This is a genomic window from Oceanobacillus sp. FSL K6-0127 (genome assembly GCF_037983385.1).
Lineage (GTDB): Bacteria > Bacillota > Bacilli > Bacillales > Amphibacillaceae > Oceanobacillus > Oceanobacillus profundus.
Genome location: NZ_CP150287.1, coordinates 1,095,758 through 1,326,443 on the forward strand (window position 1 = coordinate 1,095,758; position 230,686 = coordinate 1,326,443).

Genomic DNA, 230,686 nt, shown 5'->3' on the forward strand with positions numbered 1-230,686 from the left:
CCATGGCTCAGTACATACGTCGCTAACAAGAAGCTTTCACTTTTGCGCGTTGCATAACAATTCATTCAGTTGTGTAAAAATACATTTAGCGCTATAATAATTCCATTCAAATATTAAATGAAGAATGGAGCAGCGTATGATCACAGCATTTCTAACTTATTTTCTATTAGGACTAGCACTTTCTTTAACACCTGGAGCGATGACAGTTCAAATGGTTCAACAAGCATTGAGGAATGGATTTTTAAGCGGTTGGTTTGTAGGTTTAGGTGGGATGACCATCGATTTAACATTAATCACTCTTATTTATTTTGGTTTTTCCCAATTTTTAACGTATCCAATCGTGGAGTCTGTAATGTGGTTTATGGGCTTTGTGTTTTTATTAGCCATCGGGATTGAGAGTTTAAAAGACTCAAAAAAACCAGTAGATTTCAGTGGGGCAGCTCCGAAAAAATCCATTGCAAAGGCATATACATCTGGATTTTTCATGGCGATTTCACCAGCTAATATTGTTTTTTGGATTGGAATATTTGGACCGTTGCTTGTATCTTCTTTAAGTGATGGAGCAGGAACACATTTTGTAGTTGTCGCAGCAGGAATCCTGCTTGGTATACTCGTCCATGATATTGGATTAATGAGTATTATTCATTATTCGAGAAGATTTCTGAATCAAACGATTCTAAAGGGTGTTTCCATTATTGCTGCATGTATACTATTTGGCTTCAGTTTATATTTTGGTTACGAATTTATTCATCAATTTTTATAGGGAATTTAAAAAATCTTGCTTCAAAAATAAATGAGGCAAGATTTTTTTATTGCGACTTTAAAACCCTAACCGCCCTGCATATTCTTCGGTTTCCCAGTCTTGTCTTATCGTTCTTCGCTGATTCTCTTGTAAGTCTTTGACAATTTTCTCGATATCTACCTGCTGTTCATAATGCCATTGGAGAGCAACTGACATATAGAGCTCATTAAGCTGGGCAATGGACAGTCCTTTTGTTTGCTTCGCTAATTGAGCAAGTGCAGCTGCATCTAAAAATTGTATTAGCCCTTTTTTATGCAGATATTCATTTCGTAATGCTTCATCAGGCTGTTTGATCTCATAAGCACGATCAAAACGGCCAGCTCGATTAATCAAGGCAGGGTCAATTTTTTCAGGGTAATTAGTTGTCCCGATTAAGAAGATACCTTCCTTAGATGTTGCACCGTCTAATGTGTTCAAGAATACAGAACGAACTTCTTCAGGCATGGAATCGATATCTTCAATGATAAGAATCATGGGTGCCATTTTTGTAACAGTAGAGAAAACTTCCTTAATCGAGTAGCTGGATGTATATTCTGTGATTTGCCAATAAACAACTGGAGCGGCAACACTGCCTGCAATGGATTTGACGAGCGTTGTTTTTCCATTTCCAGGAGAACCATATAATAGAATTCCACGTTTGTAAGGAATATTATATGCTTTAAAAAATGCTCCACTCTTCAAGAAAAATTCATCGATGGAACGGTAAATATCTGTTTTTACATCTTCCTCTAAAAGTATATCTTCTCGTTTAATTTGATAAGTAATTTGTTCTCGTGATCGTTCTAAGCCATCCTCTGTATCGGTGAGTACATTAATACCGTCTAGCATAAATTCCCTTTGTTTTTCAGTAATGAAGTTAAGGAAGCTTAGTAAAGCTTCGTCGTTCCTTGCAAAGGTAAATTCCCTTTCATATTCCATATGACTTTGATAGATTGGTATCTTTACGATAGCAACCTCATAGTTTGGAAAGTAAAAAATATTATTTGTTAGAGAGGCTTTAATCACATATTTTTCCGTATCGTTATATGTAATGGCTGATGTACCAACAGCATCGTAGACACTTGCTAAAATTTCAATATCAGCTTCATTTCGAGAAAGAATTTGCTCAATTGTGTCGTCGATTTCAAGTCCTTCTTCGGATTCATAAAGCTTTAAGTCAAATCCAAGTTTTTCAATAAATAGCTCTTTTACTTTATCGATTGCTACTGCATAGTCATAGTAATGGGGAATTGTCACACTATCTGTATCACTGAATTTAATTAATGATGGATTCTTTTTCAATATAGATTTCCACTCGCCTTCTGCCTAAGTTTATATATATTTCAATGAAAATAATTCCGAGAGTTATCACAATTATCATACCATATAGCCGTGATGCTGTAATGAAATTATTGCCATCTAGTTAGAAATAAATGTGAATTTAAAATAAAGTCATGCAGATTATGAATTAGGAATCGACTGCTTTTCCGCTGCGAAATCAATCTGTTTAATTGAGAATAGTTATCAATTGTTGTATAGTAGATAGTAATGAACCATATAATCTAAGTAAGGAGAATAGATAATGCAAATATACTGGACTAAAATAAATAAGATTATTGAAGAAACGCCTGAGGTTAAAACGTACCTGCTCGACTGTCCGGAAGACTTTACATGGGAAGAAGGTTCCCATACCCACTTTGCACTGGAAGGTTTTAATGCGGGAGATAAACCAAACCGCAGTCTGATTCGTCACATGTCAATCTCCACTTTACCGCACGAAGATTCAATCGGTATTACAACACGCATCAGAGAGCAATGTTCTGAGTTTAAAACGATTTTAAGCAATCTTGAGGTCGGAAATGAAGTTGCAATATTTAAAACACATTCCAATGTACCACTTAAAAGAGAAGACAAAAATGTTTATCTGCTGTCATCGGGTGTTGGTCTGGCAACTTTCAGACCGCTTGTGCTTGATTATTTCGAACGTGCTGACAACGTCAATCAAATTCATTCGCTGAACATCGATTCTTCAAAAAAATTCTTATTCACTACTATTTTTGAAACCGTTCCTGATAAGAAGTTCACATCACAGTTTGTCGATAATCGTAAAGACTACTATGAAGAAGTGAAAAATCTTGCTGCAGACAAAGATGGACTTTTCTATGTTGTCGGAAGCGACGAGTTCCTCATACAGAACATTGAAGTATTGCGTGAGCAGGGTATCAATCCAGAGCAGATTATGCTCGACAAGCATGAACGACAGCTGCCTGAATTTTTATCATTTGATTTGTAATTTAATCGAGACAAACTATCTTCTAGGCAAATACTGAATAAATGTTCCATTAAAGGGGCACGACTGTGGAACAGCAGAGATAGAAAATGAGCAAATTTTTTATGGAATTGTGGATCCGTTTTGGTCAATCCTTTCAAAACGGATTCTTTAAATTTAACAATGTGGTTTGCAAGATGTTTTAATTTTAGTGCTACAATAAAAAATCGTATATTTTGATAGAAATCTTTGCTGCCTTTTCAAAAACTCCTTCCCATATCTTTATTTTTTGCAAAATAAAAAGGGCTCTAAAAGCCCTCCTATTTACAATTAATCAAAACTCGAAAATAGGTTATTCAATGCCTCACTCATGGATGGATGTGTGAAAATATTATCTTTTAATCGTTTATATGGTAATTTAGCTTCCATTGCAATTCGCACGGTATTGATTAATTCATGTGAACCTGCGCAAAATAACGTACATCCTAAAATATCATCTGTGTCCGGGTCAATAAGAGCTTTCAAAAGTCCGTCTGTTTGCTTGATAATACGAGCATAAGGAACCCCTGCTGCTGGAATCGATGCTACTTTATAGTCAATACCTTCTTCTTTAGCTGTCTTTTCATTGAGACCAACATGGGATAGGACAGGTTCGATAAAAACGGAATATGGTATATTTTTTCGTTCCTTTTTCGAGTAATTGCCATCACCAAATAATTGATCACGAACGATACGGAAATCATCTAATGAAATATAAGTAAACTGTGGGCCGCCATTGACATCCCCTAATGCCCAAATGTGATCGGCATCTGTCTTCAAGTAATCATCTACAACAATTGCTCCCTTATCATCTTGCTGAATGGAAGTGTTTTCCAGTCCTAAACCTTCCGTGTTTGGCTTTCTGCCTGTTGCAACTAATAGGGCAGAGCTAGTCAATTTCTCAGTCTTATCCTCTTTCTGGTAGGTAACCGCAACACCACCATCTATATTCTTAACGGATTGTACCCTGCTTGCTAATTGTAGCTTAATTCCTTTTCCTTCAAATATCTTTTGTACTTCACTTGCAATGTCACGATCATCGTTTGGCAAGAATTCCTCAGAGCTGTCAATTACTGTAACCTCTGAGCCAAAGTTTACATACATCGAAGCGAATTCCAAACCAATATACCCACCACCAATGATAATTAGCTTTTCGGGCAGCTCATCGCGATCTTGGAGCGTTGTAGAAGTATAAACATACTCCGTTTCATCGATTCCATCAATCGGCGGAATGATTGGAGATGAACCGGTATTTATGAAGAACTTATCTGCACTTAGCTCAAGGGATTCAGTTTCCGAGCTAAGTTGGATCTTTTTATCGTCAATAAACGTAGCTTTTGCAGTATAAACCGTAACGGTTTCCTGATCATTAAGCATCTTAAAATTATTCTCTCTTAAAGCAGTAGTTAACTGATCTTTTTCTTGAATCGATTCCTTGTAATAGGCTTCCTTGGACTCGCTGGAATTAGCTTGCTGTTCGGATTGGAAAGCAAGCGATTTTGTTGGGATACAGGCAATGTTAATACATGTGCCACCATATTGTTTAGCTGATTGCTCTATCATAGCAACTCGCTTTCCGGCCTTAGCAAGTGAACCTGCTAACGTTTTACCACCTTTTCCAAAGCCGATAATAATTGCATCAAAATGTTCCATTTAAATCATCCTTTCATTAAACTATTACCTTAAAGGTCAGAAATTAAACGAATAAGTTACTTTAGTAAACAATCGGAGATAAAATTGGTAAACTTTTTATAAAAGGGAGTGATGTGATTGAAACGAAAAGTGATTATAAATGGATATGAAATTGATGGATTGGAATTTCAAATGGAAACATTACCAAAAGGAAATCGAAAAGTGAGTTTTGCTTTTAAAGTGTCGAGTGAGGAATATCATGATATAACAACATTGCTTTATAAGAATGACTTTACCTTGCAGATTCCTGAGGAAAATCTTGAATTACAAGCTACTATCCATAATTACGCTACTTCCATTACAAATTTGTATGAAGCGAATGCCGTTGGAGACTTTCATCTTGAATTAGTGGAGAAACAATAACTTTTATTACGACAGCTTGCGCTAATCACAGGTCACATGCGATAATGAGCAAAAATGGAATAGGATGAAAATATGGCTACTATTGTTGAATTAAGAGTGAAACCGGATTTTACTAAATACTATAAAAATAAATTTCCTTTAATTTCGAAAGAAGCAATTATAAATCCAGGAGCTTTGTCTGAGGAAGGTACAATAGTTCATTTAGTGGACCAGCATGGACAATTTCTTGCAAAGGGTTACTATGGCAAGCAAAATAAAGGACTGGGATGGGTGCTATCTTTTAATGAAAATGAAAAGGTGGACACTGTCTTCTTTAAGAATAAAATGCTAGCTGCAATCAATAAAAGACAGTCATACTATAACGACGAAAATACAAACGCATTTCGTGTTTTCAATGGTGAAGGTGACGGTATTGGTGGATTAACGATTGACTATTTTGATGGGTATTATGTAATCAGCTGGTATAGTAAAGGAATTTACACCTTTAAAGACAAAGTTATTCGCGTGCTTGATGAACTTGGAGGATATAAAGCGATATATGAAAAAAAACGCTTTGACAGAAAAGGACAATATCTTGATGACGATGACTTTGTAAAGGGAGAACTGGGAGAGTTTCCAATTATCGTTAAAGAGAATGGCATAAGTTATGCGGTTCATTTGAATGATGGTGCAATGGTAGGGATTTTTCTTGACCAACGTGATGTTCGAAAAGCAATTCGTGATCATTATGCGAAAGGAAAAAATGTTTTAAATACATTTTCTTATACAGGCGCTTTTTCCGTAGCAGCTGCACTTGGAGGTGCTGCAAAGACGACCAGTGTAGACCTTGCAGGGCGTAGTAAAAGTAAAACAATTGAGCAATTTGCTGTAAATGGGATTGATTATGAACAGCAGGATATTATCGTGATGGATGTGTTCGATTATTTCAAATACGCGAAACGAAAAGAATTGAAATTTGATTTCGTTGTCCTTGATCCGCCGAGCTTTGCCCGGTCAAAAAAGCATACGTTTAGCACAGCGAAGGATTATCCTGGCTTGATTCAGGATACATTAGCGATTACCGAAAAGAATGGCATTATTGTAGCATCTACAAATAATGCATCATTTGGAATGAAGAAGTTCAAAGCGTTTATTGATAAAGGATTCAATGGAATGAAATATAAAATTCTTGAAGAATTCTCCTTGCCGGCTGATTTTCAAGTAAACCGTAATTTTAATCAGGGGGATTACTTGAAGGTTATCATCGTACAGAAGTTAGGTTAGCAAAACACCCGCTTTGATTTGATGCAAAGCGGGTGTTTGATGTTTCGGATGGGTGTTGCTTGGTAAAGGGTGGGCAATGCTCGAAATTAGTTGGTTCCTGCTCGTCCTGACGATAGTAAGCTGGAATAATAATCTGTAAGTAAAAATATAAAAAGTTATCAAAACACTTGTATATTTATTCTAAATAATGCATAATAATTCATATACAAATTACAAGAGGATGTGAGTTTTATCATGACAATGGTTAAAGAAGCGGATTTGATAAAACAGGAGCTAAAGGGACGGGATTTTTTAACACTTGCTCATTATACAACGGATGAGATTAATTATTTATTAGAACTAGCGGATTATATTAAAAAGCAGAAGCAGGAAGGCATTTCATTTGAACCACTAAAAGGAAAAACATTAGGGATGATTTTTGAAAAGTCGTCTACAAGAACGCGTGTATCCTTCGAAGCGGGTATTTACCAATTAGGTGGTATGGGAATTTTCTTAAATTCAAAAGATATACAAATTGGCAGAGGTGAGACAATTGCTGACACGGCACAAGTACTGTCTGGCTATTTGGATGGAATTATGATTCGGACATTCTCTCAAGCGGTGGTAGAGGAGCTTGCCGCATTTGCTAGTATCCCTGTTATTAATGGATTGACAGATTTGTATCATCCTTGCCAAGTGCTTGCAGACTTGCAAACGATTAAAGAAGTAAAGGGAACGCTGGAGGGGAAAAAGGTAGTTTATATTGGAGACGGAAATAATATGGCGCATTCCCTTATGCATGGAGCTGCCAAAATGGGGATGGAGCTAGTGATTGCTGCTCCTGCTGATTATTTGCCTGATCCAGATGTAACCGCAAAAGCACAGGAAATAGCAGCTGAACACAATGCAAAAATTAGCATTGAGGTGGACCCTGCTTTAGCTGTTCAACATGCAGATGTTATTTATACAGACGTATGGGCAAGTATGGGGCAGGAGGCAGAACAAGCGAAAAGAGAAAAGGATTTTGACGCATACCGTGTAGATGCTGCTTTGTTAGCCAAGGCAAAAGCAGATGTTACATTTATGCATTGTTTGCCTGCACACCGAGGTGAAGAGGTAACTGCAGAAGTAATTGATGGAGCACATTCTGTTGTTTTTCAACAGGCCGAAAATCGACTTCATGCACAAAAAGCATTGATGACAGCATTGATGAGCTAATTATTAAAGAGGGCTATCGCCAAGAAGGCGATGGTCCTTTTTGTGGTTTTGGATTTTGGACCGTATTTACCTTAAATTCGATAGTGAGCAAACAACAACCATAATTAAAGAAAAGATTGAAAACCATCGTTTCCGCACATTAAACCCTCATGAAACACGATAAATATACAATTTTCTCCATTGATTTCTGAAAATAAATACTATATACTCTTTTGTTATAATCAGTATTTGTAAGAAATGTCCGAAAAATAAAAGAGGAGGAATTTGAAAATGGAGGCAACATCTGAGAAAACATTACTTTCTTATTTAAAGTCATACCGGGCTTATGAGCCATCTGTCATTCCAGGTCAGCAAGCAATTACATTTCTAACTAATAAAACTGGATTACCACAGGTTTGGAAATGGGACGATCAAGCATCCGAGGTTCAACAATTTATCGAGCTGCCAGACAGAGCGCTTAGTGTAAATCATTCTCCATCTGGGATGAAAACGATAATCGGTTCAGATATAAATGGGAATGAGAAACAGCAACTTTACTTAATCTGCGAAGGAACAACAGTTGAAGACCTTGTCGTTTCAAAGGAACATTTTCATCACTTTGGTGGCTGGTCGCCTGACGAAACAAAAATTGCCTTCTCTAGTAATCGCAGACATCCAGGTTATTTTGATGTGTATATTTTGGACATTGCAACAAAGAAGGAAGAAGTAGTGTATCTATATAATGGAAACTGCAATCCGATTTGTTGGACGAATGATGGGAAAGGATTAATTTTAAACATAGCGGATACCAACATAGATAACTCCCTATATATATTTGATTTAGAAACAAAAGAACTGACGAAGATTGGTAAGGAAAATATAAGTGCAAGATATCATTCGATACAGCTAACAAAGGATGGAAAAAAAGGCTATCTTGTAACAGATGCAGGTCGTGATACATTAGCTATTCATTCCTTTACATTCGATAATCCTACTGAATTAGAACAACTGTCACAAATTGAAAAATGGGATATTGAAGAAATAAAACTATCTCCTGATGGAAAATTACTTGCTTATACGGTAAATGAAGGAGGAACATCAAGACTTCGATTTTATCATATTAAACATAAATCGATGTTTGAAGCGTCAGGACTGCCGTCTGGCGTTTATAGCTCTTTATCATGGCTGGACACTGAAGAGCTTGTCATCGAAATAAAGAGTGCGATTCTTCCGGGTGATTTATGGTCCGCAGACTTGAAGGAGCAAAAAACGAAGAGGCTTACTTTTGTTGGAGAAAATAAAGATATTCATCACCTATGGACAGAGCCGGAGCTATGTCATTATTCCTCTTTTGATGGACTTGAAGTGCCTTATTTTCTTTATGGTAAGAAAGACTACGCACAGCCTGTCATGATATATGTACATGGGGGTCCAGAGAGCCAGATTAGAAACGAATATAATCCTGTTATACAATTTTTAGCAGCACAAGGCTATGCAGTAGTTGCACCGAATGTACGTGGCAGCATGGGCTATGGACGGAAATACGTACAATTGGACGATGTCCGTAAACGCATGGATGCTGTAGCTGATTTAAAGTGGCTTGTAGAAGACCTCGTCAGGCGTGGTGCTGATCCTAAAAAAATTGGCATTATGGGACGTAGCTATGGAGGTTTTATGGTACTAGCTGCAATTACACACTACCCTGAATTGTGGGCAGCGGCCGTAGATATTGTTGGTATCTCACATTTTAAGACGTTCCTTGAAAATACAGGACCATGGCGCAGGCGATTAAGGGAGAAAGAGTATGGTTCATTAAAAGAAGATGTGGATTTTTTTGAAGAGATTGCTCCATTAAATCATACAGATAAAATTAAAGCTCCATTACTTATCTTCCATGGCAGAAATGACACGAGAGTACCTGTTAGTGAAGCAGAGCAATTGAATCGGGATTTAGAGAACCAAGGAAAAGAAGTGGAACTTATTGTTTTTGAAGATGAAGGACATCAAACAGAAAATATAAAAAACCAAATTGAAATGAATACGAAAATCGTTGCGTTTATGAAAAAGCATTTGCAATAGACGTCAATTATACTGGGGGAACAATTATGAAAAGAATATCGAGAAATTGGCTGTACACATTCATTGCTATAGCATTTATTAGTATCGTTCTTGCTGGTTGTGCTAGTGAACCAGATGAAGCAGGGGGGACAGAAAATGATGGGAAACAACATGGTGGAGAGTTAGTAATTGCCACTGTTTCGGATGCAATCTCGTTAGATCCAGCTGGAGCAAATGATGTTCCATCGTTCGATATCCAATTTAATATTTTTGAGAAGTTAATTAAGCACGATGAGAATATGGGACTACAGCCAAGCCTTGCAACAAGCTGGGAAGCAGTGGATGATACAACTTGGGAATTTAAGCTTCAAGAGGGAGTAACATTTCATGATGGAACCACGTTTAATGCAGAGGTAGTAAAGGCAAATGTTGAGCGTATTATTGATGAAGATGTGGCAGCTCCTACAGCCTATTTGCTCGATATGATCGATGAGGTAGTTGTTATTGATGATTATACGATACAAATAAAGACAGCATATCCGTTTTCAGGTCTGCCAGCACATTTAGCACATTCAGCTGGAGCGATGATCTCTTTGGAACAAATTGAGGCAGATTATGCTGCAATGGAAGAAGGAGCAGATCCAGGAAGTGTTATTAATGAAAAACCAATTGGTACAGGCTATTTTAAATTTGATGAGTGGAGTCCTGGTCAATATATCCGCTTAGTTAAAAATGAAGATTATTGGGATGGAGCAGCATTGCTAGACTCGGTCACATTTAAGGTTGTTCCAGAAGACCTTACTCGTATTGCAGAACTAAATACAGGAGATTCACATGTCACTAATCAATTAAGTTCTTCTGATGTAGCACAAATTGAATCAACAGAAGGGTTAGCGATGCTGCAACAAGGAAGTGTTTCCCTAGATTATCTTGGTTTTAATACACAAAAAGAGCCATTTGATGATGAGCGTGTTCGACAAGCAATTACGATGGCTATAAATAAAGAACAGATAGTAGATGGTATTGCGAATGGCTATGCAATACCTGCTGCAGGGCCACTTGCGCCAAATGTATTTGGTTATGATGAAAATTTAGAAGGAATTGCTTATAATCAAGAAGAAGCAAAGAAGCTGTTGGCTGAAGCTGGTTACGAGGATGGTTTCTCCACTTCCATCTGGACCAATGAGACACGAGAGCGTCTGGATATTGCAACCAACATCCAGTCTCAGCTTTCGGAAATTGGGATTGAGGTAGAGATTGAAATCTTCGAATGGGGTGCATATTTAGAGAAAATTGGTAAAGGTGAGCATGATATGTTCATTTTAGGGTGGTCAAATGGAACAGCCGATGCGGATAACGGATTATATCCATTATTCCATTCTGAGAATATGGGACCACCAGGAAATAGAACCTTCCTTGATCATGGAGAGTTAGATTCTATTTTAGAAGAAGCACGCCAAACGGCGGATGAAGCTGAGCGTATAGAATTATATAAACAAGCACAAGAGTTGCTCGTGGAGTTGGCTCCCATGAATTATTTGATGCATAAGGATTATTTATCAGGGTTGCGTGAAGAAGTGAAAGGATTATCGATGCTACCTACAAAATTCCTGCTTCTTAAAGATGTATATATTGAAGAATAGAATTTTAGGGGCTGATGGAGAATTCCATCAGCTCTCTTTTTTTATTGTTTCAATTTAGAATTTATAAGTTGAAGCCTGTTTTGCCGCCACAATTAATAGGTTATAATGAACAATACAACTAGCTAGAAGGAGTACGAATACATGCAAACATTACAGAAGCTTTCCAATCGTCTTTTTTATCTTCCATCATATCAAAAGACAGACCGGCCAATTTTAGCAGCTGTCGTGGGGGATAATAGGACGTTGTTGATTGATGCTGGGAATTCATCCAGTCACGCACAGCTATTTAAGGAGCAATTGGCTTCCCATAATATCACTGGAGATATTGTAGCCCTGACACATTGGCATTGGGATCATGTTTTTGGCTTAAATGAAATGAACCTGCCTTCCATTGCCAATTTTATGACCTTTGAAAAAGTAAAAGAATTACAGGAGTTTTCATGGAGAGATAAGGAGCTGGATGAGCGTGTCGAAGCAGGGATCGAAATCGCGTTTTGTGCGGATGCAATTAAGTTAGAGCTTGGAGATGCGCGTGACGTTATCATCCCGGATCCTACGCTTATTTTTGAAACTCGAATGCAAGTGAATCTTGGTGGGGTCATCTGTATCATCGAATACATCGGTGGGGATCATTCACCAGACTCCAATCTTATTTATATACAGGAGGAAAAGGCACTATTTCTTGGAGATTGTCTTTATGCAAATATGTATGCAGAAAAATGGCATTACACAATTGAAAAAATGGGCGCACTTTTAGAGAAGATAGAAAGCTATGATGCAGAATTATTTTTCCTATCCCATCATCCGGCACCATTGTCAAAAGACGAATTCGCAAGCTTTTCTGCATTATTGAAAACAAGTGCAGCATTAACCAAAAAGCATGAAGGGAAGCAGGAGGCGATTGTAGAAGCGATGACCTCACATTTTCAACGTGAATTAACAGAAACGGACTTGGAAATTATCGGTTATTTTGTAAATGGATATGCTAAATAAGAAAAAGGAGAGCCTAGGGTGCTGCACCCCAAAAGTTAGAGTAAGAAATCTAAGTTTTGGGGTGTTTTTGCATGGCAAAATATAGTAAGCAATTTAAATTAATGATTGTTAAGGAATATATGGAAGGTCCTCTTGGTTACACTTTATTAGCTAGGAAATATGATATTCCAAGTAAGGCTCCTATTGAAAGATGGGTAAAGTCATATAAAGCATTGGGTGAAGAGGGATTACGTAAAAAGCGTTGTAAAAAGGTTTATTCTGTTCAATTTAAGTTAAATGTACTAAACTTTATGAAACAAACGGGCGCTTCTTACCAAGATACCGCAATAGAATTTCAGATGAATAATTCTACTCTTATTGCGAACTGGAACAAGATTTTCCTTACTGAAGGGATAGAAGGCCTCAAAGAAAAACCGAAAGGACGGCCCCCTATGTCTGGGAAAAGAAAAGCAAAGTCAGTAAAACAAGAGAAAGCAATGAATCGCGAGGAACAATTAGAGCGTGAGATTGAACTTCTTCGGTTGGAAAATACCTATTTAAAAAAGTTAAAAGCTTTTCAGGAAAATCCAGAGGCCTACCTCGAAAAGCACAAGCAGCGTTGGCACTCGAACTCAAGAAAGAAGGATTCAGATTAAAAGATGTACTCCGAGTTGTAGGTATACCAGAGGAAACTTATCATTATCAAGTTAAACAATTGAAGAAAGAAGATACGAATAAAGAGTGGAAAGAACTCATTCATGAATTGTTTAAGAAGCATGAAGGTAAATATGGATACCGTCGGATCCATTTAGAATTAAGAGGCAAGGGCTATAAAATCAATCATAAAAAAGTACAACGGATTATGAGAGAATTGGGCTTGAAATGTATTAAGTTTACACGAAAATCTCGATACAAGTCTTATAAAGGAACGGTTGGGAAGGTAGCGGAAAATCGTTTAAACCGACGGTTTAATACGCCTATTCGTCTACAAAAGTTAGTCACCGACATCACGGAATTCAAGTGTACTGGAAATGAGAAACTTTATTTAAGTCCAATACTAGATTTATATAATGGTGAGGTAATCTCTTATGGTATCTCAAATAAACCAACATTAGATTTTGCGGTCAAGCCACTTAACCAAGCAATAGAAATAATCAAGAGTAAGGCCAAATATCGTACAACCATTCATTCTGATCAAGGCTGGCATTACCAACATATAAAGTGGGTCAAAACGTTGAATAAAAGCAGAATCTTTCAAAGCATGTCTAGAAAAGCCACATGTGCAGATAACGCTGCGATGGAGAATTTCTTTGGGATTATGAAACAAGAAATGTATCACGGTGAAGCATTAATGTCTTATCATGAACTGAAACGAAAGATAGAGAAATATATTTATTACTACAATAACGAACGAATTAAAACGAAATTGGCTGGTTTAAGTCCAGTGCAATACCGAACTCAAACCAGCCAAACAGCTGCATAATGAAAACTCTAACTTTTAGGGGTCACTACCTAGGCTTCTCCTTTTTAATGCGTAAATAATATAAGTATTCTCCTAAAAGCAGTATTGGCGAACACCTTAGTTCTCTAATTAATTATTCAACTGTTAATCCTTGCATATCAATTTTCATTACGCTCACATGATAATCCGGAAGTATTGCTTGCAGTGGTTCAGTTATAGCTTGTCCTTCACCTTTTGGTGCAAAAGAAATCATCGTTGGACCAGCACCGCTAATAACAGTTCCATAGGCACCATAAAACTTTGCCACTTTACGAATTTGATCATAGTTGGGGATTAGAGCTGAACGATAGGATTCATGGAACATATCCTTTTCCATCATTTTTCCGGCAAGTTCGTAATCACCTGCTAAAAGTGAGGCAACAACGAGGTTACTAATTCCGCTGGCTGCTGCTGCATGGCCTCTTGTGTATGAATCTGGAAGAACCTGTCTTGCAGCTTCTGTTTTCAATTCAGTATTGGGAATATAGATAACCAGATCAACATCTAATGCAGGTGCTTGAAGCCAATTGATTTCATTGCCAGTTAAGGTTGAAATAATAAGCCCGCCAAAGAGTGCCGGTGCGATATTATCTGGATGACCTTCAATTTCTGTTCCATACTGGAGTTTATCTTCACTGCTTAAATGAAGATCGCAAGCTTGGTTTGCGAGTTCAATACCAGCTAGAATCGCAGATGCACTACTGCCTAATCCACGAGCGAGTGGAATCTCACTTGTTTCGACAACTTTACATACTGGTAATGTTGTTTGATGCCGTTCTGCAATTTTTGCAGCAATTTGAAAAATGAAATGATCCTGAAAATTATCATTAGAAGAAAGAGAAGGGGAGGTGAACTCCCACTTCTCCGATTCTGTTACTTCCAATGTTAGATACAGATTTACTGCTAGACCCATGGAGTCGAATCCCGGTCCGATATTTGCTGAGCTTGCCGGTACTGAAATACGAAACGGCCTCATTGATTAACCAGCTCTTCAATATATTTCATAACGGCAGCTTCATCATTTTCTAAGGAAACAGGATTAATTTCCAACTGTTCAATAGCTGTTTGTGGATCCTTCAATCCATTTCCTGTTAACACAGCGACAACCTTGCTTCCTTTTGGAATTGTTCCTTCCTTACACTGTTGAATAACACCTGCGATCGATGCACAAGAACCAGGCTCCGCAAAAATCCCTTCTTTACTTGGTAGTAATTTAAACGCCTGTAAGATTTCTTCATCGGTTACAGATTGGATTGTTCCACCAGATTCCTCTTTTGCATTTACTGCAAGCTCCCAGCTAGCAGGATTACCAATCCGAATCGCTGTGGCTACAGTTTCTGGATTTGGAATGACTTTATTTTGCACGATTGCTGCAGCGCCTTCTGCTTCAAATCCAAACATTTGTGGTAGACCGGTTTGTTTTTTCTCGTGATATTCTTTAAATCCTTTCCAATATGCACTGATGTTACCAGCGTTACCGACAGGAATTGCCAGAATGTCAGGAGCAGTTCCAAGCTGATCACATACTTCAAATGCTGCCGTTTTTTGTCCTTCCAGACGATATGGATTGACCGAATTCACTAATGTAACAGGTGCTTTTTCGCTAACTTTACGCACCATTTGCAATGCTTCATCAAAGTTTCCATCAATTTCTACAATTTCTGCACCGTACATGACAGCTTGGGCTAGCTTGCCTAGTGCAACTTTTCCCTTTGGAATAACGATGATCGCGCGAATTCCTGCTCGTGCGGCATAGGCTGCAGCAGCGGCAGAAGTGTTCCCGGTAGATGCGCAAATAATGGATTTGCTTCCTTCTTCAATTGCTTTTGCTACTGCTACAACCATTCCTCTATCTTTAAATGATCCAGTCGGATTAGCACCTTCGACCTTTCCGTACAATTCAATTCCTAATTCCTCAGAAAGTGTCGGGAAATGAATTAATGGTGTATTTCCTTCCTGCAGTGTGAGCGCAGGTGTTTGATCAGTAACTGGTAAATATGCTTTGTAATGACTTAGAAGTCCTTGCCAGCTCATGAAATAGCATCTCCTTCAACTTTGTAATAGCTTTTTACTTCCAAAACAGCATCAAGACCTTTAAGCTTTTCTAAGGCATGCTGGAAGTTTTGGAGTGATGTTTGGTGTGTAATGAAAATAATTTCAGCTACTTCATCCTTGTTAACAGGTGTTTGTAAAATACGTTTAAAACTAATATCCTGATCATGGAATAAAGCAGAAATGTTTGAAAAAACTCCAGCTTCATCTTTCGCATAAAGTCGTACATAATACTGTGCATAGCGTTTATCAGGTGCCTTCAATTCTTTTTTGAAATGTGGTTCAACAAACTGATTTCCAGATACACCTAGACGCATATTCTTAATGACAGAGACAACATCAGAAACTATAGCGGTTGCTGTCGGTAAGCTACCTGCTCCAGGACCATAGAACATGGTCTCGCCAACTGCTTCTCCATAAACATAAACAGCATTAAATTCATTTTTTACCGATGCAAGGGGGTGCGTTTTTGCAAGTAATGTAGGCTGTACATTGATCTCAAGCTCATGATTATCAAAGTTTGCATAGCCAATCAATTTCATTGTATAGCCTAGCTTGTCACCATATTGTAAATCCTCTAATTCGATTCCTTTGATACCAGATACTTCGACATCATCCAGATCTACCGGTGTTGAAAATGCAAGTCTGCCAAGAATCGCCATTTTCCTTGCTGCATCAAGACCTTCTACATCTGAAGTAGGATCTGCTTCAGCAAAGCCAAGCTTCTGCGCTTCATTTAATGCATTTTCATAGCTGACACCTTCACTATCCATTTGCGTTAATATGTAATTGGTTGTACCATTAACAATCCCCATTACTTGTCCGATACGATCGGATGCAAGTCCATCGACGATTCCGCGTAAAATTGGAATTCCGCCAGCAACACTGGCTTCATAGAAGAAGTCACATTTATTGCGTGTAGCAGCATCCTGAAGTTCTGGGCCATGCAATGCTACAAGATCTTTATTAGCGGAAACGACATGTTTATTCGAAGCAAATGCTTTTAAAATATAATCCTTTGCTTCGTCAATGCCACCCATTACTTCCACAACAACATCAATCTCTGGATCATTTAATACATCATCCGGATTCGTTGTCAGAAGGTCTTCCTCTATGTCAACATCACGCGATTTCTCCAAATTACGAACTAATACGCGCTTCACTCGTACATTACAATTTAATTGATGTGCAAGCTTTTGTTGGTGATTTTCAATTAGCTTAATTACACCTGAACCAACAACTCCTAAACCTAAAAGACCAACAGTAACTTTCTCACTCACATAATCACCTCGTATTTAGTCCTTCACTAAAGAACTAATTTGTATATTTAATTCATTTAAACACGAATGCTAAAGTATAGCAATAGTGAATTTTGAAACAATTCAATAAAGCGTTTTCAAGTGATGATCAATGAACAGGGCCAGATGTTCATGATAAAAAATCCGTATAACTATTATAACATTCTTGAAGGTATGAACAAAAATGGGGACTGAACAATAAACTAATACAAATAAGCCGATGATGAGGAGGGGTAACATGAGTGAAGCGATTGCAGGGGCAATTTTTCTCATTTGTTTAGTAATTGGAATTACTGTCGGGTATTTCATAGGGTATGTCGAAGTTGGCAGCTCCATCGGACTTGGACTTGGTTTAATCAGTTTACTTTTTTGGCGGAAGAAAAATCGATATAGATGAAACTATTTATGCCTCTATCCGTATTGAAAATATATGAGATAGAAGGAGACATAAAGCATGGAAACATTGAAATATACGTGTAAGGATGTTCTTTTCTTTTCCAAAAATCATAAAATGATTGTTTACGACAAAGATGGACAGGAAATCGGTGCAGTTATTCGAACACATCGCAATGAAGCAAGAAATGAAACGGTTCGAAAAGGGTCCTTCTATGCATTTGAGGATGAAAATGGCACGTTGCTGACTTCTATTAGTGTGAAAAAGCAAGGCTGGAAAAGTCTTGAAGGATATAGCTACCATTTATCCGATTATCAGGAGGATAAAATATATGATATTCATGATGTGAAATGGGCATCCTTCATTTATTTTCATATAAAAGGATTTATTCAAACGAATAAGTTCGAAGCTTATCAAGATTGGGATGGATCCCTCATATTGAAAGCAGATAAGAAGAAATACGCTTCTATCAGTTTTAATGAGATTACGTTCAATGTAACATTTAAGATTATAGAACATCCTAGTGATTTTTTAATTTCGCCAGCTTTCTTGACGCAGATTTATTGTATGTATCGGTTGTATGATATGGAGAGTAAGGTGATTGAGGAGTTGTTGTTTTAAGAAAAAATGGCTTTGTTGAAAATTGTTTCAGATGGTAAATGAAAATTATTACGAATCAATTTTCTATAAAGATGTTTGGCCCCCTTTTCTTTATCGATCTAAAGGAATGGGGGCGTTTTAGTTCAAACAAGCGCCTAGCGAATCTCCTGACAAGCAAAATGATAGAACTGTAAAGCTTCCTCACTCGAATCAAACCCCGCTTGAGCAGATTGGGCGCTTCCGCCACCCTTTCCATTAAAAGCTTTAAGATGTTCTTTGAGAAAATCTCCACATGAAAATGCAGCAGTACCGTTATGAGCTAGAATGACTTTGTTATCTGTGGTCGTAGCAAATACAACGGACAACTGGTGCTTTGTTGCTATTTGGGCTGCTAGTTTCTGGATTTCCTTGAATGGTTTATTCGAGAAAACATGGGTGATAACAGTTCCATCAATATTAGAAAGAAGCTCTTTTGTCAGATACATATCATTCTGTTCCTTTAACTTTGTAAGCTGTGATTGCAGCTGTTTATGCTCTTGATCCCATTTCTCAAAGCGATCAAGGATATCCTTCCTACCAGTATTAAATTTTTTCGATAGAACATCCGTAATATGAAGTGTTGCTTCGAAGTCCGCTAATGCGCGGTAGCCGCAATTGAAATGGATTCTTGTTGCTCCTTTTATATTTTCAGCATGAAATAATTTGATCATACCAATTTCACCAGTTCGAGACACATGTGTACCGCCACATGCATTGTATTCAATTCCTTCAATCTCAACGATGCGGATATTTTCCGTTACTTTTGGCAATTTCACTAAAGAAATTTCCTTTAATTGTTCATTGGTAACAAAGTAGGTCTGTATTGGACGGTTTTGATAGATCTGCTTATTTACTTCGGTTTCAACTGCTTGCAGTTGTTCTTTAGTTAATGCTGTCTGATCAATATCAATTGTGACATCTTCTGCTCCAAGATGAAAGCTTATCGTATTAGCCTGAAGAAGCTCTCTGAATATTGCTGATAATAAATGCTGTCCGCTATGCTGCTGCATATGATCAAATCTTCGTTGCCAGTCGATAGTGCAAGTTATTTCCTGTGTTCTATCTGGCAGCTGTGCTACTTTATGCAGGACTACATCTTCTTCTGTAAAAACGTCAAGAACTGGAATTCCATTGATATTCCCTAAATCACATGGTTGACCGCCGCCATGAGGGTAAAAAGCCGTTTCTTCTAAAATGATAAATAAATCTTCATCACGCTCAATTTTTTTAGCTATGTTTGTATTCCATGTTGTTATATAGGGTGAGTTGTAATAAAGTTTTGCTGTCATAATTTATTCCTCTCATTTACTATGTTTTATATGGATGATATGTAATTGATCTTATGATACCATTAATCATCCCATATCCTGTAACACTTTCCTTGAAAAATCGACTAAGGAAAGAAGGGAGATGATCAACATGTTACGTATATTTGTGATTTTATCTTTGTTATTAACTGGAGTTGCAGGGTGTGCAACAAGTTATTCAAAAGAACAGGCAGAAAATGGAGAAGGAGCAAATCATTTTACTTCCCCGCCACAGTTAACCTTAATAGTTGATGGTGATTCATATGCTGTTGCCCAGGGAGGTTATAGCTGGTCATATGAGAACACAGACGGTACAACTGTCAATGTGGCGGCAGATTCTATGTCTCCAAGTGAAATGGTAAATGGTAGAAATTCAATTGAAGTGGATGAAGATACAGAAATAACGCTGCAATTTGAAATGGACCCTGCAGATTATAAAGTTAAAATCTGGGATAAAGATAATACTGTGAAGGCAGTGTATGATAAAATAGATCTATCAGAATACAGAGGGAATGTCATTTATGAAGTTTATGCAAACTGGGAGCAAGGATCATCTAGCTATGCGTTCTTGCTTTATATAAGATAATGAATCGTAAAACTTCGTAGAGGCAGATACTTAATAGAGTGGTGATAATATGCAAAGGCTACAATATGAAGCTTCATGGGATAAGGCTTTGCCAGCTAAAGATCGTGAAATAATTGAGGGTGTCTTTCAGGAAACGAAATTATCTGGTAATCAAGCAGTAGCGTTTACGCCATTATGGCAGGCTATGAATTATAAAGGTGAATTATTGGTAACGGTAATCGTTCATAATTTTACGGATAATCCGTTTTCTTTTCAAATGGAACCAATTCGCTATGTCGAAAATAGTGAGCTTGTTGCTGCGAACGAGTTTACAATTCCAGCACTGACAATAGAGGCAGAAACAAGTATGCCGTGGGCGTTCATTTTTCCAGTAGAAAGCTTGAAAACTCAGCCTGCATTAGAGGATGGAAGATTAGAATGGATTAATGCTTATTAATCCATTAGCCAGGAATCTAATCTTGCATTTCTATAAAAAGCCCAGAAAACAGCTTGCTGCGTGTTTCTGGGCTTACTTTTTTTATTGGGAAGTGGCCGTGCCACGTCTTGTTGCGAGCAATGCAGTAACAAGACCAAATACAATGATAATACCGCCGACAATCGCATTATACTCAATACTGACTCGGTCGACGACAATACTACCGGCAAAAGAACCGACAGCTATACCAAGATGCAGGGATGAATTATTTAAGCTGATTAGAATATCCGAATTTTTTGGTGACAGCTCCATTAAATAGCTCTGCATTGGCGGGGTAATAGCCCAGCTCATGCTTCCCCATACAACCATAACAAAAAAGAAAAATGGTACGAAGAACGTCGAGAATGGTACTGCGAAGATCGCAATGATAAAGATAATAATGACAGAAAGAATTGTTCGCTTCGTCCCAAAGTAATCGGCAAAAGAACCCCCGATTGCTCCACCGCTAACGGCTGCAACACCGAACACTAAGTAAACAATACTTATCCATAGACCTTCGAGTCCCATTGTTACTTGTGCAAAAGGTGTAAGGTAAGTATATAGTGTTGTATGTCCTGCCAACACAAGAAATGTAGTGGCGTTAGCAAGTAGTATCTTGCTGTTTTTTAATGTGCGTAGCTGTTGGCCAATGGAAACAGCACCTTGTCCAGGAGTTATTTGTTTCATAAAAAAGTAAACACCTGCCATGGAACATAATGTTAGGATTGCAATCATAATAAATGGGGCACGCCATCCAAAAGTATTTCCAAGCATTAATCCAAATGGGATTCCAAGAACAAGTGACCCACTAACGCCCATGTTCACTATCCCAATTGCGCGTCCACGGTATTGTGGCTCGACAATTGTAGAAGCCATTGTTACACATAGTACAATCAGTAAAGATGCACTGGCTGCTGAAATAATTCTACTGATAAACAGAACACTATAAACGGGACTTAAAACGGCAAGAACATTACTTAAGAAGAAAATAAACAGTGTAATCAACGTTAGTTTCTTTCGTTCAATTCTTGCTGTTAGAAATAATAGTATTGGTGAAGCTATTGCAAAAACAAGTGAAAATACCGTTATTAATAGTCCAGCCTGTCCAACGCTAACTTCTAAGCTAGCTGCAACTAAATCCAATATGCCACCGATAATTAATTCGACCATTCCGACGACAAAGGAAACGATCGTTAACAAATATACTCGTTTATCCATACGTTTACGCCTCTCTTATAAAGTGAAACTGATTCCGTGGTGACTCCACTGCACCTTGCAAAATGTTAACAACCACAAGGGTAAGACACCAGCCCTCTCCACGTTTCATGTTTTCGTTTTTTCTCACGCTTTAAGGTGTGCGAATTACAGCGGTTAATGCGAGGAAAACACAATATTACAATAGTAGCTTCTATTCGACATCACTGCAAGCGGAAATAATAGTATCTCTATTTTTGTTCAGAAAACTTCCTTTATATTAACGAAAAGTGACAGTCCCAATCGGGTTTGTTATACTTATGGTACCTCGTATTGGTTAAAGGAGGAGAAGTTTTGTTGAGTGGTCAAGCAAGGTTGGACAAAGAGGCAATGCGCGTACTGAAACTTACTAGCAGAACGTTTTATATACCGATTAAATTATTAAATCCAACTCTAAGAAAAACAGTTGGATCTGCTTACCTATGTATGCGTGCAATTGATGAAATAGAAGATCATGAGCAATTGGATGCTGAAGTAAAGCAGCGATTACTGTTAGAAACAAGCAGTTTGCTACAAAAAGAGTTCGATTTACAGGCATATGAAACATTAGTAGAGCCTTATAAATCGGAATTACCAGAAGTGACCTTAAGACTTGGTGACTGGCTCGAATTTTGTCCTGATAAGATTGTTGATAAAGTAAAAGAATCAACGAGTGAAATGGCCGAAGGAATGGCAAAATGGGTTGTGAAGGACTGGGAAGTAAGAACGAAAGAAGATTTAGATGATTATACATATTATGTAGCTGGTTTGGTAGGCGTTATGCTCTCTGATATTTGGAAATGGTATGATGGTACTGAAACAGATCGTGAATTGGCAATTGGATATGGGCGTGGTCTTCAGGCTGTCAATATATTGCGTAATAAAGATGAAGATGCTGAACGTGGTGTCCGATTTTTCCCGGATGGATGGAGTCGTGATGATATGTTTCGTTATGCAGAGGGTAACCTCGCAAAAGCGGATGATTATATGAAGCAGATCGAAACGAAAAATATTACATTATTTTGTAAGATTCCATTATCCTTAGCAAAGCGAACGCTTAAAGCACTGAAAAGCGGTAAGGAGAAAATGACTCGTGCGGAAGTCGAGTCAACAGTAGACGAGATTATAAATGAATAATGATGTTTGGAAAGAATGACAGCAAGCAGCAATATGCATGCAGGAGTCATTCTTTTTTTGTTATAGAAAGAATACAATTTGCTAATTAGTCAACGGTGAAGATGAATTCGTTTTAAAGTGATGAAAATAAATTAGATTGATATTATTTGCGTAATTAATGAATGAAACCTATAATAGTAAACTGTGTTAAAAATTTGAGCAAGTTGGTGGAATATTAGTCATTGGTTGTTCTTCTGTAGATAGATATTAGGTGTTGTAATCAAATTCCATCCAACGGTCTTTAATGACAAAATGGATTACTATATTATAGACGCTTGTTCCTAACAACATTAGGAGGAAAACGTGGATACAAAAAAGAAGAACCTAGATTGGCCAGTTTTTATTGTGAGTGGAGGATTCCTGATTCTATTTATTTTATTATCGTTATTTGATAATGAAATGGTTGATGGTGCGGTGAATACATTATTTGCTTATTCTTCAGACCTTTTCGGTGCGTACTGGCAGGTATTATTGCTTGGAAACTTTTTCATTGGACTCGGGTTAGCAATTTCAAGGTATGGGAAAGTTAAATTAGGTAAACAGGATAAACCAAAATATAGCTATTTTGGCTGGGTTTCTATGATTTTAGTTACTTTATTGGCAAGTGGGGGCGTATTCTGGGCTGCTGCTGAACCAATGTATCATTACATGACTACTCCCCCATTAGCCGGCGGTGGAGAATTTAATAATATGGATGCTGCATTTGCTCAATCCTTTCTGCACTGGGGGTTTACCGCATGGGCAATTCTAGGTACACTCTCGGTTATTGTGATGATGTATGTACACTATAATAGAGGGCTGCCACTGAAGCCTAGAGGATTGCTATATCCGATTTTTGGTGAAAAAATATATCATAAAAGCGTGCTAGGTACATCGGCAGATATCTTTTCCATAATTGCAACGGTTGCTGGTACGTTGGGACCGCTTGGATTCTTAGGTTTGCAAATATCTTACGGACTTAATCATTTATTCGATGTACCAAACACGTTAACTGTTAGTATTATTGTTGTGCTGGTACTAGTACTGATTGCTGCGATTTCAGCAGCTACAGGCGTAGATCGAGGGATTTACCATCTAAGTAATTGGAATGTGAAATTTACAATATTCTTAGCAGCTGTAGTACTCGTTATTGGTCCTACAATGTTTATTATTGATGCATTTGTAGGTGGCACTGGATTTCATCTGCAAAACTTCTTCACGATGAGCATGTATCGTGGGGATGAGGGCTGGCTTTCAATATGGACGATATTCTTCTGGGGTTGGTTTATCGGATATGCTCCTATGCTGATTGTATTTATTAGCAGAATATCTCGTGGAAGAACAATTAGAGAATTAATCATAGCTGTATCAATTGTTGCTCCAGTAGTGAATAACTTCTGGTTCTCAATTGTAGGTGGGACAGGAGTATTCTTTGAAAACGAAAATGCTGGCTCTGTCTCGACTGCGTTAAACGAGGGTGGAATGCCTGCTGCAGTAATGGCCATTACCGATCAGCTCCCAATGGCAACTCTAATGGGGTTAGGCTTTTTGCTTGTATCGATTATATTTGTTGCAACAACAACCGATACAATGGCTTATACCGTAGCAGCTACGCTAGAGGGAAATGATAATCCAACACGCTGGTTACGTGTATTCTGGGCATTAATCTTCGGTGCTACTACCGTAGTAATTCTATCGATTGGTGAGGATAGTATTGCATCGATTCAGAATTCAATTGTTATAACTGCGGTTCCGGTTTCGCTTCTATTACTGCCACCATTGTGGAACGCTCCAAGAATAGCGAAGAAAATGGCATTAGAGCAAGGATTGATCTGGCAGCGTGAAATGAGAAAAAAAGTAGATAAAAAAGACGAATAATGAAATGGGCCATCTAGCTTTCCAATAAGGGAGCTGGAGGGCCCTTATTCTTAATCTTGATTTTACATATACGTTAAGGAAACCTTTAGATTCGCATTCTTCTCTCGAATCCTGTCAAGCAAGTCTTTGTCATTCACTTCATTTTTACTACGGATGGCATAGGTGTACATAATCATCGTTCCAAGATTAGTTGTCTCAACCTGGCGTAAAGCATGATTAATCGTAAATTGTCTAAAAACATCATCAAGCAGATTTTCATGGTTTAGATTTTCTGGCACCGTTATTTTTAAAATCTGTGTATCTTTTCCTTTTCCGTATTCGAATTTATAAAGAAAGTAAAATAAGATACTAGCAAAAAACGTTAAAATAATCGCCAAATCAAATTGGTAGAGACCGCTGGTCATACCGACTGATAATCCGAAAAAGATATAGGCAATATCCTTCGCATCTGTAACCGCACTTCTAAAACGAATTAAAGAAAATACTGCGAATAAACCAAAAGCAACTCCAGCATTTCCGCTCACAACATTCATAACAACTGATACAACAACACTCATCATAATTATCGTATGGACAAAGTTCTGTGAGTAGCGATCCCCCGTAAATGTTAGTTGATATACCTTTGTAATAACAATACTAAGGATTGTTGTGATTGCCATCGCTAATAGACTCATAAAAATTGCCGATTCATTACCGTTTATTTGAAATAATGTTTCCATTTTATACTCCTCCTACTGTTACATTTTCTTTTCCATTTGGAAGTGGTGGATTCTTTAACAATTCAAGACTGGTACAAAATTTTGATGCACTTCTTTGTTCGCAATTTAGTTGTTGTAAAATGCGAGTAAGCCAGAGGGGAACACTGTCATTCACTTTTACTTCGAGTACAACAAGATTAGAATCAACAAAATTTTTTCCGTACGCACCGTTTTCTAATAAAAGATCTTCATTTCTGCATCGCAGATTAGAATCAAAGGTAATCCGCAACTCTGGGTCTGTTATACAATGAAGTGCATGGCGGTCATAACTTACAATCATTTCGGGCTCTAAGCGGTATAAGTTGCGAAAATAATCAATCTCACGCAGTACTTGTATATTCGAACCCTCGTAATTCTTAATACAGGACTCCAGGCGGTTAATATAGCGGTAGGCCTCGGATAATGAGATAAGCATGCGTCTTTTATTGACGACTTTTTTATGCTTTTGTTTCACTTCAAAAAAAGCAGTTCCGTGGATGTCGGTATCATCGTAGATCCGTAAACGAAGCTTTTGCCGATACTTCAGTTTGTTTTTAGTTTCAAAGTAAATTTTGTGATCATCACTTTCGAAGTATAGGCTGGTTACGGTGTACTTCCCATCCTCACCGAACTTGTCAGGTCGCATAAACGGTGAGATTTGCTGAATTAATTGTTCATATTGCACAGTGGTGATTAAATACTTCTGTTCTTTCCTTCTAAAAATTTCAATCGCCATATGATATCCTCCTTACCTTGAAAACTATTCTATAATTCTCGTATAAGATACCTATGTGAAAGGGATTAGAATTGGATGAGAATGTGATGTGAATCTAAATTTTGGGTGAAATCCTGTAATTTATCATTGGTTATTAAATATTAGGAAGGGGATTTATGATAGTCTTTAAAATTCATTTATCTGGAGTATAACGTTTTTAAGTATAAAGCTAAAAAGGGCCGCTCCATTCTTTGGAGCGGCCTTTAAAGTTATAGTGATGTATTTTCTTCAATTGCGTTTTTGTCATTAAATGTTTTTACGTTTAAATTCTTTAAAATTCGTGATGTTAAGGTACCGGAAACCATACTTCCGTTAACATTTAAAGCTGTGCGTCCCATATCGATAAACGCCTCGATTGAAATTAATAGTCCAGCTAATGCTACTGGCATTCCCATTGATGAGAGAACAATGATTGCGGCAAATGTTGCTCCGCCACCAACACCGGCTACACCAAATGAGCTAATACCGATAATGAGAACCAATTGGATAATAAACCCTGGTGAAAGAGGATTAATCCCGATAGTTGGTGCTATCATGACAGCTAGCATGGCAGGGTAGATTCCTGCACAGCCATTTTGGCCCATTGTTGCTCCAAATGAAGCAGACATATTGGCAACACCTTGCTCAACACCAAGTGAATTTTTTTGTGCCTGAATATTCAATGGAATTGTTCCTGCACTAGAGCGCGATGTAAATGCAAAGCCTAATACCGGAAAAGCTTTTCTTAAATACGTAAACGGATTTAAACCAAATATGCCGACTAAAACTAAGTGAAGAATGAACATAACCAGCAATGCAACGTAGGAAGCAATAACAAACTTACCGAGTTCCAGGATACCTGCAAAATTTGTGCTGGCCACTGTATTCGCCATTAATGCTAAAACCCCAAATGGAGTTAAGCGTAAGACTAATGTTACGATACGCATGACAACGGCATAGACAGCGTTAACCATCTTCGTGAACATCTCTGCTTGTTCCGGATTTTTTCTGCGCACACCCAGTACCGCAATCCCAACAATAATAGAGAAAATAACGATAGCAATAACGGATGTTGGTCTTTCTCCAGTCATATCCAAGAAAATATTAGACGGAATGAAGTTAAGGATTCGTTGTGGGGTCGATTGCTCTTCCACTTCCCCCAAACTTGTTTCTAACGATGTGGCACGCTCTGACTCTGCTTGCCCCATTTCAATTTGCTCCGCATTTAGATCAAACACGATTGCAGTTCCAATTCCGATTAGGGCGGCAACCATTGTAGTAGAGATCAGGATTCCAATAATCCACGCAGACATCTTACCGAGTTCTGCGGTCCTTTCCAAGTTAATAATGGATTGGATAATGGAAACCATCACAATTGGTACAACAATCATCATAAGGAAGCTAATGTAGCCTCGCCCAACAATGTTGTACCATTCAGTGGTCTCAGTTAAAACTTCAGAGCCAGTTCCGTAAATTAATTGTAATAAGGCTCCAAGGACAATCCCTACTCCTAAACCAGTGAATACACGCTTTGTAAAAGAAAAATGCTTTTTCTGCATCCATATTAGTAAACCGATAAGTGCTAGTAGCACTACTATATTTAATAGAATATAAATAGAGTCCATCTTGATAAACCTCCTTGTTAATGTTTTCTTGCAGTTGGAGAATACTATGCAGCAATACTAATATTATACTAGTTTATTATTCCGATAATATTAGTATGACTTAAATTAAGATACACTGGTTTAAAAGAAGTGTCAAGAAATTAATTTTAGTGAGGTTCACGCATTAACGGCTGTGATACCTGCACATCTAATGTGAAGGAACCAAAACGAATGGTTGTGAGGTAAAAAAACAAGAAGGAAGGACTCCATTCACTAAAAAAAGTATCACGACATGAATCTGGAATCGTTGGTGAAGATTATTGTGTTTAGCACAGAAAGCATATCGTTTAACGACGTAGTGGGCAAGCTATCAAGCTTCCCCACTATGCTGTGCTACATCCAATTTTTTTGGAATAAAGCTTTAATAGCAATATAGAGAACTGAAAAGGCAAATACGATGACAGCAATTGTTCCTACAGCAATTAAGAAATTGACGATTGTTGTAGACGTAATAAATGAAGATGCTAACGACGTTACAACAATTAATCCAAAACCAGCCAGGATTGCTGTAAGAAAGAGTAAAGCAAGTTGATTCATCATCATCCCCCCTTTATTTAGGATATGAATAAAGGGGGGATATCGTTTATGTAGATTTAAAAAATGGAGAGAAGTAAAAAGACCGCATAATGGAAGGCGGTCTTTGTGTGTAACTAATAGCATTGAAACGATTGAATTTGGTTTAAGTCGATACCGAAATACACCCATCTGAATCCGGTCCATCTGAATCCTGCAATTGAATTTCTGCCAACAAACGTTGGGAAAAACCAAAAAGCGTCTCTTCTTAACCAAATATAGGTGAATCGGAATAAACAGCCTCGAATTCCACCTGGATCAACCGCGAATGTTTGGAACTGTGATTGTTCGGGTGTGAAATTCGGTGGTGGAGAGGTAGGTGGTCCAGCTTGTTGTCCACCGCCACCGCCGCCAGGGAAACCTCCGGGACCTCCGGGGCCACCTGGACCACCAGGGAAGCCACCGGGTCCGCCGCCAGGAAAGCCTCCGGGACCTCCGGGGCCACCTGGACCACCAGGGAAGCCGCCGGGTCCGCCGCCAGGGAAACCTCCAGGACCGCCTGGACCACCTGGACCACCGCCAGATCCAGGGCCGAAAATCTGACCAAGTATGTTCCCTGGAAGATTAAACTGCCTTTCATCATCATGTTGCGGTGGATGATATGGATTATTATGATAATTCATCTATTCTTTCCTCCCTTTTCTGCTCATAAAAAATCGCTCCCTTTACTATATGGGGAATTCGTCTAATGTGGGATTGAATTTAAAAGATTGGGCGGCTGGTATGTGTATAAGGAAGAACAAATAATTGCCAATATAAAGATTCTACTTGTTTTTTCCTTTTTATCCTTTAAATTATACTTAAAAAAACGCTTGTCATGATGAATCAATTATGGTAATGTTAAAAGGTTGTCAAGAGATAATGAGTAGAGCAAATAACAGACCAGGCTCGTTGGAAATTTGCATGTGAATATTCTAGCTGGATTCTGTGAATATAAACAGGTATGAGCAAAAAAATAGTAAGGGGGTTTTTCTATGACAGATCACAACAATCAGCAAGAAAAATATGAATATCTTGCTGATAATCCTAATGTGAAAGTAATGCCAATTATGCTTTCTTTAATTATTGGTGCTTTCTTTGCAATATTAAATGAAACTTTATTAAATATAGCATTAACGACACTTATGGCTGAGTTTGGTGTAACACTAACAACTGTGCAGTGGATGGCAACAGGATTTATGTTAATTATGGGAATTATTATCCCTGCATCAGCTGTATTAATGCAGTGGTTTACAACACGTCAGCTATTTATAAGTACAATGATCGTCTTTACAATCGGTACAACAATAAGTGCGCTTGCGCCGAACTTTCCAATATTGCTTGTCGGCCGACTTATTCAAGCGGTTGGTACAGGTTTGTTGATGCCGATTATATTTAATGTGTTCTTGTTAATTTTCCCGCCACATCGAAGAGGGAAGGTTATGGGGCTAGTTGGGTTAGTAATTATGTTTGCTCCGGCAATCGGGCCAACCTTATCTGGCGTAATTGTTGAATATTTAGGATGGCGCTATTTATTTATTTCCGTTATTCCGTTTGCATTATTTTCGATTGCATTCGCATCTAAATATTTAGTGAATGTATCAGAAGTGACGAAGCCGAAAATAGATATCATTTCCCTTGTTTTTTCAACAATCGGATTCGGTGCGATCGTTTATGGCTTTAGTTCGGCAGGGGAAACTGGGTTTTTAGAGCCTAAAGTATATACTGTAATTATCATAGGCTTCATTGCAGTGGCATTGTTTACATGGAGACAATTAAGACTGGAAGAGCCTCTGATTGATTTACGTGTTTTTCGTTATCCGATGTACACGCATGGGGTACTTATGTTCTTAATCATCATTATGGCGATGTTTGCTTCAGAAATTATTTTACCAATTTACATGCAAGGTCCCCTAGCTTTAACAGCTGCTACAGCAGGGCTAGTTCTACTGCCTGGTAGCATTCTAAATGGTGCAATGTCACCGGTAATGGGTGGACTCTTTGATAAGTTTGGTCCGCGAGTCTTGATGATTCCAGCAACGCTTGTTTTATGTGGAACCATGTTTATGATGAGTAGATTGGATTTAGATACACCAGTCTGGGTAATTGTTGTTGGATACATTTTACTCATGTTATCCGTTTCTGCGATTATGATGCCAGCCGAAACAAATGGGTTGAATCAGCTTCCAAAGCATTTGTATCCACATGGAACTGCTGTAATGACAACATTACAGCCTGTTGCAGGAGCAATTGGGGTATCTGTATTTATTAGTATTATGAATGCGAGACAAAATGGTTTGTTGCAAAATGCAAACAATCCTACAGATCCTACTGCTATCAAAGAAGCAATGGTAGCGGGTGTGGAACTTGTATATTTTATTGCTTTTGCTATATCCATTGTTGCTGTCATTATGGCATTTTTTGTTTATCGCGCTGTACCGAAAGAAACAGAAGAGCAGCCGGTTGAGGAAAATTAATAGATTAAAGAAAAATAAGTTTTCATTCTGTGGAATGCAGAGTGGAAGCTTATTTTTTTTAAAAAGTTAATTCTCACGTGCTTTACATGAATTGAATATTGCTGTATGTTATAAGTGAGTAATCACTCACTTATAACATGGCGAGGTGAAACGGATGCGAAATCAAAACTCATGTATCTCGATTCAACATGTGTTTAAGCAGTTTGGCAAGCACGAAGTACTAAAGGATATCAATCTCGAAATTGAGGAAGGGGAGATATTCGGACTTCTCGGTCCGTCTGGTGCTGGGAAATCAACCTTAATAAAAGAATTAGCAGGGCTAGATGTTCCTACATCAGGCGAAAATTATATGTTTGGAGAAAGAATGCCAACGTTCAAATTGATGGAGCGAATAGGTTATATGGCCCAAGCAGATGCACTTTACGAAGAATTATCAGCAAACGAAAATTTACAGTTTTTTGCAAGTTTATATGGATTGAAAGGTAAAAAGAAAAAGGAAAGAATTAACGAAGTAATGCAGCTTGTTGACTTATCAGCTCATTTGAATAAGCTCGTATCTAATTATTCTGGTGGAATGAAAAGAAGGCTGTCATTAGCGATTGCACTTCTTCATGAGCCTGAAATGCTAATTCTCGATGAGCCAACAGTCGGGATTGATCCTGTTTTAAGAAAAAGTATTTGGGATGCTTTTTATGATTTGAATAAGAAAGGGACAACAATAATCGTTACAACCCATGTGATGGATGAAGCCGAAAAATGTGATCGGTTGGGACTCATGCGAGATGGGGCTTTAATCGCAGTCGGTACACCAGAAGCATTACGAAAAGAGACGAATTCAGAAACAATTGAACAAGCGTTTCTTGTTTATGGAGGTGCGACATCGTGAGAGTTATTGCATTAACAAAAAGGATTTTGCAACAGCTTATACGGGATAAACGGACATTAGGTTTGCTTATCTTTGCGCCGATTTTAGTCCTAACTATGCTTCACTTGGTTTTTAATGGAGATGATTATGTACCGAAAGTGGGATTAGTAGAGATTCCTGAAGCTATTATTGACCAAATTGATACGACAGATGCTGAAGTAACCATATACACGAATGAAAATGATGCACAGCAAGCTGTCCACTCTGAGGAGATTGATGGTTATATTTTACTTGATGATGCCACCACTTCAGCTGTCTTTCTTGAAGGTAGTGACCCAAGTGTGAATAGCGCTACATTGAGATGGATCCAATCAGCTTTTAGCTCACTGCAGCAGGGTGAAAGTGCTGCACAGTTTGAAATTGATTATTTATACGGCTCAAGTGATATGGGATCATTTGATTACTTTGGGCCAGTACTGCTCGGGTTCTTTGTCTTTTTCTTTGTCTTTATTATTGCTGGCGTTTCCTTTATTCGTGAGCGGACAACAGGAACATTGGAACGGCTGCTCTCTACACCATTGCGTAAATGGGAGATTGTGACGGGATATGTTCTTGGATTTGGAATCTTCACGATCATTCAATCAACGATTATTGCATGGTATGCTATTTATGTACTGAATATGATGATGGTAGGAGCATTTATTTATGTGCTTTTAATTACATTGTCACTTGCGCTCACGGCACTAACATTAGGCATACTCATTTCTTCATTTGCGAACAATGAATTGCAAATGATTCAATTCATACCGATTGTTGTTATTCCGCAAATATTCTTTTCGGGATTATTTAATTTAGAAACGATTTCCGACTGGTTAAGCTGGGTTGGTCCGTTTACTCCGCTTTATTATGCTGCAGATGCACTACGAGATGTTATGGTAAGGGGACATGGCTTTGGCGAAATTTTTGTTAATCTTATTATTCTATTTGGCTTTTCATTACTATTTATGCTTTTAAATGGTTTGGCACTTCGTAAGTATCGGAAAATATAACGTAGGCTTTTCGTTGCGCCATGTGACACTTATTCGATATGATGTTAGATAAGGAATGTTTAACTTGATAAGAGGCGAAATTTGATGACAAATAGTGAGACGAAATTAACTAAAAAACAAATAGCGATATTAGAGGCAGCGACAGAGCTATTCGCAGAAAAAGGCTATGCAGGTACTTCTACAAGTGAGATCGCGAATAAAGCGGAAGTCGCAGAAGGAACGATTTTCAAGCATTTTAAATCCAAAAAGGGGCTGTTGTTATCGATTGTCTCACCGATGATGGTGAAGTTAATCGCTCCAATGGTGAAAAATGATATGAACAAGGTGCTTGATCAGGATTTTGAACATTTTCAAGATTTTATTCGAGCTATGATTGAGAATAGAAAAGCATTTATTAAAAAAAACCTTCCCCTTTTACGAATATTAATTCAGGAAATTCCTTTTCATCCAGAGTTAAAGGAGCAGTTTATTGAGCATATCGGGAAAGATATTTTTGCTAGACTTAGAAACATTGTTGAACATTATCAAGCTAAGGGCCAGCTCATTCAAACCCATTCGGATACAATCATTCGAATTGTTGCCTCGTCTATTTTTTCTTATATTATTGCACGATATGTTATTGTTCCTGATGGTGATTGGAACGATGAGGAAGAGGTTGAACGGATTATTCAAGTTCTGGAAAATGGGATTGTGCCAAGGGAATAGGTGTTTTTAGCTTTTGATCCTTTTCTATGGGAAACGTAGAAAAGGTTTTTTTATGTTCTGAGGTAAGCGGTTTAGATTAATTTTAGATTTACTTAGCTACCCACTAATTATTAACTAAAAATAAACTTTTGCGTTGTCGTTACTAAAGTGACTTATACTTGAGTTAGAGAAGAGGGGGACCTATGGTAGAACAAAGTAAAATTCTTATCGTAGAAGATGATTATGAAATTGCCCGGATTATGAGGGATCACTTAAATAGAGAAGGTTTTCAAGTGACCTGGGCATCGACAGGATTGGAGGGCTTGGAAGATTTTAGAGCCGATGACTATTCTTTAGTGCTCGTGGATCTCATGATGCCAGAGATGGATGGTTTTACATTATGTGAAACCATTCGGTTAGAAAGTGACGTACCGTTATTAATTGTTAGTGCTAAAAATGAGGATGAAAGCAAAATACGTGGATTGGGTCTTGGTGCAGATGATTATTTAACCAAGCCATTTAGCCTGAAAGAATTGACTGCTCGAGTACATTCTCACCTAAGAAGATACGAGCGCTATACAAAGAAGCATTATAATGAGCAGATTTTTCATTATAAACATGGGTTAGCCATTGACTTTTTGAATGAAGCTGTATTTTTAGATGGGAAAATTCTCTTTCTAACCACTAAAGAGCGGGAGATTTTGTTTTTACTTGCTAAAAATCCATTTATTACGTTTGAAAAAGTGAAAATATATGAGCATGTATGGCAATTGATGAATGTAGATGGCAATAATACCGTAACCGTTCATATTAAAAGTCTTCGCACGAAGCTAAAAGATACAGGAAAGCAAGCGAGATTTGTCCAGACCGTTTGGGGTGTTGGGTATCGTTTTATAGGAGAACAAGTTGGATGAAGATTAAAAACTGGCTTATGATAAGTTATTTGCTCGTTATGGTTTTACCGATTGCCGCTATTTATTTACTCTATATTAATTTAAGCGCTTATGATCAAGATCAGGATTTAATGGAATATCTAACTTTTCAAAATGTCGTTACAAATCTGGAAAGCGAATTAAAGGAAGAAGCCTTATATAAAATTCAGTCTGACGAAAACTACCAGCATTTGCGTAGTCTGGCAGATGATAATCTCAAAATCGATTTATTTCGTTATGATGGCGTTCAGTTGTTTTCTACGATGAATACACCAGGAAACCCGCAGCTTTTTCAAGTGAATCAAGAAAAATTATTTCAGAATTTAAATGAATATCAGAAAAAAACGCGAACCTATTCGGTGAAAAAGCCAGTATTTGATGATACGAATCGGGTAGTTGGTTTATATGAAATTACATTAGGTAGAAAAGCGTGGGTAGAGACCTCCAATCAACGTACGACGATGATGTTTATATTATTGGGTATCTTTTTCATTGCACTCTATTCAGTGGTTATGCTCTCTATCAACCGTAAGCTGAATCGACCTTTGTATCAGTTACAAGAACATATGAAAGCATTTGCGGCAGGTAAGAAATTGAATCAGGAGCTGGTTCAATCGAAGGATGAAATTGGAGTAGTTATTACACATTTCGAGCAAATGAAAGCTCAAATAGCAGAAACGAGAGATGCTCTTGCCAAACAGCAGCATGAAAAAGAATATATGGTTGCCTCCTTATCTCATGACTTAAAAACACCATTAACCGTTATTCGAACATACACCGAAGCTTTGGAAAATCACCATTTATCAAAAGAAGAAAAAGAAGACTATCAAATGATACTCTATGAAAAATTAGAACATATGAAGCAAATGATCGATGATTTATCAATATTCACCTCGCTTCAATCAACTGATAATATGCTCCATATCGTACAAGTAAATGGGGAAGAGTTTTTTGAAATGCTGTTTTCTGGTTATGAAGAGCCATGCTTCAAAAAAGATATAGAACTAAACACCGAACTGCATGTTAGGAATTCCTACATGCTTGATCCGAAACAAATGATTCGCCTTGTTGATAATTTAATGGATAATAGCATTCGCTATACTCCGAAACATCGTCGTATTTGGTTAGCTGCCATTTCATCGAGGAAGCCATTACCAAATTGGGTATTCCCAGAGTTTAAAGATGATGTGAATTTATTCAGGGAGGGTGGGACTGTGATGCTTATTCAGAACGAAGGAAAAGGCATAAAGCATAGTCAACTAGAAAAGATTTTCCAACCATTTTATCAAGATGATGCTTCACGAGGAAAAGGGGCAACTTCAGGTCTCGGATTAAGTATTGCAAAAATAATTATGGAAAAGCATGATGGGGAGATAAAAATTTGGTCAACTGAAAATAAGGGCACATTAATTGCCTGCTGGTTAAAGGAGAAGGGTTAATCATGAAGTTTACGTGGAGAAAAGGTTTGATTTTACTAAGTCTTATTACATTAATATTAGGAGGCTGTTCACAAAATATGGAAGTTTCTGCAGAGGAAATTATCCAAAATGCTATTGAATCGGAGAAGGATGTAAATGCCTATCAAGGTGTAGCGGAAATGAAAATGTTTGAAGGAGAAGAAATGACACAGCATATCATCCTGGAGGAGTATGTTGAAGGCGAGAAAAGAAAGGTTGTTACGAACGATCAAGTACTAAAACAAGAAGTAGAAGTATTAAATGATGGCACTACAATGCTTATCTATGATAAAGCAAATAACCAGGCGCAAGAAATGGATACGACAGAGTTTGTAGACTTTGCAGGTATAAGTCCTAAAGAGCAATTCAAAACGATGATGGGGATGATGGGGGAATCTCATACCTATGAAATGGTTGGGGAGGAACAAATGCTTGATGCTGATACATTCCACATTCGGGTAAAAGCGAATGAAGCGGATAATTTACTAGGAGACATGGAATTATGGGTGGATCAAAAAACGTGGTTTGTTGTGAAGCTTGTTTCAGAAACAGGAGATATTCGAACAGAATTCGAGTATACAGAGTTGGATTTCTCACCAGACTTTGCAGATGACACGTTTACGCTTGATATTCCGGAAGATATTGAAATTACAAACTTGGAAGAGGATCTAGAGGAATTGGGGCCAGAAACAGTTACAGTAAAAGAAGCCGAGGAAGCGCTGGGCCAAGCGTTCCTTGTATTTCCAGAGGAAGCATATCATCTTGCAAGCATGCAAATGTATGATTTCTCTGCTGGATTGAATCGGCATGAGCTGGAGTTAATGTATAGTTCCAAGGAGAATATCCCATTGTTTTCGTTGTCTGTGTTTCCAACTCCCGATGACATGCCAGTTGAAGAAGCGGATTTAGAGATTCGAGGAAATGCTGCAGAGTATGAAGAGGTAATTAAGAGCATTGTTTGGGATGAAGATGGTTTACGTTATTCGATCGTAATAACGCATCCAGATATAGATGAAGAAGAAATTGTGAAATCGACAGAAAGAATGATTTTGAGTTCGGAAAAGTAATGAAAAGATGAGCGAGAAAGTTTACGAAAAGATTTGCTGCAGCTAAGCAAGTATTACAAACTTTTCTAGCTGCATAAGTGGAAAAAGGGCTAATACAGGAAGCATAGTACGGAGGTTAAAGGATGAGGGAGATAGGGAGACGAGTTATTAAACAGGTGAAAAAAGGAGATCATTGTGCATTTAAGAAGCTTGTTCAGCATTACCATCAATCAGTCTATAAAATTTGCTACATGATTATCGGTGACAATAAAGCTGCTGAGAATATGGCTGAAGATATTTTCTTGCATGTTTATAATCATATTGGCGATTATCAGGAAACTACTAGAAAATTTTCGCTGTGGCTGTTTCAAAAAACGGTGAACCTAGCTCGTAACCAATTCAATGAAAAAAATCAGACCGGCGTGCATGCTAATCCCGTATTAAATAAAGATAATAATATAAAACTTATATTGATGAACATTTCTTTAAAAGAGAGATTAGCTTTAACCCTAAAATCTAGCAATCATTTATCCATTCAGGAGATTAGTGAAGTTTTAGAAATCCCCAATTCCACTACCCTAACCTATATTTGGCGAGGGAGAGAATCGCTGCGCACGATGATTAGTCAGTAATTTGTTCTATTGCGTTTAATAAATGTACCAGTTCCATTATTTAAGGGGACTGGTACATTTTTTCTCGTGGATTCTGCTGACGGGTACATTTTCGTTTGCTTTTTATTGCTTTTACCCTTGTGATACGAGGTGCATCGTAACATACTGGTATTAACAGGAAAAAAGGGGTGAATATGCGTAATGGATAGGGAAATGATGAAAGGAAGCATTGATTTATTGATATTGTCTTTAATTTCCCAGCGCGATTTGTATGGTTACGAAATTACCAAAATTTTAAGACGGTTAAGCGATGATGCGTATGATATGAGTGAGGGAACGCTGTATTCGGCTTTGAAAAGATTAGAAAGAAAACAGTGGATTAAGTCTTATTGGAGTGATACAGAAAACGGAAGGCGGAAATATTATCATCTAACCGAAACAGGAAGAAAAGAACTGCAACAAAAACAGAGAAATTGGAAAATGATTGAATTCCTTGTAAATAAGAGTTCGGAGGGATTAACATGACGCAAGATCTCAGAAGATTTGTTGAAAAGACAGTTCAACAAATTGAGGGGAATCAACAAGAGAAAGATGACTTATACGAAGAATTGCTGATTCATTTGGAGTTGTCCAAGGAAGAATTTATCAATGCGGGGTTATCCGATAAAGAAGCGGAAAAGAAGGCAATGGAGCACATCGGCAATGAAACAAAGGTCGGTGGGCAGATCCAACAAGCAATGTTTCCTTTTCGAAAAGAAATGATGCGGGCACTTGCCATTGGATCCTTACTTTTTCATAGTTAAGGATATCTCGAAAGTTAGACTTTTGAGATATCCTCTCTTGCTAGATTCAAAAGCGGTTCCTACAAGCTAAATCGCTTTAACGGCTTTAGCAATATCTTCTGCCTGTGTAATCACGGAGATAAACGAGACACCATCAGCCCCAGCTTCAAGCACAGATTTAGCATTCATTGTATCAATCCCGCCAATTCCGACAATAGGAAGCGTTGGGGATTGTGCGCGTAATGTCTGAATCCACTCCAACCCAACAGCCGCTTTCGCATCCGTTTTTGTTGTTGTGGAAAAAATTGGACCCGCACCAATGTAATCAACAAGATCTATCGGGCTTCTATCAACTTCATCCGTTGTTGATACAGAGAGTCCAATAATTTTATTTGGAAAAGCTTGACGTAATTCTTCTGCTGATCGGTCATCCTGACCAACATGTATACCGTCTGCATCAAGTAATTCCACAAGCTCGACATCATCATTCACAATAAATGGAATGTGATAGCTTCGGCAAATTGCTCGTAACTCTTTACCTAATTCCAATTTCGCATTGCCGTTAAGTGATGAAGGACCTTTTTCTCGAAACTGAAATGCTGTTATTCCAGCCTTAGCTGCAGCTTCCAGTATATCTCCAGGATTACGGTCGCAATTTTGACTGCCCATAATAAAATACTTTCGTAAGGATGGCTTCATTGGAAATGACATGTTTTATTTTCCCTCCAGTTGTTCGGGTTCTAATGAAAGTGCGTCGATAAATGGAGCTATAAATGTTCCTGACCCGTTCACTGACGGACTTGCGGCTGCATGGGAGGCGGCTAATCCGTAAAAATGAACAGCTGTGAGTAGCTGTTCTTCAATTGGGTCATCCGTTGTTAAGCAGGCGGTTAGTATGGAACCTAGCAAGCAACCAGCACCTGTTACTTTAGCTAGAATTGGATGCCCAGTATGATTCTCCATGCAGGATTTTCCGGTGCAAATAATGTCTATTTTACCTGTAACAACAGCGGTCGTTTTGTATTCCAGTGCGACGCTGCGAGCGATATCTTCAACATTACCTTCACCAAGCGATTCCACGCCCTTTGTTTGCCAAGGGATATCGACCAGATGTGCTAATTCACCAGCATTTCCTTTAATAGCAGTAGGCTTTACCTCTTTTAAAATTTGTTTAACAGCAGTTGTACGAAATGTCGTTGCAGCAACACCTACTGGGTCAAGTACAACGGGAATTCCTTTTTCATTTGCCTTTTTACCAGCAAGAATCATTGCATCTAGATCCTTTGCTGTTAAGGTACCGATATTTATTAAAAGACCATCCGCAATAGAAGCCATATCCTTTGCTTCCTCTTCGGCTTTTGCCATTACAGGGGCGCCACCAAAGGCTAACAGTCCATTTGCGGTAAAATTCATGACAACCTGGTTCGTTAAATGATGAATGAGCGGTGTCTTTTCCCGTACACTTTTAATAATTGTTGGATTCATGTTTAGCACTTATCCTTTCGTATTGCCCAATGGTTTGTTGGACCACTCCCAGCTCCAAGGTCGAATGAATACTTAATTGCCGCCGTGACAAAATCCTTTCCATTTTTAACAGCGTCATACAAAGACAAACCTTTACTTAAATAAGCAGTGATTGCTGCAGCGTACGTACAACCAGTTCCATGTGTGTTTTTAGTATCAATTCGCTCTGCTGAGAAGCTGTGTAAATTTGAGCCATCATAAAGGAAATCAATTGCTTCCCCTTCTCTGTGTCCACCTTTGATTAAGGCAGCACCAACACCGAATTCCTTCACAAGCAGTTCTGCAGCTTGTTTCATATCATCTGTTGTTTTAATCGTTTCTCCAATAAGAAATTCAGCTTCTGGAATATTCGGTGTTACAAGTGTTGTCAGGGGTAAAAGCTGTTTGCGTAAATAATCACGTGCCTCTTCTTCGATTAAAGCATCTCCGCTCGTTGCAACCATAACAGGGTCCAGGACATATGGAACTTGAAGTGCTGCTATTTTTTTCTGGATAACTTTCATCATCTCCTGATTGGCGATCATTCCAGTTTTCAGTGCGTGAATAGGCATATCAGAAATCACGGAGTCTAATTGCTGTTCAATTATTTCAATCGGTACATGGTGAACGGCTTGAACACCTGTTGTATTTTGAGCCACAACCGAAGTAATTACGGACATCCCATAGCTTTGCAGCTCTTGAAATGTTTTTAAATCAGCGTGGATACCTGCACCGCCACTTGGATCTGTACCGGCAATTGTAAGTGCACATGCTACTTGTTTCATTGGTTATACACCATCCTTTCAGAAGATACCTCACATATAAGTGTCGTTATTTCAAATCCTTTTATAAATCATGCAATTTAATTACGAATTAAACGTTTACTTGAAACCCTGGATACGATAAATAAGCCGATAATAGAACCAGTAATACTACTAACAAGAAATGGTGGGATAAAGGCGAATGCTCCGGCAGAACTTCCCATAAAAATGTAAGCAAATGGGACAGCGAAAAGTGCACCGAAAATCCCGCTTCCAACGCCTTCACCGATAGCGGCTAATGATTTCTTGCTGGATTTTTTATAAAGATAACCTGCTAAAAAGGCGCCAACCATCGCACCGGGAAATGCTAATAATGTCCCTAGCCCGAGCATATTGCGAAGCAAGCTAATCATAAAAGCGATAACGACAGCTGGACCTGGTCCAAGCGTAACAGCTGCCATGACATTAATTGCATGCTGGACAGGATAGGCTCTAGCAATTCCAGCGGGAAACCATAATAGTTGAGCGGTGATTGTCCCAATTGCAATAAATACTGCCATAGTAGTTAATAAACGTGTTCGATTCATCAAGTCCTCCATTTCTGGGGTATCACAAAAAGCAGTGATGTAAACCAGTACGCTTCTTTATAGCAATTGCTGCTTCCTGGATTTTGAAGTTTAGCTACGGACACGGAGCTAGAACTGGACGTAAAAAAGCTAGATCCATTAGGACCTAGCTTGATACGTGTGAAAAATAGTTTAGACATATGTCAGACTACTTCCCTCCGCTGGTATTAACCAGATCAGGTCCATAAGAGTCGGGAAATGATACACGCTTCCCTCTCAGCCCACGCTTTTTGGGCACCCCTAGTAGTTTAAATGCGATAGAATTGTAAATTCATCTCTAAGCTTAACAAATTTTTTAACTTTTGTCATTATTAACATGGAAAACATGGTATAACTAATGTAGTCTGCTAATTATATAGTAGAAGCGTTACGAAAAAAATGGTACATACTCTTGATTTAGCGGAACGTGATTGCACTTTTTATTGTGTAATGGGAGATAACAATGAATAAAAGGATACATATAAAAAAGTATTAAAGAAAGGCTGATAGAATGACAATTTTAACTATGAAAAACATAGAAAAACATGAAAAGGATACACAGCTATTTCCTGCTTTTAATTTAGAAATTGCTGAAGGGGAGCTTACTGCCATTTATTCAACGCTAAATGTTCGAAGCACGCTTTTAAATATGATTCTCGGAAAAATCCCCATTGTAAATGGGGAAATCCGTGTAAAGGAAGTAACTATTGCAGAAAACAAGCGAGGATTTTTACATCAAGTTGGTATTTGCTTTTTTGAAGATGGGATGTATGAGAGATTAACGGTTTCTGAGTATTTTCGATTTTTTTATGACTTATATGAAGTTAAACAAACGTTTGAACGAGTTATCCATCTAACACAGCTGGAAGGAAAGAAAAACAAGAGAATTAGAGATTTAACATTTTCGGAAATGAAACGTGTACAATATGGACGTTTATTGATTCAGGATCCTTCTTTATTTGTTTTTGAGGAGCCTGATTTGAATGTAGACATGGAGACAAAACGTGTATTTATTAATATTACAAGAAAGATACAAGAAGAAGATAAAAGTATACTTGTTCTAACTGGGAATATGGAAAGTGCCGTCACGGTTGCTGATCGTGTTTATCGATTGGATGAAGATGGTTTACGAATTATTGAGACGGAAACAGAGGAAGATACAGAGGAAAGAGATACAGAATTAATTCCAGCAGAAGAAACAGATAATGAAAAAGACACAAAGCCAATTCAATTGAATAAAATTCCAACGAAAGTTAACGATAAAATTGTTTTATTTGACCCCCCTGAGATTGATTATATTGAAAGCAATGATGGTCAAGCAAATATTTACATAAAAGGGGAAGCATTTCCAAGCTCACTCACCTTAACGAATTTAGAAGAGCGCCTGCAGCATTTTGGATTTTTCAGATGTCACCGCTCGTATATTGTAAATTTACAAAAGGTTCGTGAAGTGATCACATGGACTCGAAATAGTTATAGTTTGATTTTGGATGACAAGGAAAAGTCGCAGGTTCCGCTGTCTAAAACAAAAATGGCGGAATTAAAAGATCTACTCGGCCTTAAATAAGCTCCGTTCATCGAAAAAGTAGAAATATCAAGACTTGCAACTCGGATAATTGAGCGTTAAAAATGCGCCATTCACCTTGAAAAATACTCTTTTCATAGGAAATATGCTGATTTCCCTTCGCTTTCCATTTATTCTAGAGTCACAAACAAACGAGATCTACGGGGAGGAAGAATTTTGGAAAACATTATTGAAGTGAAATCATTAGCAAAGATTTTTGGTAATAAAGCTGCATTGGAAGATGTAAGCTTTCAAGTAAAAAAAGGAGAGACATTTGGATTTTTAGGACCGAGTGGTTCTGGAAAAACGACAACTATAAAAATATTAACTGGACAATTGATGCAAACATCTGGAGATGCGACCGTATTTAATTTGCCTGTTGCTTCATTAAATAAGCCATCCTATCGAAAACGAATTGGTGTTATTACAGATAATAGTGGATTGTATCAGCGGTTATCAATTTATGACAATCTGAAATTGTATTGTGAGCTTTATAATGTGCCATCGAAACGAATTAGTGAAGTGTTAGAGATGGTTAATTTGACGGATGATACGAAAAAGGTAGTTTCAAAGCTTTCAAAAGGAATGCTGCAGCGTGTCACGTTAGCAAGGGCCTTCCTGCATGAGCCGGAATTGTTGTTTTTAGATGAACCAACATCTGCTTTAGATCCAGTGAACTCAAAGCATATTCATGATGGACTCCGCAAATTGAATGAAAAAGGAACAACCATTTTCTTGACCACACATGATATGAGTGAAGCGGAAACACTGTGTAAACGCGTTGCATTTTTGCATAAAGGAAAAATACAGTTGCTCGATGAGCCGAAAGTTCTTCGCAGACAATTTTCGGATTCCTCTGTAACAGTTGAATTAAAAGATGGACGCGAATTAAGTTTACCAGGTGGTTCGAAAGGCGCGGATGAAATATATAAGTACCTATCAACCGATCAGATCGTTTCCATCCATTCAAATGAACCAACATTAGGAGATATTTTTGTAGAAGTAACAGGGAGGGAATTAGTATGACTTTTTCAATGAAACGTGTCATGGCAATTTTTCAAAAGGATATGAAGGATTTATATAAAAATATGTATGTATCGACAACAATTTTAATGCCGCTCATTTTTGCATTTTTTTATGGTCGAATGGATAATCTTACAGTAGAAGTTCACTATGTAGTAATTAACTTGACCTTAGCCATCGTTACAGCATTCCTGCAATGTTCCATTATAGCAGAAGAAAAAGAGAAAAATACATTACGCGGTTTGATGCTTTCGCCAGCAACTATACCAGAAATTCTTGGCGGTAAAAGTTTAGTAACCTTTATATTAACTGTTATAACGATTATTCTATGTGCGATGCTGACAGGCTATGAGCCAGCAAATATGGGGATTGTAGCAATCGCAATTATTGTATCTAGCTTGTTTTATATTGCTTTAGGAACATTGATGGGATTGATCTCTAGAACCTTAATGGAAGCTTCTGTACTCATTTTACCAGTTATGTTTATTTTTGGATTTGGATCTATGTTTCGTCCTTTCGCTGAAGAGTATCCTATCCTGTCTGTCATCGACTATTTACCAAATATCCAATTGATCGAGCTAGCAACAGCTGTTGAGGCCGGTTCAGGATTTGGAGATGTCCTAGGTAATTTAGGTATCATTGCAGCTTGGGTAGTTGTGGGAATGATTGCCACTGTCATCGTATTTAAAAAGCGAGAGTTGGATGAGTAAGGTTAAATAGAACTGGGGAATTCATTTCCCCAGTTCTATTTTTATGAAAAGCAACGGATTATATTGCTTGTATAGAGATCGATATTAACCACTGATTCCTGCGTTTTCCCAATTAGTATATTTAAATTTACTTTAACTACTAAAAATTTACTATTTACAAAAGTAACGTTTTAGTAGTATGATAGTAAAGCATTTTATATGCTTCGCTTAATCTTATTGTAAGAGCGGGGGACCCAATCATTACGGCGGAATTTCCGCGTGGGGTGAATCCTATTACGGAGGGGCTTACTTTACTGTTTCCTTAGTCCTAACCCGAAAGCTAACCTCGTCAGCGTTTAACGGAAACAAAAGAGTATAGGATAACGTGCGAATTGACACAACCCGTGTCTTTTTTTTGTTCGTCAATTCACGTTTCTAGTCAAATCATCTTTGTTTCCCTTGCCTAGGCAGACACATTTAACTAACAAGAAGGTAGGGTAATCAATGAAGAAATTTAGATTAAGTTTGGCCAATCAAATTTTTATTGGTCTAATTTTAGGTGTTATTGTTGGTGGTATTTTCTACGGAAGTGAAACAGCGCAAAGTGTCTTACAGCCATTTGGCGATCTGTTCCTTCGTTTAATTAAAATGATTGTTGTTCCAATTGTACTATCTAGTATTATCGTTGCAATTGCTGGTGTTGGAGATTTGAAATCTGTTGGGAAACTAGGCGGTAAGTCATTAACTTACTTTATTGGTATGACATTAGTTGCAATTGCGGTTGGTCTAATCTCAGCTAACATATTCCAGCCTGGTACTGGATTAAACATGGAAAGCCTACAGCAAAGTGATATTTCAGGTTATGTCGAAACTTCAGAAGATCAAGAAGGCAAGTCGATTGCGGATACGCTTTTGCATATAGTACCTACAAATCCAGTACAAGCGATGGTTGAAGGGGACATGCTGGCGATCATCTTCTTTGCAGTTGTATTTGGTCTTGGAATTGCAGCAATTGGAGATAAAGGTAAGCCGGTACTTCGATTCTTCGAAGGTACAGCGAATGCTATGTTCTATGTTACAAACCTATTTATGAAGTATGCACCAATTGGTGTATTTGCTTTAATTGGTGTAACGATCTCTAAATATGGTTTTACCTCATTGATTCCATTAGGCAAGTTAGCCCTTACTGTTTACGGAACCATGATATTCTTTGTCATTGTTGTGTTAGGTTTAATGGCTAAAATTGTTGGAATAAATATCTTTAAATTATTAAAGCTGATTAAAGAAGAATTAATTTTAGCATTTTCAACGTCAAGTTCAGAAACCGTGCTTCCGAGAATTATGGACAAGATGGAGCAGGCCGGAAGTCCAAAACACATTGCCACGTTTGTTATCCCAACAGGTTACTCTTTTAACTTAGATGGGTCTGTTTTATATCAAGCGATCGCGTCGCTATTTATTGCACAGATGTTTGGTATAGAATTAAGTATTTGGCAGCAAATTACATTGATGTTAGTCTTGATGGTTACTTCTAAAGGAATGGCTGGTGTACCAGGTGTATCCTTTGTCGTGTTACTCGCTACATTCAGCACGATTGGATTACCTGCTGAAGGGTTAGCATTTATTGCTGGAATCGACCGTATTCTTGATATGGGGCGTACTGCAGTTAATGTGGTAGGGAACTCATTAGCAGCACTCGTTATTGCTAAATGGGAAGGTCAATTTAACCCACCAGTTGAAGAACAGAAAGAAGTAGTGGATCAAGCGATATAATATAGTTGAAAAAACACTCACAATGCTAGTATATGTTGGGGTGTTTTTTTTGAATTAAATTAGTAACAGGATATAAAAAAACACTTGATAGCAAGCATATGCATCAAGTGTTTTATATATATGGAGCATAGGGGGATCGAACCCCTGACCTCTTGCATGCCATGCAAGCACTCTCCCAGCTGAGCTAATGCCCCGCGAATATTTATTATATATGCTTTCATTTGTTAAATCAACTCTATGTAATAGTAGATGGTGCTAAATTACTGTTTTAATAGTTTAATAGTCCTTATGTACTGAATTCACAATATATTTACATTTTTTTAATAGTATCACTGCGCCTCTTATGTCATATTTAAAGGGAAGCTGGAGAGGATTTTGTCATATGTCCTCATATCTAGCAAAAAATATCCTAAGAGATGGAGGATCATGATGAAAAGTGTTGCTTTCAGAAAAGTTTTCAGTATGTTTCTTATTTTAGTAATGCTGTCAGTAAACATTACACCTAGCTTTGTAACAACTGTTTCGGCACAAAGCGATGAAGCGACAGCAGAGGACTTATTTATCTCGGAGTATATTGAAGGTAGTTCCTTTAATAAGGCAATTGAAATTTACAATGGTACAGGAAGTGCGGTAGATTTATCGAGTTATCAAGTGGAGTTGTACAGTAATGGTGCTTCTTCAGCAAGCCAGACATTATCACTTTCTGGGACACTTGAAAACGATGATGTACTTGTTCTTGCACATACTAGTGCAGAACAGGCAATTCTGGATCATGCAGATGTGGTAAATGGATCGATTATCAATTTCAATGGAGACGACGCATTTGCATTGAAAAAAGATGAAGCGATCATCGATATGCTTGGTGAAATTGGCGTTCGTGATAATTTTGCTGCTGACGTTACGTTAGTGAGAGATGCATCGATTACTGCGCCTGCTGAAACATATGAACAAAGTCAGTGGAATGATTATGCAAGCAATACATTTGCATATCTTGGCAGCCATACGATGGATGGAGCTGGAGAAATTGATCCTCCGGAAGAAGAGCCGGAAGAACCTGCTGATCCTGACGAAGTATCTTCAATCGGTGATGCACGTGAATTAAGTGATGGTACGAATGTAATGGTAGAAGGAATTGTAACAGTGGATAATGCTGCAATCAGTAACGGAGCACAGTTTACGACATACATACAAGATGAGACTGGCGGCATTAATTTATTTTCTTATGAACAAGGCGATTTACCCGATCTTGTAAAAGGTGATCGAGTACAAATTGTTGGAGAATTGGCTAGCTATAACGGTTTAAAAGAGATTGTGCCAGCTTCAATCGAAATATTAGAGTCAGATCAGGCGTTGCCGGAAGCGCAAACAATAACCTTGGAAGATCTTCAAGATCCTGCGATTGCGGAATCGTATGAAGGACAGTTAGTACAAGTAAATGGTTATATTAATACTATTCCAGATAGCCCCGCTGGTGGAGGGTACAATGTTGCACTGGTTGATGCTGAATTCAATGGAACAACATTGCGTGTGATGGAAAACGCGCTTGATATTTCTCAAGTGGAGTCTGGTTTATGGTATGACATTACGGCGATTGTAAGTCAGTATAATACGTATCAGCTGATTCCTACTGGACAGGAAGACTTGCAGGTAGCTCCTGATCAGCCAGAAGCCCCGACTTCTGCAGGCTACTATGAAACTACTGTAGAAAGCGTAACAGATGGGGATACAATTCGTGTTGCAAACCCTGTATTTGGAGAAACGAGAGTACGCTTTTTGAATATGGACACTGCGGAGACGTATGCAGCGAAAAATAAAGATCCAGAACGAGCGGAAATCAATGAAAATCAAAAATATTATGGGGATCTAGCGACAGATTATATTCGTGAATTGATTCAGCCTGGTGATGAAATTTATTTAAAGGTTGGAGATGAACCAACAGATGACTACGGAAGAATTTTGGCAGAAGTAATTCGCAAGGAAGATCAATTAAACATTAATTTAGAAATGGTCGAGGCGGGTTATGCATCTACTTATTTCCTTGCACCAGTTGATGAAGAAGCATACCCAATGTATCAGCAAGCCGTAAAAGAAGCGAAGGATGCAGGGTTAGGAATTTGGAATCCAGAAGATCCTTTATTGGAGCTTCCATTTGCATTCCGTGCGAACGATGATCAGAAAGGTTTTTTAAGGTATGTTGGAAACTCAGAAACAATGGAGTATGTAGAACCGAATAGTTGGGAAGACGTCCCAGTTGATAAGCGTATTTTCTTTACAAGTGCAGAGGAAGCAGAATCCTATGGCTATACACCGATTACTGAGGAAGAAGTTCCGAATGAGGATGAGGACCTACTAGAACTTCAACTGCTAAGCTTAAATGATTTACACGGAAAAATTGATCAGGAATATTCGCTCGATCCAGATGGGGATAGCGTATATGATATGTATGGGCGTATGGATTATACGGCAACAGCAATGAAAGAACGCGAGCAAGAAAATGAACATACATTAATCGTTCATGCTGGAGATATGATTGGTGGAAGCTCTCCGGTTTCTGGATTACTCCAGGATGAACCAACTGTCGAAATTATGGAAGCAATCGGCTTTGATGTTGGAACCGTTGGGAACCATGAATTTGATGAAGGATTAGATGAATTGCTTCGAATGGTAAATGGTGGAGACCATCCGGAAGGAAAAGGTACAGAAGGGTATGCTGGAATGAGCTTTCCGGTACTTTGTGCAAACTGTGTTTATGATGATACAGGTGAACCCTTTTTAGACGCATACCATATTGAGGAAGTAGATGGTGTGAAAGTTGGATTTATTGGTGTTAACACAGTTGAAACGGTAAACATGGTTATGCCTGCGTCATTGGAAAATGTAGCATTTACAGATGAAACAGAAGCGGTGAATGCCGCAGCTGCTGAACTCACAGATCAAGGTGTGGAAGCAATTGTAGTCCTTGCCCATCTACCGGCCTATCAAACTGGTGATGTTGTGACAGGGGCGGCGGCAGACCTGGCGAATAATATTGATGATGCAGTTGATGTTATTTTTTCAGGACATAACCACGTTGTTAATAACGCGGTTGTCGATGATAAATTAATTGTCCAAGCATCTGAGTATGGAAAAGCCTTTGCAGATGTTGATCTCGTTATTGATCGTGAGACAGGGGACATTGTAGAAAAGGAAGCAGAAGTTGTCTTTGTAAAGCAAAGCGACTATACAGCCGATGAAAAAGTAGCTGGCATTCTAGATACGTATGCAGAGCGGATTGCGCCGATTATTAATGAAGTGATTGGCTATAATGCGCAAGATTTAACTGGCAGTTATACGAATGACGGTGATCATGGACTGGGAAATCTCCTTGCAGATGCGATGAACTGGTCGATGGAAAGTGATTTTGCCATGATGAATGGTGGTGGAATTAGGGACAGCCTGCTTGCAGGTGAAATAACGTGGGGCAACCTGTACAATATTCAACCGTTTGGAAACACATTGATGACGTTGGAGGTAACAGGAGCAGACCTCTATCCGATTATTAATGAACAGTTATCTCCAATTTATGGACCGGATTATAGTATTGCCGGATTGCATTATACATGGAATAAGGAATTGAATGAAGTTGTAGCTATCACTTTTCCAGATGGAACGCCGATTGATGAGGATGCAGTGTATACATTGACGGTAAATAATTATATGGGAACCTCAGACGGTCCGATAAATGATTTAGGGCAAAATCCAATCATGGGACCTGAAGACATTGAGGCAACAGTTGATTATGTTAAGCATTTAAACAGCTCAGAGTCGAATCCGATTGTATATGGAGCAGAGGGCAGGATTACGGAAACGGACGAAATCCCGGGAGAACCAAACCCGGAAGTACCGGAGGATCCTGACCCAGAAGAGCCTGAAAAGCCAGATACAGAGGTTCCTGATGATGGTGATAAGGACGGAGAAAAGGAACAACCAGGAGATTCTGATAAAACGAATAAAACAATAACAGTTCAACCAATTGTTCAAGACAATCAAGCGATTCTTGAAGAAGATGCGTTAGAGACAATTACAGAAAATGGAACGGTCATAATTGATTTAAATGAATCAGCAGACCTAACCTTAATTGAGATTGTATTGAGCAGCGAGCAAGTAAAAGAATTGAAAGCTAAAAATGCGGTTCTACGTATTGAAAAAGGTGATGTCTCTTTAGAAATTCCAGCCTCAGTATTTACAAATGGCGATGAAGCAGTAACGATCGTAATTGATAGACTTGATGCGGTTCCAAATGCGCTAAGTAATGTATATGATTTCTCCATTACACAGGGAAATCAACGGATAAGTGAATTCGAAGACGCGATCACATTAATCTTCGAGACAGATGCAACAAAGATAGAAAGCGAAGAAAATGTGAAGCTGTTTTACCTGAATGAAACCGATAATCTCTGGGAGGTTGTGGGTGGTAATTATAAAAATGGTAAAATAAGTGCAGGAACAAATCATTTCAGTACATTCGCCGTTTTTGAATTAGAAACTTCTGCAGGGGATGAGAATGAGAAGGGTGTTCTTGGTGATCAAAATACGATTGATAGAGCAAATGGCTCGAACGGCTCAGCTAATACTGGAACTGGAAATATATTACCGAATACGGCAACAAACACATTTAACTATTTGATTGCAGGGGTTCTTTTTATCCTAATCGGTGGTGCCATCTACCTTAGTAAGCGAAAAAAGATTGTACAGTAGAATAATAGATAAAGAATAATATTGAGAACTTCATAATCAGAAGGGGTTTAATCATGTTGGCATGGTTAAACCCCTTCTATTTTTCAAAAAAATGTGAATAATGTGTTCAGCATATAATAGCCCCACAATGTTTACAGATCCCTTCTAGTTAATATAATATGGTTAGTATGAAAAAGGGGGGACCTTCAATATGAAAAAAACGAACATGAATCAGGATGATTATCGATATAAAATTGCGAATAGAGAAGCATTAATAGGGATTGGAATTGTCATTATTAACTTTATTTGGTGGTATGGATTTGCATATGGATTAGGAAGTAAAAACCCGGCAGAATATACTTATATTCTAGGGTTGCCAGCCTGGTTTTTTTATAGCTGTGTCCTTGGCTTTGTTGTCATGGTGCTACTGATTTGGCTTGTGATAAAGTTGTTTTTTATAGATATTCCATTAGATGAATTAGATGATAAGGAGAATAAGCAGCTATGAATTGGCAAGCAATATTACCATTAGTATTATTTTTAATTATTGTATTCGCAGTTGGTATGTGGGCAGGAAAATATGTAAAACGATCGGATTCCTTCCTGCAGGAATATTTTCTTGGGGGAAGAAGCTTAGGTGGCTTTGTGCTAGCAATGACATTGGTTACAACGTATGGAAGTGCTAGTAGCTTCTTAAGCGGGCCAGGAGCAGCATATAACCAGGGGCTTGGTTGGGTATTGCTGTCTACTTCCCAGATTGCTACAGGTTATTTTGTGTTAATGATACTAGGGAAAAAATTTGCCATTGTAACACGCAAATATAAAGCAGTGACAATTGTAGACTTTTTAAAAAGTCGTTACGAATCCAAATGGGTCGTGTTATTGTCTTCATTAAGTATTTTAATTTTCCTGTTTTCTGCGATGTCTGCTCAATGGATTGGTGGCGGTCGTTTGATTCAATCATTAACAGGCCTATCCTATATTGCATCATTATTTATATTCTCGGTATCTGTTCTCGTTTATGTTATTATTGGTGGGTTTCGTGCTATTGCAATAACAGATGCAATTCAAGGAATTGTGATGTTCGCAGGAACGTTAATCCTGCTCATTGCAGTTATCATCGCGGGTGGAGGAGTCCCTGCAATCATTGCTGATCTTGCAGCAGAAAATCCAAATCTAATTACACCATTTGGTGCAAATGCTGATTTAACACCTGCATATGTTTCCTCGTTCTGGGTCCTTGTTGGTGTTGGTGTTGTCGCGCTGCCGCAAATTGCTGTGCGTGCGATGTCCTATAAAAATTCAAGGTCGATGCATCGTGGAATTATTATAAGTACGATTGTTGTTGGTTTTATTATGCTTAACATGCATTTGATTGGTGTGTTTGCAAGACCTGTTATACCCGGTATAGAAGTTGGTGATACGGTAATGCCGCTTCTCGCGCAAACTGTATTGCCAAACTGGCTGTCCGGAATTGTCCTTGCGGCTCCAATGGCAGCGATTATGACAACTGTGAATTCATTATTATTACTAGTTAGTTCTACGATTGTGAAAGATGTCTATTTAAATTACATAGAACCTACTGCAAAGGAAAGAAAAGTAAAGTATTTAAGTATGTGGGTAACTGCATTGCTTGGAATCGTTGTGATTGTGATGTCTTTAAACCCACCTGACTTAATTATTTGGCTCAATCTATTCTCGATGGGTGGTCTCGAAGCTGCGTTTATTTGGCCAATTGTCATGGGTCTCTATTGGAAGAAGGGGAATAAATATGGTGCGATTGCATCGATGATCTTTGGTGTTGGAAGCTACATCCTATTTGAATCCTTTTATCCGCAGCCATTTGGAATGCATTCTGTTGTAACATCTATTGTAATTGCGTTTATTGCATATGTTACTGCAAGCCTAATGATGCAGAAAAAACACTTAGTTATAGAAGAATGAATATAGTTTTGTATTTAAAAATATCAGCCTTGAGGGGCTGGTATTTTTTCAAATCTTGTATTTGCTAATTCTCTAAGCATAGAAATACATCTCTCGACTATTAAAGCACCATTCTTGTAAATAAAACACATCACCCGGCAATTAAAGCACCATTCTAGAATATAAAGCACCTCACCCGGCCATTAAAGAACCATTCTAGAATATAAAGCACCTCACCCGGCCATTAAAGCACCATTCTAGAATATAAAACACCTCACCCGGCCATTAAAGCACCATTCTAGAATATAAAGCACCTTTCCCAGCAATTAAGCCCCATACCAAAATATATAACCCACCTCACATCCCGGCTTCTACCTCTCCGGCCATAGAAAAAATAACGCACCCAAACAAATTCTCCTGCTAAAATAAGCAGGAGAGACTTTCTTAAACCTTCATTTCGTCTTTTGCAAACTGGACAAAATAATCAAGCGCTCTTCTATTACTCAGTGAACCTATGTTGACGACTTGTTCAACCGGTTTGCCCATAAGTATTTTTTTAATCGGTACTTCAAGTTTTTTACCGTTAAGTGTTTTCGGTATATCGGTAACTTGATAGATTCCAGTCGGTACATGACGTGGCGAGCATTGGGTACGAATTTGTGTTTTAATGCGCCCTGAGATTTCATCAGTTAATTCAGCGCCATCCTTCATTACGACGAAAAGTGGTGTAGCTGAACTCCCGTCCTGGTTTGGAATATCAACTATTAAGCTATCAGAAACCTCTTTGACTTGATCGACAGCTCGATAAATTTCGCTCGTACCGATGCGGATTCCGCCACGGTTAATTGTTGCATCTGAGCGACCGTAAATAATCCCAGTATGACGATTTGTAATTTTTAAGTAGTCACCATGACACCAAATTCCTGGAAATACATCAAAGTAGCTTTCGTGTAATCGAGTACCATCAGGGTCATTCCAGAAATAAATTGGCATAGAAGGGAAGGGCGCTGTTAGTACGAGCTCTCCAATTGCATCTATTTCCGGTTTTCCTTGGTCATTAAAGCTCTCTATTTTAGCGCCGAGTCCCATACATTGTAGTTCACCAGCATACACTGGAAGAATCGGTGCACCTAAAATAAATGCTGTACACACATCCGTTCCACCACTGACAGAAGCAATCCACAGGTCACTTTTTACGTGGTCATAGCACCACCCAAACGCTTCAGGTGGCAAAGGAGAACCGGTCGAGCTGATATTGGATAGATGGCTTAAATCAAATTCCTTCCCTGGTTCAAGACTATCTTTCATACTTGCTGTTAGGAAGCTTGCACTTGTACCGAAAGCTGTCATTTTTGTCTGTTCAGCAAACCTCCAAAGCCACTTATTGTCCGGATAGGCTGGGCTTCCATCATAGAGGATAATTGTACTTCCACTAAGCAAACCGCCGATAAGAAAATTCCACATCATCCAACCTGTCGTAGTAAACCAGAAGAAACGTGTGTCCTCACCTAGGTCCATATGGAAAGTTGCAGCTTTTAAATGTTCTAGTAAAATACCGCCTTGACTTTGTACAATAGGTTTCGGCTTTCCTGTCGTTCCAGATGAATAAAGCACCCATAGAGGGTCATTAAATGGAACATGTTCGTATGTTAAGCTTTTGTCACCGTTATTTGTAGTTGCATCCGACCATTGAATTGGATTTTTTAGCTTATTAAAATCTGTCTGTTCATTCAAATAAGGGATCGTGATAGTAGCTTCAATTGTTGGTAATGCTTCTTGAATGTTCGCTACAACCTCCGTGCGGTCGAAATTTTTTCCGTTGTAGCTATATCCATCAACTGTTATCATTACTTTTGGTTCGATTTGCTTAAAACGATCAATCACACTTTGTGTACCAAAGTCTGGAGAAGCACTTGACCAAATCGCTCCGAGGCTCGCTGTTGCTAGAAAGGCTACAACTGTCTCATAAATGTTTGGTAAGTAGGCAACAACACGATCCCCCTTTTGGACGCCTAATTTTTTTAGTGTCTGTTGGAAAGCGACTGTATCTATATATAATTGCCCCCATGTCACCTCTTGTGTAGCTCGATGTTCTGATGCATGTATAATAGCTGGCTTGTTCAAATCTCTATCTCTGAAAATATGCTCCGTGTAGTTAATCATAGCCCCAGGAAACCATGTCGTTCCTGGCATCTCACGAGAGGTAAGGATCGCATCATAGGATTGTTTCGACCTGATGTTAAAATATTCCCATTGGGACTCCCAAAATGCTTCTAAATTATGGACAGACCATTCCCATAAGGCGTGATAGTCATCAAAATAAAGTCCTTTTTCTTTCTTTAGCCAATCGATATATTTATATAAGTTTGATTGCTTCTTTCTTTGTTTATCTGGTTTCCATAATAGCGTACCTTCCTTAACGCTCTCCACTTAATCGCCTCCTGAAAATTAAGATGATTACTACTATTATATGAAATCGCTTTCCAAGTGTAAAGGAGCCTGAAACTTTATGCTTACGTACGCTTTAGCGTGAATTTGATATGCATGAGTAAAGCTGATTGGCGCATATGGCTCAATCAGCTTTTTGTGTAGCTTGTGTCATTTGATGCCAAACAGATCCTTTGGCTTCTGCGCCACCTTGAATGCGCTCCAATGCTAGTTTGATTTGCATTCGAACTTCAAATTCAGGATCATCTGCAGCTGTTTCCAGAGCTGGAATGGCAGTTTCATCACCTAATTCATATAAGAACATTGCCGCTCGCCAGCGTACAATTCGACTAGGGTCCGAAAGCGTCGTAATCATTTCTGACGTTGCTTCTTTAAACCCAAGATCAGATATACAATCACCAGCAGTTCGTCTAACTGTGACAGACTTATCTTTTAAGGCTTTATACAAATAAGGTAGCACCTCTGGTTCCTCAATCATTCCGAGATATGCTGTTGCTAGCCTTCGAATGGATGACTTTTCATCATTTAACGCTTTATCAAGTAATGGCAAGTCGCTTGGTGTTGGATCAAAACGATCAAGTGCCGCATAACGTACCTTCCAGTTTGGATCATCAAGGACTTCAAGTGTCAATTGCTTTTTGGGTCTTGACTCTTGAGAATGAGAACTTGACGACGCTTGATTCTCGAATGCTAGTTTGACTAGCTCATCTAATCGGTCCTTATCGTAGCTTGCTGCAAGCTCTTCAACAATCTCTTCTCCTACTTCTTCCATCGTTCCATATCTTGGATGCTGTTCAACCCATTTACGATCCATAATTACATTGGGAGAGGAGGGAGAGGCTTCCATAATTGCTTGACTAAAACGTTCAGGAAGACCAAAACGTTTTTCCTCCGAACCATCCTCTAATTTTACTTGCATCGGTATGCTGCGGAACATTTGAATAAAGACTTTAATCTCTCCAAAAGCTTCTTCATTGTTCTGCTGCATATTTGGAGTTAAATCATCATTCGTTTCTTCTGTCCCTAATACTGCACGAACTTTCGGTAACAGCTCTTCCCAAGCGGTTTTAGGGTTGCGTGCAAGCGCAATAAAATCAACCACACGATAAATATTTTGGACTCCTTCAATAGCAAAGAGTTGTTTAACATAGCTTGGTGCATCCTCGAGATTATCTTTTTCGTTATAATTATAATTTTCACCTGCAGGCAAGGATTCATTGACATTTATTTTCATCGAGTGTGGACTTGGTGTTGGTTCAATCGATAAAATTTTCATTCAAAACACCTCAATCAGAGCGGTTTGCTTCTGCCAGCTTATCAGCAAAAGCTTTCATGTAGGCTGGTAAATCTGGTGGACGGCGACTGGAAATGATATGGCCATCAACGACAACCGCTTCATCACTCCAAGTAGCGCCTGCGTTTGTCATATCGTCTTTTATCCCTGGAGTACTTGTAACATGCTTGCCTTGTAAAATATTTGCAGAAATAAGCACCCAGCCAGCATGGCAAATTTGCCCGATTGGTTTCTTGGCTTTATCCATGACACGGATAAAATCAAGCACTTCTGGATAGCGTCTCAATTTATCCGGTGCCCAGCCGCCAGGTACAAGAATAGCATCGTAATCTTCTGCTTCAATATCGGTAAATGCATAAGCGGATTCTGCGGGAACACCATATTTACCAATATATTTATGGTTGGCTTCCTTACCAACTAAATCAACTTGTGCACCTTCTTCTTGAAGGCGTAAAATTGGGTACCAAAGTTCAAGATCCTCGAAATCTTCTTCAACAAGTGCAATTACTTTTTTGTCCTTTAATCGCATGTAATCCCTCCGTTTCTTATTATCATTAGTGTAACAGAGGTTGGGTATCATTTCGATTATCAAGCATTTAGATAAAGGTTATGTATGGGGGAAGCGAGTCTAAAATAAACTCGCTTTGATTTGGTGAGTATTTAATCCTCAAGGCTCACGTGAATTCTCATTTCTTTTTTTTAACTGCTCATTTAAAGAAACTTCAAGCTTTTTATAGTATAGATAATATCCCGTTCCAAAAAGGGAATAGGTAACAATGAATGCTAGCAAACTTCCTATAATTGGCCAAAATCCAAATGGTACCCAGCCAACGGAAAAGGCGATAACATAGTAAAATAAGATGGAGACGCTAAAATGCACGATAGTCCTTTTCATGTAACTCCATTCATTTCCCATATATATAAATGAAGACAGTCCAAAATAAACACCGATCGTCATACTTGCCAGCATATGCATCCAAATCTCTGAAGCGGAGGTGGGATGATCGTTAATAACAACAATAGTTATTGCGATAAATGTAAAAACACATGCAAACCCTAGTCCAATCATCGTTCTTTTTAGTATTTCAACCACCATTCGATTCCCCTCCATTCATCAGATTTTCTTTAATAGGTGCTACATATTTTCTTGTGATATATGCTTTATTTCCCGAACGAAAATAGACACAAAGATTCCCATTGAAGGATAATTCAAAGCGTTCTATTTGATTCAGGTTACCAATAACAGATTTTGAAAACCGCATATAATCGTATGGAGCTAAGATTTCTTCTGCTTCATACAATTTCATTTTTAGTTCCAATTGTCGATTTGCCAGGCTTGCGAAGACCTTTCTTTGCTCGGCATAAATAAAATCAATCTCTTTCGGATCAAGCAGGATTGTTTGCTCAGAGTCACTGGCAAATAACCGGGGTGTTCTACGCTTCTTAATTATTTTTACAATTTCTTCTAGCTCTTCCGTCCATTCCTTTGCTTGAATCGTTATTTGTGTTTCCGCGTGTTTATCATCAATATCGATATTAAATTTCAATTGCCATTCCCCCTTTGGCATATAGCAAGCAGTAGTTTTATTATATCGCAAAAGCAAGAATGGCGAATCACAAATCCTGCTAATTGGCTTCCTCATTCCTTCGTACAAGAGCTGAAATTACCATAAATCCAATCAAATAGCCGCCTAAGATAAGAACACTTTTTATACTTGGAGCATTCCCACGAATAATCTCCCATGCACCATTACCAAAGTGATAGGATGGTAGCCATTCTGCCATGTCTTGCAGGAAAGTAGGGAAAATGTATATTGGAAACCACATCCCGCCAAGAATTGCTAATGCTAAATAGAGGATATTGCTAACCCCACTAGCAGTTTCCACTTTCTTCATGGAACCTACGAGTGTTCCGATGGCAAGAAATGGCAGGGAGGCAACCAGAATCCATAAACCCGAGAAGAACCACTGCGTGAATGTTAACGAAACACCGTTGATCAAATATCCTGCAATAAAGATAAGGATCACGGAAAATAAATGCATGACCGTTTGTCCGAACATCTTAGCGGTAAAATAAGCCCAAGCAGGTAATGGTGTTATCTTCATAAAGGAGGACCAGCCCTGTGTCCGTTCTTGTACCATGCGAATGCCAAACGTCATGATAGCCGATCCCATCACACTAAAGGCAGTCATTGACATTAAATAATGTGCTTGCCATAGTTCTACATCGGGAACATCTGCATTCACGATATTGGTAAAAATAAAATAAAACACAATTGGCATAAGCAGGCTCCAAAATACAAAATATGGATTACGGAAAATGCGAAGTACCTCTATCTTACATTGCATCGTTATGCTGTTCATTTATCTCTGCCTCCCCATTCGGTTTTGTTAAATGTTCAAACACTTCTTCTAATCGTCCTTGTTCAATTGCGATATCTTTAGCGTGTAAATCGAACTTGAATAATGATGCAAGAACTGTATCTGTCTCTTCCGTTACGGCGTAAATGCGATCGTCTTTTTGATAGCACTTGCTAACTATCGGAAGGGTTTGTAATTGCTGTATTGCTCTTTTGGCATCATTTGTTTGGAAGGACACATTTCGTATGGCGAGCTGCTGTTTAATAGCATTTGGGTGTCCGTCCGCGATAATTTCACCACGGTTAAATAAAATAATCCGTTCAGCCACATCATCTGCTTCTTGTAAATAATGTGTGGTAAAAATGATTGTTTTTCCCTTTTCCTTTAATGCATTTACTTTTTCCCAGAATAATCTCCTTGCCGTAATATCGAGTCCGACTGTTGGTTCATCAAAGAAAACAAGATCTGGATTTCCTGTCAGAGCAAGGGCGAAGCCAACCCGACGTTTTTGTCCACCAGATAATTTGTCAGCCCATTTGTTCAAGTCGTTCTTCTCTAATCCAGTTAAAGCAATTAATTCTTCCATGGAGAGCGGGGAAGGGTAGTAGCTACGAAAGAGGGCAATAACTTCATGAACTTTTAATTTGTCAACAACACTTACATCTTGAAGCATAGCTCCTATTTTTTCACGAACAGAAATGTGCTTTGGATGATGACGAAATAATTGAATATGCCCGGCACTAGGCTCGATTAACCCAAGCATCATAGAAACCATCGTCGTTTTCCCTGCACCATTTGGCCCGAGGATTGCTACAGTAGATCCCTTTTCAATGGAAAAGGAAACATTGTTTACTGCGGTTGTTTTACCGAAATTTCTTGTTACGTGTTGCACTTCAACAACAGGATTAGTCATGATATCTCCTCCAAATTTTCAATTTATTATCAGAAGTATAACAAGAATATTCTTTTATGAATTCTGAATTGAACTAACATGATCTGTATAATGTATGAGTGAACAGATTATATGTATGAAAGTTTGTTGAGTGTGGGGGTAGAGGGTTGTTTAATAAAATGGATATATGTTCGGAGTTTTGCGCGTGAAAAAAGACCTAGCGGGCGGCTAGGTCTTGGTAATTCAGTCTGTGAAAAGCGGTAGTTTCTCTATAAATAAAATATCATCACGATTTGCCGCTTCACCTTCAGCTAGAATGGCTGCCTTCGCGACAACATTTCCACCAGCTTTTTCCACCAATTCTTCTAAAGCTTTTAAGGATTCACCGGTGCTTATCACATCATCAATTAGAGCTACGCGCTGTCCTTTTATTCGCTCTACATCCTCTGTGTCCAAGCATAAGGTCTGTGTCTTTTGTGTTGTAATCGATTCAACTTCATGGACGATGGGACTGCTCATATAGGCTTTTATGCTTTTTCTAGCGACAACATATTTTGCCATGTTTAATTGTTTCGCAATTTCATAAACAAAAGGAATTCCCTTTGCCTCTGCTGTAACGAGAAGATCAACCTCAGGCAATTTTTCTGCTATTAGTGGTGCAGTCGTAGCAACCATTTCAGTATCACCTAGAATAACAAAGCTTGCGATTTTTAGATTTTCGTTTAATTGGATAATTGGCAAGTTACGTTTCAAACCTGCAATTTTGAGCTCATATGTGTTCATTCGAATACACTCTCCCACAATAATATTATATTCCAAAAATACCTAACAGCCATTCCATAATTACACCTGCTAGCAGGCCAAAAAATGGGTCGGAAATAGCAGTTACAATCATCGTAATACCACCGACAATATTAGAGCCAGCAGCATCCGCTGAAAGTGCTGCCTCGGCGTTGCCAGGTAGTGTAACGATTGCTCCAAGCACAAATAGAAATCCTGCAATTGAAGAACTCGGTACATACTTTCCGATTTTGGGAAGTAGTTTAAAAATAAGGATGATAGCCATTAGTGCCATCATCAAAACACCAGCCCATACTGCATGTGGTGCACTGGCTGTTGCGGAGATAATTACTTCAACGGGTCCGCCCCCGAATAAAGCAGAAGCCATATCCGCTAAGCTGCTAATAATGGTTAATGTATCTATATTTACATCTTGTGAAGCAATTTCTCCATTTATTTTTCCGAAGGCAATGTTAGCGCCGATATTTAAGCAAACTAAAGCTAAAGCACCACGGATTACCATTGGATTTAACGTTAATTTTTGCAATTTAAAACGATCATCAATTTTCTGCTTTAAATGATCGGGTGTATCTTTTTTCATAAAATAATAAACCACACTCGAGAGAATAACGGAAATTGTAATTGTGTATACAAGATCCTTCGTTACAATATACACGAATAGTGCACTAACAAAGGAGAAGCTACCAATTAAACGGTCTTTTCTTGCCATATCCCATGCCACTTTTGCAAGCATAAAGCCGACTCCAGCCATCATCCCATTTGTAATAACTGGACCAATCCATGTAACAATTTGTTCCATAAGACCAAATAAGCTAATAATTATTAAAATGAATGCACCGTAGAAGATCATTGATAACCGTTCACGCATATTATTACCCATTGTTCCAGCAACGGTTATTGTCTCTGCTTGGAATGATACAACAGCAACATTGCTTGTCATGGCATTTCCGAATGCGCCAATAATAAATGCTAACGCAGTAGGTACAGATGCAAATCCGAATGTTAATGCCAGTAATCCTTGTGGGAGTCCATTAATCACACCACTAATTGCTGCTAGAATATCTTTAAGTATAAGTTCCATCTTGCTGCTCCTTTTCTTGCCTCAAGTTCATGAATGGTGGCTGTTTCCATAAAAAAAGCCGTTTAAATAAACGGTCATTTCATAGAAGCACCGTTCATAGTAGAGTAATTTACGGTTACTCCGTAGAGACTCTCAGACCATATTACTGAGATTATATGAGGTATTGTTTGTATTTACGTATGATAGATTAATTATATTACAAAACATATGATTTTTGAATGAAAAAACAAAAAAAAACAAATATAAATGTTTTTAAGTTAGTAAATTACAAACTAAAAAAGGGTGGTAAAAATAAAATAGGCCGCAGCACAACTTATTGTGCGGCGACCTATTTTATTTTTTTTAGGAACCAAACCATTTCTTTATTTTACCGATAAAGCTCTTTGGCTGTTCTTTTGGTTCAGTCACTTCTTCATCGGGTTGCGCATCTTCAATAAAGATATTTTCTTTATCAATGGCGTAGTCATAAGTTAATACTGCACCGATATCTGTATCACTTTCGTTGTTTGTAATGGTTGTATAAGGAATATTATATTTATTAGCAAGTTCTTTTTCTTCTTTTAAAAAGCGAAAGGGAACATGCCCATTAATTAGTAATGTTGCTTTAGGGTTCTCTTTGATAGCTGCTTCCAATTTATGAAGGCCAGAATCAGACATAACCTGTCCGATTGTTAGAGCCAAAACAATTCGTTCTCTAAGTGTGCCTAGAAACTGAATTCGTTCGTGCTCTTTTGGTCGCCGTGTTCCGTACATTCCTTCTGTTAAATAATCATCGACGCTTTTGTTAGTCATTAGTTGTTCATCCTTTTTAAAAAATAATCTTACTTATAATTTATAATATTTTCACCGGAACTTCCAATGATAATCGATAAAACAACTAAGTTGTAACAGATATAAGGCATAATTGTTAACGTAACGAAGCGACTCAATGATTAAATTGAATCGCTTCGTTGTTCTAATTATTTCTCATGTGCACGTTTGTCGGCAGCACGACTTCTTGCTTGTGCTTCCCTATCTTCCGCATCAGCAAACTCATTTGAAAATTCGACATCAATACCATCAGTCTTCTGACTTTTGGGAGTTTGTGATAAAAAATTATTTTTTCTCTTCTTATGCTCATCTCTGCCCATTTTGTTCACCCTTTATAATCGTATTCTGTAGCTAAGTGTATAGTTGGTTAATTCACCGTTATTTAAATTTAATGCTGCATTGGATTTTGAACAGGAGCAAAGCTGCTCATGTAAATTTGCATCTCTTCTGGCTTTAATTGTGGTACTTGATAATATTGGCGTTTATTTTGGTAAAGAAATATTTCGTAAGCCATTTCAATTAGGTTTGGAACGCTATCTGCAAACACTCTTCTTAATACTGGATTGGTTGTTTCAAGAGCTGTCATTGTAAATCCAGAAGCAGTAGCCTTTAAATTCCCCATCATAAAACTGGATATACATTGGTCATTTAATTCGGTCACCGCCTGTGCGGGTGTTTTAGGTTGAGTAGGCTTCATCCCATAAAGCACATTATTGCTATCTGACATCATATACGTCTGGGTTTTTTGAGAAGGCTCTTGTCCTGTGTTTAGAGTTTCTACAATTGTATTATACATTTGAGTAAGGAATGTCTTATGCTTTTGCAGCATTGTTTTTAGTTCAGGATCCTGAATATGCTGCTCATAAAGTAACCCTTGCTCTAAGCCACCGATAAGACTAGATATTGCTTCATGTGCATCGAACATTTCATGGCCACCATGACTTTGGTGATCAGGCATTTGTGATGAACCTTGGAAATTTTGATTCTGTTGTTGATCAAACAATTTAAAAAACCTCCTTTTATTTAGGTGCAAATGTGCCATGCAGTGTTTATCTATATTGAAGAAAGAATAGTGCACATTATACATCTGTATTTTTAACAGGATTACTATACTTATTCGCTTTCCTGTCGTTCTTTTTATATATAATCGAGGATTACTCGGATATATTGCTTGTGAGGTGCTGCTCTAGTAAAAAATGATGTGAAAGAGGGAATTTTGTGATAATATGAACGTAAAAGTATGTGCTTGCATTCTCGGGAGGGGAAAGTTTTATGAAGGAAAAGAATCCAATTAAGCTTGATGATCGTATTTATTTAATTGATGGATTTGACTTAGATGTAGCTAATCGGACTGGAACTTATGTTATCCAAGAAGAAGCATTAACACTCATTGAAACTGGACCAAGTCCATCGGTGAAATATATAAAGGCAGGATTAGCAGCGCTTGGACATGCATTAGATGAGATAAAGTATATTATTGTTACTCATATTCACCTGGATCATGCAGGAGGAGCGGGTTTATTGCTAAGGGAATGCCCGAATGCCACCATCATTGTCCACCCGCGGGGGGAAAGACATTTAATTAATCCTAAAAAGCTTGCTGCAGGAGCAAGAGCGGTTTATGGTGACAGCTTCTCTGAATTGTTTGATCCAATAGTTCCTATACCAGAAGATCGATTGCTTGTAAAAGGTGAGGGGGACATATTGGAAATTGGCCCAAATTGTACACTTGAATTCTGGGATACACCTGGACATGCAAAGCATCACATTAGTATTTATGATCCTATAAGCAATGGAATGTTTACAGGAGATACAGTAGGTGTGCGTTACGAACAGCTCGTTCCAAATGGAGTTGATCTGTTTTTACCTTCTACATCTCCCAATCATTTTAATCCAAACGACATGGAAGCTTCCATTAAACGAATTCGCGACAAGAACCTTGACCGTATCTACTTTGGTCATTTTGGGATGACGCAAAACATAGAAGAGGCATTAAATCAGGTTCAAAGTTGGCTTGAGGTATTTATGGAGGTTGGTGAGCAGACAGTAATTGAAGGAAAAGGCTATGATGTAATTTCGCAGCGATTGCTTACTAAAATCCAGGAACACTTAAGAGAAAAAGGAATTCCTGATGAGCATGAGGTTTATATTTTAATAAACCTCGACTTACAGGTAGGATCTCTTGGAATCATTGATTATTTTAAAAAAATAATACAATAATGTGAATAAACGGCATGGCATCAATCTGAATTTCTGATGTCATGCCGTTATAATTTTTGGATGGAAGTGACATGCTTATGTTTCAGGCGGCTGTCTTATCATCGTTTAGCAGCGCTATTATTCACTTCCTCTGTTTTCATAAATGTTAAAATAAAAAAGAATACAAAGCTAATTAATAATACCGTTCCTCCGACAATAAAAAAAGCGGTTGTGAATGTATCTCCGATATTAAAAGGACGAACAAAGTAAAGCCACATACCAATTGTTAAGCCAAAGGTACCGATGATTGTAGTCCAAACATGGATTGCTGCCACCGTTCGATTTGCTGGTGTAAATAGTTTATAAAAAACTGCAAAAGCAAACAAAGACAACCAGCCGACAACGAGGATATGCGCATGAACCGTTTTAAACTCATATCCTCCTGCGCCTGCCATATGAGAGCCGATAACTGCTCCAAGCAGTGCAAAAAAAGCCGAGAAACGTAATAATATTGTACTGTAATGCTTCACACTAATCTCTCCTTTACGTTGTATATAGTGTACAACGTAAATATGAACAGCGTATGAACAAACGATTACAGTAGTTAATTGGCAGGAAGGAGATTGTTATCCTTTCCTATGTCACTTTCTTTTTCAGGAGACTTGACGAATACTAGATTTTTTACAGACTGTCTACTTCGAGTATGATTGGACAGTGGTCACTTCCCATGATTGACATATCAGCTTTTGAATCCTTAAGAGCTGGGACAAGTCTCTTTGAGACGATAAAGTAATCTATCCGCCAGCCAATATTTCTTTCGCGAATCGTTTTCATGTAAGACCACCAAGTATAAATATCTTCTGTTTCAGGGTGAAAGTATCGTAGCGTATCGACAAAACCTGAGTCAAGTAAGCGTGTCATTTTGCCACGTTCTTCAGTGGTAAATCCGGAATTTCCGTGATTGGTTTTATAATTTTTTAGATCGATCTCTTGATGGGCAACATTGAGGTCACCACAATAGATAACTGGTTTAATGGCATCTAATTGCTCTAAATAGCTATATAATTCATCTTCCCACTCTAGACGATAATCCAGTCTGCTCAAGTCTCTTTTAGAGTTTGGAGTATAGACGTTTACTAAAAAGAACGTTTCAAATTCCAATGTGATAATTCTTCCCTCTTCTTGGACCTCTTCACTATTTAATCCATATGTAATCCGAATCGGCTTTTTCTTTGTGAATACTGCTGTTCCTGAATAGCCTTTTCTAACAGCGTAATTCCAATATTGTTCATATCCTTCCAAGTCAAGTTCGATTTGTCCTTCCTGCAATTTTGATTCTTGAATACAGAAAATATCGGCATCTACTTCGCGGAAATAATCTAGAAACCCTTTCCTTACACATGCACGAATACCATTAACATTCCAAGAGACAACTTTCATCGTTACCAATCATCCTTCTGTTTATTAATCTAATTTTATCTATTTTATCTTATCATGCATTAACCGTATGGTAATAGCCCCAATTTTTAAATGTGGGAGAATCAAAAAACGTGAAGGTAAGGACTAAACTTCTTGGGAATTCCTGATTCTGTTCAAGGGCCTTTAGGTCATACCTTGTGGTACTAACATGAGACTGGGACATAATGAAAGTGTTTAATGTTAAAGACGAACGACCACAAACTTAGCGTAGGAAATATACGTAGCCCCCGTGGAAAGCGAAGTATATTTCTGAAGCGGTTATTTGCACATAAAAATACTTTTGTCTCAGTCTCAATGTATTTTCGCTTTATCATAGAGCAGAGGGTTTTCGACAAAAAACAAATAGAAAATCGTACATTGTTGAAATATATTTCCCAGGAAATAATCTAAGAAAGATTGTCGAAAAAAACTTATTGACAGTTCGTGTGTATGAAGCATATAATACACGATAGAGTGTATTAATCGTTTAATACGCGTTTTTTTGTAAGAGGCGTATTAAATGATTGATACAGGTTAATACGCATTTTTTTGCAAATGGCGTATTAATCATGCAATACAGGTTGTGAACTTAGGAGAAGTATAGGAGCGTGTGCTGATGAGTGTAAGCTTTAATAAACGGGATCCAGTTTATATACAGGTTGTCCGTCAATTTAAAGAAAAAATAGCAACAGGAACATTTGAACCCGGGCAGGAGATTCCATCAAGGCGTGAGTTAGCCAATCAGTTAAAAATAAATCCAAATACTGCACAACGAGCATATAAGGAAATGGAGGAAGAAGGATTGATATATACGGAAGGCAACAACCCAAGTAGGATTACGAAGGATGAACATGTACTTGCTGCGGTTAGAGGAGAGTTGCTTGAGGAAGCGGTCGATTCTTTTATTACATCGATAAGACGCATCCAAGTTCCTTTTGATGAGCTTGTAGAAGTAATGAAAGAAAAATATCAAAGACAGAGTGAGGAAGAAGGGGGGAAATAAGGTGATTGAAGTTAAAGATATTACGAAAAAGTTTGGACGAAAACAAGTGCTGAGGGGTGTAACATTTACTGCCGCCAAGGGAGAAATTACATGTCTAATTGGTATTAATGGTGTTGGGAAAACAACGATTTTAAACGCAATTATGGCATTAACACCGATCAACAGTGGTCAAATCCTTATTGACGGGGCAAAAATCAATAAGAAAAGCTATGAAAAAATTACGTTTATCCCAGATGCAATTACCATGCTTCCGCAAATGACAATTGGACAATCGATGCAATTCATGCAGGATTTTTACGAAAGCTGGAACCAGGAGCGAGCAACGGAACTGCTTGGATTTTTTAAATTAAAACCAGAAGAAAAAATTTCGAGTCTTTCAAAAGGGAACACTGCCAAAGTAAATCTCCTTTTAGGCTTAGCATTAGATGTTGATTACCTTCTAATGGATGAGCCTTTCTCTGGAATTGATATTTTCAGCCGTGAGCAAATCGCTGAGGTATTTACAAGTCATTTAGTAGAAGATCGCGGGGTTATCATTACAACACATGAGATTAATGATATTGAGCATTTAATTGATCAGGTAATCTTAATGGATGATGGTATTGTGGTAAAAGCATTTAATTCCGAAGAGATTCGCGAAAATGAAGGGAAATCGGTTGTTGATGTGATGAGAGAGGTGTACCAGCAATGAATAGATATGTAAAGCTTGTAAATTTTGAGCTTGGACGCTTTATGAAAGTATATATTGCTTTAATTGGCATAACGATTATTTCACAGCTTGCGGCGGTCATTCTTGTTTCAAAGAGCTATTTAAATAATGCCAATCAAGCGATGAATGTAGACCATATGGCAATCGAGACGTTTATTGAGCAGTATGGGAGAATGTCTTTCAATGATGTCACCAATTCAATCTTTTTTATAGGTCCAATCGCACTTTGTATTGTAACGCTATTGATTTATTCACTTTTTATTTGGTATCGTGATTGGTTTGGCAAGAATACGTTTATTTATCGGCTGCTTATGCTGCCAACTGCACGTTTAAATGTATATCTGGCTAAGGCTTCAGCAATATTTCTTTTCGTTCTAGGATTGGTTGGCTTACAGATTCTGTTATTGCCGTTGGAACGCATGATTTTACAATGGATGGTACCAATTGATTTGCGCTGGGATTTATCGATTAATGAGATGATTCGTAACTTTGATCGACTGGGAATTATGCTTCCGTACTCAATTGCAGAATTTGCTATCCATTATGGTATCGGTTTTATGGCCGTGATTGTACTTTTCACGATCATTATGTTTGAGCGCTGCTATCGTTTAAAAGGAATTTTATTAGGTATTGGATATGGAGCACTAGCTCTGATTGTATTTTTCTTACCGGTATTCGTGCAGGAATTTATGCTTTATAACTATTTCTATCCAGAAGAGCTATTTATGCTTATGTTAGTGACTGGATTACTTGTTACGGCTGGATCCATATGGATGAGTAATCATTTATTAACAAGAAAGATACGGGTTTAAGGAGGGAGGATTAGGATGAAACGTTATTGGAAGTTAATTTTACTTGTTAGTTTCACTGTGCTTGTGATTGGAGCGTTTTATATACAAACAAGTACAGCTACAAGCAGATTGCCTGAATTTGCTTTTGAAACAGTAAGCGGGGACGAAAAGGAGATAGAGAAGCTTACTCTAGAGGCTAGTTTTATTCAAGAGGGCATAGGTGATTCATTTCAGCTGAATGCTGATGGTACAACATATTGGGGTGAGTATTCGTATTTTGAACGTATTTTAGGAGTAAATCAAAGACCTAAAATGGAACGACTCCAGAAAGACTATAGGAATTTCATGCGTGGAAAAAGTATGACTCCGTATCATTTCTATGAGGATGAAAACTTGCTCGTATATGTCAATTTAACATGGGATACAATGAATGGCTATCAACCAAATGATTTTGAACTCGATATAGGCATATTAGACAAAGTGTCGAAAGAGGAGACTTCTTTTCAGGCACCTATTCCAGTGAATAAAAATAGCATGATTTATTCGATGGACGTAGAGGGAATTCATATCATTGATGGACAATTAAAAATTATATCGCGTAACTATAGCTATGATAAGCAATCGGAGAAAGATATTACAGCTTACCAAGTTTATTTAGTCGATATTGCAGCAGAAACAATTCAAAACGAAGCTATCATTACAGCGAAAGAAGACGAGGATTCATCCAACCAATACAGGGAAGTTCGAATAGTCAACAATAAATGGGAGGATATCCAGCAACCAATGGAACAGGTTGTATTTGAAGAAGGACTTATAGAGGAAAGTGTTATTGATGAGTGGGAATCAACCTATGAAACCATCGATCGTGAACTCTTTCAATACGACTTGGCGACAGGGGAAAAAGAAGAAATAAAATTACCAAAAGAGATTTCAAATAATGCATTTCCATATGCAGTGAATGATGAAATAATTTATTTTACAGAGGATGTCGAAGGAAAACTTAAGTTAACTTCTTATAATATTGAAAGTGAAGAATTAGAAGCAAAGCAAACAATTGCTATCCCGGATGTTACCGATGAACAAGGTTACATGTATAAAATACATGGTGATAAGGTGTATGTTGTTCCTGCATCTAATAGTTCCGAGCGCAATGAACTACCACTGATTATTATTAACTTAAAAACAGGAGATACATTATATGAAGGTAATATAACAATGAATAATCCAAGAAAACAGGATATCGATTATAATCTGGATATCCATTCAATTGAATTAGATGAGTAATGGGGGATTTATTTTGATTACAGTAAAACAATTAAGCCATCACTTTGTACTAGGCAAGAAAAAGCAGGAAACAACGTTATCAGTTCTTCAGGATATTTCATTTCAAGTAAATAAAGGTGAGATTGTAACAATTGTTGGAAAAAGTGGTTCAGGAAAGTCTACTTTACTTAATTTGATTAGTGGTTTTATTCGTCCAACTGAGGGCGGAATCTGGATAAATAATCAGCAAGTAAGTGATTTAACGGAGGCTGAGTTTGCAGATTTTCGTTTAGAGCATATGGGATTTATTTTTCAAAGCTTCCAGCTGATTCCGAGTATGACAGCCTTTCAAAATATTGAATTGCCATTAATTTTAAAGGGTGAAAGCGAATCATCACGCAAGAAAATAACGCTTGCTATTTTGGAGAAGGTCGGCTTAACAGAATTTGCCGACCATTATCCAAGTGAATTATCTGGTGGTCAGCAGCAACGTGTCAGTATTGCAAGAGCATTAGTATTAAACCCGCCTTTAATCCTCGCTGATGAACCAACGGGGAGTTTAGATAGTGAAACAGAGACAGAGCTGCTGCAATTTATTAAACAGCTGAATCAGGAAATGGAAATCACGTTTCTTATCATTACCCATGATGACGAAGTAGCGGCAATTGGTGATCGTACGATTACGATAAGTGACGGACGAATTGTAGAGGGGGCAAGATCCCAATGAAAATAAAAGATCAATTTCGCTTCGTTCTGCAGAATATTAAAAAGAATAAAGTAAGAACAGGGATGACTATTCTAGCGACGGCAATGGGATGTGCCTTTCTTATTGTTTTAGCATCTGTCGGATATGGGTTACAAGAGAGTATTGTTAAGGATACATTGGAACAACAAATTGTTACAGAAATTGATATTTATGGGCACATAGAAGAAGATGATAATTATCGCTCCTTAACGATGGAAGATATTGATTACTTAGAGTCTATTGATAATGTTAATGCCGTAACGCGGAGAAATCAGCTACGTCAATTTCCAACCTTTTCATTGGATGACTATCAATCGGAAACAACTGCTGTAGCAGCACATTTTCCGTCTGAGGTAGATGCTGGGTTGGAACTTGATGAAGGAAGGCTGCCGGAAAAGCCGAATGAAGTTGTTGTAGGATATCATTTTCTGGATTATTTTGTACAGGATGTGGAAGATGAGGATATTTATGATGAAGCATCTGGAGAAATTAAAGAGGAATATCTGTACCAAGCCGATTTAATTGGACAAACGTTAAATATGACAGTGAAGAAGGATTTAGACGTCGATGGGGAGGAACAGACAACTCCGCTTACTGTTGTTGGAATTTTAAAAAAGCCAACGAAAGAGTGGGTACAAGATCAGAATGTATATATTTCGGGTGAGGTTTTTGCTGGCGTGGAAGCTTATACTGGCACACCTGGAGGAGAATTAGGTGTTGATGGAGACGAGCTTGATTCAGCAACTGTCAATGCATTTGATGAAGTAAAAGTATATGCAACGAACCTAGAGGCAGTACAGACTATAGTGGATGAACTCGACGATTCAAATTATGCTTCATATTCCGTTGTTAGTGAGATGAAGCAGATCAACATGTTATTTACGATTATGAAAGCAGGCTTAATTCTAGTCGGTACGATTGCGATTCTTATTGCTTCAATTGGTATTTATAATACAATGACAATGGCGGTAACTGAACGTGCGCCAGATATTGGAATTATGAAGGCGATTGGTGCAAACCCGAAAACAATTAAACAAATTTTTCTGCTGGAAAGCAGTTATATCGGGATTGTTGGGGCATTAATTGGTACCATAGTAGCTTATCTAGTCAGCTTTTTAGTTAATCTCGGTTTGCCATTAATTATTGAATTTGCGTTTCAGGAAGAGCTGCCAGAGCAGCTGCAGTTTTCAATGATACCTGTCAGTCTTGTTTTAATATCCGTCGGGATTTGTTTGCTTGTGACCATTTTATCTGGTTTACGTCCAGCAAAACGAGCTACACAAATTGATGTTTTAAAAGCAATGCGAAGAGAAATATAATAAGCGAAAATGTGCTTGAATCATTAGGATTCAAGCACATTTTCATAAATTCTCCGTATCTTTTCTTCTAATAAATCCAAATGTACAATTCGTGCTTCCCGTATATATTCTTTTCCATCTACGAAAAGCAATAGAACCGGGATGGTGAAGATTGAAAAACGCCCAGCTACCTCTTGCACTTCCTCTACATTAATGTGAGCCGTGTTTATTTGTGGGTAGGAATTCATCAATTGTTGAACCTGTGGTAATAATCCGTGACAGACGCTGCAATTCGGTCGGGAAAAATAAAGGAATGCGAGTCGGTTTTCTGTTATAAATGTTTCTATATGTTCGATTGACTTGATACTTTCAAATTCTTTCATCGTAACGTAACCTCCGTCCTTTTTCAATCCATAAAGTATACCAAGAAAAATTAGTTTTTACATGATAGAGGTTTAGAAATATGGAAAGTAAGGAAGAGGAAAGAAAAAGAAGCGTAGAGGTGAGATGAAAATGAGCAGTGAAAATAAGAATTCTTCTACAAATGAAAGACCAAAGTGGAATGAGGAGAGAAGAACGAAGCTGGATGAACAGAAAGAGCAGAAGTTTGTCGATGATATTCCGATGGAAGATTTAAAAATAGAAAGTCAGGACGAGAAGAAAAAGACAAAAACGAAGGACGACTCACAAAGTGAGCGAAAGTATCAACGAAAAAACAATTCGGAAGAACAGAAGTGAAAGACCCTAAATAAAGTGCTTTAGGGTCTTTCTATTTGTTTTGGTAAAATAACTAGGAAATTATAAAATTTGAATGCAGTGGGCAACTTAGTTACTCCAAATCCCCACAGTTCGGAGCGCAGCCCGTACGTCGCTAACCAGGCGCTTGCGCTTCTGTTCCTAACAGTTTGAAGAATGAGAGCGCCGCGGCAAGAGTTTGATTGGCGATAAGCAAGTGATCGCACAAAAACATTCTAAATCTAGCGTGATACATATACCGGTTTTTTTGAAGTTTACTGTTTGTCGATGACATTTATCTTTAAAGAAATCAACTAGATTTTTACCTCCGTGCGTCAGTGGAATACTGTGTTCATTTACCGGCTGTAATAATTCAACTTCGACACAGCATGTATGTGGAATAAATCGTATTGCCCGTAAGACTGGTGTTTCGAGAGCAGCGAAAAACGCATCCTCGCAACATCCCTTTTTTTTCTTCTTGTACACACCGCTTGCAATAAATGGTTTAAGACTGCCTTTGTTAAATAGAATAAAGGGGATAGTTGTATTCCTATTTATACTATGATTTTGGGAATATAATTCTCTTATAGAGTCGTTGCAGCTACTGCTACAGTGCTTATTTCTATCAGCTACTTGATTCTGTGCGGCAACTATTTTCCTTACTACTTCACAAACACAGTCATTGTGACCGCATGAACAGTTAGGGTAGCTCATAAACTACTGCTCCTTTCTTTGGTGATGTATTTACTATTAAGATATGCAGATATATTCACAATGCTTGTATAATAGTCTAATAAATTTATTTAAATGAAAATGCTGCACATGAAGTAGGTGTAGCTATAGTAAGAAAAGATAGTTTTAAAGTGGAGATAAAAGTTGCGATAGTATTTATTATTTCACTTTCCAAGAGGGGGGAGAGGATATTTGTTGGATGGAAGATCATGCTGTCGATAAATCCCCCTTAACCATTTTATAAGTGACCAGGGGGATTTATAAGTAGTCTGTTATTTAAAATTGAAAATCAACTTTTTTATTCTCTTGTGTTTCATAGCCTTTCATATACTTAATTCGTTTTTGTGCGGAAGATTGGCTTACTTGTTCATCCGCATGGTAAGAAGAGCGTACCAATGGTCCAGATTCACAATGCGAGAAGCCTTTTTCAAGTGCGATTTTTTTTAATTCTTCAAATTCATCTGGATGATAATATTTTTCAACATTTAAATGTTTTTTAGTTGGTTGTAAATACTGCCCAATTGTAACAATGTCCACATCATGTGCACGCAAGTCGTCCATTGCTTCAATGAGTTCTTCCTTTGTTTCTCCTAAACCAACCATAATACTGGATTTCGTAGGAATAGTTGGCGCAATTTCTTTCACACGTTGAAGCAGCTGTAGGGATCGGTCGTATCTTGCGATGGCTCGAACGCGTTTTGTTAATCGTCTAACGGTTTCAATATTATGATTGAATATATCTGGTTCGCTATCCATAAGTGTATGTAAGCTTTCATAATCCCCTTTCATATCGGATGGCAGGACTTCAATTGTGCAGCCTGGATTCTGATGGCGGATTGCCCGTACAGTATTGGCAAAAACTGCTGCACCTCCATCTTCTAGGTCATCACGCGCGACCGCTGTCACAACAACGTGTTTTAACCCCATAATGGAAACGGAATCAGCAACTCGCTTTGGTTCGCCTAAATCAAGCCCACTTGGAAGACCTGTTTTAACCGCGCAAAATCGGCATCCTCGTGTACACGTATCACCTAGAATCATAAATGTTGCTGTCTTACGCTCACTCCAGCATTCATAAATATTTGGGCATTTTGCTTCTTCACATACTGTGTTTAATCGCTTATCGCGCATTAAATGCTTCAATTTTTTATAGGATTCATTTGTATTGATTTTTGTTTTTAGCCATTCTGGTTTACGAATATATTCTGCCTGTTTAGCCAATGCTAGCACGCTCCTTATTTGAGTTAATATTCCATGCTCTCGTTTCATATTTTGAATGTGCTAATTGCTGCACTTCTTCCCATTGGGTTTCTGTTAATTGCAAAGGGTGGAGTTCTAGGTCTAATCCTTTTTTGAATCCTTCTTTGAATGCCTGTGTTAACATGTCATAATGATGTTCTCGATTCGTTAATTGATTAATTGTAACCGCTTTTTTGGAAAATGCGGCTCGACTTCGTTCTCGTATCCGTCCGGAAGAAAACAGGAATAAATCAAAAAGCATCTCCGTATCCATACTCATTGGAACCGAACCGTGTTGCATGAGGACACCCTTTTTCCTTGTTTGCGCATTTCCGGAAAGTTTTTTGCCGTCTACAACCATTTCGTAGAAGGCTGGTTTCTCAAAACATATTGCTGTTCTCCCTCTGGCGCTATCTCTGTCTAAAATGGCATATTCAGCTGGAATACCTAAGTTATGATACCCTTCAAATACCCCTTTAGATAGTACGTGGTATGCTTCTTGAACGGATACAGGAATATCTGGATCATTCTCAGAAATAACAAGGCTATACGTTAGCTCATCGTCATGAAGGACTGCACTGCCACCAGTTAAACGACGAACAAATTGGCACCTGTGTCGTTCTATTGCATCGAAATCAATTTTGTTGTCAACCTTTTGAAAGTAGCCGACAGATAAACTAGGTGCTTTCCAGCCATAAAATCGTAATGTCGGCGGGATTTTACCTTCATGATGCCAGTTGATTAAGCACTCATCAAACGCCATATTCCACGAAGCATCTTGGAAGCCGGTATCGATAAAAGCCCAATGTTTCTTCAATGTAGACACCTCCGATGAAAAATTACTTTTTTGAGAGCTGCTAGCTACTGCGCCGATGATGTTAAAGACCTAGTGGTATTTCCCTGACCTCATGACGCAAACACCGTATTTCCTTTTACTAAGTTCATGCAGCGCTAACAGGACTACGCTTTTGCTAAAAAAAGACTGCATCAAATAGAATGCAGTCTTTGATAAATTTATCCAGCGATAACATATCCGATCCATTGTCGACTGCACATTCCCCACGCTAGTATTACCTAATTCGGGTTCAAAGGGTCAGGCGCGAAACGTCTTTCTCAGCAAAGCAGCTCCCCTAGTGCGTATTTATTTATTTATTTATTCGAATTACATGCTAAGCTTACTGCTAATTGTGATAATTGTAAAGATAAATGCAACAATTAGCGTTAAGAATTTTTAAATTAGTTCGCGTTCACATAGAAGCTATCTGGACATGTGTGTTTTACCGAACTTTTTGCCCGTTTGATTGAATACTTCCATTTATTAATTGCTGGATGTCCTTTAATTTTACTTCGTGTAAAAGCTGGACAATTTTACTCCCAACAATGACACCATCACATGCTTTGGAAAGCTGTTGTGCCTGCTCAGCATTTGATACACCGAACCCTGCTAGAACAGGGATAGAGCTGTTTTTCTTGAGCGATTTCAAATAATCATGCACTTTCGTATCGTGTGTTTCACGTTCCCCAGTTGTTCCTTTCACAGCAACAGCATACAGAAATCCTTCTGAACGTTTTGCTAATTCTATTAAGCGTTCCTCTGAACTTGTCATTGCTGCAAGGCGAATAAAAGCAATGTTTTGTTCTTGCAGAGAACTAGCAATGATTCCTTCCTCTTCCATCGGGATGTCAGGTATAATGACGCCATCAACTCCCGCTTGTAAGCAATCTTTGGCGAATCGATCAATTCCGTAGGCTAGAATTGGGTTTAAATAAGTCATGATAACTATTGGAATTGAACGTCTATCTTTAAAGGTTGCTAGTTTATCGATAACCGTTGCTAAGGTTGTGCCATGTTTTAATGCACGTATACCGGCCTCTTGAATTATTGGTCCATCTGCTACTGGGTCGGAGAATGGGATACCAACTTCAATTGCTGCAGCCCCACAATTTTGTAAGAAATAAATCGTTTCTTCTAAGCGATCGAGCCCGCCGTCGCCTGCCATCATATAAGGAACGAAGAGTTTCTCATCCACCCTCGCCTTATCTTGAATTGCTTTTTCTAATTTTGCTTTACCCATTATATGTTCCCTCCAATCCGATCTTTCACCTGTTCGACATCTTTATCCCCACGCCCTGATAAGCAAACGACGATGGTCTCGTCTTGCGGCATTTCTTTTGCAAGCTTCATTGCATATGCAATTGCATGTGCGCTTTCCAATGCAGGAATAATTCCTTCAGTCTTGGATAGAAATTGGAAAGCTTCAAGTGCTTCATCATCTGTAATGGATGTGTACTTTACCCGATTTATTTCATGCAAATGGCTATGCTCAGGACCTACTCCAGGATAGTCAAGACCTGCAGAGATGGAGAATGCTTCCTCGATTAACCCTTCCTTATCTTGTAGTAAGTAAGTTAATGTTCCATGTAATACACCGACATCGCCACCAGTTAAAGTTGCAGCATGCTGATTTGTATCAAGACCAGCACCACCAGCTTCTACACCGAATAGCTTTACATCTTTATCCTCGATAAATGGGTGGAACATTCCCATTGCATTACTACCACCACCGACGCAAGCAATGATTGCATCTGCTAGTTTACCAGTTTGATCGAGGATTTGTTTTTTTGTCTCTTTCCCGATAATAGATTGAAGATCACGTACGATTTTAGGAAATGGATGCGGACCAACAACGGAGCCGATAATATAGTGGGTATCATCAACATGATTAACCCAATAACGCAATGCTTCATTAACCGCATCCTTCAGCGTTCCGCTACCTTGTGAGACTCCACGTACTTCAGCTCCTAACAGTTCCATTCGAAATACATTCAGCTTTTGTCGACGAATATCTTCTTCACCCATAAAGACAACACATTCTAATCCGAGTAATGCACAAACAGTTGCCGTTGCGACACCATGCTGGCCTGCACCTGTTTCAGCAACTACTTTTTTCTTTCCCATTCTTAATGTTAGTAATGCTTGCCCAATCGTATTATTAATTTTATGTGCACCTGTGTGATTTAAGTCTTCTCGTTTTAGATAGATGTTAGCACCACCAAGTGATTTGGTAAGTTGCTCGGCGTAATATAATGGTGTTTCCCGCCCAACATATTGCTTCAAATAGTAGTTTAACTCCTGGATAAATTCTGGATCGTTCATTGCTTTCTCATAGGCTTCTTCTAATTCAATGACGGCTGGCATTAATAACTCGGGGACAAATTTCCCTCCAAATTGTCCATACTTACCTGCTTCGTTTGGCATTGTATAAATTGACATATATTACACCTCGTTTATCATTTATAAAAGTTTAGTTAACTATAAATCACTGTACAAAAACCGCTCTCTAATATTATGACATCATCTCAACGCGCTAAAGCACCATCCTCAAGTATTAAGACACCATACCGCGCGCTAAAGCACCATCCTCAAGTATTAAGACACCATGCCGCGTGCTAAAGCACCATCCTTAAGTATTAAGACACCACCTCCGCCCGCAAAAGAACCAACCTCTTATTTTATAGCACCATACCGGCTTGCAAAGGAACTAACGCTCCACCCACTCATTCAATTTAGCATTTCTTATAAATTGCTCTATTTTATTAAGGTCTTTTTCTTTATTTGTTTCCACACCACTGGATACATCAACGGCAGCTGGCCTGACAGTGTTTATTGCTCTTGTAACATTCTCCGGAGTAAGTCCGCCAGCTAGCATGATTTTTGCCCGGTTGATGGATAGCTGATCAGCTAAACTCCAATCGAAGGCAATGCCGCTTCCGCCTCTCCATGAATCTAGTAAATAATAGTCGCATGGATAAGAGCGAATGGCAGGTAGTGTTTCTTTATTAACCGGAAATGCTTTAATAATTTCATACGGCAGCTGCTCCGCTACCTCTGGAGGTTCGTCTCCATGTAATTGAATGGTATCTAAGCCAACTGTTTGAGCGGTCTCCTTCATTGTCTCCACCGTTTCATTGACAAAAACACCAACCTTTTTAACGGAAGCAGGGAGGGAGCTTGCAATCATCGCAGCTTCCTCAGGGGAGATTTTTCTCGAACTCTCGGCAAATACAAATCCGATATAATCTGCCCTGGCCTTTACTGCCGCATTGGCTGCATCGATTGTTTTAATGCCGCAAATTTTGACGAGCATTTAATTCGCCCCTTTCACTGGTAGTGGAATTTTCAGCTGTTTGAAGGTTTCATCTACGTTGTCTGATCGCATCAGTGTTTCACCGACGAGAACAACATTAGCCCCTGCATCAGCAGCTCGTATTACATCCTCCTTTGTTTTCATTCCACTCTCACTAATTAGAATTGCATTTTGCTTTGTTAGCAGAGAAGCGAGCTTCTCTGTTGTCCCAAGGTCGACTTCAAATGTTTTTAAATTACGATTATTGATTCCGATAATCTCCGGATCTACTTCTAATGCTGATTTCAATTCTTCTTCATTATGAACTTCACAGAGTACCTCTAGGTCAAGACTTGTTGCATAGTTGTATAATTCAGTAAATTGTTCCTTGGATAAGGCGGCAACGATGAGCAAAATAATGTTTGCCCCAGCGGCTTTTGCATGATCAATTTGAACCGGATCAATGATAAAGTCCTTACATAAAATCGGAACGTCTACAGCTTCTCGAACAGCTCGTAAATCGTCCATCGATCCATTGAAAAAAGGTTCATCTGTCAGTACAGAAATAGCAGCGGCCCCAGCTTGTTTATATTGTGTTGCTTGTTTAACGGGGTCTACATTCATATGAATGGCTCCTTTTGATGGGGAGGAACGTTTGATTTCAGCAATAATATTCATATGTGCTGCACCCTTGACTCTGCTTTTGAAAGTAGGTATTGGAGAGTGGTTTTTCTGCTCAATCGTTTTCGTTTTTAATTTGGCAACTTCTTTTGCCTTTTCGGTTAAAATTTTCTCTAAGAAAGTCATTTAATACACCCCACTTGGAATTTTTTTGCTGTATGCTACTAAATGCTGTAATCGTTCTAAAGCTGCGCCTGATTGGATGCTTTCGCGTGCTAATTCAATCCCCTCCTGAGGACTCTTTGCTTTACCATTTGTAAATAGTCCAAGTCCTGCATTTAATAAAACCGTATCCAAGTATGGTCCAGGGATCCCGTTTAAAACAGATTTGAGAATTTCCGCATTTTCCTTTGCGGCCCCACCGCGGATACTTTCATTTGGATAAATGGATAAGCCAACCGTTTCTGGATGGATTGTTGTTTCAGTGAGTTTCCCATCCTCGAGGATAATCAAGTGATTGTCTCCAGCTAGAGAAGCTTCATCCATTGACCCAGCTCCGTTTACAATAACTGCTCGGCGTCTGCCCAATTTCTTTGCTGCTTCTGCGATAATTGGCAGTAAATCTTTACGATATACACCAATCAGTTGGGTATCAAGCTCAATCGGATTTGTCAGTGGGCCAATCGCATTGAAAATTGTTGGCAGTCCCAAATGCTTTCGAACGACTGAAAAAGGGCGAAGTGCTTCGTGAACATGTGGAGCAAATAAGAATGCAATTTTATTTTCTGCAAGCATTTCACTAACATGCTCGTTGGAGAATGAGAGGGAGACGCCTAAATGTTCCAGTACGTCAGCACTTCCAGTTTTGCTGGAGATGCTCCGATTTCCATGCTTTGCTACTGTAACGCCAGCCCCGGCAATAACAAATGCCGAGGTGGTACTAATATTAAAACTATTGGACCCGTCACCACCGGTACCACAGTTGTCCATTGCATCTTGGATTGGACTCGTTTGATAGGAGGACTTGGCACGGATTACTTCAACAAGTCCAGTGATTTCGTCAGCAGTTTCTCCTTTAATCTGTAACGCCGTTAGAAATCCAGCTATTTCGGTTTCAGTCACATCCGTTGTAAAGCAGTAATTTGCAGCTTCCTTCATTTCTGTTACTGTTAAATGCTCACGATTCATCAATTTTTTAAGATACGGTTTCATTGGTTAAGAACTCCTTTCTAATTTCGTCCATAAAGTTTTGAATCATTGTTTTGCCGGATAATGTGCCAATTGATTCTGGGTGGAACTGAAGTCCGTACAGTGGAAAGTCTCGGTGCTTGATCCCCATGATTTCTCCATCTTCTATCGCATATGCAACAACCTCTAACTCCTCGGGTAATGTGTCCCGATCAACCACATAAGAATGATAGCGCATAACCTCAATCGGGTTTTGCAATTCCTTAAAAGCCCCAGTATTCTGATGGGCAACAAGTGAGGTTTTGCCATGCATAATTTGCTTTGCAGGAACAACCTTGCCTCCCAGCGCTTCTCCAATTACTTGATGACCTAGACATACGCCCAATATAGGGATGGTTGTGTGAAAGTGTTTCACCAATTCGATACAAATGCCTGCTTTGTCTGGTAAACCTGGTCCAGGAGAAATGATAATCGCTTTTGGTTCGAGCTCTTCAATTTCAGCGATTGAAATTTTATCGTTTCGGATAACTTGAATTTCAAGGTCTAACTCTGAAAAATATTGATATAGGTTATACGTGAATGAATCATAGTTATCAATTAAAAGAATCAATTTTCTGCACCTCCATTAGTGATCTTGCTTTATTTAATGTTTCTTGATATTCATTTTCTGGTATCGAATCGTACACTATTCCTGCGCCTGCCTGTAAATATGCTTTCTTATTCTTAAGAATGAGAGACCGAATCGTAAGGGCTATATTCAAATCATGGTTAAAGTTAATGTAACCAATCCCACCACCATATGCACCGCGTTTTTTATCTTCGAGTTCGTTAATAATTTGCATCGCCCTTATTTTAGGAGCTCCAGAGACTGTGCCGGCAGGGAGGCAGGAGATAAGAGCATCAATTCCAGTTAAATGCTTCTTTAATTTTCCTTTTACTTCAGAGACGATATGCATTACGTGCTGATATTTCTCGATTTTCATGTAGGTCGGAATGGTGATGCTGCCAGTTTCACAAACACGGCCAAGATCATTTCTGCTAAGGTCGACAAGCATTCGATGCTCAGCAATTTCCTTTTTATCGGCAAGCAGTTCCCCCATCAATGCTTCATCCTCTTCCGGTGTGGTTCCGCGTGCTCTGGTACCGGCAATTGGGTTTGTAATTATTTCATTACCAGTGGTTTGAATTAAACTTTCAGGAGAAGCTCCTAAAATTACATAGTCTTCAAAGTCGATATAAAACATATATGGTGAAGGATTTGCTGTTCTAAGCTTTTCGTAAAAATAAAATGGAAATTCTGGATGCTCATCAATCGTCGCTGTCATACGTTGTGATAAAACTACTTGAAAAATATCACCTTGTTTAATATGCCTTTTTGCTACTTTTACTTTTTCCTGAAAGCTTTCGGAAGTCATTTCGGCTTCGAATTCAATTGGACTAAAATTTCGTTCGCTGTGACTTTCAGTTTTAGTTAATGCTTTTTCTAATACCTCGATACGTTCATCTAGTACTCTTTCCGGCTGATTATCCAGGTTCAAAGCAATTAAGTATATCTGGTTTTCAGTATGGTCAAAAACAATAACATTTTGATAAAGCATGAAATGAATGTCAGGCATATTCAAGTCATCCGGCAGGGGACTGCCAATGTCTTCAAAGTGCCGAATTGAATCGTAGCCGATATAACCAATTGCGCCTCCAAAAAAGGGCAATAGCAAGTCTGTTTCAAATTTTGGCATGTGCTTTTTGATATGGTTTAGCGCATGTTCTGGATGAAATTCAATCGTGTTTTTTTCACGGTGACGGATTGTTGTTTTATTTTCCGTTCCAATAATCTCTTGATATGGATCTACTCCAAGAAAGGAATACTTTCCTTTTTGTTCATGTTGGAACGTGCTTTCTAGCAGGAATCTTTTTTTTCCTGATAATTGTTTGAATATGTGTATTGGTGTTAAGTAGGCAGCATCCATTTTCTTGAACATATAAGTTTTATTGGTTACCTGCATCCTGTTCATTCCCTTCTGTTTTTTAAAATAAAAAAGTCCTCTATAAACACAATATGGATGTGTTTATAGAGGACGATGTGACCGCGGTGCCACCTCATTTGAAAGAAAAACCTTTCATCTTTTTTCAGATACGGGATGCCAATTGTCTAGCTCCAACGCCCAGGACGTGCAAGTACAGGCGTTTTCGCTTTTCGATATCCGATATCCTATCCGTATAACGGCGGAATTCCGTGTTTCCATACTCGAATGTTCAGGAAACCTCTCGTAAGTCCATTCAACAACAATCCACGTACTGGAATCCCACCTGCACCAGCTCTCTGCAACGCTTTAATTGTTGTCTACTCCTCTTACTCGAAGATTTAGGTATGTAGTTTATTAGAAACGCAAAAAGGTCCCTTATCCAAAAAAAGGACGAGGGACCGTGGTACCACCTTTATTAGCTGAAAACAGCTCACTTTAGCAATATCAAGCAACCATGCTTGATATTTGTCTCTTGTAACGATGAGACCATTTCGCCAAAGCCTACTGAAATTAGTTCGGTTTGGAAGCTCGGAAGCCCATTCATCTAAACGATCACACTGGTTTACACCAACCACCAGCTCTCTAGAGTGTCAAAATAGATTACTATTCTTCGTCATTGCTTAAGTTCATTTAAGTTATTGGAATTAATACTAGAATAGTTTGAAATAAAAGTCAAGGGGTTTTATGTAATTTTTTTTAGTAGTGATCTTACTCTGCTTTTCGGTCATTATTTAAAGTAATAAGTGCCCGAATGTCTGTGCTCAAGCTTTGTTTGGTAACCCATCGGCATAATGAGTTATCGACTGGCCATGCTCCCGCTTCATTCGGGAACCGATCACCACAATGACGATAATCAATAAATTTTTATAATTTTAGGTCATTTTCTAGTATAATAACATGTATACATATTTATTTTAAAGGAGTCTATTATGAAAAAAGCAATCATACTTTTATTGGGCTGTATATTTGTTTTTTCTGCTTGTAGCAAATCTGAAGAAACTGCTGAACCGGATGATACGAGTCATGTGGAAGAATCAGAGGCAGAAGAAAAAGCGAAAACTGAATGGTGGCAAACAGAAATGGAATCTTATTCATTAGATGGTTTGCCACGTGATTTAGACGAGCTGGAGCAGGAACTGATTGTGGAAGCTGGATTATACAGTGGGGATAAATATGATCTAGCTTCTGCAAAGGATATGCTCGATCAACTGCCAGAAAATCTGTCAGAGGAAGAGCTGGAAGCAGCAATTTTACGATTAATTCGGGAAGATTTTCATGCGGAAGTGGAGACATTTGTAACGTTCGATCCAACGGTTGAGGTTAATGTAGATAAACCGGATGAAGAACTGGAGGAACCATCTGAGGAAATGGCTACCTCTACTTCTCACTTTGCAATTTTATTAGATGCAAGTGGTAGTATGAATAATCAAAGTGACGGCACAAGTCGCATGGAATTAGCGAAAGAAGCAATTGGAAATTTTATTGATATTCTACCAGCAAACAGTACCGTTTCATTACGCGTATATGGTCATGAAGGAACAGGATCAGATGATGATAAAAAGCTATCGTGTCGTGCGACGGAGTCGTTATACAATGGAGAAATGAACGAAAAGGAATTTATGAGCGCACTTAAAGGAGTAGAACCAGCTGGATGGACACCAATTGCAAATGCATTAGAGGCAGCAGAAAAGGATATTCCAGATCATGCATCCACTGCTATTGTTTATGTTGTAAGTGATGGAATTGAAACCTGTGATGGAGATCCTATTAAGGTTGCTGAACAATTGAATCAGAAAGATGTCCAGCCAATTATTAATATTATAGGGTTCCAGGTTGATGATGAGGCTCAAGAATTATTAGAGCAAGTTGCAGAAGCTGGAAAAGGTGAATTCACATATGCTGGTAATAAGCAGGACTTAGAAGATTATTGGGAAGAAGAATATAATCGTCTGCAAGAGGCATGGGAAACATGGCAGCAAGAAGGTATGAAGCGAGCTGATGAGCTTTCACAGCAATTGATGGAACAAGCGGATGAAACAGGCTACGCTATTATGGGAAAATCCGAACTGGAATTTGACCGGGCAGAAGATCTGATAAACTATTTAACAACTGAACGCCAAATGGAGAATGCTAATAATCTGTGGAGTATATTCTACGAACGTTCGACGACAATTTGGAGCTATGGCTACGATAATCAAACAGAAAATTGGGGAGCGGCCTATGAAAATGGAAATGCCGCATGGCGCTATTTTTATGAGACAGGAACAGAGAAATGGACAGAATACTATAATAAAGTGAATTAGCGCTATAAAAGGGCTATGCCCCTCACTAGTTTAGATTAAAGAATTTAGAAAAAGGGAATGCTGCATAGTGAGGTGAGGATAATGCCTATGGAATTAATTGTGAGATTCGTTTTAACCATTATTATTTTCATCATTATTATCGTTATTTTGAGTAAATTTAGAACGGAAAAGTCTCAGCCAGAAACAGATGATTCATTAGAAATAATGAAGAAAAGGTTGGAAAGTGGAGAAATTACCCAGGAGGATCTTAAAGAAGCTAAAAGAAGACGTGGTAAATAAGAAGAGCGGCAAAGTTCATACCTGATCTTAGCCGCTCATTATTATTATAATTAACCTTCAAACAGACTGAATTTAGCTTTTGCTGAAATTCTTTCCTTTGTTTCAGGTAGTTCATCAAAATACCCCATATGGAGAAAACCAACAATTTTTTCGTTGCCATTTACAGCAAGAATTTCTTTTACTTTTGGATCGTAAATATGTGGGTTTGTTTTCCAGACGACTCCAAGCTTTTGCTCCCATGCAAGTAGCCAAAAGTTCTGAATCATGGCAGATATTGCACCGTAGTTTTCATCCCATTGTTTCGGGATATCCGGTTCATCCATAATGACAACTAAAATAGCGCTTGGCTCATTCAAATAATCTTCTCTGTTTTGCTGTCTTTCCTCAGGATAGGTAGAAGCAATTTTCTTCGCAAAGCTGGCTTTTTGATCGGCATTAACAAAAATAAATCTCCAAGGTTGTCTCATCCCGTGATTTGGTGCCCAAATGGCATCGTCTAACAATTCCAACACGACTTCTTCCGTAACTATTTTATCATTATATCCTTTTTTAACTGCCCGTCTTCCTCTAATGATTTTTGTTAATTCTGATTTTTGCATAAAAACGACCCCTATATTGTTTTTAATTGATAATTGTTATCATTTAAATTGTATCTGATAAACTTTTAAAAAGCAACGTGTTGATTCAAGCTGCTTTTCAGGAGTTATAAAAAGCCAAGTACATCGTTCTTGTACAAAATCGTTATTATCGTAGTGCCAGGGAAGTACGAAATTTCACAACGTATTCATACTGTGCTTTTTTTTGTGACAGATATCACAACCTTCACTGAATAAATGGGTGTATGATAACGAGTGAGGAGGTTGAGTTGATGTCATTCTATGGATTATTAGTATTTATTCATATATTTTCTGCCATATTGGGAATGGGTCCAGGCCTTGTGATGACTGTAATCGTGAAAAAGGCGAGTAATATGACGGAGCTTCGTCATGCTTTTGTAATCCGTAATCAATTACATATTTATACGATGATTGGTGGCACGTTGTTACTTGTTACTGGTGTTTGGATGGGTTTCCTTAATACCTATTTATTTACGCAGGGCTGGTATTGGCTAAGTCTCAGTCTGTTTTTAACTGCATTAGCATTTGGACCATTTGTATTATCTCCAAAATCAAAGCCGATAAAGGACATTTTAAAAAACCATAAGGGAGAAACAATACCAGAGAGCTATTATAGATTAGCTGGTAAGCTATTCTTTTTCGAGCATATAACCAATATCATTTTCTTAATCATTATTGCATTGATGATTTTGAAGCCATTTTAAAGAAAAACGCTGTTCACCTTAGGTGGACAGTGTTTTTTGGCAGATAATAAAGTATAAAACTTATAAGTGCAATTAGGAGTTCGCTATAAGACTTGGCGCATGCCGGGTTTTCTAACCTGTACGCATGTACATGTTTTACTAGAACAGCCATCCGCGAAGTAATCATCTTCGTAGAGAACTTCCGCTTTTAGACGATGTTTTAAATTAATATAATCGGTTATTATTGCAAGTAAGTAGAATTTATGATATAGTCGTTGAAATTTTACCTAGCAATAATTACATCGAAAGGAGAGAATTCGAATGAGAAACGTTACGCTGGAGCAGATTTTTGTTCATCCAATCACACAGAAATATTTGAGTCGATCTGGGATTGCCCATGCGATTGCTGTTGCTGAATATGCATATATGTTTTCAAAAGAGTTTGATGTGAATCCAGATCTAGCAGCAAAGGCAGCATTGTTACATGACATTGGACATTACACATGGTATCGAGATGGTGAATGGGATTATGATCTCTATAAAGAAAATGATATCCATGCGATTAAAGGTGCCAGTCGTGCACATAAGCTGCTTATCCGGATAGGGGAAGATCGACAATCAGCAAAAGAGATTGCTGTTGCTGTCCTCCTTCACACCGATTCGTATTTGCCAAAGGGAGAACTAGAACTAAAGCCACTTCAACAAGTAGTAGCGATGGCAGATGAAGCAGATGAAGAGAACGGTGGCAAGCATCATTATAAAACGATTGAAGGATCTGATGCATTGAAACGAATTCGCGCATTAGATGCACAAATTGACTTGGATTTGCACAAAGAAATGTCATGGATTAGGGAGGTGAGATAATGTTTCCCTTATAATAAGGGGTTGAAAAAAGAAGAAATCCTGTTCCAAGGAAACAGGATTGCAAGATGTGTTCTATTTATCTGCTTCTAAATATTCTTCTAATGTAATAGCTTGTGACATAATTTCTTTTGCTGCTTTTACACCTACATAACGGAGATGCCATGGTTCAAATTGGTAGATTGTTATGTCTTCTTTTCCTTCTGGATACCGGATAATGAATCCGTAATCTGCAGCATTTTCTTTAATCCACTTACCTTCTTCTGTTTCACCAAATTCAATTACTAAATCAAAATCTACTGCTGGACTTGTAACATCCATTGTTAGACCTGATTGATGTTCACTTTCTCCAGGACGAGCACTAAAGTTATTTGCTGCTTCTTCACCATGTGCTTGTACATTCGCTGCAAATATCGAGTCTTGCCTTTCGTAAGAACGATAGCCGGATTGAGCAAAGAGTTCAAGCTCTGCCTCTTCTGCGGCTTGAAATAGCTCTTCCAAGGCTGCAGCTGCAGCTTGACGCATTTGTTTTTTAGGTAGATCCTCTGCAAATGGGAATGGTACATCCGGAATCACAAGATCTTCTGGTATATAATCTTCTGGTAAAGCATGTTCTTTGTTAATCAACCCGAGTTGATCATATGGATTCGCAATAATTTCTGTTCCTGAATTGGTGAAAGCTGGCTCTGCTTTTAGAGGCAACCCTTCACCAGATTTAATGACATCTTTATTTTCAATAAGCTGTTCTAATTGTTGTTTAGTTGGTTCATCATAGATGCCTGATGCGAGTAAGGTATCATGTTGTAACTGAAAATCCGTTATTGCCCATGTTGTCGTTTCGTCATAGTCACCACTTGGATTAAGCTCGTACCCAACTTCATTTAAAGCAAGTTGGAGTTGCTTTACTTTCTCACCTGAATCCTTTTTTTGGAGTGATTCATTAGGGATTTCGGTGAATTCCTCTCTATCTGTTGGATCAGATTCTGAATGTGCAGGTGTTTCTTCAGGATTTTTCGAATCATTACTTGGTTGTTCGGGAGCATTACAAGCTGCCGTAAAGGTTGGTAGCATTAAAATTAGACACATATTTATGATAGGTTTTTTAAACATTAGCATTCTCTCCTTGTGTTTCTGCTGCTAGAGGTTGTTCAAAAAGGCTTTTTGAACACACTACTATTAATCTATGTTTCTACGATGACGAGCAGAAGTAAAAAGCTTCATTCATTTTCTCATACATAATACTTCAAGAGCAATATACGAGGAAAATGCAAATCATTCAGAAAAATCATAGACAGAGAGAGATTTAAAGTTACGTTTCTCTATAAACTTGTGCTTTTAGAGAAAAAAATCAGACCCATCAAGTGGGCCTGACTCTTGCGGACCTAACCGAGCCTCCGCTTTTGTACTTACTTAGCAGCAAACAATTTACTAATTTCGATAATTACATGCGAAGCCTTTTCCATGTTATCTACGGAAATATATTCAAATTTCCCATGGAAGTTCTCCCCGCCTGTAAAGATGTTTGGTGTAGGGAGTCCCATATAAGAGAGCTGTGAACCGTCCGTTCCACCTCGAACTGGCTCGATGATTGGTTCAATTTTTAAGTTTTTCATCGCTTGCTCTGCGATTTCAACAATTTCCTTCACAGGCTCAATTTTTTCTCGCATATTATAATATTGGTCTTTCATTTCTAATCGGATAGCTGTTTCTCCATACTGTGACTTCATCTCATTTACAAATTGCTCTACGGTTGCTTTTCTTGCTTCAAACTTTTCACGATCATGATCACGAATAATGTAGTAAACCTTTGTCTGTTCTACATCGCCATTAACAGAAATAAGATGGTAGAAGCCCTCATAGCCTTCTGTATGTTCTGGTGATTCTTGATCTGGAAATTTGTTAATGAACGCTGCAGCTAATTTACCGGAGTTAACCATTTTATTTTTAGCTGTACCAGGATGAACACTATTACCACGGAAAGTTACTTTAGCTGCCGCTGCATTAAAGCTTTCGTATTGTAATTCACCTAGTGGACCGCCATCTACTGTATAGGCATATGATGCATCAAAACGGGATACATCGAATTTATGAGGTCCTCGACCAATTTCTTCATCTGGTGTGAATGCAATACGGATTCGTCCATGCTCAATTTCAGGATGCTGAATTAAATAGTTCATCGCAGTCATAATCTCTGCAATTCCTGCTTTATTATCTGCTCCAAGTAAGGTTGTACCATCAGTAGTGATTAACGTATGTCCTTTATAGCTTGGTAACTCCGGGAATTCATTTGCAGATAGTACAACATTTAATTCCTGATTTAATACGATATCGTTTCCATCAAATTTCTCTACAATTTGTGGATTGACATTTTTACCAGTGAAGTCTGTAGCAGTATCCACATGTGCCAAAAAGCCGATTGTTGGGACATCTTTATCAGTATTGGATGGAAGGGTAGCCATTAGATAACCGTTTTCATCAACTTCCACATCTTCCATTCCTATTTCCCTTAGTTCATCTGCTAACAGGTTAACAAGCTCAAGCTGGCCTTCTGTAGTCGGTGTTGTTGTAGAATCTTCATTTGATTGTGTATCTATTTTTACATATGTAGTAAAGCGTTTAATAATTTCTTTTTTCATTTTTGTTTGCTCCTTTAGTTTCAATTATGTATATTTTAACATATTAAATAACGGAACTCGAAATAAATAGAAAGAGGAATAAGTGAATTTTTGTCGAAATAAATTTAAAATAGGGTAATAATCATACAAGTGGCTAAATCCTTATTCTCAATATTTTTCATATTACAGTGTATAGTGGATAGGAATATTTGGTAGTAGGGAATCTGTGAGGAGGATAATAATGAAAAATATAATCAGTGTCAGTCGTTTAAAAAAACGGCTAGAAAATGGACAAGATAATACAGTGATTGTTGACGTGCGCTTCCAATTGGAAGATCCAGATGCAGGGAGAAAAATGTATTTAAAAGATCATCTGCCTGGAGCGGTGTATATGGATTTAAATAAGGATTTATCGGATCGTGCAGAAAAGCATGGTGGAAATCATCCGCTTCCCAATTTAGAAATGTTTGCTGCAAAAGTGGGGAACATTGGTATTGATAATGATACGACAGTAGTTATTTATGATCAGGGAAATGAGATGTTTGCTGCAAGACTATGGTGGTTATTGGAAGTGATTGGCCATGATAAGGTATATATTTTAGAGGGTGGTTATCATCGTTGGATAGAGGAAGGCAATAAAGTAACAGACGAAATACCATCCTTAAATGAAAAAGAATTTCATACTGTAATTCGCAATGAAAACACAGTAGATATGGAAGAAGTGAGGAAGAAAACAGAAGACAATGCAGCTGTACTTATTGATTCCAGAGCACCCGAACGCTATCAAGGGAAAACAGAGCCATTGTACCGCAGGGCAGGACATATTCCTGGAGCTGTAAATTATTTTTGGAAGGATTTAGTAGCTGCTGATGGCACATGGAAAAAGGGGGAGGATCTCGAGCGGCATTTCTCTGACCTTTCCAAGGAGGATGAAATTATTGTATCCTGTGGTTCTGGTGTATCAGCATGTCCGAATATTTTGGCGTTGAAATCTGCTGGTTTTAAAAATGTAAAGCTGTATCCAGGGAGTTTCAGTGATTGGATTTCCTATGATGAAAATGAAGTTGAAGTAGATGGATAAAAAGCGGTGTGCATGGGTGACAACAGACCAACTTTATATAGACTATCATGATCATGAATGGGGAAGACCTGTTCATGATGACAGGAAATTATTTGAAATGCTCACGCTGGAAGGTGCGCAAGCAGGATTGAGCTGGATTACAATATTAAAGCGCAGGGAGCATTACCGAGAAGCGTTTGATTATTTTGATGTAAAAAAAATCAGCGTGTACAACGATGCTAAGATTGCGGAGCTTGAGCAAAACGAAGGGATCATTCGTAACAAGCGAAAAATAAGATCCGTAATTACAAATGCACATGCGTTTATCAAGGTTCAAGAAGAATTTGGTTCGTTTGATAACTATATTTGGCGGTTTGTTGGAGAAACTCCCATCTTAAATGAATGGTTATCGATTGAGGAGGTGCCGGCAATAACGCCTGAATCTGAGGAAATGAGTAAGGATTTGAAAAAGCGTGGTTTTACATTTGTTGGACCAACGATTTGCTATGCATTTATGCAAGCAACTGGTATGGTAAATGATCATACGAAGGATTGCTTTTTGGCAGATGCCAAAGCATAAAAGCATTCTTATCGGCATAAGCGCAACTAAGGCATTCATCTGAAGACTTGGTAAATGTCAAGTTTTCTAGTATAAAGGCAACTAATATTGAAGCATACCAATATTTTATATTATGGGAAATAGCTTTTCGTTATAGATAGCAGATTCCTAAAATAGCAAAGGCAGACTCAATACTAAGTTGCAGTCTGCCTTTATTACACGTATTAAGGGGCTGTAATCCCCCACTAATAAAACGAGTGAAGGTGGAGGATGAACAGTGTTCAAGGGTCTGCATTTCTCCCTTGCGCTGCTAACATTCAGCGGGAGAGGAAAGGTACCCTCCATTGAATGTAGTATCACTTTATATAATACTAGAGTTTAAAGCTAGTTAGCTGTTCATTTAATTGTTCTGCAAGACCGGCAAGCTCATCGGCACTATGGGAAACCTCTTCCATGGAACTAGCTGTCTGTTGTGCAGAAGCTGCTGCTTGCTCAACTCCTGCAGCAGATTCTTCTGATACAGAGGCAATTTCTTCAATAAGATTGTTCATTGCATTACTATTCCCAGCTATGTCTTTTAAATTAGCTGAAATAGAAGTGATTTTTGTTGTCATCGCAGTAACGGCCTCTTTAATGGTGTCGAAGCTTTGTCTCGTTTCTTCTATATGGTCAGATCCTGTCTGAACCTCGTTATATCCTGAAGACAGGGACTCGACAACGTGCTTCGTATCGGACTGGATGGCATTCACGATAGAAGTAATCTCTACTACGGATGTAGCTACTTGTTCCGATAACTTCCTAACCTCATCTGCAACAACAGCGAATCCTTTACCATGCTCGCCAGCTCTAGCAGCTTCAATAGCTGCATTCAATGAAAGCAGGTTGGTCTGGTCTGCAATTTCCTTAATAACAGAAACAAGGTTCGAAATTTCCTTTGATTGCTTATCGAGATTTTTCACTCGATCAACCGATTCGGAAACAATTGTGTCAATCCGTTGCATTTGTTGGACAGATTCATTCATTAGTGTTGTTCCATCTGTTGTAAGTGCAAGCACACCCTGTGATGCAGTAGCAATCTCCTGCCCGCTTTTCTCAGATTGAATAACGGTTTTCACAAATTCATTCATGTTTTCCGCGAGGTCAGAGGCACCATTTGCCTGTGTTTCTGCACCAGAAGAAAGTTCCTCCATTGTTAGCGCAATTTGTGTGTTTCCTTCTTTTACTTCGTTAGCTGCTTGTGTCAGTTCTTCACTTCGGCTAGAAACAGCACTACTAGCTGCTGTTACATTTTGTAGTACATGCTGCATATTTTCTTTCATCTGGTTAATGGATGAAGCTAACTGCCCTATTTCATCTTTTCCGCTGTAATTCAGTTTAGCTACGGTTAAGTTACCGTTAGCTACTTCTGAAGTGATTTTAACAATATGCTTTAAGTTGGACGTTACATTTCTGCTTATGAATGTAAAAATAATAATTCCAGCGATGATAGTAGTTATATTTGCAATTAGCAAAATTGTAGTTACACTTTCCATGCTTCCGATTGCATTTTCCGTCGCTTCGATTTGCTCCGCTTTCATCGTCTCGATAAGACCATCTACAATTTCTACATTACTCGTTCGAAATCTGTACGTTGTCTCGCGTAATGTATTAGCAAGTGTGGCCTGGTCGTTCTCTATATATGTAACAATTTTATCTGTGAACGTAGAATTAATCGCAGCATCAGATAGAATGAGTTCTTGATACATGGCTCGTTGTTCATCCGTTACCATAAGTGGTTCCATTTGCTCGACAATTGCATTGAACTGGCTTTGATAATTGTCAAAGCCATCAATGTAAACTGCATTTCTCGTTAGTAAATAATCAGCAATTTGAACATCTTTCGCCTGGATGACAGATGATAGCTCTGTTAGTGTATTAACACGGTCAATATATTCATTAGCTGCCTCTACATCTTGCTGACCCTGTTCCAATTGGAAATAAACCAATAGACTTGAACATGCAACTAATAGGATTGTTGCTATAAATGCATATAAATATTTCTTGCCGATTTTGATATTATGCAAAAGAAATCTTCGCTTTCTTCCAATTTTTTGAGCTGATTTCTGTTTCTTTGTTTGTTTAGTTTTTTTCATTTGCATCTCCATCTCCCCCCTAAGTTCCATTTAGTATATCGGTATATAGGTCAAAAGTATGAAGGTAATTATTAAAAAATTTTTACAAGGAAAAAAATTCTAATACACGTAAGGCTTTGGTTCGGAATAATGGTTAATTTAGCATTGGTTAGGTAAAATAGTGATTGTAGACTGATGGAAGGGAAGATGAGAGATGCAGCATATAACGTTGAATAATGGTATACACATGCCACAGTTAGGTTATGGTGTTTGGAAAGTTCCAAACGAAGAAGTGACAACCCCGGTTGAACAGGCGCTGCAAGCTGGGTACCGTTCGATTGATACAGCTAAAATATATGGGAACGAATCCGGTGTTGGGGAAGCAATTGCAAAGAGTGGTATTGCACGTGAAGAGCTTTTTATCACGACAAAAGTATGGAATAGTGATCACGGTTATGAGAACACGTTAAAGGCATTTGATGCAAGCTTAGGAAGGTTAGGAATTGAATACGTTGATCTGTATCTCATACATTGGCCAGCTCCGAAATTTGACCAATATGTTGAAACATATCAAGCACTAGAAAAGCTCTACAAAGAAGGTCGTGTAAGAGCTATTGGTGTTTGTAATTTCGATATCGAGCATTTGGAACGAATTTTAGAAGTGTGTGAGGTTGTACCAGCAATCAATCAAGTGGAGTGTCATCCATACTTACAGCAAAAGGAATTGCGAGCATTTTGTGAAAAGCATGGGATTAAAGTCGAAGCATACAGTCCACTGATGAATGGTAAAGATGTTTTGGAAAACGATGTTATTAAGGAAATAGCGAAACATCAGGGGAAAACACCTGCACAGACAATTCTTCGCTGGCATCTGCAATCGGATATGGTTGTGATTCCTAAAACAGTAACACCGTCTAGAATGAAGGAGAATCTGGATGTATTTGATTTTGAATTAAATAAAGAAGAAATGGATAAAATTGATCAGCTAGATAAAGGCATTCGTAGTAATGCTGTTCCAAATGAGATGAATAGACGATAATAGAGCAAATCGGCGCATTCGTTATAGCGTCGATTTTTCTTTATAAAAAGTAATGTTCCGATACGCCAGACATGAGAGAGCTCCAATTATGGGATGGCGAAACAAGATCAAAAGGCTAAGCAAGATGAGAAAAGCAGATGGAAGCATATCTCAATACTGTAAGCATCATAAAAAGCGATAAAAGTAGCACCTTTCTTATTTCTAAGGAGGGTGCTTATGTATTGGGATTATTGCAAAGCTGCCTGCAATTCCAAACTATTAGCTATCCAAATACCCGATCTACAGCTTTCTCAAATTCTTGAAAATAATCAGGAGCATTCTCTTTGTTTAATCCAACATACATTTTGGAAGCAATCGATTTGTTATACCATCTTTGCTTTTCTCTACCAGCGTTAAACTTTTCCCAGACAGCTTCTCCTTGTTCTCTCAAATCCTTTTCTAAACCAAGCAGGTTATCGAGTTTATCTGCGACAACTAAATATTTCACCTCTGGATCAGCATTTTTTATCATATCAATTGTGTGCTGTTTACGCTCTTGCCATGATTTCGATTTATCTTCCGTGTGTGCTGCGACGAGGCGAGATACCTCCGGTCCAAATTCGAGTTCAATATCCTCTAGCTCTACCAGTGTATCCTCCACAACATCATGCAGGTATCCGGCACAAACTAGCTCCTCCCGAAATCCAGCCGCCTCTAGACGTTCAGCTACACGAACAGGATGGGTTATATAGGGGGCATCAGAATTCTTTCGCTTTTGTCCTTCATGTGCTTTTGCTGCGAATTGTTTGGCCTTCTTCTTCAATGTGACTGCCTCCCTGTCAGGATACGGTTTGTTTCTTTTAATATAACATATAATAAAAATAGAATGCGGATATTTAAAAACATGTTGCGTTCTGTCAATTATACCTATTGAAATGATAAGCGTCACTTCGCTTTCTTTTCACCAAGGAAACAAGTAAACTAGAAGGTAACGTCAATTTGAATTTTGCGGGGGTACTTCACATGGAACAAGGAATCAATCAACGTAAGACCGAACATATTCGTCTTTGTCTAACTGGAAATGTTGAAGGAGTTAATAAGTCAACTGGTTTGGAAGGAATCAGTTTTATACATAATGCGTTGCCAGAAATAAACTTTGCTAATATTGCACTGGATACGAGCTTTCTTGGAAAGGATCTAAAAGCACCATTCTTAGTTAGCTCCATGACGGGTGGCTCAGAGCTTGCAACAACGATTAATCAAAACCTGGCATTAGCTGCAGAAGAGAAACGTTGGGTATTTGCAATCGGTTCAACACGAGCCTTCCTAGAGAGTGATACACATAAGGAATCCTTTTTAATTCGCGAACAGGCCCCAACAATACCAATTATTGCTAATATTGGTGCCGTGCAATTTAATTATGGTTATGGTGCTGAGGAATGCCAACGAATTATTGATAAAACAGGTGCAGATTCAATTGTGCTTCATTTAAACAGCCTGCAGGAAGCAGTGCAAGATGGTGGAGATTTAAACTTTGAATCACTTCTACCTAAAATTGAACAGGTTTGCAAAACATTAGATAGGCCTGTTGGTGTAAAAGAAGTTGGGTTTGGCATTGATGGTACAGTTGCTGAACAATTATATAATGTTGGAATTTCGTATATTGATGTTGCTGGTGCGGGAGGGACATCCTGGAGTCAGGTGGAAAAATTACGCTCGCGTGATCCACTTCGTAAAGCGGCTGCTGAGGCATTTAATAATTGGGGAATTCCAACAAAGGATTGTATAGTCTCAGTTCGCGGCAAGCTCCCTGAAGTCCCGTTAGTTGCTAGTGGCGGAATGAAAACAGGGGTCGATGCAGCAAAAGCAATTACGATTGGAGCAGATGTGATTGGCTTTGCACGTCATTTGCTGCAGGCCGCAACAGAATCTCCAGAAGCAGTGATTGAAACAATGGAGCAAATTGAACTCGAATTAAAAATGACGATGTTTGGCATTGGCGTGAAAAACTTGACAGAATTAAAAAATACAAAACGCGTCAGTATTATGGGTCAATCTTTATTAGAGGAAAACAGCTGAGACAAAGCTGTTTTCTTTTTTCGATGTCTAGGAAATTAAAAATTTGAATGCTGTGAATAACTTAGTTACCTGTACAGCCATGTCCACGAAGCGCTAAAGCCTCAGCCAGCAAGACTCCCTCACCTCATAACACGATAAAGAAGACTTGTCGATTGTCAAGACATGAGGCGTAGTTGCACTTATCCCCTTGCGGTGAAAGCGGGCACCTGACTCCAAGTATAAGGATGGCCGATTAAAACCAGGCTATGCCTAACATCGGCATACCCCTAAAGGGGCATGTTTCCTTTTAGATGAACTTGACTTTCGCCCGTAGAGGAGAAAGTCATCGATCATCTTATACTTTGGAGTGGATCTCCTACTTAAGAATGTTCGACTAGCCGCAGTCTTGAGCGCAGTCCCTACGTCGCTACCCGGATGCTTGTGCTTTTCTTCTTTGTTTAAGAGGAAGAGAACTTGAAGGATTTGTTTTTCATGTTTCATTGCTCGCCACAGGGGAATAGTGATGAAAAATGAGGGAGTGATGAATAGTGCCTTGGACATTAAATGATTACCCTTCTTCCATGAAAAACTTGAATGAGCTTACGAGAAAAAAAGCAATTGATATTGCCAATTCTATGGTGGATGAAGGCTATGAAGATGATCGAGCAATCCCAATAGCTATTACGCAAGCAAAGGAATGGCGTGAGAATGCTGAGAAGGATGAGATTGAAGATTATAAGAAGCATGGTAAGCCAACAGAGAGGTCAAAGGAAGGTAAAAAATATGACAGTAATCCAGAGCGTTTGGAAGAAGGCGAGCAAGTGATTGCGCATGAGGATGGCTGGGCAGTGCAATCAAGCGGTGCAAAACGTGCTAGTGAGGTTTTCGATAAGAAGGACGAAGCAGTTAAGCGAGCAAAGGAAATTGCCAAAAATAAAGGCACGTCTTTAACGATTTATAAACAGGATGGTACTGTTCAAGATAAACAAACGTTTCATGAATAAGACATTTAAGTAGATAGGCTAATAATAAAAGGGCTGCCAGAACGGGCAAGCCCTTTATTATAATGTTTGGAAACGTCCTTACCACAGTGCACGAATAACTTCATTCCATGCTTCAATCCCAACCAGAATGAAGCACATTGTTTTTAGATCGTGTGCCGGTATGGTACACTATTTTACAGAAAAGTGAGGTGCTTATAATGAAAATCGAAGTATGGTCCGATTTCGTTTGCCCGTTTTGCTATATCGGAAAACGCAGGCTGGAAAACGCAATGGAAAAATTCCCTCATAAAGAGCAGGTTACACTAGAGTATAAAAGCTATCAGCTTGACCCAACAGCTGAGCATATACCGGGAAAAAACTTCTATGAAACATTTTCTGAATTAAAAGGAATTCCACTTGAGCAAGTTAAAACAATGAATCAACAGGTTGGCCAACAAGCTGCCACTGTAGGATTAAATTATAATTTTGATGATATGAAATATGCAAACACGTTTGACGCCCATCGAGTAGCTAAGTATGCTGAGGAAAAAGGTAAAGGGAAAGAAGTTACCGAACGCTTTCTTCACGCGTATTTTACCGAATCTGAGTTGCTAAGTGATTATGACACACTGATTAAACTTGCAGCTGAGGTAGATTTGGATAAAGAAGAAGTGGAACATGTATTGCAATCGGATAAATATCGAAATAAAGTAAACGAAGATATTGATGTTGCGCGTCAAATTGGTGTCCAGGGAGTACCATTCTTTGTATTCAATGAGAAGTATGCTGTCTCTGGAGCTCAGCCAGCTGAAGTATTTGAAGAAGTGCTAAACAAGGTTTGGGAAGAGGAGAAAGAGAAGCCAATTCTCCAATCGTTAAATCCAAAGAAATCTAAGACATCCTTTTGTACAGATGAGGGATGTAATTAATAAGGTTCAAAAAGTCCGGTAATAATGAAACATCGAGAGCAGTAGACCTTCGGCTAAGTTCCGACATGTCCTGTGTCGAACGTCGAAGTCAGCATATCGAGTTTAAGCCCGGTACGGGGAACTTACGCGGCCTCGAACTCCGACGCACAGGACGTGCTAGTGTCGGCTTTGTAAAAGGACGTTGCAAATTTAGCTGATCTCGGTTCTTTTTATCCCCCTTTTTGAACGCGCACTAATTAGAGCCTAAATAATTAAAAACATGCTGTGATGAACTGCACTTCATTGTTAGAGTGTCTCTAACAATGAAGTGCAGTCTTTTTATTTTGTATTTGTAATGCCGATGAATTCAAAAACCTTTAAGTTCGTATGATTTTATTACTATTCGAGGATGGACTAGTGAAGAAACATTGATTTTAAAATGCGTGTCATCTATAATATAATTAATAATGATAATCATTATTAGTTATACAATGAGCGTAACACGAACGTTGTTCAATAATGAAATATCTTTACAAAAACATGTGAAGGCTACAGATAACGTCTTTCCAAAAAGAAGGAGCAGAGGTTAGATGAAACTTCACAGATGAACAGAATCACCTTCCATTGGAAGCGGATTTATAGAAAGATACGAAAACAATGTTGGTGAGAGAGTTCTTGTGTTGCATGTCTAAATTTTAAATATAACATACCATACAATCAGTATATTATTATTGCTGATAATTATTTCACTTATTTAATACTTAAAGAAAGCAGGGCTACGACATGATCGAAATAAAAGGATTGACAAAGAAGTACGGAAATAAATCTATCGTAAAAGATGTATCGGTTCAAATTAAGCCTAACAAAATTACGTCGTTTATAGGGCCAAACGGTGCAGGAAAATCAACGCTACTTTCCATGGTAAGCCGACTGCTAGATTCAGACACTGGAGATGTATTACTAGATAAAAACAATATAAAAAATATGAAATCAAATGAATTCGCTAAGCGCATTGCCATTTTGAGACAAGCAAATTTTTTAAATGTGAAACTAACAATTCGACAATTGGTATCGTTTGGTCGGTATCCATACTCGAAAGGTCGTTTAAATGCTGAGGATAATCGAATCGTCGACCAGGCAATTGAGTATCTGAACTTAGCAGATATTCAACATAAATTCTTAGATGAACTGTCTGGCGGTCAAAAGCAACGTGCATTTATTTCCATGGTTATTGCCCAGGACACAGAATATATTTTACTGGATGAGCCATTGAATAATTTGGATATGAAGCATTCTGTACAAATCATGAAAATATTACGCAAGCTTGTCGATGAGCTAGGTAAAACAGTTGTGATTGTATTGCATGATATTAATTTTGCTTCTGTTTATTCAGACCACATCGTAGCTTTAAGAGATGGACGTCTCGTAAAAGATGGGCCAACACACGAAATTATTAATTCAGAGGCATTAAATGAAGTCTATGATATGCATATTCCAGTTCATATGCAAAACGGTTGTCGTTTTTGCGTATACTTTGACTCCCATTAAGATAATTTTAAAAGTAGTTAACAGTTCCGTGCTTCCAGCTGCTAAGTTTAGTCCATAATTGTTTTCTTGTAAATGTCTAAACCGCATACCTTTTAAATGTATAATCTAGGAAAAACATCTTCTCTACGGCAATTTAGCTTCAGGCTGGTGCAGCTAACTGAGAACGATTAACCTAACCATGCGTGCTTCCTTCATAGGTAGCACGCATGTCTATGGTGCGGAACTTAGTTTTTAATCAATTGGTTGTATCTTTTCAGGAAGCTTGTGTTTAAGCGGTTTCTTTCATTGTTTAAGTGACTATTCTCATACGAATCCTTCTGTATCGCATCTGCAATTGAGAATGGGATGGGAATAATTGGATTTTTGAGCTGATGAATTATGCACAAGGTATAAGTTTAAAAAATTTAAGCTTTCAAAATACAGTTGACAACGCTTCTTGATTTGATATACTTTAAATAGATTTATTGAGATTGATTATCAATATCAATTGTGTCGTGTTGCAGCTATGCACTATAGTAAAATGAAATAATAATTCTTTAACTCACGCACTAAAATATAACATAGATATTAATTTCATCAATTCAATAGTCTACTCGTCTATAAAACTTACATAAGGGAAGAGGTAGAAGAAATGAGAAAGTCTAATTTTAAATCAGCATTTATTATAGCTATTATTGCAATTTTTGCTTTGGTGTTGGCAGCTTGCTCAGATTCAGGTAATGATGAAACGGATGAGGGAGCGAATGATTCTGCTGAAACAGAAGAGCAAGCAGATGATTCTGCTGAAGCTGCAACGGTCGAAATCACGGATGCTCATGGAACTGTTACAGTCCCAGTAAATCCAAAGAATGTCGTTGCTTTAGATAATAGAACTTTTGAAACATTATCTGATTGGGGTATTGAATTATCTGCTGCTCCAAAGGATGTAATGCCTGCAGATTTACCATATGTAGCTGATGAATCAGTTCAAAACATTGGAAATCACCGTGAACCAAACCTTGAAGTTATAGCAGCTGTAGACCCTGAAGTTGTAATTGTCGGTCAAAGATTTGCTAGCTATTATGAAGATATAAAAGAATTAGTGCCAAATGCAGCTGTTATTGATCTTAATATTGATGTTTCCGAGGAAGCTGCTACCCCTGGAGAAAACTTGGTAAATGGATTTAAGGATTCTACGTTCGCTTTGGGGCAAATTTTTGATAAAAATGAAGAGGCTGAACAATTGGTAGCTGATTTTGATCAAGCTATCGAAGAAGCTCAGTCTGCATATAACGGGACAGATACAGTCATGAGTGTTATAGTATCTGGTGGAGACATTGCTTTTTCAGCTCCACATTCTGGACGTGTTTGGGGACCGTTGTATGATATTTTTGAATGGACTCCGGCTTTAGAAATTGACCAAGCTTCTGCAGACCACGAAGGTGATGATATTTCTGTTGAAGCTATTGCACAAACCGATCCTGATTGGATTTTCGTACTAGACCGTGATGCTGCGGTATCATCTTCAACTGATGCAGTTCCTGCTCAGGATGTTATCGATAATTCACCTGCTCTTCAAAACACAACTGCCGTTTCTGAAGAACAGTTAGTTTATGCACCAGCAGACACGTATACAAATGAATCAATACAAACTTTTATAAAGTTATTTGAAGATCTTGCAAATACTTTAGCTGAGTAGTATAGAGGAGTATAACTATAGTGCCTAAAAATATAATAAGAATGTTTGGGGCTGAGAACTCTCAGCCCCAACGTTCTAATCATCATAAAGTATGGACGAAACCTTTTATATTAGCAATCATAGTTGTTATTATTCTCGGTATTATTTCAATGTTTACTGGGGTTTATGATATACGGGGACAAGAGGATGGAATGGAAATGTTTTTCATCACTCGTATTCCAAGAACAGCTGCATTAATGTTAACTGGAGCTGCAATGGCAATGGCAGGACTCGTAATGCAACTTATTACACAGAACCGCTTAGTTGAACCAACTACAACTGGAACAATTGAATGGGCAGGCTTGGGATTGATTTTTGCTTATTTATTATTCCCGGCGCCAACTTTAGTCCAAAGAATGACTGCGGCAATCATTTTTTCCTTTATTGGAACGATGGTTTTCTTTTTGTTTTTAAGAAGAGTTAAACTTCGTTCGTCTTTAATTGTCCCGATTATTGGGATAATGCTAGGAGCGGTCATTTCTGCAATTTCCACTTTTGTTGGGCTCGCTTTTCAAATGTCACAAAATGTTGAAACCTGGTTTGTAGGTTCTTTTGCATCGATTCAAGTTGGAAGATATGAATATTTATGGCTGATTGTTGTCATTACTATTTTTATTTTTATCTATGCTGATAGATTGACTTTAGCTGGATTAGGAGAAGATGTTACAACAAGTCTAGGAGTAAGCTATAATAAGATTGTTCTTATTGGTACGGGTCTTATTGCTGTGGCAGTTGGAATTGTCGCAGCTGTTATTGGAAATTTACCTTTTTTAGGTTTAATAGTACCAAATATTGTTTCCATGTTTAGAGGTGATGATCTTAGGAGTAATTTGCCTTGGGTATGTGTGTCCGGGATGGGTGCTCTAACCATTTCTGATATAATATCCAGGACAATTATAATGCCATTTGAAGTACCTGTCTCTTTGATACTTGGAACAGTGGGCGCAGTCGTATTTATTGTAATTTTATTAAGAAGAAGGAGGCTAGGATAACAAATTGGAATATACGAATGAAAAAAATGTCAAAATTGTTTCTAGCCTTCCTAATAAGAATAGAGCAGCTAAAGCTTTTCGTTCTAAGAAGGAGGAAAAGCGTTATTGGATATTGTTGATAACGTTGATTGGATTAGGTGTTCTTTCTTCATACGGACTTTTAGTTTATAACAATCCAGTTCCAGTAGATTCCCCTTCCTTTATCCCAGTCGTTGAAAGAAGAATGGTAGCTATTGTTGCAATGATTATTGCTGCGATTTGTCAAAGCCTGGCGACGGTTGCTTTCCAATCGGTTACGAATAATCGGGTAATCACTCCTTCACTTTTAGGATTTGAAGCACTTTACTCCACCATACATACGGGTACAATGTTTTTCTTTGGTGCCAGCGTATTTATAGGTTATAGTGGCACTGGACCATTTTTATTGCAAGTGGTTGTTATGGTCTTAATGTGTTTGATACTTTATGGATGGTTGCTATCCGGAAAGTATGGAAATTTACAGCTTATGCTATTGGTTGGAATCATTATTGGTACAGGTTTAAGGTCTTTGTCAACTTTCATGAGAAAACTGCTTGCACCGGCTGAATTTGATATTTTGCAGGCAAAATTGTTTGGTTCTGTCAATAATGCGGACCCAGAGTATTTTTCTATTGCGATTCCAATCGTAATAATTGTTGCATTACTTCTTCTTGCTTATTCAAAAAATTTAAATGTATTATCACTTGGAAAGAATATTTCTACATCTTTGGGAGTAAATCATCAATTTAGTATCATTTATGTTCTTGTATTAGTTTCCATTTTGATGTCAGTCTCAACGGCTTTGGTTGGACCACTTACTTTCTTTGGGTTTTTGGTTGCAACGTTGAGTTATCAGCTGGCGCCAACTTATGATCATAGATATATTTTCCCAATGGCTCTTGCAACCGGATTTTTGATACTAACTGGTTCATATTTTATCATGAATCATGTATTTAACGCGCAAGGTGTAGTTTCAATTATTATCGAAATCGTTGGTGGATTAACATTCTTAATTATAATTTTAAAGAGAAAGACTTTATAATAATTTGAGTTTACGATGTACTTTTATATCCTCATCTGTTAAAGGCCGTGTGTGATTGCCTTCAACAGATCGGAGGGTATTTTTTTGCTATCTGTCTTAGGAAAAGAGATCGTCGAGAGCCTTTCTCTACCTTTCAAAGCAAAAGTAAGTAATTTTTGTTATGGAAATGTAAATAAACGCTTTAAACCCTGCTACAATAGCAATTACTGAATTAACAGCTATTTTGTTTCCACTTGAAATCATATATAGATGTGTGGTTGAATGGAAGAAGACTTAATAGAAGCGAGGGAGTCCATTATGAAAAAGTTAAGTGTGCTATCACTGGCGTTCTTAGTCATCATCATGCTAGCTGCATGTGGGAATGATGAGACGAAGGAAAATGAAAATACAGAAGGCGACACTTCAGAACAACCTGCTGCACAACAGGAATTAGAATTTACGGATGAAGAAAAACTGGATGAAAAAACTCCGGTTGCTGTTGTTAATGGAGAAGAAATTTCAGGATCGGATTATAACCCGATATATACACAAGTAAAATCAACAATGTATCAATATGGACAAGATGTAAGTAATCTTGATATGATCAAAGATCAGACTGTATCCATCCTTGTTGAACAGACTCTTATTAAACAGGATGCCGAAAATGAAGGTATCAAAGTGACAGATGAAGAAGTACAAGAAGAACTAGTTAGTATTAAGGAAACAAGTGGTGAAGACCAATTTACCACTCTCTTGGAACAGTTACAATTGTCAGAGGATGAGTTCAAAGAGCAGCTCACGGGTGAGTTAGTAACAAGAAAGTATATGGATTCGGAATTTGAAGTAGAAGTGACAGACAAGGAAGTACAAGAGTACTATGATCAGCTAAAAGAGCAAAATGGAGAAATTGGTAAGCTAGAAGAAGTTGAAGGACAAATTAAAGATGTGCTTACAAATGAAAAGCAAAGTGAGCAACTGCGGACAAGAATTGATGAATTGAAAGAAAACGCAGAAGTTGAGAATGTATTGTAAAAGAAAAGCATCGCATCTTTTAGTAAATGGTTTCGTTTTGAGGTGCATATTAGTTAAATGACAAGCTAAATGGCATACGAATTGACGTATGCCATTTTATTGTTATATCAAGGTATAGATTATATATTATGTTGTTTTGACACTCAAATATTCAATGTTTTTCAACCAGAGATATTGTACGGAAAATACGAATATTGGAATGGCAACACTTCTCAATCTGTGCATAAAATAGAAAATAAAAGTGTTACAATTGAGTAAGACGAATTGAAAGAGCATACGGATTTAAATTATAGTATCGTATCGAGCATTTTGAAAAATTGTGCCATCTGTTCATCTGTGCCAATCGTAACCCGAACATGGTTATCAATCATAGGTACCTTAAAGTATCGAATAAGTATATCTTTTTCTTTTAAAGCTGTATATAACTCCCCTGCGTCTTTGTTAGGATGTGTTGCAAAAATAAAATTTGTTTGGGAGGGCAGGACAGTAAATCCGCGTTTTTCCATTTCAACAATGGTCCATTCCCTTGTTCGAATTATTTTCTCTGTCGTCTCGTTAAAATAAGACACATCAGCCATAGCAGCTTCTGCTCCAGCAATAGCCAATCGATCGACTGTATAGGAATTCACTGAGTCTTTAATGCGGGTCAATCCTTCAATTAGATTCGGGTGACCTAACGCAAATCCGACCCGCAGTCCGGCCAAGGATCTCGATTTGGACATGGTTTGAATAACAAGCAGATTTTCATAGGAATTGATTAAGGAAACAGCAGATTCTGCTGCAAAGTCGATATATGCTTCATCCACAATGACAACTTGTTCAGGGTTGTTATCCAAGATTTTCTTTACCGTATCAATTTCCATATAAATACTGGTTGGCGCATTTGGATTTGGAAAAATAACGCCTCCATCTGATTGGTAGAAATCCTCTATCGGTATCGTAAAATCATCCTGAAGGGCAATTTCCTCGGCTGGAATACCGAATAGCTTCGCATATACGGGATAAAAGCTATATGAAATAGCTGGATAGCGAATGGCTTTGTTACTATCAAAAAAAGCCATAAACGAAAAGGCAAGAACTTCATCTGATCCATTTCCAACGAAAACATTTTCCTTGGATAAGGAATTGAGTGCTGCGATAACCTCCCTTAATTTGTCTGTTGTTGGTGAAGGATAGAGATTTAATGTTTGTTCACTTTCTTTTTGGATTGCCTGTATAACTTTTGGTGATGGACCATACGGATTCTCATTCGTATTTAATTTAATTACATTAGCACGATTGATTTGCTCCCCAGGGATATAGGGGGTACATCGCTTTGCCATGTCGCTCCAAAATTTACTCACGATTTTGACCTTCCTTTTGAATATGTCTTTTCATTAATTCGTTTTTTATATCGGAAAGGGATACATCCATAAGTTCCATCAATACGAGTGTATGATACGTAAGATCAGCTATTTCGCTAGTAAGCTCTTGTTTATCGTTATTCTTTGCCCCGATAATGACTTCTGACGTTTCTTCTCCGACCTTTTTAAGCACTTTATCGATCCCTTTTTCAAAAAGATATGATGTGTACGTACCGTCAACAGGATTATCGCGGCGATCCTTAATTTTCGCAATTACGCTATGGACGATATCGTGTGCCGGGATATTATTTGTATAAAGTTCATTGTAGAAACAGGATTCATTACCGGTATGGCATGCTGGTCCGAGCGGATTAACCTGAACCAATAATGCATCCGCGTCACAATCATAAGAAATTCTTATGATTTGCTGTTTATTTCCGGATGTTTCTCCTTTATTCCATAGCTTCTGTCGCTTTCTTGAGAAAAACCATGTTTCATTGGTTTGGATTGTTTTGTTTAATGCATCCTGGTTCATATATGCTAATGTTAAGACGTTTCCTGTCCCTGCGTCTTGTACAATGGCAGGGATTAAGCCATTATCATCAAAGACAAGCTGTTCGATATTTACTCTCATTTTCTTTCCCTCCTGACGATAATATTATTTTCCTGAAGATAGATCTTGAGGTCAGGTATTTGAATCTCATCATAGTGAAATACAGATGCAGCAAGTGCCGCATCCGCACCTTGCTCTAATACAGCAAGAAAATGCTCTTTTATACCAGCTCCACCGCTTGCAACAATTGGAATATTAACGGTATCGGCAATAGTTTTGGTTAATGAAATATTATAGCCATCTTTCTCCCCGTCTGAATCCATTGCATTAATGACAAGTTCTCCAGCACCAAGCTCTTCTCCTTGCTTGGCCCATTGAATGGCATCTATTCCCGTATCGTAACGACCACCTTTTGTAAAAACGTTCCACTGATTTGGTGCTACTTCCTTTGCATCAATCGATAAGACAATGCACTGGCTGCCAAATTTCAAAGCGGCATCCTTGATAAGTTGCGGATTTGTTACAGCTGCACTATTGATAGATACTTTATCTGCTCCGGAGCGGAGAACTTGATGGATATCCTCAACCGTTCGTATGCCACCACCAACTGTAAATGGAATTGCGATCTCTTTGGCAACTTGCTCAACGACATCGAGAAATATATCGCGTTCTTCATTGGATGCTGTAATATCATAAAAAACAAGTTCATCAGCGCCGGCTTCGTTATATCTTTTGGCTAATGCCACTGGGTTATCAACATCCTGGATATTTTGAAATTTTTTTCCCTTTACCACCCGTCCTTTATCAACATCGAGACAAGGGATAATTCGTTTAGCGAGCATAGAAATCTTCCTCCGTTAACGATTCAAAATTCAATGTGCCGTCGTATAATGCTTTGCCTATAATCGCACCATACATGTTCAGTGATTTTAGCTTGCGTATATCTTCCTCTGTTGAAACACCACCAGATGCAATGACATCCATGCTTGTTGCTTCATTCACAGCTTGCAGCTCTTCAAAATTCGGTCCTTGCATCATGCCATCCTTCATGATGTCCGTGTAGACAATTGTTTTAACGCCAATCTGTTCAATTTCAGCGATAAGATCGATGGCTTTGACGGTACTTGTTTCTGTCCAACCATCTGTAGCGACATAGCCATTCCGCGCATCAATGGAAACGGCGATTCGAGATCCGAACTTTTCCACGGCCTCTTTTAAAAAGGCTTTGTCGTTAATAGCTGCTGTACCAATAATCACGCGAGCGATGCCTGCAGCAAGGTAACCTTCTATCGTATCAAGTGAACGAATGCCTCCACCGACCTGAACAGGGATTTCCGTTTGTTTGGCGATTGCTTTAATGGCGTCTTGATTTAAGGAGTCACCAGTTTTAGCACCGTCTAGGTCAACCGTATGCAGGTATGCTGCTCGCTTTTTCTCCCATTGTAAAGCCATATCCGTTGGGGAATTGCCATAGATTTTTTCTTTGTTATAATCCCCTTGGATAAGGCGGACACAATTTCCGCCGCGAATATCAATTGCAGGGAATAAAATCATGAAATCATCTCCTCGTAGTTTGCAAGTAATTGAATGCCGATATCACCGCTTTTTTCCGGATGGAATTGCATACCTGTAATATTCCCTTGCTGGACAATAGCAGGAATGCGGCCACCATATTCGGTGCTGCCAACAAGTGTAGCTTCCTCCAATTCCTCGACGGCATAGGAATGAACAAAATAAACGTAAAAATCATCTGGTAGATGTAGAGTTAACAAACTTTTATTATGCTTTGTAATGGTATTCCACCCCATATGCGGGACTTTGACCGTTTCCTTAATCCGACTGACATTCCCTTTTAGTAGCCCGAGACCATCCCAATCGCCATCCTCATAGCTTTTGTCATAAAATAACTGCATGCCGAGACAGATGCCGAGTATTGGTTTTCCAGCTTGAACCTCTTGTTTAATTACATCTGATAATCCTATTTTCTTGATTGCATCCATTGCATCCTTAAAGGCACCTACACCAGGAAGAATGATTGAAGAAGCATTCCTGATTACTTGTGGATCGGTTGTTAATACTGATTCCTTATTTAGTTTTGCAAGCGCAAATTGTAGGCTTTTAATATTTCCAGCACCATAGTCAATGATTGCGATCATCTTGTTTCTTCCTTTCCGTTAAAAATCTCCTGTCTGTTAGTCTCTCTTTATTTATAAGCTGCCCTTTGTGGAAGGGATTCCTTTTACTCGTGGATTTAATATCGTCGCTTGATCTAATGCACGACCGAAGCCTTTGAAAATGGACTCAATCATATGGTGAGTGTTATTTCCATAAGCCAGGTTAATATGAAGTGTTACCTTGGCATTGCTAACAAATGCGTGGAAAAATTCCTCGACAAGCTCGGTATCGAAATCACCGACTTTATCTTTTAGTCCTTCTACGTTGTATACGAAGTAGGGGCGTCCGCTAATGTCTAAGGAAATAGTTGACAGAGCCTCATCCATAGGCGTTGTTACCGTTGCATATCTTGTAATTCCTTCTTTATTCCCTAAAGCCTGCTGAAATGCTTGACCCAATGCAATACCAATATCCTCAACAGAGTGATGCTGATCGACTTCTAAATCCCCATTACATGTGACTGCTAAATCAAATAAACCGTGCTTTGTCAGTAACAAAAGCATATGGTCTAAAAAACCGACACCTGATCGGATAGTGGCATTCCCAGTTCCATCAATGGTTAAGTCTAACTCGATGGATGTTTCGGCTGTTGATCTTTCAATTTTTGCTTTACGCATTCGGGTCATCCTTTCTAATCTGAATGGAATTGGCATGGGCAGTGAGCCCCTCCACTGTAGCGATTTTGATAATTGAATCAGTAGCTTGCAGCAGTGCCTCTTCGGAATAACTAATAATGCTCGATTTTTTCATGAAATCATATACACCAAGTGGGGAGGCGAATTTTGCCGTCCCATTCGTTGGCAGGGTATGATTTGGACCTGCAAAATAATCTCCTAATGGTTCTGGTGAATAATTTCCGAGAAAGATCGCGCCAGCGTTTTTAATATTAGAAAGACTATCATATGGTTTTTCAATCATTAGCTGTAAATGCTCTGGTGCAATTTCATTTACAACAGAAAAAGCTTCTTTTAGATTCGCTGTGACGATTATTTTTCCATTTTGCTTTAGTGATTGTGTAATTATTTCGCTTCGTTCAAGTACGTTTGTTTGCTTTTTAACCTCTGCTAGAATTTGTTCGGCCAATGCTTCACTCGTTGTAATGCAAATGGAGCTTGCCAATTCATCGTGCTCTGCTTGTGAAAGTAAATCGGCTGCAACAAAGCTCGGTGGGGCAGTCTGATCTGCAACAATGCAGATTTCACTAGGTCCTGCAATCATATCAATCGCTACATCCCCATAAACCCATTTTTTTGCTCTTGCCACAAAGGCATTTCCGGGACCAACAATTTTGGCGACCTTTTCAATTGTTTCTGTCCCATAGGCCAATGCAGCAATAGCTTGTGCCCCACCAACCTTATAAATCGTGTCAACCCCCACAAGCTGTGCAGCAACAAGTACGTGAGGATTAATCTTTCCATTCGCTTGTGGAGGTGTTGTAAGTACGATTTTCTCTACACCAGCAATTTTGGCGGGGATGACATCCATTAACACCGTGGAAGGATAGGCTGCTTTTCCCCCTGGAACATACACACCAACTTTTTCAATCGGGGTTACCTTTTGGCCGAGTAAGATACCAGGTGCTTTATTCACAAACCAGGATTGTTCCTTTTGTTCTTTATGAAATGCTTCAATATTTTCCTTGGCTTGCTTTAAAGCATCAAGAAATCCAGCATCTACTTGTTTTTTTGCCTCCAGTAATTCCTCCTCAGATACGATGAGGGAATCTAATACTACATGGTCAAATTTATTCGTGTATCGATATAATGCTTCATCTCCATCTTTTCGAACCCCGCTAATAATTTCTAGCACATCTTGGTCAAGCTCTTGTTCCTTCAGCTGATCTGAAGTACTAGCTTTATAAACCTGTAAAAATTCCTCTTTTGTTTGTATGTTCATTGCTACCCCTCCAATGCTGACTTTAACTGGGAGATAAATTGCTGTACTTCGGTTGATTTTGTTGCAAAGCTCGCTTTATTAACAATTAATCTCGTACTAATAGGTTCAATATTCTCAAGAACGGTTAGTCCGTTTTCTTTTAATGTGTTTCCAGTTTCTACAATATCAACAATCAAATCGGCAAGCCCGATTAGTGGAGCCAATTCAACAGATCCGTTTAGCTTAACAATTTCAATTGCTTCGCCCTTTTTATCGAAATGTTTCTGTGCAATGGCTGGATATTTTGTTGCAATTGTCAGCAGTTGTCCTTTTTCAGGGGTATAATTCTTTTTTCCTGCGACTGCAAATTTACATTTCCCAATTTTTAAATCCAGTAGTTCATAAACATCTGCTTTGGATTCAAGGATATTATCTTTGCCGACAATTCCAATATCAGCAGCCCCTTTTTCGACGTAGGTCGGGACGTCAATTGCTTTAACGAAAAGAAGTTTAATCGATCTGTCATTGTTATAAAAAACAAGCTTTCTACTATCCTCGTGAAAATCATTAAATTGTACGTCCGTCTTTTCCAATAGGGCAATCGTGCTTTTAGCTGGACGTCCTTTAGCAAGTGCCAATGTTATAGGTTGCAATTAGAAGCCCTCCTTGTGAGCCTGAAGCAGCGTAACGAGTTCATCTGCTTTTGAAAATGTCTGTTTGATTTGTTCGTTGGAAAAAAGGTTTTGTTCTTTTTCGAAGCGGATTATCGAATTAGAAGAAATGGGATTTCTATTACTTGGATCATTCCGAAAACTTAAAACCTGATATCCCTTATTTCTTAGTTCAAATGCAGCTGTTAAAGCTTCTCGCTGTTTTTCTTTTGTATAATAAATGACTGTATCTACTAGAGCTTTAGGAGCTTTTGCCAATCTTTGCTCTAAAATTGCTTGAATAAGTAAATCTACTTCAAATGCGAAACCGATCGCAGGCATTACGCTGTCTAGTTGTTTTCCTAAATGATCATATCTCCCACCCATTAATACAGGCTGACCAATTCGGTCGACAAATCCTTGAAAGATGATGCCGGTATAGTAATTCATATTATTAATTAATCCGAGATTAATAGCGACATAATCCTCAACACCGTAGTCCTTAATTAATGCAAATACGTCAATTAAATTTTGCAAAACATGCTGCATATGGGCGCTGCGAATAATCTTTTCTGCTTGCTGAATAACTTGAAGCGGATCCCCGTATAGAAGAGGAATCGATTGGATTGCTTTCTTTAATTCTTCTTCAATCGCCATTCCTTCAAGGAATAATTCCATATCCGCTATATTTTTTGATTGAATTAGGGCCTGTAGTTGCCCTAAGTCTTGTTCGGAGAGTTCGGCTTGTTGGATAAGCTCCTTAAAGAATCCCGCATGCCCAATTTCAATTTTGAAATTTTTAAAGCCTAAATCTTTTAATGTATGGATGGCTAGCATGATAATTTCTGCGTCTTCCTCAGGTGTATTCTCCCCGAAAAATTCAACGCCTGCTTGTGTGCTTTCTTTTTGATTTGGCATCTCCTGTGATTGACGAAATACATCCATTACATAGAAAAGCCGTTGCCAGAAGGTATTATTTGCTTGGTTTACTGCTGCCATCATCCGGGTAATTGGAATGGTAACATCTGGACGTAAGACGAGGATTTTCCCTGTCGTATCAATGACTTTAATCATGTCATCTTTTTTTACCGTACCAGTAATGTTCGAATACATCTCATAGTTTTCAAAGGCTTTCGTCCGTACTTGTTTATAGCCATAGGTAGTAAAGCGATTTTTCAATGTTGCAATAAGATTATCTCTTACTTGAAAATCTTCTACATGCTTATTTCGGCCGTTCAGCGTGTATCGTTGCATCTATAAAACTCCTTTTTAACTTTAATACTTTATCGCTTTAACTAAGTAAAGTTATATAGTATTATAATTAGTATATTCATAAAAGTCAACACCAAATAAAAGCAGAAGCATCTGGTTAGCAAATGGGGAGTCCGCTAAAGCTTCAGCACTGGAACTGACGAAAAAACAGGAGATGATAAAATGTTTGATTACCACATTCATAGTGATTTTTCAGCAGATTGTAAGACGCCGATGGAAACTACGATTGAAAAAGCGATCAGTATCGGCCTTGAAGAAATTTGTTTTACCGAACATATTGATTATGATTATCCAGATAAGGATTGGATATTTGAGTTTGACTTGAAACAGTACGATAAGAGAATAAAACATTTGCAGCAAAAATACAGCAAGCAGATTCGCATTAAAAAAGGTGTAGAAATTGGTGTGCAACCGCACTTGTTAGCGCGATATGAAAGATTAATGCAAGATGAAGTGTTTGATTTTGTTATTTGCTCCATGCATGCAACTGCTGGCATGGACCTTCATTCCGGAGAATTCTTTAAGAGAAAAACAGTTGATGAAGCATTTCAAATGTATTATGAAGAATTACTTGCATGCATTAGCAAATTTAAAAGCTTTAGTATTCTTGGTCATATTGATCTTGTTAAACGATATACGGAAGAAAAGAGTACGAATCATTTCCACGAGATTTTAGAAGTCATTTTTAAAGAAATTATTCCAGCTGGGAAAGGAATTGAATTAAATACGTCAGGCTATCGCTATGGTTTAGAAAGTGGGATGCCAAGCACTGATATTTTAAAATTATATAAGGAATGTGGGGGAGAAATCATTACGGTTGGATCGGACTCTCATGTGGAAACAACATTAGCATATCAATTTAAGGACGCGTTTGAGTTGCTAGACACTATCGGCTTTAAACACATTGCGACATTTGAAGATGGAAAGCCAGTATTTCATCCGGTTGCAAGCCTCATTAAATAGATAAGAAATTTCTATGAATTTTTACGTGTTGAGGCGATTGTAGGGGTGTGAGATGGTATAATAATGGTGTTCAATTAACATATGTAGCTGGTGGTTGTTTATGAAATCTATTAAAAAAATGTTTTTAATAATTGCAGGCACTATTTCATTAGTGCTTGGTGTGTTGGGGATAATGCTGCCATTATTGCCGACAACACCATTTCTTTTGCTTTCAGCTGCTTGTTATGTTCGGAGCTCTGATAAATTATATCAATGGTTAATCACGAATAAATATGTCGGCTCTTATATATTGAATTATCGTGAGGGAAAAGGGATACCATTAAAAGCTAAGATTGTTAGCGTTAGTCTATTATGGGTTTCGATGCTGTATACGATTGCGTTTGTGATTCCTTTAGTAATGGTAAAAATTCTGTTATTCCTAATTGGTTCTTATTTTACATGGTTTATTCTGAAACAGAAAACACTAAGGAAAAGTATGCAGGTGAGGTAATGTATTTTATTAAAAAACATAAGGTAAAAATAACAATGGTATTGGTATTAATTGTCGGGTATATCACGTATATTTCGATGCCTAATAAGGCGAAGTCTGAGCATTATACTGGTGATCCAACCGTGTTTATTCATGGTTATAAAGGTACGAAGAATTCCTTCGGCTATATGCTTGATCGTTTCGAGCATGAATACGGCTGGGGGAATAAAGGGTTTATCTATTACGTTACTAAAGAAGGACGAATCCGTGATTACAATTTAAACAAAGGAAGGTATGCTCCTACGTTTATTCAAATTATTTTAGAAGATAATCGGGCAAGTTTCGCTGATAGTGCTGAGTGGATATCAGCAGTTCTATTGCAAATGAAGGAAAAATACAAAGTTGATTCTGTAAATATTGTAGGACACTCAATGGGTGGAATACTTGCGCTTAAATATACAATGGAATATGCAGGTAATGGTTATCCAGAAGTGAATAAGCTTGTTTCCATTGGGAGTCCGTTTGACGGCATTTATAGTGAAGCATATTTCCAAATTCATAAAGATGCTGCAGCTGAGGATCTAAAGCCGGATTCGCTGGCATTTCAACTGCTGCGGGAAAGTTCATTTCCTGAAGGTGTTCAGGCACTGAATATTGGGAGTACTGGTGATGCTGTTGCACTCCCAGAAAGTGTGCAGGCTTTACGAATGACTGTACCAAGTGACCAATTACAGGAAATTATAATTGAAGATCATACACTAGGCCATAGTGCATTACACGAGAGTATGGAAGTAGATAAAATGATTTATTCATTTTTGTGGCAAGATGAAGGACAATAACTTACAATGGATAAAGATTGTTTGTGAAAAGTCACCATGTATTTAATTGGTGATTTTTTAAGCAGATAGTGAACAATAATAACTTTCTATCTGCGTCCACGTAATAGCATTCACTATGGGAGGCTTGGTGAATGTAATTTTTCCTAAATAGCCTTCCCGAAAAAATGATAACTTGTTAAAGGAATGATAGGTGTGGCAATGAATCATCATCTGTACGAAAAACTAATAGCATTAACATCTGAGCGTAATGTGATGGTGAACGAACACTTGAAAAATCATACGTATACCCGTTTAGGTGGGCAGGCAGATTTTTATGTAACGCCGGAAACATATGAACAAGTACAGCAGATTATTAAGTTAGCAAATCAAGAAAATATAGCTTTTACGATGCTTGGAAATGGCTCCAATCTAATTGTGAAAGATGGTGGGATTCGTGGCATCGTCATGAATCTGCAAAAACTTTCTGCGATAAAAACAGATAGCAACAGGATGATCGCTCAAAGCGGTGCGCGAATTATTGATGTTTCACGAGAGGCATTAAAAGAAGAGCTAACTGGCTTGGAATTTGCGTGTGGTATACCTGGATCTGTTGGTGGTGCATTATATATGAATGCCGGAGCGTATGGCGGTGAAATCAAGGATGTACTAACAAGTACGTTGGTCGTTAACCGAGAAGGAGAGCTTCTCACATTAACTGCAGAGCAATTGGATTTAGATTACCGTACAAGTAATATACCGGAACATGGGTACATCGTTTTGGAAGCAACCTTTACTTTAAAAGCCGGTGATCCAAAAGCGATTAAGGAAGTAATGGATGATTTAACATACAAACGTGAGTCAAAGCAACCATTAGAATACCCATCCTGTGGAAGTGTATTTAAACGTCCGCCAGGCCATTTTGCTGGAAAATTAATCCAAGACAGTGACCTTCAAGGAAAGCAAATTGGCGGTGCGCAAGTCTCGCTCAAGCATGCGGGCTTCATTGTTAATAAAGAGAATGCAACAGCAAAAGAATATATTGAACTGATCCATTATGTACAGAAAACCGTAAAAGAGAAATTTAAAGTCAATCTAGAACGGGAAGTAAGAATAATTGGTGAGGATCCAGTAGAATAAAGCTAAGCTGTAATCATCGGGTGGTTGCAGCTTTTCTTATGTCTTGAACAATCTCTCTGCCCGAACAGCTATGACACCAAAACCCGAAATAAAACACCTACCTGCACAGCTATGACACTAAAACCCAAATTAAAGCACCTACCTGCACAGCTATGACACTAAAACCCAAATTAAAGCACCTACCTGCACAAATATGACACCAAAACCCAAATTAAAACACCTACCTGCACAACTATGACACCAAAACCCAAATTAAAACACCTACCCGTACAGCTATGACACCAACCTCAAAAAAACAGCCTCTCCACACACTCACAATATCCAAATCAAATTTAAAAGGTATTACCCCAACCGAACGGAGTAATACCTTTAATCTATCCTCTAAACCGGCGCAAGAATCCTTGCAATCTTTCATTCTCAGAATGCTCGATAACCTCGCTTGCCGTTCCTTGCTCTGCAATAACACCTTCATCAAGAAACAGCACTTTATCTGCGATATCAAGAGCAAAGTCCATTTCGTGTGTAACAAGCACCATTGCCATATCCTCATGTTTCGCAAGATCACGTATAACCTCAAGCACTTCGCCGACCAGCTCTGGGTCAAGTGCTGATGTTACTTCATCAAATAACATAATCTTCGGCCGCATGACAAGTGCGCGGGCCATAGCGACACGCTGTTTTTGCCCGCCGGAAAGCTGATTTGGATAGCTATCCAATTTGTCCCCAAGCCCCACACGTTCAAGCATTTTAACAGAGCGATCGCGAGCCTCTTCTTTATTTTCTTTTTTTACATGAATCGGAGCTGTCATGCAGTTCTCTAAGATTGTCATATGCGGGAAAAGGTTAAAATGCTGGAATACCATTCCGATATCTCCACGAACTTCTCTTAAATGCTTTTCATTCGCTTTTACCATCTTCTCTTTCTTTTTCATCTTCCACAGATTTTTACCATCCACAATAATATCACCAGAGGATGGCTCCTCCAATGTCATCAGCATGCGTATGATTGTTGTTTTTCCAGACCCACTTGGCCCGATAACAGCTACTTTTTCAGCTGGCTTTATATCTAAATTAATCCCTTTTAAAACGTCAAAATCACCAAAGGATTTATGCACATCCTGGAATCTCACGATAGGTTCAGTCATAAAGTCATTACTCCTCTTCTGTACATACTATTTAATCGCTGCATTTTTATCAAAACGTGCATTCATTTTAACTTCTAATTTCTTAATCAGTACCGCAGATGGATAGCTCAGTACTAAAAATATAATTCCAACAATAGTTAGTGGTTCTAGATACGACCAGTTTTGAGCGCCATAACTATTTGCCATTAACATTATACCAGCAACTGTTATTGTGGAAGCAAGTGGAACCTCTTTAAACATAATAATGAAATAGTTACCGAGCATTGGAATTGTTGGTGGTATCGCCTGCGGTAAAATGATTTTCCTCCACTTATCAATGGTAGAAAAGTTCAACGCTTTGGATGCCTCCCATTGCCCCTTATCGATACTTTCAATACCGGAACGATAGATTTCTCCGATGTATGTACTGAAATGTATGCCAAGACCAAGTACAGCACTTGTAAAAGGACTTAATGTGACGCCAATCCCTGGAATCATTGGCCATGCATAGAAAAGGAAGAATAGCTGAACGAGTGGGGGAGTAGAACGAATAAATTCCATGACCCAAGTAACCACCCAATTGAAAAATTTATTCGGCACCTTTCTGAGAAATGTCCATACAAAACCGAGTAGGAGTGCGAATAAATAACACGTAATCGTTAAGCTGACTGTAATCCATAGCCCTTGCAATACAAAGGGGAGGGCGTCCATAAATGTTTCCCAGCTCCAGTTATTATTCATCCGTTAGCAACTCCTTTCTTAGAGATATGTTCACCTTTTCTTGTCAGCCAAATAAGTGGAAGCGCAAGAATAAAGTAGAATACAAGAACTAATAAGTAAACAATTGGTGCTTGCGACAAGTTCGAGCTTCGGAGAATGTCGCCGTAATATAAAATGTCCGTCATCCCAATTAAGGAAACTAATGAAGTTCCTTTTAGCATTTGAATGGTATAGTTACCGAATTCAGGAAGCATCATCCGGACTGCTTGCGGGAAAATAACAAGCCGCATGCGTTGAAAGCGTGACATGTTTAGAGCTGTTGCTGCTTCAGATTGACCTTGTGCAACAGAAAGAATCGATCCACGAACAACCTCCGAAAGATACGCACCGTAATTTAATCCAATTGCAATTACACCCGTCCACCAGTTGGAACCTAGCTGAATGCCAAATAGCATTGGGATGGCGTAGTAAAGCCAGAATAACTGAACAATTAAGGAAGTACCTCGAAAAACTTCCACATAAAATCCTGTGAATTTGCGGATGATGATGTTCCCGGAAAGACGGCATAACCCAGCAATAAAAGCCATTAAATATGCTAGAATAGCTGAAGCAAGAAGGACGGTGATTGTTACATGAAGTCCTCTTGCAAGCTGTGGGAAAATCTCTATGATCGCATTCATTATAATCACTCCTTCAAGTTTCGGTTTTGGTTCCGAATAGAATTCTAGATTAAACATTTTTTGCAACCTGCTTAGGAAATACAAAGGGCCTGCTTCCCCGGGACCAGGGAATCAGACCCTATGGAGTCATCCTTTATCACGCATGAACGGCTGTAAGACTCGATCATTAAATTAAACATGAGAAAGGCAAAAGCATAAAGCTGAGGGATAAAACATCCCATAAATTCCTGATTCTGTTCCATTAGCACCTAGTGGGGAAGAAAGGAACTTTCCACTGAATGAAATATCACATTATAATATAATATATGTTTATACTTCCCCGTTACAAACTTCCTCTGTTGTCACTTCATCTACTGGCACAAAATTACTTTCGCTGCTAAAGCCATTTTCATCTAACAGATCCGCAATTGTACCATCTTCCTTTAATTCTGCTAATTTTTCATTGTATGCATCACGTAAATCCGCATCATTTAGGTTAAATGCTTCTGCACCATAGCTTGGTACGCCCTTAATATCTGGCTGCTCAAAGGATTCAACAAATTCAAGTGCATCTGTATTTGCCGATTCAAGCGCCATTTTAACTGTCATCTCAGTTCCGGTTGTAGCATCTGCCCGGCCAGACTGTACGGCTGAGAAGGTTGCAGGAATATCAGGTGCGGTAACAATTTGACTAGGATCTACACCTTCTTCTTGTAAAAATCCAATTTCTGTAGCACCTTCCATTACAACAACGGTTGCATCTGGATTATCAGCAATATCTTTATAGCTTTCTAAGCCCAGTGGATTACCAGCTTCTACAATTAACCCTTCTCCATATTGCATTGTCGGTTCACTAAAAGCTGCATTTTCACATCGATCTGGCTGAATCGCCATTCCTGCTGTAATAACGTCAAATTGTCCGGCTTGAAGTCCTGGAATTAATTGACTCCAATCAGATAGCTGGGATTCAACTGTATCAATTCCAAGCTCTGCAAAAACAGTTTCTGCAATAGCAACAGCTGCGCCTTTTAGTTCTCCGTTTTCTTCATACGCATATGGAGCTTCGTTGGCAAAGCCAATCGTAACTGTTCCTGATTCTTGTAATTGTTCTAGCTTGCTTCCATTTCCGTTAGCTGTATCATCTGATCCACATGCAGCTAAGAGTATAAGCATGAAAGCAAAAAATAATATAAAGCCTGTTTTTTTCAAAATGAAAAGACCTCCCTGTTTAATATAAAACCCAATTATTGTTTTTTTGCTTGGTGATATAGGACTAGATGTATATCACCGTATACATGAAAAAGGGGTTTTTTTCCGCATTCATATTTATAATGTTATAGATTTATTAATTTTCATTCAAATGCTGTATATTTAGATTATTTATAATTAACCGTTATATTTCGTGCTTATATTATGTAGGCTCTCTAATACAGAAAGATGCTTGGAAATAAGCCCAAATACTCTTCAATGCCCAAGATTTCATAAATGTAGTAAAGCGGAAAGGATTATTAAAAAAACCTATACTATGGCTTTATACCCTATTTGCACGAAACTATTGAACTAGTTAGGTTAGTGGGTTAATCTAGAAGTAATTTAAAGGAATATTAAAGCATAATGAATAGAAATAAGGAATAAAGAGAGGTTTTATAAGGTGGGAACGTACGTAGTTGTTGGTGTAGTGTCTGTAGTAGTTGTTGTGCTTGTCGTATGGCTTTCACTTGTAACGCTGTCTAAAGGCTATGGATATAAGCATTCGGTGGATCCAAAACCTGAAGATACAGAAAATGATCAGATAAAACAGGATGAATAGTCAACGAAAAAGGGTCACACAAATGTGCGACCTTTTTTCGTTACTGGAAACTAAACGACTATATGAAGCCTTTAGGCTATAAATTTCGGCAGGGAGTTTTCACTTAACTCTTTTCTCACTCTCGTAATATGCTCTTCCATCAGTGATTTGGCTAATATATCATCACCTGATGCAATTGCAAGATAGATTTCTTTATGTTCATTAAATGTTTCTTCGTATCGATCAGCATCTTTAAAGCGATTTTGTCTTGTCGTACGAATGGTTTCTTCCATTTGTTTAATTAGAGTTTGTGCGAGGTGGATTAAAATAGAATTATGCGATGCAGCCACGATATACATATGAAAATGCAAATCTGCCTGCACCCCAATTTCTGTTTCATCAATGGTAACAGCCATCTGTTCCAAAGCCTTACGGATGTTGTTAAGATCCTCTCCCGTGGCTCGCTTTGCTGCGAGTGAGACTGCCTCAATTTCTAATGCCCGGCGAACTTCCAGCATCTCAAATATCAAGTGATTTTCAGCTGTCACTACTTTCTCGAAAAGCTCATCAAGGATTAATTGTGCGTCTGATTGCTTAACATAACTTCCGCCGCCTCGCTTGATTTCAATAATATCTTTTAACGCTAAAATTTGTAATGCTTCTCGAACTGAGTTTCTGCTGACACCAAAAAGTCTTGCTAATTCACGTTCAGATGGTAGCTTATCACCTGTTTCCAAATGATTCTTTAGAAAATTTCCTACTATTTTCTCTAAAACAATCTCTGCTGTTTTTCGCTTATCCGAGACCACAATCCTCCCGCCTTCCAATAATCACTTAAAGTTTAAAAAATATAAAGTTATTTTCTGAAATATCATTGAATTAATGTTGGAAATCATTATAATAGACTTAATAAACTGGTTGTTCCAATATTAACACAAATTAGATAAAAAATAAATTGGTGCTACCAATTAAAAGCTGGAAGGAGCAGGGGAATGGAAAAAGTTATCCAGGCATTAAAAGCAAAATTAGCAGAAGAACAAATTTCAACGAATGAAACTGTTAGAGAGTTGCACAGCAAGGACGAAACATATCATCAAACAAGTCTTCCTGATGTTGTGGTTTTTCCAAAAACAACAGAGGATGTGAGTTATATTATGAAGGTGTCGCAGGAATTTAAGACACCAATAACCCCCTTTGGAGTTGGGTCAAGCTTAGAAGGACATGTGATTCCTTATCAGAAAGGCATCGTTGTTGATTTTTCCTTCATGAATAAGATTATCGAAATCAAACAAGAGGACTTGCTTGTAACGGTTCAGCCTGGTGTCACAAGAGAACAGTTGAATAAAGAACTTAAAAAATATGGTTTATTTTTCACTGTGGACCCTGGTGCAAATGCAACACTAGGTGGTATGGCAGCAACTAACGCCAGTGGAACAACTACTGTGAAATATGGAGTTATGCGTGACCAGGTGCGGAACTTAGAAGTTGTTCTCGCTGATGGGAGTGTCATACAAACTGGCAGCTTAGCAGCAAAATCTGCATCTGGTTATCATTTAAACGGGCTGTTTGTTGGTTCAGAGGGAACACTTGGATGTTTTACAGAATTAACATTGCAAGTATATGGTATTCCAGAGCATGTTGTTGCAGCTCGCGCAACCTTCCCAAGCCTTACACAAGCAATTCAAGCCGTTACATCAATTTTGCAAGCAGGTATTCCAATTGCAAGGGTCGAATTTGTGGATGAAGCTTCGATTATACAAATCAATACGTTCAGTGAAACAGATTATCCAGTAAAACCAACCCTCTTTTTAGAATTCCATGGTAATGAAGCTGGGCTAAATGCAGATGTTGCATTTACAAAAGAAATTATGCAGGACCACGCTTGTGATAATTTTACTTCCGAAACCGATAATGCAGCGCGTAATCATCTATGGGATGCACGACATAACTTAGCGTATGCCTATATTCATGGTCATGCTGGCAAAAAAATGATGCTTACCGATGTAGCAGTGCCGATTTCTGAATTAGCAAATTCCGTCATCTACGCTCGAAAAGAGCTGGATAAGCTAGGAGTTCCAGGTGGTATCCTAGGACATGTAGGTGATGGTAACTTTCATTGTCTCATCATGATTGATATGGCAAATGCTGAAGAAATTAAAAGAGCAAATGAATTTAATAAGAACGTGGTTCTGTATGCCTTAGAGCGTGGGGGAACTTGTACGGGTGAACATGGTGTAGGAGTTGGGAAGATGCCATATCAGCGTCAAGAGCATGGAGCTGCCCTCGATATAATGAAGCAAATCAAAAAGGCATTAGATCCAAATAACCTATTAAATCCCAATAAAATCGTAGAAATAGAAGAGGAGACCTTGAATGAAATTTATTGAAAAAATAAGTGCGTTAGCAGGAAAATACTTTGCTGTTTTAGTTATTCTTGCTGCTGTCGTTGCATTCTTATATCCTCCAGCTTTTCTTATCTTCGGCGGTTATATAACGATTTTGCTTGGGGTTGTTATGTTCGGGATGGGATTAACATTAAAGCCTGTAGATTTTAAATTAGTATTTACAAAACCGATACCAGTAATCATTGGGATATGTGCGCAGTATACGATCATGCCGCTTGTTGCTTTTGCACTTGCTTATTTACTAAGGCTTCCTCCAGAGCTTGCAGCTGGGCTAGTGTTATTGGGCTCTGTTCCAGGTGGGACGGCATCCAATGTAATGGTGTATTTAGCAAGAGGAAATGTTGCGTTATCAGTTGCAATGACTTCTCTTTCAACAATGATGGCACCTATCATGACGCCATTGCTTATCTATTTATTAGCTGGACAATGGTTACCAGTTGATCCAGTTGCAATGTTTATGTCGATCATTCAGGTTATCATTATTCCTATCATTCTAGGATTCTTGATACAGAAATTTTTCCCTGTTGCTGTTGAAAAAGGTGTAACGGTTGTTCCTCTTATTTCAGTAGCTGCAATTTTGATTATTGTGGCAGCGGTTACAGCAGCTAATGCTGGAAATGTTGTGGCAGCAGGGTTCCTAGTGTTTATCGCTGTTTTCCTCCATAATGGCTTTGGTTTATTGCTAGGCTATTTAGTTGCTTTAATGATGGGATTGGGAGAAAACGAACGAAGAGCTATTTCCATTGAAATAGGTATGCAGAACTCAGGCTTGGGTGTTGCCCTTGCAACAGCACACTTCAGTCCTCTTGCGGCACTTCCGAGTGTATGGGGCGCAATCTGGCATAATATTTCTGGACCAATCCTAGCAACTTACTGGGCAAATAAATCGATTCCAGAAAATGATGAGAAGATTAAAAAGGTGATGTAATAAGCTTTTAATCTTCTGTTACTATATTCTTCTATGAACAAATGATAGGATTAGGGTAACTAGCAGGGTATCATAAATGGAAAAATGGACGCCTTTGTCCATTTTTCTTAATTCACCGTTTTCCCGTGTGGCTAAGCCAAAAAATTATCACAACCATATCAAATAATAATAGTAATTCAGACGGGTTACGGGTTACTCATCAGATAAATTGTCTTCTGGAGGTCGGTAGCCTCTCTGTAATTCGCTAAGACTTAACCCGAACGTCATTTGCAGGTGTGGGTAATCTTTAAAATTACTCCAATCACCACCCCAATCAAACCCCAGCTCTTTTGCAATATCAGCAACCTCAAACCAATCGGAATGACCATTGTTATTCCCATCATAGTGAATGTCCCAGATAATTTCACCATTTTGATTCCGTAGTGCATAATCAATTGCAAGCCCATAATTGTGATAGGATTGCCCGCCTTGTGCATTTGTTATAATATCCCCAGGCTTTGTTCTGCCTTGTTCATAAAGAGAATCCTGTTGCTCAAATGAACGGAATCCTTGGGTAATGATGACATCAATCCCAACGGATGCAGCGATTTCAATAAGGTCATTCTGATTTTCCTCAACGATTGGATGTAATCCGTCTGGAAGGGGCGCATCTTCATCAATATATAAACGATGCTCACCACTCCACTCGTTATAAACATAAAATAGAAGAACTAGAAAAAGTATGATTATAATCCATGATACAATTGTTGCGTTCCATCGTTTCATTTTTATAAAACTTCCTTTCGAGTATCGGCATTTTTAACACAATGCCAGTACTCACTGTAAGGCAGAATGAATAGTTTATTTTAACACGTATTAACGGGACTGTAATACTTCCACTTTTATATGTGAGGGAATCAAAAAGCCTAAGCAATCCATAAATACTGTTCAAGGTTCTGCAGATCTCTTGTGTGATGCTATTATTCCGTGGAGAAGGAAAACCTCCACTGATGAAGTTCCACTTTATCATAACTCAACCCTCAAACCAATAACATGAATTCTAATAACAAAAGGATTTAATCAAAACTGCGATTATAAAGATTATTTTGATATAATAAAGGTGCTTTTATAACATTTTTAGTGAAATTAAGTGACATCCTTCAGCTGGAATGAAAGGGGAATGCATATGTATTTTTTGATTGCCGGAATTATTGGCTACTTGTTTGGGTGCCTTCACGGGTCTCAGTTAGTTGGGAAAATTAAAAACGTAGACATCAAAAACAGTGGTGTGAAAAATGCTGGTGCTTCAAATACGACCATAATATTAGGATGGAAATATGGTATTCTGGTAGCACTTATCGACATATTTAAAGCTACTTTAGCTATTTTACTCGTACTATTCATCATAACGGAGAATGGAATTACAGGGGATTGGAAATATCTATTAATCTATACGACCGTATTTTTTGTGATTATTGGGCATAATTATCCAATTACGATGAAGTTCAGTGGTGGGAAAGGGACTGCCTCACTGGTAGGTGCACTTATCGCAATTGATTGGAAAATAGCACTTATCGGGATAGCAATATTACTTATCTTTACATTTGCAACCGACTACCTCGTAATTGGTGTTCTTTGTATGTATCTATCATTCCTGATCACGACCTTTCTGTTTTTTGGAATCGAACCAACATGGATTGTTATTTTACTTTCTGTCTTGAGTATTATGAAACATATGGAGAATTATAAACGTATTATGAGAAAAGAAGAGACAAAGCTATCGAGTATGATTCGTAAAAATGTCTCTTAAATGAATTAATAAATGGAGGAAATCATGTTAGACATTCTAATTTGGATTGTTATTGCAGGTTTATTTATCCTAAGCTTTGCAGGAATTATTTTTCCGATTGTACCATCTGTACTTGTGCTATGGGGTGGTTTTTTACTGTATCACTTTGTGTTGAATAGTGAAGAGCTGAATTTGATTTTCTGGATTGTTATGATTGTCTTTACCGTGCTACTAATTGTAGCGGATATCATTGCAAATAGTTATTTTGTAAAAAAATTCGGTGGCAGTAAATCTGGAGAACGCGGTGCCGCAATCGCAGTAATTGTTGGGTCATTTATTACACCGCCATTCGGGATTATTTACGTTCCTTTTATTACAGTATTTCTTATTGAAATGGTGCAAAGGCGAACAGCAAAAGAAGCGTTCCGTGCATCCATTGGTTCACTTCTCGGATTTTTAGGGGGATCAGTTGCGAAAGTTGTCATTCAAATTGTTATGATTATTTGGTTTTTTATTTTAGTGTTGTTTTAAGCAGAAAATATAGTAAAACCTTTTTGTGCCGGATTTTTTATTATCGTAGTTAGGAGCAATGAAGAATTATGAACTATCCAGTAAGAGTAATGACAATTGCCGGTTCTGCAGCAGGAGGTAGTGCTGGGATTCAGGCCGATTTAAAAACATTTGAAGAATTAGACGTATATGGAATGAGCATTATAACAGCGATAGTTGGGCGTCACCCGGAAACGAATAAAAATGTCCATCTCCAATCCGTTGAAGCGATTGAAGCGCAGTTTTCGACAGCGATAAACCAGGTTGGTGCAGATGGCGTTAAAACTGGAATGTTATTTTCAAAAGAGGTAATCGAGGTTGTTGCACGGCTGATTCGAAAAGAAGAAATTCAGACAGTCGTTGTGGACCCGGTTATGATTGGGAAAATGAACTCCAAATTATTAAAAGACGACGCGATTGAGGAATTGGTTCATCAATTAATACCGATGGCAACGATTATCACACCGAATGTGCCCGAGGCTTCCATTCTTTTAGGTGGAAGAGAATTAAATACAGTTGAGGATTTAAAGCAAGCTGCAATTGACTTACACAAGCTAGGGGCAAAAAGTGTCCTCGTAAAGGGTGGAAGACTGGAAGGGCCAGCAGTTGATGTGCTGTTTAATGGAACTGCATTAACGACCTTTACAGCACCACGAATTGATACGGTAAATACAAGCGGAGCAGGATGCACGTATTCCGCAGCGATTACAGCGAATTTAACAAAAGGACAAGCCGTAGCAGAAGCAGTTGGTTTGGCAAAAAGCTTTGTTACAACAGCGATAGAGCATGGTTTTTCCTATACAGATATTGTAGGGCCAACTTTTCATGCTGCATCGCGTAAATTTGGAGAAGCACACCCAATTAAAATCGAAACATTAACATGAAAAGGGGAATAAAACATGGTAAAACGTGCATTGATTAATGTCGATTATACAAATGATTTTGTTGCAGCAGATGGCGCACTTACAGCAGGTGAACCCGGACAAGCTATTGAAGAGAAGATAGTGGCATTGACAGAGGAGTTTATCCAAGCAGATGATTATGTTGTTTTTGCAATTGATATCCATCATGAAGGGGACAGGTTGCATCCGGAAACTACTCTTTTCCCAGCCCATAATATTGCTGAGACTCCAGGACGCAATCTATACGGAAGGCTTGCAGATGTATATGAAAAAAGCAAAAATAACGTAAATGTTTATTATATGGATAAGACGCGTTATAGTGCATTTGCTGGAACTGATCTGGAAATAAAGCTTCGTGAGCGCGGCATTGGAGAAATCCATATTGTTGGTGTATGCACGGATATTTGTGTCTTGCATACAGCGGTTGATGCATATAACAAAGGGTTTAACATTGTTATTCATCAGGATGCGGTGGCAAGCTTTAATCAGGAAGGACATGATTGGGCTTTGGGGCATTTTATCAATACATTAGGTGCAAAAGTGGTATAGTTCGTTGGAGAGGAGGGGGAATCAGATGCAGGAGCTATTTCGAGAAAACACATTTGGAGAGTATAAAGTAAGGAAAGCAACGAATGAAGATGCAGAGGCGGTTATTCAACTATTGCAAGATGCCGCTCGTTGGTTAGAAGGTAAAGGTATATCCCAATGGGAATATTTGCGAAATGGCGGAGAAACTGCCGAGATTAAACAAGGAATTTTAGTTGGTACAACCTATATCGTTGAGCGTAAAAAGGAATTGGCTGCAACCCTGAATCTGTCAGATGTACAAAATGAATGGGATATGGAGCTGTGGGGAAAATGTCAGGAGCATAGTTTTTACATTCATCGACTAGCAGTGGCACAAGCGTTTCGCAAGCAGCAAATTGGCAGGAAGTTACTCGATTGGATCGATCAAAATATCCGATTGGAAAAAGGTAGGATTCGTTTAGACTGTGTGGCTGATAATCCAGCTTTGAACAAATTTTATCAACAAGCAGGCTATACGTTAATGGACGTTGTAGCAAATGGAGAGGATATGTTTTCTCTCTATGAGAAGTTGATTACCAGTAAACCTTGACTTTATAATTTCATACCTATATATTAAATATGAAATACATGAAACGTTGATGAGGATTAGTACAATTGGCTTGTCTTTCCAAGAGAGGAAATGGATGGTGTGAATTTCCGTAAGACGCAATTGGAACCTGCCTCAGAGTTCGCCATCAGAAAGGCAAAGACTAGAAGATGTGCGCGGTTTATAACCGTTATCAAGTGAAGTGTGCAAAGGGGGAGTCCCCGTGCAAACAAGGGTGGTACCACCAAGCCTCGGTCCCTTTTTCGGATGGAGGATTTTTTGTATTTAAGAGGCTGTTCAAAAAGTCTGCTGAAAATGACGCATCGAGAACAGAAGACCTTCGACTAAAAACTGACATGTCCTGTTTCGAACGTCGAAGTCACCACTTCCAGGCTGTGGAAGTACGATACGAGGAGCTATGCTCGAATTTCGACGCACAGGATATGCTAGTATCGGCGTTGCAAAAGGACGTTGCGATCTTAGCCGACCTCAGTCTTTTTCATCCACCTTTTTGAAGCCTATTTAGTAAAGTAAATATTTATCATAATGAGGTGTTACGTATGGGTAAAAAAAATAAGCAGTTTGTTGAGAAAGTAACTGCAATGGAAGACGACTTCGCGCAATGGTATACCGATGTCGTAAAACAAGCAGAATTAGTTGATTATGGGCAAGTACGTGGAACGATGATTATTAAGCCATATGGCTATGCAATCTGGGAAAATATTAAGGATGAATTGGATCGTATGTTTAAGGAAACAGGACATTCGAATGTTGCTTTTCCCTTATTCATTCCTGAAAGCCTATTGCAAAAGGAAAAAGATCATGTCGAAGGATTTGCACCAGAAGTTGCTTGGGTAACACATGGTGGAGACGATGAATTAGCAGAGCGAATTGCTGTCCGTCCGACATCAGAAGTGCTTTTCTGTGACTATTATTCAAAAAATATTCATTCCTATCGCGACCTGCCAAAGCTTTATAATCAATGGGGAAATGTTGTGCGCTGGGAAAAGACAACTCGTCCGTTCTTGCGTTCTTCTGAATTCCATTGGCAGGAAGGTCATACTGCACATGCCACAGATGAAGAGGCATCTCAAGAGACAAACCAAATGCTTGAGGTTTATGCATCTCTTGTTGAAGAATATTTAGCAATTCCGGTTCTTAAAGGACGTAAAACAGATAAAGAAAAATTTGCAGGTGCAAAATATACATTGACGATTGAAAGTTTAATGCATGATGGTAAGGCGCTACAATCTGGAACTTCTCATCATTTCGGTTCTGGGTTTGCAGAAGCATTTGATATTACGTACCTGGACGAAAATGGAGAAAGCCAATTTGTTCACCAAACATCTTGGGGACTTTCAACACGAATCATGGGTGCCTTAATTATGGTGCATGGGGACAATCGTGGTCTAGTCGTACCACCACGTATTGCACCAACACAAGCAATGATTGTTCCAATCGCACAGCATAAGGAAGGTGTATTGGATAAAGCATATGCATTACGTGATCAGTTAAAAGACATTGTTCGTGTCGATATTGATGGTAGCGATAAAATGCCAGGCTGGAAGTTCAATGAATATGAAATGAAAGGTATCCCAGTTCGTATTGAAATGGGACCAAAAGATATTGAAAAAGATCAAGTTGTTCTTGCACGCCGTGATACTGGGGAGAAAGAATTTGTTCCATTAAGTGACTTGGAAGAACGTTTACCAGCATTATTGGAAGAAGTGCAACAAAATCTGTATAACAAAGCATTAGCGCTTCGTAATGAAATGACTACCATTGCAACAGATATGAATAGCTTCAAGCAAACATTAGATGAAAAAGGCGGATTCATCAAAGCAATGTGGTGTGGCGACATGAAGTGTGAAGAAAAAATCAAAGAAGATACAACAGCAACATCGCGCTGTATCCCATTCGAACAGGAAAAGGTTGCAGATACATGTGTGTGCTGTGGCAAAGAAGCGAAAGAATTAGTCATTTGGGCAAAAGCATATTAATAAATATTTTGAATCGAGCATTGCGTAAAGCGGTGCTCGTTTTTATTTTATCTGCTGCAGACCAGAGAGGTGAAAGCGATCTGCTTAGGAGCGTAGAATTTAATAGTAAAAGATTTAAAGCCGCGGTATTTAAATTAATGGATTAATCCGAAAACATTGACTGTATTATTTTTTGCGATTACCTATTGGCAATCTAGTAGATTTGTGCTATAAATATACATATAAACTAATAAATATACATCCTATGGAGGAAATAATGAAGCAGCAGTTGATAGAAGAAATAGGAAAAATTAAACAACAATTATTGAATATTAGTGATTCTTTATATGAAAATCCAGAGCTTGGAGATCAAGAATATCAGTCGATGCAAAAGCTAGTTGCATTTTTGAAAGAACATCAATTTGAAATTGAAACAAATATCGTAGGAAGAGCGACAGCATTTAAAGCAGAATTTAATAGTGGTAAACCAGGTCCTAAAATTGCATATTTAGCAGAATATGATGCATTACCAGGCGTCGGTCATGGCTGTGGTCATAATTTAATAGGAACAATGAGTACCGGTGCAGCAGTAGCACTTAGTAAACTTTTACATGTGGTTGGTGGTAGTGTTATTGTACTAGGCACCCCAGCAGAAGAAACAAATGGGGCTAAAGTACCGATGAGTGAACAAGGAATATTTGATGGCATCGATGTAGCAATGATTGTTCATCCTGGTGGGACATCTCATGAGAGTGGAGAATCGCTGGCGATGGATGCCATCCAATTTAGTTATTTTGGAAAACCGTCCCATGCAGCTGCTTCTCCGGAGCAAGGGATTAATGCACTAGATAGTGTGATTCAGTTATTTAATGGTATTAATGCACTTCGTCAGCATGTCACTTCAGATGTTCGCATCCATGGAATTATCTCTGAAGGTGGCCAGGCGGCAAATGTTGTTCCGGATAAAGCAACAGCACAGTTTTATGTCCGAGCAAAAAGTCGTGACTATTTGAATGAAGTTGTTGAAAAGGTAAAACATATCGCAGAGGGCGCAGCGAGTATGACTGGTGCATTACTCGAAATAACGAACTATGAATTAAGCTATGGTAACATGATTACGAATCAAGTTTTATCCGATGTATATACGAAAAATCTGAAGGAAACGAGTAATCAAGCTGTTCTTCCGCCGAAGGAAACGTACGGTTCAATTGATATGGGGAATGTAAGCCAAGTTGTACCAGCAATCCACCCTTATATCGGCATGAATGAAGCAAGGCTCGTTCCACATACAAAGGAATTTGCTGATACTACCATTACAGAAGAGGGACATCAAGCACTTCATGATGGCGCGTTATCATTAGCAAAGACTGGCTATGATGTATTAACAGATAGTAAATTATTTAAAGCAATACAAGATGAATTTAAAAAAACGAAATAATAAAAAACATAATTGGACAAAGGGGCTAATCACATGAAATTTTCATTGGTTAAATTATTGATGGCAGCTTCAATCATTGCATTGCTTGCGGCATGTGGAACAAGTGAAACCGGGACTGGTGACGAAAATAATGCGGAGTCAGATGAAGCAGGAAATAAGGAAGTACTTACCATGGCAACATCAGCTGACTTCCCACCGTTTGAGTCCTATGATACAGAAGGTAATTTTATTGGATTCGATATTGAATTGGCACAATTAATTGCGGATGAATTAGGGTATGAACTAAAGATTGAAGATATGAATTTTGATGGCTTGGTTGGAGCGCTGCAAGCTGGACGTGTGGATATGGTTATGGCAGGAATGAGTGCGACAGAGGATCGCAGGAAAAATGTGGACTTTTCAATCGAATATAATCGCTCAGGAGAAATGTTTGTTACGAAAGAAGATGCACCAGTAGAAAGCTTAGAAGATTTAGAAGGGAAAATCGTTGGGGTTCAGCTTGGAACCATTCAAGAAGAAGGTGCTGACGAGTTAAGTAAAGAGTATGGATTTGAAGTGAAAAAAGTAGATAATGCAGGTATTTTAGTACAAGAAATGAATTCCAATCGTCTTGATGTAATGTATATGGATAAAGAAGTAGCTACAGGTTACATTGAATCTCAAGGTTTTGTTGGTTTTGATGATCCAACAACCGTATCTCCAGGAATGGCAATTGCATTCCCGAAAGAAAGCGAATTGGTGGAAGATGTCAACGGTGTGTTGGAAGAGCTTCAGTCCAACGGTAAAATTGAAGCATTACAAGAAAAATGGTTAACAGAATCAGAATAGTAGGGAATTGAGGTGATAGGCATGAATTTGGACTTCAACCAAATCGTGCCTTATATTCCTTTTATATTGGAAGGAATAGTGGCAACATTAAAGTTTGTAAGTATATCGATTATTGTAGGATTCATTCTAGGTACATTATTAGCAATATGTAAAATTACAAAGGTACCATTATTAAAATGGATAGCAGATGCATATACGTCTATTTTTAGAGGGACGCCGCTTATTTTGCAATTAATGATTATTTATTTCGCGGTACCGCAGCTAACTGGATTAGATATTACGGCATTTGTGTCAGCAGTGCTTGCATTTGGATTGAACTCGGCGGCATATGTATCTGAAATTATTCGTGCCGGAATTATGGCAGTTGATAAAGGACAAACTGAAGCAGCAGAAGCACTTGGAGTACCTTATAAATCCATGATGCTGAATATCATCCTGCCGCAGGCTTTTAAAAATATCCTTCCTGCATTAATGAATGAGTTTATTACATTAACAAAGGAATCAGCTATCGTATCTACTATTGGTTATTTAGATTTAATGCGCCGGGCACAAATTGTCGGTGCAGATATTTATCGTAATTTTGAGCCGCTTTTATTTGCTGGGCTAATTTATTGGGTAATGGTATTCATTCTCACGAAAATTGGTGGACTTGTAGAACGGAGGATGAGACAGAGTGATTAATACATCGAATTTATCTAAAACATTTGGAAAGAATGAAGTGCTTAAAGGTATTTCAACAACGATTAAGCATGGCGAAGTTGTTGCGGTTATTGGACCATCTGGTTCGGGTAAATCTACGTTTCTGCGATGTCTGAATCTTTTAGAACAACCGACATCAGGTGAGATTCATATAAACGACATAAATATTACAGCAGGAAAAGTGGATAAATTAAAAATCCGTAAAAATATCGGAATGGTATTTCAGCATTTTCATTTGTTTCCGCATATGACGGTTTTGGAAAATGTGACGTATGCACCGCAAAAGGTAAAAAAACTCTCAAAGCAAGAAGCAAATAGATTAGGCAAAGAGTTACTTGCAAAAGTTGGTTTAACGGATAAGGAAGATGCTTATCCAAATCGTTTGTCAGGTGGGCAAAAGCAGCGTGTTGCAATTGCTAGAGCACTTGCGATGGAACCAGAAATTATGCTGTTTGATGAACCGACATCTGCACTAGACCCGGAAATGGTAAAAGAAGTGCTTGATGTTATGAAGGATTTGGCTACAACTGGGATGACAATGGTTATTGTTACACATGAGATGAATTTTGCAAAAGAAGTAGCAGATAAAGTTTTGTTTCTGGATGGCGGTGTTTTGATGGAAGAAGGGGACCCGAAGGAATTCTTCACAGAACCGAAGACGAGCCGTGCGAAAGACTTTTTAGATAAAGTACTATAGAAGATGAAAAACTCCTTCCAACATAATTGTGGGGGGAGTTTTCCTATCGCTATAGGGTTTTTGAAGTACTCAAATTCTCAAATTCTCAAAGCAATGCTTCAATCTGTTTTTCAAGCGTTGCTGGTTTTTTCTGTGGAGCAAACCGTTCAACGACCTGTCCGTTTTTATCGATGAGGAATTTGGTGAAGTTCCATTTGATTTGTTCCGTTAAGAGCCCTTTCTTTTCTGAAGTAAGATAAGAGAATAGCGGATGAGCGTTTTCCCCTTTTACATCGACCTTGCTAAACATCGGGAATGTAACACCATAGTTCTTCTTACAAAATTGGGCAATTTGTGTATCTGCTCCCGGATCCTGTTCACCAAATTGATTGCAAGGGAAGCCAAGAATTTCCAACCCTTTTGTATTGTATTTTTTATATAGCTCTTGTAGCTCTTGGAATTGAGGTGTGAAGCCACATTCGCTTGCGGTGTTCACGATTAGTAATACCTTACCATTATAATCAGCAAGCGATTTCTCATCACCTTGGATTGTTTTTGCTTTATAATTGTAAACAGACATATGAAACCCCTCCCTTTATTAAGAAGGATAGCAAGTGGATGATGACTAGTCAATTAACTCATAAAATGGAAAGGAAGTATACAATGAAAATCACGGAAATTGAAATATTTGCAATTCAGCTTCCGCTTATTCAGCCATTTATTATTAGCTATGAAAGATATGATTCCATGCCCTCTATTATTGTGAAGCTGACAACAGATACTGGAATCATTGGCTACGGAGAAAGCGTGTTTGATGAGCATATCACTGGAGAAACATGGGATAGCACATATGCGCTTCTGCGGACGAAATTAGCTCCAGCCATGATTGGAGAGAATCCATTACATATAGAACGACTCCACGATAAGATGGACAGACTGGTTAAGGGGGTACCGACAGCAAAGGCTGCGATTGATATTGCTTGTTACGATGCTGCTGGCAAATCACTCGGTGTCCCTGTTTATACGCTGCTAGGCGGAAGATATCATAAGAAATTCCCAATCACACATGTTCTTAGTATCGGCGCGCCAGAGGAGATGGCAGAAGAAGCTGCTGAACGAGTTGAACAAGGATACCGTTCCTTTAAAATCAAAGTTGGAACAAATATTGTAGACGATGTTAAGCGGATTCGCAGCATTCGTGAACGTGTAGGAGAAGATATCGCACTTCGGGTTGATGTGAATCAAGGATGGCAAACAAGTGCTCAAACATTACAAGCATTGGAAAAACTAAAGGATTTGTCCATCGATTGGCTGGAGCAGCCAGTGCTTGGTGATGATCTTGATGCAATGGTTGAAGCAAAAGCGAAATCAACCATTCCAATGATGATTGATGAAGGCTTGCAAGGTATGAAAGATATGCGAGATATTATCACAAAGCGTGCCGCAGATAAAGTGAACATTAAACTCATGAAATGTGGCGGTATCTACCCGGCAAATAAGCTGGCACATATAGCTGAAATGGCAGGAATAACATGTCAGGTTGGTTCAATGGTCGAGTCCTCCGTTGGATCAGCAGCTGGATTTCATGTAGCTTTCTCGAAAAAAATAATAACAAGTGTTGAATTAACAGGTCCTTTAAAATTTGCAAAAGATGTCGGTAATTTGAAGTACGATGTACCGTTTATCCAATTAAATGAAAAACCAGGACTTGGAATTGATATAGACGAAGCAATATTAAACGATTTAACCATACATTCAGAAAGGGTTAGTCGATGAGTGAACGAATAGAAACAGGAGCACTTCGTAATGGACAAATTTTTTATGCCAGATATTTACGGATTGGAGATTTGGCGAGAATCCTGGAATTACAAAAGAAAGTCGTAAACGGTCTCCCGCACCCCGATGTGCTAGAACCACTTACCACGGAGGAATTTACGAATATTCTAGAGGATAAGCAAATGATGATCGGTATTTTTGTAGAGAATAACCTAATAGCATTTCGTGCGATGCTTGCCCCTGAAAATGATGATGAGGGATTAGGTGCGGATATCGGGTTAAAACAAACAGAATTCCATCGCATTTTATATTCCGAAATCTCAAACGTCGATCCTAGGTTTCGAGGAAATGGGCTGCAGACATATATGGGCAAGCTGTTACTGCGTAATGTTGACCGAAATCGCTATCGCTATCTATTATCAACGGTTGCTCCTTTTAATTTTCCCAGTTTAAAGGATAAATTTTCTTTAGGTATGAAAATTGCTGTTCTTAAAGACAAATACAATGGCAAGCTTCGCTATGTATTTAGGAAGGATTTAGCATCAAGTGAGACCGAACTGCAATTGGAAGAGTGGATTGAGGTCCGTATGGATGATATTGCAAAACAGCAGGATGTGTTAGCGTTAGGCTATTATGGTGTATCGATGAGGATGGACGGAGAAGAAGTCTATGTAAGGTTTGAAAAATAGTCCATGTTTGAAATGGAAGCGGACTTTAAAAAAGGCTGCTGCACGAATGTGTTTCGTGCAGCAGCCTTTTATATTATATTGATTACGCTTCTTGCTTAAAGCTTTCACCAAGAAGTGCTAAGCGTTCTTCCACTTCTTCTTGAGATAGGTTATGCTCTTTCACGTACAAGTTACGTGGTGTTACACGGCAAGTATGTGTGCATCCGCGTAAATATTTATGCTCATTTTCTTCAGAACTAAGGATTTGTTTGTTACATTCAGGGTTCGCACAGTTTACATAGCGTTCACACGGCTCACCATCGAAATAATCAACGCCGACTACAACGTGTTCTTTTCGATTTACAGGTACAGCGATACGTTCGTCGAATACGTACAATTGTCCATCCCATAGATCTCCTTGTACCTCTGGATCTTTCCCGTAGGTAACAATTCCGCCGTGTAATTGACCAACATCTTCAAAGCCTTCTTCTACAAGCCACCCGGAGAATTTCTCACAGCGAATACCACCTGTGCAGTACGTTAAAACTTTTTTGCCATCTAATAGCTCTTTATTTTCACGTACCCATTCTGGAAGATCGCGGAATGTTTTGATGTCTGGACGGATCGCGCCACGAAAATGGCCAAGATCGAATTCATAGTCATTACGCGCATCCAACACAACAGTATCTTCATCCAATAAAGCTTCTTTAAACTCTTTTGGACTTAAATATTTTCCTGTTGTTTCAAGTGGATTAATATCATCTTCTAAACGAAGTGTAACTAATTCTTTACGTGGACGTACATGCATCTTTTTAAACGCATGTCCATCGTGTGCATCAACTTTAAATACCATGTTTGCAAAACGTGAATCATGATGCATTGCTTCCATGTATTTATTCGTTTGTTCAACTGTTCCAGAAACGGTACCATTGATGCCTTCCTCTGCTACTAAGATACGGCCTTTTAACTCAAGGTCTTTACAAAACTTGAGGTGTTCAGCAGCGAAGCTTTCTGGATCTTCAATGTGAACATAGTTATAGTACAATAAAACCTGATAATTTTGATTGCTTTCCATTTCATTACCACCTGTTCATTCATATTTGCAAGATATAAATGGTTGGTAGTCGGTATTCTCTTTTTATCTTGCAAGAAGTTATTTTATCACTTTTTTTGTCTCTTTGCCACCCTCTTCTAAAATCCAAAGATAAAACGTATTTGTACTTTCCACAGATACATCTAATAGTCTACAATCACTAAGGTTATTACTTAGTAACAATGACTTGTCAGAAGGTGAAATAGAGGTATTATTATCAATGCAGTCGGTATTTCGCTATACTGAGGACTTCTTATTTCGTTCATTTCATCTCCTGAATAGTAAGGAAGGGAAATCGTTTAGAAAAAACTCTTGTCCAGGAAAGAGATTAATCCAATCAGGGGATGATGTAATAAATGAATTAAATAGATTGAAAGTGCTTATTGATTCAGTAGAAGAGAGACCTGAGAGTATGACACCTAGTGTTTTCAACAGAATAATGGACGAATGGGATTTGGAATTAGCAGACGAATTAAATTGTGAACTATTGTAAGTTATTTTATTTGATAAGAGGGTTAAAACTCATTTAATATACTTCAAACTTTAACCCTCACTTTTATCAATCTTAAGTGTCAAGTTAAAGAAATGGAAGAGGTTTTAAATTACTAACATAGTGTTTTATTTTCGGGAATTAGAGAGCTCAATACCTAAGGTTTTTTGTCTATTAAATCTCTCGTTTGCTATTTTCTCTTGGCTTCTTCCGGTATTTACAGGTCATTGTAAATATTTATGTAATTTTAATATCAGTTTGAATGTAAACGGGTTCGTATCTTTTTTTTTCAGGTTTATATTCCAGAACATTTAGCTTATGATATCGTTTATCCAAGTGATTTCATCTGGTTCAGAGCTTTTCTCCCATTTTCCTCAATACATGAAATACCTTCATCACAATTTTGATGCAGCCTTGAAGAAAAAAAGATATTTTCACTTATATTGCTTACATTGATAAAATATGCCTTTACATGCGTAAAAACTGTTGGCAAGTATGCAGTAGAATGCTTAATAAATATATCTTTTAGTCTCACCACAAATCGGTAAATAGCTTTCCGTTCACAATTTCATACTGCCTAAATATAACTTTCCTGATGTAGTACGCTCACTCATCATAGACAACAGCATAGTCAATTTCTAGTTAACTTCCATAGTATAAAATATATTAAATGGAAGAGGGTGAAGTGAATGAGTGATGCACCGAAGCAGCAAATACCGGAAAAAGTAGTTGATCTTATGGTCGATAGTATATTCAGAAAAAATGGCATTAAGCCAGATGAATTAAAGAAGAATTTGACTGATGAGCAGAAGCATATGCTAAAAGAAATGGTAGAAGATTTAAAAGACCAAGTTGATCAATTCAAAAAGAGAAATGCAAATCAAAATGAAGAATAAATAGTATGAAAACACCTACACGTAGGTGTTTTCTTTATTTATAAGATTACTAGTACAACTATACAATCTTCTAGTTTTAAAAACCATAAATTATCTTATAACCAGAAGAAAGGAGTGTCAAGATGGGAGTTTACAGACGGTCAAGAGATTATAGTGATAACAGCAAGCAACAGTTTTATGTAGATTCCAAAGAACGTCGCAGAAGCAGTGGTAATAATTGTGGCGAGTGGTGTAGGAATGGGTCAAGAAACGAATCAAGATTTGAAAACAACTTTTTTTATAACAATGATGCAACAGATTCACAAAACGGTGATGAATTTGCATTTATGGAACAAGAGTCAGCGGAGCTAATTTGGGTAAAAGAGTCCTGTAATATCGAGATTAATACTACGGATACGCAAGCAGGAATTTCTCTGCAAGCAGGATTACAACTTGCGATTGCACTAGTATTACGAATTACAATCGGAGATTCTGATCAAAGTGAAGCAGTATCACAAGAGTTAATACAGCAATTTGATTTGACTCAATCAAACCGACAAAAAATCTATATTTACAATACAAAAGATGCAAGGGTCACTACAACAGATTTAGACTTAGCAGTCAATATTCAGGCTTTGCTGCAGTTATTATTAGCACTGGTCATAATCGTCGACATTTTATAAAATGAAAAATTTTACTGAAAAGAGGTGTATAGAATATGTCGAAGTATAAAGAATGGAGAGCTTTAGATCACTGTGATGATCATAGGGAGGACAATAATGCTGACGTGGAACAAGAAGCTGTACAGCGTGATTCTGTTAAGCAGGTATCAGATGAATGGATAATCATTAAGAACTCTGAAGATGTTCATGTATCTACAACAGATGCGCAAGCTGCAGTCTCCTTGCAACTTGGTATTCAAGCAGCAATCGCAGTAGTTCTTAGTATATCAATTGGTGATTCTGAACGGGCAAAGGCTGTCTTGCAAGACTTTAAACAGATTTCTAGAACAAGACAGAGCAATCGTCAAAAAACAATTGTTGATTGTTCAAAACATGTCAGAATCATTACACTGGACGCAGATGTAGCGATTAATATTCAATTGTTGATACAAATTCTTATAGCTATCGTAGCAACTTTGGATGTATTCTAGAAGAATATCTTAAGACACAAAAAAATAGATGTTAAGAAGAAATAGATTTTATATGGATCGAATTTTCCCCCGCTTTCTATGCAGATTATTCGGAAAGATTTAATACCTTATACTCCGGTTTTGTACCGGAGTATATTTGCTGAGACTTGATTTAGGCTTTATTATCTTTGTATATATCCAATTTAAAAGAAATAATTCTTCATTTTAACCTTTTTTGTTATTATTAAAAAAATCAATTAGTTTTAACCGTAAATTAATTTATAAACGCTTGCATTTTTACTAAAAAGAGGTTAAAGTTAAGATAGCAAAAGGAAATTGGAGTTTGAATAATACTTTACGATCTCTTTTTCAAGATGGTGTAAAAGTATTTATGATTCAATTACTTTGCACGATATTGTATAGGGAGGTCAATCAAATGACTGGTAAAGTAAAATGGTTTAATGCAGAAAAAGGTTTTGGTTTTATCGAGCGTGAAGATGGAGACGATGTATTCGTACATTTCTCAGCAATCCAAGCTGAAGGCTTTAAAACGCTTGAAGAAGGTCAAGAAGTTGAATTTGAAATCGTAGAAGGTAACCGCGGGCCTCAGGCTGCTAACGTTACGCGCTTATAATCAATATAATTATAATAAAGACTTGTCCCTTTTTACGGGATAAGTCTTTTTTTGATTATGGATGACATTCATACGAGGGGGATTGAGATGGCTTCATTTAACTGGAAATATGAGGCAGAAACCGAGTGGGATAAGCGTGCAGTATTTTGGAACAAACGAAGTAGAGATATGTGGGACAATGGAAGCAGAAAAGATGTTCTTCCATTTATGAATAATTTTGTTAGTCAGGGCAGTAAGCTACTTGATATCGGCTGCGGAGATGGATATGGAACACACAAACTGTACAAGAGTGGTTATAATGTAACGGGTGTTGATTTGTCACCGGAAATGATTCAGATAGCGAAGTCTAGTGAAATGGATAATATTCATTTTTTTCAAGGTGATGTAAATAAGCTACCATTTGCAGCGCGAGAATTTGACGGGATCATGGCAATCAATATACTCGAATGGGTAGAAGATCCACTCTTTGCTTTGCAGGAAATGAAGCGGGTTGTAAACATAAATGGAATACTCTGTGTTGGTGTTCTTGGACCGACAGCTGGACCAAGAACAAATAGCTATCCACGTTTACATGGACAAAAGGCGATTTGCAATACTATGATGCCGTGGGAATTCAGTCAACTTGCTTCAGAGCTTTCATTAGAATGTATTGACAGCTACGGTGTTTATAAAGCAGGGGTGGAAAAAAGACATTATCATGATCTTCCGTTAAAATTAAAGCAATCACTCTCTTTTATGTGGGTATTTATGTTGAGGAATGTAGGTGAATACAGTGAACGAAAAAGACAAACAAGTTATTGAGAGCTATCAAAACGATGAAAAAATGATGATATTGATTTATTCGCAGTGGTGTATTAATAACGAGCTGGATCCAGTTGAACTTTATGAAAAGGCATATCCAGGTCAGCTGAAAAACAATGCTCTAATAGAGATCATAGAGGAGACGGTACCCGCCAAAGAATCAGCTGAGATTACTGATCAAACCGTATTAAATGTACTGCAATTATTTGGTAATGATGATTTAGCCTTTATCGTTCAAGAACATATAGAAAAGCGGGATAACTGATCTGGTGTATTCCCGCTTTCTTTATCTCCTGCGTATGAATGTTCGATCAGCTGAACCACCCCAATGTACGGGGGGCAGTCCATACTTCCGCTAAACGGGCGTATGCGCTTTGCTGCTATTCAAACCATTTCATTAGTGCCTGCGTTCCGCTGTCTTCCTCACCATTCTCAGCAAGTTCCTTATATAGCTTTAATGACAGGGATAGCCCAGGAGTCTCAAGTCCCAATTCTTCTGCAGATTCCAGTGCAATCGTCATATCTTTAATGAAATGCTTAATGTAAAAACCAGGAGCAAAATCGCCTGCAAGCATACGGGGACCGAGCACTGAAAGTGAAAAGCTTCCAGCTGCACCAGATGAAATGTTTTCGAGAACACGCTCCGGGTCAAGGCCAGCCTTTTTTGCATAAACAATGGCTTCGCAAACACCAATCATTGTAGTAGCAATCGTTATTTGATTTACCATTTTCGTATACTGGCCGGAACCTGCTTCACCTTGTAGCATAATATTCTCACCAATTACTTCAAATAGTGGAAGAAGTGTTGAAAAGGCTTCTTTGTTACCACCAACCATTATCGATAGCTTTCCGTTTTTTGCGCCAACATCTCCGCCGGAAACAGGTGCGTCTAAAGCATGTATATCTCTTTCTTTTGCTTTTTGATAAATTGTTTTCGCCAACGATGGCTTAGAGGTGGTCATATCGATAACAAAGCTATCCGCTTTTGCATTTTCCAAAATACCGTTTTCGCCGAAATATACCTCTTCTACATCAACTGGATACCCAACCATCGTAATAATGACGTCCGAAGATGAAGCAAGCTCAGCTACAGAGCTTTTCCAGGCAGCTCCAAGCTCCAATAATTCTTTCGCTTTTTCTTTTGTGCGCGTATAGATGTTTATCGTATATCCAGCCTGGTGCAGATTTCTTGCCATACTTTTCCCCATAACTCCAGTTCCGACAAAACCTATTGATGTATCTTTAGTAAGCATAACTAGTCTCTCCTTATAATCCATTCTATATGAGGTTGTTCAAAAAGTCCGGTGAAAATGACACATCGTAGGGGACCTTCTGCTAAAACCGCCCACGTCCTGTGGGCAACGCGAAAGTCACCACATCCTGTGGAAGCTCGTTGGCTTGCTTTTGCGTTCCTCACGTATTAATTGCATACGTTCCGGTACTCAAAGCTATGCCGCCTCGAACTTCTCGGTCCTTTTCATCCTCCTTTTGAAATGCACTATATATAAGTATTCGACAATTCTTGCTTGAATCCTTTTTCACAGGCTGGAAAATATAAAACAGATAGAATAAGTTGTAGTTTATAACAATAGAGAAGGGGAAGATTCCCCGCATTGACATGATTTGGGAGCGGTATTATAGAATCAATACGCTCCATCTACACATAGTATAGTTAGCAGTAATCATATTGATGGAAGGGGATAGCAATGATCCGTAAAGAGCAACTATCCAAATGCAAAGAAGCTTTAACTACCCGGCAATCGGAATTAATTAAACACGTTCAGGATCACTTTGGAATGAAATATGAATTTGCTCAGGAAACGTCTGGTGAATTGTCAAATTATGACAATCACCCTGGCGACACAGGGAGCGAACTTTTTGAAAGAGAAAAGGATTTAGCACTTAATGAACATGCTGAAAAGGAATTGGAAGAAATCAATAAAGCCCTTCATGCGCTAGAAGAAGGAACGTATGGTATATGCAAAATATGCGGTGCAGACATTCCTTACGAGCGTTTAGTTGCAGTTCCGACAACAGATACATGTATAGAGCATGCAAAGTCCGAAGCGTTTAACCGAGGGCGTCCAATTGAAGAAGAAGTATTCAGTCCAAACATAAATCCAGACGAAGTCACAGATGAGGAGCAAGTTGGGTATGATGCAGAAGATGCATGGCAGGAAGTTAGTCGCTATGGAACTTCAGAGACCCCATCTGATTTCTATGGTGATAAAGAGCATTATAATGATATGTTTCCAAACAGTGACGAAAATGTAGGATCTGTTGAAGATTTAGAAAATATACTTGCTGCAGATATTCATGGAAAATTTACTGGTGTCGCACCAAATCATGATAAACATGAGGAATAAAGAAAAGGCTCCTGTAACCAGCCAGGAGCCTTCTCATAAAGAGGTTTTTTTGCACTTAATGAATCGTTATTTAAAATAAGTCCGTTATACCACCTAAAAATGCGAAAATCATTTGTTGGATAAGATAACCAGCGATAAGCATACTGACAATATAAATTCCAATCAATACATAAATAGAATCAAATCCGTTAACTGGTTGTTCAAGCATAATAAATGTTGGAATAAGCAAAATTGGAGCAACTAGGCTAATTAAAATCAACGTTCCAGCAAATGGGAGCCCTACAAATGCAAGTAGTACACCTAAAATTGCAATGGTAAGGAAAGGAACAAGATAAGCTCCTACTTTAGCGGTAGTACCCGTAATCGTTGCTTTGTGAGCAGCTACCTTTAAACCACCAAAAATCAAGGTGATAACAACTGCGAATAAAATTAACAATCGTAAAAATGGCGCTAGGAAGCCTTCAACAAACGTCGTACCGAAATAACTGCTATTCAATGTGATAAAAGTACTAAGGGAGAATAATAAAATAAAAATGGCGATCGTTATAGTTCCGGAGATCCATTCCTTACCATCAATTTTCTTTGCATGGCTTGGATTCTTTATCAATGTTAAGAAGAAGTTTCCAAAGTTACCAGCTACTTGTTTTCCTTTTTCCAATGCTTCGTTGGTCGATTGATTTTCCGCAGTAGCAGGTTGTTTCGGTTCAGCAGCTATTACTTCTGATGTAAGATTTGGATTAGGATCTGAAGTTGCTGCCGCCTCCTCGTGTGTCAGTGATGCTCCACAATTCGTACAAAATTTTCCTGATTCTGTTTCTTCTTTACAAGATGGACAGATCATTTTTACACTTCCTTTCTAATTTGATGAGCAGATGACTTATACCATCTACTTTCGACAAAGTTCTACTAAATACCTTGTTCAAAATGAGTTTACGGAAGAATGTAGCCAAAAGCAACTATATCATTCTTATTCAAGGGCTTATGCTATATGTACGAAAAGTGGACGATTTTGGTTTCGTCATCATTCATTTAAAAAACGGGCCTGCCTTAAAAAATGTATTTTAAGGCAGACCCGTGCTCATACTTATTCATTCTCTTCAGTTTGCTCAGTTTGTTCAACAAGCTTTATATTCGTTGTTTGACGTTCACCGTCACGAATATATTCTATTTCAATTTCATCGCCGATATTTGTTTCGGAATATAAGTACTTCCGCAATTCAAGGATGGATGTTACTTCCTGACCATTAATTTTTGTAATGACATCAAATTGCTGTAAACCTGCCGCATCTGCAGGAGAGCCTGATTGTACATCTGCGACAACCATACCACCTTTAATATCTTCTGGGAGATTGATTTCATATCGGTATTGCGGTGGCACTTGATTTAGTGATGCGGTGCTTATCCCGATTAATGGACGTGATATTTCACCATTTGTTTCGAGCTGTTCCATAATCGGAAGTGCAGCATCTGCTGGAATGGCAAAACCAATCCCTTCTACAGCACCTTGAGCGATTTTCATGGAGTTGATACCAATAACTTCTCCATTCGAGTTCACTAATGCTCCACCACTATTACCAGGGTTAATTGCTGCATCTGTTTGCAGCACTTCCGTTATCCAATCCGCTTGGCCATCTTTGTTTGTATCAACCTCTACAGTTCGATTTAGCCCGCTAATTATTCCTTTTGTAACAGTGTTTGCAAAGTCTAGACCTAATGGATTTCCGATTGCAAGTACTGTTTCACCAACTGCTAATTCATCGGCAGTTCCAAAGTTTGCAACCGTGTCAATTGATGCACCGTCAACTTCTAGCACTGCTAAATCGGTAAGCGTATCCCCGCCAAGTACAGTTGCTGGTATACGTTCATCATCATTTAATACAATTTCAACCTCTTTGGCATTGGCAACAACGTGCTGATTCGTTACGATGTATGCTTTTCCATTTTCTTTTTTATAAATAATTCCAGATCCAGTACCAGCCTCCTGACTACCTTCCCAAACATTTCCCTGCTGCATGTTAACGACACCTACTACTGCTTCAGAGACCTCACTTATATTGGTCGAAACATCCGCCTCCTCTGTGGCTAGTGTTTCGACAATGTTTGGTGTTGAAGTCTCTTCTGTTGTTTCATTGTTATTCGTTTCAACTGTGTCTCCTGGAATCAAATTATTTGTGAACAAAAGCGCAACAATAACAGCCGAAATTATACCACCAACGAGTCCGCTGCCGAGTCCGCTAAAAGTCCGCTTCTTATTGGAGGTCGGTTCATTCTTTTCTGACTTGTATGTGTGTTTATCTGTATTATATTCTTCCGATTTACTTGCTTCTGCTTGTTCCTCTTGTACGTCTGGATGATCAAGGAAATTGGAATCACGATCGTCTTTATTATGAAATTCATTGTTATTATCCATTAAAGTGTCCTCCCTTGTTTGTTATAGAAACTATTGTATAGTTTTATTATAGAGAACCATGTTGGGAACTATTTGGGATAAATGTGGAAAAAATGTGTAATGGTACATATTGGTGTGAAGAATGGTCGGTTTATGTAAAAATAGAACTAGAATAAGTTTCTGAACCTATTTACCGGATTTTTTAAACAACCTCTATTATTATTTGAAAAAGGTGACATAACATGAATTATCATATTGGACTTGTTGAAGATGACGCGAACATCCAAAATATTGTTTCTGCTTATTTAAAGAAAGAAGGCTATGACGTAACGATTATGGATTCTGCAGAAAAAGGCTGGGAGCTCTGGGAAAATGACCCGCCTGATATGTGGATTCTTGATATCATGCTGCCAGGAATGGATGGTTATGAATTTTGTAAAAAAATACGTACGAGAAGTGATGTACCGATTATCATTATCTCTGCGAAAGATGAAGAAATCGATAAAATTCTAGGACTTGAATTAGGCGGTGATGACTATTTAACAAAGCCTTTTAGTCCTAGAGAGCTTATTGCAAGAGTGAAGCGACTTTTCCGGCGAACGCAGCCAAAACAAAATCACGCTGAGGAAGAGACAGACAGGCTGAAGGTGGACCATCTTTTAATCTACAGGGATGACCGTCGAATTTTCTTCCAAGGAAAGGAATATGAAATAACATCTAAAGAATACGAGATGTTGTTGCTATTTGCCGAAAATCCGAACCGGGCTTTTTCGAGGGAAGAGCTATTACTAAAAATCTGGGGGAATGATTATTTCGGAAGTGATCGAGCTGTAGATGATTTAGTAAAAAGGATTCGTAAAAAAATGGACCATATCCCGCTGGAAACGGTGTGGGGCTATGGATATAGACTGCGTAAAGAAGAGGAGTAATGATGAAACTTCAATCACAGCTAAATGCGGCCTTTACAACGCTGCTACTAGTCATTATGGCAGCAGCTAGCTATGTTATTTACTCGTTGATTCTTGATTTGCTAATCCAAGACGAACAGCGGCAATTGAAGGAAACGGGAGAGCTTTTAGTTAGTTTTCTTAACGAACAGTTTGAAACGGTTGGTGATTACAGACAGTTTTATGAATTTCTGGAGGATCAGGACTTGCAGCTTTTTCTATATGATCGAAATCGTGACGCTGTATTAATGTCTACAATGTCCGCTCCAGTTGCCAGTGATTTCTTTGAATCGAATAATTTCTCGGCAACTGATCAAACACTTTGGGAGTATGGAAATGAGCGATTTGTCACGTCCAGAATTTTGTTCTATCCGGAGATATCTGGATTAGAATTGATCTTGCTTACACCGATGCATGATTTAACAGTTGTACAGCAAAGCTTTTTTGTCCGCTTACTTCTCGTTTTCTTAATAGGAGCTGCTGCCGCTGTTTTACTAAGTTATTTTATGACAAATAAGCTCGTTACACCACTTTCCCAATTAAAGGGAGAGCTAAAGAAAATTGAAAAGCGACAGTTTAACGAGATGAATCGAGTAAAGGCAACTGGAGAAATTAAAGAAGTAGAGCAAAGTGTGTATGAAATGGCCAAGGAACTGGAAAGATATATGAATTCACAGCAAACCTTCTTCCAAAATGCCAGCCATGAATTGAAGACACCATTGATGACTATCCAAGGCTATGCGGAAGGGATTAAAGATGGAATATTTGAGGATAAAGAGCAGGAAAAAGGGTTAGAAGTCATGGTCTCCGAGGTGAAGCGCTTAAAAGAAATCATAAATGAAATGATCCTACTGGCGAAACTCGACAGTGAACCATCCTCCTATACCCCAACAGCGATAGAAGGAGAGTTATTGATTGCCCAAGTTGTTGATCGTGTTATTCCATTAATCAATGAAAGAGGAATTCATTTGCATCATCATGTGGATGAAAACATTGAATTTGTTGCCGACGAGGAAAAATTTTTAAGAGCTCTATTAAATATTGTTTTTAATGGTATTCGTCATGCGAAATCAGAGGTTTCTATTCGAGTCATTCAAGAAAAGCGATATGTAGCGATTATCATTGAAGATGATGGAGAAGGTATTGAAGAGGAGCAAGCAGAACAAATCTTTCATCGGTTTGTTAAAGGAAAAGACGGGGAAACTGGTTTAGGACTAGCAATTGCACGCGCAATTGTGGAACAGTCAAACGGGAAAATAGTAGTTGGAAAATCGGAGCTTGGTGGTGCAAAGTTTGAGGTTCATTTATTTCAAGAAAGAAAAGGCATGGATAAAGGCTAATGCTTGCAATAATTGTCACCAATGGAGAACAGTTTTTTTAAGAAATTGTAAAAAAAGCTGTTCAAATGAAAATAATATGATATAATTTTCTAGTTGAACATCCTGTGAATAATAGAGGGGCGTACTTTTTATGCAATTAAGAGAAGATATTCGTAATATCGCAATTATTGCCCACGTTGACCATGGTAAAACGACATTAGTAGATCAGCTTTTAAAATATTCCGGAACCTTCCGTGAAAATGAACAAGTTGACGAACGTGCGATGGACTCAGGTGATATTGAGCGTGAACGTGGAATTACGATTTTGGCAAAGAACACTGCAGTAAAGTATCAAGAGAATACGACGATAAACATTTTAGATACACCAGGACACGCTGATTTCGGTGGCGAAGTAGAGCGTATCATGAAAATGGTTGATGGTGTAGCACTAGTTGTAGATGCTTACGAGGGTACGATGCCACAAACACGTTTTGTATTGAAGAAAGCACTAGAACAGAAATTAACACCAATTGTTGTTTTAAATAAAATAGATCGACCAAATGCAAGACCAAATGACGTTATTGATGAAGTGCTTGATCTTTTCATCGAGCTTGGAGCAGATGATGAACAGCTTGAATTCCCTGTCGTTTATGCTTCAGCATTAAACGGTACTTCTGGTCTTGAACCAGAAGATCAGCAGGAAACAATGGACCCGATTTTCACTACCATTATGGAGCATATTCCGGCACCCGCTGATAATAGTGAAGACCCATTACAGTTCCAAGTAACATTGCTTGATTATAATGATTATGTTGGACGAATTGGTGTTGGGCGTATTGTTCGCGGAACAATCAAAGTTGGCCAGCAAGTTGTTGTATTGAAAGAGGATGGAACGAATAAATCCTTCCGTGTTACGAAACTATTTGGCTTTATTGGATTAAAACGAATTGAAATTGAGGAAGCAAAAGCAGGGGATATTGTCGCTGTTTCTGGTATGGAGGATCTGAATGTAGGAGATACAATTTGTCCAGCAGACCATCCAGACGAGCTTCCGCGCTTACGCATTGATGAACCAACATTACAAATGACTTTCCTTGTTAATAACAGTCCATTTGCTGGTCGCGAAGGAAAATATATTACTTCTCGTAAAATCGAAGAACGGTTACTGAAGCAATTAGAAACAGATGTGAGTCTGCGGGTTGACCCGACAGAATCACCGGATGCATGGATTGTTTCTGGGCGTGGTGAGCTTCATTTGTCCATTCTAATTGAAAACATGCGTCGTGAAGGCTACGAGCTGCAGCTTTCTAAGCCGCAGGTAATCATTAAGGAAATTGATGGTGTGAAATCCGAGCCTGTAGAACGTGTACAAGTCGATGTGCCAGAAGAATATACTGGAGCAGTTATGGAGTCACTTGGGGCACGTAAGGGCGAAATGCTTGATATGGTAAACCATGGAAATGGTCAAGTTCGTCTTGAATTTAAAGTTCCATCTCGTGGATTGCTTGGCTATTCTACAGAATTTATGTCACAAACTCGTGGTTATGGTATTTTAAACCATACGTTTGATGCATACGAGCCAGTAATCAAAGGGCAAGTTGGCGGCAGACGTGAAGGTGTACTTGTTGCATTGGAAAATGGAAAAGCTTCAACTTATGGAATTATGGGATTAGAAGACCGCGGAGTCATCTTCGTTAACCCAGGTACAGAAGTTTACGCCGGTATGATTGTAGGCGAGCATAACCGTGAAAATGATCTAACCGTTAATATTACGAAAGAAAAACATTTAACGAATGTTCGCTCTGCTACAAAAGATCAAACATCCACAATCCGCAAAACGCGTGATATGTCTCTAGAAGAGGCGTTAGAGTATCTAAACGATGATGAGTATTGTGAAGTAACACCAGAATCAATTCGCTTGCGTAAAAAGATTTTAAATAAAAACGAACGTGAAAAAGCAGCGAAGAAAAGTAAATAAGTCACAGAAACAGCAATGGTGAGTAAATTACCATTGCTGTTTCTGTTTTTGCCGATCAATACACACATTTCTATTCATTGTTGTCCGATATTTCATAATAATCACTTCTAAATGGTTTTATAACGGCGATTAATTCGTTAAAATGAAAGTAGCTACAATATTAGATAGGGAGTTGGCTTAATGGATAGGGATAAAAAAGATCCTAGAGATACATTTGACAGAACGTTTATTGGAAGTCCTGGTTTTATGATAATAGTTGTTTTAGTCATCATAATAGGTAGCTTGTTTATTAATTATTTCAAGTAAAAGTAAGACGTAGGTGCAGGGGGGGAAATCTAGTTCCTCGTTTATATAAAAACAAGGGATAGACTTATACTGACTGATTTATCGAAAGGAGATGATTCCATATCCGTTACAGAGTATTTGTTATGGTCTTTATCTGTTTAAGTCTTGCAGGTTGCACAATAGAAAATGGTACACCAGGTGAAAAAAAAACCGAGGAGGAACAAAACGATACGGAACAAGCTGTACCCGAAGGAGAAAGAGAAGTGCTTGCTGAGAATTTAGAGTCCCCATGGTCAATCGCAAAGCTTGGTGATACTTTTTATATTAGTGAGCGAACTGGCTCAATTGTCACAATTGATGGGGAAGAGCAGACAAGAAAAGACGTTCAATTGGAAATGGAACTATCTGATGAAGCAGAAGCTGGACTCTTAGGTACTGTAATTCCAGAAGATTTTCCTGATACGAATGAAGCATATGCCTATTATTCCTATCAGGAAAAAGGGGAAACCTATCAACGTGTTGTAACGATTGAAGAACAAAATGATAATTGGGTAGAGACAGACGTTCTGTTAGATGAAATTCCTGGCGGAGCCTTTCATCATGGTGGAAGAATGGAGATTGGCCCAGATGATAAATTATATGTGACGACTGGGGATGCATCAATTCCGGAATTAGCACAGGAAAGAGATAGTTTAGCAGGAAAAATACTGCGGCTTAATTTGGATGGCTCAATCCCGGAGGACAACCCAATTGCTAATTCATATGTGTTTTCCTATGGCCATCGTAATCCTCAAGGGCTTGCATGGAGCCCAGAAGGTGTATTGTTTGCTACGGAGCACGGAAATCAGGCACATGATGAAATCAATCAAATTAACCCAGGTGCTAACTATGGTTGGCCAATAATTGAGGGAGATGAAATGGAGGATGGGATGGAAACCCCAGTTATTCATTCAGGAGATGAAACATGGGCACCATCTGGTTTAGATTACTATGAAGGTAATGTTTACTTTGCTTCGTTACGCGGGGAAGGACTCAGGAAAATGGATCCGGTGAATGAAACGGAAGAATTGATTGTATCCGATGTGGGAAGAGTGCGAGATGTGTTAGCAGCAGAGAATGGTCTATACATTATTACAAATAATACCGATGGTAGAGGTAACCCAGCAGAAAACGATGATCGCCTGTTGTATATACCTATTCCGGAAAATCAATTACATTAGTTTGAAAGCCTTTTGTTCGGTTAACGGACGAAAGGCTTTTTACTTGCAGGAAACTATAAAAATTGAATGCTGTGGGTAACTTTCTACCCGGGTGCTTGCGCTTTTGTTCTTGCATAGGAAAATGATTGGTTTTAGGTGTCTGTTATATAGGGAAAGGTAAACGTGACACACCTTTTCTAAAACAACTCCTATGTAAGCACTTGCAAATCTTGTATATACAAGTTATACTAAGTAACGTAACATGTATATACAAGTTTAGGAGTATAATATAAACAAGCATTATAGGAGGTTTAGGATGGTGAACGAGGAGAAAACGCGAGCAGTAGAGTCAATATATGCACCACTTACTGGTAAGCGCATACCATTAATAGATGTTCCAGACCCAACCTTTTCAGAAAAGATGATGGGTGATGGACTTGCAATTGATCCGACGGAGGGAAAAGTAGTTGCGCCAATTGATGGTGAAGTAACACTTACGTTTCCGACAAAGCATGCTATTGGATTAAAAAGTAAATCAGGAATTGAGATCCTTATCCATATTGGATTAGAAACAGTTAATCTTGATGGAGAGGGCTTTGAGGTTCATGTGAATGAAGGCGATCAAGTAAGTATAGGAGATCCGCTTGTAACCTTTGATTTTGAATTAATTAAGCGTAAAGCCGCTAGTGTCATTACACCAATTATAATTACAAACGGAGATATAATTGAGAACCTGGAGAAAACGGGTGAAGAAAATGTTATAGCCGGAGAGAGTCAGTTTCTAAAGGCTAACATAAAAGTAGAAAAGAAAGAAGAACGTTCAACAATCACAAAAAAGGGAACACAGTATAGTGAGGAAGCCGAAGCCATTGTTACAGCTGTAGGTGGATTAGGAAACGTGGAAGCAGCAACACATTGTGTTACCAGACTTCGATTTGCTTTAACAGATGAGGATCAGGTTGATAAAGCAGCATTAGAACAGATGGATATTGTAAAAGGAACTTTCTCTACTAACGGTCAGTTTCAGATTATTATTGGACAAGGGACCGTAGATAAAGTTTACCGAGCGATGGTCAATGAAACCGGCATCCAAGAGGCATCGAAAGAGGATGTGAAAGCTGCTGGCGTCAAGAAGCAAAATGCATTACAGCGAGGAATTAAAGTACTGGCAGATATCTTCATTCCAATTCTTCCTGCAATTATTACAGCAGGACTATTAATGGGGATTAATAATATCTTAGCTAACCCTGGAATCTTTGGCAGAGAAGCACCGTCAGTGATTGAAATGTATCCACAGTGGGCTGGCCTGGCAAGTATGATTAATATAATCGCGAATACTGCCTTTACCTTCTTACCTGCTTTAATTGGTTGGTCTGCAGTGAAACGATTTGGTGGAAGTGAACTGTTAGGTGTTGTACTTGGTTTAATCATGGTTCATCCAGACTTATTAAACGCTTGGGCTTATGGGGCAGCACTAGAGGCTGGAGAAGTACCAACATGGAATTTATTCGGGTTCGAAATTGAGGCGATTGGTTATCAAGGCCAAGTATTGCCAGTATTATTTGCATCTTGGGTATTAGCAAAGATTGAACTATTTATGAGAAAACGTGTTATTGATTCGTTGCAATTATTAATCGTTGCTCCGGTTGCATTACTCGTTACAGGCTTTTTAACCTTCATTATTATTGGACCAGTCACGTTTACAGTGGGAAACTGGATTACAGACGGTTTGATCGCTATCTTTGAAGCAGCACCAATCATTGGTGGTCTCGTATATGGAGCAATCTATGGACCATTAGTTATCACGGGAATGCATCACACCTTCTTAGCAGTAGACTTACAGCTGATTGGCAGTACAGAAACGACATTCTTATGGCCAATTCTTGCACTATCTAACATTGCGCAAGGTGCTGCAGCATTTGCGATAATGGCAGTTGCAAAAGAGGAGAAATTAAAGGGACTTGCAGGTACGTCTGGGATTTCGGCTTGGTTAGGAATTACAGAGCCAGCCATGTTTGGAGTTAACTTGCAATATAAGTATCCATTCTATGCAGCAATTACAGGGGCTGCTATTGCTGGTGCCTTTATTACGATGCAAAATGTACTTGCAACCTCCATTGGTGTTGGCGGAGTACCCGGAATTCTTTCCATTGTTCCATCTGGATGGGTTTCGTTTGGTATCGGAATGGCAATTGTAATCATTTTACCTTTTGTCATTACGTACGTTATTGCAAAACGAAAATTAAATACACATTAATTCAACTAGATTAGGAGTGAAAATATGAGCGAAGCATGGTGGAAAAAGTCAGTCGTTTATCAAATTTATCCAAAAAGTTTTCACGACACAACAGGGAATGGAACGGGAGATATTCAAGGTATTATCTCGAAATTAGACTATCTGAAAAAACTGGGTGTCGATGTTATTTGGTTAACACCGGTTTATAAATCACCGCAAAATGACAATGGATATGATATCAGTGATTACTATTCTATTGAACCAGGATATGGAACCATGGAAGATTTTGAGGAGCTATTAGAAGAAACACATCGACTTGATATGAAGCTGATTATGGATCTTGTTATTAATCACACATCAACAGAGCATGAATGGTTTCAAGAGGCAAAGAAATCCAAGGATAATCCATATCGTGACTTCTATATTTGGAAAGATCCGGTTGATGGGGAAGAGCCAAACAATTGGCAATCCAAATTCGGTGGCTCTGCTTGGCAATATGATGAGCAAACGGAACAATATTTCTTGCATTTATTTGATCGAACACAAGCTGATTTGAATTGGGAAAACGAAAAGCTGCGTGAAAAGCTTTTTGATATGATGCGTTTTTGGGCGGAAAAAGGAATTGATGGATTCCGGCTTGATGTTATTAATTTAATTTCAAAAGATCAAACTTTTCCAAATGACGTCATTGGGGATGGTCGCAGATTTTATACAGACGGACCCCGCATCCATGAATATTTAAATGAAATGAATCAGGAAGTATTCTCAAAATACGATATGCTGACGGTCGGTGAAATGTCGTCAACCTCACTTGAAGCTTGTGTGCTTTATACACAACCTGAGCGACAAGAGCTTTCGATGACATTTCAATTTCATCATTTGAAAGTGGATTATCCACATGGAGAAAAGTGGACAAAAGCTCCATTTGATTTCTTGAAGCTGAAGAAAATTCTTTCGGATTGGCAGGTTGGGATGCACGAAGAAAACGGATGGAATGCTTTATTCTGGTGTAACCATGATCAGCCGCGTGCTGTATCGCGATTTGGTGATGATACGAAGCTGCACCGTGAATCAGCAAAAATGCTTGCCACCACACTTCATATGATGAAAGGTACGCCATATATTTATCAAGGTGAAGAGATTGGGATGACAAATCCTAATTTCACTTCTATTGATGAGTACCGTGATGTAGAGTCGTTAAATGCGTACAAATCATTACGAGACAGTGGAAAATCAGAACAGGAAACAATAGCGATTTTACAGCAAAAATCACGTGACAATGGGCGCACACCAATGCAATGGTCTAATGAAAAGCATGCAGGATTTACATCTGGAACGCCATGGATCAATGTTGCAGCTAATTATCCTGAGATCAATGTTAATCGAGCTTTAGAGGATAAAAATTCTATCTTTTATCACCATCAGCAGTTGATTCAATTACGGAAGAAATATGATATTATTACGTATGGGGACTACCAGCTACTATTTGAGGATGATCCTAAAATATTTGCATATACAAGAAACTGGAATGGCGAAAAGCTGATTGTTATAAGTAATTTTTCTGGAGATAATGCAACGGTAGATTTACAGCTGGACAAGAAAATAGCAAACCCAGAAATTTTGTTATCCAATTACGCTGATTCACCACAGTCGCTGGAGCAGTTAAGTTTAAGACCTTATGAATCGATTGTTTACCACGCATCACCGAGGATGTAATATCCCTTCTCCAAGCGTGATAAAATCGCTGGGATTTTATTTTAGGTCATATTCTTGTTGAAACAGAGCCCTTGCTGAGTGAAGCAAGTTCCTCTTGATTATGCAACGTAATGAGGTTTAAGACATGCAAAAGAAATATCTAGCAATTTACGATGATTTAGTAAACAAAATACAAGCAAATACATGGCCGGTATCTACGCTGTTACCTTCTGAAAATGAATTATCGATTCAGTATGACACCTCACGAGAAACAATACGAAAGGCGTTAAATCTGTTATCGCACAATGGCTATATTCAAAAGGTGAGGGGAAAAGGATCGGTGGTGATTGATATTCATAAGTTTTCTTTTCCTGTTTCCGGTATTGAAAGCTATGCAGAGCTGGCAGAGAAGCTTCAATTGGAGAGTAGCACAGCAGTGCATCAGTTGGGGTACCTGGACGCTAATCATGAGATAACTAAAATGTTAGCAATGACGCAAGGTGAGCGCATTTGGAATGTTGTGCGAGTGCGAGAGATTTCAGGAGAGAAAATTATTTTGGATAAAGATTACTTCACGGAGCGTTATGTTCCCTTGCTTTCCCTGGATATATGTGAGAAATCAATCTATCATCATATCGAGAATAATCTAGGACTGGAGATTGGTTTTGCACAAAAAGAAATTGTCGTGGAAGATCCAACAGAAGAGGACCGGAAATTATTGGACTTAGAAGGTTTCTCAAATATTGTCGTTATCCGAAGTCAGGTTTATTTACAGGATGCTAATTTATTTCAGTGCACAGAGTCCAGGCATCGACCGGACAAATTTCGATTTGTTGACTTTGCGAGAAGAGTAAAGAATTAAGTAGCAGGTCTTATTCAAATGAAACTATAATACTAAAATACCAGCCATCACTAGAAGGCTGGTATTTGTTTTAGCATACATTAGCGAGCTGTAATATCCCCAATGAATGAAATTTCACTTTATCAGGACGTTCGAATTAATGGTAACGTACAGCAGCGAAAGGATCCCCCAGACTTAATAATTTCAGAAAACGGTACTTCGGTGATTCGAAAGCCCATTTCGGTTAATTTTTGGTTCATGCGTTTATTTTCAGGCAGGCTAATAACGTGTTTATTTCCAAGTGAAAGTACATTGGGACCTAAGTGGAATTGTTCTTCCTCTGTTACTTCAATGAGTGTATATTCTTCTTTTAACATAAGATAAGCATCAGAATCCATAGCTGGTGGATAGATTAATGCAGTTTGAGCATCGATAATATTGAAAATACAGTCTAAATGAAGAATATCTTTTCGTAATTTAATGGGAGATACTTCATGATTCGGAAGCTGGCTTTGTAGAACAGCTACTGCCTCTTTAGAAGTACGGTCACTGATTCCGACCCAAACCTTTGAATGATCAATAATGACATCTCCACCTTCAATTGATGCCGTCTCGAATGGAAAATAAGCAACTTTGTTTCGCTGTAGCCAATCTAATAATATGTTCTGCTCTTTTTTACGAATGTCTTCTTTCATTGCAGATACAAAAAACGTATTTCCAATCGTAAAACCGATATCACGCGTGAACACCTGCTCATTCAAGTGCTCTAATTCGTTCAGTTTGATAACCTCAATCCCAATGGATTCCATGTGATGGATAAGGTTGGCATGTTGCTCTACTGCTTTTGTTTGATTAATATTATCGTTTACATAATACGCTTGGGTTTGATTGATCACTTCATTAATTTGCATATAGCGTGGAGAAACCGTAATTACCTTTTTCAATGGATCATATTCATTATGACAGTAAGCTATATCTCTGTTTTTTTCTGTGTTCACTTCATCTCCCCCAATCACTAGTCGATCGTTTACCTCATAATATGTATGCTTCGGATAATTGGATTGCTGTAGTAACCGGTTAGTAAGTACTATTGCTTAAATATTATTATTTGGATTTCTTACGTTTTTTTTCATTGGGGATATATTTGGTATAATACGCTGCGGTTAGTAAGCAAATAATAGCTAACCCCCAAGCTGCAACACCACCCCAGTATATGTCAGACATAACCCCAATGAGAATAATAATCCCACTTAAAGCAATGAAAATGGATGTAAGATATCGTTTCACACGCAACACCTCAGTAATTATATGTATGAATTGGGATTGGTAATATAGGAATTTTTTCTTATTACTAATATTATAGCAAAAGCTGAAATGAATTACACACGACTTACTTTCTGCTAACAAAAGAAATTTATGCTTATGTCCGACATCCCTTCCATAAAACTATTTTAAAAAGAGCCCCATATTGCTATCTGCAATGTTATATGAAAGAAAAATGAATTATAAAAAATCCTATTATCGAATTTTAGATTTTCTAATCACAATTTGTCATAACGATGGTAGAATGGAGACAAATACAGGTTAGGAGATTATTATATGAAAAAGCGGATAACTATTTTGCTTGCATTATTATGTGTAGCTGCTTTTATTTTAGTTGGATGTGCAGATAAAATAGTTGTAACGAATGGTAAAGGCAATGCAGTTAGAGGTTCAGTCGTTGCTTCTAAAGAATTCCCGAGCTTTAGTAAAGAAATTACAATCTCAGCGATTGGTGATATTCTTATCCATAGTCCAGTCTATATGGATGCAAAGACAGAGGGAGGATATGATTTTCTTCCTATGCTTGAAAGGGTCAAAGATACATTAGAGACTTCAACGATAACAGTAGCAAACCAAGAGACGATGATTGGTGGAGAAGAGCTTGGATTATCCTCATATCCTTCCTTTAATAGTCCTTTTGAAGTTGGTGATGCATTGAAAGCGGTAGGTGTCAATGTTGTTACATTGGCTAATAATCATACGTTAGATCGTGGTGAGGCTGCGATTCAAAATGCAATTAGTCAATGGGAAACAATTGATATGATGTATACAGGTGCATATAAAGATCAGCTGGATCGTGAAAATCTACGAATCTATGAAACAGAAGAAGATATATCCATTGCGTTTCTCTCTTATACGTATGGAACAAATGGAATTCCTGTGCCAGAGGGCAAAGACTATTTAGTGAATATGATTGATAAAGATCGTATTGCCGAGGAAGTAGCGCTAGCAAAGGAAAAAGCGGATGTTGTTACATTAAGCCTCCATTTTGGGAATGAAAATGAGCGAATGCCAAATGAAGAACAAAAGGAGCTTGTACAGTTTGCAGCTGATCAAGGAGTCGATATTGTAATTGGCCATCACCCACATGTCCTGCAGCCAATGGAGTGGGTGACAGGTAAAGATGGACATGAAACCTTTGTAATGTATTCATTAGGAAATTTCCTTTCGAATCAACAGGATCTGTACCAGCGAATTGGTGGAATATTAACACTTTCCATTAAAAAAATAGTCAAAGGTGATGCAGAAGAATTGGAAGTTCATTCACCGAAGTTCATGCCAACCTATGTGACATTTAGTGAGGATTTTACAAATTATGAAGTGACACCAATGTACACTCTAACAAAGGATGAGCTTAAAGGAGCGCATCAACACTATAAGGAAATAAAAGCGCATCTGTCACAATGGATGCCAGAGCTTGAGTTTATGGAATAATAATGGCCCCCATCTTTTCTCCAGAAGATGGGGATTTCGTATACAGGTTTTTCTATAATTTGTTGGTGTTTTTTGGTATGATAAACATTGCAGTTATTATAGTTCGTGTACATAAAGGAGATCGTTAATAGATGGAATGGAGAAATATATATCGTGGCCTATTAATGGGAGCTACAGATTTAGTTCCTGGTATAAGTGGTGGAACGATAGCTGTTTTACTAGGAATATATGATAGGCTGATTGCTGCGATCAGCGGCATCTTTAGTAAGGAATGGAAAAAACATATCGGATTTTTAATTCCCTTAGGACTTGGGATGGTAATAGCCATCTTTTTACTTGCGAGTTTGATTGAATGGCTGTTTGAGCATTATCCGGGACCAACGCAGTTCTTTTTTCTCGGATTAATCCTTGGGGTCCTGCCATATTTATTTTATAAAGCAGAAGCTAAACAGAAATTTAAATCGAAGCATTATGTGATGTTGGGGATTGGGGCAATTGTTGTTGCAATGTTGGCTTTTCTAAATCCAAATGAAGGAACAGTAATTGAAAATGTTACAACTTCTACTTACATCTTGCTTTTCTTTTCAGGGTTTATTGGAAGCAGTGCAATGATTATTCCGGGTATTAGTGGGTCGTTTATGCTATTGCTTATTGGTGTATACTCCACAATCATCTCAGCTATAAGTAATCTTTATTTCGATATTATTATTGTTACTGGGTTAGGAATTGCGATAGGATTTATTGTGATGAGCAAGGTTGTCGCATTTTTCCTGAATCATTATTATACCGGTACATTTGCTGTAATCATTGGATTGGTTATAGGCTCGAGCTTTGCTGTCTTCCCTGGATGGCCAGAGAGCGTGCCGATGCTGCTCGTTAGTGTGGCAACCTTTATCGCTGGTCTTCTTGCTGCCATTACGCTTGGAAGAATTGAATACAAGTAACGTGAAAAAGAAATGAAAGAAGCGTATAATCATTGTTAAAAGGAAAAAGGAGTGAACAGTTATGGAAGCTATTCAAACGGCTGAGCAGTTTAATGAAATCATTCAAAGTGACGAACCAGTAATTGTTAAATTTTACGCAGACTGGTGTCCAGATTGTAAAGTGCTGGACATGTTTATTGGTGATGTTATAAAAGAATTTAATAATTATAAATGGTATGAAGTGAACAGCGATGAAGTGGCAGGTGTTGCAGAAAACCATCAGGTAATGGGAATTCCAAGTATTTTGATTTTCCAAAATGGTGAGAAGCTTGCCCATCAGCATAGCGCATATACGAAGTCACCTGAGTCTGTATCAGAATTTTTACAGCAGCAATTAGGTTAATAAAACGCCCGATCATGATTGGAAATGATCGGGTGTTGTTTTTTATATCGTTATTGTTAATGAACCATTTAAGCAAACGTAAACGTTAAATTTTTACCTTGCTTTATAAATAAAGAAGCATTTTCTAAATTCACAGCACCGTTTTCTACACGTAACGAATATGCCTGAACATCATGAGGAGTCATAACAGTATGAAGCTTTTGTTCATTGATTAAATCGTTATCTTCGGGGACATTTTTCTCAGTACCCCATTCAATTAAAAAGGGAAGCGCGGTGCTTTCTGAGAGTGGGAACAGCATGCGCCAATTTAATGTCGAACCATTAGTTCTTTTCCTGCTGCCAGGAATTGGGCCATTATAGCTTATATCCTCTGCATTAAAATGCGCTATATATGCATCGATTTGATTGGTGCGAAGGGCATATTGAATCGGCGCTTCCACATGATTATCTAAAGCTTTGACAAGCTGGTGAATCAATGGGTTACCAGATTTTCTTGCGAGGGCTTCATCGAAAATACCAAGCCATTCGAGATAACAATCATTTTTAAAATAAAAAAGATAATTATACGTTCCCCAATTATGGTGCTCTCCTCCTTGGATGACTTTAACCCCATATTTTTGTGCGAATTGCTGTGCTGCCTTTTCAGGATCGTTTGCAGCGATAATTAGGTGGTCTAATGCTAACATAGTGAACACCCTTCCTTTAAAATGTGTAATAGGGACTATCGTTCCAGCGATGGTTTCTATAGTATAATAATAGCAAATAAAATTATAAAATTAAAAAAGTAATAATACCTAGAATGAAAGTTGGTGGGGATTTTGAGTGAAATTAAAATATTGATTGTGGAGGACGAGCAGAAGATTAGCCGTGTTCTGCAACTTGAACTAGAATATGAAAACTATCAAACTGAAATTGCTGCAAATGGGAAAGAGGCACTTCGATTAATGGAAGAAAAATCCTGGGATCTTGTATTATTAGATATCATGATTCCGGAATTAAGTGGATTAGAAGTACTGCGAAGAGTGAGAAGAAACGACGAAACAACGCCGGTTATCTTATTGACAGCAAGGGATGAGATCCACGATAAGGTGAGTGGACTAGATCTTGGTGCAAATGATTATATTACGAAGCCATTCCAAATTGAGGAATTGCTTGCACGCATCCGGGTGCATTTAAGAAAGCCAGTTCAAAAAGACGCTACCGGCGAGCTGTTATCGGTTGGAGATCTAGCTGTAAACTTAAATGGTCACGAAGTTAAACGAGCAGGTAAATTAATTGAACTAACACCTCGTGAATTCGATTTACTTGTCTGCTTATTAAAAAATAAAAATATCGTATTAACGAGAGAGCAATTAATCGAGCAAGTATGGGGATTTGACTATTATGGCGATACGAATGTGGTAGATGTATACGTTCGTTATTTGAGACAAAAGATCGATAAAGACTATGACATAGCATATATTCTAACTGTTCGAGGTGTCGGATATACGATAAAGGATAATGAGACATGAAATTACGGACGAAAATACAGCTTTTTACTAGTTTATTTATGCTTGTACTCGTCTTATTAGTTAATACATCGATTTACTTTTTGTTTTATAAAATAGCTGCAGATAGTGATCTTGAACAAATGGCCGTTCAAATGGATGCACTTACCGAAACGCTAGCAGATAATCCAGATATATCGAATGAAGAAGCCAAAAGGTTGATCAAAGCTTACCTCCCTACAAACGGGATGATTCGTGTAATTGATGAAAATGACAGACCGTTCATTCTACAAACGAAATCTGGAGCATATGAAACCTTGCCATGGGAGTATGTGACAACAGAGAGTAAAACAATTGAAACTCAGGCAAATGGACCGGATGTAGCTATTATTACAAGACCAGTTATATGGAATAACGGTGAGATTGTGACCGTGCAGCTTTCCAACCATCTCAATCATTTAGAAGAAACGATGAAGACGCTATTCTATGTACTCATCGTAGCAGGTGCGATTATGCTGATACCTTCTATCATTGCCGGTACACTATTAGGGCGATTTTTATTAAATCCGATTCAGAAATTAATCCAAACGATGAAGGATAATACGAAGCATGCCAAGTGGCAAAAAATCAATCTAGAAAACCGCTCTAAGGATGAGCTATACGAGATGGAAATGACGTTCAATGAGATGATCGATTACTTGAGAGATAACTTTGAAAAACAAGAAATTTTTGTTTCGAATGCTTCACATGAACTGAAAACACCAATACAGATTGTCAAAAGCTATGCACAGCTGTTAGAACGTCGAGGAATGGAAAATCCCGAGCTGCTGCAAGAGTCAATTGAAGCGATTGATTCAGAGGCAGATCGAATGAAAAAGCTCGTGGAACAGCTTTTATCGCTCGCGAAAAATCGCCAAGCACAAGAAATGAATCGTGTTGATCTCGGAGAGCTTACCGAGGAGACGGTAGAGACATTTGAGAAGGCTTATGCACGTAAGATTAATTTCCAGCAAAATGCAGACGACTTAATGGTTTATGGTAATCGTGATCAACTTGAACAAGTTATTTATATACTCATCGAAAATGCAATAAAATACAGTAATGATAAAATAAATGTCAGTGCTTCAAAATTGAATGATGATGTGATTATTCAAGTAAAGGATCATGGACAAGGAATACATGAAGATGAGCAAAAGCGGATATTCGACCGTTTCTACCGCGTGGATAAAGCGAGAAGTAGAGAAACTGGTGGAACAGGACTCGGTTTAGCAATTGCAAAGGTAATTACAGAGGAGCATCATGGAGAAGTTTCTGTATCCAGTAAAGTTGGAGAAGGATCGACCTTTACGCTTTGTTTGCCGTATAGGGAGTAGCACAGGTTTTATTTTTATAATAGTAAAATGGATTCTATAACGAGAGGAGTGAATCTATGAGAAAAAAGCTAATTATTGCTGGAGTCTGTCTCGTTGGAGTCCTTGCTTTAGGGTTTGGTATCTATCAATCGGGTGCTTCATCCTCCGAGCCAGAGTTGTCGAAGGAAGAAGTTGAAAATCTTGTTCAAGAGCAATATCCAGGAACAATTACAACAACGGATCTAGAAAAGAATGAAGATGGGGCAATTTATAAAGTTAGAATTGAAAGCAAAGGAAATAACTATGCTGTTACATTAGATGGAAATACTGGTGAAGTGACTGACTTAGAAATATTAGGTGAAGCAACAACTGAAAGCAGCGAACAAAATGATAATAATCAAGCAGAAGAGAACGATTCTAATAAAGAACCAAGCACAAATGAACCTGGACAAACGGAAGAGAAAAAGGAAAACGGTGCATCCAATGCAATGCTAAGTCAAGATGCAGCTAAAGAAATTGCGCTTAAAGAATTTGCTGGAACTGTCGTAGATTTAGAGCTAGATGAGGATGACGGAAGAAAAATTTATGAAATAGAAATCGAGAACGGAGAAGATGAGGCAACGGTCGAAATCGATGCCTACACAGGGGAGATTTTGGTCTTAGACATTGATATCGATGATTAAGATACAGACTGGCAGCGATTGAACGCTGTCAGTTTTTTTTAGTGGAAAAGTCTTCTGATAAAAACCTTATTTTTTTCTCATCAAATTCTAATCTTATTCACAGTGCACTTTCATTCCACCTGTTTAAGATAAAGGTAACAAGAAAACAAGGAGGAATTACAAATGAAAAAGAAATTAGGTATTGCAATTGGTACTGTAACAGCGGCAGCAGTTATTGGGATGGGGGTCTATCATTCAGATGCAGCACAAGCAAACCCAACTTTATCTTCGGAAGAAATTAGTGATATGATTCAAAATCAATATCCAGGAACGGTTACAGAGTTGGAAGTTGATAAGAAAGGTAATAAAACTGTATATGAGGTAGAAATTGAAGGTGATGGTGTAGAATATGAATTGAAATTAGATGGCGATACAGGTGAAGTTCTAAATGAAAAGCACAAAGAAACAAATTTCAACAAAAAGAATGAAAGTGAAACTACAGCTGCACAGAATAAACCCGTTGAGAATTTAATCGGAGATCAAAAAGCAAGAGAAATTGCATTGAAGGAATTCGATGGAACAATCAAAGAGTTTGAGCTGGATGAGGATGACGGACGTTACGTGTATGAGATGGAAGTAAGAAATGGCGATAAAGAGGCTGAATTTGAAATTGATGCATTAACCGGAGAAATTTTAGAAATGGAAATTGATACAGAAGACGACGACTGATAAAGTCGTTCTGAAAAAGGGGGGGCCTAAATGAGAAAGAAGCTTATTATATTGCTAGGTGCGATCATCACGGTTACAATCCTGGGGCTTGGCATTTCGCATTCGCTTATTGTAAAAGCTGAGCCTAATCTTACCAGAAAAGATGTTATGACACAGGTTAAAGATCAATATCCAGGGAAGATTACGGAAGTAGGGTTGGATGATGAGTCAAAAAATCCCGTTTATAAAGTCAATCTAGAAATTGATAGTCAAAAATATAATCTGTTAATTGATGGAAATACTGGTGAGGTATTGGATTTAACGGAAAAGTCGAAAGCAAATAAACAAGAGACTGATCAAGAAGTTAAACCAACCGCAAATAAGCAGGAAAAACAAGATGAAAATGAAATCACTATAAAAGAAAAACAATCTTTAAACCAACTGAACAGTGGCAAGAGTGAAGATTCAAAATCTGAAGCTGAAAAAGCAGCTGTAAAGTCAACTAATGATGAAACGAATAATTCTGAGCCTAAATCGAAGCAACAGCAGGCAAAAAAAGCAGTAATTGGAACGAATAAAGCGCGAAGTATTGCATTAGCTGAATTTTCAGGAACGATAGAAGGAATTGAACTCGACGATGATGATGATCGGCTTATCTATGAAGTAGAAATAGCAGATGGAGACAATGAGGCAGAGATAGAGATCGATGCATATACAGGAGAAATTCTGTTTATGGATTTAGAAATTGATGATTGATGCAAGGAGCGCCTGCCTTTAGGTCAGGCGCTTTGCATTGCATTTTATTTCAATTAGATCCTACATACTGAAATAAAGCACCATTCGACCTCGTTATAGCACCAAACGCCGAAATAAAGCACCATCGTCCCTCGCTAAAGCACCAAACGCTAAAATAAAGCACCATCGTCCCTCGTTATAGCACCAAACACTAAAATAAAGCACCATCGTCCCTCGCTAAAGCACCAAACGCTAAAATAAAGCACCATCGTCCCTCGCTAAAGCACCAAACGCCGAAATAAAGCACCATCCCACCTCGCTATAGCACCACTCTCCGAATCGAACCACCCTAAACAGAGCTAGTTTCTCATCCCCTATACACCTGATCCTCTCGAGGGAGTTATACAATCACTCGAAAGTTATCTTTTACGGTTGCTTGCACGGTTTTATGCTTTTCAAAGTATGCTCGTATCAACTCAACGGTATCCTTTTGAATTTCTTGAATAACGGGCTTATTTTTAAACATGTCGTAATTTCCTCCACCAGAAGCACGATAATTATTTAATACAACCTGATACGTCTTACTGTGATCAAGCGGTTTATCATGATAGGTGACAGCAGTTACACGTGAACCGACTGGATTAGAGGCATGAATGGTGTAATTTATTCCCTCCCACATATCATAATTGTAATGCTGCGGCTTCGGGTCAATATAACTTGGATTAACGGCTAGTTTATTGTCTAAAACAGTGAAGTATTCGGCGCTTTTTTCCAAGGCAGCTTTAATTGCTTCACCAGTCAATTCAAGAACGACAAGTGTGTTTGGATACATGTAGTTTGATACGATATCTCGCATGGTGACAACAGGTTTAAAGCCAGTTGATGCATTATTAAGAAGTGACGTAACTGAAATATCAACACCACTTTCCGCCATTTGTACATCCTGAATAAATTGGATAAATGGATGTTTTTTAACTCGTGCGTCAAATGGAGAGGTGATTGTCATATCCCCTTCAATGGATCCGATCGGCTGATCCAGCCACTGCTGTGTCGATGCCTCCATTTCCTGCATATAATCGATTATATCTGTGTTTGATTCCGTGTTTTCGAATGTATGAAGAGTGCCTCTCTTTTCGATAATCTTCCATTTTCCATTCTTTTTTTCTAGATCGATGTGAACTTCTCCATATACTTGTCCATTATTACCAGGCTGTAGAATTAGTATGTCATGAAGCATATCGTTTAATTGACGATGCTGATGCCCTGTTAAAAGAACATCAATCCCTTTAATTTGTTCGCACATTTGATATGCTTGGTTCTCCCCTGTGAAAGGCTCCGTTGGTTCACCAGTTTCTAAATCTCGCTCAAATCCGCCATGGTAAGAAGCAATGAGAACATCTGGATCTTCAACATCTCGAATCTTCTTAACCCAACCTTCTAAAGTGGTAAATGCATCTTGGAATTGAATCCCTCTAATATGTGCCGGTGCTTCCCAATTAGGGATAAAATGGGTTGTGACACCAACAATGGCAACTTTAATCCCGTTTTTCATCGTTTTTATAATATACGGAGGGCCAAACTTCGGTTCCATTGTTTCTTTATCCAAAATGTTTGCCGATACCCATGGAAAGCTAGATTGGTTGACTGCATCTGTTAGTATTTTTTCTCCAAAATTAAATTCATGGTTACCAACCACAGCAGCATCAATACCAATTCGATTCATAATTCCAATCATCGGATTCTCATGATGTTGATGTTTCTTTACATAATGTGTCATTAACGGTGTGCCTTGAATAAGATCTCCATTATCAACTACGATTAAGTTTTCTTCTTGTTGCCGAATTTGTTTCACAATGGTGGCATATTTGGCTAAACCAATTGGAGATTCCTCATTTGTTCCATACAAAATAGGCATTGCGTTGCCGTGAATATCACTTGTGTAGAGCAGTGTGATTGATGATTGCGTATGCAAAATAAAACATCCTTCCTACAGTAAAGATGTCCCAAAGGAAACCTTAGGGACATCGTAATTGTTATAACGTCTTAAACAATTTTACGTCTGATTCTTGCCGAAGCAAAGTCGATGATTGTGACGACAATGATAATCGCAAGTAAAATCGTACCCATTTCATTCCAGTTTCGGTTGCTGGATGCAAAGATAATCATGGTACCTATACCGCCCGCTCCTACGATGCCGAGAATGGAAGAGGCTCGAATATCTACCTCAAATCGATAGATAGCATAGGACAAGAATTCCGGTGTAATCTGCGGAAGCACTCCGTAAAATAGAATTTGCAGTTTGTTCGCACCACTTGCTTCCATTGCTTCAACAACATTCATATCTATGGATTCAATAATCTCCGAGAACATCTTTCCTAGCATCCCAGTCGAGCCAATTGCAATGGCTAGAACCCCAGCGAATGCATTTGGTCCTACAGCTACAACGAATAGGATCGCTAAAATGATGTCTGGAAATGCACGAACAGCAGAGAGTATCCATTTCCCGATTGTTGAAGCAATGACGCCGCCCATCATATTACGGGCAGCAAGGAATGCCAATGGAACAGCAATAACGGCTGCCATTAAAGACCCTGCAAATGCAATAAATACGGTTTCGAGCATGCTCATTGCTACATCACTAGTCGCCGCCCAATCCGGGCTGAACAATCTTGGTATCACGCGAGAGAAGTTATTTGCTGCACGTTCGATGGCACGTCCCCAATCAATATTAATACTGAGAAATGTCCATACATACATCGCGACGACTAGTATTGTGATACCGATATTTCTAATCTTTTTAAAAGCTGAATTTTTTGGTTTTGGAGGTAAAGAATAATGTTTCATTACAGCAATGCCTCCCTTATTTTCGTACTAATATATTCAATAACAATGACAACTACAAAGATAAGAATAATAATCATCATGGCATTTGGGTAATTATAAAAGCCCAGTTGCTGGTTTAATATTAAACCAATCCCACCTGCACCAACTAATCCCAGTACAACAGAAGCACGAATATTAATTTCAAAAACGTAAAGCACTAATGAAGTAAACTGTGGCAGCACTTGCGGAATTAATGCATACCAAATAACCTGTAATACGTTCCCGCCAGATGCTCGCATTGCTTCCAATGGATTCATGTCCACCGATTCAATTGTCTCACTTATTAACTTTGCTAATATCCCTAATGAGAAAATGATAAGGGCTAAAATTCCAGGAAATAACCCAATTCCAAATAGACCAACAAAGATAACAGCCAATACTAAATCAGGTATCGTCCGCAATAAATTTAAAAATGTTCGAGTAATGTAATATAATGGCTTAAATGTCGTAACATTTTGTGCCGCTAAAAGAGCGAGTGGAACCGTAAGAATTGCGGCAACGGTTGTAGCAATAATTGCCATTTGAATGGTTTCTACCATTGGTCCCCAAATAGCTGATATGACGGCTGTATTTGGCGGGAAAAACTTTTCAATAACTTGAAATACATTTTGAAATGCACCGCTAAAACCACCGACCATTTGCTGCTGGGTCCAAGTCATGCTAAATAAATAGATACCAAGCACAACAAAAAATATAACGGTTACTTGTATTTTTGTTTTAGCTGGATAGATGGATGGTACTTTTTTGGTAGTCACAGAATTGTTTTCGTTTGTCACGATTCGTCTGCCCCCCCACGCAAGTCATCCTCACGTATCGAACGTCCATAAATTTCCTCGAATGTGCTTTCTGAAACTTCAGAAACAGGCCCGTCAAATACAACCTCTCCTGCCCGCATTCCAATAATTCGATCAGCATATTCCATTGCCATATCAATAAAGTGCAGGTTAACAATTGTTGTAATATTATCTTCTTTATTGATTTTCTTTAAATAGGTCATGACTTGATGGGATGTTGGTGGATCGAGTGATGCAACAGGCTCATCTGCTAAAATGTACTTTGGTTGTTGAGTAAGTACTCTGGCAATGCTGACACGCTGTTGCTGACCACCACTTAACTCATCGGCTCGATTGTAAATTTTCTCTGCAATATTTACACGCTGAAGGCTTTCGTATGCTAAGCCAACATCTTCTTTTTTATGCAAATTGAAAATAGATCGTAATGTACTTGTATGACCAAGGCGGCCAGCTAGCACATTTTTAAGTACATTCGAACGCTTAACTAAATTGTAGTTTTGGAAAATCATCCCTGTTTTTGTACGGAGTTTTCTCATATCAGAACCGCGGTACTTCAGGATGTCCTCGTTATCAACGAGAAGGGAACCAGATGTTGGTGTAACCAAACGGTTAATGCTGCGGATAAACGTGGACTTACCGGCTCCAGATAAACCTACAATAACAACAAACTCACCATCGTTAATTGTAACGTTAATCTTTTTTAATCCCTCTGTACCGTTTGGGTACACAAGGCCAACGTCTTTAAATTCGATCATCGTATGTATTTCCTCCAATATAAATAAAGTGAAGCTTGTACAAGCTTATTGCTAGTATACTAGATTTTAAAATAAAAGTATTATGAAAATGTGAAAAAAGGAGGAGCTGCAACTCCCCCCTTCCTCTAGCTTAAAGTTCAATATTATCTTTGAATTTTTGGTACGTATCTTTTACAACCTGATATTCTTCGTCCGTTGCTTCGTCAATTTCATCCCAGTTGTATACTTCGTTCATAATTTCAATCATTTCTGGATCATCGTTAAATGATAAGAATGTGTCTTTAATTTTTTGCACAAATTCTGCGTCCAAATCTTTTGTCACGGAAATTGTGTCATTTGGTATTTCATCTGTATAATCAATAATAGTTAAATCTTCCATTACAGTTGGATATTCTTCCTCAAGCTCAGTACGTACATCGTCAAATGTAGTTGCAACGTCTGCATCACCTTCTAACACTGCAATTGCAGCATTATCATGGCCACCACTTTGGACTGTAGCACTGAAGAAATCACTTTCTAATTCAGTTGCAGTATCATAACCGAATTCTTCCATTAATTGATTGGCAGGGAATAGGTATCCAGATGTAGACCCTTGATCAGCGTATGCCCAAATTTTTCCTTCTAAATCTTCAAGACTCTCAATTCCAGAATCTGTATGAACTACATATTGTGCTTTATACGTACCTGATCCGTAGCGAATGGATTTTAGAATAACTTCAACATCATATTGCTCGTTAGCTAGAACATAACCGAACGCAGGAATAAAGCCAATGTGTACTTGGTTCGCTCCCATTGCTTCAACTAAAGCGTTATAGTTCGTCATAACTTCGCCTTGAACTTCAATCCCTAATTCTTCACCTAAACGCTCTGCTAATGGTTCAACTGTATTAGCAATGGTATCTGAGTCCTGTGATGGTACAAATCCCATAACCAATGTATCTGGAATCATACCTTCACTGCTTGCTGAATCATCACCGTTGCTGTTCGAAGATTCTTCACCTGAATCTGAATCGTCTGACCCGCCGCAGGCTGCTAATACTAGTGCTAATGCGAGAACAAGCAACAAGCTATAAAGTTTTTTCATGTAGACCCTCCTATGTATTGTAAAAATTGTGTTACATTTCTATTAAATAGTATTCTTATATAAAAAGCTAGTCATATTTTGGAATTTTACACATTATTTACAAAGCTTTAGTCCTATATTTTCGAAATATTAATTCATTAAAATGTAAGCAATTAAGTGTGGTGAAAGTTCAGACTTTTAATTATTGTTTTGAAACATTAATGGGCTAAAGTTCGTATAGATAGAGCCGATAAGAAATAGAGGACATCAACTGAATGAAAAAGTTGTATGTAATATAGATACTGTGTGAGTAGATAATTAAGATAACGAGAGAAGGGGACTGTCTTGACAGAGGAAACATTAATAGTGAAGAAACAAGATTCTTCACTGAAGCTTTTTGTTGTATTAGCAAAGGCATATCGAGCTATTATAGAACAAGCTGAAATGGATATTAAATCAAAAGGTTTGAACTTAACGGATTTTGCTGTATTAGAGCTGCTTTTTCATCGAGGAAAACAACCAATGCAAAAAATTGGGGATAAGATTCTAATGACGAGTGGCAGTATAACATATATCGTTAATAAGCTTGAGAAAAAGGGGTATCTCGTTCGAGAGGCCAGTCCTAATGATAGACGTGTAACATATGCAAGTATAAGTGATCAAGGCAGAGAATTATTAAACAGTATTTTTCCGGCACATTGGGAGAAACTTAAAACGATTATGAATGGTTTAAATGATGAGGAAAAAGACACTGCAATAGAGTTGTTAAAGAAGCTGGGAACCACAGTTAAGAAAATTTGATACTGTACTTGAACAATGAATCTCAATTAGTCATCTGATTAAGAGATTCTTTTTATATTTGAAATAACCTTTTTCCTTACTAAAATGCAATTACAAGCATGTTGTGAAGCAACGTTTTCTAGTAATATGATTGTTAAATTTCGCAAATGTTTTGGTTTATTGGAAGCCGTCACTGGGTATAAAAGTAGTATGGTAAATACTTGTTTTAGGCAAATTTTCAGGAGGAATCATTAATGCGTTATTCACATGTTACGGTATATATTAGTGACAATAATTTGAAGTGCGATAAGGTGCTATCATTGCTGGATAAATATAATATCTCCTATGAAAAGAAAAGTATAACAGCTGATCACGCGAATATGGAGGAACTTCAGGGGATGGGGGTCTATGGAACTCCAGCTACATTTATTGATGAGAACGACCCTATCCTTGGATATCAAGAAAGTAAAATCAAAAATGAATTAGGTATAAGTGATGATAATTCCGAATTTGGATCAAAAATCAAACGGTTTTAGAGAATAGCTGGCCATGTCATCTACACACTTTTTCACAATCGAGCATAAATTATTGTAAATAGGAAAACGAAAAAGAGGTGTGTACGAATGCACTATCGACCTTACAATCAACCACATTATTCCCCTCCAGTTAATCATAATCTGTACCCATATCACACATCCTATTCGAATCAGAACTGGAGCGGAGCGGAACAGCATCAAACTCCATATGACTTTTTTGCAAAGCCTGAGCTACCAAGTCAGTGGACTAATCAGGTCCAAACGAATGCGGAATTTGCGGATTCTGGAAGTAATCCTAATATGAATCCAAATGCCAATCATGATCCTAATTTTATGCAAAACATAAATGGTAATCCAGGACAGTCTGCAGCAAATCCGATGTCCTATTTCCAAAATGGAAATGGGCAGCTTGATTTTGACAAAATTATATCCACTGTAGGACAGATTGCAAGCACGTACCATCAAGTTTCTCCAATTGTACAGCAATTCAGTTCTCTAATTAAGAATATAAGGTAAGAGGTTGCGCGATAAGTGGATAATTATGGAGTAAAAGGGAATGAAATGTGAGCAAAAAGGAAGCAAAAACAAATAGAATATGAAAAAATTGAATAAGATATAGATAAGGGTGGGAGAGTGACCAAAGGAGAGCAGCATATGATTGGATGTTTAATAATACATGGATATACTGGCGGTCCTTACGAGGTTAATCCATTGGCTGATTTTCTAAAGGAAAATACAGACTGGCATATTGAGGTTCCAACATTACCAGGACATGGAAAAGAACTAAACTTAGAAGATGTTTCTTATAAAAAATGGATAATGGCTGCAGAAACAGAGCTGGAAAAACTGCAAAGTAAGTATGAAGAAATTTATGTAATTGGTTTTTCCATGGGTGGAATGATTGCTGCTTATTTGGCGGCTAAATATAAAATTGATAAGCTCGTCCTATTAGCGACATCTGGGAAATATTTAAATTTTAGACAGATCGGATTAGACATAGCGGAAGTTATTGTTGATGGGGTAAGAGGAAGTTTAGGGGAAAATAAACTTTACCAGCATTATAAAGAAAAAATAGGAACTGTTCCTTTTAAAGCCAATCTTGAATTCATGAAGCTTGTTCGGTTTACGCGCCGTTATCTAGATAAGGTTGATTCACCGGTACTTATTGCACATGGACAGCAGGATGGAATGGTGCCTTATAAAACAGGCTATTATTTAGATAAAGAAATCCACTCGGAAGAAAAGGAAGTTGTTTTTTTTGAACGATCCAGACATTTGATATGCCTTGGAGATGATAAGGACACGTTAAATGGTATGGTTTATGACTTTCTAGTAGAGAAAACAGAACAAAAAGAGGAAGCGCCCGGTTAGCGACGTACGGAGATGAGGGCGGTCTCGCTAGTCGTTGGGCGCTGGAGCTAGACGTGGCTGATTGGCAACTAAGTTATCCACTGCAATCAAATTTTATAGTTTTCTATGCGAGAACAAAAGCCTACTCCCTAAAGACGTTAGGGGGTAGGCTTTTATTAATCTCTAAAAAAGGCAATTACAAGTGCTCCTTCTCCACCATATGTGGAAATAAGAGGTCCAGTTTCTGTTAAATAAGCATCCTTGAAATTATACTTATTACGTATATTTGCTAACACATCCGTAGCTCGTTCGATGTCATTACAATGTGTCATAGAAATAAGTTTGTCTTCTACATGCTTTGTATATTCTCCGATTTGATCAACAAATCGCCGGATCGATTTTTTATCACCACGGATTTTCTCTGTCACTTCAATTGAGCCCTCACTGCTTGCACGCATTAACAATTTAATGTTTAATGTTTTAGCAATTTTACCTTTCACTTTATCGAGTCGTCCCCCTAGTACGAGGTTTTCTAACGTTTTTAAAATAAATAGAGTTGTCGTTTGCTCGACACGTTTCTGAAGGTGCTTCGCTAGTTGTTCATAGGAATATCCTTCGCTTAGTTTAACCTTTGCTTCATGAAGCAATAGTGCGATACCACAAGAAGCAGTTTTTGTATTGATTACTTCAATTTTTCTTTCCGGTTCTTCTTCAAGAAGCATTTCTTTTCCAAGCAGTGCATGATCATACGTACTGCTAAGCTCCTTGGAAAGACTCAACATAATAATTGGCTTCGCCGGATCCACTGCTTTATATGCTTCATAAAAGTCATTTGGACTTGGAGCGGCAGAGCGGGGAAGTTCCTTTAAATCTTTAACCTTTTGATAATAACCTGCTATATCTAATGTTATCCCGCTTTTATAGTGACCATCACTAAAGTGTAAGTACAATGGAACAACTTTAATATTTAAAGAATCATGTAAGCGCCCAGGAATATCAGCGCCACCGTCTGTCATTAGTTGAATCGTCATAAATTCACCCGCTTTATTATTAATAAGTTTTAGTATATCAGCATTTTGCGGAATAGGTATGGTTGAATTCCGAACGATATCCGACAATGCAATACTTTCCTAGTTACTGGTTGTTTTTCGTTGCTATCGTAACCTTTGTTTTTCTGGACGTGCTTACGATGAATAAAAACAGTCCAACTATAACAATGGTACCACCGAGAAATTGTGACCATGTAATTGTCTCGTTTAAGACAAGATATGCAAGAATAGTCGCCCCGATAGGCTCAAGCACAATCCCCATCGAAATGGTAGAGGTACTTACCCACTTTAATGCCCAATTGAATAAGCTATGCCCAAAGAATGTAGGGATAATCGCCAAAGCAATGAATGCCCACCAATGGTCCTGTGGATACCCAAAAAAGGAATTCCCCAGCACGATATTATAAAGAATTAACACGATGGAGCTAATGGCATAAACAATAAAGGTATAGGTGATAAGGGATAGGTGTTGTCTTGCGCTTTGACCAAATAGGAAATAAACAGTTACTGCGATTGCACCTAAGAGTGCAAGTATATCTCCGAACAATGCCATTCCGCCTAGTTGAAAATCTCCCCATCCAATAATGAAACTTCCAAAGAGAGCGATTATCAAACTTATAACCGCACCGTAGGAAAATCTTTCTTGAAAAAGTAAATATGTCCCAAGAAATGCGAAAATCGGCTGCATCGTTACAAGAACGACTGAGCTTGCTACTGAGGTATAATTCAACGATTCAAACCAAAGAATAAAGTGAAGTGCTAAAAAGATTCCCGCCAAAATAGAAAATAACCAATTTTTCTTAGAGATAAGCCGAAATTCATATCTATATTTCGATAAAACAATTGGTAACATGATAAGTACAGCAAACAGCAATCTATAATTTGCGATAATACCAGCAGGGGCGCTATTTGCAAGCTTTACTAGTACAGCTGAGGTAGAAACAGCCAGGACACCAATAGCAACTGCTGCATATGGGTTGAATGGAGGAAGTCGCATAAAAAACATCCTTTGCAAGTTCATTTGGCCAATCAATTTAAAGTTAGCCATGTATTTTAAAAAAAGAGGAAATGTGGTTTATAGGGTAAGCAAGGATAAAACAGAATATTACACTGTTCCATTCTAATTCCCAAATTATCCATTTTTATAAACTATAGTTTTTTATTAGAATACGAAGTGAAGCCGTACTTTCAATTTTAACATGGGAAATGAAAAAAATCATTTGGTGTGAAGTAGATATAAATGCATCATGTGTGGTATGATAGTTGAAGCATTAGTTTCGAGGCCTCTTACCACGTTAGGTGAAGCCTTTTTTGTACTTTAATATGAATAAAATATAATGATACGAGTTTAGGTCTTATATTCCCTATAAATAGCTGGTATTGTTTTTTACTTACGATTCAGCATATTATCCACGTTTCATTCTGCAGGCGGAGTGGTGGAATGAAAATGTGAGATTGTTACGTCAAAGACGGTTTATCTGCATGTCAGGCGGGAAGATTATTTAAAGAATAAAGTATGAGAAAAAATTCAGGGCCTCTTTTGCGAATAAATTTTCACAAAAAAAGGAGTCGACTATTAGGTGACAAAATTTAATGAACTAGGTGTATCAGCCTCAATTATGAAAGCTTTAGAAAAAATGGGGTTTGAGGAAGCTACACCAATTCAAGCAGAGACAATTCCATTTGCATTGGAAGGTAACGATGTAATCGGACAAGCACAAACAGGTACAGGTAAAACAGCTGCATTCGGTATTCCAATGATTGATAAAATTGATTCGAAATTAAGAAAGGTTCAAGGTTTGGTCGTTGCGCCAACACGTGAGCTTGCAATTCAAGTTGCAGAAGAATTAAACCGTTTAGCGAAGTTCACAGGTATTCGTGCACTTGCAATTTTCGGTGGGCAGCATATGGATCGACAAATCCGCGCTTTAAAAGATGGTCCACAGATTGTTGTAGCAACTCCAGGAAGATTAATGGATCATATGCGCAGAAGAACAATTCGTACGGATGCTGTACAAACGGCTGTATTGGATGAAGCAGATGAAATGCTGAACATGGGATTCATTGATGATATTCGTGAAATTCTAAAAAGTATTCCTGAAGATCGTCAAACATTGTTATTCTCAGCAACAATGCCAAAAGAGATTCGCAATATCGCTACAACGTTAATGAAATCACCAAAAGAAGTTAAAGTAAAAGCGAAAGAAATGACTGTTGAAAACATTGAGCAGTATTTCATTGAAATTCCTGAGAAATTTAAATTTGATACACTGAATAACCATTTGGATATCCACTCTCCAGAACTTGCGATTGTATTCGGCAGAACGAAAAAACGTGTGGATGAAATTACAGAAGGATTACAAGCAAGAGGCTACCGTGCTGAGGGAATCCATGGTGATTTAACCCAAGGTAAACGTATGTCTGTATTAAATAAATTTAAAGGCGGCCGTGTTGATGTACTTGTTGCTACAGATGTAGCGGCGCGCGGACTTGATATCTCTGGAGTTACACATGTATACAACTTTGATATTCCACAGGACCCAGAAAGCTATGTACACCGAATTGGACGTACTGGTAGAGCTGGACGTACTGGAGAAGCAATATCCTTCATTACACCACGGGAAATGGCGCATTTACAATTAATTGAAAAAACGACGAAAAGTAAAATGAAACGTCTTGTGCCGCCAACAAACCAAGATGCATTGCGAGGACAACAGCAAGTAACAATCGATAAGATCGTGAAAACAATTGAGAAAAAAGATCTAAAATCTTATCATGCAGCAGCGAATGATTTACTAGAAGATAATGATTCAGTATCTGTTATTGCAGCAGCACTAAGCTTATTAACAAAAGAGCGCAGAGATGCTCCTGTTAAAATCTCGTCTGTTGCACCAATCAGCGTGAAAAAAGCACAACGTTCTAAAGACAACAACCGTCGTTCCAACAATAAACGTTTCTATGGTCAACGTAGAGATGGTGGCGGAGGACGTGGCCAAGGTGGGGGAAGAGGTCGTAAAGGCAATTTCCAGCGCAGAAACCGCGATAAATAGTTAAACGAAAAAGCCCCTATTGGGGCTTTTTTTGTTGTGCTCAATCTGTTGAATATAATATATTTGAGTACGAATGCAGCAATATTGAAACTTTAATTTGCCTAAAACGTAAGTACCATAAGAAAGAAAAGAGAGGAGAATGAGGTTGTATGAGAGAGCCACCAATGAATACAATTGCCCCCGATGCGATAAAAGCTTGGAAATTAACAGGCGTTTTCTATGAAGGCTTGTTATGGTTAATTACGATTGCAGTTGCTATTATAATCTATCTATTTGACTGGCCATATTGGATTGGAATTGTACTTGTGATGATTAGTATTTTATCCACTATTTTTACTGTTTTTATCCTTCCTAAATTACGATTTAGAAAGTGGCGCTATGAATTATTTGAGCAAGAAATATACATACAGCATGGTATTTTAATAATGTCACGTACGTTAGTGCCGATGATTCGTGTACAGCATGTTGATACAAAGCAAGGACCATTTCTAAAAAAATATCAGCTTGCTAGTGTAACAATATCAACAGCAGCTACAACACATGAAATTCCTGCTTTGCGTGAAGAAGATGCGTCAGCACTTCGTGATCGTATCTCAGCATTAGCAAGGGTGGACGAAGATGATGTCTAATGGCCCGTCTTATCGGCTGCATCCAGTATCCATCCTATTTAATTGTATCAAGACGGCACGGGAAGGGATATTTTTAATTGTATTTGGTTTTATTACGTTTGATCGGTTCTACTTTATCCTTTTACTAGCTATTTTTTCATTATTAGGAATACTTTTAAGTGTTTTATCCTGGTATCGATTTACGTATCGACTGGAAGCTGGAGAGTTAAGAATTGAATATGGCGTTCTAATACGAAAAAAGCGCTATATCTCAATAAACCGAATCCAGTCCATTGACTTAACAGCAGGTATTATTCACCGTATGTTTAAACTGGTTAAGCTGCAAATAGAAACAGCTGGAAGCGGAAAGAGTGCAGAAGCATCGCTGAATGCTATAAAGCTCTCTGATGGTGAAAAGCTTCGAAATGCACTTAAGGGTAGAAAGGAATCGCATCCAGATATAGAAATAGAAGGGCAAGAGGAGTTGGTCAATCCTTTACGTGAAATCACTCCGAAGCGCCTTTTGCTAGCTGGCGTAACATCAGGTAGTGTTGGTATCATTATGGCATTTGCAGCTATTGCTTTTTCTGAGCTAGAGCAATTTATTCCAGAGCATTTCTATGATCGGACATTTGATTGGATAAGTGAGTTAGCAATTGCATTCATAATTGGACTAGCGATCGTCGTATTATTGGTATTTTGGCTGTTAGGCATTGCTGGGACAATGATAAAATATGGGAAATTTGCAATTACCAAGGTAGGTGATGAGTTATTCATAACAAGAGGGCTGTTAGAGAAAAAGCAAATAACAATTCCGCTTAAACGAATTCAAGCAGTTGGGATAGCTGAAAGTGTTATCAGGCAGCCTTTTGGATTTGTCACTGTATTTGTCGAAGTTGCAGGGGGGGCATTAGATAGCGGTGAAGACTTTTCTACGGTTTTATTTCCAATTATGAAAAAGACGGAGATTGAGTCGTTTTTACAGGAATTTTTGCCGGGTTACTCGATGGAATCAGTGCATTTTACTCCCTTGCCTAAGCGAGCAATGAAATTCTATTTGATTCGTGCATGTGTATCTATATTAGTACTTGGGATAGTGGCAACCTACTTTTATCCGCAATTTAGTTGGCTTGCAGTAATTGTCTTGTTAGTAACTTTCCTGCTTGGGTTTATGCGTTATCAGGATGGAGGCTTCTCTGTAGAACCAGAACGGGTTATTATTCGATTTCGTGGATTTAGCAGGAAAACAATGTTGCTTTATCACAAGCGTATTCAAGCATTTGAGAAAAAACAGCATCCGTTCCAAAAAAGAGAAGGACTGGCAACGATGAAACTATCGATTCTTGGAAAAAACGGAACAGGCAAGCATTATAGACTCAAGGAGCTGGAAGAGGAGCATGTTGATAAGTTAGGAGACTGGTACTCGTATCGAGAATAGCAAATACAAGTCAGTACGTTATCTAAGAAGTCGGCATTAAAGGGAAGTTTTCCTTAAGGCCGACTTCTTAACTTTTTCTTTTAGAATCTGCTTAATAATCCTAGTAACACCAGAATTCCTAAAACAATCCAAATGATATTTTTCTTTAATTGCGACGGAATCCTTCTTTTCTTATTCCAACGATTTGGATCAAACTGGATAGAATCATCGTCATCATAGCGGTATCTCCTTCGCCTCCACGGTGAATAGCTTTGGACATTTATTAAGACAAGAGGAGCGATTGCGAAGCCGCCAATAAATCCAAAGATATGTGCATAAATGTTAATATTGCTTCGTAGGAAGGTCATCGCCAACCCGATAATTAAAATCGTCATTACGATTTGAGAACTTCCTTGATCAATAAGATGTTTTCGAAATGAAACCATAAAGGCGTATATCCCGAATAAACCAAATACAGCTCCAGAAGCACCAAGATGAAAATAATTTAGGTCTTCGAACATATAAGTAGCAATGTTACCGATAATACCTGCTCCGAGGTATGCAAGAAGAAATTTAACTTTACCGAGCATTTGCTCTAAGGCAGGGCCAAATAATGCAAGTGAAAATGAATTGAATAAAGCATGCATTAAATCCCCATGCAAAAATATTGGTGTAACAAATCTCCAATAATCACCAAGGTAGATCATGAAATTACTTCCGACTCCCCATTGATAAATCTCTCTGCCGATTGGCAGCTGAAGTAAATTAATTATGATCCATAGGATGAGATGAATAGTAATTAGTGTAGAAACAACTGGATAAGATTGAAAAAACTCTTTTAAACTTCTTTCGTTACGGATAAACAATGTAGGTCCCCCTGCATATTGGATTATTTTTTTGCATATTAACATCGCTTTTGAAGTAAAATCAATGTCACGTAAATTATTTTCTGTTAGAAAAGTTTGAGTAGCGCCGACCGTCCGGGCTCGCTTCGGGCGGAAGCTTTCCGCGGGCACGGCTTCAGCCTCTCCGGAAGAAAACCACTTCCTACGAGTCTTCAGACACGTGCTGTTCCCGCAGGAGTCATCGCCCTACGCTCACCCGGACTGGTGACAGCAACGACATTTTTCTCGTGGATTCCACTATTAGAAGTTCGTGAAGCAATACTAGCGGAGGAAATACACGTAGACTCCTGCGGGATACGTGACCAGAGTGAGACTCTGAAGAACGGAGTTCAAGGAGGCTCACGGGTCACCCGCGGAAAGCGAAGTGTAATTCCGTAGCGGGTATACGTACAATCCATCATTGTAAATCACGCCGCCGCATTTTATACCTTTTGTGTAAATAACAATCTTTATCTTTACCAAGTCTGTTAAGAAAGAAACATTCTAAGTGTAAATCAATGAACTTTATTTTTAGTCGTGCGAAAGTGGAGTAGATAAGTTACTATTACTATAATAATACGTAATTTCATTTAATATGACCAATCTAACATGCGTTGAAATACTATTGAATTTATAGAAGAAAGGGTAAGGATTAATAATGATTAAAGGAATCGGAATGGATTTAATTGAATTAGATAGGATCCAAGCTAGTATGGAACGAAATAATAGGTTTGTCGATCGGATCTTAACTGAAAGTGAAAAAAAAATATATCAACAACTTACATCACCAAAACGTCGCGTGGAGTATATTGCGGGCAGGTTTGCGGCAAAGGAGGCTTTTGCTAAAGCGGTTGGTACCGGAATTGGGCGTTTGAGCTTTCAGGACATGGTTGTAATGAACGATGAATTTGGTGCTCCATCTATTGCTGTGAAGGGGTACGAGGAGGATATAACTATATTCCTTTCCATCACGCATAGTAGGGATTACGCAGCGGCTCAAGTAGTAATAGAAGAGAAATGAACTTCGGATACATTGCATAATTAGCAGGTTTGTCTCATATATTTTACTGCGGGTAGGAGGGAACGAATTGTATATTGTCACCGCAAAGGAAATGTACGATATTGACGATTACACGATAAGTGAAATTGGACTTGAAGGAAAATTACTGATGGAGAATGCAGGACGAGCAGTAAGTGAAAGGGTCATAAAGCTGATAAGAGAAACAGAGCCTGTCTGCATTTTTATTGGCGCGGGTAATAATGGCGGAGATGGTTTTGTTATTGCAAGGGTATTGCTTGATAAAGGTTATTTAGTCCAAGTTGTACAGGTCGCTCCGGATGACAAAATTACAGGTGATGCTCTCTTTCATAAACGTGTATTTATTCAATGCGGAGGAGAGGTTAGCTACCTCACGGATCTTGATTTAATACGTGAAAAGGTGGAACGTGTACACGTTGTAATTGATGCAATAATTGGTATTGGCGTAAAAGGAGTATTGAGGGAGCCTATCCAAGAGATTGTTCGCATTATTAATCATTCAAAAGCTTGTGTTATATCCGTTGATATTCCATCTGGCTTACCAGCTGATGAAGGAATAGGAGAAATTACTTCTATCCAGGCGGATTATACGTTTGTCATCGCTGCAGCAAAAGAAAGTTCCTTCATGGTTGATACAGCAGATTTTTATGGGCAGTGGGAAATCGTACCAATTGGTATACCGAATTTCGTATTCCAGAACAATACTGCAAAGAGACAATGGGCAGAGGAGGATTTCGGAAAAACAATCCCTTCCCGTAATGTACATGCCCATAAAGGAAGTCATGGTAAAGGGCTTATTATTGGAGGTTGTTCAGAAATGCCAGGTTCGCTTGCGATGGCTACGAAGGCCGCTTTAAAAGCAGGTGCTGGCTTGGTAGCGGCTGGAACAACCGAAAAAGTCATTTCTATGATTGCTGCGATGTGTCCGGAAGCAACGTATATGATATTGCCTGAAAAAGATGGCTATATTACAGGTTGTACTGCATCACCTATAAGTAATTATGATGCAATTGCAGTTGGGATTGGATTAGGGAGAAGAGAGGAAACCAGGCATGTAGTTGCAGAACTCCTTAACAATTCACCCTGCCCACTACTTATTGATGCAGATGGACTTTATCACCTAAAATACCAGCTTGAAATGTTGAAACAACGAAGCGAGCCAACGATTATAACACCACATCCAGGTGAAATGGCTATGCTTTTGGGTATTTCAATTTCTGATCTTTTATCAGCACCTTTTCATTACACGCGTGATTTTGCAAAAGCTAATAGAGTTTATATTATTTTGAAAGGAAAGCATACCATCATTACATCGCCAGAAGGTAGACAGGCTGTGGAATCTAGTGGAAATCCAGGTCTTGCAAAAGGAGGAACCGGTGATGTGTTAACCGGAATTTCACTTGCCATGATGATGCAGCAGCAAGAATTATTTGATGCATTGTGCAATGCCTGTTTTATTCATGGAAAGTCTGCAGACATACAGATCGAAGAGAAGCAAACGTATTATGATTTGATGGCCACAGATGTTATCGATGGTATTTCGAAAGTATATCGTGCATTTCCTTGTAAACGTGTGTGACGTTGTTCCCTTTGTTAATTGAGACAAGGGAGATATGTCGATGAAAAAGTTATTTTCGTATCGGATGGCTTGTATTTTAGCCTTATTAATAATTGTATTAGCTGCTTGTGGGGAGAAATCGCAAGAAGATGTTGTTGCACAATTACAAAAAAATGTAGAAGATATGTCGGGATATAAAGCAGTTGCAGAAATGTCAATGAACACCGGACAAGAAGAGCAGAAGTTTAATATAGATGTATGGTATAAAGAGGGAGATTATTATCGAGTAGCTTTGGAAAATGGCTCAGAACAAAATGAGAGTCAAATTATTCTTAAAAACGATGATGGCGTATTTGTTTTAACACCGGCACTTGATAAAAGCTTTAAATTCCAAACAGAGTGGCCCGATAATAGTAGCCAACCGTATCTTTATCAGTCTCTTATAAATGATGTGATGAAAGATTCCGAAGCACAATTTGAGACAACTGACACGCATTATATTTTCCGGACAAAAACAAATTATCAAAGCAATAGTAATTTGCCTTTCCAAGAAATCCATTTTGATAAAAAATCCTATGTCCCAACGATGGTGAGAGTTTTAGACAAAGATAACAACGCATTGGTTGAGGTGAGCTTTTCTAACTTTGATATGGACCCTGCGTTTGAAGATGATGATTTTTCAATGGAAAAAAACATGGGTAGCAGGGATGCGGATACTACTACCTCCGCTGAAGCAGAAGGAGACGATGCTGAAACGGAAGAATTAGCAGTGTACTATCCTTTATATACTGCAGGTTCAGAAGTTTTGGAGAAAAGGGAAGTTACCATGGATAATGGTAAAAGGGTTATTTTGACTTATGATGGAGAAAAGAATTTTACCTTAGTGGAGGAGCGAAATCAAACGGCTCCGGTTTCAGCAACTCCACAGGAAGTGCAAGGAGAAATTGTGAATTTAGGTCATGCGATAGCAGCACTTTCTTCAAATGCAATAGAGTGGAGCTATAATGGTGTTGACTTTAAACTGGCAAGCGATGAATTAACACAGGAAGAAATGATTCAAGTAGCTCAATCCGTTCAAGGGCAAGCAGCAAAATAACAACAAGACAGTCATTTGGCAGGCTCATAAAAGAGGAGGGTCTGCTTTTTTGTTTTTTTACTCGTGGTTCAAAGCAAAAAGTCAAAATTTAAAAAGCGGGCATGTTATACGTTCAGTCGCATATATATTACAGGAGTGCTATTGAGAAATTAAGTCAAACCACTTTTATATTCCCGACTAAACAGATATTAAACGACAAATATACGGATTTTTTTTATAAAAACTCCAGAACCCTTTGCAATCGGCCGAATTCAATGCTATTATTAAATAGAATTTTATCGATCGTTTAACAGTTGTCGGAGGTGTATGGTTTTGTCGGAAAGCTTGCAGGAGATATTAGTTAAGTTACCAAAGAACCTATTGAATGAGGTGGATGGATTAATGAAATATGAAAATAGCGATTTAAGCGATTTTATATGTAAAGCAACACAAAATTATCTAAACCACAAGAAAGAGGAGCATATTCAGCGATTTCACGAAAACATGCAACGTGGATATGAAGAAATGGGTCGAATTAATTTAACGATAGCTTCAGAAGCCTTTCAAGCCGAAGAGGAGGCTGAAAACACCCTTGAGCGCTCTGTGATCGGGGTGTAATAATTTGATCGTTCAAAGAGGCGAGGTATATTTCGCTGACTTATCCCCTGTAGTAGGATCAGAGCAGGGAGGCGTACGCCCTGTATTGATCCTTCAAAATGATATTGGAAACCGTTTTAGTCCCACGGTGATTGTTGCAGCAATTACTGCACAAATTCAAAAGGCGAAGTTGCCTACGCATGTAGAAATCGATGCAAAGCGGTACGGATTTGACCGCAACTCGGTAATACTACTAGAACAGATCAGAACGTTGGATAAGCAGCGCTTAACGGATAAAATAACAAAATTAGATAATGAAATGATGACAAAAATAAACCAAGCTTTAGAAATTAGTCTTGGACTGAAAGACATTTATAGCAATAACTAATGATGCCCTTATCTAACTGAGAAAGGGTATTTTTTGTGTCGTTAGCCAATTATAACCAGGGATTTATTACCAAGGAAATATAGGTATTTCGAATCAAATGCTAAGAAAGCGTGTCAGACGGAGGGAAATGGCGTTATGTAAAACTTTTTGAAGGATTATTTGTATGTTAAAATAGATGATAGTTTATAGATGTATCCGTACTATTTTGATTTGCACTTTTAATATGAACGTGTAACAATATTCGTGACATTACCAGTTGATTACGGAGGGAAGATGATGGAATTCAAAAGGTTACTGATTGAGAATAGTGATTCAATTGTACAAAAATGGATGGAGGAAATCGAATCACTTAAGGATAGCAACTATACTGCGACAATATCAGACGAACTATATGAAAGCACAAACCGTGAGTTTGTTAATGTTATTTTTACCAGCATTCGAAATGAAGGCTCCACGAAAGCGGTGGAGGATTTCTCTGAAAAAATTATTAACCTCGGATGGCCATTAAGTTATATTACAGACGGTTTGCAAATATTTAGGAGAGTATCTACTGAATATTTAATAACGCAATCGGAAGTAGTAGATTCTAACTTTTTCACTGAACTATCATCGAGTGTTAATGAGTGGGTAGAACCATTGATACGTGAATTAGTGAATGAATACTCTGGAAGCTGGGAACACATTGTTTCCTTGCAACGAGTAGCGTTACAAGAGTTATCTGCACCACTTATTCCAGTTATGGAAGGTATTACAATTATGCCGTTAATTGGAACGATTGATACTGAGCGTGCAAAATTAATAATGGAAAACCTGTTAGAAGGAGCTATAAAGCATAATTCAGAGGTTGTTTTAATTGATATTACTGGGGTTCCAGTTGTTGATACAATGGTAGCTCATCATATCATACAAGCTGCTGAAGCTGTAAGGTTGATTGGCTCAACATGCATCCTTGTGGGGATTCGTCCAGAAATAGCGCAAACTATTGTGAACTTAGGAATCGATTTAAGTAATTTCCCGACGAAAAGCTCCTTAAAGAAGGGATTCTCAACGGCCCTAGCGATTACTGGTAGACATGTAACAGACCTGAATGTAAAAGAAAATAACATTGAGAAAATGATGGATTCTTTACGAGGAGAGTGAGATGAATGCGAATTCCGATTCTGAAACTACACAATTATTTATTGATCTCGATTCAGACGGAAATAGATGATCAGACAGCAATACAATTTCAAGAGGATTTATTAGATAAAATTCATAAAAGTGGTGCGTCAGGTGTTGTTATTGATTTAACATCTGTTGAAATCATTGATTCATTTATTGCAAAAGTATTAGGTGACGTAGTTTCAATGTCAGATTTAATGGGGGCAAAAGTAGTTTTAACTGGAATTCAACCTGCTGTAGCGATGACACTAATTGACTTAGGTATTCATTTAAAAAATGTACCTACAGCATTGGATCTTGAACAGGGGCTCATTAAGCTGCAACAGGAACTGGGGGTATAATAATGGAACCACAGTCCTGTGTTAACATTCATAAAGAGTGGGATATCGTTGGTGCGAGACAGCTTGGTCGTGAAATGGCTAAAAACCTTGGATTTGGTACAGTCGATCAGGCAAGAATTGCAACTGCGGTATCAGAATTAGCTCGAAATATATACTTATATGCCGAACAAGGGCAAGTTTGCTTTGAAATAATCGACTCAATCGAGCGCCGAGGGTTATGCATGATGGCAATTGATTCAGGACCTGGAATCGCTGATATTGGTCAGGTTATGCAAGATGGCTTTACAACTTCCGGTGGGCTTGGCGCAGGACTTCCAGGTGTTAAGCGGCTAATGGATGAATTCGATATTCGTTCAGAAGTAGGAGAGGGAACAAAAATAATAGCGACAAAATGGATTCGTTAATTAAGGGGGCGGTGTTTGTTAGCTAGGCTAATAAACACCTTTCTTATAAGTGCGTGTTTAAAAAGGAGGATGAAAAGGACCGAGAAGTTCGAGGCGGTGACACTTTAAGTACCGGAACGTATGCAATTAATACGTGAGAACGGGCTTGCACAGGATGTGCTGACTTCTACGTTGCCCACTGGACGTGGGCGGTTTTAGCAGAAGGTCTCCTACGATGTGTCATTTTCACCGGACTTTTTGGACAACCTCTGTAAATAAAAAAATACTTCCTGTTATTTGGCTTTTAGGGGGAATCGAGATGGAAGAGCTTATTAAACTACACGCTTCAACGTACAAAGAGTTATTAAAGAACTATGTAGATACACAAGATGAGCGAGCTTTGTATGGTGTTGAGAAGGTCACGAAAGCTTTTATTAAAGAGAATATATTACCAGAAGAAATTGTCAACCTTCATATTGATGCGATGGAGGAAGTGTCGACAAAGCTTAATAAGGATTACAAACATTCAATGAATTTTTTACTAGAAGCGATGATTTCTTATGGACTTGCAATGCAAGAAATTCAAATGCTTCGGGAAGAAAAGCATGTACTTGAATCCGAAATTTCTGTTGCAGCAAGCATGCAAGAAACACTTTTAGGAACAACGAAGCCGTCTATTGAGGGATTAGATATTGGGATAGTCAGTGTTCCCGCTCATCAAATGAATGGAGATTATCACCATTTTATAAAAGGTAAAGACGGTTCATTAGGAATCGCAATTGCAGATGTCATCGGAAAAGGTATCCCGGCAGCCTTATGTATGTCGATGATAAAATACGCGATGGATAGTTATCCAGAGGAATCAATGAGTCCAAAATCGATATTAAAAAATTTGAACCGGGTTGTAGAAAGAAATGTTGACCCCAGCATGTTTATAACGATGTGCTATGCTCAATACTTGCCTTCAGAACAAAAGCTTCGTTATTCCTCAGCCGGGCATGAACCGGGCTATTATTATAATGCAAAAAATGATACGTTTAAAGAAATAGATGCAAAAGGGCTTGTTTTAGGCGTATCCCCGGATTCGGAATACAGTGAGTACGAATTAGTGATTGAAAAAAATGATATGATTATTCTATTGACTGATGGTGTAACAGAGTGCCGAGATGGAGAAAGGTTTATTGAAAGTCAGGAGGTACTCAGCATCATTAGAAAATACGCCTATTTACCAGCTCAAGAAATGGTAGATAATGTGTACAAGCATTTTGAGCGGTTACAGGATTTCCAGTTGAGAGATGACTTTACATTACTTATTCTGCGAAAAAAGGTTTAGCTTTTTAAAATAACGGGTAATACAAGAGTTATGAAGAAAAAATGGCAGTTCTATCAGATGATCAATGTCGAATAGAGGCATGAATGTACTACATAGTGATAGACGTATGGGAGGTAAACCATGAATTTAACAGTTAATGTAGTTGAGGAAAATGAAAAGTCTGTTTTGAATGTATCGGGTGAAATAGATGCTTATACCGCTCCAAAATTAAAGGAATCTTTACTTCCCTTAACGAAAAAGGAAAAGAATAAAGTAGAAGTTAATTTGGAGAATGTTACGTATATGGATAGTACGGGACTAGGAGTTTTTGTTAGTGCCTTAAAGTCTACGAAAGAAAATAATAGCACGTTAACATTATTAAATTTACAAGACCGTGTACTTCGTATTTTTAAGATTACAGGATTGGATGAAGTGATTACGATTAGAGCGGCGATTCGAGGTGGAAATGAGTGATGGAAAGATTTGATTTTGTCGAGTTAAAGATCCCTGCGGAAGCGGAGTATGTGGGTGTTGTTCGTTTGACAATGTCTGGGATTGCAAATAGAATGGGTTTTTCTTATGAGGATATTGAAGATTTAAAAGTTGCAGTTTCAGAAGCGATAACGAATGCAGTTACACATGCTTATAACGATACAGGCCAAGGTGAGATAACGATTGGTTTTGGAATCTATGATGACCATTTGGAAATTATGATTGCGGATCGTGGCAATAGCTTCAATATGCAGAAGGTAAGAGACGAAATAGGACCATATGAACGGGACGAACCCATTGAGAACCTTAGAGAAGGTGGGTTTGGATTATTTTTAATTGAGGCTTTAATGGATGAAGTGCAGATCAATAATAATTACGGTGTCATTGTACTAATGAAAAAGTACCTTAGCGAAAAAGAGGTGGATTTTGATGGCGACCAAGTCTCAACCACACAATAGAGGAAGAGACGAGGTATACCAATGGATTGAACATCTCCAAAAAGAGCCAAAAGATGAGGAAATTCAAGAGAAAATTGTGCTGACTTATAAGGATTTGGTAAGCTCCATTGCTAGGAAATATTCCAAGAATAGTGCAATTCATGAAGATTTGGTGCAAGTAGGGATGATTGGGTTGTTGGCTGCTGTCAGAAGATATGATCCAACGTTTGGCAAGTCATTTGAATCCTTTGCAATCCCAACAATCATTGGTGAAATCAAACGATTTATTCGTGATAAGACATGGAGCGTTCATGTACCTCGTCGTATAAAAGAATTGGGACCGAAAATAAAAAAAGCAGTAGATGAATTAACAACAATGAATCAGAAGTCTCCAACTGTACATGAAATCGCGGAATATTTGGATGCGTCTGAAGAGGAAATACTGGAAACGATGGAAATGAGTAAAAGTTATAAAGCATTATCTGTTGACCGTAAGATTGAAGCAGATTCAGATGGTAGCTCTGTAGCTATATTAGATTTAGTAGGAAATGACGAAGCAGGATACAACAATATTGATCAAAAAATGTTGATTGAGAAAATTTTCCCTATCTTGTCAGAACGCGAACAACAGATACTAGAATGTACGTATTTTAAAAATATGAGCCAGAAAGAAACAGGTGAATTATTGGGAATTTCCCAAATGCATGTTTCCAGACTTCAAAGGCGTTCTTTGAGAAAGCTTCGCGAAGCAATACAGTCCGATAAAACGGAGGTTTTCGATTGAACGGGAACAGTAAAGTAGAAGTATCTGTTTTTCAGAAAGCTAAAAAAGGTAATTATCTTTGTGGCGATAGTTATTTTTATACAGAAACGGAAAATGAATTTGTTTGTGCGTTAGCAGATGGTTTAGGTAGTGGTGAATTTGCAAAGGAATCTTCACAAATTGTTATCAATATTATCCGAGACAATATTGGAGCGACAGTGGAGGAATTAGTTAAAATATGTAATGCTAGGTTAATGGGAAAACGTGGGGTTGTACTTGGAATTTTAAGGATGGACTATCGTACGAAGATATCTGCGTTTTCCTCCATAGGTAATATAGGTATTATGTCGATTACAACGGATAGAAAAAAAAAGCGAAATATCCCAAATGCGGGTTATTTGGCTGGGTACCATCGGCCGTTTAAAGTCATGACACAAAAGCTTGAACCTGGGATGACTTTTGTCATTTTTTCTGATGGCGTATTGGATAAAGAATTATCGCAGCACTTTTTTATGAATAAAGATGTTCGATGTATTACAAAAGCATACGAACAGACAAGTGATAAAATTAGAATGGACGATACCACGCTAATTGCAGTGAGATATATAGCAGAGAAACAACTTTTGGCTGACTAAAACATAAAGTCAGCTTTTTTTGTTACTTAGAGAATAAAGTTTGAATACTGTGGATAATTTAGTAATCTAAACGGCCACGTGGACGAAGCATCAAACGACTAGCGATACTTCCCTCATCTCAATGACGCGATAAAAGAAGTCAATTAGGAATTCGCCCCTTTTTTTGATAAAATAATAGTGGTATATAAAGGAGGAACAACTGTGGCAGATCAGTTAGATGGCAATCTTATAAAATGGGTTTCTAAGGAAACAGAAGTGAATACAGCGACAATAAAAAAAGTAATTGAGCTATTAGATGAAGGTAACACAGTTCCTTTTATTGCGAGATATCGTAAAGAAGTTACTGGTGGTCTTGATGAGGTACAAATTAAAGCTGTGCAGGATAAATGGCATTATGCTGTTAATCTCTCTGATAGAAAACAAGAAGTGCTTCGCATTATTGAGGAACAGGGCAAATTAACAGAAGAACTAGAGAAAGAAATTAAGCAAGCTACACAATTACAGCGTGTCGAAGATTTATATCGACCATATAAACAAAAGCGTAGAACGAAAGCTACCATTGCTAAGGAGAAAGGATTAGAGCCTTTAGCAGAGTTGATTTGGAATCAAGAGCCTTTCAACATCGAGCAAGAGGCTGCGAAATATCTTTCAGAGGAGTATGAATTACATACACAAGAAGATGTGATAGCTGGAGTGAATGATATTATAGCGGAATGGATTTCAGATGATGCTGCATACCGCGACTACATTCGCGAGGAAACATTTAAACGCGGTACTATCCAGGCAGAAGTAAAAAATGCCGAGAAGGATGAAAAAGGCGTTTATGAAATGTATTATGCTTACAGTGAAGCAGTTCGTTCGCTTGTATCACACCGTATTCTGGCATTAAATCGTGGCGAAAAAGAGGACGTTCTAAGAGTGGCAATTGAGGCACCGGCAGAGCGGATCGTCCAGTTTCTACAAAATAAAGTAATTAAACGAAGTGCGGACACTGCATTAGCAGCGATTTTAGAAGCTGCTATTGAGGATAGTTATAAGCGATTAATTCAGCCATCGGTGGAGCGAGAAATTAGGAACAGCTTAACAGAAAAGGCCGAAGATCAAGCAATTGAGGTTTTTTCCGTAAACTTGAAAAATCTATTGCTTCAGCCACCATTAAAAGGCAGAACGGTGCTTGGTGTTGACCCGGCTTTTCGAACGGGCTGTAAGTTAGCTGTTGTTGACGAGACTGGAAAGGTTCATGAAGTAGGTGTTATGTACCCAACTGCACCAAGGAATGATGTTGTTGGGGCAGAAAAAATAGTGATGAGCATTATTCGTAAATATGGAGTGGAGCTTATCGCTATTGGTAATGGAACCGCATCACGTGAAACAGAGCAATTTATTTCTGATGTAATCACAAACAATAGCTTGAGCATTCCTTATATTATTGTGAATGAAGCGGGGGCTAGTGTTTACTCTGCATCTGCATTAGCCCGTGAGGAGTTTCCTGATTTTCAAGTAGAAGAAAGAAGTGCTGTATCCATTGCGCGCCGTGTTCAGGATCCTCTAGCAGAGTTAGTAAAAATAGATCCGAAATCAATTGGTGTGGGGCAATACCAGCACGATGTTACGCAGAAGTCTCTTAATGAATCACTGAGCTTTGTTGTAGAAACAGCAGTTAACCAAGTTGGAGTTAACGTAAATACAGCATCTGCATCTTTACTGCAATATGTTGCGGGATTGAGTAAAACAGTAGCTCTTAATATCGTGAAGCAGCGAAATGAAGAAGGTAAATTTACGGATCGAAAACAATTGAAGAAAATTCCTCGACTAGGTGCAAAAACGTATGAGCAGGGAATTGGTTTCTTGCGAATTATTGATGGAGATAATCCATTAGATCGAACGCCTATTCATCCAGAAGTATATGCGCACACAAAGAAACTTTTAAAGATGATTAGTTGTGAGCTAACGGATATTGGTACAGAGAAACTTCGCACAAAAATGAATGAATTGGATAAAAAAGAAACTGCTGAAAGCTTAGAAATCGGAGTGCCAACATTGATTGATATGATGGACGCCTTGAGCAGACCAGAACGTGATCCGCGTGATGATTTTCCACAACCGTTACTAAAGCAAAATGTCGTTGCCCTTGAAGATCTTCAAGCAGGTATGGAAATGCAAGGAACGGTTAGGAATGTAGTCGATTTTGGAGTATTTGTAGATATCGGTGTGAAACAAGATGGTCTTGTTCATATTTCAAAAATGGCAAACAAGTTTGTAAAGCACCCAATGGATATTGCTTCTGTTGGAGATGTCGTAACAGTATGGGTAGAGCAAGTTGATGTCAATAAAGGAAGAATCGCTTTAACGATGGTAAAAAGTGATAAATAATAAAAAAACGTTCCTAAAGTTGTTTTAGGAACGTTTTTATTTTATTCTAGTTCACTTGCTGCTTCTACTTCACTTAAGGAGATGCCAAGTGCATTTGCTACACCTTCACCATACGCTGGGTCAGCTTTGTAGCAGTTGTTGATATGACGTAACTGAACTTCTTTACTAGTACCTTGCATGTTTCTTGCGGTATTTTCAAAAAGTCTTTGTTGTGCTTCAGGTGATTGAAGACGGAATAACTTACCTGGTTGTTCATAGTATAGGCTATCATCTTCATCGAAATCCCAGTAGTTTGCATCTCCACCTAATTCTAGTGCAGGCTCTTGGTGTTCTTTGCTATCTTCCCACTGACCATAGCTATTAGGGCTGTATGATACATGTCCACCTTGGTATGGATGGATGCGCATTGCTCCATCGCGGTGGTATGGATGGAAGTTCTCCGCATTTTTCGGGAAGTTAACAGGGATTTGCCAGTGGTTTACACCTAAGCGATACCGCTGTGCATCACCATAAGAGAATAATCTTCCTTGCAGCATTTTATCTGGTGAGAAGCCAATACCAGGTACAATATTTGTTGGAGCAAATGCTGCTTGTTCTACTTCTTCAAAGTAGTTTTGCGGGTTACGGTTAAGCTCTAACTCACCAACTTCAATAAGTGGGAAGTCACCTTTATACCAAACTTTTGTTAAGTCAAATGGGTTGTAAGGCATGTTTTTAGCTTGCTCGTCTGTCATGACTTGAATGTACATTTTCCATTTTGGATTTTCGCCACGCTCGATTGCTTCGCGTAAATCTCTAGTATGACTGTCAAGGTCGCCACTATGGATTTCTCCAGCTTCCTGGTCAGTCAAGTTTTCAATACCTTGCTCTGTATAGAAATGGAATTTAACCCAATGACGTTCGTTGTCAGCGTTAAACATACTGTACGTATGGCTTCCAAACAGGTTCATATGTCTAAATGTTTTTGGAATTCCACGATCAGACATGATAATTGAAACTTGGTGCAATGCTTCTGGGAGACTAGTCCAGAAATCCCAGTTAGCTTGTGGATTATGCATATTTGTAACCGGATCTTTTTTAACTACGTGGTTCAAGTCAGGGAAACGCTTAGGATCTCTAAAGAAGAATACTGGTGTGTTGTTGCCTACAAGATCCCAGTTACCTTCTTCTGTATAGAATTTCATAGCTGTACCACGAATATCACGATCAGCATCCCCTGCGCCACGCTCGCCAGCTACTGTTGAGAAGCGTAAGAACATATCCGTCTTTTTACCAACTTCAGAGAAAACCTTAGCTTTCGTGTACTTCGTAATATCATTTGTAATAGTTAACGTTCCATAAGCACCTGCTCCTTTAGCGTGCATACGACGTTCAGGAATTACTTCTCTATCAAAGTGTGCTAGTTTTTCAAGAAACCAAAAGTCTTCCATTAATAGTGGACCTCTAGGACCAGCTGTTTTTGAATCATCATCATTAGGTACTGGAGCACCAAAAGCCGTAGTCATTTTCTTTTTAATTTCTTCACTCATGTTATCCCTCCTGAATAGTTAAATACAATAATTATAATATCACAATCATTACCAGATTACTATAAATATAGTTTGTTAGATAAACACGGTTTATACATGTTAAATAAGGATTAATCCTCTTTCAAATTAGGATTTTATAAAATCAATAAATACTTAGTTACGGGTTATCATATGCTGTTTTTAATAAGGTTAATCAAGATTCTTTATTCGTAAATATTATCATTTATAATCATTAATTGAGAAAAATAGAAGCGATGGTAGATAGGGGAAGGTATTTTAAACAAAACATAGTAATATAGTAGAAGGAGAGTTAAAAAGAGAACATTCATACGTATAAAGCATAAGTAATATTTTTATGCTAAAATTAGAAGAGGGTTAAAGTGACTTATTCATATAGAGAAGGTAGTTATGCAAATGGAATTATTAAATGAAAAGGAATTATATGAAATCGTTAATAAACTCTCGATTACTTATTTTCATAAACCTTTCATAGATGAAGTAAGGTTCAATCATCGACTAAGAACAACAGGTGGCAGATATATCCCTGCGAAAAGGGTGATTGAATTAAATCCGAAGTATGCGGTAGAGATGGATAAAGCTGAATTTATAGGCATCATTAAACATGAACTTTGTCATTACCATCTTCATATAGAAGGGAAGGGTTATCGTCACAGGGATGAAGATTTCAGGAAATTACTAAAACAAACAGGATCTCCAAGGTTCTGTAGTCCACTACCTTCACAAGAACAAAGGTACAAATATGAGTATAGATGTAAAAAATGTAATCAAGTATACGAAAGAAAAAGACGTATCAATATAAAAAAATATAGGTGTGGTAAGTGCCGAGGAGTCTTAACATATACTTCTATAAAATAAAAATGTGACGTTTAGTATCCTTCTTGCAAATGTCATTATTCTACGTATTAAGTTGTAAGTTTAATACGTTTATATACTAAATAAAGATTTTGTTTGCTTTTGTAAAATATTAAAATAAACCATTGACGAAATATGTCATCCATGTTAAATTAAATAAGCTAATAAGTCAGTTTTCGATTGTGAAAAACTTTCTAGAAAGTCCTTGACAACTAAAAGAAGTTGTTGTATGATATTCAACGTCGCTGTAATTATTCCTGGTTTTGCTTTGAGAGAAAATGAGCCTTATCAAAGGTGAAGGATACTTAATTCAGTGAAGTACATAAGTGCATCAATATTATTCCACAGTAGCTCAGTGGTAGAGCAATCGGCTGTTAACCGATCGGTCGTAGGTTCGAATCCTACCTGTGGAGCCATCCGGAGAAGTACTCAAGTGGCTGAAGAGGCGCCCCTGCTAAGGGTGTAGGTCGTGTAAGCGGCGCGAGGGTTCAAATCCCTCCTTCTCCGCCATTTCAAAATGGCCCGTTGGTCAAGCGGTTAAGACACCGCCCTTTCACGGCGGTAACACGGGTTCGAATCCCGTACGGGTCATCATTTCTTTAAAAAATAAAATCATTTGGTCCGGTAGTTCAGTTGGTTAGAATGCCTGCCTGTCACGCAGGAGGTCGCGGGTTCGAGTCCCGTCCGGACCGCCACAAGTTGGGCCATAGCCAAGCGGTAAGGCATCGGGTTTTGATCCCGTGTACCCTAGGTTCGAATCCTAGTGGCCCAGCCAATTTTATTTATAAAAGAAGAAGTTAATACTATTTCATTAAATAGTATTTTTTTATTCCTTTCTATAAAATAAGTATATTGCTACTTCAAAACAGGATAGTGATATTTCAATCATGAGCCATTAGCTCAGTCGGTAGAGCATTTGACTTTTAATCAAAGGGTCGAAGGTTCGAATCCTTCATGGCTCACCATTTCATTAATCTATTGTTTTTGCGGTCGTGGCGGAATGGCAGACGCGCTAGGTTGAGGGCCTAGTGGGTGAATAACCCGTGGAGGTTCAAGTCCTCTCGACCGCATCATTTATCTGATAGATTTTTTCTGCGCCCGTAGCTCAATTGGATAGAGCGTTTGACTACGGATCAAGAGGTTAGGGGTTCGACTCCTCTCGGGCGCGCCATAACGGGAAGTAGCTCAGCTTGGTAGAGCACTTGGTTTGGGACCAAGGGGTCGCAGGTTCGAATCCTGTCTTCCCGACCAGTAATGTATGTATGAAAAATCATTTTATTATGCGGGTGTAGTTTAGTGGTAAAACCTCAGCCTTCCAAGCTGATGATGAGGGTTCGATTCCCTTCACCCGCTCCAACTTACCAATATGGGCCTGTAGCTCAGCTGGTTAGAGCGCACGCCTGATAAGCGTGAGGTCGGTGGTTCGAGTCCACTCAGGCCCATTTATCTTTTTTGAAAAAAGATGTTGACATTTTTTCACGAAGATGATAAGATATAAAAGTTGTCGAAAACGAAGAAATATTTCGAAAGTAAAATATTTTAAAAAGTTATTGACAACAAATTGAAAGACATGATATATTAATAAAGTCGCTTCAAAAGAACGACAAACAAATTTGCTCTTTGAAAACTGAACAAAACAACCAGTATGTCAAGAAAAAGGAAACTCGTTTTTCTTTTTAAAACAAGTAGAAGTCAGCTTCTACAAAAGCTAAGTATTACAAACTTTTATGGAGAGTTTGATCTTGGCTCAGGACGAACGCTGGCGGCGTGCCTAATACATGCAAGTCGAGCGCAGGAAATAAACAGAACCCTTCGGGGTAATGTTTATGGAATGAGCGGCGGACGGGTGAGTAACACGTGGGCAACCTGCCTGTAAGATCGGGATAACTCGCGGAAACGTGAGCTAATACCGGATAACACTTTTCATCTCATGGTGAGAAGATAAAAGACGGTTTCGGCTGTCACTTACAGATGGGCCCGCGGCGCATTAGCTAGTTGGTGAGGTAACGGCTCACCAAGGCGACGATGCGTAGCCGACCTGAGAGGGTGATCGGCCACACTGGGACTGAGACACGGCCCAGACTCCTACGGGAGGCAGCAGTAGGGAATCTTCCGCAATGGACGAAAGTCTGACGGAGCAACGCCGCGTGAGTGATGAAGGTTTTCGGATCGTAAAACTCTGTTGTTAGGGAAGAACAAGTTGGGTAGTAACTGACCCAACCTTGACGGTACCTAACCAGAAAGCCACGGCTAACTACGTGCCAGCAGCCGCGGTAATACGTAGGTGGCAAGCGTTGTCCGGAATTATTGGGCGTAAAGCGCTCGCAGGCGGTCTTTTAAGTCTGATGTGAAAGCCCACGGCTTAACCGTGGAGGGTCATTGGAAACTGGAGGACTTGAGTACAGAAGAGGAGAGTGGAATTCCACGTGTAGCGGTGAAATGCGTAGAGATGTGGAGGAACACCAGTGGCGAAGGCGACTCTCTGGTCTGTAACTGACGCTGAGGAGCGAAAGCGTGGGTAGCGAACAGGATTAGATACCCTGGTAGTCCACGCCGTAAACGATGAGTGCTAGGTGTTAGGGGGTTTCCGCCCCTTAGTGCTGAAGTTAACGCATTAAGCACTCCGCCTGGGGAGTACGGCCGCAAGGCTGAAACTCAAAAGAATTGACGGGGGCCCGCACAAGCGGTGGAGCATGTGGTTTAATTCGAAGCAACGCGAAGAACCTTACCAGGTCTTGACATCCTCTGATACCTCTAGAGATAGAGTTTTCCCTTCGGGGACAGAGTGACAGGTGGTGCATGGTTGTCGTCAGCTCGTGTCGTGAGATGTTGGGTTAAGTCCCGCAACGAGCGCAACCCTTGATCTTAGTTGCCAGCATTCAGTTGGGCACTCTAAGGTGACTGCCGGTGACAAACCGGAGGAAGGTGGGGATGACGTCAAATCATCATGCCCCTTATGACCTGGGCTACACACGTGCTACAATGGATGGAACAAAGGGAAGCGAACCCGCGAGGTCAAGCCAATCCCATAAAACCATTCTCAGTTCGGATTGTAGGCTGCAACTCGCCTACATGAAGCCGGAATCGCTAGTAATCGCGGATCAGCATGCCGCGGTGAATACGTTCCCGGGCCTTGTACACACCGCCCGTCACACCACGAGAGTTGGTAACACCCGAAGTCGGTGAGGTAACCTTTTGGAGCCAGCCGCCGAAGGTGGGACTAATGATTGGGGTGAAGTCGTAACAAGGTAGCCGTATCGGAAGGTGCGGCTGGATCACCTCCTTTCTAAGGATTATTACGGAACCCTACCTTCGGGTAGGAAGGACATACTGTGTTGTTTGGTTCAGTTTTGAGAGAGTAAATCTCTCTATTTGTACCTTGAAAACTAAATAAGAGTAACAACGACATCAATATTTTTAAATAAAAGCAAGGCTAATAAATTAGTACGCTTATTTACTGTAACTTAGTTAAGTGAATAAGGGCGCACGGTGGATGCCTTGGCACTAGAAGCCGATGAAGGACGGGACTAACACCGATATGCCTCGGGGAGTTGTAAGTAAACTTTGATCCGGGGATTTCCGAATGGGGGAACCCACTGTTCGTAATGGAACAGTACATGCATCTGAATACATAGGGTGCATGAGGTAGACCCGGGGAACTGAAACATCTCAGTACCCGGAGGAAGAGAAAGAAAAATCGATTTCCTGAGTAGCGGCGAGCGAAACGGAAAGAGCCCAAACCAGAAAGCTTGCTTTCTGGGGTTGTAGGACACTCCACTCGGAGTTACCAAGGAATTCTTTAAATGAATCGACCTGGAAAGGTCAGCCACAGAAGGTAACAGCCCTGTAGTTGAAAAAGAATTCCCTCCGGAGTGTATCCTGAGTACGGCGGAACACGTGGAATTCCGTCGGAATCCGGGAGGACCATCTCCCAAGGCTAAATACTCTCTAGTGACCGATAGTGAACCAGTACCGTGAGGGAAAGGTGAAAAGCACCCCGGAAGGGGAGTGAAATAGAACCTGAAACCGTGTGCCTACAAGTAGTCGAAGCCCGTTAATGGGTAACGGCGTACCTTTTGTAGAATGGACCGGCGAGTTACGATCGTATGCAAGGTTAAGTGGAAGACACGGAGCCGCAGCGAAAGCGAGTCTGAATAGGGCGAATGAGTATGCGGTCGTAGACCCGAAACCGTGTGATCTACCCATGTCCAGGGTGAAGGTCAGGTAACACTGACTGGAGGCCCGAACCCACGTATGTTGAAAAATGCGGGGATGAGGTGTGGGTAGGGGTGAAATGCCAATCGAACACGGAGATAGCTGGTTCTCTCCGAAATAGCTTTAGGGCTAGCCTCAAGAAATAGAGTACTGGAGGTAGAGCACTGATTGGACTAGGGGCCCTCACCGGGTTACCGAATTCAGTCAAACTCCGAATGCCAGTTACTTTTACTTGGGAGTCAGACTATGGGTGATAAGGTTCATAGTCGAAAGGGAAACAGCCCAGACCGCCAGCTAAGGTCCCAAAGTATACGTTAAGTGGAAAAGGATGTGGAGTTGCCCAGACAACCAGGATGTTGGCTTAGAAGCAGCCATCATTTAAAGAGTGCGTAATAGCTCACTGGTCGAGTGACTCTGCGCCGAAAATGTACCGGGGCTAAACGTATCACCGAAGCTGCGGATTGTTCTTACGAACAATGGTAGGAGAGCGTTCTAAGTGCTGTGAAGTCAGACCGTGAGGACTGGTGGAGCGCTTAGAAGTGAGAATGCCGGTATGAGTAGCGAAAAAAGAGTGAGAATCTCTTTCACCGAATGCCTAAGGTTTCCTGAGGAAGGCTCGTCCTCTCAGGGTTAGTCGGGACCTAAGCCGAGGCCGAAAGGCGTAGGCGATGGACAACAGGTAGATATTCCTGTACCACCTCATGATTGTTTGAGCGATGGGGGGACGCAGTAGGATAAGGAATGCGCACTGATGGATATGTGCGCCCAAGCAGTGAGAAAGTCAGATAGGCAAATCCGTCTGGCAATTTCAAGCTGTGATGGGGAGGGAAATTTAGTACCGAAGTTCCGGATTTCACACTGCCAAGAAAAGCCTCTAGTTAGATCATAGGTGCCCGTACCGCAAACCGACACAGGTAGGCGAGGAGAGAATCCTAAGGTGAGCGGGAGAACTCTCGTTAAGGAACTCGGCAAAATGACCCCGTAACTTCGGGAGAAGGGGTGCTTCATTTACATGGAGCCGCAGTGAATAGGCCCAAGCGACTGTTTAGCAAAAACACAGGTCTCTGCGAAGCCGAAAGGCGAAGTATAGGGGCTGACACCTGCCCGGTGCTGGAAGGTTAAGGGGAAATGTTAGCCGCAAGGCGAAGCTTTGAACCGAAGCCCCAGTAAACGGCGGCCGTAACTATAACGGTCCTAAGGTAGCGAAATTCCTTGTCGGGTAAGTTCCGACCCGCACGAAAGGTGCAACGACTTGGGCACTGTCTCAACGAGAGACCCGGTGAAATTATACTATGCGTGAAGATGCGCATTACCCGCGACAGGACGGAAAGACCCCGTGGAGCTTTACTGTAGCCTGATATTGAATGTCTGTGCAGCTTGTACAGGATAGGTGGGAGCCTTGGAAACCGGAGCGCTAGCTTCGGTGGAGGCATCCGTGGGATACCACCCTGGCTGTATGGACATTCTAACCCAGGACCGTGATCCGGTTCGGAGACAGTGTCAGGCGGGCAGTTTGACTGGGGCGGTCGCCTCCCAAAAGGTAACGGAGGCGCCCAAAGGTTCCCTCAGAATGGTTGGAAATCATTCGTAGAGTGTAAAGGCACAAGGGAGCTTGACTGCGAGACCTACAAGTCGAGCAGGGACGAAAGTCGGGCTTAGTGATCCGGTGGTTCCGCATGGAAGGGCCATCGCTCAACGGATAAAAGCTACCCCGGGGATAACAGGCTTATCTCCCCCAAGAGTTCACATCGACGGGGAGGTTTGGCACCTCGATGTCGGCTCATCGCATCCTGGGGCTGTAGTCGGTCCCAAGGGTTGGGCTGTTCGCCCATTAAAGCGGTACGCGAGCTGGGTTCAGAACGTCGTGAGACAGTTCGGTCCCTATCCGTCGTGGGCGTTGGAAGTTTGAGAGGAGCTGTCCTTAGTACGAGAGGACCGGGATGGACACACCGCTGGTGTACCAGTTGTTCCGCCAGGAGCATCGCTGGGTAGCTACGTGTGGAAAGGATAAGTGCTGAAAGCATCTAAGCATGAAGCCCCCCTCAAGATGAGACTTCCCATCACTTCGAGTGAGTAAGATCCCTCAGAGACGATGAGGTTGATAGGTTCGGTGTGGAAGCGTGGTGACACGTGGAGCTTACGGATACTAATCGATCGAGGACTTAACTAAATTCTTTATTTGATGTCTTGTTTTCTCTTATTTAGTTTTTAAGGTATAAACCTTATAAAAACCCAACTTTATACTTGATTTTTTTTCAAAAACGATTATAATATTGGTTGTCACTGATTTTCTTGAGGTTCACTTGGGTGATAATTATATTGTCTGGTAGCAATAGCGAAGAGGCCACACCTGTTCCCATGCCGAACACAGAAGTTAAGCTCTTCAGCGCCGATGGTAGTTGGGGCTTTGCCCCTGCAAGAGTAGGACGCCGCCAGGCAAGTTTTTATATGATTTTCCAATTGAATTAGGAAGATCAACATATCGCGGGGTGGAGCAGTCTGGTAGCTCGTTGGGCTCATAACCCAAAGGTCGTAGGTTCAAATCCTGCCCCCGCAACCAAAAAAAATAACTTGAAATAAGTTGAAGCTAGAAGTACTGGATTAATGTACCTGTTAGGTTTTCAACATATATTATTATTGGTCCGGTAGTTCAGTTGGTTAGAATGCCTGCCTGTCACGCAGGAGGTCGCGGGTTCGAGTCCCGTCCGGACCGCCATTTACATATTATATTAGCTATTAGACACATGATTCCAGAAAATGAATCATGTTTTTTTGATTTATAGCATTCATTTAGCAATACTATAAATTATCTTTCAGAAAGCTTATTACATAGATAAACCTTCGCTACTGCCCTCAAAAAAGTTTTCCCATTTTGACTTAATTAGGAGAGAAGATTCCTCCTCAGGCGAAATAGGGTTATGGTGGAGATGAATCGTACTCAATAAGGGAAGTAGCTTTAGCGTTCATACTCATCTTACAAAATAGTATTTTCACCTTCAGTATAATCTCCAATATAGTATCACAGGAACGAATTAGTGTTAGGAAAGTTAAATAAATGTGCGTGAGAAAAGCATATATGTTTTAGAAATCATTAGGTTGCTTTACTCAAGAATCTCCATCAAAAATTTTTGTAAGGAATTAAGGTGGAGTAGTTCAAATCTTTTTGCTATCATAGTTGTAGTCGATAAAAAGAATGGTGATTAATGTGGACGAATTCTCTTTTATAGAATCAATAAAGCAACATACGTACAACCAATCATCTTTGATCAAAGGAATTGGGGATGATGCAGCTGTTTTTAGTTCGTTATCACAAAATATTGTTTCTGCAGTAGATACATTTGTCGAAGGAGTGCATTTTTCAAAGGAGACGATGTCACTTTTTCATGTAGGCTACCGGGCGCTTGCTGCAAACATCAGTGACTTAGCGGCAATGGGAGCAACCCCTGCATTTTACCTTGTTTCGATTGTAATTCCAAAAGGTTGGTCACAGGAAGAACTGTTACAAATATTCAATGGAATGCGTCACTTAGCCCGAGCATATAAAATGGATTTAATCGGTGGAGATACAGTATCGGGAAAGGAAATGTGCATTTCAGTTACTGTAATAGGCTTTACGATGAAAGATAAGGCTCGCTATCGAAGTACAGCCGAGTCAGGCGATATAGTCTTTGTAACTGGAACATTAGGTGACTCAGGGGCAGGGTTACATATTTTAACCCATTCAAATAACTATAAGGAAGCTTCTTATTATATAAATAGACATAGAATGCCAAGTCCTCGAATTTCTTTTGCAATCGGTTTAGGTCACTTAGCTCGCGTAACATTAAACGATATTAGTGATGGAATAGCGAGTGAGGCGAATGAAATAGCCGAAGCTTCGAACGTTACTCTTCTATTAAATGAATCTGAAATTCCAACAAACAGCTCTTATAATCAATTTCCTGTGGAATTACAAGAAAAATGGAAGTTGTTTGGTGGAGAGGACTTTGAATTGTTAGGTACAATCCCTCCAAAGGATTGGGATAAGGTTCAGCAAATTGGAGAGTTAACGAATACAAATGTTACGAAAATAGGTGAGGTTGTGGAAGCAGGCAAAAATGGCAAAGTCATTTTAAAGCAAAAACATAAATCTATCCTATTAGAAAAAAAAGGTTATACACATTTAAAGTAGGTGAGTATATGGTACAAATACAGACAAATACAGTAGCAGAGACACAGGTAATTGCAGAAAAGCTTGCAACTTTGCTCAAGCCTGGAGATGTTATAACATTGGAAGGTGAGTTGGGTGCTGGAAAAACAACTTTCACAAAAGGCTTGGCGAAAGGACTTGGTGTCAAACGTAATATCAGCAGCCCCACATTTACGATTATAAAAGAATATGAAGGAACTCTCCCTTTATATCATATGGATGTATACCGACTTGAACACTCTGATGAAGATATTGGATTTGAAGAATATTTTCATGGAAATGGAATTACAGTTGTTGAGTGGGCACAATTCATTGAAGAGTTTTTGCCAAACGAGCGTTTAGCGATTAGAATTGGCTATATAGATGAGGATAAAAGAATACTTGAATTTACAGCTTCAAGTTCTCATTTTGAAGAGGTTATGAATGAATTGATTAGTTAGGAGTTACGAGAATGAATATACTTGCAATAGATACCTCCAATCAAGTCCTAGGTGTGTCAGTACTAAAAGGCGATCAGATTATTGGAGAAGTGATGACGAATCTTACAAAAAATCATTCGGTTCGTTTAATGCCAGCTATTGAGAAGTTAATGAAGGAAGTATCGATGAGGCCGGAGGAACTGGATAAAATTATAGTTGCCAAAGGTCCCGGTTCCTATACTGGTGTCCGAATTGGAGTCTCAACAGCAAAAACAATGGCTTGGGCTTTAGATATACCTGTGGTAGGTGTTTCTAGCTTAGAAGTTTTGTCCTATCAAGGAAGGTTCTTTAATGGCGTAATTTGTCCGTTTTTTGATGCTAGACGGGGATTAGTGTTTACAGGGTTATATCAATGGAGGAATAATCATTTAGAAGCCGTTTTTGAAGAAAAAAATCTATTAATGGAAGATGTGCTTCAGACATTAAAGGAGCAAGAGACAAACGTTCTTTTTTTAAGTCCTGATATTGCAATCTATAAAGAAGCGATTGAAAAGGGGTTAGGTGAAAGAGCGATTATTCCGGAAGGACCATACCATATTCCACAGGCAGGGCATTTGGGTCTTGCTGGACTAACAAAGCAACCAGATACTACACATGCATTAACACCAAATTACTTACGTTTAGCAGAAGCAGAGGCGAATTGGTTAAAAGCGCAAAAGGAAAATGAAAACCATGGCTAAATGTGTAATACGGAAAATGGAAGTTTCTGATGTAGATCATGTAATGGAAGTTGAGCGTGCGTCTTTTACAACGCCGTGGACAACAGATATTTTCTACCAGGAGCTTCTTGATAATAAACACGCGCATTATTTTGTCTTACAATTAGATGAGCAGATTATAGGTTATATTGGAACATGGATTGTTATTGATGATGCACAAATAACGAATATTGCTATTATGCCTGGGTTTAGAGGTCATAAACTTGGAGAGAAACTTTTTGGATATACCGTTCAATATGCATTGCAATTAGGTGTAAAACGATTATCATTAGAAGTAAGACAATCCAATATTCCAGCCCAACGTCTATATCAGAAGTTCGGACTTGTGCCAGGTGGGATTCGCAAAAATTACTATACAGATAATCAAGAAGATGCTATCGTTATGTGGGTGAATTTAAAATGAAAAAAGATACAATTATACTTGGAATTGAAACGAGCTGTGATGAAACAGCAGTATCGATTGTAAGAAATGGTACAGAGATAATAACAAATGTCGTCGCTTCCCAAATTGAGAGTCATAAGCGATTTGGTGGTGTCGTGCCTGAAATAGCTTCCAGGCATCATGTAGAACAAATGACGGTCGTTCTGGAAGAAGCATTTGAAAATACAGATATAACGTGGGACGAAGTGGATGCGATTGCTGTTACAGAAGGACCAGGGCTTGTAGGAGCATTGCTAGTTGGAGTGAATTCAGCGAAAGCATTGTCCTTTGCAAAACAAAAGCCGTTAGTTGGTGTGCATCATATCGCTGGTCACATCTATGCAAATCGATTAGAAAAGGATTTTGAGTTTCCATTACTAGCATTAATCGTTTCTGGTGGTCATACAGAGCTTGTCTTAATGAGAGAGCATGGCTCCTATGAACTAATCGGGGAGACCCGAGATGATGCAGCAGGTGAAGCCTATGATAAAGTAGCGCGAATGCTTAACCTGCCATACCCAGGTGGACCACATATCGACCAGTTAGCTGCAATTGGTAAAGAAACGATTGATTTTCCAAGAGCATGGTTAGAAGAAGGAAGCTACGATTTTAGCTTTAGTGGATTGAAATCTGCAGTTATTAATAAAATTCATAATGCCAAGCAACGTGGCGAGATATTAAAAAATGAAGATATTGCTGCTAGCTTTCAGGCTAGTGTTGTTGAGGTGCTGACAACAAAAACATTAGAGGCTGCTAAAGAATATAATGTTAGCCAAGTAATTGTTGCTGGTGGAGTCGCTGCAAATAAAGGATTGAGAAAAGAACTGGAAGCTGTTTTTTCCGAAACGGATATTCCTTTACTCATTCCAAATATCAAGCTATGTACAGACAATGCTGCCATGATAGCTGCAGCAGGAACGATTGCTTTTGAGCAAGGGAGACGGTCTGGGCTTGATTTAAATGCAAATGCATCGTTAATGTTAAAATAGAAGTAGATTATTCACAGGGGTGTGGATAATTTAGTGAAATACCTTAAAAACACTTATCTTGATTGTGGATGAAAACTGTTGATAAGAGATAAGTGTCTATGTGGATAATGTGTATAACTTTGTTAATAACCTTGTTTTCAGCTTTTTTTCTTTTGTTTTTATGTGGATAACTAAAACCTATCTATTATGATTACTGGGATGAAGTATTGAAATGAGCAGGGAAGAAATTTGGTGAGGCTATTATGAATAAAAAGCAATCGTACTATATGCAAACGGATTTGATTTTTTTATTTACTTTGTTCGTTTGTGTAAGTTTACTTTCGATATATAATGCACAGCAACTAGAGCAATATGAAGGTACAAACTTTGTATTGAGGCAGATTGCTTGGTTTGCAGTCGGTGTAGGTATCGTTGCAGCAATTCAGTTTCTTGATTTGGAACAGCTCCAGAAGGCAAGTATATATATATATGGGATTAGCATATTCGTATTAATTGTATTGTTGATAAGCCCTGATTCAATTGCTCGTGAAATAAACGGGGCAAAGAGCTGGTTTACATTACCAGGATTATCGCTTCAACCGGCAGAATTTACGAAAGTAACGACCATCCTCTTTTTGTCTGCTGTAATTAGTAAGCATAAAACAAAATACGAAGTGAGCAGCATAAAAAGTGATACCTTCTTGTTAGCGAAAATCTTACTGTTTACAGGGATTCCGGTAGGTCTAATTATGTTACAGCCAGACTTTGGAACCGCGATGGTATACTTATTTATATCAGGTATGTTAATTATACTGTCAGGTATCAATTGGAGAATTATACTGAGTTTAATTGTCATTATTTCTTCTGCAGGTGCAGCTATTATTGGGTTTATTATTAAATTTCCAGTGCTTGCTCAAGAGTTAATCGGGATTAAACAATATCAAGTGAACCGTATTCTAACTTGGTTTGATCCAACTCAGCAGTCGAGTGATGCGACCTTTCATTTTGATCGTGCATATATGGCTTTAGGATCTGGCCAATTATTTGGAAAAGGCATGGGAAGCCTTGAGGTGAATTATCCAGAAGCCCATACCGATTTTATCTTTTCGGTAATCGGGGAAAGCTTCGGTTTTATTGGAAGCGCAATTGTTATATTTTTGTACTTTATGCTACTATATAAACTAGTTACACTAGGATTGAGTATTTATAAGCATTCTCCTTTTGGTACGTTTTTCTGTTATGGCTTTTTAAGCTTGTTGCTAGTTCACGTTTTCCAAAATATCGGAATGACACTTGGGATTATGCCGATAACTGGTATTCCGCTCTTGCTTGTTAGTTATGGAGGGAGCTCGGTTATGTCGACGATGCTTGGTTTAGGTGTCATCTATCGCGTTGCGGTGGAATACAGTATACAAAATGATTATTTATTTAAATAACTTGTACAATCGGTCAGATTAAAAAATAAAAAAATGCAGTATCGCTACGGCGATACTGCATTTTTTATTGTGTGTCCTGATCTTCTATTATTTTTTCTATATCTTCTTCATGAATTGTTGCAATTACTTTTTTAATACGATTATCAGCAACCTCTGTAACTTCAAAGATGATATTTTTATATGGAATAATCGGTCTTTCTTCTATCGATGGAATAAAGCCAATCTCTCCAATTAAAAAACCGTTTAGTGTATCGAATTCCTCGGTAGGCAGATCTAGTTGAAGGAATTTCTCTAATAAATATAAATGGGTGATTCCATCGATAATGAACTTATTTGGTTCAATTTGTTTAATTTCCTGCTCAGGTGCGGTTGCATCACTTTCACTAAGAATCTCTCCAACAAGTTCTTCAATAATATCTTCTATTGTAATTAGTCCTTCTGTTCCGCCGTATTCATCCAATACGATAGCAATATGGGAGTTACTTTTTTGCATCTCTGCAAATAGCGTGTCTACCCGTTGCGTTTCTAGGACGAAATGTGGTTTTCGAATAATCTCGCTTAAATGAAAGGTCTTATCCACTTCCATATAATGAAGCAAATCTTTAACATGGAGGATACCAACAATTCGGTCAATATCTTCTTCATAAACCGGAAATCGAGTGTATCTTTTTTCATTTACGAGTTCAATGGTTTCTTTCAAGCTTGCATCTATTGGAAGTGCAGACATATCTGTTCGGTGCGTAATAATGTCTGAAACCTGGCGATCATTAAACTCAAAGACATTATGGATCATAACTTTCTCTGCCTTTTGAATTGTCCCGGTATCGCCGCCAATATCAACCATCATTCGAATTTCTTCTTCTGTTGCTTCATCACTCGTTGCATTTGGATCAACTCCAAAAATACGTATGACAGTATTCGTTGAGAATGTGAGCAATTTTACGACAGGATAGCTAAGCCTTAACAGCCATGTGATTGGTGTCGCTGCGAAATTTGAAATAGCTTCAGCCTTTTGCAGTGCAAGCTGTTTTGGAACTAATTCACCGAATACCAGCGTAAAATAGGAGAGGATAATGGTTATGACAATCACAGATATTGTTTGCAGAACAGGAAGAGCTATTGGAAATCCCAATTCATATAAAGTTTGAGCTAATGGACCAGCAAAGAAGTCCGCAGCGAATGCACTGGCTAAAAACCCTGCAAGTGTAATGCCAATTTGAATCGTACTTAAAAAACGACTAGGCTCTTCAATTAGCTTATAGAGCATACCAGCTTTTTTGTCACCTTCATCCGCTTTCCGTTTTACTTTATTACTATTTAATCCAATTAATGCGATCTCAGTCGCAGCAAAAAATGCATTTAGAAAAATAAGCACAATGAGTGTAACGATAGCAATCGTCAATTTGTGTAACCTCCAACTGATTTTAAATTTAATAAGAAGCCATCATTAAATATTTGATTCCCAACAATGTTTGATTTTACACTCGAAACACTCCATTATTATAAAATGATACAAAATAGGCAGCTGTTTAGCTGCCTACTGTTTATTATAATGGACTATATGAAATCGTTCAACTATTCTCCTCTTGAAGGGCAGTCCATTCTTCTATAAGTTGTTCAATTTCGTATTTCAACTTATTCACTGTTTCTGTAAGCTCCAATGACTTTTCATGATCTTGATAAACTTCCGGTTTTGTCATTTCTTCTTCAATCTGTGCAATATCTAGTTCCTGATGTTCAATCATTTCTTCAAGTTCTGAGATACGACGCTGGACTTTCCTTTTTTCACTTTGCAGCTGCTTGCCTTCCTTATAGCTTAGCTTTTTTGGTTCAGAGTTGGATGTTGTTTCCTTTTCCTGTTTTAGCCTTTCGATTTCTGCCTCTTCTTCTTTCTTCTCCAAATAATAATCATAGTCCCCAAGATAGATCGTAATTCCATCTCGTTCCATTTCAGCAACCTGATCAGCTATTTTATTAATAAAATAGCGGTCATGTGATACGAAAAGGATGGTTCCAGGAAAATCAATCAAAGCTGCTTCCAGCACTTCTTTACTATCGATGTCCAAATGGTTTGTAGGCTCATCCATAATAAGGAAATTTGCTTGCTGCATTTTAAGCTTAGCAAGGGCTAGTCTTGCCTTTTCTCCACCACTTAATGTATGGACCTGCTTTAATACATCATCTCCAGAAAAAAGAAAGTTTCCTAAAACCGTGCGGATATCTTTTTCATTTATGGTGGGGTAATCATCCCATAATTCTTGAAGAATCGTCTTAGTAGAATTAAGATCAGCCTGTTCTTGATCATAGTAGCCAATTTGTACATTTGTACCAAGCTGGATGTTTCCTTTTTCTGTCTGCAGTCTACCTAAGATGGCCTTAAGTAATGTAGTTTTCCCTACACCATTCGGACCAACAAGTGCGATACGGTCACCGCGATTTATATCCAGTCGTATGTTGGAAAAAATAGGGTCCACTTCTTTTTCATAACGTAAGCTAAGCTCTTCAACTTTTAATACATCATTTCCACTTCTGCGATTAATTTGAAAGGAGAAGGAAGCGGATGACTCATCACCTAGTGGCCGATCAAGACGCTCCATTTTTTCAAGCTGCTTCCGCCTGCTTTGTGCTCGTTTTGTAGTCGAAGCACGTACAATATTCCGCTGGATAAAGTCTTCCATTTTTTTAATTTCAGTTTGCTGCTTTTCAAATTCCTTTAATTCCTGTTCATAATTTAGTGCTTTTTGCTCCAAATACTTGCTGTACGAACCATGGTATTTTCGCGTTTTATGCCGTGAAATTTCATATACAATGGAAACTGTTTTATCAAGAAAGTACCGATCGTGTGAAACGATGACAATGGCGCCTGGATAACTAACGAGATAGTTTTCCAACCATGACAATGTATCAATATCAAGATGGTTGGTCGGTTCATCAAGAATAAGCAGCTGTGGTTTTTGAAGCAGCAATTTACCCAGGGCAAGTCGTGTTTTTTGTCCACCACTAAGTTCTGCGATTGGAGTATCATAATCAAAGGACTCAAAATTTAACCCACTAAGTACAGCTCTAATATCAGATTCATACGTATAGCCCCCATCAGTCTGATATGCTAGTTGAAGTTTGTCATATTCTTTAAGGACTTTGTCATATTCTTCTCCAGATAATTCGCTGGCTTTCTCCATCTCTTTCTCTAATGCTCGAAGTTGCTTTTCCAATGATTTTAAATGGGAAAATACCTCTAGCATTTCATCCCAAATGGTTTTCCCTGATTCTAACGTCATATGCTGGGATAAATAACCGAATGTAAGATCCTTCGGTTGAAAAAATTCCCCTTCATCATACGATAATTCTTGTGCCATAATTTTAAGTAATGTTGACTTACCTGCACCGTTTCTGCCGACAATAGCTATACGGTCTTTATCTTTAATTTCAATTTTAATATTTGATAAAATCTCTTCAGCACCGAAGGATTTGGAAATTCCGTTTAGTTGCATTAATATCATCTTTTTCACCCCATCATGTACAGTGTATCTTATAGTTATTTAACGAGGCAACTGAATTGTGAAAAATATCACGACTTATTTGACGTTTTCTGTTAAAATAGAAGGAAAGAACTTATCATATACAACTATTGGATTGAAAAGAGGAAGATTGATGGAACAGAATAAAATTCCACAAGCTACTGCCAAGCGGCTGCCTTTATATTATCGTTTTCTTAACAATTTAAATCAGCAAGGGAAGAAGCGAGTTTCCTCAAAGGAGCTGAGTGATGCAGTAAAAGTGGATTCTGCAACAATTCGAAGAGACTTTTCTTATTTTGGCGCATTGGGAAAAAAGGGATACGGCTATAATGTAGAGTATTTATTAGGATTTTTCCGAAGTACGTTGGATCAGCATGAGGTTACAGAGGTTGCATTAATCGGAGTTGGGAACTTAGGTACAGCCTTCCTTCATTATAACTTTATGAAGAACAATAATATCCGGATTACTACGGCATTTGATGCAGATACAGAAAAGGTTGGCACGGATATTGGCGGGGTACCCGTTTATGATATTCGTGATTTAGAGGAAAAGTTAGAAGACATTAAAGTCGCTATCCTAACTGTTCCAGCTGTTGAAGCACAAGTGATCGCCGATAAGCTTGTAGAAAAAGGGATTTCAGGGATTCTTAACTTTACTCCTGCAAGGATTAGTGTACCGAAGCATATTCGGGTCCACCATATTGATCTTGCTGTTGAATTGCAGGCCCTTGTCTATTTCCTAAAGCATTATTCGTTAGATAATCCAGAGTAGATATTACTCATTGTAAATTTTTGTTTATTTACAAGGCTATTGATATTAGGTCAAAAGCCTTGTTTTTTTATGGTTGGATTTGGATGTCCTTATATTGGTAAATACCATAATTTATTTGCATCAATTCCATAAAATCTCCGTTTTAAACAACCACTGGAAACAAGCTGATAAATATTAACTAGATAAATGGAACTAATATTTTTCTGAAAATTATTGGTTCTTAAGACATCTATCCATTTACTGATTATTACGTTAATCTGTATTGGGAATATATTAAGAAAGAGGAGGAATTTATTCGTGAACGTGAAAAAGGTTTTAGGTATTATGTTTGTTTTATTTATTAGTTTGTTCATTGTTGCATGTTCAAATGAAAGTGACAATGAGAGTGAAGGGACTAACGATGCTGAAGCAACTGAAGAAACAAATGATGCGGAAGCAAACGAGAAAAACGGGTCTGAAGAAGCAGAAGAAAATGTAGTTCCAGAAGATGAGGCATTATTTGCAGTACTTGAAGCAAACTTAGAAGCATTAACAGAAAATGACTTGGATGCTTACATGGAAACCATACATAGTGAATCTCCTTTATATGACTCAACACGTACGACAATCGATCAATTATCTGTGTATACATTAGATATGGAATTATTTGATTTAGTTGTAGAAGAAAAATCAGAAGAAGAAGCAACAATCTCTTATAAACAGACGACAATGAAAGTCGATGGTCCTGATTTTATGAATAATGAAACACACGGGGTTCATGTCTTGCGACCAGATGATGGTGCATGGAAAATTTATAGTTCCGAAGAACCAAGCGAAATAATTCCTCTTGATGAGAATGGGGAAGTTATCGAAGAGACTGCTGCTGATGCAGCGGCAGAAGGTGTTTACATTGACACAATTACGAGCTTAGAAATTCCGTTTGATGAAGGAAAGTGGGAGCTTGAGAACTATGAGGAAGGAGACGGTGAAGCAACCGCTGAATTTCTTTTAGTTGATGAGGATCAAACGAATTTCACAGAGCTGTTTACGATTCATTATTATCCAGATGGTGATGAATTGTTAGGTGCTGAAGGCTTTATCGAAATGATGGAAATGAATTTAACAGAAATGACTACAGGTGAGCTTGAATTTAATTCTGCGGAAGAAGGATTTTTTGATTTTTCATTAACAGAAGATGATATTCAGCTCGATCAGGAAGAAGTAGCAAGGGTATTTGCGAAAGACAATGATTTGTATGTTGTTCGCTACACAACGTTTGAAAAATCAATCGAAGATAAAGATGAATGGATAGATAAGTTGAAGTCTATCCAATAAAAATAAAAGAAGGCTGTTTCAGTATTAATCTAGAAACAGCCTTCTTTTTTATTAAGAAGATCTATATAGTATCTATTTAATGCTTCTTCTTTTTCAATCGAAAATACTTATTAAGCAATCGAACTGCAACTCCAAAGGCAAGCGTTGCTACAGCAGCAAAAATGAGCGTGGTGGGATTCCAGATTGTTTGCCCTTTGCTTTGGACGGCAACGTAAATAAAAATCATTGCCATTATGAAGTAAATGAACGCTTTAACTAACAAAGAATGAATCATTCATTAACCTCCAATAAGGATCATTTGCAATTGCTCAACCTGACGTTGCATTTGCTCAAGTTGTCGCTGCATTTCTTCTGGATCCATCGATAATTGCCCGACAACAACTAATGTGTTCATTGCTGCATGAACGATAATCGGAACGAGAATTCGTTTTGTCTTTACATAAAGAAACGCAAATACAAACCCCATCGAAGCATAAATTAGGATATGTTCCATCCCTTCATGAATAAAACCGAAGATAAGGGCGGAGACCAAACCTGCGAAGAAGAAATTCATGCGCTTATAGAGACTGCCGAAGATAATTTTTCGGAAAATGATTTCTTCCAATATTGGGGCAATCACTGCAGGAATAATAATAAATAATGGGGCTGCACGAGCTATATCCATGATACCTTGAGTGTTCTCTGATCCAGGTGAAATCCCTAGTATATTCATTTCAATTGCTACTGCAATTCCTTGTGCAAAGAAAGCCATGAATACACCGAGGATTGACCAGAGTATCATTGAGCTCATCGGTGCTGCATTGCGTGTATCTCTCATCTGCATATCGGGCTTCATAATCCACAAAATAATAAGAAGTCCGAGAATAAAGCTAAAAATGGACCAGTAAATCACACCTTGTACTGGGATATAATGATGCTTTGCAAGCAGAGCAACGGGAAATGCAGAAAGCTGCATCAGTATATAAGTTAAAATGACATACCAATATCTACGTGCCAAATAAAACGACTCCTTTTGCTTTGTATAGTTTAGTATATGTATTACATATTCCATCTATTGATCATCATAAAAGATATTTTATCATATTATACAGGCTGTTAATATTATGAGCCCCTTTACATAAAATTTTACTAGAAATTAAATAAAATTATAGACACATTACTTGCATTTTTTTATGGGATTAATTATTATGAATATAGAAATTAGCACTCATTCATTGAGAGTGCTAATAAATCTAATACGTTAAAGAATTGAGGAGGCATTCTACATGATTAAACCACTAGGAGATCGTGTTGTTATCGAACTTGTTGAGCAAGAAGAAACAACTGCAAGCGGTATCGTACTACCAGACTCTGCAAAGGAAAAACCACAGGAAGGTCGCGTAGTAGCAGTAGGATCTGGCCGTGTAACTGAAAATGGGGAAAAAGTGGCACTTGAAGTTGCAGAAGGGGACCGCATTATATTCTCTAAATTTGCTGGTACTGAAGTGAAATATGAAGGTACAGAATACTTAATTCTTCGTGAAAATGACATTTTAGCTGTAGTAAGCTAATCGTAACACAAAACCAACACATACATGAACGACGACAAATAAATTTTTCGAATGATTATTTTAAAGGAGGAATTTTAAGTGGCTAAAGATATTAAGTTCAATGAAGAAGCACGTGGAGCAATGCTGCGCGGTGTAGATGTATTAGCAAATGCTGTAAAAGTAACGTTGGGACCAAAAGGACGTAACGTTGTTTTAGATAAAAAATTCGGCTCACCTCTAATTACAAATGATGGGGTAACCATTGCGAAAGAAATCGAATTGGAAGATGCTTTTGAAAACATGGGAGCACAGCTTGTATCTGAAGTTGCATCGAAAACAAATGATGTAGCTGGTGACGGTACAACTACTGCAACAGTTCTTGCACAAGCAATGATTCACGAAGGTTTGAAAAACGTTACAGCTGGTGCAAACCCTGTAGGTATCCGCCGCGGTATTGAGAAAGCTGTAGCAACTGCTGTTGAAGAATTAAAAGCAATTTCTCAACCGGTTGAAAGCAAAGACTCTATCGCACAAATCGCAGCTATCTCAGCATCTGATGATGAAGTTGGTAACTTAATTGCTGAAGCGATGGAACGTGTTGGCAATGATGGCGTTATTACAATTGAAGAATCAAAAGGCTTCAACACAGAATTAGAGGTTGTTGAAGGGATGCAATTTGATCGTGGATATTCTTCACCATACATGGTTACTGACCAAGATAAAATGGAAGCAGTATTAGAAGATCCATACATTCTTATTACAGATAAGAAAATTGGTAATATCCAAGAAGTATTACCAGTATTAGAGCAAGTTGTTCAACAAGGAAAGCCATTATTATTAATCGCTGAAGATGTTGAAGGGGAAGCTCTTGCAACATTAGTTGTAAACAAACTTCGCGGAACGTTCAACGCTGTAGCTGTTAAAGCTCCAGGATTCGGTGACCGTCGTAAAGCAATGCTAGAAGATATCGCTATCCTAACTGGTGGAGAAGTGATTACTGAAGATCTTGGATTGGATCTTAAGTCTGCTACTATCGAACAATTAGGACGTGCTTCGAAAGTTGTTGTAACAAAAGAAAACACTACAGTTGTTGAGGGTGCTGGCAACCCAGAAGCAATCTCTGGCCGTGTTGCACAAATCCGTGCACAAGCAGAAGAAACAACTTCTGAATTTGATAAAGAAAAATTACAAGAGCGTCTTGCTAAATTATCTGGTGGTGTGGCAGTAGTTAAAGTTGGTGCTGCAACAGAAACAGAATTAAAAGAGCGCAAACTACGTATCGAGGATGCATTGAACTCTACACGTGCTGCAGTTGAAGAAGGCTTCGTATCCGGTGGTGGTACTGCCCTAATCAACGTTTACAACAAAGTAAGTGAACTAAACCTAGAAGGCGATGAAGCAACTGGTGTGAAAATCGTACTTCGCGCAATCGAAGAGCCAGTTCGTCAAATTGCACAAAACGCTGGTTTAGAAGGTTCTATCATCGTAGAACGCTTGAAAAACGAAAAAGTTGGCGTAGGATATAACGCAGCAACAAACGAATGGGTAAACATGGTTGAAGCTGGAATCGTTGACCCAACAAAAGTAACACGTTCTGCACTACAAAACGCAGCATCTGTAGCAGCAATGCTATTAACAACTGAAGCTGTTGTAGCTGATAAGCCTGAAGAAGGCGGTGCACCTGCAATGCCTGATATGGGCGGCATGGGTGGAATGGGCGGCATGATGTAACAAACCACCCTTAAATGTTGATTTATCAACGTTTGGGATGCTGTTGCGAACCCCGTCAAACTAAAAAGTAACATAAAGGTAACATTTATTATAAATTTAAGTTTAAAAGGGCGTTTTCGTATAAAGTTCTCACTTATGCGGAAGCGTCCTTTTTTATTTTTTCCATTTTTATGTGAAGATCGTTCTTCTTTTTAATCCATTCAATATTGATGTTTCGCTACCCATATTATATTTTGGTCAATGATTTATATCCTAGGTTGCCTTATAAATACTCTGTAACAAGTTTTTCTTAAATTCCTCACCATATTTGGCCAAAAAATCCCCCCGAAAATTAGAGGTGAAAATCTAATTTTCGGGGGAGGCAGCATTTCTTACTGCACCGTTTTATATTACACGCTCTTAGTCTTCTCATTTTTTCTGATCGGTCTTTGTTTCATTTGCTTCATTCTTTGCATCACCAAAGGTGTCCTGAACCTCACCTTTCACTTTATCCTTTTTGCCGCTTGCCTGGATTTTCTTATTATCTGTTAGGTTACCAACTTGATCTTTCATTTCACCTTTAGCTTTATTTGCTTTACCTTTTATTTTGTCAGCATTTCCGTTACTCATTTTGTTTTCACCTCTCTTTTATCATTTATTTCCTGTTATAAACCCACATTAAACATTCTTGTTCTGTTTAGTACTATTTTTTCTGTTTCCGTGGCTTGTTTTTCCTTACATTATTGACCCATGCTCGATCCTCATCCATCATTTTCTTAGCGGCATATATGGTCAGAAACTGGACGAAAATAATCGGTATCCCCATTATTCCTGAAACTACCTCCAGCGGAGCAAGACCGCCTATGCGCATTAATAATAAGGAGAATACGGTAATGATTGCCGCGACAATCAGACGCAAATTCTTAGAAGGTTCTGATTTACTCATGTTCCTTGTTCCTGCATAGGAAGCAATCGTATATGTTGTTGAATCCAGTGTCGTAATCATAAAAAGCATGGCGATGACGACAAAGGCTGCAATTGCAAAGATAGCGAAAGGCAATGAACTTATAATTGCTGGTATGGCAGCCATCGCGTCTTCCTGGATAATATCTAATACAGGTAATTCTCCACTTAGATACCTTTCGACACCAAGACCTCCAAGGACGGCTGTTGCACCCCAGGATATGAGCATTGGAGCCAATAGATAAGTCAAAATCATTTCCCTGATCGTTCTGCCTTTTGATATTGTTGCAGCGAAAACACTATGCAGCATGGCCCATGTTGCATTATAGGCAAACCAGAACACAGTATTGCTTTGTATATGTGTACTTTCTCCCGGGTATACGGCGTTTGTATTTAAAGACATATCAATATAATGTGTAAATAGAAACCCGATGGAGTCCGTAAAATAATTAAGAATGAATACACCAGGTCCAGCTACCATGATAAACACAGCAAATATTCCAGCAAGATACATATTAAGGGTGCTTAATTTCTTAATACCCCTTTCGATCCCTAAATAGGCACTAATGGAGAAAAACAATACCCACACGATGGTCACGATCAATGTTAAACCAAATGTGATTTCGATATTAAATATTTCTGCTAAACTATAGGTAACAATCGGTGTACCCAGTCCTAAAGTAACAGCAGCACCTGAAAGGATACTAACTAGAAAAATAACATCCAATATTTTCCCACCAATCCCATCTGTAAACGTATCGCCAAAAATACTGCGGCATGCTTCGGAAATCCGCATATGGGGTTTCTTGCGGACATGCACAAGATATCCCAGGGCAGGTGCAGCCATAACAAAAATAGCAAAGGTTTGGAAACTCCACAGGAACATACTATAGGCGTTACCCCACATCAACGCTTCCGCTGATTGTGCTTCCACACCAAAAGGGGGATCAACTGCGACATTTCCCCATTCAGTCATACCGGTTCGCATAATAGTGGACCCAAGCCCCATGGCAATTAGAATGGAGGAATATTCAAACAGATTGAATCTCGGCTTTTCCATCGGATCTCCTAACACGACATTCCCGTATTTGGAAAATGAAAAATAAAGACCTGCGGCAACCATTAAAATGGCATACCATAAATAGCCCCAATTAAAAATATCGACAATCTGATTAAAAATGCTATTTAATAGTTTCAATGATTCATTTTCATATAACGCAAATGGAACACAAATTGCAATCATAATTAATATGGATGGTGCAAAAATGCGATGATCAATTAACCTTCTCTTCTCTTTGGATTTGTTTTCTTTATCCATGAAGTTACCTCCTATACTTCTACAAACGATTCAACTATTAAATTTTGTTTTTCTAGGTACGCTCTCCACTTCAATTTTACTGAATGGGAGCCTGTTTATAAGTCTATTCAAGCTTTAATTTCTGCTCCATAATCCGAGGTGAAATGAACTTAATTTCAGAATGCGTTGAATAATGTCTACCACACCTACTACTATTAAAAATGTGACCAACGAGTGAATAATCCAGGCTAAGAGCAGATAGGCAATATAAACGAGGACATCAAAAATTAACCATGAAAGCAACGAAAGATATGTTCCCCACTTCTGGAAAACTTAAACGATTGATGGATAGTTTTTTTATTAATTCTATAGTGAATATAGGAACCGCCTGTTATTAAACGTAGAAAATGGTTAGCCTTGTATTTAAGGAAACACATTGCTATACTATTTCTCAGGGTGGGAAAAATAATGTTTCTGCCTATAAAAAGGAATGACTATTAATGGAAAAAAACTCTGTACAAGCTGAAATAGCAAGTTATATAGGGAAGCTTTTAAGGGATAACTTTGGGAAAGGACCGTCTTCCGTTTATGTTTCCTTAAAAAAACCATTTATCACCATACACCTGAGAGATTTTCTAGCTCCGATGGAACGGGTGTTATTGTCTCAGGGAGAAACAATGAAAGTGGAAGAAACAAGAGATCTCCTCATGCAGGAGCTTATCCCTGGGATCAAGGTTACCTTAAAGGTTATTGCAAGTTTAGAAGTAAAGGAATTGTACTATGATTGGTCTCTTCATAATCGTTCGGGCATTTTAGTCGGGGTTTTGGAGAATGAAGAGGATGAAGACAATGCGTTAGAGAATTACACTGAAAAAGAAGCAGTCCATAAAGATATAATGCGTATAAGTAGACAGGCAGAGAAATTACCGGAATTCGTAGATTCTTGTTTTCTTAATGAAAGAACGCTTTTAGTGATAAGAACAGGTATCTTGGTCAGAATTGAAAAAGAATTAATTAAAACCGGGTTTGAAGAACATCTTAAGCTTACGAAAAGGCAATTAGAAAAAGGACTATTACACGCCGGCGATTTTGAAAATATTCTTCAAAAAAGCGTGGTTGATATCTTTGTTGATTGGGATTTCAAGCTGGATAAAAGCTATATTATATTTATTTTACAGCCAAATAACAATTAAGGTAGAAGTGAGCCGGACAATAGAGCTGGACATAAGCCGAAAGGGATCGTTATAAGATCCTTTTCGGCTTTTTTATATTAATAAGAAGCTTTTTCTATGAAGCAGATTTCTTAAATTGCAGCAAAAAATACAATCTTGGAGTTATGCATTGTTTATTATCATGCAACTTATATCGCCTTTTCTATTGTCGGGAAACCGTAATTTTCACAAGAACCACCGACAAACAGAACGGGTAACTATTTCCGCAATAAAAAGGATGTACGTTAATTAGTTAAGGAGAAGAGGTTTGTCATGTTTGGTTTATTTGATTTATTACGATTGTTAATGTCGGTACTAATTATCCTGCCACTCTCGTCCGTGCTTCGTGAATCAGGGTATTATTTGGCAGCCACTATTTTAGGTGCGAAGGAAAAAAAGCTTATTATTGGGAGTGGACCAGTTCTCTTTCGACTGCCCACTATCGAGGTTCGAAAATATTTCTTTATGTACAGCTGGATGGAGTATGAAGAATTAAATCCCAGTAATCGTTTCTGGCATGGGGTGATTTATGCGGCCCCTATTATTAACCCTTTAATTGCTGGTTTGCTTATTAATTCACTCTTAGCGGAGGGTGTACTCTCGAGCGGAGTGTTTTGGGATACGTTTTTATTTTACATCTTTTATTATATCCTCTTTGATCTTCTTCCGGTCTATTTACCTGATGGACAGCCTACAAATGGCCGAGCAATTTTTGATTTGATTTGGCATGGTGAACGGTCTGACTACATGAAAAAATCAGAAGAAAACACAGATATAGAGGAAAAGACTCATGAAAATCATGAGGAGGGCCAAGGTTACACGCAGGCCCAAGAAGAGACGATGGAAAACCGGGACAGAGACCAACGTGAGCGTGGCGACCATACAAATCCGGATGATTCGGACGAGACTGAAGGAAATCGGAACAGCGAACAAGGTAGGACGAAGCCGCAAGAAAAGACGGTAGAAAATCAAAAAAGAGATTAACAAAATCGTGGTGATCTCAGTGAACCTGCTAAGTTATGAAAGGAGATAGTAAATGGAAATCTACAATCAAGGGTGTAAAAAATATACAAGCTCAAACATGATGATGTCGAATGACTCTAATATGTGGAAAAAAGTGAAGGGTTCCAATCAAATCATATACCCATATAGAGTTCACAATAAACTGAAAGTACAATCCTATATGGAAAAGGAGGTGAATTTATCCCATGCAGTATAAGCTAATATTAGAAGGGACAAAGCCTCCTAAAGTACTTTGTCATTCCGGCACAAATACCGTGAAACTATTTGATACGCTTGAAGATGCTAATAAGATGAAAAATAAGTTAAATGACATTAGTTTCGATGAGGTATATTGGGAGGTTATTCCTGCCTCTCATGAATAAAAGCTAGAAAGGATACGCTAGCTTTTATATCCATAAGCACATTACTTACTATTGCAATATTTGGTACAACCATATTTTTTTCGCTTGTTACATGTAAATATACTTGCCTCAACTTACGAAAAACAGCTACCTAAAGGTTTTAACAGTTATTTTTACACATCATATACACAATTCATGTCAAACATCATATTCTACGAAAAAGGATGTTTGACATGAATAAATTTAATAAATATTGCTTTGCACTTTTCCTCTCCAGCTCATTCTTATTTCTACTCAGCTTTTTAACTACTGTAAGTGCAGCAGGATATTATGATTCCTATGAAGATTTAATGGAACATGAAATACTGAATGAAGATTACGAAATTAACTATAAACAACGTGGCAGTGATATTACCGTCATCGCTATCCACGGCGGAGGAATTGAACCAGGGACCTCGGAGGTAGCAAAAGGTCTGGCAAATCAGATGAACATTTCGTATTACCTTTTTGCAGGTATAAAGTCAACGAACAACGAGATTTTACATCTAACCTCTAAGCGTTTTGACGAACCGACTGGACGAAGGATGGTGCAAAAATCTGTAAGCGCTTTATCTATTCATGGGTATCAAGGAGAGGAACCTATTATATACCTAGGTGGAAGAAACGAAGAATATAAGGAATTGGTACGCGATTATCTTCAGAATCGAGGATTTCAAGTTGAAGATGCTCCTGACCATATATCAGGAATGAGTGAAGAAAATATTGTCAATGATAATCAGCTTCGAGCGGGTGTACAGTTAGAACTAACAGCAGAATTGCGTAAATCTTTCTTTAAAAACCACGATTGGTCACGAGAAAATCGGCATAATACAACGAATATATACGATAAGTTGATTGATGGCCTAAAGGAAGCAAGTGATATTTACAAAGAACAGCTTTAAATCTGATCAGTAGTAACCCGGTTTAAGCTGGCTGCGGATAAGAGGGGAAAATAATGTGAACACCTATGAATTACTTAGTTAATTAGGGGTATTCATTATCTAAAAATATTTTAAAAAGGGCGTCATAAACCCTGTTTTTCTGTCAAAATATGTTAGATGCTTTTCAACGTATCCTTTAAAAGGTTAAACGATTGAAGGAAGAAAGCAAAATGTAGTAGTAAATACAAAGAAAAACTGCTATAATAGCAATCTTAGTAACCACTCGAGGGGTTACTAATTCAAGTTTAGCAGCAAAAAACAGACATTAAAGCCTAACTAGATTGCAAGTTAAACCAAAACGGGCTTTTCAAAACGCAGTTTGTGTCTAGTGAGGTTTTAAAAAAAATGTGCGAAAATTTACATTGGTTGAGTCAAAGCATATGTGCATTTTTGTACTAGCGCAATTTTCACTGTGAATCCGTTTTCGCCTTTGCAATCACGGAACCATGGTTTAGACTGTTTTTTTCGGTGCAAAACTTGATTAATAAATAGATCTATTAATAATATTATCTAAAAGGAGAATACATCATGAGCAACTATAACACAGTACTAGCAAGAAATACGGAAAATGCTCCAAACGGTAACGGTCTATATTCACAAACTGTAGCTTTCTCTCATTACAATAATCTATCAGCTCAATTACCGATCGAACCCCAAACTGGGAAATTGGTAGCTGGTGGAATAAAAGAGCAGGCTGAACAGTGCTTTAAAAATATCAAGTCAATTGTTGAAAGCATCGATCATGTTATGAGCGATGTTGTTAGAATCACTGTATTCGTTAAGGACATCAAAGATGTTGACGCTGTAGACGAAGTTTATAAAACATTCTTCCCAACCTATGTACCTTCACGGACAACGGTTGCAGTTGCAGCTTTGCCTATGGATGCCTTGGTTCAAATTGAAGCACTTGTTTCACACGGTGAAGGTACAATTCCAAACGCACCACAAGCAGGTGACCTCATCAAACTTACAAATAACACGGCAAATGCACCAACAAGTTCTCTATCTGCACAAACTGTAGCTTTCTCTCATTACAATAATCTTTCAGCTCAATTACCTATCGATCCTAAAACTGGAAGATTGGTAACTGGCGGAGTAAAAGAGCAGACAGGACAGGCCTTAAAAAATATCAAGGCAATTTTAGAGAGTATCGACGTTCCTTTTGACGATATTGTTAAAATTAATATCTTCCTTAAGGACCTATCGGATATTGATGCTGTAAACGAAGTGTATACAACATTTTTCCCAGACTCGGCTATCGCTAGGACTGTAGGCTATTTCCCTGCACGCACAACAGTTGAAGCTTCGGCTTTACCAATGGATGCTTTGGTACAAATTGAAGCAGTAGTATCACACGGAGATGGTACACCTCCACAAGCTGTGGAAGACAGACATGGGATCGTTATCTGGGCAAACAACACTGAAAATGCACCAAAGAGTTCTCTATCTACACAAACTGTAGCGTTTTCTCATTATAATCACCTTTCAGCTCAATTACCTATCGATCCAAAAACTGGTAAATTGGTAGCTGGTGGTGTGAAAGAGCAGGCTGAGCAGTGCTTAACTAATATCAAGGCAATTGTAGAAAGTATCGATCACGTTATGGATGATGTAGTTAAAGTAAATATCTTCCTTAAAAACATTGAAGATATGGATGCTGTGGACGAAGCTTACAAAACATTCTTCCAAGAAGGTGTACCTGCACGAAGAACAGTTGGCGTATCAGCTTTACCTCAGGATGCTTTAATTCAAATCGATGCAATTGTATCAAATGCTGAAGGAACACCTCCAAAAGCATAATAGTCGATTGTTGGAACTATTAATGTCGATGGTGAATGTGAAATCACATATTCTATTTATAAAAGCGGAAGCTGTCTCAAATGAAAATTGAGGCAGCTTCCGTTTTTTAATAACGTAGATGAAAACATACACTTCTAAGTTATTATACAAAATAAAAGGGTAAAACATATAAGAAGATAGTATGTTAACTCCATCATATGATCATAGACGTTACAGAAATTGCTTATATTTATTTTTGGGATAATGTTAGATATAGTAGGTATCGTTGGATGGAGAAAATAAATCATAAACCGATTATTTTTTGAAATGGTTTGTGAAGTGATGATTATGATGTTTAAGGGGGGAGGACAAATTTATTAAATGCTCACCAAACTCGTTTTTTGATGATACTAATAATACAGTATTGATGTCAAAAGGTAGTTGATATTAACTCTTCAGGGATGGAATTCCATGGATGGTTTTATTTTGGTACTCTGACATGTGAAAAAACTTTCAAGATTAAGGATGGAGGAGATACGTATGCAGCGTTCTGTTTTGCTAGTTTTCTTTAATTTTTTGTTGTTTTTTGTATTGGTTCCTGGCTTTGCTGCAGCTGAAGAAAGGAATGACCCGGCTGCAGAACTTGCATTGGATATGGTTGGCAGTAATGATCAAGGTTTTTTAACGTCTGAATTTGTACAGCATGTATATCAGGAATCAAAGTCAATTTCCTTGCCGAGTTATGCTAAGGATCAGCAACAGATAGGTGAGGAAATAGAGCGGAGTGAGCTGCAACCAGGTGATGTTGTTTTTTTTCAGGGAAGCAGCTTGATGTCGGGGATCTATATTGACGATGGCCGTTTCGTCATCGTGACGAGTGATGGAATTTCTGAACGCAATATGGAAACAAGTGAATATTGGTCGAATGCGTACGCAGGAGCTGCCCAATTTACGGAAGAGAATATTGATGATTTGGCTGCTGAATTAGCCTTGGATAGATTAGGGGAGAATCAAGAAGGGTGGACTACTTCTGAGTTTGTACAATATGTCTACGAGGAGGCAAAAGGCATTTCTCTTTCTCAAACAGCTGCCAATCAATGGATCCAGGGAGAGGATGTTAGTGAGCTTCAGTCAGGAGATGTTGTGTTTTTTAAAGGAACCCATTTGATGTCAGGGATTTATATAAATAACGGGCGCTTTATTATCGTTACAAGCGAAGGAATCACCGAGCGGAATATGGAGACCAGTGACTATTGGTCAGATATTTATCAGGGTGCCAAACGTTACAGCGAAGAAAATACACCTCCTTCATCGGAGAATGAAATTGTCGCACAAGCTCGGGACTTAATTGGGTCTTCCTATAACCAATCGGGAAGCAGTCCAGAGGAAGGATTTAACACAGGCTCTTTGGTTTACTATGTATATAAAGAGGTGACAGGCAGCTGGCTCTCAAGACAGGCAGCACCGCAGTTGGAAGCTGGTAAGCGCATCGATAGAGATGAATTGCAGCCTGGGGACCTTGTCTTTTTTGAAAATGACGCACAGGAATTGATTTCGGGTATTTATTCTGGAGATGATCAATTTGTGATTGCTACTTCCTCTGGGGTAAAGGAAAGGCATTTAGATTATCATACCTACTATGCGGAACGCTTTGTAGGGGGAACTCAATATACAAAGGAGATACTAGAAAAATCAAATCCGGAAACATATAAGAATCATAATAACCCGATTATAAGGGAAGCAATGAATTATATTGGGACACCATATTTAATGACCGGCAGTACGTTGGACGCTTTTGATTGTTCATTTTTCGTCCAAACCGTCTTTCGTGAGGCTGAGGATGTCTATTTGCCTCGAATTAGTTACAGGCAGTGGGAAGTTGGTGAGACGATACTGCCAGAGGGAACAGATATCAATGCAATTGATCTGGATGAAGAACTTCAGCCAGGGGACGTCATATACTTCTCAGGAACCTGGCAGGAAGGTATTTCCCACACTGCAATTTATTTAGGGGATGATTATATTGTTCATGCAACAGGAGAAGAAGGGCAGACGACGATTTCGTATATGAGTGAATATTGGCGGGATCATTTTACTGGTGCGAAGCGTTTTGATGATCTTACTATTCAATATGATAATGATGCCGTTTTTGAAGCTCATCAACTCGTGGGAACCGAGTACACGCCAGGGGGAACAACACCTGAAGAGGGATTTGATACAGGCGGTTTTGTCCAATACGTATACAATCAAGCATGGCAATATGACCTGCCGCGATATGGAAAACAGCAATGGCAAGAGGGAACAGAAATCCGAATGGAAGAGGCTGAGCCAGGAGACATTTTATTTTTCCAAGGGTCAAGTATCATTCCAGCCATTTATATTGGAAATAAACAAATGATTGTAACGACAGCTTCAAAAGGTGTTACAGTCATTAACTTAACAACAAGTGATTATTGGCCTTCTCGTTATATGGGCGCAAGAACGTATGACACGGAAGTTGAGGAAAGTGAAGTAGCACAGCTTGCTGAGCAATATGTCGGCGAATCGTTTGATGAGACCTCAACGATGTTTATTAAGCAGATCTATGCAGAAACAGCTGGCATTGATCTTCCAGCCAATCTGGAAGAATTGCGCGAATATGGGGATAAACGTCATATTGAGGAGCTTCAGCCGGGAGATCTCATGTTTTTCTCTGACACAGAACATGGAACAGATCCTGTTATGGCCGGTATTTACGTAGGTGAGGGTACATTTATCACTGTGATTGATGGTGAAATCGTGTCCCAAAAGATCAATAATGAAGTGTATTGGATAAACCGATTGATCGAAGGACGTACCATTTCAACTGCTGAGACTGCAAATAATCGTTAAGATGCACGTTGATTTGATCTATTAAATCTATCTAACGCAACTATTTATTTAAAGGTGTACCGATAAAATATAACAAATGTATACTAATTTCTACTTTGATTTTCGACACTTCCAGAATATCCATCTAAATAAAGTATACTAAATCCCCACCTGAAAACAGGTGGGGATTACTTATCTGATACAAAGGTTTTAAAAAAGGTATTGAAATAACCCAAATTAACCAAATTTTTACACGATTGTTATTTGATTGATATACGACTGATATAGTTTTTGATTATTACGTATTATATGATGTAGACAATAGAGTTATGGTTATCATCGCTTATAAAAATGATAGAAATGAGACATTCTCATAAGCGTAGATTAGTCTATAACTTCTATATGGGTTTATCAGTTAAAGGAGGTGACTGCTCTTAAGAAGTTTGGGGCCTGAACCCTGCTGCTTGAAATCTGCAGTAGTACTAGGATAGCAAAAAAGTGCTGTGTGGGTTGAACAACTGCCATTAAAATGATTTTCCTGATTAAGAATGGCAGAAAAATGAAGCGTTCTATTGAACTTAACTGGACATGCTCTGCTTGAATAGGCAGATGGCAAAAAGGTAGAAGAACAAAAGAGATGAAGAAATTGAATTAGTAAAATGGTAAGTCCCGGGTAACTCCTGCATTCCATAGTGGTGTACCGGGGTTATTCCAATTTAGTGTGAAATGGAGATAAGATTTTGTGAGTCGTATTAGCAAAAAATTAATGATGTATTAATTTGAGGAGGAGTAACCATGAAAAAATCTTACAAGATATTGCCTGTCTCTGCATTATCAGCACTCATTGCGGTAACGGCATTTGTAACACCTACGTTCGCACAAGAAGCAACATCTCAAGAAGTTAATTCTGAAGAGGAAAGCAGTGAAATCGAAATTGATGCTCCGAATAAAGCACCAGAGGAGTTAGAGATTGTAAAGAAAATTGACGAACCAACGGATGAAGAAGCAGGAGCAATAACAGTAGCAAATGGTGCAACAGTAAAGGAAATGCTAAGAGCGATTGCAGCGCCTGATGGTTCCGACCAAACCTATAAAGTAACAGATGAAGACGGTAAAGTGAAAAAAGGCAAAAGAGAATTAGCAACAGGTGATCAGCTAACGGTAACAGCAGAAGATGGAACAACAGCAACTTATGAAATTTATGAAAAAGAAAGCAGTGAAATCGAGATTGATGCACCCAATAAAGCACCGGAAGAATTAGAGATTGTAAAGAAAATTGACGAACCAACGGATGAAGAAGCAGGAGCAATAACAGTAGCAAATGGTGCAACAGTAAAGGAAATGCTAAGAGCGATTGCAGCGCCTGATGGTTCCGATCAGACCTATAAAGTAACGGATGAAGACGGTAAAGTGAAAAAAGGCAAAAGAGAATTAGCAACAGGTGATCAGCTAACTGTAACAGCTGAGGATGGAACAACAGCAGCTTATGCAATTTCTGTAGAAGAAAGCAGTGAAATCGAAATTGATGCACCGAATAAAGCACCAGAAGAATTAGAGATTGTAAAGAAAATTGACGAACCAACAGATGAAGAAGCAGGAGAAATAACAGTAGCAAATGATGCAACAGTAAAGGAAATGCTAAGAGCAATTGCAGCGCCTGATGGTTCTGATCAGACCTATAAAGTAACAAATGAAGACGGTAAAGTGAAAAAAGGCAAAAGAGTATTAGCAACAGGTGATCAGCTAACGGTAACAGCAGAAGATGGAACCACAGCAACTTATGACATTATAGTTAAGGAATAATACGGTCATTACTTCATGGACTCGTAATCTAGTGAGAGAAGTAGAATAGGCCACCCATGGCGATATCTTTAAGATATCGCCATGGTTATTCTAATTGTTACGTTGAACGTTTAGAATAACTATTTATTAATATGACTTTTATAAGGAGTGAGGAACTAACACCATAATACTTGTTTCAATTTTTCCATTATCATTTTGTACGTGGTACCTAGTTTACAAAAAATTATGATTGTTAATAAATAGAGATTTGTTCAGAAACACCCATTGGTTATCAAATAGTAAACGAACCTTTGCACTGTCGGACATGGAAACCGATGCGTCGTGTGACTAGCGTATATTACAGCAGATTATTACTTGGGCTGGAATGCTGATCCGCGTGGTTAATAATATCTACATATTTCCATTTGAGGGCTACTAATTATTCAACCTGATTCCTGTGTAGGACAGAATGCGCAACATCAAGTAGACTAGTTCTGGTTATGTCGCAATATTTTTAAAAAATGAGTTCTCCCTTCTCCAGATCCAATGGAACCACTTCTTACTCTAGCTGGCCAGAATTGGTTTAATTCACTCTATAGCAGTAAGGGCAACATGTCAAAATTGAGCATGACAGTGATGAATAAAGATTGTAGGAGCATTTGTTGAAGTTGAATAACAAATAAATCTAATTAAATAGGCTGAATACGAAGGAGTCAAATAGTTACAAATTGTTTATTTAATGTCACTTAATGACCATGTTTATATGGGAGGAATAAATAGAAAATACTATTTTGAACAGCAGAAAAAATGCGTCGCAAATACTATTTTACTATCGGAAAATGTCGGTTATAGTGAAGCTGTAAAGTTAAATCGTCTGTTTATTTAAGTTTAACGGACCCATTGTTTCAGGCGAAAAATAGACATACAAGATGTTTATCTAGGTCCTAATTTAAGTAAACAATCTATATATCCAAACCAGATGGAAGGGCTGATGATTTGACGTTAAATCGTGTTTGAAGTATTGACATTACGTATATTCGTTACAATTCAATTGGATGATAGAACGCTTTTAGCGACTTTTATATGAAAAGGTTCTATTTAAAAGAATAGAATATGAAACACTAACGGAAACAAGAAAGGGGCTGAAATAAAAGATGCTTTTACAAATTCTAATTCCCGCTTATTTTTATCCAGATTGAATTATATAAGTAAGTCCGTCTTTCTTTTACATCGATACGGGCTTATTTTTTGGGTCTATTATGTAATAGCGTAAATTAACAGAATTGATATACTCTTGTTATATTAGCTTAATATAGTTCTAGTATAGTAGGTTACGAGATAGATAATACAATTATTTAC

219 protein-coding genes, 14 tRNA genes, 3 rRNA genes, 1 pseudogene, 4 riboswitches and 3 other annotated features are annotated in these 230,686 nt (G+C 38.4%); of the genes and pseudogenes, 153 read left to right on the plus strand and 84 right to left on the minus strand.

Annotated features, from left to right (window positions below; all coding sequences use genetic code 11):
- Positions 1-136: 136 nt before the first annotated feature.
- Complete coding sequence (locus MHH64_RS05450) at positions 137-763, plus strand: LysE family transporter (protein WP_095312363.1); 627 nt, start codon at positions 137-139, stop codon at positions 761-763.
- A gap of 57 nt (positions 764-820) precedes the next feature.
- On the opposite strand, the gene MHH64_RS05455 is transcribed toward MHH64_RS05450, so the two are convergent.
- Entirely contained in the window at positions 821-2,083 is a 1,263-nt protein-coding gene (locus tag MHH64_RS05455; RefSeq protein ID WP_251661010.1) for an ATP-binding protein, read from the minus strand.
- A 280-nt stretch (positions 2,084-2,363) separates the two neighbouring features.
- Between MHH64_RS05455 and MHH64_RS05460 the strand changes: the two genes are divergently transcribed.
- Positions 2,364-3,074: a dihydropteridine reductase gene (locus MHH64_RS05460; RefSeq protein WP_340002819.1), complete on the plus strand. Its 711-nt coding sequence runs from the start codon at positions 2,364-2,366 to the stop codon at positions 3,072-3,074.
- A gap of 306 nt (positions 3,075-3,380) precedes the next feature.
- Here the strand turns inward: MHH64_RS05460 and MHH64_RS05465 are convergent, their stop codons facing one another.
- Complete coding sequence (locus tag MHH64_RS05465) at positions 3,381-4,742, minus strand: FAD-dependent oxidoreductase (RefSeq protein WP_340002820.1); 1,362 nt, start codon at positions 4,740-4,742, stop codon at positions 3,381-3,383.
- Positions 4,743-4,859: 117 nt separating this feature from the next.
- Between MHH64_RS05465 and MHH64_RS05470 the strand changes: the two genes are divergently transcribed.
- The 8 genes and pseudogenes from MHH64_RS05470 to MHH64_RS05505 form a co-directional block, all read left to right on the plus strand.
- Entirely contained in the window at positions 4,860-5,144 is a 285-nt protein-coding gene (locus MHH64_RS05470) for a DUF3219 family protein (protein WP_095312375.1), read from the plus strand.
- A gap of 72 nt (positions 5,145-5,216) precedes the next feature.
- The gene (locus tag MHH64_RS05475; RefSeq protein WP_095312378.1) at positions 5,217-6,407 is read left to right on the plus strand and encodes a class I SAM-dependent rRNA methyltransferase; all 1,191 of its coding nucleotides are present in this window, start codon (positions 5,217-5,219) and stop codon (positions 6,405-6,407) included.
- A gap of 234 nt (positions 6,408-6,641) precedes the next feature.
- Positions 6,642-7,604: an ornithine carbamoyltransferase gene (gene argF, locus MHH64_RS05480; protein WP_303448338.1), complete on the plus strand. Its 963-nt coding sequence runs from the start codon at positions 6,642-6,644 to the stop codon at positions 7,602-7,604.
- Between the two features lie 270 nt (positions 7,605-7,874).
- The gene (locus MHH64_RS05485) at positions 7,875-9,662 is read left to right on the plus strand and encodes a S9 family peptidase (protein ID WP_303448339.1); all 1,788 of its coding nucleotides are present in this window, start codon (positions 7,875-7,877) and stop codon (positions 9,660-9,662) included.
- Positions 9,663-9,688: 26 nt separating this feature from the next.
- Entirely contained in the window at positions 9,689-11,284 is a 1,596-nt protein-coding gene (locus MHH64_RS05490; protein WP_340002821.1) for a glutathione ABC transporter substrate-binding protein, read from the plus strand.
- Between the two features lie 141 nt (positions 11,285-11,425).
- Positions 11,426-12,277, plus strand: a complete 852-nt coding sequence (locus MHH64_RS05495; RefSeq protein WP_340002822.1) for an MBL fold metallo-hydrolase — start codon at positions 11,426-11,428, stop codon at positions 12,275-12,277.
- A gap of 71 nt (positions 12,278-12,348) precedes the next feature.
- A complete protein-coding gene (locus MHH64_RS05500) occupies positions 12,349-12,912 on the plus strand; it encodes a helix-turn-helix domain-containing protein (protein ID WP_095314507.1) in 564 nt (187 codons plus the stop codon).
- A pseudogene (locus tag MHH64_RS05505) lies at positions 12,873-13,739 on the plus strand (IS3 family transposase); the annotation flags it as partial. The gene MHH64_RS05500 and the pseudogene MHH64_RS05505, both read left to right, overlap by 40 nt.
- Positions 13,740-13,851: 112 nt before the next feature.
- Here MHH64_RS05505 and thrB read toward each other — a convergent pair.
- From thrB to MHH64_RS05520, 3 genes are read right to left on the minus strand one after another with little or no spacing between them, the layout of a single operon-like run.
- On the minus strand, positions 13,852-14,733 hold the full coding sequence (thrB, locus tag MHH64_RS05510) for a homoserine kinase (protein ID WP_340002823.1): 882 nt from the start codon (positions 14,731-14,733) through the stop codon (positions 13,852-13,854).
- A complete protein-coding gene (gene thrC / locus MHH64_RS05515) occupies positions 14,730-15,791 on the minus strand; it encodes a threonine synthase (protein WP_340002824.1) in 1,062 nt (353 codons plus the stop codon). The genes thrB and thrC overlap by 4 nt, the downstream gene beginning before the upstream one ends.
- Positions 15,788-17,089: a homoserine dehydrogenase gene (locus tag MHH64_RS05520; RefSeq protein ID WP_095311507.1), complete on the minus strand. Its 1,302-nt coding sequence runs from the start codon at positions 17,087-17,089 to the stop codon at positions 15,788-15,790. The genes thrC and MHH64_RS05520 overlap by 4 nt, the downstream gene beginning before the upstream one ends.
- 256 nt (positions 17,090-17,345) lie before the next feature.
- On the opposite strand from MHH64_RS05520, the gene MHH64_RS05525 reads away from it, so the two are divergent.
- Both MHH64_RS05525 and MHH64_RS05530 read left to right on the plus strand, forming a co-directional pair.
- Positions 17,346-17,504, plus strand: a complete 159-nt coding sequence (locus MHH64_RS05525; protein ID WP_168927291.1) for a hypothetical protein — start codon at positions 17,346-17,348, stop codon at positions 17,502-17,504.
- Between the two features lie 57 nt (positions 17,505-17,561).
- A complete protein-coding gene (locus MHH64_RS05530; RefSeq protein ID WP_095311508.1) occupies positions 17,562-18,122 on the plus strand; it encodes a hypothetical protein in 561 nt (186 codons plus the stop codon).
- Positions 18,123-18,256: 134 nt separating this feature from the next.
- Here the strand turns inward: MHH64_RS05530 and MHH64_RS05535 are convergent, their stop codons facing one another.
- Positions 18,257-19,429 (minus strand): DHHA1 domain-containing protein, encoded by a 1,173-nt coding sequence (locus MHH64_RS05535; RefSeq protein WP_340002825.1) that lies wholly within the window; start codon positions 19,427-19,429, stop codon positions 18,257-18,259.
- Between the two features lie 130 nt (positions 19,430-19,559).
- On the opposite strand from MHH64_RS05535, the gene MHH64_RS05540 reads away from it, so the two are divergent.
- The gene (locus MHH64_RS05540; protein ID WP_095311568.1) at positions 19,560-20,033 is read left to right on the plus strand and encodes a hypothetical protein; all 474 of its coding nucleotides are present in this window, start codon (positions 19,560-19,562) and stop codon (positions 20,031-20,033) included.
- Between the two features lie 49 nt (positions 20,034-20,082).
- Positions 20,083-20,469: an SLAP domain-containing protein gene (locus MHH64_RS05545; protein WP_095311570.1), complete on the plus strand. Its 387-nt coding sequence runs from the start codon at positions 20,083-20,085 to the stop codon at positions 20,467-20,469.
- 81 nt (positions 20,470-20,550) lie between these two features.
- On the opposite strand, the gene MHH64_RS05550 is transcribed toward MHH64_RS05545, so the two are convergent.
- Positions 20,551-21,705 (minus strand): MFS transporter, encoded by a 1,155-nt coding sequence (locus tag MHH64_RS05550; protein ID WP_095311572.1) that lies wholly within the window; start codon positions 21,703-21,705, stop codon positions 20,551-20,553.
- A gap of 333 nt (positions 21,706-22,038) precedes the next feature.
- On the opposite strand from MHH64_RS05550, the gene MHH64_RS05555 reads away from it, so the two are divergent.
- Complete coding sequence (locus MHH64_RS05555; protein WP_095311788.1) at positions 22,039-22,857, plus strand: phytoene/squalene synthase family protein; 819 nt, start codon at positions 22,039-22,041, stop codon at positions 22,855-22,857.
- Between the two features lie 342 nt (positions 22,858-23,199).
- Positions 23,200-24,753 (plus strand): BCCT family transporter, encoded by a 1,554-nt coding sequence (locus MHH64_RS05560; protein WP_095311574.1) that lies wholly within the window; start codon positions 23,200-23,202, stop codon positions 24,751-24,753.
- Between the two features lie 62 nt (positions 24,754-24,815).
- Here MHH64_RS05560 and MHH64_RS05565 read toward each other — a convergent pair whose 3' ends face one another.
- The 5 genes from MHH64_RS05565 to MHH64_RS05585 all read right to left on the minus strand — a co-directional run bounded on the left by MHH64_RS05565 (position 24,816) and on the right by MHH64_RS05585 (position 29,104).
- A complete protein-coding gene (locus MHH64_RS05565; RefSeq protein WP_095311576.1) occupies positions 24,816-25,472 on the minus strand; it encodes a DUF4956 domain-containing protein in 657 nt (218 codons plus the stop codon).
- A gap of 1 nt (position 25,473) precedes the next feature.
- Positions 25,474-26,226, minus strand: coding sequence for a polyphosphate polymerase domain-containing protein (locus MHH64_RS05570; protein ID WP_340002826.1), 753 nt, complete (start codon positions 26,224-26,226; stop codon positions 25,474-25,476).
- Positions 26,227-26,474: 248 nt separating this feature from the next.
- Positions 26,475-27,869: an L-cystine transporter gene (locus MHH64_RS05575; RefSeq protein WP_340002828.1), complete on the minus strand. Its 1,395-nt coding sequence runs from the start codon at positions 27,867-27,869 to the stop codon at positions 26,475-26,477.
- 372 nt (positions 27,870-28,241) lie between these two features.
- Positions 28,242-28,445: a hypothetical protein gene (locus tag MHH64_RS05580; RefSeq protein WP_095311580.1), complete on the minus strand. Its 204-nt coding sequence runs from the start codon at positions 28,443-28,445 to the stop codon at positions 28,242-28,244.
- 113 nt (positions 28,446-28,558) lie between these two features.
- Positions 28,559-29,104, minus strand: a complete 546-nt coding sequence (locus MHH64_RS05585) for a hypothetical protein (protein WP_340002829.1) — start codon at positions 29,102-29,104, stop codon at positions 28,559-28,561.
- 351 nt (positions 29,105-29,455) lie between these two features.
- Here MHH64_RS05585 and MHH64_RS05590 point away from each other — a divergent pair, with 351 nt between their 5' ends.
- From MHH64_RS05590 to MHH64_RS05635, 10 genes are all read left to right on the plus strand, one after another.
- On the plus strand, positions 29,456-30,937 hold the full coding sequence (locus MHH64_RS05590) for an MDR family MFS transporter (protein WP_118889157.1): 1,482 nt from the start codon (positions 29,456-29,458) through the stop codon (positions 30,935-30,937).
- Between the two features lie 154 nt (positions 30,938-31,091).
- Positions 31,092-31,823, plus strand: coding sequence for an ABC transporter ATP-binding protein (locus MHH64_RS05595; RefSeq protein WP_340002830.1), 732 nt, complete (start codon positions 31,092-31,094; stop codon positions 31,821-31,823).
- The gene (locus MHH64_RS05600) at positions 31,820-32,851 is read left to right on the plus strand and encodes an ABC transporter permease (RefSeq protein WP_340002831.1); all 1,032 of its coding nucleotides are present in this window, start codon (positions 31,820-31,822) and stop codon (positions 32,849-32,851) included. The genes MHH64_RS05595 and MHH64_RS05600 overlap by 4 nt, the downstream gene beginning before the upstream one ends.
- Positions 32,852-32,935: 84 nt before the next feature.
- Complete coding sequence (locus MHH64_RS05605; RefSeq protein WP_118889154.1) at positions 32,936-33,556, plus strand: TetR/AcrR family transcriptional regulator; 621 nt, start codon at positions 32,936-32,938, stop codon at positions 33,554-33,556.
- Between the two features lie 182 nt (positions 33,557-33,738).
- Positions 33,739-34,449: a response regulator transcription factor gene (locus MHH64_RS05610; protein WP_095311591.1), complete on the plus strand. Its 711-nt coding sequence runs from the start codon at positions 33,739-33,741 to the stop codon at positions 34,447-34,449.
- Positions 34,446-35,906, plus strand: a complete 1,461-nt coding sequence (locus MHH64_RS05615) for a HAMP domain-containing sensor histidine kinase (protein WP_340002832.1) — start codon at positions 34,446-34,448, stop codon at positions 35,904-35,906. The genes MHH64_RS05610 and MHH64_RS05615 overlap by 4 nt, the downstream gene beginning before the upstream one ends.
- A 2-nt stretch (positions 35,907-35,908) precedes the next feature.
- Positions 35,909-36,991, plus strand: coding sequence for a hypothetical protein (locus MHH64_RS05620; protein ID WP_340002833.1), 1,083 nt, complete (start codon positions 35,909-35,911; stop codon positions 36,989-36,991).
- A gap of 122 nt (positions 36,992-37,113) precedes the next feature.
- The gene (locus MHH64_RS05625; protein ID WP_340002834.1) at positions 37,114-37,602 is read left to right on the plus strand and encodes a sigma factor; all 489 of its coding nucleotides are present in this window, start codon (positions 37,114-37,116) and stop codon (positions 37,600-37,602) included.
- A gap of 180 nt (positions 37,603-37,782) precedes the next feature.
- Positions 37,783-38,106 carry a helix-turn-helix transcriptional regulator gene (locus MHH64_RS05630; protein WP_340002836.1) on the plus strand — a complete coding sequence of 108 codons (324 nt, stop codon included), beginning with the start codon at positions 37,783-37,785 and terminating at the stop codon, positions 38,104-38,106.
- Positions 38,103-38,384, plus strand: a complete 282-nt coding sequence (locus MHH64_RS05635; protein ID WP_303450775.1) for a permease prefix domain 1-containing protein — start codon at positions 38,103-38,105, stop codon at positions 38,382-38,384. The genes MHH64_RS05630 and MHH64_RS05635 overlap by 4 nt, the downstream gene beginning before the upstream one ends.
- A gap of 66 nt (positions 38,385-38,450) precedes the next feature.
- Here MHH64_RS05635 and thiE read toward each other — a convergent pair whose 3' ends face one another.
- From thiE to thiW, 4 genes are all read right to left on the minus strand, one after another.
- On the minus strand, positions 38,451-39,074 hold the full coding sequence (gene thiE, locus MHH64_RS05640; RefSeq protein WP_340002837.1) for a thiamine phosphate synthase: 624 nt from the start codon (positions 39,072-39,074) through the stop codon (positions 38,451-38,453).
- Between the two features lie 3 nt (positions 39,075-39,077).
- Positions 39,078-39,848 (minus strand): hydroxyethylthiazole kinase, encoded by a 771-nt coding sequence (gene thiM / locus MHH64_RS05645; RefSeq protein WP_340002838.1) that lies wholly within the window; start codon positions 39,846-39,848, stop codon positions 39,078-39,080.
- A 2-nt stretch (positions 39,849-39,850) separates the two neighbouring features.
- Positions 39,851-40,651: a bifunctional hydroxymethylpyrimidine kinase/phosphomethylpyrimidine kinase gene (gene thiD, locus MHH64_RS05650; protein WP_340002839.1), complete on the minus strand. Its 801-nt coding sequence runs from the start codon at positions 40,649-40,651 to the stop codon at positions 39,851-39,853.
- 77 nt (positions 40,652-40,728) lie between these two features.
- Entirely contained in the window at positions 40,729-41,214 is a 486-nt protein-coding gene (gene thiW / locus MHH64_RS05655) for an energy coupling factor transporter S component ThiW (protein ID WP_340002840.1), read from the minus strand.
- Between the two features lie 175 nt (positions 41,215-41,389).
- Positions 41,390-41,505: riboswitch (TPP riboswitch) on the minus strand.
- A gap of 238 nt (positions 41,506-41,743) precedes the next feature.
- Between thiW and MHH64_RS05660 the strand changes: the two genes are divergently transcribed.
- The 4 genes from MHH64_RS05660 (at position 41,744) to MHH64_RS05675 (ending at position 46,281) form a co-directional block, all read left to right on the plus strand.
- Entirely contained in the window at positions 41,744-42,799 is a 1,056-nt protein-coding gene (locus MHH64_RS05660) for a LytTR family transcriptional regulator DNA-binding domain-containing protein (RefSeq protein ID WP_340002841.1), read from the plus strand.
- Positions 42,800-42,973: 174 nt separating this feature from the next.
- Positions 42,974-43,822, plus strand: coding sequence for an ABC transporter ATP-binding protein (locus MHH64_RS05665; protein ID WP_340002842.1), 849 nt, complete (start codon positions 42,974-42,976; stop codon positions 43,820-43,822).
- Complete coding sequence (locus MHH64_RS05670) at positions 43,819-44,529, plus strand: ABC transporter permease (RefSeq protein ID WP_095311613.1); 711 nt, start codon at positions 43,819-43,821, stop codon at positions 44,527-44,529. Before MHH64_RS05665 ends, MHH64_RS05670 begins: the two co-directional genes overlap by 4 nt.
- Before the next feature lie 194 nt (positions 44,530-44,723).
- A riboswitch (cyclic di-AMP (ydaO/yuaA leader) is annotated at positions 44,724-44,878 on the plus strand.
- 134 nt (positions 44,879-45,012) lie between these two features.
- Positions 45,013-46,281, plus strand: a complete 1,269-nt coding sequence (locus tag MHH64_RS05675; RefSeq protein WP_340002843.1) for a cation:dicarboxylase symporter family transporter — start codon at positions 45,013-45,015, stop codon at positions 46,279-46,281.
- A 121-nt stretch (positions 46,282-46,402) separates the two neighbouring features.
- Here the strand turns inward: MHH64_RS05675 and MHH64_RS05680 are convergent.
- Positions 46,403-46,475, minus strand: a tRNA-Ala gene (locus MHH64_RS05680).
- Between the two features lie 235 nt (positions 46,476-46,710).
- Here MHH64_RS05680 and MHH64_RS05685 point away from each other — a divergent pair.
- The 3 genes from MHH64_RS05685 (at position 46,711) to panF (ending at position 52,941) form a co-directional block, all read left to right on the plus strand.
- Positions 46,711-51,018, plus strand: a complete 4,308-nt coding sequence (locus tag MHH64_RS05685; protein WP_340002844.1) for a 5'-nucleotidase C-terminal domain-containing protein — start codon at positions 46,711-46,713, stop codon at positions 51,016-51,018.
- 205 nt (positions 51,019-51,223) lie between these two features.
- Positions 51,224-51,505 (plus strand): YhdT family protein, encoded by a 282-nt coding sequence (locus tag MHH64_RS05690; RefSeq protein ID WP_340003258.1) that lies wholly within the window; start codon positions 51,224-51,226, stop codon positions 51,503-51,505.
- Complete coding sequence (gene panF, locus MHH64_RS05695; RefSeq protein ID WP_095311620.1) at positions 51,502-52,941, plus strand: sodium/pantothenate symporter; 1,440 nt, start codon at positions 51,502-51,504, stop codon at positions 52,939-52,941. The genes MHH64_RS05690 and panF overlap by 4 nt, the downstream gene beginning before the upstream one ends.
- A gap of 423 nt (positions 52,942-53,364) precedes the next feature.
- Here the strand turns inward: panF and MHH64_RS05700 are convergent, their stop codons facing one another.
- The 12 genes from MHH64_RS05700 to MHH64_RS05755 form a co-directional block, all read right to left on the minus strand.
- Entirely contained in the window at positions 53,365-55,350 is a 1,986-nt protein-coding gene (locus tag MHH64_RS05700) for an acetoacetate--CoA ligase (RefSeq protein WP_340002845.1), read from the minus strand.
- Positions 55,351-55,492: 142 nt separating this feature from the next.
- Complete coding sequence (locus tag MHH64_RS05705; protein ID WP_340002846.1) at positions 55,493-56,644, minus strand: conserved virulence factor C family protein; 1,152 nt, start codon at positions 56,642-56,644, stop codon at positions 55,493-55,495.
- 10 nt (positions 56,645-56,654) lie between these two features.
- The gene (locus tag MHH64_RS05710; protein ID WP_095311626.1) at positions 56,655-57,191 is read right to left on the minus strand and encodes a type 1 glutamine amidotransferase domain-containing protein; all 537 of its coding nucleotides are present in this window, start codon (positions 57,189-57,191) and stop codon (positions 56,655-56,657) included.
- A 138-nt stretch (positions 57,192-57,329) separates the two neighbouring features.
- Positions 57,330-57,758, minus strand: a complete 429-nt coding sequence (locus MHH64_RS05715; protein WP_095311628.1) for a DUF3021 domain-containing protein — start codon at positions 57,756-57,758, stop codon at positions 57,330-57,332.
- On the minus strand, positions 57,748-58,209 hold the full coding sequence (locus MHH64_RS05720) for a LytTR family DNA-binding domain-containing protein (RefSeq protein ID WP_251660317.1): 462 nt from the start codon (positions 58,207-58,209) through the stop codon (positions 57,748-57,750). The genes MHH64_RS05715 and MHH64_RS05720 overlap by 11 nt, the downstream gene beginning before the upstream one ends.
- 79 nt (positions 58,210-58,288) lie before the next feature.
- Positions 58,289-59,026, minus strand: a complete 738-nt coding sequence (locus MHH64_RS05725) for an ABC transporter permease (protein ID WP_095311632.1) — start codon at positions 59,024-59,026, stop codon at positions 58,289-58,291.
- A complete protein-coding gene (locus MHH64_RS05730) occupies positions 59,001-59,936 on the minus strand; it encodes an ABC transporter ATP-binding protein (protein WP_095311634.1) in 936 nt (311 codons plus the stop codon). The genes MHH64_RS05725 and MHH64_RS05730 overlap by 26 nt, the downstream gene beginning before the upstream one ends.
- Before the next feature lie 222 nt (positions 59,937-60,158).
- Entirely contained in the window at positions 60,159-60,698 is a 540-nt protein-coding gene (locus MHH64_RS05735; protein WP_095311636.1) for a phosphoribosyltransferase family protein, read from the minus strand.
- Positions 60,699-60,723: 25 nt separating this feature from the next.
- Entirely contained in the window at positions 60,724-61,797 is a 1,074-nt protein-coding gene (locus MHH64_RS05740; protein WP_340002847.1) for an NCS2 family permease, read from the minus strand.
- A 77-nt stretch (positions 61,798-61,874) separates the two neighbouring features.
- Positions 61,875-61,976, minus strand: a riboswitch (purine riboswitch).
- Positions 61,977-62,139: 163 nt separating this feature from the next.
- Complete coding sequence (locus MHH64_RS05745; RefSeq protein ID WP_095311640.1) at positions 62,140-62,589, minus strand: YueI family protein; 450 nt, start codon at positions 62,587-62,589, stop codon at positions 62,140-62,142.
- 167 nt (positions 62,590-62,756) lie between these two features.
- The gene (locus tag MHH64_RS05750) at positions 62,757-62,927 is read right to left on the minus strand and encodes a YfhD family protein (RefSeq protein ID WP_340002848.1); all 171 of its coding nucleotides are present in this window, start codon (positions 62,925-62,927) and stop codon (positions 62,757-62,759) included.
- Between the two features lie 68 nt (positions 62,928-62,995).
- Positions 62,996-63,610 carry a spore coat protein gene (locus MHH64_RS05755; protein WP_340002849.1) on the minus strand — a complete coding sequence of 205 codons (615 nt, stop codon included), beginning with the start codon at positions 63,608-63,610 and terminating at the stop codon, positions 62,996-62,998.
- Between the two features lie 269 nt (positions 63,611-63,879).
- Between MHH64_RS05755 and MHH64_RS05760 the strand changes: the two genes are divergently transcribed.
- Positions 63,880-64,827 (plus strand): MBL fold metallo-hydrolase, encoded by a 948-nt coding sequence (locus MHH64_RS05760; RefSeq protein ID WP_340002850.1) that lies wholly within the window; start codon positions 63,880-63,882, stop codon positions 64,825-64,827.
- Positions 64,828-64,925: 98 nt separating this feature from the next.
- On the opposite strand, the gene MHH64_RS05765 is transcribed toward MHH64_RS05760, so the two are convergent.
- Together MHH64_RS05765 and MHH64_RS05770 are read right to left on the minus strand one after the other, a co-directional pair.
- Positions 64,926-65,336: a hypothetical protein gene (locus MHH64_RS05765; protein WP_095311646.1), complete on the minus strand. Its 411-nt coding sequence runs from the start codon at positions 65,334-65,336 to the stop codon at positions 64,926-64,928.
- Between the two features lie 151 nt (positions 65,337-65,487).
- A complete protein-coding gene (locus MHH64_RS05770; RefSeq protein WP_340002851.1) occupies positions 65,488-66,246 on the minus strand; it encodes an exodeoxyribonuclease III in 759 nt (252 codons plus the stop codon).
- A 634-nt stretch (positions 66,247-66,880) separates the two neighbouring features.
- Here MHH64_RS05770 and MHH64_RS05775 point away from each other — a divergent pair.
- From MHH64_RS05775 to MHH64_RS05800, 6 genes are read left to right on the plus strand one after another with little or no spacing between them, the layout of a single operon-like run.
- Positions 66,881-67,267: a GntR family transcriptional regulator gene (locus MHH64_RS05775; RefSeq protein ID WP_095311650.1), complete on the plus strand. Its 387-nt coding sequence runs from the start codon at positions 66,881-66,883 to the stop codon at positions 67,265-67,267.
- A 1-nt stretch (position 67,268) separates the two neighbouring features.
- The gene (locus tag MHH64_RS05780) at positions 67,269-67,958 is read left to right on the plus strand and encodes an ABC transporter ATP-binding protein (protein ID WP_303450709.1); all 690 of its coding nucleotides are present in this window, start codon (positions 67,269-67,271) and stop codon (positions 67,956-67,958) included.
- Positions 67,955-68,788, plus strand: coding sequence for a hypothetical protein (locus MHH64_RS05785; protein WP_340002852.1), 834 nt, complete (start codon positions 67,955-67,957; stop codon positions 68,786-68,788). Before MHH64_RS05780 ends, MHH64_RS05785 begins: the two co-directional genes overlap by 4 nt.
- A gap of 15 nt (positions 68,789-68,803) precedes the next feature.
- Positions 68,804-70,051 (plus strand): hypothetical protein, encoded by a 1,248-nt coding sequence (locus MHH64_RS05790; RefSeq protein WP_340002853.1) that lies wholly within the window; start codon positions 68,804-68,806, stop codon positions 70,049-70,051.
- Between the two features lie 13 nt (positions 70,052-70,064).
- The gene (locus MHH64_RS05795; protein WP_303450699.1) at positions 70,065-70,757 is read left to right on the plus strand and encodes an ABC transporter ATP-binding protein; all 693 of its coding nucleotides are present in this window, start codon (positions 70,065-70,067) and stop codon (positions 70,755-70,757) included.
- Complete coding sequence (locus tag MHH64_RS05800) at positions 70,754-72,094, plus strand: ABC transporter permease (RefSeq protein WP_340002854.1); 1,341 nt, start codon at positions 70,754-70,756, stop codon at positions 72,092-72,094. Before MHH64_RS05795 ends, MHH64_RS05800 begins: the two co-directional genes overlap by 4 nt.
- Positions 72,095-72,117: 23 nt before the next feature.
- Here MHH64_RS05800 and MHH64_RS05805 read toward each other — a convergent pair whose 3' ends face one another.
- Positions 72,118-72,456 (minus strand): thioredoxin family protein, encoded by a 339-nt coding sequence (locus MHH64_RS05805; protein ID WP_251660325.1) that lies wholly within the window; start codon positions 72,454-72,456, stop codon positions 72,118-72,120.
- Between the two features lie 130 nt (positions 72,457-72,586).
- Between MHH64_RS05805 and MHH64_RS05810 the strand changes: the two genes are divergently transcribed.
- Positions 72,587-72,811: a hypothetical protein gene (locus MHH64_RS05810; RefSeq protein ID WP_340002855.1), complete on the plus strand. Its 225-nt coding sequence runs from the start codon at positions 72,587-72,589 to the stop codon at positions 72,809-72,811.
- Between the two features lie 1,005 nt (positions 72,812-73,816).
- Here the strand turns inward: MHH64_RS05810 and lipA are convergent.
- From lipA to trpE, 9 genes are all read right to left on the minus strand, one after another.
- Complete coding sequence (gene lipA, locus MHH64_RS05815; RefSeq protein WP_303450686.1) at positions 73,817-74,761, minus strand: lipoyl synthase; 945 nt, start codon at positions 74,759-74,761, stop codon at positions 73,817-73,819.
- On the minus strand, positions 74,754-75,542 hold the full coding sequence (locus tag MHH64_RS05820) for a lipoate--protein ligase family protein (RefSeq protein WP_340003259.1): 789 nt from the start codon (positions 75,540-75,542) through the stop codon (positions 74,754-74,756). Before MHH64_RS05820 ends, lipA begins: the two co-directional genes overlap by 8 nt.
- A gap of 275 nt (positions 75,543-75,817) precedes the next feature.
- Positions 75,818-75,921: riboswitch (TPP riboswitch) on the minus strand.
- A 135-nt stretch (positions 75,922-76,056) separates the two neighbouring features.
- A complete protein-coding gene (gene trpA, locus MHH64_RS05825; RefSeq protein WP_340002856.1) occupies positions 76,057-76,854 on the minus strand; it encodes a tryptophan synthase subunit alpha in 798 nt (265 codons plus the stop codon).
- Positions 76,854-78,053 (minus strand): tryptophan synthase subunit beta, encoded by a 1,200-nt coding sequence (trpB, locus tag MHH64_RS05830; RefSeq protein ID WP_340002858.1) that lies wholly within the window; start codon positions 78,051-78,053, stop codon positions 76,854-76,856. The genes trpA and trpB overlap by 1 nt, the downstream gene beginning before the upstream one ends.
- A 268-nt stretch (positions 78,054-78,321) precedes the next feature.
- Positions 78,322-78,927, minus strand: coding sequence for a phosphoribosylanthranilate isomerase (locus MHH64_RS05835; protein WP_251660327.1), 606 nt, complete (start codon positions 78,925-78,927; stop codon positions 78,322-78,324).
- Positions 78,928-79,713 carry an indole-3-glycerol phosphate synthase TrpC gene (gene trpC, locus MHH64_RS05840; protein WP_251660329.1) on the minus strand — a complete coding sequence of 262 codons (786 nt, stop codon included), beginning with the start codon at positions 79,711-79,713 and terminating at the stop codon, positions 78,928-78,930.
- Complete coding sequence (gene trpD / locus MHH64_RS05845; RefSeq protein ID WP_251660331.1) at positions 79,714-80,739, minus strand: anthranilate phosphoribosyltransferase; 1,026 nt, start codon at positions 80,737-80,739, stop codon at positions 79,714-79,716. It lies immediately after the preceding gene.
- On the minus strand, positions 80,723-81,325 hold the full coding sequence (locus MHH64_RS05850; protein WP_095311674.1) for an aminodeoxychorismate/anthranilate synthase component II: 603 nt from the start codon (positions 81,323-81,325) through the stop codon (positions 80,723-80,725). Before MHH64_RS05850 ends, trpD begins: the two co-directional genes overlap by 17 nt.
- Entirely contained in the window at positions 81,309-82,727 is a 1,419-nt protein-coding gene (trpE, locus tag MHH64_RS05855; protein ID WP_095311676.1) for an anthranilate synthase component I, read from the minus strand. Before trpE ends, MHH64_RS05850 begins: the two co-directional genes overlap by 17 nt.
- Positions 82,728-82,783: 56 nt before the next feature.
- Positions 82,784-83,082, minus strand: a binding site (T-box leader).
- Positions 83,083-83,122: 40 nt separating this feature from the next.
- Positions 83,123-83,365 (minus strand) — a binding site (T-box leader).
- A gap of 303 nt (positions 83,366-83,668) precedes the next feature.
- Here trpE and MHH64_RS05860 point away from each other — a divergent pair.
- Together MHH64_RS05860 and MHH64_RS05865 are read left to right on the plus strand one after the other, a co-directional pair.
- Positions 83,669-85,042 carry a VWA domain-containing protein gene (locus tag MHH64_RS05860; RefSeq protein WP_340002859.1) on the plus strand — a complete coding sequence of 458 codons (1,374 nt, stop codon included), beginning with the start codon at positions 83,669-83,671 and terminating at the stop codon, positions 85,040-85,042.
- An 87-nt stretch (positions 85,043-85,129) separates the two neighbouring features.
- Entirely contained in the window at positions 85,130-85,321 is a 192-nt protein-coding gene (locus MHH64_RS05865) for an SHOCT domain-containing protein (protein WP_340002860.1), read from the plus strand.
- Positions 85,322-85,371: 50 nt separating this feature from the next.
- Here MHH64_RS05865 and MHH64_RS05870 read toward each other — a convergent pair whose 3' ends face one another.
- Positions 85,372-85,920: a nitroreductase gene (locus MHH64_RS05870; RefSeq protein WP_095311682.1), complete on the minus strand. Its 549-nt coding sequence runs from the start codon at positions 85,918-85,920 to the stop codon at positions 85,372-85,374.
- A 269-nt stretch (positions 85,921-86,189) separates the two neighbouring features.
- Here MHH64_RS05870 and MHH64_RS05875 point away from each other — a divergent pair, with 269 nt between their 5' ends.
- Both MHH64_RS05875 and MHH64_RS05880 read left to right on the plus strand, forming a co-directional pair.
- Positions 86,190-86,642: a DUF2269 domain-containing protein gene (locus MHH64_RS05875; protein ID WP_340002861.1), complete on the plus strand. Its 453-nt coding sequence runs from the start codon at positions 86,190-86,192 to the stop codon at positions 86,640-86,642.
- Positions 86,643-86,942: 300 nt separating this feature from the next.
- Positions 86,943-87,485, plus strand: a complete 543-nt coding sequence (locus MHH64_RS05880) for an HD domain-containing protein (RefSeq protein ID WP_095311686.1) — start codon at positions 86,943-86,945, stop codon at positions 87,483-87,485.
- 72 nt (positions 87,486-87,557) lie between these two features.
- Here MHH64_RS05880 and MHH64_RS05885 read toward each other — a convergent pair whose 3' ends face one another.
- Both MHH64_RS05885 and pepT read right to left on the minus strand, forming a co-directional pair.
- Complete coding sequence (locus MHH64_RS05885) at positions 87,558-88,592, minus strand: D-alanyl-D-alanine carboxypeptidase family protein (RefSeq protein ID WP_095311687.1); 1,035 nt, start codon at positions 88,590-88,592, stop codon at positions 87,558-87,560.
- A gap of 296 nt (positions 88,593-88,888) precedes the next feature.
- Positions 88,889-90,118, minus strand: a complete 1,230-nt coding sequence (gene pepT / locus MHH64_RS05890) for a peptidase T (protein ID WP_251660336.1) — start codon at positions 90,116-90,118, stop codon at positions 88,889-88,891.
- 220 nt (positions 90,119-90,338) lie between these two features.
- Between pepT and MHH64_RS05895 the strand changes: the two genes are divergently transcribed.
- Entirely contained in the window at positions 90,339-91,178 is an 840-nt protein-coding gene (locus MHH64_RS05895) for a sulfurtransferase (protein WP_095311691.1), read from the plus strand.
- On the plus strand, positions 91,171-91,737 hold the full coding sequence (locus MHH64_RS05900) for a DNA-3-methyladenine glycosylase I (protein WP_095311693.1): 567 nt from the start codon (positions 91,171-91,173) through the stop codon (positions 91,735-91,737). The genes MHH64_RS05895 and MHH64_RS05900 overlap by 8 nt, the downstream gene beginning before the upstream one ends.
- 350 nt (positions 91,738-92,087) lie before the next feature.
- Here MHH64_RS05900 and MHH64_RS05905 read toward each other — a convergent pair whose 3' ends face one another.
- Positions 92,088-93,854: a methyl-accepting chemotaxis protein gene (locus tag MHH64_RS05905; protein WP_240033803.1), complete on the minus strand. Its 1,767-nt coding sequence runs from the start codon at positions 93,852-93,854 to the stop codon at positions 92,088-92,090.
- A gap of 187 nt (positions 93,855-94,041) precedes the next feature.
- On the opposite strand from MHH64_RS05905, the gene MHH64_RS05910 reads away from it, so the two are divergent.
- Entirely contained in the window at positions 94,042-94,866 is an 825-nt protein-coding gene (locus tag MHH64_RS05910; RefSeq protein WP_251660342.1) for an aldo/keto reductase, read from the plus strand.
- Between the two features lie 262 nt (positions 94,867-95,128).
- On the opposite strand, the gene MHH64_RS05915 is transcribed toward MHH64_RS05910, so the two are convergent.
- A complete protein-coding gene (locus MHH64_RS05915) occupies positions 95,129-95,668 on the minus strand; it encodes an HD domain-containing protein (RefSeq protein ID WP_251660344.1) in 540 nt (179 codons plus the stop codon).
- Between the two features lie 200 nt (positions 95,669-95,868).
- On the opposite strand from MHH64_RS05915, the gene fni reads away from it, so the two are divergent.
- The 8 genes from fni (at position 95,869) to MHH64_RS05955 (ending at position 105,122) form a co-directional block, all read left to right on the plus strand.
- A complete protein-coding gene (gene fni / locus MHH64_RS05920) occupies positions 95,869-96,924 on the plus strand; it encodes a type 2 isopentenyl-diphosphate Delta-isomerase (protein WP_340002862.1) in 1,056 nt (351 codons plus the stop codon).
- A 527-nt stretch (positions 96,925-97,451) separates the two neighbouring features.
- Entirely contained in the window at positions 97,452-97,907 is a 456-nt protein-coding gene (locus MHH64_RS05925) for a DUF2188 domain-containing protein (RefSeq protein WP_095311704.1), read from the plus strand.
- Positions 97,908-98,104: 197 nt separating this feature from the next.
- Entirely contained in the window at positions 98,105-98,815 is a 711-nt protein-coding gene (locus MHH64_RS05930) for a DsbA family oxidoreductase (RefSeq protein ID WP_095311706.1), read from the plus strand.
- Between the two features lie 762 nt (positions 98,816-99,577).
- Positions 99,578-100,342 carry an ATP-binding cassette domain-containing protein gene (locus MHH64_RS05935; protein WP_118889760.1) on the plus strand — a complete coding sequence of 255 codons (765 nt, stop codon included), beginning with the start codon at positions 99,578-99,580 and terminating at the stop codon, positions 100,340-100,342.
- Between the two features lie 631 nt (positions 100,343-100,973).
- A complete protein-coding gene (locus MHH64_RS05940) occupies positions 100,974-102,020 on the plus strand; it encodes a siderophore ABC transporter substrate-binding protein (protein ID WP_339317430.1) in 1,047 nt (348 codons plus the stop codon).
- Positions 102,021-102,061: 41 nt separating this feature from the next.
- Complete coding sequence (locus MHH64_RS05945; protein ID WP_118889773.1) at positions 102,062-103,051, plus strand: iron chelate uptake ABC transporter family permease subunit; 990 nt, start codon at positions 102,062-102,064, stop codon at positions 103,049-103,051.
- 4 nt (positions 103,052-103,055) lie between these two features.
- The gene (locus MHH64_RS05950; protein ID WP_340002863.1) at positions 103,056-104,111 is read left to right on the plus strand and encodes an iron chelate uptake ABC transporter family permease subunit; all 1,056 of its coding nucleotides are present in this window, start codon (positions 103,056-103,058) and stop codon (positions 104,109-104,111) included.
- Between the two features lie 297 nt (positions 104,112-104,408).
- A complete protein-coding gene (locus tag MHH64_RS05955; protein WP_095311714.1) occupies positions 104,409-105,122 on the plus strand; it encodes a SurA N-terminal domain-containing protein in 714 nt (237 codons plus the stop codon).
- 287 nt (positions 105,123-105,409) lie between these two features.
- Here MHH64_RS05955 and hisC read toward each other — a convergent pair whose 3' ends face one another.
- From hisC to hisZ, 9 genes are read right to left on the minus strand one after another with little or no spacing between them, the layout of a single operon-like run.
- A complete protein-coding gene (gene hisC, locus MHH64_RS05960; RefSeq protein ID WP_118889757.1) occupies positions 105,410-106,465 on the minus strand; it encodes a histidinol-phosphate transaminase in 1,056 nt (351 codons plus the stop codon).
- Complete coding sequence (hisIE, locus tag MHH64_RS05965) at positions 106,458-107,099, minus strand: bifunctional phosphoribosyl-AMP cyclohydrolase/phosphoribosyl-ATP diphosphatase HisIE (RefSeq protein ID WP_340002864.1); 642 nt, start codon at positions 107,097-107,099, stop codon at positions 106,458-106,460. Before hisIE ends, hisC begins: the two co-directional genes overlap by 8 nt.
- Positions 107,096-107,860, minus strand: coding sequence for an imidazole glycerol phosphate synthase subunit HisF (hisF, locus tag MHH64_RS05970; RefSeq protein WP_340002865.1), 765 nt, complete (start codon positions 107,858-107,860; stop codon positions 107,096-107,098). Before hisF ends, hisIE begins: the two co-directional genes overlap by 4 nt.
- Positions 107,850-108,572 (minus strand): 1-(5-phosphoribosyl)-5-[(5-phosphoribosylamino)methylideneamino]imidazole-4-carboxamide isomerase, encoded by a 723-nt coding sequence (hisA, locus tag MHH64_RS05975; protein WP_340002866.1) that lies wholly within the window; start codon positions 108,570-108,572, stop codon positions 107,850-107,852. The genes hisF and hisA overlap by 11 nt, the downstream gene beginning before the upstream one ends.
- Complete coding sequence (hisH, locus tag MHH64_RS05980; RefSeq protein WP_251660358.1) at positions 108,569-109,174, minus strand: imidazole glycerol phosphate synthase subunit HisH; 606 nt, start codon at positions 109,172-109,174, stop codon at positions 108,569-108,571. The genes hisA and hisH overlap by 4 nt, the downstream gene beginning before the upstream one ends.
- A gap of 51 nt (positions 109,175-109,225) precedes the next feature.
- A complete protein-coding gene (hisB, locus tag MHH64_RS05985; protein ID WP_340002867.1) occupies positions 109,226-109,810 on the minus strand; it encodes an imidazoleglycerol-phosphate dehydratase HisB in 585 nt (194 codons plus the stop codon).
- Positions 109,803-111,089: a histidinol dehydrogenase gene (hisD, locus tag MHH64_RS05990; RefSeq protein ID WP_251660360.1), complete on the minus strand. Its 1,287-nt coding sequence runs from the start codon at positions 111,087-111,089 to the stop codon at positions 109,803-109,805. Before hisD ends, hisB begins: the two co-directional genes overlap by 8 nt.
- Positions 111,090-111,091: 2 nt before the next feature.
- Complete coding sequence (gene hisG, locus MHH64_RS05995) at positions 111,092-111,721, minus strand: ATP phosphoribosyltransferase (RefSeq protein ID WP_251660361.1); 630 nt, start codon at positions 111,719-111,721, stop codon at positions 111,092-111,094.
- Entirely contained in the window at positions 111,722-112,972 is a 1,251-nt protein-coding gene (hisZ, locus tag MHH64_RS06000; protein WP_095311730.1) for an ATP phosphoribosyltransferase regulatory subunit, read from the minus strand.
- Between the two features lie 180 nt (positions 112,973-113,152).
- Between hisZ and MHH64_RS06005 the strand changes: the two genes are divergently transcribed.
- The 4 genes from MHH64_RS06005 to murB all read left to right on the plus strand — a co-directional run bounded on the left by MHH64_RS06005 (position 113,153) and on the right by murB (position 116,377).
- Positions 113,153-113,953, plus strand: coding sequence for a histidinol-phosphatase HisJ family protein (locus MHH64_RS06005; protein ID WP_251660363.1), 801 nt, complete (start codon positions 113,153-113,155; stop codon positions 113,951-113,953).
- A 100-nt stretch (positions 113,954-114,053) separates the two neighbouring features.
- On the plus strand, positions 114,054-114,443 hold the full coding sequence (locus MHH64_RS06010; RefSeq protein ID WP_095311734.1) for a YbaN family protein: 390 nt from the start codon (positions 114,054-114,056) through the stop codon (positions 114,441-114,443).
- Positions 114,443-115,261, plus strand: a complete 819-nt coding sequence (locus MHH64_RS06015) for an alpha/beta fold hydrolase (protein ID WP_340002868.1) — start codon at positions 114,443-114,445, stop codon at positions 115,259-115,261. Before MHH64_RS06010 ends, MHH64_RS06015 begins: the two co-directional genes overlap by 1 nt.
- 192 nt (positions 115,262-115,453) lie before the next feature.
- Entirely contained in the window at positions 115,454-116,377 is a 924-nt protein-coding gene (gene murB / locus MHH64_RS06020) for a UDP-N-acetylmuramate dehydrogenase (RefSeq protein ID WP_118889756.1), read from the plus strand.
- A 374-nt stretch (positions 116,378-116,751) separates the two neighbouring features.
- Here the strand turns inward: murB and ehuA are convergent, their stop codons facing one another.
- The 4 genes from ehuA to ehuB form a co-directional block, all read right to left on the minus strand.
- Positions 116,752-117,522: an ectoine/hydroxyectoine ABC transporter ATP-binding protein EhuA gene (gene ehuA, locus MHH64_RS06025; RefSeq protein ID WP_340002869.1), complete on the minus strand. Its 771-nt coding sequence runs from the start codon at positions 117,520-117,522 to the stop codon at positions 116,752-116,754.
- A 27-nt stretch (positions 117,523-117,549) separates the two neighbouring features.
- Positions 117,550-118,242: an ectoine/hydroxyectoine ABC transporter permease subunit EhuD gene (gene ehuD, locus MHH64_RS06030; protein ID WP_095311742.1), complete on the minus strand. Its 693-nt coding sequence runs from the start codon at positions 118,240-118,242 to the stop codon at positions 117,550-117,552.
- The gene (ehuC, locus tag MHH64_RS06035; protein WP_095311796.1) at positions 118,239-118,901 is read right to left on the minus strand and encodes an ectoine/hydroxyectoine ABC transporter permease subunit EhuC; all 663 of its coding nucleotides are present in this window, start codon (positions 118,899-118,901) and stop codon (positions 118,239-118,241) included. The genes ehuD and ehuC overlap by 4 nt, the downstream gene beginning before the upstream one ends.
- A gap of 309 nt (positions 118,902-119,210) precedes the next feature.
- Positions 119,211-120,089 carry an ectoine/hydroxyectoine ABC transporter substrate-binding protein EhuB gene (gene ehuB / locus MHH64_RS06040; protein ID WP_251660368.1) on the minus strand — a complete coding sequence of 293 codons (879 nt, stop codon included), beginning with the start codon at positions 120,087-120,089 and terminating at the stop codon, positions 119,211-119,213.
- A 442-nt stretch (positions 120,090-120,531) separates the two neighbouring features.
- Between ehuB and ytzI the strand changes: the two genes are divergently transcribed.
- The gene (gene ytzI, locus MHH64_RS06045; protein ID WP_095311744.1) at positions 120,532-120,690 is read left to right on the plus strand and encodes a YtzI protein; all 159 of its coding nucleotides are present in this window, start codon (positions 120,532-120,534) and stop codon (positions 120,688-120,690) included.
- Between the two features lie 71 nt (positions 120,691-120,761).
- On the opposite strand, the gene MHH64_RS06050 is transcribed toward ytzI, so the two are convergent.
- A complete protein-coding gene (locus MHH64_RS06050; RefSeq protein WP_095311745.1) occupies positions 120,762-121,478 on the minus strand; it encodes a FadR/GntR family transcriptional regulator in 717 nt (238 codons plus the stop codon).
- Between the two features lie 183 nt (positions 121,479-121,661).
- Here MHH64_RS06050 and MHH64_RS06055 point away from each other — a divergent pair, with 183 nt between their 5' ends.
- Complete coding sequence (locus tag MHH64_RS06055) at positions 121,662-123,056, plus strand: FAD-linked oxidase C-terminal domain-containing protein (protein WP_095311747.1); 1,395 nt, start codon at positions 121,662-121,664, stop codon at positions 123,054-123,056.
- Positions 123,043-124,002 (plus strand): bile acid:sodium symporter family protein, encoded by a 960-nt coding sequence (locus MHH64_RS06060; RefSeq protein WP_251660372.1) that lies wholly within the window; start codon positions 123,043-123,045, stop codon positions 124,000-124,002. Before MHH64_RS06055 ends, MHH64_RS06060 begins: the two co-directional genes overlap by 14 nt.
- Positions 124,003-124,194: 192 nt before the next feature.
- On the opposite strand, the gene MHH64_RS06065 is transcribed toward MHH64_RS06060, so the two are convergent.
- Positions 124,195-124,767, minus strand: a complete 573-nt coding sequence (locus MHH64_RS06065) for a M15 family metallopeptidase (protein WP_340002870.1) — start codon at positions 124,765-124,767, stop codon at positions 124,195-124,197.
- Between the two features lie 400 nt (positions 124,768-125,167).
- Here MHH64_RS06065 and MHH64_RS06070 point away from each other — a divergent pair, with 400 nt between their 5' ends.
- The 10 genes from MHH64_RS06070 to MHH64_RS06115 all read left to right on the plus strand — a co-directional run bounded on the left by MHH64_RS06070 (position 125,168) and on the right by MHH64_RS06115 (position 133,976).
- Complete coding sequence (locus tag MHH64_RS06070; protein WP_095311753.1) at positions 125,168-125,791, plus strand: glycerol-3-phosphate acyltransferase; 624 nt, start codon at positions 125,168-125,170, stop codon at positions 125,789-125,791.
- A 24-nt stretch (positions 125,792-125,815) separates the two neighbouring features.
- Positions 125,816-126,301: a DUF456 domain-containing protein gene (locus MHH64_RS06075; protein WP_095311755.1), complete on the plus strand. Its 486-nt coding sequence runs from the start codon at positions 125,816-125,818 to the stop codon at positions 126,299-126,301.
- A gap of 68 nt (positions 126,302-126,369) precedes the next feature.
- Positions 126,370-127,203 carry a bifunctional hydroxymethylpyrimidine kinase/phosphomethylpyrimidine kinase gene (thiD, locus tag MHH64_RS06080; RefSeq protein WP_095311756.1) on the plus strand — a complete coding sequence of 278 codons (834 nt, stop codon included), beginning with the start codon at positions 126,370-126,372 and terminating at the stop codon, positions 127,201-127,203.
- A gap of 15 nt (positions 127,204-127,218) precedes the next feature.
- The gene (locus MHH64_RS06085; RefSeq protein ID WP_095311758.1) at positions 127,219-127,770 is read left to right on the plus strand and encodes an isochorismatase family cysteine hydrolase; all 552 of its coding nucleotides are present in this window, start codon (positions 127,219-127,221) and stop codon (positions 127,768-127,770) included.
- Between the two features lie 25 nt (positions 127,771-127,795).
- On the plus strand, positions 127,796-128,338 hold the full coding sequence (locus MHH64_RS06090; protein ID WP_339317411.1) for a GNAT family N-acetyltransferase: 543 nt from the start codon (positions 127,796-127,798) through the stop codon (positions 128,336-128,338).
- Positions 128,339-128,375: 37 nt separating this feature from the next.
- Positions 128,376-128,598 (plus strand) — a binding site (T-box leader).
- A 297-nt stretch (positions 128,599-128,895) separates the two neighbouring features.
- Complete coding sequence (gene proS / locus MHH64_RS06095) at positions 128,896-130,335, plus strand: proline--tRNA ligase (protein WP_340002871.1); 1,440 nt, start codon at positions 128,896-128,898, stop codon at positions 130,333-130,335.
- 256 nt (positions 130,336-130,591) lie between these two features.
- The gene (locus MHH64_RS06100) at positions 130,592-131,752 is read left to right on the plus strand and encodes a M20 family metallopeptidase (RefSeq protein ID WP_340002872.1); all 1,161 of its coding nucleotides are present in this window, start codon (positions 130,592-130,594) and stop codon (positions 131,750-131,752) included.
- 33 nt (positions 131,753-131,785) lie between these two features.
- A complete protein-coding gene (locus tag MHH64_RS06105) occupies positions 131,786-132,580 on the plus strand; it encodes an ABC transporter substrate-binding protein (protein WP_303449097.1) in 795 nt (264 codons plus the stop codon).
- A 21-nt stretch (positions 132,581-132,601) separates the two neighbouring features.
- The gene (locus MHH64_RS06110) at positions 132,602-133,261 is read left to right on the plus strand and encodes an amino acid ABC transporter permease (protein WP_095311766.1); all 660 of its coding nucleotides are present in this window, start codon (positions 132,602-132,604) and stop codon (positions 133,259-133,261) included.
- The gene (locus MHH64_RS06115) at positions 133,254-133,976 is read left to right on the plus strand and encodes an amino acid ABC transporter ATP-binding protein (RefSeq protein ID WP_340002873.1); all 723 of its coding nucleotides are present in this window, start codon (positions 133,254-133,256) and stop codon (positions 133,974-133,976) included. Before MHH64_RS06110 ends, MHH64_RS06115 begins: the two co-directional genes overlap by 8 nt.
- Positions 133,977-134,061: 85 nt before the next feature.
- Here MHH64_RS06115 and MHH64_RS06120 read toward each other — a convergent pair whose 3' ends face one another.
- Entirely contained in the window at positions 134,062-134,535 is a 474-nt protein-coding gene (locus tag MHH64_RS06120; RefSeq protein WP_303449093.1) for a glutathione peroxidase, read from the minus strand.
- Positions 134,536-134,618: 83 nt separating this feature from the next.
- On the opposite strand from MHH64_RS06120, the gene MHH64_RS06125 reads away from it, so the two are divergent.
- On the plus strand, positions 134,619-135,731 hold the full coding sequence (locus MHH64_RS06125; protein ID WP_340002874.1) for a dipeptide epimerase: 1,113 nt from the start codon (positions 134,619-134,621) through the stop codon (positions 135,729-135,731).
- Positions 135,728-136,420, plus strand: coding sequence for a hypothetical protein (locus tag MHH64_RS06130; RefSeq protein WP_340002875.1), 693 nt, complete (start codon positions 135,728-135,730; stop codon positions 136,418-136,420). Before MHH64_RS06125 ends, MHH64_RS06130 begins: the two co-directional genes overlap by 4 nt.
- 82 nt (positions 136,421-136,502) lie before the next feature.
- Here the strand turns inward: MHH64_RS06130 and MHH64_RS06135 are convergent, their stop codons facing one another.
- Entirely contained in the window at positions 136,503-137,474 is a 972-nt protein-coding gene (locus MHH64_RS06135) for a rhodanese-related sulfurtransferase (RefSeq protein ID WP_340002876.1), read from the minus strand.
- Positions 137,475-137,712: 238 nt separating this feature from the next.
- On the opposite strand from MHH64_RS06135, the gene MHH64_RS06140 reads away from it, so the two are divergent.
- The 7 genes from MHH64_RS06140 (at position 137,713) to MHH64_RS06170 (ending at position 141,689) form a co-directional block, all read left to right on the plus strand.
- Positions 137,713-137,985, plus strand: coding sequence for a hypothetical protein (locus MHH64_RS06140; protein WP_340002877.1), 273 nt, complete (start codon positions 137,713-137,715; stop codon positions 137,983-137,985).
- 686 nt (positions 137,986-138,671) lie between these two features.
- On the plus strand, positions 138,672-138,878 hold the full coding sequence (locus MHH64_RS06145; RefSeq protein ID WP_095311780.1) for a spore coat protein: 207 nt from the start codon (positions 138,672-138,674) through the stop codon (positions 138,876-138,878).
- 122 nt (positions 138,879-139,000) lie between these two features.
- Entirely contained in the window at positions 139,001-139,540 is a 540-nt protein-coding gene (locus MHH64_RS06150) for a spore coat protein (protein ID WP_095311782.1), read from the plus strand.
- Positions 139,541-139,575: 35 nt separating this feature from the next.
- Positions 139,576-140,010, plus strand: a complete 435-nt coding sequence (locus MHH64_RS06155; RefSeq protein ID WP_095311784.1) for a spore coat protein — start codon at positions 139,576-139,578, stop codon at positions 140,008-140,010.
- Positions 140,011-140,425: 415 nt separating this feature from the next.
- The gene (locus MHH64_RS06160) at positions 140,426-140,623 is read left to right on the plus strand and encodes a cold shock domain-containing protein (RefSeq protein WP_067726342.1); all 198 of its coding nucleotides are present in this window, start codon (positions 140,426-140,428) and stop codon (positions 140,621-140,623) included.
- 87 nt (positions 140,624-140,710) lie between these two features.
- Entirely contained in the window at positions 140,711-141,424 is a 714-nt protein-coding gene (locus MHH64_RS06165; protein WP_340002878.1) for a class I SAM-dependent methyltransferase, read from the plus strand.
- Positions 141,387-141,689: a hypothetical protein gene (locus MHH64_RS06170; protein WP_095311803.1), complete on the plus strand. Its 303-nt coding sequence runs from the start codon at positions 141,387-141,389 to the stop codon at positions 141,687-141,689. Before MHH64_RS06165 ends, MHH64_RS06170 begins: the two co-directional genes overlap by 38 nt.
- Positions 141,690-141,804: 115 nt before the next feature.
- Here MHH64_RS06170 and MHH64_RS06175 read toward each other — a convergent pair whose 3' ends face one another.
- Positions 141,805-142,677, minus strand: coding sequence for an NAD(P)-dependent oxidoreductase (locus MHH64_RS06175; protein ID WP_095311805.1), 873 nt, complete (start codon positions 142,675-142,677; stop codon positions 141,805-141,807).
- 453 nt (positions 142,678-143,130) lie between these two features.
- Here MHH64_RS06175 and MHH64_RS06180 point away from each other — a divergent pair, with 453 nt between their 5' ends.
- Complete coding sequence (locus MHH64_RS06180; RefSeq protein WP_095311807.1) at positions 143,131-143,790, plus strand: TraR/DksA C4-type zinc finger protein; 660 nt, start codon at positions 143,131-143,133, stop codon at positions 143,788-143,790.
- 70 nt (positions 143,791-143,860) lie between these two features.
- Here MHH64_RS06180 and MHH64_RS06185 read toward each other — a convergent pair whose 3' ends face one another.
- Both MHH64_RS06185 and MHH64_RS06190 read right to left on the minus strand, forming a co-directional pair.
- Positions 143,861-144,631 carry a zinc ribbon domain-containing protein gene (locus MHH64_RS06185; RefSeq protein WP_340002879.1) on the minus strand — a complete coding sequence of 257 codons (771 nt, stop codon included), beginning with the start codon at positions 144,629-144,631 and terminating at the stop codon, positions 143,861-143,863.
- Positions 144,632-144,874: 243 nt separating this feature from the next.
- The gene (locus MHH64_RS06190; RefSeq protein ID WP_340002880.1) at positions 144,875-146,200 is read right to left on the minus strand and encodes a trypsin-like peptidase domain-containing protein; all 1,326 of its coding nucleotides are present in this window, start codon (positions 146,198-146,200) and stop codon (positions 144,875-144,877) included.
- Positions 146,201-146,421: 221 nt separating this feature from the next.
- Between MHH64_RS06190 and MHH64_RS06195 the strand changes: the two genes are divergently transcribed.
- The 7 genes from MHH64_RS06195 (at position 146,422) to treR (ending at position 156,700) form a co-directional block, all read left to right on the plus strand.
- Positions 146,422-147,108, plus strand: coding sequence for a response regulator transcription factor (locus MHH64_RS06195; protein ID WP_340002881.1), 687 nt, complete (start codon positions 146,422-146,424; stop codon positions 147,106-147,108).
- 2 nt (positions 147,109-147,110) lie between these two features.
- Positions 147,111-148,466, plus strand: coding sequence for a HAMP domain-containing sensor histidine kinase (locus MHH64_RS06200; RefSeq protein ID WP_340002882.1), 1,356 nt, complete (start codon positions 147,111-147,113; stop codon positions 148,464-148,466).
- A 130-nt stretch (positions 148,467-148,596) separates the two neighbouring features.
- On the plus strand, positions 148,597-150,423 hold the full coding sequence (gene typA, locus MHH64_RS06205) for a translational GTPase TypA (RefSeq protein ID WP_340002883.1): 1,827 nt from the start codon (positions 148,597-148,599) through the stop codon (positions 150,421-150,423).
- Positions 150,424-150,851: 428 nt separating this feature from the next.
- Positions 150,852-151,928, plus strand: a complete 1,077-nt coding sequence (locus MHH64_RS06210; RefSeq protein WP_340002884.1) for a PQQ-dependent sugar dehydrogenase — start codon at positions 150,852-150,854, stop codon at positions 151,926-151,928.
- A 295-nt stretch (positions 151,929-152,223) separates the two neighbouring features.
- Positions 152,224-154,164, plus strand: a complete 1,941-nt coding sequence (gene treP / locus MHH64_RS06215) for a PTS system trehalose-specific EIIBC component (protein ID WP_340002885.1) — start codon at positions 152,224-152,226, stop codon at positions 154,162-154,164.
- Positions 154,165-154,188: 24 nt separating this feature from the next.
- A complete protein-coding gene (gene treC, locus MHH64_RS06220) occupies positions 154,189-155,859 on the plus strand; it encodes an alpha,alpha-phosphotrehalase (RefSeq protein ID WP_340002886.1) in 1,671 nt (556 codons plus the stop codon).
- 124 nt (positions 155,860-155,983) lie between these two features.
- Positions 155,984-156,700, plus strand: coding sequence for a trehalose operon repressor (gene treR, locus MHH64_RS06225; protein WP_095311824.1), 717 nt, complete (start codon positions 155,984-155,986; stop codon positions 156,698-156,700).
- A 122-nt stretch (positions 156,701-156,822) separates the two neighbouring features.
- On the opposite strand, the gene MHH64_RS06230 is transcribed toward treR, so the two are convergent.
- Both MHH64_RS06230 and MHH64_RS06235 read right to left on the minus strand, forming a co-directional pair.
- Entirely contained in the window at positions 156,823-157,677 is an 855-nt protein-coding gene (locus tag MHH64_RS06230) for an arginine deiminase family protein (RefSeq protein ID WP_340002887.1), read from the minus strand.
- Positions 157,678-157,783: 106 nt separating this feature from the next.
- On the minus strand, positions 157,784-157,966 hold the full coding sequence (locus MHH64_RS06235; protein WP_095311826.1) for a hypothetical protein: 183 nt from the start codon (positions 157,964-157,966) through the stop codon (positions 157,784-157,786).
- 312 nt (positions 157,967-158,278) lie between these two features.
- On the opposite strand from MHH64_RS06235, the gene MHH64_RS06240 reads away from it, so the two are divergent.
- The 3 genes from MHH64_RS06240 (at position 158,279) to MHH64_RS06250 (ending at position 160,762) form a co-directional block, all read left to right on the plus strand.
- Positions 158,279-159,436, plus strand: a complete 1,158-nt coding sequence (locus MHH64_RS06240; RefSeq protein ID WP_303449055.1) for a CapA family protein — start codon at positions 158,279-158,281, stop codon at positions 159,434-159,436.
- Positions 159,437-159,567: 131 nt separating this feature from the next.
- Entirely contained in the window at positions 159,568-160,380 is an 813-nt protein-coding gene (locus MHH64_RS06245) for a DUF368 domain-containing protein (protein ID WP_340002889.1), read from the plus strand.
- Positions 160,381-160,441: 61 nt separating this feature from the next.
- Positions 160,442-160,762 (plus strand): thioredoxin family protein, encoded by a 321-nt coding sequence (locus tag MHH64_RS06250; protein WP_095311832.1) that lies wholly within the window; start codon positions 160,442-160,444, stop codon positions 160,760-160,762.
- Between the two features lie 68 nt (positions 160,763-160,830).
- Here the strand turns inward: MHH64_RS06250 and MHH64_RS06255 are convergent, their stop codons facing one another.
- Complete coding sequence (locus MHH64_RS06255) at positions 160,831-161,448, minus strand: VOC family protein (RefSeq protein WP_340002890.1); 618 nt, start codon at positions 161,446-161,448, stop codon at positions 160,831-160,833.
- 132 nt (positions 161,449-161,580) lie between these two features.
- Here MHH64_RS06255 and MHH64_RS06260 point away from each other — a divergent pair, with 132 nt between their 5' ends.
- From MHH64_RS06260 to MHH64_RS06280, 5 genes are all read left to right on the plus strand, one after another.
- Positions 161,581-162,273: a response regulator transcription factor gene (locus MHH64_RS06260; protein WP_340002891.1), complete on the plus strand. Its 693-nt coding sequence runs from the start codon at positions 161,581-161,583 to the stop codon at positions 162,271-162,273.
- Positions 162,270-163,622, plus strand: a complete 1,353-nt coding sequence (locus MHH64_RS06265) for a HAMP domain-containing histidine kinase (RefSeq protein ID WP_303449046.1) — start codon at positions 162,270-162,272, stop codon at positions 163,620-163,622. The genes MHH64_RS06260 and MHH64_RS06265 overlap by 4 nt, the downstream gene beginning before the upstream one ends.
- Positions 163,623-163,678: 56 nt before the next feature.
- Positions 163,679-164,284: a PepSY domain-containing protein gene (locus tag MHH64_RS06270; RefSeq protein ID WP_095311841.1), complete on the plus strand. Its 606-nt coding sequence runs from the start codon at positions 163,679-163,681 to the stop codon at positions 164,282-164,284.
- 162 nt (positions 164,285-164,446) lie between these two features.
- Positions 164,447-164,992 carry a PepSY domain-containing protein gene (locus MHH64_RS06275; RefSeq protein WP_340002892.1) on the plus strand — a complete coding sequence of 182 codons (546 nt, stop codon included), beginning with the start codon at positions 164,447-164,449 and terminating at the stop codon, positions 164,990-164,992.
- A gap of 30 nt (positions 164,993-165,022) precedes the next feature.
- On the plus strand, positions 165,023-165,727 hold the full coding sequence (locus MHH64_RS06280) for a PepSY domain-containing protein (RefSeq protein ID WP_340002893.1): 705 nt from the start codon (positions 165,023-165,025) through the stop codon (positions 165,725-165,727).
- Positions 165,728-166,106: 379 nt separating this feature from the next.
- Here MHH64_RS06280 and MHH64_RS06285 read toward each other — a convergent pair whose 3' ends face one another.
- The 5 genes from MHH64_RS06285 to MHH64_RS06305 form a co-directional block, all read right to left on the minus strand.
- Positions 166,107-167,678 (minus strand): bifunctional UDP-sugar hydrolase/5'-nucleotidase, encoded by a 1,572-nt coding sequence (locus MHH64_RS06285; RefSeq protein ID WP_340002894.1) that lies wholly within the window; start codon positions 167,676-167,678, stop codon positions 166,107-166,109.
- Between the two features lie 71 nt (positions 167,679-167,749).
- Entirely contained in the window at positions 167,750-168,550 is an 801-nt protein-coding gene (gene phnE, locus MHH64_RS06290; RefSeq protein WP_095311852.1) for a phosphonate ABC transporter, permease protein PhnE, read from the minus strand.
- Entirely contained in the window at positions 168,550-169,365 is an 816-nt protein-coding gene (gene phnE / locus MHH64_RS06295; protein ID WP_118889736.1) for a phosphonate ABC transporter, permease protein PhnE, read from the minus strand. The genes phnE (MHH64_RS06290) and phnE (MHH64_RS06295) overlap by 1 nt, the downstream gene beginning before the upstream one ends.
- On the minus strand, positions 169,362-170,138 hold the full coding sequence (gene phnC, locus MHH64_RS06300; RefSeq protein WP_118889735.1) for a phosphonate ABC transporter ATP-binding protein: 777 nt from the start codon (positions 170,136-170,138) through the stop codon (positions 169,362-169,364). Before phnC ends, phnE (MHH64_RS06295) begins: the two co-directional genes overlap by 4 nt.
- A gap of 130 nt (positions 170,139-170,268) precedes the next feature.
- Positions 170,269-171,222, minus strand: a complete 954-nt coding sequence (locus tag MHH64_RS06305; protein ID WP_095311858.1) for a phosphate/phosphite/phosphonate ABC transporter substrate-binding protein — start codon at positions 171,220-171,222, stop codon at positions 170,269-170,271.
- A gap of 324 nt (positions 171,223-171,546) precedes the next feature.
- On the opposite strand from MHH64_RS06305, the gene MHH64_RS06310 reads away from it, so the two are divergent.
- The 4 genes from MHH64_RS06310 to MHH64_RS06325 all read left to right on the plus strand — a co-directional run bounded on the left by MHH64_RS06310 (position 171,547) and on the right by MHH64_RS06325 (position 173,888).
- Positions 171,547-172,002 (plus strand): MarR family transcriptional regulator, encoded by a 456-nt coding sequence (locus MHH64_RS06310; protein ID WP_251660418.1) that lies wholly within the window; start codon positions 171,547-171,549, stop codon positions 172,000-172,002.
- 233 nt (positions 172,003-172,235) lie between these two features.
- Entirely contained in the window at positions 172,236-172,517 is a 282-nt protein-coding gene (locus tag MHH64_RS06315; protein WP_095311860.1) for a glutaredoxin domain-containing protein, read from the plus strand.
- An 87-nt stretch (positions 172,518-172,604) separates the two neighbouring features.
- Positions 172,605-173,033 (plus strand): YppG family protein, encoded by a 429-nt coding sequence (locus MHH64_RS06320; RefSeq protein ID WP_095311862.1) that lies wholly within the window; start codon positions 172,605-172,607, stop codon positions 173,031-173,033.
- Positions 173,034-173,171: 138 nt separating this feature from the next.
- On the plus strand, positions 173,172-173,888 hold the full coding sequence (locus tag MHH64_RS06325; RefSeq protein WP_251660419.1) for an alpha/beta fold hydrolase: 717 nt from the start codon (positions 173,172-173,174) through the stop codon (positions 173,886-173,888).
- Between the two features lie 155 nt (positions 173,889-174,043).
- Here the strand turns inward: MHH64_RS06325 and MHH64_RS06330 are convergent, their stop codons facing one another.
- A complete protein-coding gene (locus MHH64_RS06330; RefSeq protein WP_303449144.1) occupies positions 174,044-174,898 on the minus strand; it encodes a DegV family protein in 855 nt (284 codons plus the stop codon).
- Positions 174,899-175,001: 103 nt separating this feature from the next.
- A complete protein-coding gene (locus MHH64_RS06335) occupies positions 175,002-175,913 on the minus strand; it encodes a DMT family transporter (RefSeq protein WP_095311866.1) in 912 nt (303 codons plus the stop codon).
- 583 nt (positions 175,914-176,496) lie between these two features.
- Here MHH64_RS06335 and MHH64_RS06340 point away from each other — a divergent pair.
- The 3 genes from MHH64_RS06340 to MHH64_RS06350 all read left to right on the plus strand — a co-directional run bounded on the left by MHH64_RS06340 (position 176,497) and on the right by MHH64_RS06350 (position 180,012).
- On the plus strand, positions 176,497-177,966 hold the full coding sequence (locus tag MHH64_RS06340) for a DEAD/DEAH box helicase (RefSeq protein WP_095311868.1): 1,470 nt from the start codon (positions 176,497-176,499) through the stop codon (positions 177,964-177,966).
- Between the two features lie 149 nt (positions 177,967-178,115).
- The gene (locus tag MHH64_RS06345) at positions 178,116-178,595 is read left to right on the plus strand and encodes a PH domain-containing protein (protein ID WP_095311871.1); all 480 of its coding nucleotides are present in this window, start codon (positions 178,116-178,118) and stop codon (positions 178,593-178,595) included.
- Complete coding sequence (locus MHH64_RS06350) at positions 178,585-180,012, plus strand: PH domain-containing protein (protein WP_339317391.1); 1,428 nt, start codon at positions 178,585-178,587, stop codon at positions 180,010-180,012. Before MHH64_RS06345 ends, MHH64_RS06350 begins: the two co-directional genes overlap by 11 nt.
- An 80-nt stretch (positions 180,013-180,092) precedes the next feature.
- Here MHH64_RS06350 and MHH64_RS06355 read toward each other — a convergent pair whose 3' ends face one another.
- Positions 180,093-180,857 carry a rhomboid family intramembrane serine protease gene (locus MHH64_RS06355; protein WP_303449022.1) on the minus strand — a complete coding sequence of 255 codons (765 nt, stop codon included), beginning with the start codon at positions 180,855-180,857 and terminating at the stop codon, positions 180,093-180,095.
- A gap of 676 nt (positions 180,858-181,533) precedes the next feature.
- Between MHH64_RS06355 and acpS the strand changes: the two genes are divergently transcribed.
- The 14 genes from acpS (at position 181,534) to MHH64_RS06425 (ending at position 193,429) form a co-directional block, all read left to right on the plus strand.
- Entirely contained in the window at positions 181,534-181,896 is a 363-nt protein-coding gene (gene acpS, locus MHH64_RS06360) for a holo-ACP synthase (protein ID WP_095311878.1), read from the plus strand.
- A gap of 67 nt (positions 181,897-181,963) precedes the next feature.
- Positions 181,964-183,493, plus strand: coding sequence for an NAD(P)H-hydrate dehydratase (locus tag MHH64_RS06365; RefSeq protein WP_340002895.1), 1,530 nt, complete (start codon positions 181,964-181,966; stop codon positions 183,491-183,493).
- Positions 183,494-183,533: 40 nt separating this feature from the next.
- Positions 183,534-184,568, plus strand: coding sequence for an outer membrane lipoprotein carrier protein LolA (locus tag MHH64_RS06370; protein WP_095311882.1), 1,035 nt, complete (start codon positions 183,534-183,536; stop codon positions 184,566-184,568).
- 312 nt (positions 184,569-184,880) lie between these two features.
- Positions 184,881-185,165: an antitoxin gene (locus MHH64_RS06375; RefSeq protein ID WP_095311884.1), complete on the plus strand. Its 285-nt coding sequence runs from the start codon at positions 184,881-184,883 to the stop codon at positions 185,163-185,165.
- Between the two features lie 4 nt (positions 185,166-185,169).
- A complete protein-coding gene (locus tag MHH64_RS06380; protein WP_095311886.1) occupies positions 185,170-185,532 on the plus strand; it encodes a type II toxin-antitoxin system PemK/MazF family toxin in 363 nt (120 codons plus the stop codon).
- Positions 185,533-185,808: 276 nt separating this feature from the next.
- On the plus strand, positions 185,809-186,672 hold the full coding sequence (locus tag MHH64_RS06385; protein ID WP_240033796.1) for an RsbT co-antagonist protein RsbRA: 864 nt from the start codon (positions 185,809-185,811) through the stop codon (positions 186,670-186,672).
- Between the two features lie 5 nt (positions 186,673-186,677).
- Entirely contained in the window at positions 186,678-187,034 is a 357-nt protein-coding gene (locus MHH64_RS06390; protein ID WP_095311891.1) for an STAS domain-containing protein, read from the plus strand.
- Positions 187,035-187,036: 2 nt separating this feature from the next.
- Complete coding sequence (locus tag MHH64_RS06395) at positions 187,037-187,438, plus strand: anti-sigma regulatory factor (protein ID WP_095311893.1); 402 nt, start codon at positions 187,037-187,039, stop codon at positions 187,436-187,438.
- Positions 187,439-187,736: 298 nt separating this feature from the next.
- Positions 187,737-188,750: a PP2C family protein-serine/threonine phosphatase gene (locus tag MHH64_RS06400; RefSeq protein WP_340002896.1), complete on the plus strand. Its 1,014-nt coding sequence runs from the start codon at positions 187,737-187,739 to the stop codon at positions 188,748-188,750.
- A gap of 120 nt (positions 188,751-188,870) precedes the next feature.
- The gene (locus MHH64_RS06405; protein WP_095311897.1) at positions 188,871-189,203 is read left to right on the plus strand and encodes an STAS domain-containing protein; all 333 of its coding nucleotides are present in this window, start codon (positions 188,871-188,873) and stop codon (positions 189,201-189,203) included.
- Complete coding sequence (rsbW, locus tag MHH64_RS06410; protein ID WP_340002897.1) at positions 189,203-189,679, plus strand: anti-sigma B factor RsbW; 477 nt, start codon at positions 189,203-189,205, stop codon at positions 189,677-189,679. Before MHH64_RS06405 ends, rsbW begins: the two co-directional genes overlap by 1 nt.
- A complete protein-coding gene (gene sigB / locus MHH64_RS06415; protein WP_095311901.1) occupies positions 189,651-190,442 on the plus strand; it encodes an RNA polymerase sigma factor SigB in 792 nt (263 codons plus the stop codon). Before rsbW ends, sigB begins: the two co-directional genes overlap by 29 nt.
- Positions 190,439-191,056 carry a protein phosphatase 2C domain-containing protein gene (locus MHH64_RS06420; protein WP_095311902.1) on the plus strand — a complete coding sequence of 206 codons (618 nt, stop codon included), beginning with the start codon at positions 190,439-190,441 and terminating at the stop codon, positions 191,054-191,056. The genes sigB and MHH64_RS06420 overlap by 4 nt, the downstream gene beginning before the upstream one ends.
- A 201-nt stretch (positions 191,057-191,257) precedes the next feature.
- Positions 191,258-193,429, plus strand: coding sequence for a Tex family protein (locus MHH64_RS06425; protein ID WP_340002899.1), 2,172 nt, complete (start codon positions 191,258-191,260; stop codon positions 193,427-193,429).
- A 41-nt stretch (positions 193,430-193,470) separates the two neighbouring features.
- Here MHH64_RS06425 and MHH64_RS06430 read toward each other — a convergent pair whose 3' ends face one another.
- A complete protein-coding gene (locus tag MHH64_RS06430) occupies positions 193,471-194,958 on the minus strand; it encodes a catalase (RefSeq protein ID WP_118889729.1) in 1,488 nt (495 codons plus the stop codon).
- Positions 194,959-195,372: 414 nt separating this feature from the next.
- Here MHH64_RS06430 and MHH64_RS06435 point away from each other — a divergent pair, with 414 nt between their 5' ends.
- From MHH64_RS06435 to MHH64_RS06545, 23 genes are all read left to right on the plus strand, one after another.
- Positions 195,373-195,834: a SprT family protein gene (locus tag MHH64_RS06435; protein WP_340002900.1), complete on the plus strand. Its 462-nt coding sequence runs from the start codon at positions 195,373-195,375 to the stop codon at positions 195,832-195,834.
- Between the two features lie 338 nt (positions 195,835-196,172).
- Positions 196,173-196,247, plus strand: a tRNA-Asn gene (locus MHH64_RS06440).
- Between the two features lie 3 nt (positions 196,248-196,250).
- Positions 196,251-196,341, plus strand: a tRNA-Ser gene (locus tag MHH64_RS06445).
- A gap of 9 nt (positions 196,342-196,350) precedes the next feature.
- Positions 196,351-196,422 (plus strand) — tRNA-Glu (locus MHH64_RS06450).
- Positions 196,423-196,449: 27 nt separating this feature from the next.
- A tRNA-Asp gene (locus tag MHH64_RS06455) sits at positions 196,450-196,526 on the plus strand.
- A 5-nt stretch (positions 196,527-196,531) separates the two neighbouring features.
- Positions 196,532-196,606: transfer RNA gene (locus MHH64_RS06460), tRNA-Gln, on the plus strand.
- A 114-nt stretch (positions 196,607-196,720) separates the two neighbouring features.
- Positions 196,721-196,796: transfer RNA gene (locus MHH64_RS06465), tRNA-Lys, on the plus strand.
- 21 nt (positions 196,797-196,817) lie between these two features.
- Positions 196,818-196,901, plus strand: a tRNA-Leu gene (locus MHH64_RS06470).
- A 24-nt stretch (positions 196,902-196,925) separates the two neighbouring features.
- Positions 196,926-197,002 (plus strand) — tRNA-Arg (locus tag MHH64_RS06475).
- A gap of 3 nt (positions 197,003-197,005) precedes the next feature.
- Positions 197,006-197,082: transfer RNA gene (locus MHH64_RS06480), tRNA-Pro, on the plus strand.
- A 31-nt stretch (positions 197,083-197,113) separates the two neighbouring features.
- Positions 197,114-197,187 (plus strand) — tRNA-Gly (locus MHH64_RS06485).
- A gap of 12 nt (positions 197,188-197,199) precedes the next feature.
- Positions 197,200-197,273, plus strand: a tRNA-Ile gene (locus MHH64_RS06490).
- Between the two features lie 282 nt (positions 197,274-197,555).
- Positions 197,556-199,117, plus strand: a 16S ribosomal RNA gene (locus MHH64_RS06495).
- A 180-nt stretch (positions 199,118-199,297) separates the two neighbouring features.
- Positions 199,298-202,216: ribosomal RNA gene (locus tag MHH64_RS06500) — 23S ribosomal RNA — on the plus strand.
- 152 nt (positions 202,217-202,368) lie between these two features.
- Positions 202,369-202,484: ribosomal RNA gene (gene rrf / locus MHH64_RS06505) — 5S ribosomal RNA — on the plus strand.
- The 16S, 23S and 5S rRNA genes sit together here with 13 tRNA genes alongside, the layout of an rRNA operon.
- Positions 202,485-202,529: 45 nt before the next feature.
- Positions 202,530-202,606: transfer RNA gene (locus tag MHH64_RS06510), tRNA-Met, on the plus strand.
- Between the two features lie 79 nt (positions 202,607-202,685).
- Positions 202,686-202,762: transfer RNA gene (locus tag MHH64_RS06515), tRNA-Asp, on the plus strand.
- Between the two features lie 489 nt (positions 202,763-203,251).
- Positions 203,252-204,217, plus strand: a complete 966-nt coding sequence (gene thiL, locus MHH64_RS06520) for a thiamine-phosphate kinase (protein ID WP_095314470.1) — start codon at positions 203,252-203,254, stop codon at positions 204,215-204,217.
- 8 nt (positions 204,218-204,225) lie between these two features.
- Positions 204,226-204,675: a tRNA (adenosine(37)-N6)-threonylcarbamoyltransferase complex ATPase subunit type 1 TsaE gene (tsaE, locus tag MHH64_RS06525; RefSeq protein ID WP_095314472.1), complete on the plus strand. Its 450-nt coding sequence runs from the start codon at positions 204,226-204,228 to the stop codon at positions 204,673-204,675.
- Positions 204,676-204,686: 11 nt separating this feature from the next.
- Positions 204,687-205,394, plus strand: a complete 708-nt coding sequence (gene tsaB / locus MHH64_RS06530; protein WP_095314474.1) for a tRNA (adenosine(37)-N6)-threonylcarbamoyltransferase complex dimerization subunit type 1 TsaB — start codon at positions 204,687-204,689, stop codon at positions 205,392-205,394.
- Positions 205,378-205,836 carry a ribosomal protein S18-alanine N-acetyltransferase gene (rimI, locus tag MHH64_RS06535; protein ID WP_240033884.1) on the plus strand — a complete coding sequence of 153 codons (459 nt, stop codon included), beginning with the start codon at positions 205,378-205,380 and terminating at the stop codon, positions 205,834-205,836. Before tsaB ends, rimI begins: the two co-directional genes overlap by 17 nt.
- On the plus strand, positions 205,833-206,843 hold the full coding sequence (gene tsaD, locus MHH64_RS06540; RefSeq protein ID WP_303450380.1) for a tRNA (adenosine(37)-N6)-threonylcarbamoyltransferase complex transferase subunit TsaD: 1,011 nt from the start codon (positions 205,833-205,835) through the stop codon (positions 206,841-206,843). Before rimI ends, tsaD begins: the two co-directional genes overlap by 4 nt.
- A 242-nt stretch (positions 206,844-207,085) precedes the next feature.
- Entirely contained in the window at positions 207,086-208,258 is a 1,173-nt protein-coding gene (locus tag MHH64_RS06545) for an FtsW/RodA/SpoVE family cell cycle protein (RefSeq protein ID WP_340002901.1), read from the plus strand.
- A 64-nt stretch (positions 208,259-208,322) separates the two neighbouring features.
- On the opposite strand, the gene MHH64_RS06550 is transcribed toward MHH64_RS06545, so the two are convergent.
- Together MHH64_RS06550 and MHH64_RS06555 are read right to left on the minus strand one after the other, a co-directional pair.
- Positions 208,323-209,660, minus strand: a complete 1,338-nt coding sequence (locus MHH64_RS06550; RefSeq protein ID WP_095314482.1) for a hemolysin family protein — start codon at positions 209,658-209,660, stop codon at positions 208,323-208,325.
- Between the two features lie 169 nt (positions 209,661-209,829).
- Positions 209,830-211,758 (minus strand): ABC-F family ATP-binding cassette domain-containing protein, encoded by a 1,929-nt coding sequence (locus MHH64_RS06555; protein ID WP_340002902.1) that lies wholly within the window; start codon positions 211,756-211,758, stop codon positions 209,830-209,832.
- Between the two features lie 151 nt (positions 211,759-211,909).
- On the opposite strand from MHH64_RS06555, the gene MHH64_RS06560 reads away from it, so the two are divergent.
- Both MHH64_RS06560 and MHH64_RS06565 read left to right on the plus strand, forming a co-directional pair.
- Positions 211,910-212,548, plus strand: coding sequence for a redox-sensing transcriptional repressor Rex (locus MHH64_RS06560; protein WP_095314486.1), 639 nt, complete (start codon positions 211,910-211,912; stop codon positions 212,546-212,548).
- 297 nt (positions 212,549-212,845) lie between these two features.
- Positions 212,846-213,862, plus strand: coding sequence for a hypothetical protein (locus tag MHH64_RS06565; RefSeq protein WP_118889966.1), 1,017 nt, complete (start codon positions 212,846-212,848; stop codon positions 213,860-213,862).
- Positions 213,863-213,938: 76 nt separating this feature from the next.
- Here MHH64_RS06565 and MHH64_RS06570 read toward each other — a convergent pair whose 3' ends face one another.
- Both MHH64_RS06570 and MHH64_RS06575 read right to left on the minus strand, forming a co-directional pair.
- Complete coding sequence (locus MHH64_RS06570) at positions 213,939-214,136, minus strand: YdiK family protein (RefSeq protein ID WP_095314489.1); 198 nt, start codon at positions 214,134-214,136, stop codon at positions 213,939-213,941.
- Positions 214,137-214,139: 3 nt separating this feature from the next.
- Positions 214,140-214,859 carry a CPBP family intramembrane glutamic endopeptidase gene (locus MHH64_RS06575; RefSeq protein WP_095314491.1) on the minus strand — a complete coding sequence of 240 codons (720 nt, stop codon included), beginning with the start codon at positions 214,857-214,859 and terminating at the stop codon, positions 214,140-214,142.
- 268 nt (positions 214,860-215,127) lie between these two features.
- Here MHH64_RS06575 and groES point away from each other — a divergent pair, with 268 nt between their 5' ends.
- Positions 215,128-215,412 carry a co-chaperone GroES gene (gene groES / locus MHH64_RS06580; protein ID WP_095314493.1) on the plus strand — a complete coding sequence of 95 codons (285 nt, stop codon included), beginning with the start codon at positions 215,128-215,130 and terminating at the stop codon, positions 215,410-215,412.
- A gap of 78 nt (positions 215,413-215,490) precedes the next feature.
- Positions 215,491-217,122 (plus strand): chaperonin GroEL, encoded by a 1,632-nt coding sequence (groL, locus tag MHH64_RS06585; protein WP_095314494.1) that lies wholly within the window; start codon positions 215,491-215,493, stop codon positions 217,120-217,122.
- 408 nt (positions 217,123-217,530) lie between these two features.
- Here the strand turns inward: groL and MHH64_RS06590 are convergent, their stop codons facing one another.
- Together MHH64_RS06590 and MHH64_RS06595 are read right to left on the minus strand one after the other, a co-directional pair.
- Positions 217,531-217,731, minus strand: coding sequence for a CsbD family protein (locus MHH64_RS06590; protein WP_340002903.1), 201 nt, complete (start codon positions 217,729-217,731; stop codon positions 217,531-217,533).
- A 73-nt stretch (positions 217,732-217,804) separates the two neighbouring features.
- The gene (locus MHH64_RS06595) at positions 217,805-219,382 is read right to left on the minus strand and encodes a BCCT family transporter (RefSeq protein WP_340002904.1); all 1,578 of its coding nucleotides are present in this window, start codon (positions 219,380-219,382) and stop codon (positions 217,805-217,807) included.
- Between the two features lie 479 nt (positions 219,383-219,861).
- Here MHH64_RS06595 and MHH64_RS06600 point away from each other — a divergent pair, with 479 nt between their 5' ends.
- From MHH64_RS06600 to MHH64_RS06630, 7 genes are all read left to right on the plus strand, one after another.
- Positions 219,862-220,554: a Na-translocating system protein MpsC family protein gene (locus MHH64_RS06600; protein WP_251659446.1), complete on the plus strand. Its 693-nt coding sequence runs from the start codon at positions 219,862-219,864 to the stop codon at positions 220,552-220,554.
- Positions 220,555-220,845: 291 nt separating this feature from the next.
- Entirely contained in the window at positions 220,846-221,556 is a 711-nt protein-coding gene (locus MHH64_RS06605; protein WP_251659448.1) for a hypothetical protein, read from the plus strand.
- Positions 221,557-221,780: 224 nt separating this feature from the next.
- Complete coding sequence (locus tag MHH64_RS06610; protein WP_340002905.1) at positions 221,781-221,957, plus strand: hypothetical protein; 177 nt, start codon at positions 221,781-221,783, stop codon at positions 221,955-221,957.
- Positions 221,958-222,169: 212 nt separating this feature from the next.
- Positions 222,170-222,877, plus strand: coding sequence for a poly-gamma-glutamate hydrolase family protein (locus MHH64_RS06615; protein ID WP_340002906.1), 708 nt, complete (start codon positions 222,170-222,172; stop codon positions 222,875-222,877).
- Between the two features lie 567 nt (positions 222,878-223,444).
- Positions 223,445-224,716: a RidA family protein gene (locus MHH64_RS06620; protein WP_340002907.1), complete on the plus strand. Its 1,272-nt coding sequence runs from the start codon at positions 223,445-223,447 to the stop codon at positions 224,714-224,716.
- A gap of 519 nt (positions 224,717-225,235) precedes the next feature.
- Positions 225,236-227,566 (plus strand): NlpC/P60 family protein, encoded by a 2,331-nt coding sequence (locus tag MHH64_RS06625; protein WP_340002908.1) that lies wholly within the window; start codon positions 225,236-225,238, stop codon positions 227,564-227,566.
- Positions 227,567-228,340: 774 nt separating this feature from the next.
- Positions 228,341-229,348, plus strand: coding sequence for a hypothetical protein (locus MHH64_RS06630; RefSeq protein ID WP_340002909.1), 1,008 nt, complete (start codon positions 228,341-228,343; stop codon positions 229,346-229,348).
- Positions 229,349-230,686: the final 1,338 nt, after the last annotated feature.

Excerpts from the sequence above, each read along its gene's own strand:
- MHH64_RS05450 (WP_095312363.1), top strand. The coding sequence starts at position 137 with ATGATCACAGCATTTCTAACTTATTTTCTATTAGGACTAGCACTTTCT.
- MHH64_RS05460 (WP_340002819.1), top strand. The coding sequence starts at position 2,364 with ATGCAAATATACTGGACTAAAATAAATAAGATTATTGAAGAAACGCCT.
- MHH64_RS05465 (WP_340002820.1), bottom strand. The coding sequence starts at position 4,742 with ATGGAACATTTTGATGCAATTATTATCGGCTTTGGAAAAGGTGGTAAA.
- MHH64_RS05475 (WP_095312378.1), top strand. The coding sequence starts at position 5,217 with ATGGCTACTATTGTTGAATTAAGAGTGAAACCGGATTTTACTAAATAC.
- argF (WP_303448338.1), top strand. The coding sequence starts at position 6,642 with ATGACAATGGTTAAAGAAGCGGATTTGATAAAACAGGAGCTAAAGGGA.
- MHH64_RS05485 (WP_303448339.1), top strand. The coding sequence starts at position 7,875 with ATGGAGGCAACATCTGAGAAAACATTACTTTCTTATTTAAAGTCATAC.
- MHH64_RS05490 (WP_340002821.1), top strand. The coding sequence starts at position 9,689 with ATGAAAAGAATATCGAGAAATTGGCTGTACACATTCATTGCTATAGCA.
- MHH64_RS05495 (WP_340002822.1), top strand. The coding sequence starts at position 11,426 with ATGCAAACATTACAGAAGCTTTCCAATCGTCTTTTTTATCTTCCATCA.
- MHH64_RS05500 (WP_095314507.1), top strand. The coding sequence starts at position 12,349 with ATGGCAAAATATAGTAAGCAATTTAAATTAATGATTGTTAAGGAATAT.
- thrB (WP_340002823.1), bottom strand. The coding sequence starts at position 14,733 with ATGAGGCCGTTTCGTATTTCAGTACCGGCAAGCTCAGCAAATATCGGA.
- thrC (WP_340002824.1), bottom strand. The coding sequence starts at position 15,791 with ATGAGCTGGCAAGGACTTCTAAGTCATTACAAAGCATATTTACCAGTT.
- MHH64_RS05525 (WP_168927291.1), top strand. The coding sequence starts at position 17,346 with ATGAGTGAAGCGATTGCAGGGGCAATTTTTCTCATTTGTTTAGTAATT.
- MHH64_RS05530 (WP_095311508.1), top strand. The coding sequence starts at position 17,562 with ATGGAAACATTGAAATATACGTGTAAGGATGTTCTTTTCTTTTCCAAA.
- MHH64_RS05535 (WP_340002825.1), bottom strand. The coding sequence starts at position 19,429 with ATGACAGCAAAACTTTATTACAACTCACCCTATATAACAACATGGAAT.
- MHH64_RS05540 (WP_095311568.1), top strand. The coding sequence starts at position 19,560 with ATGTTACGTATATTTGTGATTTTATCTTTGTTATTAACTGGAGTTGCA.
- MHH64_RS05545 (WP_095311570.1), top strand. The coding sequence starts at position 20,083 with ATGCAAAGGCTACAATATGAAGCTTCATGGGATAAGGCTTTGCCAGCT.
- MHH64_RS05550 (WP_095311572.1), bottom strand. The coding sequence starts at position 21,705 with ATGGATAAACGAGTATATTTGTTAACGATCGTTTCCTTTGTCGTCGGA.
- MHH64_RS05565 (WP_095311576.1), bottom strand. The coding sequence starts at position 25,472 with ATGGAAACATTATTTCAAATAAACGGTAATGAATCGGCAATTTTTATG.
- MHH64_RS05570 (WP_340002826.1), bottom strand. The coding sequence starts at position 26,226 with ATGGCGATTGAAATTTTTAGAAGGAAAGAACAGAAGTATTTAATCACC.
- MHH64_RS05575 (WP_340002828.1), bottom strand. The coding sequence starts at position 27,869 with ATGGACTCTATTTATATTCTATTAAATATAGTAGTGCTACTAGCACTT.
- MHH64_RS05580 (WP_095311580.1), bottom strand. The coding sequence starts at position 28,445 with ATGAATCAACTTGCTTTACTCTTTCTTACAGCAATCCTGGCTGGTTTT.
- MHH64_RS05585 (WP_340002829.1), bottom strand. The coding sequence starts at position 29,104 with ATGAATTATCATAATAATCCATATCATCCACCGCAACATGATGATGAA.
- MHH64_RS05590 (WP_118889157.1), top strand. The coding sequence starts at position 29,456 with ATGACAGATCACAACAATCAGCAAGAAAAATATGAATATCTTGCTGAT.
- MHH64_RS05595 (WP_340002830.1), top strand. The coding sequence starts at position 31,092 with ATGCGAAATCAAAACTCATGTATCTCGATTCAACATGTGTTTAAGCAG.
- MHH64_RS05605 (WP_118889154.1), top strand. The coding sequence starts at position 32,936 with ATGACAAATAGTGAGACGAAATTAACTAAAAAACAAATAGCGATATTA.
- MHH64_RS05610 (WP_095311591.1), top strand. The coding sequence starts at position 33,739 with ATGGTAGAACAAAGTAAAATTCTTATCGTAGAAGATGATTATGAAATT.
- MHH64_RS05615 (WP_340002832.1), top strand. The coding sequence starts at position 34,446 with ATGAAGATTAAAAACTGGCTTATGATAAGTTATTTGCTCGTTATGGTT.
- MHH64_RS05620 (WP_340002833.1), top strand. The coding sequence starts at position 35,909 with ATGAAGTTTACGTGGAGAAAAGGTTTGATTTTACTAAGTCTTATTACA.
- MHH64_RS05625 (WP_340002834.1), top strand. The coding sequence starts at position 37,114 with ATGAGGGAGATAGGGAGACGAGTTATTAAACAGGTGAAAAAAGGAGAT.
- MHH64_RS05630 (WP_340002836.1), top strand. The coding sequence starts at position 37,783 with ATGGATAGGGAAATGATGAAAGGAAGCATTGATTTATTGATATTGTCT.
- MHH64_RS05635 (WP_303450775.1), top strand. The coding sequence starts at position 38,103 with ATGACGCAAGATCTCAGAAGATTTGTTGAAAAGACAGTTCAACAAATT.
- thiE (WP_340002837.1), bottom strand. The coding sequence starts at position 39,074 with ATGTCATTTCCAATGAAGCCATCCTTACGAAAGTATTTTATTATGGGC.
- thiM (WP_340002838.1), bottom strand. The coding sequence starts at position 39,848 with ATGAATCCAACAATTATTAAAAGTGTACGGGAAAAGACACCGCTCATT.
- thiD (WP_340002839.1), bottom strand. The coding sequence starts at position 40,651 with ATGAAACAAGTAGCATGTGCACTTACAATTGCCGGTACAGATCCAAGT.
- thiW (WP_340002840.1), bottom strand. The coding sequence starts at position 41,214 with ATGAATCGAACACGTTTATTAACTACTATGGCAGTATTTATTGCAATT.
- MHH64_RS05660 (WP_340002841.1), top strand. The coding sequence starts at position 41,744 with ATGACAATTTTAACTATGAAAAACATAGAAAAACATGAAAAGGATACA.
- MHH64_RS05670 (WP_095311613.1), top strand. The coding sequence starts at position 43,819 with ATGACTTTTTCAATGAAACGTGTCATGGCAATTTTTCAAAAGGATATG.
- MHH64_RS05675 (WP_340002843.1), top strand. The coding sequence starts at position 45,013 with ATGAAGAAATTTAGATTAAGTTTGGCCAATCAAATTTTTATTGGTCTA.
- MHH64_RS05685 (WP_340002844.1), top strand. The coding sequence starts at position 46,711 with ATGAAAAGTGTTGCTTTCAGAAAAGTTTTCAGTATGTTTCTTATTTTA.
- MHH64_RS05690 (WP_340003258.1), top strand. The coding sequence starts at position 51,224 with ATGAATCAGGATGATTATCGATATAAAATTGCGAATAGAGAAGCATTA.
- panF (WP_095311620.1), top strand. The coding sequence starts at position 51,502 with ATGAATTGGCAAGCAATATTACCATTAGTATTATTTTTAATTATTGTA.
- MHH64_RS05705 (WP_340002846.1), bottom strand. The coding sequence starts at position 56,644 with ATGAAAATTTTATCGATTGAACCAACACCAAGTCCACACTCGATGAAA.
- MHH64_RS05710 (WP_095311626.1), bottom strand. The coding sequence starts at position 57,191 with ATGCGATTAAAGGACAAAAAAGTAATTGCACTTGTTGAAGAAGATTTC.
- MHH64_RS05715 (WP_095311628.1), bottom strand. The coding sequence starts at position 57,758 with ATGGTGGTTGAAATACTAAAAAGAACGATGATTGGACTAGGGTTTGCA.
- MHH64_RS05725 (WP_095311632.1), bottom strand. The coding sequence starts at position 59,026 with ATGAACAGCATAACGATGCAATGTAAGATAGAGGTACTTCGCATTTTC.
- MHH64_RS05730 (WP_095311634.1), bottom strand. The coding sequence starts at position 59,936 with ATGACTAATCCTGTTGTTGAAGTGCAACACGTAACAAGAAATTTCGGT.
- MHH64_RS05735 (WP_095311636.1), bottom strand. The coding sequence starts at position 60,698 with ATGAACACATATGAGCTCAAAATTGCAGGTTTGAAACGTAACTTGCCA.
- MHH64_RS05740 (WP_340002847.1), bottom strand. The coding sequence starts at position 61,797 with ATGGAACTTATACTTAAAGATATTCTAGCAGCAATTAGTGGTGTGATT.
- MHH64_RS05745 (WP_095311640.1), bottom strand. The coding sequence starts at position 62,589 with ATGACTAACAAAAGCGTCGATGATTATTTAACAGAAGGAATGTACGGA.
- MHH64_RS05750 (WP_340002848.1), bottom strand. The coding sequence starts at position 62,927 with ATGGGCAGAGATGAGCATAAGAAGAGAAAAAATAATTTTTTATCACAA.
- MHH64_RS05760 (WP_340002850.1), top strand. The coding sequence starts at position 63,880 with ATGAAGGAAAAGAATCCAATTAAGCTTGATGATCGTATTTATTTAATT.
- MHH64_RS05770 (WP_340002851.1), bottom strand. The coding sequence starts at position 66,246 with ATGAAAGTTGTCTCTTGGAATGTTAATGGTATTCGTGCATGTGTAAGG.
- MHH64_RS05775 (WP_095311650.1), top strand. The coding sequence starts at position 66,881 with ATGAGTGTAAGCTTTAATAAACGGGATCCAGTTTATATACAGGTTGTC.
- MHH64_RS05785 (WP_340002852.1), top strand. The coding sequence starts at position 67,955 with ATGAATAGATATGTAAAGCTTGTAAATTTTGAGCTTGGACGCTTTATG.
- MHH64_RS05790 (WP_340002853.1), top strand. The coding sequence starts at position 68,804 with ATGAAACGTTATTGGAAGTTAATTTTACTTGTTAGTTTCACTGTGCTT.
- MHH64_RS05800 (WP_340002854.1), top strand. The coding sequence starts at position 70,754 with ATGAAAATAAAAGATCAATTTCGCTTCGTTCTGCAGAATATTAAAAAG.
- MHH64_RS05805 (WP_251660325.1), bottom strand. The coding sequence starts at position 72,456 with ATGAAAGAATTTGAAAGTATCAAGTCAATCGAACATATAGAAACATTT.
- MHH64_RS05810 (WP_340002855.1), top strand. The coding sequence starts at position 72,587 with ATGAGCAGTGAAAATAAGAATTCTTCTACAAATGAAAGACCAAAGTGG.
- MHH64_RS05820 (WP_340003259.1), bottom strand. The coding sequence starts at position 75,542 with ATGGCGTTTGATGAGTGCTTAATCAACTGGCATCATGAAGGTAAAATC.
- trpA (WP_340002856.1), bottom strand. The coding sequence starts at position 76,854 with ATGGGTAAAGCAAAATTAGAAAAAGCAATTCAAGATAAGGCGAGGGTG.
- trpB (WP_340002858.1), bottom strand. The coding sequence starts at position 78,053 with ATGTCAATTTATACAATGCCAAACGAAGCAGGTAAGTATGGACAATTT.
- MHH64_RS05835 (WP_251660327.1), bottom strand. The coding sequence starts at position 78,927 with ATGCTCGTCAAAATTTGCGGCATTAAAACAATCGATGCAGCCAATGCG.
- trpC (WP_251660329.1), bottom strand. The coding sequence starts at position 79,713 with ATGACTTTCTTAGAGAAAATTTTAACCGAAAAGGCAAAAGAAGTTGCC.
- trpD (WP_251660331.1), bottom strand. The coding sequence starts at position 80,739 with ATGAAACCGTATCTTAAAAAATTGATGAATCGTGAGCATTTAACAGTA.
- trpE (WP_095311676.1), bottom strand. The coding sequence starts at position 82,727 with ATGAACAGGATGCAGGTAACCAATAAAACTTATATGTTCAAGAAAATG.
- MHH64_RS05860 (WP_340002859.1), top strand. The coding sequence starts at position 83,669 with ATGAAAAAAGCAATCATACTTTTATTGGGCTGTATATTTGTTTTTTCT.
- MHH64_RS05865 (WP_340002860.1), top strand. The coding sequence starts at position 85,130 with ATGGAATTAATTGTGAGATTCGTTTTAACCATTATTATTTTCATCATT.
- MHH64_RS05870 (WP_095311682.1), bottom strand. The coding sequence starts at position 85,920 with ATGCAAAAATCAGAATTAACAAAAATCATTAGAGGAAGACGGGCAGTT.
- MHH64_RS05875 (WP_340002861.1), top strand. The coding sequence starts at position 86,190 with ATGTCATTCTATGGATTATTAGTATTTATTCATATATTTTCTGCCATA.
- MHH64_RS05880 (WP_095311686.1), top strand. The coding sequence starts at position 86,943 with ATGAGAAACGTTACGCTGGAGCAGATTTTTGTTCATCCAATCACACAG.
- MHH64_RS05885 (WP_095311687.1), bottom strand. The coding sequence starts at position 88,592 with ATGTTTAAAAAACCTATCATAAATATGTGTCTAATTTTAATGCTACCA.
- pepT (WP_251660336.1), bottom strand. The coding sequence starts at position 90,118 with ATGAAAAAAGAAATTATTAAACGCTTTACTACATATGTAAAAATAGAT.
- MHH64_RS05895 (WP_095311691.1), top strand. The coding sequence starts at position 90,339 with ATGAAAAATATAATCAGTGTCAGTCGTTTAAAAAAACGGCTAGAAAAT.
- MHH64_RS05900 (WP_095311693.1), top strand. The coding sequence starts at position 91,171 with ATGGATAAAAAGCGGTGTGCATGGGTGACAACAGACCAACTTTATATA.
- MHH64_RS05905 (WP_240033803.1), bottom strand. The coding sequence starts at position 93,854 with ATGCAAATGAAAAAAACTAAACAAACAAAGAAACAGAAATCAGCTCAA.
- MHH64_RS05910 (WP_251660342.1), top strand. The coding sequence starts at position 94,042 with ATGCAGCATATAACGTTGAATAATGGTATACACATGCCACAGTTAGGT.
- fni (WP_340002862.1), top strand. The coding sequence starts at position 95,869 with ATGGAACAAGGAATCAATCAACGTAAGACCGAACATATTCGTCTTTGT.
- MHH64_RS05930 (WP_095311706.1), top strand. The coding sequence starts at position 98,105 with ATGAAAATCGAAGTATGGTCCGATTTCGTTTGCCCGTTTTGCTATATC.
- MHH64_RS05935 (WP_118889760.1), top strand. The coding sequence starts at position 99,578 with ATGATCGAAATAAAAGGATTGACAAAGAAGTACGGAAATAAATCTATC.
- MHH64_RS05940 (WP_339317430.1), top strand. The coding sequence starts at position 100,974 with ATGAGAAAGTCTAATTTTAAATCAGCATTTATTATAGCTATTATTGCA.
- MHH64_RS05945 (WP_118889773.1), top strand. The coding sequence starts at position 102,062 with ATGTTTGGGGCTGAGAACTCTCAGCCCCAACGTTCTAATCATCATAAA.
- MHH64_RS05955 (WP_095311714.1), top strand. The coding sequence starts at position 104,409 with ATGAAAAAGTTAAGTGTGCTATCACTGGCGTTCTTAGTCATCATCATG.
- hisIE (WP_340002864.1), bottom strand. The coding sequence starts at position 107,099 with ATGAGAGTAAATATCGAACAGCTTGTCTTTGATGATAATGGCTTAATC.
- hisF (WP_340002865.1), bottom strand. The coding sequence starts at position 107,860 with ATGCTCGCTAAACGAATTATCCCTTGTCTCGATGTTGATAAAGGACGG.
- hisA (WP_340002866.1), bottom strand. The coding sequence starts at position 108,572 with ATGATTTTATTCCCTGCAATTGATATTCGCGGCGGAAATTGTGTCCGC.
- hisH (WP_251660358.1), bottom strand. The coding sequence starts at position 109,174 with ATGATCGCAATCATTGACTATGGTGCTGGAAATATTAAAAGCCTACAA.
- hisB (WP_340002867.1), bottom strand. The coding sequence starts at position 109,810 with ATGCGTAAAGCAAAAATTGAAAGATCAACAGCCGAAACATCCATCGAG.
- hisD (WP_251660360.1), bottom strand. The coding sequence starts at position 111,089 with ATGAACATACAAACAAAAGAGGAATTTTTACAGGTTTATAAAGCTAGT.
- hisZ (WP_095311730.1), bottom strand. The coding sequence starts at position 112,972 with ATGCAACGATACACGCTGAACGGCCGAAATAAGCATGTAGAAGATTTT.
- MHH64_RS06005 (WP_251660363.1), top strand. The coding sequence starts at position 113,153 with ATGTTTGATTACCACATTCATAGTGATTTTTCAGCAGATTGTAAGACG.
- MHH64_RS06010 (WP_095311734.1), top strand. The coding sequence starts at position 114,054 with ATGAAATCTATTAAAAAAATGTTTTTAATAATTGCAGGCACTATTTCA.
- MHH64_RS06015 (WP_340002868.1), top strand. The coding sequence starts at position 114,443 with ATGTATTTTATTAAAAAACATAAGGTAAAAATAACAATGGTATTGGTA.
- ehuA (WP_340002869.1), bottom strand. The coding sequence starts at position 117,522 with ATGACTGAACCTATCGTGAGATTCCAGGATGTGCATAAATCCTTTGGT.
- ehuD (WP_095311742.1), bottom strand. The coding sequence starts at position 118,242 with ATGAATAATAACTGGAGCTGGGAAACATTTATGGACGCCCTCCCCTTT.
- ehuC (WP_095311796.1), bottom strand. The coding sequence starts at position 118,901 with ATGAATGCGATCATAGAGATTTTCCCACAGCTTGCAAGAGGACTTCAT.
- MHH64_RS06055 (WP_095311747.1), top strand. The coding sequence starts at position 121,662 with ATGGAAAAAGTTATCCAGGCATTAAAAGCAAAATTAGCAGAAGAACAA.
- MHH64_RS06060 (WP_251660372.1), top strand. The coding sequence starts at position 123,043 with ATGAAATTTATTGAAAAAATAAGTGCGTTAGCAGGAAAATACTTTGCT.
- MHH64_RS06065 (WP_340002870.1), bottom strand. The coding sequence starts at position 124,767 with ATGAAACGATGGAACGCAACAATTGTATCATGGATTATAATCATACTT.
- MHH64_RS06070 (WP_095311753.1), top strand. The coding sequence starts at position 125,168 with ATGTATTTTTTGATTGCCGGAATTATTGGCTACTTGTTTGGGTGCCTT.
- MHH64_RS06075 (WP_095311755.1), top strand. The coding sequence starts at position 125,816 with ATGTTAGACATTCTAATTTGGATTGTTATTGCAGGTTTATTTATCCTA.
- thiD (WP_095311756.1), top strand. The coding sequence starts at position 126,370 with ATGAACTATCCAGTAAGAGTAATGACAATTGCCGGTTCTGCAGCAGGA.
- MHH64_RS06085 (WP_095311758.1), top strand. The coding sequence starts at position 127,219 with ATGGTAAAACGTGCATTGATTAATGTCGATTATACAAATGATTTTGTT.
- MHH64_RS06090 (WP_339317411.1), top strand. The coding sequence starts at position 127,796 with ATGCAGGAGCTATTTCGAGAAAACACATTTGGAGAGTATAAAGTAAGG.
- proS (WP_340002871.1), top strand. The coding sequence starts at position 128,896 with ATGGGTAAAAAAAATAAGCAGTTTGTTGAGAAAGTAACTGCAATGGAA.
- MHH64_RS06100 (WP_340002872.1), top strand. The coding sequence starts at position 130,592 with ATGAAGCAGCAGTTGATAGAAGAAATAGGAAAAATTAAACAACAATTA.
- MHH64_RS06105 (WP_303449097.1), top strand. The coding sequence starts at position 131,786 with ATGAAATTTTCATTGGTTAAATTATTGATGGCAGCTTCAATCATTGCA.
- MHH64_RS06110 (WP_095311766.1), top strand. The coding sequence starts at position 132,602 with ATGAATTTGGACTTCAACCAAATCGTGCCTTATATTCCTTTTATATTG.
- MHH64_RS06120 (WP_303449093.1), bottom strand. The coding sequence starts at position 134,535 with ATGTCTGTTTACAATTATAAAGCAAAAACAATCCAAGGTGATGAGAAA.
- MHH64_RS06125 (WP_340002874.1), top strand. The coding sequence starts at position 134,619 with ATGAAAATCACGGAAATTGAAATATTTGCAATTCAGCTTCCGCTTATT.
- MHH64_RS06130 (WP_340002875.1), top strand. The coding sequence starts at position 135,728 with ATGAGTGAACGAATAGAAACAGGAGCACTTCGTAATGGACAAATTTTT.
- MHH64_RS06135 (WP_340002876.1), bottom strand. The coding sequence starts at position 137,474 with ATGGAAAGCAATCAAAATTATCAGGTTTTATTGTACTATAACTATGTT.
- MHH64_RS06140 (WP_340002877.1), top strand. The coding sequence starts at position 137,713 with ATGCAGTCGGTATTTCGCTATACTGAGGACTTCTTATTTCGTTCATTT.
- MHH64_RS06145 (WP_095311780.1), top strand. The coding sequence starts at position 138,672 with ATGAGTGATGCACCGAAGCAGCAAATACCGGAAAAAGTAGTTGATCTT.
- MHH64_RS06150 (WP_095311782.1), top strand. The coding sequence starts at position 139,001 with ATGGGAGTTTACAGACGGTCAAGAGATTATAGTGATAACAGCAAGCAA.
- MHH64_RS06155 (WP_095311784.1), top strand. The coding sequence starts at position 139,576 with ATGTCGAAGTATAAAGAATGGAGAGCTTTAGATCACTGTGATGATCAT.
- MHH64_RS06160 (WP_067726342.1), top strand. The coding sequence starts at position 140,426 with ATGACTGGTAAAGTAAAATGGTTTAATGCAGAAAAAGGTTTTGGTTTT.
- MHH64_RS06165 (WP_340002878.1), top strand. The coding sequence starts at position 140,711 with ATGGCTTCATTTAACTGGAAATATGAGGCAGAAACCGAGTGGGATAAG.
- MHH64_RS06175 (WP_095311805.1), bottom strand. The coding sequence starts at position 142,677 with ATGCTTACTAAAGATACATCAATAGGTTTTGTCGGAACTGGAGTTATG.
- MHH64_RS06180 (WP_095311807.1), top strand. The coding sequence starts at position 143,131 with ATGATCCGTAAAGAGCAACTATCCAAATGCAAAGAAGCTTTAACTACC.
- MHH64_RS06185 (WP_340002879.1), bottom strand. The coding sequence starts at position 144,631 with ATGATCTGTCCATCTTGTAAAGAAGAAACAGAATCAGGAAAATTTTGT.
- MHH64_RS06190 (WP_340002880.1), bottom strand. The coding sequence starts at position 146,200 with ATGGATAATAACAATGAATTTCATAATAAAGACGATCGTGATTCCAAT.
- MHH64_RS06195 (WP_340002881.1), top strand. The coding sequence starts at position 146,422 with ATGAATTATCATATTGGACTTGTTGAAGATGACGCGAACATCCAAAAT.
- MHH64_RS06200 (WP_340002882.1), top strand. The coding sequence starts at position 147,111 with ATGAAACTTCAATCACAGCTAAATGCGGCCTTTACAACGCTGCTACTA.
- typA (WP_340002883.1), top strand. The coding sequence starts at position 148,597 with ATGCAATTAAGAGAAGATATTCGTAATATCGCAATTATTGCCCACGTT.
- MHH64_RS06210 (WP_340002884.1), top strand. The coding sequence starts at position 150,852 with ATGGTCTTTATCTGTTTAAGTCTTGCAGGTTGCACAATAGAAAATGGT.
- treP (WP_340002885.1), top strand. The coding sequence starts at position 152,224 with ATGGTGAACGAGGAGAAAACGCGAGCAGTAGAGTCAATATATGCACCA.
- treC (WP_340002886.1), top strand. The coding sequence starts at position 154,189 with ATGAGCGAAGCATGGTGGAAAAAGTCAGTCGTTTATCAAATTTATCCA.
- treR (WP_095311824.1), top strand. The coding sequence starts at position 155,984 with ATGCAAAAGAAATATCTAGCAATTTACGATGATTTAGTAAACAAAATA.
- MHH64_RS06240 (WP_303449055.1), top strand. The coding sequence starts at position 158,279 with ATGAAAAAGCGGATAACTATTTTGCTTGCATTATTATGTGTAGCTGCT.
- MHH64_RS06245 (WP_340002889.1), top strand. The coding sequence starts at position 159,568 with ATGGAATGGAGAAATATATATCGTGGCCTATTAATGGGAGCTACAGAT.
- MHH64_RS06250 (WP_095311832.1), top strand. The coding sequence starts at position 160,442 with ATGGAAGCTATTCAAACGGCTGAGCAGTTTAATGAAATCATTCAAAGT.
- MHH64_RS06255 (WP_340002890.1), bottom strand. The coding sequence starts at position 161,448 with ATGTTAGCATTAGACCACCTAATTATCGCTGCAAACGATCCTGAAAAG.
- MHH64_RS06265 (WP_303449046.1), top strand. The coding sequence starts at position 162,270 with ATGAAATTACGGACGAAAATACAGCTTTTTACTAGTTTATTTATGCTT.
- MHH64_RS06270 (WP_095311841.1), top strand. The coding sequence starts at position 163,679 with ATGAGAAAAAAGCTAATTATTGCTGGAGTCTGTCTCGTTGGAGTCCTT.
- MHH64_RS06275 (WP_340002892.1), top strand. The coding sequence starts at position 164,447 with ATGAAAAAGAAATTAGGTATTGCAATTGGTACTGTAACAGCGGCAGCA.
- MHH64_RS06280 (WP_340002893.1), top strand. The coding sequence starts at position 165,023 with ATGAGAAAGAAGCTTATTATATTGCTAGGTGCGATCATCACGGTTACA.
- phnE (WP_095311852.1), bottom strand. The coding sequence starts at position 168,550 with ATGAAACATTATTCTTTACCTCCAAAACCAAAAAATTCAGCTTTTAAA.
- phnC (WP_118889735.1), bottom strand. The coding sequence starts at position 170,138 with ATGATCGAATTTAAAGACGTTGGCCTTGTGTACCCAAACGGTACAGAG.
- MHH64_RS06305 (WP_095311858.1), bottom strand. The coding sequence starts at position 171,222 with ATGAAAAAACTTTATAGCTTGTTGCTTGTTCTCGCATTAGCACTAGTA.
- MHH64_RS06315 (WP_095311860.1), top strand. The coding sequence starts at position 172,236 with ATGCGTTATTCACATGTTACGGTATATATTAGTGACAATAATTTGAAG.
- MHH64_RS06320 (WP_095311862.1), top strand. The coding sequence starts at position 172,605 with ATGCACTATCGACCTTACAATCAACCACATTATTCCCCTCCAGTTAAT.
- MHH64_RS06325 (WP_251660419.1), top strand. The coding sequence starts at position 173,172 with ATGATTGGATGTTTAATAATACATGGATATACTGGCGGTCCTTACGAG.
- MHH64_RS06330 (WP_303449144.1), bottom strand. The coding sequence starts at position 174,898 with ATGACGATTCAACTAATGACAGACGGTGGCGCTGATATTCCTGGGCGC.
- MHH64_RS06335 (WP_095311866.1), bottom strand. The coding sequence starts at position 175,913 with ATGCGACTTCCTCCATTCAACCCATATGCAGCAGTTGCTATTGGTGTC.
- MHH64_RS06345 (WP_095311871.1), top strand. The coding sequence starts at position 178,116 with ATGAGAGAGCCACCAATGAATACAATTGCCCCCGATGCGATAAAAGCT.
- MHH64_RS06350 (WP_339317391.1), top strand. The coding sequence starts at position 178,585 with ATGATGTCTAATGGCCCGTCTTATCGGCTGCATCCAGTATCCATCCTA.
- acpS (WP_095311878.1), top strand. The coding sequence starts at position 181,534 with ATGATTAAAGGAATCGGAATGGATTTAATTGAATTAGATAGGATCCAA.
- MHH64_RS06370 (WP_095311882.1), top strand. The coding sequence starts at position 183,534 with ATGAAAAAGTTATTTTCGTATCGGATGGCTTGTATTTTAGCCTTATTA.
- MHH64_RS06385 (WP_240033796.1), top strand. The coding sequence starts at position 185,809 with ATGGAATTCAAAAGGTTACTGATTGAGAATAGTGATTCAATTGTACAA.
- MHH64_RS06390 (WP_095311891.1), top strand. The coding sequence starts at position 186,678 with ATGCGAATTCCGATTCTGAAACTACACAATTATTTATTGATCTCGATT.
- MHH64_RS06395 (WP_095311893.1), top strand. The coding sequence starts at position 187,037 with ATGGAACCACAGTCCTGTGTTAACATTCATAAAGAGTGGGATATCGTT.
- MHH64_RS06400 (WP_340002896.1), top strand. The coding sequence starts at position 187,737 with ATGGAAGAGCTTATTAAACTACACGCTTCAACGTACAAAGAGTTATTA.
- MHH64_RS06405 (WP_095311897.1), top strand. The coding sequence starts at position 188,871 with ATGAATTTAACAGTTAATGTAGTTGAGGAAAATGAAAAGTCTGTTTTG.
- rsbW (WP_340002897.1), top strand. The coding sequence starts at position 189,203 with ATGGAAAGATTTGATTTTGTCGAGTTAAAGATCCCTGCGGAAGCGGAG.
- sigB (WP_095311901.1), top strand. The coding sequence starts at position 189,651 with ATGGCGACCAAGTCTCAACCACACAATAGAGGAAGAGACGAGGTATAC.
- MHH64_RS06430 (WP_118889729.1), bottom strand. The coding sequence starts at position 194,958 with ATGAGTGAAGAAATTAAAAAGAAAATGACTACGGCTTTTGGTGCTCCA.
- MHH64_RS06435 (WP_340002900.1), top strand. The coding sequence starts at position 195,373 with ATGGAATTATTAAATGAAAAGGAATTATATGAAATCGTTAATAAACTC.
- tsaE (WP_095314472.1), top strand. The coding sequence starts at position 204,226 with ATGGTACAAATACAGACAAATACAGTAGCAGAGACACAGGTAATTGCA.
- tsaB (WP_095314474.1), top strand. The coding sequence starts at position 204,687 with ATGAATATACTTGCAATAGATACCTCCAATCAAGTCCTAGGTGTGTCA.
- rimI (WP_240033884.1), top strand. The coding sequence starts at position 205,378 with ATGAAAACCATGGCTAAATGTGTAATACGGAAAATGGAAGTTTCTGAT.
- tsaD (WP_303450380.1), top strand. The coding sequence starts at position 205,833 with ATGAAAAAAGATACAATTATACTTGGAATTGAAACGAGCTGTGATGAA.
- MHH64_RS06545 (WP_340002901.1), top strand. The coding sequence starts at position 207,086 with ATGAATAAAAAGCAATCGTACTATATGCAAACGGATTTGATTTTTTTA.
- MHH64_RS06555 (WP_340002902.1), bottom strand. The coding sequence starts at position 211,758 with ATGATATTAATGCAACTAAACGGAATTTCCAAATCCTTCGGTGCTGAA.
- MHH64_RS06560 (WP_095314486.1), top strand. The coding sequence starts at position 211,910 with ATGGAACAGAATAAAATTCCACAAGCTACTGCCAAGCGGCTGCCTTTA.
- MHH64_RS06570 (WP_095314489.1), bottom strand. The coding sequence starts at position 214,136 with ATGATTCATTCTTTGTTAGTTAAAGCGTTCATTTACTTCATAATGGCA.
- groES (WP_095314493.1), top strand. The coding sequence starts at position 215,128 with ATGATTAAACCACTAGGAGATCGTGTTGTTATCGAACTTGTTGAGCAA.
- MHH64_RS06590 (WP_340002903.1), bottom strand. The coding sequence starts at position 217,731 with ATGAGTAACGGAAATGCTGACAAAATAAAAGGTAAAGCAAATAAAGCT.
- MHH64_RS06595 (WP_340002904.1), bottom strand. The coding sequence starts at position 219,382 with ATGGATAAAGAAAACAAATCCAAAGAGAAGAGAAGGTTAATTGATCAT.
- MHH64_RS06600 (WP_251659446.1), top strand. The coding sequence starts at position 219,862 with ATGGAAAAAAACTCTGTACAAGCTGAAATAGCAAGTTATATAGGGAAG.
- MHH64_RS06605 (WP_251659448.1), top strand. The coding sequence starts at position 220,846 with ATGTTTGGTTTATTTGATTTATTACGATTGTTAATGTCGGTACTAATT.
- MHH64_RS06610 (WP_340002905.1), top strand. The coding sequence starts at position 221,781 with ATGCAGTATAAGCTAATATTAGAAGGGACAAAGCCTCCTAAAGTACTT.
- MHH64_RS06615 (WP_340002906.1), top strand. The coding sequence starts at position 222,170 with ATGAATAAATTTAATAAATATTGCTTTGCACTTTTCCTCTCCAGCTCA.
- MHH64_RS06620 (WP_340002907.1), top strand. The coding sequence starts at position 223,445 with ATGAGCAACTATAACACAGTACTAGCAAGAAATACGGAAAATGCTCCA.
- MHH64_RS06625 (WP_340002908.1), top strand. The coding sequence starts at position 225,236 with ATGCAGCGTTCTGTTTTGCTAGTTTTCTTTAATTTTTTGTTGTTTTTT.
- MHH64_RS06630 (WP_340002909.1), top strand. The coding sequence starts at position 228,341 with ATGAAAAAATCTTACAAGATATTGCCTGTCTCTGCATTATCAGCACTC.